At 58.5% G+C, this 230,686-nt stretch carries 188 protein-coding genes, 4 tRNA genes and 1 riboswitch (1 of these 193 only partly in view); of the genes, 137 read left to right on the top strand and 55 right to left on the bottom strand.

Translation table 11 applies throughout. The annotated features are described in order from the left end of the window. Positions 1-289: 289 nt before the first annotated feature. A complete protein-coding gene (locus EDC38_RS01295) occupies positions 290-3,325 on the bottom strand; it encodes a TonB-dependent receptor (protein WP_123636989.1) in 3,036 nt (1,011 codons plus the stop codon). A 665-nt stretch (positions 3,326-3,990) separates the two neighbouring features. Here EDC38_RS01295 and EDC38_RS01300 point away from each other — a divergent pair. Next, positions 3,991-7,884, top strand: coding sequence for a rhamnogalacturonan lyase family protein (locus EDC38_RS01300; RefSeq protein ID WP_123636990.1), 3,894 nt, complete (start codon positions 3,991-3,993; stop codon positions 7,882-7,884). 126 nt (positions 7,885-8,010) lie between these two features. Here EDC38_RS01300 and EDC38_RS01305 read toward each other — a convergent pair whose 3' ends face one another. After that, complete coding sequence (locus EDC38_RS01305) at positions 8,011-9,264, bottom strand: class II aldolase/adducin family protein (RefSeq protein WP_123636991.1); 1,254 nt, start codon at positions 9,262-9,264, stop codon at positions 8,011-8,013. A 222-nt stretch (positions 9,265-9,486) separates the two neighbouring features. On the opposite strand from EDC38_RS01305, the gene EDC38_RS01310 reads away from it, so the two are divergent. From EDC38_RS01310 to EDC38_RS01340, 7 genes are all read left to right on the top strand, one after another. After that, complete coding sequence (locus EDC38_RS01310; RefSeq protein ID WP_211331025.1) at positions 9,487-12,159, top strand: exo-rhamnogalacturonan lyase family protein; 2,673 nt, start codon at positions 9,487-9,489, stop codon at positions 12,157-12,159. A gap of 48 nt (positions 12,160-12,207) precedes the next feature. Next, positions 12,208-13,314 (top strand): beta-galactosidase BglB, encoded by a 1,107-nt coding sequence (bglB, locus tag EDC38_RS01315; RefSeq protein WP_123636993.1) that lies wholly within the window; start codon positions 12,208-12,210, stop codon positions 13,312-13,314. Positions 13,315-13,378: 64 nt separating this feature from the next. After that, a complete protein-coding gene (rhaM, locus tag EDC38_RS01320) occupies positions 13,379-13,693 on the top strand; it encodes an L-rhamnose mutarotase (protein WP_123636994.1) in 315 nt (104 codons plus the stop codon). Positions 13,694-13,703: 10 nt separating this feature from the next. Further along, entirely contained in the window at positions 13,704-14,483 is a 780-nt protein-coding gene (locus EDC38_RS01325) for a DUF1961 family protein (RefSeq protein ID WP_123636995.1), read from the top strand. Between the two features lie 52 nt (positions 14,484-14,535). After that, positions 14,536-17,043 carry a glycoside hydrolase family 31 protein gene (locus EDC38_RS01330; protein ID WP_123636996.1) on the top strand — a complete coding sequence of 836 codons (2,508 nt, stop codon included), beginning with the start codon at positions 14,536-14,538 and terminating at the stop codon, positions 17,041-17,043. Between the two features lie 61 nt (positions 17,044-17,104). Further along, positions 17,105-19,810, top strand: a complete 2,706-nt coding sequence (locus tag EDC38_RS01335; RefSeq protein WP_123636997.1) for an exo-rhamnogalacturonan lyase family protein — start codon at positions 17,105-17,107, stop codon at positions 19,808-19,810. 16 nt (positions 19,811-19,826) lie between these two features. Then, a complete protein-coding gene (locus tag EDC38_RS01340) occupies positions 19,827-23,684 on the top strand; it encodes a glycosyl hydrolase 115 family protein (RefSeq protein ID WP_170162829.1) in 3,858 nt (1,285 codons plus the stop codon). A gap of 54 nt (positions 23,685-23,738) precedes the next feature. Here EDC38_RS01340 and EDC38_RS01345 read toward each other — a convergent pair whose 3' ends face one another. Together EDC38_RS01345 and EDC38_RS01350 are read right to left on the bottom strand one after the other, a co-directional pair. Beyond that, the gene (locus EDC38_RS01345) at positions 23,739-24,578 is read right to left on the bottom strand and encodes a sugar phosphate isomerase/epimerase family protein (RefSeq protein WP_170162830.1); all 840 of its coding nucleotides are present in this window, start codon (positions 24,576-24,578) and stop codon (positions 23,739-23,741) included. Between the two features lie 46 nt (positions 24,579-24,624). Next, positions 24,625-26,154: a rhamnogalacturonan acetylesterase gene (locus tag EDC38_RS01350; protein WP_246004310.1), complete on the bottom strand. Its 1,530-nt coding sequence runs from the start codon at positions 26,152-26,154 to the stop codon at positions 24,625-24,627. Between the two features lie 253 nt (positions 26,155-26,407). Between EDC38_RS01350 and EDC38_RS01355 the strand changes: the two genes are divergently transcribed. After that, positions 26,408-28,285 carry a DEAD/DEAH box helicase gene (locus EDC38_RS01355; protein ID WP_123637001.1) on the top strand — a complete coding sequence of 626 codons (1,878 nt, stop codon included), beginning with the start codon at positions 26,408-26,410 and terminating at the stop codon, positions 28,283-28,285. 159 nt (positions 28,286-28,444) lie between these two features. Next, complete coding sequence (locus EDC38_RS01360; RefSeq protein ID WP_123637002.1) at positions 28,445-30,610, top strand: glycoside hydrolase family 20 zincin-like fold domain-containing protein; 2,166 nt, start codon at positions 28,445-28,447, stop codon at positions 30,608-30,610. Between the two features lie 62 nt (positions 30,611-30,672). Here EDC38_RS01360 and gcvP read toward each other — a convergent pair whose 3' ends face one another. Next, positions 30,673-33,582, bottom strand: coding sequence for an aminomethyl-transferring glycine dehydrogenase (gene gcvP / locus EDC38_RS01365; RefSeq protein WP_123637003.1), 2,910 nt, complete (start codon positions 33,580-33,582; stop codon positions 30,673-30,675). Between the two features lie 375 nt (positions 33,583-33,957). Here gcvP and EDC38_RS01370 point away from each other — a divergent pair, with 375 nt between their 5' ends. Further along, a complete protein-coding gene (locus EDC38_RS01370) occupies positions 33,958-35,445 on the top strand; it encodes an MFS transporter (protein ID WP_123637004.1) in 1,488 nt (495 codons plus the stop codon). A 186-nt stretch (positions 35,446-35,631) separates the two neighbouring features. On the opposite strand, the gene EDC38_RS01375 is transcribed toward EDC38_RS01370, so the two are convergent. The 3 genes from EDC38_RS01375 to dusA form a co-directional block, all read right to left on the bottom strand. Continuing rightward, positions 35,632-36,093 (bottom strand): tellurite resistance TerB family protein, encoded by a 462-nt coding sequence (locus EDC38_RS01375; RefSeq protein ID WP_123637005.1) that lies wholly within the window; start codon positions 36,091-36,093, stop codon positions 35,632-35,634. Next, the gene (tal, locus tag EDC38_RS01380) at positions 36,086-37,042 is read right to left on the bottom strand and encodes a transaldolase (RefSeq protein ID WP_024459728.1); all 957 of its coding nucleotides are present in this window, start codon (positions 37,040-37,042) and stop codon (positions 36,086-36,088) included. The genes EDC38_RS01375 and tal overlap by 8 nt, the downstream gene beginning before the upstream one ends. 379 nt (positions 37,043-37,421) lie before the next feature. Continuing rightward, the gene (gene dusA, locus EDC38_RS01385; RefSeq protein ID WP_123637006.1) at positions 37,422-38,438 is read right to left on the bottom strand and encodes a tRNA dihydrouridine(20/20a) synthase DusA; all 1,017 of its coding nucleotides are present in this window, start codon (positions 38,436-38,438) and stop codon (positions 37,422-37,424) included. Positions 38,439-38,568: 130 nt separating this feature from the next. On the opposite strand from dusA, the gene EDC38_RS01390 reads away from it, so the two are divergent. Further along, on the top strand, positions 38,569-39,333 hold the full coding sequence (locus EDC38_RS01390) for a DUF481 domain-containing protein (RefSeq protein WP_123637007.1): 765 nt from the start codon (positions 38,569-38,571) through the stop codon (positions 39,331-39,333). A gap of 6 nt (positions 39,334-39,339) precedes the next feature. Here the strand turns inward: EDC38_RS01390 and EDC38_RS01395 are convergent, their stop codons facing one another. Then, a complete protein-coding gene (locus EDC38_RS01395; RefSeq protein WP_123637008.1) occupies positions 39,340-40,047 on the bottom strand; it encodes a glutathione binding-like protein in 708 nt (235 codons plus the stop codon). A 220-nt stretch (positions 40,048-40,267) separates the two neighbouring features. Between EDC38_RS01395 and acnA the strand changes: the two genes are divergently transcribed. The 5 genes from acnA (at position 40,268) to EDC38_RS01420 (ending at position 45,212) form a co-directional block, all read left to right on the top strand. After that, positions 40,268-43,006, top strand: a complete 2,739-nt coding sequence (acnA, locus tag EDC38_RS01400; RefSeq protein WP_123637009.1) for an aconitate hydratase AcnA — start codon at positions 40,268-40,270, stop codon at positions 43,004-43,006. Between the two features lie 92 nt (positions 43,007-43,098). Next, positions 43,099-43,593, top strand: coding sequence for a cyclic pyranopterin monophosphate synthase MoaC (gene moaC / locus EDC38_RS01405; RefSeq protein WP_123637010.1), 495 nt, complete (start codon positions 43,099-43,101; stop codon positions 43,591-43,593). Then, entirely contained in the window at positions 43,590-43,838 is a 249-nt protein-coding gene (gene moaD / locus EDC38_RS01410; protein ID WP_123637011.1) for a molybdopterin converting factor subunit 1, read from the top strand. The genes moaC and moaD overlap by 4 nt, the downstream gene beginning before the upstream one ends. 1 nt (position 43,839) lies before the next feature. Next, positions 43,840-44,286: a molybdopterin synthase catalytic subunit MoaE gene (gene moaE / locus EDC38_RS01415; RefSeq protein ID WP_024459735.1), complete on the top strand. Its 447-nt coding sequence runs from the start codon at positions 43,840-43,842 to the stop codon at positions 44,284-44,286. Positions 44,287-44,318: 32 nt separating this feature from the next. Beyond that, a complete protein-coding gene (locus EDC38_RS01420; RefSeq protein WP_123637012.1) occupies positions 44,319-45,212 on the top strand; it encodes a class I SAM-dependent methyltransferase in 894 nt (297 codons plus the stop codon). Positions 45,213-45,287: 75 nt separating this feature from the next. On the opposite strand, the gene EDC38_RS01425 is transcribed toward EDC38_RS01420, so the two are convergent. Further along, positions 45,288-46,118: a sulfite exporter TauE/SafE family protein gene (locus tag EDC38_RS01425; RefSeq protein ID WP_123637013.1), complete on the bottom strand. Its 831-nt coding sequence runs from the start codon at positions 46,116-46,118 to the stop codon at positions 45,288-45,290. Between the two features lie 6 nt (positions 46,119-46,124). Further along, positions 46,125-46,664, bottom strand: a complete 540-nt coding sequence (locus EDC38_RS01430; RefSeq protein ID WP_123637014.1) for a rhodanese-like domain-containing protein — start codon at positions 46,662-46,664, stop codon at positions 46,125-46,127. A gap of 166 nt (positions 46,665-46,830) precedes the next feature. Here EDC38_RS01430 and gltX point away from each other — a divergent pair, with 166 nt between their 5' ends. The 13 genes from gltX (at position 46,831) to EDC38_RS01495 (ending at position 60,569) form a co-directional block, all read left to right on the top strand. After that, a complete protein-coding gene (gene gltX, locus EDC38_RS01435; RefSeq protein WP_123637015.1) occupies positions 46,831-48,342 on the top strand; it encodes a glutamate--tRNA ligase in 1,512 nt (503 codons plus the stop codon). A 109-nt stretch (positions 48,343-48,451) separates the two neighbouring features. Next, positions 48,452-48,527: transfer RNA gene (locus tag EDC38_RS01440), tRNA-Ala, on the top strand. 369 nt (positions 48,528-48,896) lie between these two features. Next, the gene (locus EDC38_RS01445; protein WP_024459740.1) at positions 48,897-49,211 is read left to right on the top strand and encodes a type II toxin-antitoxin system RelE/ParE family toxin; all 315 of its coding nucleotides are present in this window, start codon (positions 48,897-48,899) and stop codon (positions 49,209-49,211) included. Further along, positions 49,204-49,509, top strand: coding sequence for a helix-turn-helix domain-containing protein (locus EDC38_RS01450; protein WP_123637016.1), 306 nt, complete (start codon positions 49,204-49,206; stop codon positions 49,507-49,509). Before EDC38_RS01445 ends, EDC38_RS01450 begins: the two co-directional genes overlap by 8 nt. A 189-nt stretch (positions 49,510-49,698) precedes the next feature. Beyond that, a complete protein-coding gene (locus EDC38_RS01455) occupies positions 49,699-50,751 on the top strand; it encodes a Kelch repeat-containing protein (RefSeq protein WP_123637017.1) in 1,053 nt (350 codons plus the stop codon). A gap of 158 nt (positions 50,752-50,909) precedes the next feature. After that, entirely contained in the window at positions 50,910-51,848 is a 939-nt protein-coding gene (locus EDC38_RS01460; protein WP_123637018.1) for a YihY/virulence factor BrkB family protein, read from the top strand. Positions 51,849-51,906: 58 nt separating this feature from the next. Beyond that, on the top strand, positions 51,907-52,815 hold the full coding sequence (locus tag EDC38_RS01465) for a DMT family transporter (RefSeq protein ID WP_123637019.1): 909 nt from the start codon (positions 51,907-51,909) through the stop codon (positions 52,813-52,815). Positions 52,816-52,999: 184 nt separating this feature from the next. Continuing rightward, on the top strand, positions 53,000-54,034 hold the full coding sequence (locus tag EDC38_RS01470) for a TRAP transporter substrate-binding protein (protein ID WP_123637020.1): 1,035 nt from the start codon (positions 53,000-53,002) through the stop codon (positions 54,032-54,034). A gap of 3 nt (positions 54,035-54,037) precedes the next feature. Continuing rightward, a complete protein-coding gene (locus EDC38_RS01475) occupies positions 54,038-54,547 on the top strand; it encodes a TRAP transporter small permease (RefSeq protein WP_123637021.1) in 510 nt (169 codons plus the stop codon). Next, positions 54,540-55,835, top strand: a complete 1,296-nt coding sequence (locus EDC38_RS01480) for a TRAP transporter large permease (RefSeq protein WP_123637022.1) — start codon at positions 54,540-54,542, stop codon at positions 55,833-55,835. Before EDC38_RS01475 ends, EDC38_RS01480 begins: the two co-directional genes overlap by 8 nt. A gap of 59 nt (positions 55,836-55,894) precedes the next feature. Continuing rightward, positions 55,895-56,194 (top strand): Dabb family protein, encoded by a 300-nt coding sequence (locus EDC38_RS01485; protein ID WP_123637023.1) that lies wholly within the window; start codon positions 55,895-55,897, stop codon positions 56,192-56,194. Positions 56,195-56,220: 26 nt separating this feature from the next. Beyond that, positions 56,221-57,042, top strand: coding sequence for a 3-keto-disaccharide hydrolase (locus EDC38_RS01490; RefSeq protein ID WP_123637024.1), 822 nt, complete (start codon positions 56,221-56,223; stop codon positions 57,040-57,042). A gap of 470 nt (positions 57,043-57,512) precedes the next feature. Next, positions 57,513-60,569, top strand: coding sequence for a TonB-dependent receptor (locus EDC38_RS01495; RefSeq protein ID WP_123637025.1), 3,057 nt, complete (start codon positions 57,513-57,515; stop codon positions 60,567-60,569). Between the two features lie 79 nt (positions 60,570-60,648). On the opposite strand, the gene EDC38_RS01500 is transcribed toward EDC38_RS01495, so the two are convergent. Next, positions 60,649-62,703: a VacB/RNase II family 3'-5' exoribonuclease gene (locus tag EDC38_RS01500; RefSeq protein WP_246004311.1), complete on the bottom strand. Its 2,055-nt coding sequence runs from the start codon at positions 62,701-62,703 to the stop codon at positions 60,649-60,651. A gap of 83 nt (positions 62,704-62,786) precedes the next feature. Between EDC38_RS01500 and EDC38_RS01505 the strand changes: the two genes are divergently transcribed. The 3 genes from EDC38_RS01505 to EDC38_RS01515 all read left to right on the top strand — a co-directional run bounded on the left by EDC38_RS01505 (position 62,787) and on the right by EDC38_RS01515 (position 66,942). Next, positions 62,787-64,502: a potassium/proton antiporter gene (locus EDC38_RS01505; RefSeq protein WP_123637026.1), complete on the top strand. Its 1,716-nt coding sequence runs from the start codon at positions 62,787-62,789 to the stop codon at positions 64,500-64,502. Positions 64,503-64,750: 248 nt separating this feature from the next. Further along, complete coding sequence (locus tag EDC38_RS01510; RefSeq protein ID WP_246004312.1) at positions 64,751-66,355, top strand: methyl-accepting chemotaxis protein; 1,605 nt, start codon at positions 64,751-64,753, stop codon at positions 66,353-66,355. Between the two features lie 92 nt (positions 66,356-66,447). Beyond that, positions 66,448-66,942, top strand: coding sequence for a shikimate kinase (locus tag EDC38_RS01515; RefSeq protein ID WP_051174294.1), 495 nt, complete (start codon positions 66,448-66,450; stop codon positions 66,940-66,942). Positions 66,943-66,969: 27 nt separating this feature from the next. Here EDC38_RS01515 and EDC38_RS01520 read toward each other — a convergent pair whose 3' ends face one another. From EDC38_RS01520 to EDC38_RS01530, 3 genes are all read right to left on the bottom strand, one after another. Continuing rightward, positions 66,970-67,455 (bottom strand): Lrp/AsnC family transcriptional regulator, encoded by a 486-nt coding sequence (locus EDC38_RS01520; RefSeq protein WP_123637028.1) that lies wholly within the window; start codon positions 67,453-67,455, stop codon positions 66,970-66,972. Positions 67,456-67,636: 181 nt separating this feature from the next. Beyond that, a complete protein-coding gene (locus tag EDC38_RS01525) occupies positions 67,637-68,188 on the bottom strand; it encodes a hypothetical protein (protein ID WP_123637029.1) in 552 nt (183 codons plus the stop codon). Positions 68,189-68,272: 84 nt separating this feature from the next. Continuing rightward, a complete protein-coding gene (locus EDC38_RS01530) occupies positions 68,273-68,605 on the bottom strand; it encodes a pilin assembly protein (RefSeq protein WP_123637030.1) in 333 nt (110 codons plus the stop codon). A gap of 313 nt (positions 68,606-68,918) precedes the next feature. Between EDC38_RS01530 and adk the strand changes: the two genes are divergently transcribed. The 9 genes from adk to EDC38_RS01575 all read left to right on the top strand — a co-directional run bounded on the left by adk (position 68,919) and on the right by EDC38_RS01575 (position 77,741). Then, entirely contained in the window at positions 68,919-69,572 is a 654-nt protein-coding gene (adk, locus tag EDC38_RS01535) for an adenylate kinase (RefSeq protein ID WP_123637031.1), read from the top strand. Between the two features lie 302 nt (positions 69,573-69,874). Next, complete coding sequence (locus tag EDC38_RS01540; RefSeq protein WP_123637032.1) at positions 69,875-70,591, top strand: hypothetical protein; 717 nt, start codon at positions 69,875-69,877, stop codon at positions 70,589-70,591. A gap of 224 nt (positions 70,592-70,815) precedes the next feature. Further along, the gene (gene tsaB, locus EDC38_RS01545; RefSeq protein ID WP_123637033.1) at positions 70,816-71,532 is read left to right on the top strand and encodes a tRNA (adenosine(37)-N6)-threonylcarbamoyltransferase complex dimerization subunit type 1 TsaB; all 717 of its coding nucleotides are present in this window, start codon (positions 70,816-70,818) and stop codon (positions 71,530-71,532) included. 26 nt (positions 71,533-71,558) lie between these two features. Continuing rightward, positions 71,559-72,359 (top strand): undecaprenyl-diphosphate phosphatase, encoded by an 801-nt coding sequence (locus EDC38_RS01550; protein WP_123637034.1) that lies wholly within the window; start codon positions 71,559-71,561, stop codon positions 72,357-72,359. A 65-nt stretch (positions 72,360-72,424) separates the two neighbouring features. After that, positions 72,425-73,744 (top strand): M18 family aminopeptidase, encoded by a 1,320-nt coding sequence (locus EDC38_RS01555; protein ID WP_123637035.1) that lies wholly within the window; start codon positions 72,425-72,427, stop codon positions 73,742-73,744. Positions 73,745-73,761: 17 nt separating this feature from the next. Further along, positions 73,762-74,466, top strand: coding sequence for a hypothetical protein (locus EDC38_RS01560; RefSeq protein WP_123637036.1), 705 nt, complete (start codon positions 73,762-73,764; stop codon positions 74,464-74,466). Positions 74,467-74,486: 20 nt separating this feature from the next. Then, positions 74,487-75,515, top strand: coding sequence for a cyclic nucleotide-binding domain-containing protein (locus EDC38_RS01565; protein WP_123637037.1), 1,029 nt, complete (start codon positions 74,487-74,489; stop codon positions 75,513-75,515). After that, entirely contained in the window at positions 75,515-76,651 is a 1,137-nt protein-coding gene (locus EDC38_RS01570) for a tRNA-queuosine alpha-mannosyltransferase domain-containing protein (RefSeq protein WP_123637038.1), read from the top strand. The genes EDC38_RS01565 and EDC38_RS01570 overlap by 1 nt, the downstream gene beginning before the upstream one ends. An 82-nt stretch (positions 76,652-76,733) precedes the next feature. After that, complete coding sequence (locus EDC38_RS01575) at positions 76,734-77,741, top strand: tryptophan--tRNA ligase (protein WP_123637039.1); 1,008 nt, start codon at positions 76,734-76,736, stop codon at positions 77,739-77,741. 106 nt (positions 77,742-77,847) lie between these two features. Here the strand turns inward: EDC38_RS01575 and bioA are convergent, their stop codons facing one another. From bioA to EDC38_RS01590, 3 genes are all read right to left on the bottom strand, one after another. Continuing rightward, on the bottom strand, positions 77,848-79,173 hold the full coding sequence (gene bioA, locus EDC38_RS01580) for an adenosylmethionine--8-amino-7-oxononanoate transaminase (RefSeq protein ID WP_123637040.1): 1,326 nt from the start codon (positions 79,171-79,173) through the stop codon (positions 77,848-77,850). A 128-nt stretch (positions 79,174-79,301) separates the two neighbouring features. Next, positions 79,302-80,282: an aldo/keto reductase gene (locus EDC38_RS01585; protein WP_123637041.1), complete on the bottom strand. Its 981-nt coding sequence runs from the start codon at positions 80,280-80,282 to the stop codon at positions 79,302-79,304. A gap of 128 nt (positions 80,283-80,410) precedes the next feature. Next, positions 80,411-81,508, bottom strand: coding sequence for a beta-N-acetylglucosaminidase domain-containing protein (locus EDC38_RS01590; protein ID WP_123637042.1), 1,098 nt, complete (start codon positions 81,506-81,508; stop codon positions 80,411-80,413). A gap of 345 nt (positions 81,509-81,853) precedes the next feature. Between EDC38_RS01590 and pgi the strand changes: the two genes are divergently transcribed. From pgi to EDC38_RS01660, 14 genes are all read left to right on the top strand, one after another. Next, on the top strand, positions 81,854-83,497 hold the full coding sequence (pgi, locus tag EDC38_RS01595; protein WP_123637043.1) for a glucose-6-phosphate isomerase: 1,644 nt from the start codon (positions 81,854-81,856) through the stop codon (positions 83,495-83,497). A gap of 354 nt (positions 83,498-83,851) precedes the next feature. Beyond that, positions 83,852-85,666 (top strand): phosphogluconate dehydratase, encoded by a 1,815-nt coding sequence (edd, locus tag EDC38_RS01600; protein WP_123637044.1) that lies wholly within the window; start codon positions 83,852-83,854, stop codon positions 85,664-85,666. Between the two features lie 74 nt (positions 85,667-85,740). Then, the gene (gene zwf / locus EDC38_RS01605; protein WP_123637045.1) at positions 85,741-87,219 is read left to right on the top strand and encodes a glucose-6-phosphate dehydrogenase; all 1,479 of its coding nucleotides are present in this window, start codon (positions 85,741-85,743) and stop codon (positions 87,217-87,219) included. After that, positions 87,219-87,923, top strand: coding sequence for a 6-phosphogluconolactonase (pgl, locus tag EDC38_RS01610; protein WP_123637046.1), 705 nt, complete (start codon positions 87,219-87,221; stop codon positions 87,921-87,923). The genes zwf and pgl overlap by 1 nt, the downstream gene beginning before the upstream one ends. A 63-nt stretch (positions 87,924-87,986) precedes the next feature. Beyond that, a complete protein-coding gene (locus tag EDC38_RS01615) occupies positions 87,987-88,619 on the top strand; it encodes a bifunctional 4-hydroxy-2-oxoglutarate aldolase/2-dehydro-3-deoxy-phosphogluconate aldolase (RefSeq protein WP_024459775.1) in 633 nt (210 codons plus the stop codon). Positions 88,620-88,683: 64 nt separating this feature from the next. Then, positions 88,684-89,694 (top strand): type I glyceraldehyde-3-phosphate dehydrogenase, encoded by a 1,011-nt coding sequence (gap, locus tag EDC38_RS01620; RefSeq protein WP_123637047.1) that lies wholly within the window; start codon positions 88,684-88,686, stop codon positions 89,692-89,694. A 19-nt stretch (positions 89,695-89,713) separates the two neighbouring features. Beyond that, complete coding sequence (gene pyk / locus EDC38_RS01625; RefSeq protein ID WP_123637048.1) at positions 89,714-91,159, top strand: pyruvate kinase; 1,446 nt, start codon at positions 89,714-89,716, stop codon at positions 91,157-91,159. 245 nt (positions 91,160-91,404) lie between these two features. Further along, positions 91,405-92,232, top strand: coding sequence for a M23 family metallopeptidase (locus EDC38_RS01630; RefSeq protein WP_123637049.1), 828 nt, complete (start codon positions 91,405-91,407; stop codon positions 92,230-92,232). A gap of 79 nt (positions 92,233-92,311) precedes the next feature. Continuing rightward, positions 92,312-92,509 carry a Trm112 family protein gene (locus EDC38_RS01635; RefSeq protein ID WP_024459779.1) on the top strand — a complete coding sequence of 66 codons (198 nt, stop codon included), beginning with the start codon at positions 92,312-92,314 and terminating at the stop codon, positions 92,507-92,509. A gap of 37 nt (positions 92,510-92,546) precedes the next feature. Continuing rightward, a complete protein-coding gene (gene alaS / locus EDC38_RS01640) occupies positions 92,547-95,147 on the top strand; it encodes an alanine--tRNA ligase (RefSeq protein ID WP_123637050.1) in 2,601 nt (866 codons plus the stop codon). Positions 95,148-95,444: 297 nt separating this feature from the next. After that, the gene (locus EDC38_RS01645) at positions 95,445-96,692 is read left to right on the top strand and encodes an aspartate kinase (protein ID WP_123637051.1); all 1,248 of its coding nucleotides are present in this window, start codon (positions 95,445-95,447) and stop codon (positions 96,690-96,692) included. Positions 96,693-96,948: 256 nt separating this feature from the next. Further along, positions 96,949-97,140, top strand: coding sequence for a carbon storage regulator CsrA (gene csrA, locus EDC38_RS01650; protein ID WP_024459782.1), 192 nt, complete (start codon positions 96,949-96,951; stop codon positions 97,138-97,140). A 200-nt stretch (positions 97,141-97,340) separates the two neighbouring features. Beyond that, positions 97,341-97,431, top strand: a tRNA-Ser gene (locus tag EDC38_RS01655). A 529-nt stretch (positions 97,432-97,960) separates the two neighbouring features. Further along, positions 97,961-98,473 carry an REP-associated tyrosine transposase gene (locus EDC38_RS01660; protein ID WP_123637052.1) on the top strand — a complete coding sequence of 171 codons (513 nt, stop codon included), beginning with the start codon at positions 97,961-97,963 and terminating at the stop codon, positions 98,471-98,473. 129 nt (positions 98,474-98,602) lie between these two features. Here EDC38_RS01660 and EDC38_RS01665 read toward each other — a convergent pair whose 3' ends face one another. Beyond that, positions 98,603-101,455 (bottom strand): valine--tRNA ligase, encoded by a 2,853-nt coding sequence (locus tag EDC38_RS01665; protein ID WP_123638819.1) that lies wholly within the window; start codon positions 101,453-101,455, stop codon positions 98,603-98,605. Between the two features lie 99 nt (positions 101,456-101,554). On the opposite strand from EDC38_RS01665, the gene EDC38_RS01670 reads away from it, so the two are divergent. Then, on the top strand, positions 101,555-103,207 hold the full coding sequence (locus EDC38_RS01670) for an acyl-CoA dehydrogenase family protein (protein ID WP_123637053.1): 1,653 nt from the start codon (positions 101,555-101,557) through the stop codon (positions 103,205-103,207). 109 nt (positions 103,208-103,316) lie between these two features. Here EDC38_RS01670 and EDC38_RS01675 read toward each other — a convergent pair whose 3' ends face one another. After that, on the bottom strand, positions 103,317-104,303 hold the full coding sequence (locus EDC38_RS01675) for a glutathione S-transferase family protein (RefSeq protein ID WP_123637054.1): 987 nt from the start codon (positions 104,301-104,303) through the stop codon (positions 103,317-103,319). A gap of 263 nt (positions 104,304-104,566) precedes the next feature. On the opposite strand from EDC38_RS01675, the gene EDC38_RS01680 reads away from it, so the two are divergent. The 6 genes from EDC38_RS01680 to EDC38_RS01705 all read left to right on the top strand — a co-directional run bounded on the left by EDC38_RS01680 (position 104,567) and on the right by EDC38_RS01705 (position 111,310). Further along, positions 104,567-105,685 (top strand): efflux RND transporter periplasmic adaptor subunit, encoded by a 1,119-nt coding sequence (locus EDC38_RS01680; RefSeq protein ID WP_170162831.1) that lies wholly within the window; start codon positions 104,567-104,569, stop codon positions 105,683-105,685. Then, entirely contained in the window at positions 105,682-108,840 is a 3,159-nt protein-coding gene (locus EDC38_RS01685; protein WP_123637056.1) for an efflux RND transporter permease subunit, read from the top strand. The genes EDC38_RS01680 and EDC38_RS01685 overlap by 4 nt, the downstream gene beginning before the upstream one ends. A 223-nt stretch (positions 108,841-109,063) precedes the next feature. After that, a complete protein-coding gene (locus tag EDC38_RS01690) occupies positions 109,064-109,387 on the top strand; it encodes an ElaB/YgaM/YqjD family protein (RefSeq protein ID WP_123637057.1) in 324 nt (107 codons plus the stop codon). Positions 109,388-109,400: 13 nt separating this feature from the next. Further along, positions 109,401-109,913, top strand: coding sequence for a hypothetical protein (locus EDC38_RS01695; RefSeq protein WP_123637058.1), 513 nt, complete (start codon positions 109,401-109,403; stop codon positions 109,911-109,913). Next, positions 109,910-110,176: a hypothetical protein gene (locus EDC38_RS01700; RefSeq protein ID WP_123637059.1), complete on the top strand. Its 267-nt coding sequence runs from the start codon at positions 109,910-109,912 to the stop codon at positions 110,174-110,176. The genes EDC38_RS01695 and EDC38_RS01700 overlap by 4 nt, the downstream gene beginning before the upstream one ends. Before the next feature lie 15 nt (positions 110,177-110,191). Further along, positions 110,192-111,310 carry an AI-2E family transporter gene (locus EDC38_RS01705; RefSeq protein WP_123637060.1) on the top strand — a complete coding sequence of 373 codons (1,119 nt, stop codon included), beginning with the start codon at positions 110,192-110,194 and terminating at the stop codon, positions 111,308-111,310. On the opposite strand, the gene ylqF is transcribed toward EDC38_RS01705, so the two are convergent. Continuing rightward, complete coding sequence (gene ylqF / locus EDC38_RS01710; RefSeq protein WP_024459793.1) at positions 111,283-112,218, bottom strand: ribosome biogenesis GTPase YlqF; 936 nt, start codon at positions 112,216-112,218, stop codon at positions 111,283-111,285. The genes EDC38_RS01705 and ylqF overlap by 28 nt on opposite strands. 320 nt (positions 112,219-112,538) lie before the next feature. Between ylqF and EDC38_RS01715 the strand changes: the two genes are divergently transcribed. Then, a complete protein-coding gene (locus EDC38_RS01715; RefSeq protein ID WP_123637061.1) occupies positions 112,539-113,924 on the top strand; it encodes a family 43 glycosylhydrolase in 1,386 nt (461 codons plus the stop codon). A gap of 125 nt (positions 113,925-114,049) precedes the next feature. Here EDC38_RS01715 and EDC38_RS01720 read toward each other — a convergent pair whose 3' ends face one another. Beyond that, positions 114,050-114,682: an SDR family oxidoreductase gene (locus EDC38_RS01720; RefSeq protein ID WP_123637062.1), complete on the bottom strand. Its 633-nt coding sequence runs from the start codon at positions 114,680-114,682 to the stop codon at positions 114,050-114,052. An 84-nt stretch (positions 114,683-114,766) separates the two neighbouring features. Between EDC38_RS01720 and EDC38_RS01725 the strand changes: the two genes are divergently transcribed. From EDC38_RS01725 to EDC38_RS01735, 3 genes are all read left to right on the top strand, one after another. Next, entirely contained in the window at positions 114,767-115,543 is a 777-nt protein-coding gene (locus tag EDC38_RS01725; RefSeq protein WP_246004313.1) for a TIGR01458 family HAD-type hydrolase, read from the top strand. 34 nt (positions 115,544-115,577) lie between these two features. Then, positions 115,578-116,162 (top strand): HD domain-containing protein, encoded by a 585-nt coding sequence (locus EDC38_RS01730; RefSeq protein ID WP_123637063.1) that lies wholly within the window; start codon positions 115,578-115,580, stop codon positions 116,160-116,162. A gap of 134 nt (positions 116,163-116,296) precedes the next feature. Next, entirely contained in the window at positions 116,297-117,109 is an 813-nt protein-coding gene (locus tag EDC38_RS01735; protein WP_123637064.1) for a glycoside hydrolase family 11 protein, read from the top strand. A 64-nt stretch (positions 117,110-117,173) separates the two neighbouring features. Here EDC38_RS01735 and EDC38_RS01740 read toward each other — a convergent pair whose 3' ends face one another. The 5 genes from EDC38_RS01740 to EDC38_RS01760 form a co-directional block, all read right to left on the bottom strand. Next, on the bottom strand, positions 117,174-117,548 hold the full coding sequence (locus tag EDC38_RS01740) for a hypothetical protein (RefSeq protein ID WP_123637065.1): 375 nt from the start codon (positions 117,546-117,548) through the stop codon (positions 117,174-117,176). A 216-nt stretch (positions 117,549-117,764) separates the two neighbouring features. Further along, entirely contained in the window at positions 117,765-119,414 is a 1,650-nt protein-coding gene (locus EDC38_RS01745) for a family 16 glycosylhydrolase (RefSeq protein ID WP_170162832.1), read from the bottom strand. Positions 119,415-119,711: 297 nt separating this feature from the next. Then, positions 119,712-121,001: an endo-1,4-beta-xylanase gene (locus tag EDC38_RS01750; RefSeq protein ID WP_123637066.1), complete on the bottom strand. Its 1,290-nt coding sequence runs from the start codon at positions 120,999-121,001 to the stop codon at positions 119,712-119,714. 92 nt (positions 121,002-121,093) lie between these two features. Beyond that, positions 121,094-122,134 (bottom strand): endo-1,4-beta-xylanase, encoded by a 1,041-nt coding sequence (locus EDC38_RS01755; protein ID WP_123637067.1) that lies wholly within the window; start codon positions 122,132-122,134, stop codon positions 121,094-121,096. Positions 122,135-122,300: 166 nt separating this feature from the next. Next, positions 122,301-124,400, bottom strand: a complete 2,100-nt coding sequence (locus tag EDC38_RS01760; RefSeq protein ID WP_123637068.1) for a starch-binding protein — start codon at positions 124,398-124,400, stop codon at positions 122,301-122,303. A gap of 325 nt (positions 124,401-124,725) precedes the next feature. On the opposite strand from EDC38_RS01760, the gene EDC38_RS01765 reads away from it, so the two are divergent. Further along, on the top strand, positions 124,726-125,532 hold the full coding sequence (locus EDC38_RS01765) for an IclR family transcriptional regulator (RefSeq protein ID WP_123637069.1): 807 nt from the start codon (positions 124,726-124,728) through the stop codon (positions 125,530-125,532). A gap of 27 nt (positions 125,533-125,559) precedes the next feature. Here the strand turns inward: EDC38_RS01765 and EDC38_RS01770 are convergent, their stop codons facing one another. The 6 genes from EDC38_RS01770 to EDC38_RS01795 all read right to left on the bottom strand — a co-directional run bounded on the left by EDC38_RS01770 (position 125,560) and on the right by EDC38_RS01795 (position 131,833). Beyond that, the gene (locus EDC38_RS01770; protein WP_123637070.1) at positions 125,560-126,687 is read right to left on the bottom strand and encodes a cupin domain-containing protein; all 1,128 of its coding nucleotides are present in this window, start codon (positions 126,685-126,687) and stop codon (positions 125,560-125,562) included. A gap of 153 nt (positions 126,688-126,840) precedes the next feature. Further along, positions 126,841-128,223 carry an adenylosuccinate lyase gene (gene purB / locus EDC38_RS01775; protein ID WP_123637071.1) on the bottom strand — a complete coding sequence of 461 codons (1,383 nt, stop codon included), beginning with the start codon at positions 128,221-128,223 and terminating at the stop codon, positions 126,841-126,843. 148 nt (positions 128,224-128,371) lie between these two features. Then, entirely contained in the window at positions 128,372-129,010 is a 639-nt protein-coding gene (hflD, locus tag EDC38_RS01780; protein WP_123637072.1) for a high frequency lysogenization protein HflD, read from the bottom strand. Between the two features lie 165 nt (positions 129,011-129,175). Next, positions 129,176-130,264, bottom strand: coding sequence for a tRNA 2-thiouridine(34) synthase MnmA (gene mnmA / locus EDC38_RS01785; RefSeq protein WP_123637073.1), 1,089 nt, complete (start codon positions 130,262-130,264; stop codon positions 129,176-129,178). 20 nt (positions 130,265-130,284) lie between these two features. Then, complete coding sequence (locus EDC38_RS01790; protein ID WP_123637074.1) at positions 130,285-130,737, bottom strand: NUDIX hydrolase; 453 nt, start codon at positions 130,735-130,737, stop codon at positions 130,285-130,287. A gap of 205 nt (positions 130,738-130,942) precedes the next feature. Next, a complete protein-coding gene (locus EDC38_RS01795; protein ID WP_123637075.1) occupies positions 130,943-131,833 on the bottom strand; it encodes a phytanoyl-CoA dioxygenase family protein in 891 nt (296 codons plus the stop codon). A 282-nt stretch (positions 131,834-132,115) separates the two neighbouring features. Between EDC38_RS01795 and EDC38_RS01800 the strand changes: the two genes are divergently transcribed. The 4 genes from EDC38_RS01800 (at position 132,116) to nspC (ending at position 138,555) form a co-directional block, all read left to right on the top strand. Then, positions 132,116-133,732: a pectate lyase gene (locus EDC38_RS01800; RefSeq protein WP_246004314.1), complete on the top strand. Its 1,617-nt coding sequence runs from the start codon at positions 132,116-132,118 to the stop codon at positions 133,730-133,732. A 342-nt stretch (positions 133,733-134,074) separates the two neighbouring features. Then, complete coding sequence (speA, locus tag EDC38_RS01805) at positions 134,075-135,997, top strand: biosynthetic arginine decarboxylase (protein ID WP_123637077.1); 1,923 nt, start codon at positions 134,075-134,077, stop codon at positions 135,995-135,997. A 192-nt stretch (positions 135,998-136,189) separates the two neighbouring features. Then, complete coding sequence (locus EDC38_RS01810) at positions 136,190-137,392, top strand: saccharopine dehydrogenase family protein (protein WP_123637078.1); 1,203 nt, start codon at positions 136,190-136,192, stop codon at positions 137,390-137,392. Then, the gene (gene nspC / locus EDC38_RS01815) at positions 137,392-138,555 is read left to right on the top strand and encodes a carboxynorspermidine decarboxylase (protein ID WP_123637079.1); all 1,164 of its coding nucleotides are present in this window, start codon (positions 137,392-137,394) and stop codon (positions 138,553-138,555) included. The genes EDC38_RS01810 and nspC overlap by 1 nt, the downstream gene beginning before the upstream one ends. A gap of 29 nt (positions 138,556-138,584) precedes the next feature. Here nspC and EDC38_RS01820 read toward each other — a convergent pair whose 3' ends face one another. Continuing rightward, on the bottom strand, positions 138,585-138,908 hold the full coding sequence (locus tag EDC38_RS01820; RefSeq protein ID WP_123637080.1) for a hypothetical protein: 324 nt from the start codon (positions 138,906-138,908) through the stop codon (positions 138,585-138,587). A gap of 265 nt (positions 138,909-139,173) precedes the next feature. Here EDC38_RS01820 and EDC38_RS01825 point away from each other — a divergent pair, with 265 nt between their 5' ends. Next, entirely contained in the window at positions 139,174-139,374 is a 201-nt protein-coding gene (locus tag EDC38_RS01825) for a DUF2788 domain-containing protein (RefSeq protein ID WP_024459815.1), read from the top strand. A gap of 21 nt (positions 139,375-139,395) precedes the next feature. Next, positions 139,396-141,585, top strand: coding sequence for a response regulator (locus EDC38_RS01830; RefSeq protein ID WP_123637081.1), 2,190 nt, complete (start codon positions 139,396-139,398; stop codon positions 141,583-141,585). 16 nt (positions 141,586-141,601) lie between these two features. Here the strand turns inward: EDC38_RS01830 and EDC38_RS01835 are convergent, their stop codons facing one another. The 4 genes from EDC38_RS01835 to EDC38_RS01850 are packed head-to-tail and all read right to left on the bottom strand — an operon-like array spanning position 141,602 to position 145,932. Next, positions 141,602-143,458, bottom strand: coding sequence for a cation:proton antiporter (locus tag EDC38_RS01835; RefSeq protein ID WP_123637082.1), 1,857 nt, complete (start codon positions 143,456-143,458; stop codon positions 141,602-141,604). Positions 143,459-143,501: 43 nt separating this feature from the next. Then, positions 143,502-144,008 carry a hypothetical protein gene (locus EDC38_RS01840; RefSeq protein ID WP_123637083.1) on the bottom strand — a complete coding sequence of 169 codons (507 nt, stop codon included), beginning with the start codon at positions 144,006-144,008 and terminating at the stop codon, positions 143,502-143,504. 14 nt (positions 144,009-144,022) lie between these two features. Continuing rightward, positions 144,023-144,448 (bottom strand): DNA polymerase III subunit chi, encoded by a 426-nt coding sequence (locus tag EDC38_RS01845; RefSeq protein ID WP_123637084.1) that lies wholly within the window; start codon positions 144,446-144,448, stop codon positions 144,023-144,025. Next, the gene (locus EDC38_RS01850) at positions 144,445-145,932 is read right to left on the bottom strand and encodes a leucyl aminopeptidase (RefSeq protein ID WP_024459820.1); all 1,488 of its coding nucleotides are present in this window, start codon (positions 145,930-145,932) and stop codon (positions 144,445-144,447) included. Before EDC38_RS01850 ends, EDC38_RS01845 begins: the two co-directional genes overlap by 4 nt. A 202-nt stretch (positions 145,933-146,134) precedes the next feature. On the opposite strand from EDC38_RS01850, the gene lptF reads away from it, so the two are divergent. Next, positions 146,135-147,250 (top strand): LPS export ABC transporter permease LptF, encoded by a 1,116-nt coding sequence (gene lptF, locus EDC38_RS01855; RefSeq protein WP_123637085.1) that lies wholly within the window; start codon positions 146,135-146,137, stop codon positions 147,248-147,250. After that, positions 147,243-148,304: an LPS export ABC transporter permease LptG gene (lptG, locus tag EDC38_RS01860; protein ID WP_123637086.1), complete on the top strand. Its 1,062-nt coding sequence runs from the start codon at positions 147,243-147,245 to the stop codon at positions 148,302-148,304. Before lptF ends, lptG begins: the two co-directional genes overlap by 8 nt. Positions 148,305-148,418: 114 nt before the next feature. Here the strand turns inward: lptG and EDC38_RS01865 are convergent, their stop codons facing one another. The 5 genes from EDC38_RS01865 to EDC38_RS01885 form a co-directional block, all read right to left on the bottom strand. Then, positions 148,419-148,895, bottom strand: a complete 477-nt coding sequence (locus tag EDC38_RS01865) for an RDD family protein (protein WP_246004315.1) — start codon at positions 148,893-148,895, stop codon at positions 148,419-148,421. A 42-nt stretch (positions 148,896-148,937) separates the two neighbouring features. Beyond that, positions 148,938-149,822 (bottom strand): adenylate/guanylate cyclase domain-containing protein, encoded by an 885-nt coding sequence (locus EDC38_RS01870; protein WP_123637087.1) that lies wholly within the window; start codon positions 149,820-149,822, stop codon positions 148,938-148,940. A gap of 84 nt (positions 149,823-149,906) precedes the next feature. Then, the gene (locus tag EDC38_RS01875) at positions 149,907-150,428 is read right to left on the bottom strand and encodes a GDYXXLXY domain-containing protein (protein WP_123637088.1); all 522 of its coding nucleotides are present in this window, start codon (positions 150,426-150,428) and stop codon (positions 149,907-149,909) included. Then, entirely contained in the window at positions 150,421-151,473 is a 1,053-nt protein-coding gene (locus EDC38_RS01880; protein WP_123637089.1) for a DUF4401 domain-containing protein, read from the bottom strand. Before EDC38_RS01880 ends, EDC38_RS01875 begins: the two co-directional genes overlap by 8 nt. After that, positions 151,457-152,425 carry a DUF2157 domain-containing protein gene (locus EDC38_RS01885; RefSeq protein ID WP_170162833.1) on the bottom strand — a complete coding sequence of 323 codons (969 nt, stop codon included), beginning with the start codon at positions 152,423-152,425 and terminating at the stop codon, positions 151,457-151,459. Before EDC38_RS01885 ends, EDC38_RS01880 begins: the two co-directional genes overlap by 17 nt. Before the next feature lie 241 nt (positions 152,426-152,666). Between EDC38_RS01885 and EDC38_RS01890 the strand changes: the two genes are divergently transcribed. The 9 genes from EDC38_RS01890 to EDC38_RS01930 all read left to right on the top strand — a co-directional run bounded on the left by EDC38_RS01890 (position 152,667) and on the right by EDC38_RS01930 (position 162,348). Beyond that, positions 152,667-153,644, top strand: coding sequence for a CsgG/HfaB family protein (locus tag EDC38_RS01890; protein WP_123637091.1), 978 nt, complete (start codon positions 152,667-152,669; stop codon positions 153,642-153,644). Next, entirely contained in the window at positions 153,641-153,961 is a 321-nt protein-coding gene (locus EDC38_RS01895; RefSeq protein ID WP_123637092.1) for a hypothetical protein, read from the top strand. The genes EDC38_RS01890 and EDC38_RS01895 overlap by 4 nt, the downstream gene beginning before the upstream one ends. After that, positions 153,954-154,307: a DUF4810 domain-containing protein gene (locus tag EDC38_RS01900; RefSeq protein WP_123637093.1), complete on the top strand. Its 354-nt coding sequence runs from the start codon at positions 153,954-153,956 to the stop codon at positions 154,305-154,307. The genes EDC38_RS01895 and EDC38_RS01900 overlap by 8 nt, the downstream gene beginning before the upstream one ends. Beyond that, entirely contained in the window at positions 154,300-154,974 is a 675-nt protein-coding gene (locus tag EDC38_RS01905; RefSeq protein WP_123637094.1) for a DUF799 domain-containing protein, read from the top strand. Before EDC38_RS01900 ends, EDC38_RS01905 begins: the two co-directional genes overlap by 8 nt. A gap of 158 nt (positions 154,975-155,132) precedes the next feature. Beyond that, positions 155,133-156,281 (top strand): metallophosphoesterase family protein, encoded by a 1,149-nt coding sequence (locus EDC38_RS16630; protein ID WP_123637095.1) that lies wholly within the window; start codon positions 155,133-155,135, stop codon positions 156,279-156,281. Then, positions 156,278-158,980, top strand: a complete 2,703-nt coding sequence (locus EDC38_RS01915; RefSeq protein ID WP_123637096.1) for an AAA family ATPase — start codon at positions 156,278-156,280, stop codon at positions 158,978-158,980. The genes EDC38_RS16630 and EDC38_RS01915 overlap by 4 nt, the downstream gene beginning before the upstream one ends. Before the next feature lie 290 nt (positions 158,981-159,270). Beyond that, entirely contained in the window at positions 159,271-160,455 is a 1,185-nt protein-coding gene (locus tag EDC38_RS01920; protein ID WP_123637097.1) for a coiled-coil domain-containing protein, read from the top strand. Positions 160,456-160,597: 142 nt separating this feature from the next. Next, entirely contained in the window at positions 160,598-161,293 is a 696-nt protein-coding gene (locus EDC38_RS01925) for a hypothetical protein (protein WP_123637098.1), read from the top strand. A 65-nt stretch (positions 161,294-161,358) separates the two neighbouring features. After that, the gene (locus tag EDC38_RS01930; protein WP_123637099.1) at positions 161,359-162,348 is read left to right on the top strand and encodes a hypothetical protein; all 990 of its coding nucleotides are present in this window, start codon (positions 161,359-161,361) and stop codon (positions 162,346-162,348) included. Positions 162,349-162,354: 6 nt separating this feature from the next. Here the strand turns inward: EDC38_RS01930 and EDC38_RS01935 are convergent, their stop codons facing one another. Next, positions 162,355-163,728, bottom strand: a complete 1,374-nt coding sequence (locus EDC38_RS01935) for a S8 family serine peptidase (protein WP_123637100.1) — start codon at positions 163,726-163,728, stop codon at positions 162,355-162,357. 132 nt (positions 163,729-163,860) lie between these two features. Here EDC38_RS01935 and EDC38_RS01940 point away from each other — a divergent pair, with 132 nt between their 5' ends. The 10 genes from EDC38_RS01940 to EDC38_RS01985 all read left to right on the top strand — a co-directional run bounded on the left by EDC38_RS01940 (position 163,861) and on the right by EDC38_RS01985 (position 173,989). Beyond that, a complete protein-coding gene (locus EDC38_RS01940) occupies positions 163,861-164,352 on the top strand; it encodes an RNA polymerase sigma factor (RefSeq protein WP_123637101.1) in 492 nt (163 codons plus the stop codon). Continuing rightward, positions 164,349-165,080, top strand: coding sequence for an anti-sigma factor (locus tag EDC38_RS01945; protein WP_123637102.1), 732 nt, complete (start codon positions 164,349-164,351; stop codon positions 165,078-165,080). Before EDC38_RS01940 ends, EDC38_RS01945 begins: the two co-directional genes overlap by 4 nt. 39 nt (positions 165,081-165,119) lie before the next feature. Continuing rightward, positions 165,120-165,626 (top strand): CC0125/CC1285 family lipoprotein, encoded by a 507-nt coding sequence (locus tag EDC38_RS01950; protein ID WP_123637103.1) that lies wholly within the window; start codon positions 165,120-165,122, stop codon positions 165,624-165,626. A 214-nt stretch (positions 165,627-165,840) separates the two neighbouring features. After that, positions 165,841-166,941 carry a hypothetical protein gene (locus EDC38_RS01955; RefSeq protein WP_123637104.1) on the top strand — a complete coding sequence of 367 codons (1,101 nt, stop codon included), beginning with the start codon at positions 165,841-165,843 and terminating at the stop codon, positions 166,939-166,941. Next, positions 166,938-168,260, top strand: coding sequence for a phospholipase effector Tle1 domain-containing protein (locus EDC38_RS01960; RefSeq protein ID WP_123637105.1), 1,323 nt, complete (start codon positions 166,938-166,940; stop codon positions 168,258-168,260). The genes EDC38_RS01955 and EDC38_RS01960 overlap by 4 nt, the downstream gene beginning before the upstream one ends. 61 nt (positions 168,261-168,321) lie before the next feature. Next, positions 168,322-169,272, top strand: a complete 951-nt coding sequence (locus EDC38_RS01965) for a DUF2931 family protein (RefSeq protein WP_246004316.1) — start codon at positions 168,322-168,324, stop codon at positions 169,270-169,272. A gap of 458 nt (positions 169,273-169,730) precedes the next feature. After that, the gene (locus EDC38_RS01970) at positions 169,731-170,927 is read left to right on the top strand and encodes a tyrosine-type recombinase/integrase (protein WP_123637107.1); all 1,197 of its coding nucleotides are present in this window, start codon (positions 169,731-169,733) and stop codon (positions 170,925-170,927) included. Continuing rightward, positions 170,924-171,736 (top strand): hypothetical protein, encoded by an 813-nt coding sequence (locus tag EDC38_RS01975; RefSeq protein ID WP_123637108.1) that lies wholly within the window; start codon positions 170,924-170,926, stop codon positions 171,734-171,736. Before EDC38_RS01970 ends, EDC38_RS01975 begins: the two co-directional genes overlap by 4 nt. Positions 171,737-171,847: 111 nt before the next feature. Beyond that, entirely contained in the window at positions 171,848-172,045 is a 198-nt protein-coding gene (locus tag EDC38_RS01980) for a helix-turn-helix transcriptional regulator (protein WP_211331026.1), read from the top strand. A 438-nt stretch (positions 172,046-172,483) separates the two neighbouring features. After that, entirely contained in the window at positions 172,484-173,989 is a 1,506-nt protein-coding gene (locus EDC38_RS01985) for a rolling circle replication-associated protein (RefSeq protein ID WP_123637109.1), read from the top strand. 80 nt (positions 173,990-174,069) lie between these two features. On the opposite strand, the gene EDC38_RS01990 is transcribed toward EDC38_RS01985, so the two are convergent. The 4 genes from EDC38_RS01990 to EDC38_RS02005 all read right to left on the bottom strand — a co-directional run bounded on the left by EDC38_RS01990 (position 174,070) and on the right by EDC38_RS02005 (position 179,496). Beyond that, positions 174,070-175,074 (bottom strand): hypothetical protein, encoded by a 1,005-nt coding sequence (locus EDC38_RS01990; RefSeq protein ID WP_211331027.1) that lies wholly within the window; start codon positions 175,072-175,074, stop codon positions 174,070-174,072. Positions 175,075-175,428: 354 nt separating this feature from the next. Beyond that, positions 175,429-177,168, bottom strand: a complete 1,740-nt coding sequence (locus EDC38_RS01995; RefSeq protein WP_123637110.1) for an ATP-binding protein — start codon at positions 177,166-177,168, stop codon at positions 175,429-175,431. Between the two features lies 1 nt (position 177,169). Next, a complete protein-coding gene (locus EDC38_RS02000; protein ID WP_123637111.1) occupies positions 177,170-178,462 on the bottom strand; it encodes an SIR2 family protein in 1,293 nt (430 codons plus the stop codon). Between the two features lie 947 nt (positions 178,463-179,409). Continuing rightward, positions 179,410-179,496: transfer RNA gene (locus EDC38_RS02005), tRNA-Leu, on the bottom strand. Positions 179,497-179,912: 416 nt separating this feature from the next. Between EDC38_RS02005 and queA the strand changes: the two genes are divergently transcribed. From queA to EDC38_RS02030, 5 genes are all read left to right on the top strand, one after another. Then, positions 179,913-180,992, top strand: a complete 1,080-nt coding sequence (queA, locus tag EDC38_RS02010; protein ID WP_123637112.1) for a tRNA preQ1(34) S-adenosylmethionine ribosyltransferase-isomerase QueA — start codon at positions 179,913-179,915, stop codon at positions 180,990-180,992. Positions 180,993-181,007: 15 nt separating this feature from the next. Continuing rightward, the gene (gene tgt, locus EDC38_RS02015; protein WP_123638825.1) at positions 181,008-182,126 is read left to right on the top strand and encodes a tRNA guanosine(34) transglycosylase Tgt; all 1,119 of its coding nucleotides are present in this window, start codon (positions 181,008-181,010) and stop codon (positions 182,124-182,126) included. Between the two features lie 125 nt (positions 182,127-182,251). Then, complete coding sequence (secD, locus tag EDC38_RS02020) at positions 182,252-184,129, top strand: protein translocase subunit SecD (protein WP_123637113.1); 1,878 nt, start codon at positions 182,252-182,254, stop codon at positions 184,127-184,129. Between the two features lie 12 nt (positions 184,130-184,141). Further along, the gene (secF, locus tag EDC38_RS02025) at positions 184,142-185,305 is read left to right on the top strand and encodes a protein translocase subunit SecF (protein ID WP_123637114.1); all 1,164 of its coding nucleotides are present in this window, start codon (positions 184,142-184,144) and stop codon (positions 185,303-185,305) included. A 70-nt stretch (positions 185,306-185,375) separates the two neighbouring features. Further along, complete coding sequence (locus EDC38_RS02030) at positions 185,376-187,388, top strand: PAS domain-containing hybrid sensor histidine kinase/response regulator (protein WP_123637115.1); 2,013 nt, start codon at positions 185,376-185,378, stop codon at positions 187,386-187,388. A gap of 127 nt (positions 187,389-187,515) precedes the next feature. Here the strand turns inward: EDC38_RS02030 and EDC38_RS02035 are convergent, their stop codons facing one another. Then, complete coding sequence (locus EDC38_RS02035) at positions 187,516-188,316, bottom strand: inositol monophosphatase family protein (RefSeq protein ID WP_024459848.1); 801 nt, start codon at positions 188,314-188,316, stop codon at positions 187,516-187,518. Between the two features lie 227 nt (positions 188,317-188,543). Between EDC38_RS02035 and trmJ the strand changes: the two genes are divergently transcribed. The 20 genes from trmJ (at position 188,544) to EDC38_RS02135 (ending at position 208,428) form a co-directional block, all read left to right on the top strand. Then, the gene (gene trmJ / locus EDC38_RS02040) at positions 188,544-189,353 is read left to right on the top strand and encodes a tRNA (cytosine(32)/uridine(32)-2'-O)-methyltransferase TrmJ (RefSeq protein WP_123637116.1); all 810 of its coding nucleotides are present in this window, start codon (positions 188,544-188,546) and stop codon (positions 189,351-189,353) included. Between the two features lie 86 nt (positions 189,354-189,439). Next, positions 189,440-189,916, top strand: a complete 477-nt coding sequence (gene iscR, locus EDC38_RS02045; protein WP_123637117.1) for a Fe-S cluster assembly transcriptional regulator IscR — start codon at positions 189,440-189,442, stop codon at positions 189,914-189,916. Between the two features lie 42 nt (positions 189,917-189,958). Further along, complete coding sequence (locus tag EDC38_RS02050; RefSeq protein WP_123637118.1) at positions 189,959-191,143, top strand: IscS subfamily cysteine desulfurase; 1,185 nt, start codon at positions 189,959-189,961, stop codon at positions 191,141-191,143. Positions 191,144-191,397: 254 nt separating this feature from the next. Next, positions 191,398-192,837 carry a Fe-S cluster assembly protein SufB gene (sufB, locus tag EDC38_RS02055; RefSeq protein ID WP_123637119.1) on the top strand — a complete coding sequence of 480 codons (1,440 nt, stop codon included), beginning with the start codon at positions 191,398-191,400 and terminating at the stop codon, positions 192,835-192,837. A gap of 155 nt (positions 192,838-192,992) precedes the next feature. Next, positions 192,993-193,742, top strand: a complete 750-nt coding sequence (sufC, locus tag EDC38_RS02060; RefSeq protein ID WP_024459853.1) for a Fe-S cluster assembly ATPase SufC — start codon at positions 192,993-192,995, stop codon at positions 193,740-193,742. A 3-nt stretch (positions 193,743-193,745) separates the two neighbouring features. Next, positions 193,746-195,059: a Fe-S cluster assembly protein SufD gene (gene sufD / locus EDC38_RS02065; RefSeq protein ID WP_123637120.1), complete on the top strand. Its 1,314-nt coding sequence runs from the start codon at positions 193,746-193,748 to the stop codon at positions 195,057-195,059. A gap of 8 nt (positions 195,060-195,067) precedes the next feature. Further along, positions 195,068-196,318: a SufS family cysteine desulfurase gene (locus tag EDC38_RS02070; protein WP_123637121.1), complete on the top strand. Its 1,251-nt coding sequence runs from the start codon at positions 195,068-195,070 to the stop codon at positions 196,316-196,318. 21 nt (positions 196,319-196,339) lie between these two features. Further along, positions 196,340-196,711 carry a HesB/IscA family protein gene (locus tag EDC38_RS02075; protein WP_024459856.1) on the top strand — a complete coding sequence of 124 codons (372 nt, stop codon included), beginning with the start codon at positions 196,340-196,342 and terminating at the stop codon, positions 196,709-196,711. Positions 196,712-196,726: 15 nt separating this feature from the next. Continuing rightward, the gene (gene sufT, locus EDC38_RS02080; protein WP_024459857.1) at positions 196,727-197,263 is read left to right on the top strand and encodes a putative Fe-S cluster assembly protein SufT; all 537 of its coding nucleotides are present in this window, start codon (positions 196,727-196,729) and stop codon (positions 197,261-197,263) included. Positions 197,264-197,288: 25 nt separating this feature from the next. Then, positions 197,289-197,708, top strand: coding sequence for a SufE family protein (locus EDC38_RS02085; RefSeq protein ID WP_123637122.1), 420 nt, complete (start codon positions 197,289-197,291; stop codon positions 197,706-197,708). Positions 197,709-197,893: 185 nt separating this feature from the next. Next, a complete protein-coding gene (gene ndk, locus EDC38_RS02090) occupies positions 197,894-198,322 on the top strand; it encodes a nucleoside-diphosphate kinase (protein WP_123637123.1) in 429 nt (142 codons plus the stop codon). 48 nt (positions 198,323-198,370) lie between these two features. Beyond that, on the top strand, positions 198,371-199,543 hold the full coding sequence (rlmN, locus tag EDC38_RS02095) for a dual-specificity RNA methyltransferase RlmN (protein ID WP_123637124.1): 1,173 nt from the start codon (positions 198,371-198,373) through the stop codon (positions 199,541-199,543). Positions 199,544-199,614: 71 nt separating this feature from the next. Further along, a complete protein-coding gene (gene pilW / locus EDC38_RS02100) occupies positions 199,615-200,358 on the top strand; it encodes a type IV pilus biogenesis/stability protein PilW (protein ID WP_123637125.1) in 744 nt (247 codons plus the stop codon). Between the two features lie 7 nt (positions 200,359-200,365). Beyond that, entirely contained in the window at positions 200,366-201,328 is a 963-nt protein-coding gene (locus tag EDC38_RS02105; RefSeq protein WP_123637126.1) for a RodZ domain-containing protein, read from the top strand. A 33-nt stretch (positions 201,329-201,361) separates the two neighbouring features. Further along, positions 201,362-202,486, top strand: coding sequence for a flavodoxin-dependent (E)-4-hydroxy-3-methylbut-2-enyl-diphosphate synthase (gene ispG / locus EDC38_RS02110; RefSeq protein WP_024459863.1), 1,125 nt, complete (start codon positions 201,362-201,364; stop codon positions 202,484-202,486). A 265-nt stretch (positions 202,487-202,751) separates the two neighbouring features. After that, entirely contained in the window at positions 202,752-204,041 is a 1,290-nt protein-coding gene (gene hisS / locus EDC38_RS02115) for a histidine--tRNA ligase (protein WP_123637127.1), read from the top strand. 30 nt (positions 204,042-204,071) lie between these two features. Beyond that, positions 204,072-204,773 carry a YfgM family protein gene (locus EDC38_RS02120; protein WP_024459865.1) on the top strand — a complete coding sequence of 234 codons (702 nt, stop codon included), beginning with the start codon at positions 204,072-204,074 and terminating at the stop codon, positions 204,771-204,773. Further along, entirely contained in the window at positions 204,770-205,915 is a 1,146-nt protein-coding gene (gene bamB / locus EDC38_RS02125; protein WP_123637128.1) for an outer membrane protein assembly factor BamB, read from the top strand. The genes EDC38_RS02120 and bamB overlap by 4 nt, the downstream gene beginning before the upstream one ends. A 137-nt stretch (positions 205,916-206,052) precedes the next feature. Next, a complete protein-coding gene (gene der / locus EDC38_RS02130; protein ID WP_123637129.1) occupies positions 206,053-207,501 on the top strand; it encodes a ribosome biogenesis GTPase Der in 1,449 nt (482 codons plus the stop codon). A gap of 33 nt (positions 207,502-207,534) precedes the next feature. After that, positions 207,535-208,428, top strand: a complete 894-nt coding sequence (locus EDC38_RS02135) for an AEC family transporter (protein ID WP_123637130.1) — start codon at positions 207,535-207,537, stop codon at positions 208,426-208,428. A gap of 141 nt (positions 208,429-208,569) precedes the next feature. Here the strand turns inward: EDC38_RS02135 and EDC38_RS02140 are convergent, their stop codons facing one another. The 4 genes from EDC38_RS02140 to xseA all read right to left on the bottom strand — a co-directional run bounded on the left by EDC38_RS02140 (position 208,570) and on the right by xseA (position 212,335). Then, complete coding sequence (locus tag EDC38_RS02140; protein ID WP_123637131.1) at positions 208,570-209,361, bottom strand: thiazole synthase; 792 nt, start codon at positions 209,359-209,361, stop codon at positions 208,570-208,572. Positions 209,362-209,363: 2 nt separating this feature from the next. Beyond that, positions 209,364-209,567 carry a sulfur carrier protein ThiS gene (gene thiS / locus EDC38_RS02145; protein WP_123637132.1) on the bottom strand — a complete coding sequence of 68 codons (204 nt, stop codon included), beginning with the start codon at positions 209,565-209,567 and terminating at the stop codon, positions 209,364-209,366. Then, positions 209,533-210,663, bottom strand: a complete 1,131-nt coding sequence (thiO, locus tag EDC38_RS02150) for a glycine oxidase ThiO (RefSeq protein ID WP_024459871.1) — start codon at positions 210,661-210,663, stop codon at positions 209,533-209,535. Before thiO ends, thiS begins: the two co-directional genes overlap by 35 nt. A gap of 67 nt (positions 210,664-210,730) precedes the next feature. Next, positions 210,731-210,836: riboswitch (TPP riboswitch) on the bottom strand. Between the two features lie 155 nt (positions 210,837-210,991). Further along, a complete protein-coding gene (gene xseA / locus EDC38_RS02155) occupies positions 210,992-212,335 on the bottom strand; it encodes an exodeoxyribonuclease VII large subunit (protein WP_123637133.1) in 1,344 nt (447 codons plus the stop codon). 144 nt (positions 212,336-212,479) lie between these two features. Between xseA and guaB the strand changes: the two genes are divergently transcribed. The 7 genes from guaB to EDC38_RS02190 all read left to right on the top strand — a co-directional run bounded on the left by guaB (position 212,480) and on the right by EDC38_RS02190 (position 221,049). Next, complete coding sequence (gene guaB, locus EDC38_RS02160; protein WP_123637134.1) at positions 212,480-213,952, top strand: IMP dehydrogenase; 1,473 nt, start codon at positions 212,480-212,482, stop codon at positions 213,950-213,952. 288 nt (positions 213,953-214,240) lie between these two features. Beyond that, positions 214,241-215,818 (top strand): glutamine-hydrolyzing GMP synthase, encoded by a 1,578-nt coding sequence (guaA, locus tag EDC38_RS02165; protein WP_123637135.1) that lies wholly within the window; start codon positions 214,241-214,243, stop codon positions 215,816-215,818. Positions 215,819-215,873: 55 nt separating this feature from the next. Continuing rightward, entirely contained in the window at positions 215,874-216,590 is a 717-nt protein-coding gene (locus EDC38_RS02170; RefSeq protein WP_123637136.1) for a YebC/PmpR family DNA-binding transcriptional regulator, read from the top strand. Positions 216,591-216,696: 106 nt separating this feature from the next. Beyond that, positions 216,697-217,059, top strand: a complete 363-nt coding sequence (locus EDC38_RS02175) for an FHA domain-containing protein (protein WP_123637137.1) — start codon at positions 216,697-216,699, stop codon at positions 217,057-217,059. A gap of 9 nt (positions 217,060-217,068) precedes the next feature. Beyond that, complete coding sequence (locus EDC38_RS02180; protein WP_123637138.1) at positions 217,069-218,748, top strand: serine/threonine-protein kinase; 1,680 nt, start codon at positions 217,069-217,071, stop codon at positions 218,746-218,748. Positions 218,749-218,933: 185 nt separating this feature from the next. Next, positions 218,934-219,287, top strand: a complete 354-nt coding sequence (locus EDC38_RS02185; protein ID WP_024459878.1) for an FHA domain-containing protein — start codon at positions 218,934-218,936, stop codon at positions 219,285-219,287. A gap of 355 nt (positions 219,288-219,642) precedes the next feature. Further along, positions 219,643-221,049, top strand: a complete 1,407-nt coding sequence (locus tag EDC38_RS02190) for a family 43 glycosylhydrolase (RefSeq protein ID WP_123637139.1) — start codon at positions 219,643-219,645, stop codon at positions 221,047-221,049. A 364-nt stretch (positions 221,050-221,413) separates the two neighbouring features. Here EDC38_RS02190 and EDC38_RS02195 read toward each other — a convergent pair whose 3' ends face one another. Beyond that, positions 221,414-221,875, bottom strand: a complete 462-nt coding sequence (locus EDC38_RS02195) for an EVE domain-containing protein (RefSeq protein WP_123637140.1) — start codon at positions 221,873-221,875, stop codon at positions 221,414-221,416. A gap of 112 nt (positions 221,876-221,987) precedes the next feature. On the opposite strand from EDC38_RS02195, the gene thrS reads away from it, so the two are divergent. The 10 genes from thrS to EDC38_RS02245 all read left to right on the top strand — a co-directional run bounded on the left by thrS (position 221,988) and on the right by EDC38_RS02245 (position 230,581). Next, positions 221,988-223,916: a threonine--tRNA ligase gene (gene thrS, locus EDC38_RS02200; RefSeq protein WP_123637141.1), complete on the top strand. Its 1,929-nt coding sequence runs from the start codon at positions 221,988-221,990 to the stop codon at positions 223,914-223,916. A gap of 22 nt (positions 223,917-223,938) precedes the next feature. Further along, positions 223,939-224,529, top strand: coding sequence for a translation initiation factor IF-3 (infC, locus tag EDC38_RS02205; RefSeq protein ID WP_425462016.1), 591 nt, complete (start codon positions 223,939-223,941; stop codon positions 224,527-224,529). Positions 224,530-224,590: 61 nt separating this feature from the next. Next, positions 224,591-224,788: a 50S ribosomal protein L35 gene (gene rpmI / locus EDC38_RS02210; RefSeq protein WP_024459883.1), complete on the top strand. Its 198-nt coding sequence runs from the start codon at positions 224,591-224,593 to the stop codon at positions 224,786-224,788. A gap of 35 nt (positions 224,789-224,823) precedes the next feature. Then, complete coding sequence (rplT, locus tag EDC38_RS02215; protein ID WP_024459884.1) at positions 224,824-225,183, top strand: 50S ribosomal protein L20; 360 nt, start codon at positions 224,824-224,826, stop codon at positions 225,181-225,183. 111 nt (positions 225,184-225,294) lie between these two features. Continuing rightward, on the top strand, positions 225,295-226,308 hold the full coding sequence (gene pheS, locus EDC38_RS02220; protein WP_123637143.1) for a phenylalanine--tRNA ligase subunit alpha: 1,014 nt from the start codon (positions 225,295-225,297) through the stop codon (positions 226,306-226,308). A 10-nt stretch (positions 226,309-226,318) separates the two neighbouring features. Continuing rightward, the gene (gene pheT, locus EDC38_RS02225) at positions 226,319-228,700 is read left to right on the top strand and encodes a phenylalanine--tRNA ligase subunit beta (protein ID WP_123637144.1); all 2,382 of its coding nucleotides are present in this window, start codon (positions 226,319-226,321) and stop codon (positions 228,698-228,700) included. 11 nt (positions 228,701-228,711) lie between these two features. After that, a complete protein-coding gene (gene ihfA, locus EDC38_RS02230) occupies positions 228,712-229,020 on the top strand; it encodes an integration host factor subunit alpha (protein WP_024459887.1) in 309 nt (102 codons plus the stop codon). Further along, positions 229,001-229,360 carry a MerR family transcriptional regulator gene (locus EDC38_RS02235; protein ID WP_024459888.1) on the top strand — a complete coding sequence of 120 codons (360 nt, stop codon included), beginning with the start codon at positions 229,001-229,003 and terminating at the stop codon, positions 229,358-229,360. The genes ihfA and EDC38_RS02235 overlap by 20 nt, the downstream gene beginning before the upstream one ends. Before the next feature lie 90 nt (positions 229,361-229,450). Next, a tRNA-Pro gene (locus tag EDC38_RS02240) sits at positions 229,451-229,527 on the top strand. Positions 229,528-230,281: 754 nt separating this feature from the next. After that, positions 230,282-230,581, top strand: coding sequence for a hypothetical protein (locus EDC38_RS02245; RefSeq protein WP_123637145.1), 300 nt, complete (start codon positions 230,282-230,284; stop codon positions 230,579-230,581). Positions 230,582-230,595: 14 nt separating this feature from the next. Here the strand turns inward: EDC38_RS02245 and EDC38_RS02250 are convergent, their stop codons facing one another. Continuing rightward, positions 230,596-230,686 carry the final stretch of a hypothetical protein gene (locus EDC38_RS02250; RefSeq protein WP_123637146.1) on the bottom strand. Its footprint extends 629 nt past the window's final position, so only the last 91 of its 720 coding nucleotides appear in the window; its start codon lies beyond the right edge, outside the window — the gene reads right to left on this strand; it ends in the stop codon at positions 230,596-230,598.

Genomic DNA, 230,686 nt, shown 5'->3' on the forward strand with positions numbered 1-230,686 from the left:
TTGGGATTCAGGTTGCTCCGTTGATAGTACACCCGGTGTCGCACAGAGAGCATTCTCTCACCCGGCCCTTCGAGTCCGCTCAACAGCTTTCCTCTGGTCCGGTGTTCTCCTGTCTCCTGGTTTACCAGCGCCGACTACCACCGAGCAATCACGACTTCTGATCTCCTCCTCGGCTTGCTGCTGATTCTCCAATCAGCAGCTTTTTTTTGCCTGACGTTTCCCCCTCAGTCGAGCACAAAAAAAGGCACCCAAAGGGTGCCTTAAAGGGGGTGTTGCTTGAGGAGAGCACTTACATCCGGTAAGTGAAACCAGCGGAGAACATGCGGCCAGACCACTGAAGGTCATTGGTCCGTCCGACACCGGAGGTTTCCAGCTTCACTTCTTTACCCAGGTTCCGCGCATCGACGTAGAACTTCAGGTTTTCATCATAGGTATAGGTGATCTTACCGTCGATGTAACCGCTGGCATCCACGAATACCGGCAGGCCGTCAAACACGCGCGAATAGTATTCATCGCGGTAGTTGTAGGCCAGCTTGAGGCTCCAGGTGTCGTCCTCGTAGAAGGCTTCGAGGTTGTAGGAGTTCTCTGACTGGCCACGCAACGGCATCTGCTCGCCGGTCAGCGGATTGAAGTCATCCACGTTGTCGGCGGTGATATAGGTGTAGTTGGCTTTCGCACCGGTGTTGTTGAAAGGCTCGGGCAGGAAGTCAAAGAAAGTAGAGGCCTGAAACTCAAAGCCCTTGGTAGTGATACCCTCTTTGTTCACCTGCTGGCGAACATCCCACAGGGTGCCGTCGTTGAAGAAGTCCACGTCCTGCTGGGTTTCTGCACCGAAGATGTAGCTGGTGATGTCCTTAACGAAATAGGCACCGGACAGAATGGAGCTTTCATTCGGATACCAGGTCAAAGCCACTTCACCCTGAGTCGCGCGGTAGGGATCCAGGTCCGGGTTACCTGCGGTACAGGTGTTCGGGATCATCTGATCACGTGCGAGCGGATAATCGCGCAGAGTACAATCGGCGTTGATGTTCAGGTCGTTGATCTGCGGGCGAGCCATCACTTTCGCCACGCCCAGATAGGCTTCCAGCCCTTCGATCATTTCCAGAGTCAGGTTCAGGCTGGGCAGCACATCCACGAAGTCTTCCTCGACGGTCTGGCGACCTTCGAATGCGCGCGGATCATCCGGATCTTCGACACCGGCCAGGTCTTCACCGTTGGGGCCGTAAATCGGGTTGCCATCTTCGTCGGTCTGCTCCACGAGTACCCGAATGCGGGAGAAACCCTCTGAAGCGGTTTCGGTGCGAGCGACCCGGACACCAAAGTTACCACGCAGTACCATGCTACCGACATCGGTCTCGAAATCAGCCTGCACGTAGGCGGACTGGGTCTGGACATTGATGTCGTAACGGCTGTCGATGGGTTGCAGGTTGCCGCGCGCCGCTTCGGCGGAACTGAAGCCGCTGCGTTCAAGCAGGGCCGCCAGGTAGGGCTCGGTATCAACGGCCATGTAACTCTCGATGATATCCACGCCCGGGTTGTAATCCCGGAAGAACTTGTCCGTTGCAAAACGGTTTCCAAGCAGCACCGCCTCGTGATCGTCCTGGGTCCAGATGCGGGTTTCACCATCGACGGTATAGGGGTTGCCCACGGTCTGCATCAGGTTGTAGCCCCAGGCGTTGTTGGCGAAGTCCTGGTCGGTGGCGATAAAACCGGTGCGGTAGGCGGTGAAAAAGCTCTGCTCGGGACTGTAGGTCACATCAAATTTGGCAATATTCTCAGATGCTTCGCTCTGGGAAGGCGCGTACTTGAAGCGGTCCAGAGAGGTGTACTGAGTGCCGTCATTGTAGTTGAAAGTATTGAAGGTATCTTCAACGTCGTCCTGATTGATGATGTAGGCGTCGGTAAAGTCGATTTCCGGAAGGTCATTGACCTGGGTGACGACAATGCCCCCCACGTTGTTCTGTGCGGTCTGGGTATCCCGGGAATCAATATCCTCAAACGTGGTGGAGCGTGCGATATAGCCATCGATCGCCAGATTGTCGTTGACATAGTCGAACCCGGCGCGCATCACTTTGCGTTCCTGGTTCCAGTCAAAGTTCAGAGTCCGGTTTCTGATGGTGGCACCAATAGGTGTGCCCGCCGCGTTCACGCCGTTGGTTACAAACTGGGTAACGTTCTTGTTGGCATCGACCACCGCGCTGTCGATATCAAAGGCGGAACCGACTTCTACCTGAAAGTTGCGGTCGGTCGCCAGTTTTTCCCGCTCACCGTCGGTGTAGGAGAGATCAAAAGACAGGTTGTCGGTAACGGCGTACTGCACTTCGACGTTGGCTGATAGGCGGTTCTCTTCACGGCCCCAGATACTGTAGCGGGGAGTGCTCGGGCTGTATTCGTGCCACTGCTCCAGGCACGCTGTTTCGCTTGCTGAATCGAGCCCCGCATCCATACACTCCTGTTGGGTGGAGTAGTCTGCATAAAGCTGATCGACTGAGGTCTTGCTGGCTACTCCGTCAACATCGTGGTATTTCTGCCAGTTGGTGTTACGCAGGCCATGCAACATGGTATGCACATCGGAGCCGGTAATATTCACCAGGAAGCCAAGGCGGTCGGATGCCTTGTAGACGCCGGTCAGGTTGTACTTGGGCATTACCTCATCAATCATGGAGTTGTACTGGGCTTCACCATTGATTGACAGGAAGTTTTCTTCAAACTCGTTGGGTTTGCGCGTGTTGACCTGAATGGTGCCGCCCACGCCACCTTCGGTGAGTCGTGCCTCGGAGCCTTTATAGACGTCAATCGACTTGACCAGTTCGGAGGCCATGTCCCGGAAGTCCACACTGCGGCTGCCGCCCATACCCATGGCGGTCACGCCGTTCAGCTCAACCCGCACCAGGCCTGACTCAACGCCCCGAACACTGACGGAGGTACCTTCACCCATATCGCGGTTAAGCTGAATACCGGAGATCCGCTGTAGCGCTTCACCGATATTCTTGTCGGGGAATTCACTGATGTCTTCGGCCACCAGGGAGTCCATCATGGTACCGGCTTCCCGCTTCCGGTCCAGAGCACTGGTGTAGCTCTGACGGATGCCGGTGACCAATACCTCTTCAAGTACGGTATCTTCGGACGACGCGCTGTCGTTCTGAGATTGGCTTTGCTGTTCCTCGTCCTGCTGCTCCTGCGCGTAGGCGTTGGTCACCATAAAGGTGCTGCATGCGGCGCCGGCCAGAACAATGGAAGCAATACGACTGGCTAGTGAATTCTTTCTGAAGAGTGGTGTTGTCTTGGTGCAATCAAGCTTTTCAGACTGATTGTAGTTATTCATTATTAAATCCCGCCTTAAATGTTAGTAAGTGGAAATTTTATGTAATGGTTACTTTGCTAACAGGCCCCATAGTATAACCAAAAAAAATCAAATTCAACAAAATGTAACCACAATGACCACGCATTGCAGTCACTAGCAGTCATTTCAATCTCCAATAGATTTAAAAATACATTTTAATATTTCTAATACGAATATAGAGCGGTTTCTCTGTGTCTATAAGGAGGTGCTTGGGTGGCAAGGCAGGGTGGCTTTGGGGTGGAGCGTCGCCAGTGCAGTGGCGGGCGGCGTGGTCGGGGCCTTCCGGGGGCTCGTTACCCATGGTGCGGGTCTGCATGAGTGCATACATGCAGGGCATATGGTCGATAGAACCTTTTTGGCGCGGGCAGGGTAGCCCCCCTGTTTATGCTCGGCGATCCCTGACATAAAAGGTAGTTGTGGCTTCCAGGAGTTTGAAAACTATTGGAAAACAACGACGAAAAGCACTAGAATCGTGATTGAAGCTGATGTAATATGATCATTGATGGTTTTTTGTTAGCAGTTACATAATGATAAATGACTAATTCCGTTGGTCTTTTCATCCTAAATAAGAATTCAGTTTCATCGCCATGTAGTTTTAACCGCTAATTCTACATCTCTTTCGTAAGATCACTTTCGGAGATTGCATAATGAGAAAAGACGGAAGTTACTCCAAAGGCAAAATACGGGCACTGGCGGTACCGCTTGTGCCAGTGTTGTTATCCACGATGCTGGTGGGCTGTGATGACGAGTACACACCGGCCGAGCCCTTCAACGCTCCACCACTGACCGATGCTGAGCGCGACACCAGCGGCAGCTCCAATGTCGAATACCTCGATCGCGGATTGGTAGTAATGCCCGGCGAGGAAGAGGGCAATGTCTTGAGTTGGCGCTGGTCTGGTCTGGACGAGCAACGCATTATCTTCGCCGTCTATAAGAATGATGAGTTCTTCCGGACGGTTCGCCCCGGAGAGCCCACTTTCCTGGAAGACCCCAACGGGATGCCCGGGGACACCTATCAGATCGAGGCCCTGGTTGACGACGAACAGAAAGATGTCTCGGCCGTGGTTGCCGCACCGGAGACGTCTTATCTGAGTATTCCCCTGAACAAACCGGCCAATGGCTTTGTCGATGGAGAAGAGTACAGCTACTCAGCCAACGACGCCTCTGCCGCTGATTTGACCGGCGATGGCCAGTATGAACTGATCGTCAAGTGGAACCCCGACAACGCCAAAGACAATGCGCAGTCCGGCAAAACCGGTGATGTGCTCATTGATGCCTATACGATGGAAGGCGACTTCCTTTGGCGCATTAACCTGGGGCCGAATATTCGTGCCGGCGCTCACTACACCCAGTTTATTGCCTACGACTTTAATCAGGACGGCCGCGCCGAAGTGGCTATGAAGACCGCCGATGGCACTGTTGACGGTCGCGGTACCGTGATTGGCGACGCCGAAGCCGTCTATCGCAACGATGGTGGTTATATTCTGGATGGTCCCGAGTATCTGACCATGTTCGATGGCATTTCCGGTGAAGCCATCAGTACCGTTGATTATATTCCACCTCGCGGAGAAGATATCAACGCAATCTGGGGGGACGACTACGGCAACCGGGTCGACCGTTTCCTGGCCGGTGTTGCTTACCTGGATGGTCAGACGCCGAGTCTGGTGATGTCTCGCGGCTATTACACCCGTGCCGTGGTGGCGACCTTCAACTTCGATGGAAGCACCCTGACTCAGAATTGGGTCTATGACTCGGCTGAGGATGAGTCTGGGCCAAGTCTGGCAGGACAGGGCGCGCACAGCCTGAGTGTGGCCGATGTCGACAGCGACGGCAAAGATGAAATCATCTTCGGCGCGGCTACCCTGGATGACAATGGTACTCCGCTGTACAGCACTGGACTCGGACACGGTGACGCACTTCACGTCACAGATATCATTCCGGATAATCCCGGTCTGGAAATTTTCATGGTTCACGAAAGTTCCAGCGCCTACATTACCGAGGATGGCAATTTTGGTGTGGAGGTCCATGATGCCGAAACCGGTGAAATCCTGATTTCACAGCCAAGCAATGGCGAGGGCGATGATGTCGGTCGCGGCGTGACCGGGGATATCGATCCGAATTATCCAGGTCTGGAGAGCTGGGGTTCTCGCGGTGGTCTGATGGCGTCCGATGGTACCGTCATTTCCGAGAATAAGCCGGCCATGAACTTTATGGTCTGGTGGGACGGCGACCTCAGCCGCGAAATGCTGGATGGTACCGAAATCACCAAGTGGAACCCTGAGTCCATGCTGGTGGAAGAGCCTCTGCTGAATGCCGGTACCTTCGCCAATGGTCTGGCGGTGTCCAACAATGGCACCAAGGCGACCCCCGCCCTGTCCGCCGACCTGCTGGGCGACTGGCGTGAAGAGGTGGTGTTTGCCAATGAGGCCAGCACCCGGTTGATGGTCTACTCAAGCAATATTCCCACCGATGTCCGCTTGCCCACTCTGATGCATGATCGTCAGTATCGTACTGCCATTGCGTGGCAGAACGTTGGTTACAATCAGCCTCCGCACCCCAGCTTCTATATGGGTTCGGATATGAAGCTGTACGATCATATTGTGAAGGAACTTCCGCAGTTCAAAACCCAGGCGGTCCCGGCCGAGCCTGTCAGTGCCGCTGTCGTCCAGGGCAATAATGACAATGTTCTGGTCAAGGTGATTCCCGGTGACGCGGAGCTCGACTCCTTTGAAGTGTTCCGGAGTGAATCCGATGCGCGCGATTCCGCGACCAGTGTGGGTGTGGCCGAAGGTGGTGAGACATCGTTCGTTGACGATTCAGCCAGCCCGGATGTGACCTACTATTACTGGGTTGAAGCCACCGATCTGGATGGCAATGCAATCGCCGGTATTGATGGTCCCTATCAGACACGACTGACATCCACGCAGATTCCCCGTGTCGAGGCGGCCAGTTCCAACAACTACGTCGACCTCACTTGGGTGACCGACCTCGTGTTGAGCGATATTTATATTTATCGCGCTGAGACCGATGATGTCGAGGATGTGCCAGAAAAACCTTCTATGGCTTACGCAGAGGTTAACCCGGACGCAAAAACCTGGACCGATGGCGACACAGAAGAAGGTGGTAAGTACTACTACTGGGTGGAGCTGACCACGGTAGAGGGTAATATCATTGACGCGGCTCCAGCCTTTGGGGAAAACCTGGTGGTAGAAGCCTCCAACCTGAGCGCTACCTATGCCGATGGTGTCATGACAGTATGTTGGGACCTTGAGAACGTTGCGCCCGGTGCGACTTATAATGAGCTGTACCGCAACGATCAGAACCAGGCCAGTGGCCGCTCGCGGATCTACCCGATCAGCGATCCAGCGGTGATCTACGAGGGCTGCTTTGAAGATGCTGGGCCTGAGGGTGGCTTTATCGAAGGCCAGGGGTACTGGTATATGTTCAAGCAGGTCGCCAGTGCGGAGATCGTTGGTCCCTTCGGTTTTGGTCTGGAGAGCAATGTCACCAACCTGTCAGCCGAGCTTGACCCGGCGCTGGGCACCATCAATCTGACTTGGAAGCTGTGGAACTTTGGTCAGGACATTGCCAGTGTTGATCTGTACCGTAACACCAGTGATTCGCTGACCGGAAAAACGCTGGTGCGTGCAGATGTCAGAGCGTTTGACGGTCGCTTGCGCGACACCGGTGGCGACAACGGTTTTACTCAGAATGAAACCTATTGGTACTCCTTCGAGGTAACTCTGCAGGATGGCACAGTGGTCAATACTGATCCGGAAGGTGAAGTTTTGTTCGAGCTGCCTGAGCCGGAAACCAATATCCTCACGCGTCTGGAAGATGGTGGTATTCGCATCGACTGGAACCTGGAAAACTTCCAGGGCGAGATCAGCCAGATCGAAATCCTGCGCAACACCCAGGCGTCCGCTGAAGGTGCCACCGTGGTGGTGTCCGAAGGTCTGGAGCTGCGCGGTGTGTACGCCGAGTACGAGGGTCTGGTGGAACTGCAGTCCTACTGGTACTTCATGCGGGTCACCATGGCCAATGGCGATGTCATTGTCGGCGAGCCCTCCACGGAGCTGGTCTATGAGGAAAACCCGAGTACAACCAGTCTGACCATCAACGAGAACGAAGATGGTTATTGCGAGATGTCCAATGGGTTGATCGAGAGCAACTGGGCCGGCTTTGAGGGCGATGGTTTCTCCAATACCGATAACGCCGAAGGTGAGTACATCACCTACAAGGTCAACATTCGGGATGCGGGCACCTACCGTCTGCTGGTTCGCTACGCCAACGGTGCGGGGGATAACCGTTTCGCCCGTGTGGATATCAACAGCCAGATTGGCGTGGCCCAGATCGATATGGAGTCCACCTCGGCCTGGGATACCTGGATGGAGTCCAGTGTTGATCTCGAGCTTGAGTCAGGCGAGACCGATATTACCCTGTACGCCGGCTCCGGCGGCGGTCTGGGCAATGTCGACTACCTGTACATCAATGCGCTGACCACGGAAAACGCTCCGCAAGCGATTGCTTGCACACCGTAATCGCGGAGCTCTGGGGCGTTTTCGCCCCAGTTCGTCAACACAAAAAAAAGGGCCGGACGTCAGTCTGGCCCTTTTTTTTGTGTTGCATTAGTTTCGTGCTCAAGCGGATCGATGAGCCGTGTCGCTTCAGAGGCTGTCCAGAAGTTGGGCTTCCTGCGCTGATAAGCCCACATAGGCGTCGATAGCCTCGGCACAGCGCATGACTTCAATGGCATTTTGATAGGCTTCCGCCGTCAGGCGAGAGCCCTTTTTGCTTTGACCCAAGGCAATCAATCCGACACCGGGTATCAGGCAGACCGCAGGCACTTCGCCTTGGGTGCTGGAACCGGCCCGGCCGCGACGCGTGTCCCGGTAGCGGGCAACGCCCTGTTCGAGCTTCTGCTTGAGTGTCTCCAGGGTATCGCCTTCAGGGTTCCAGGGAATGTACAGCGGTTTCAGCTTGGTGTGTCTGAGGTGATGCAGGCAGGCGACGCCTTTGGCTGCCAGGCGGGGAGCATCGACTGAGTTGACGAAGCGCATCACCTCTGGCACTGATTCCACAGTCCCGACCACCGGGTTTCCATCGGATATCAGATCGGTCAGAAACGGCAGAATTCGCTTCAGGACATTCTGTCGCGTCGGGGCGCTCAGGTCGCTATGGCGCGGACCGCCGAAGGTTTTATCGCCCTTGTCCCGTGCGGCGATGTAGCGGGATGCCGCCTCAATGATGTCCAACGTCTGTCGGTAGCAGAGTCTGTTGTCATCGGACCAGGTGGCGATGCCGTTACCGGCCAATAGCGCACCTTTCGCGTCGGGGTTACGATTCCAGGCCGCTTGCAAAGGGATGCCCTGCTCAAAGCCCGGGCGTGCCCGGGGTACCCAGAGCATAGTGTGGCCCCAGATGCGTTGCGTCAGCGCCCTGGAGTTTTTACAGGCCCCCACGGCAATCGCCGCACACGGATGAATGTGGTTGACGTGGGCGTAGGGCATCAATGCGTGTAGCGGCGTGTCCACGGAAGGGGCCGGCGCGGCCCGGTTGAATGTGGCGGCCTTGAAGGGCTCGCTGGCCGTGGGCCGAGTGTTTGCGCGGCGTAACCGTTGATAGTGGTGCCTCAAAGCCATCAGCCTCTCTTGGTACAGAGGAGAGAACTGACTTCTGCGGGAGGTTTTCAGATCCGTCCCGGCACTTTTGATCCATATGACCTCCACGGGCTGACCGCTGACCGGGTCTTTTTCAATAACCTTCAGTGAGGTGCTGCCGCCGCCGGTCGGGGTGATCCGGTGATCCTCGCCAAGCCGGTTTGAGCGATACACCAGTGCCTCCAGCGGCGAGAGCCGGTTGGCAAGCGCGTCGTCCCAGGTGTCATGAATGTGGGTGTAATGATTGTTGCGGTAGGACATGGTTAAACCCTGAATCTGGCATCATCATTGGGGGGGCAAAAGGGTAGCCCAGGAATCACAAAAAGTCATTATAAATCAAATATTGTCAATAATCGTCGGTTGTGATAACGTTTCGTGGATGAGAGGGTGGGGCCTGTGCGGCCTGACAACGATAAGACGAACGCAGATCAACGTTAGAGTGCTCCTGCAATGAATCGACGAGAGTTTCTTAAGAGAGGTGGTGTGGCCGCCTCTCTCCCCCTGACTTTGCAAGCCCTGTCCAGCGGTTGTGCCACCTCCGGATCCTCCCTGGTGCCGACGCGCCAGGCGGGTCATTTAAGTTGGCTTGAAGGAGACGAACCGGCGGCCAAAGCCGGTACCACCTGGGGTCAGCCCTGGGCCGAGGGTGAACTCTCCGTCAATGACTCACTCTGTCTGAACACAGAAGATGGACGCCAGGTGCCCCTGCAGAGTTGGCCTACCGCTTACTGGCCGGATGGCAGTATCAAGTGGACGGCCCACGCCGTGCCGGCGGGCGTCGCGCTCGGAAAGCAGTTCCAGGTCACCAAAGGTCGTAACGCTGCGCCGGAGTGGCCCGTTCGTGTGACCTCCGGAGCGGACGCCATTGAGGTCGACACCGGTCGGCTCAAGGTATCGGTACCCACCTCGGGGGATTACCTGATTGGCTCAATGACTCGCGGTTATGCGATGGTCGCCCGGAACGCTAGATTGGTGGGTCTCGTGCAGGATCAGGTAGACCCGAGTGAGCCGGTCTCCCGGGTGGAGACCTTCCAGTCCCGAACGGATCGGGTCACGATCGAGCAGGAGGGTCCGGTGCGTGCCGTTGTCAAAATCGAAGGCAAACACAAGGCGGAGTCCGGAAAAGAGTGGTTGCCCTTCACGGTCCGACTCTACTTTTACAGCGGCGCCGAGTCCCTTCGAATCAGTCATACCTTCATCTATGACCTGGATGACCAGAAAGATTTTATCCGCGGTCTGGGTTTACGCTTTGACGTGCTCCAGCGCGACGAGCTGTATGATCGCCATGTGCGCTTTGTGGGTGAGAATGACGGCCTCTGGGCCGAGTCACCCAAAGGCATTACCGGGCTTCGTCAGGACCCGGGCAAAGCCGTGCGGGACGCACAGCTTGCCGGGCGCAAAACGCCGCCCTTGAGTGAATGGAACCCGAGGGTAAGTGGCCTGCTGCACTATGTGCCGGTGTGGAATGATTTCACGCTGTCGCAACTGAATGCCAACGGCTTCACCATCAAAAAGCGCACCCAGAGCGGCCACGCCTGGATCAATGCCGATCAGGGCCGGCGCGCCAGCGGCGTGGCCTATGTGGGTGGAGCCTCCGGGGGCGTACTGTTCGGGATGCGGGATTTCTGGCAACTGCACCCGGTTCAGGTGGATATCCGCAACGCCGGGCGCGACGTATCGCAAGCCACGCTCTGGTTCTGGTCGCCCGAGGCGCCACCGATGGATGTGCGCTTCTATCACGATGGCATGGGGCAAGAGACCTACGAGCAGCAGTTGGATGCGCTGAAAATCACTTACGAAGATTATGAACCCGGCTTCGATACCGCCTACGGTGTGGCGCGGACCACGGACTTTGTCCTGTGTGTGCTGTCCTCGACGCCCTCGCGCACGGAGACGGTGAACTGGGCGAAGGAAATCAGCAAACCCGCGCAGGTGGTTGCCGCCCCTGAGGACTATTTGAAATCCGGTGTCTTTGGTGCTCTCTGGAGCCTGCCGGATCGTTCCTCGACCCGCAAAAAACAGATCGAAGACCGCCTGGCCTGGCAGGTCGAGCATTACTGTCGACAGGTGGATCAGCACCACTGGTACGGATTCTGGGATTACGGCGATGTGATGCACACCTACGATGTGGACCGCCATGTCTGGCGCTACGACATTGGCGGGTACGCCTGGGACAACTCCGAGCTCTCGCCGGACCTGTGGCTCTGGTACTCCTTCCTGCGTAGCGGCGATCCCGACACCTTCCGGCTGGCCGAAGCGATGACCCGGCATACCCGGGATGTCGACATCTATCACCTCGGTCGATTCCGAGGGTTGGGCACTCGACACAACGTTCAGCACTGGGGTTGTAGCGCCAAGCAATTGCGGATCAGTACCGCCGCCTATCGACGGTTCTACTATTTCCTTACCGGGGATGACCGGACGGCGGATGTGCTTGATGAAGTGATTGATGCCGGTGAAGCTTTGCGCCGTGTCGATCCCACCCGAAAGCTTCCAAACCGCGAGCCGGTCCCCGGCCCGGATCGATTGCAGGTGGGCACCGACTGGGGTTCGGTCGCGGCCAACTGGCTCACCGCCTGGGAAAGGACCGGGGATGACCAGTATCGGGATCGACTGGTAAGCGCCATGCGCACCATCGGTCGTCATCCCGACGGCTTCTTTGCGGGTACCTATGGCTTTGATGCCGACACGAAAAAGCTCCTGGCGCCCCCGGAGGGTGACATTGAGGTTTCGCATCTGAGCTCGGTGTTCGGGCTGGTGGAAATCAATGCCGAGCTGATTCAACTGCTTGATGTGCCCGAATACAAAGCGGCGTGGTTGCGCTACTGCCGCCTGTACAATGCCAGTGATGAACAGAAAGTGGCGGCGGTAGGGCGTGCCTTTGGCACGCATCTGGAAGCACCGCATTCGCGCTTGACCGCCTACGCGGCCGCTCAGGAAGGTGACGCCACACTGGCGAAACGCGCCTGGCAGGAGTTTCAGCTACCCCAGGAATTTGCTCGCCAGTGGACCGGTGATTTTCAGGCGATTCTGGAGGTGAAACCACCTCAAGTGCTCAACCCGGTGGTGGAAGCGCCCTGGTTATCGACCAATGACGCGTCGCAATGGGGATTGGCGGCCATCCAGAACCTGGCGCTGATCGCCGACGAGCTATAATACCGAAAACGTTTTTTATTGATTCATACGCTAGAGGTTTTAAGAAGTATGCCAACTGTTGCACATAACATCGAATACGCCCAGGTCCGGAACACCATCGATAAGTTGATCGATAATCTGGTCAACATCAAAGATGAAACCGGTGAGTTCCTGCTCAAGCTAGACGATGGTCGGGTGATTGATACCAAAGGCTGGGCCGGCTGGGAGTGGACTCACGGCATTGGCCTCTATGGCTTGATGAAATACTGGGACATTACCGGCGACGAAAAGCCCAGGAAGATCATTGAAGACTGGTTCAGTGACCGGCTTAAGGAAGGTACGCCCACCAAGAACGTGAACACCATGTCCCCGTTCCTGACCCTCGCCTATATGCATGAGCGTACCGGAGAGCGCAGCCACCTCCCGTACCTGGATGTCTGGGCGGAGTGGGTCATGCGGGATATGCCCCGGACCACGGAAAATGGTCTTCAGCATATTGTCTACAACTCAGTGAACTATCAGCAGTTGTGGGACGATACGCTGATGATGAGCGTCATGCCGTTGGCCAAAATCGGATTATTGTTGGACCGTCCTCACTATGTGGAAGAGGCCAAGCGGCAATTCATGTTGCACATCAAATATCTGGCGGATCGGAAGACCGGCCTCTGGTTCCACGGCTGGACCTTTGATGGCAACCACAACTTTGCCGATGCCCTGTGGGCGCGAGGCAACAGTTGGGTCACCATCTCCATCCCCGAGTTTATTGAATTGCTCGACCTTCCAAAGACCGACGGTCTGCGTATGTTCCTGGAGGAAACCCTGGAAGCCCAGGTCAAAGCGCTGGAGGAAACCCAGCACCAAGACGGCCTGTGGCACACCCTGTTGGATGACCCCGACTCTTACCTCGAGGCCTCGGCCGCCGCCGGCTTTGCTTACGGTATTCTGAAGGGCATTCGCAAAGGCTATCTCGACAAAAAGTACGAAGAAGTTGGCCTTAAGGCAGTCAAAGCCGTGCTGGATAATATCAGTGCGGACGGCGAGCTCCAGCAGGTGTCGTTCGGCACGCCGGTCTTTGATGACTTGCAGGGTTACCGGGACATCCCCCTCACCTCCATGCCCTACGGTCAGTCCATGGCCATTCTGCTGTTGGTCGAATACATGAACTATTACATCTGATCGTCCTTCACTCGGGCTGCTTCCGTCGGAGGCAGCCCGAGTGCCATTCTGGAGTCACTGGACAATGGAAAAAATAGCTTTCGTCATGCAGCTCAAACCGGGCTGCGAGCAGGAGTATGAGAAGCGTCACGACGAAATCTGGCCGGAGCTGGTGGCCCAGCTCAAGGCCGCCGGTGTTTCGGACTACTCCATCTTTCTACACCCGCAGACGCTGCAGTTGTTTGGGGTACTCAAACGCACGGATGATCATGGTATGAACGAGTTACCCCAGACCGAGATCATGCAGAAGTGGTGGGCTTACATGGCGGATATCATGGATACCGAGGCCGACAACAGCCCGGTGTCTACGCCACTCAAGAACGTCTTCTACCTGGAATAGTGAGGCCTCTATGAGCAATAGATCATGGTCTTTATGGGTGACCCTGCTGCTGGTGTGCCTGGTGGCAGGCTGTTCCATGGTATCGCCGGAGCGCAAGGCGAGTTCTGCGGCGGACTCTCTGCCCGAGCCGGGTCAATTGCTCCACCAGGCCAGCTTCGACGATCCCGAATCGGTGGCCGGTTGGGTGATGGAAGGCCCGGGTGAAATCGCTTTCGTAGACGGGTGGATGGAAATGCACAGCCCGGGCGAGCAGGGCCATCACGTGTTCTGGTGCCCCGAGGATTTCCCGGAAAGCTTTATCGCCCGCTGGGAGGCGCAGAATCTGGATGACGAAGCGGGGCTGGTGATCGTTTTTTTTGCCGCAATCGGGGTTGATGGCCAGGACATATTTTCGCCCGAGCTGCCGGAACGGGATGGCACCTTTACCCAGTACACCGAAGGCGAGATCAAGAGCTACCACATCTCCTACTATGCCAACGCCGCCCATAACCCGGGCCGGGGCCATGCCAACTTACGCAAGAACAATACCTTCAGTCTGTTGCAGAAAGGCGAGGTCGGCATTCCGACCGAATCCATGCAAGAGCATGAAATCACCCTGGTGAAACAGGGCGAGCGAATTCGACTGTATATCGATGATCGAAAGGTGATCGACTATACGGACAATGCCCCGATGGTTGACGGTGTCGATACGGGCGATGCCCTGGGAAGCGGAAAAATCGGCTTCCGGCAGATGAAGTGGACCCAGTTTCGCTACAAAAACTTCCGCGTTTACGAATTGCCCCAGCAATAACGGGCAAAGCCCATCCCTCGATATAACCAGCGATAACGGACGAGGAAACCCCATGAAATACTGCTTACTGGCACTCCTGTGTCTGGCAGCCTTTGCTCAGGCGACTGACAGACAAGCTACTGAGTTGCCTGAATCCTCAAAAGCTCGGGACGCGCTCGGCCCGGGCACGGTTCAATTGTCGCCCGTCAGGGAGGGCAACAGAGTGCTCATCTCCGCCGAGCATGCGGATGTTCAGATCGAGTTCTGTACCGCCTCCATGGTGCGTGTGCGCAGCAGTTGGGATCGGGAGTTTGACGAGAACGCGGCGCTCGGACTTATGGTCACCAAGCGGGATTGGCCGCCGGTCGTAATCAATACCGCGGAGGAGGCTGATTTCTACGAACTGGAATCAAAGCAGTTGCTCGTCCGTGTGTATAAATCGCCATTGCGATTGGAGTTCTATGCCTCTGATGGAACCCTGCTGTCTACCGAGCGGATTGAAGTAGGGGGTATGGCTCAGGAAGTGGCGGGTGTCTCGGTCCACAAAAAGCTGCAGGACAGTGAGCAAGTTTTTGGTTTTGGTCAGCGTATGGACTTTATCAACCAGCGGGGAAAACAACTGGAGCTGACCGTCGGACGTGGCATGGGTCGGCCCCACATCATCGGGGCCTACAATATTCTGGAAGCCAACTACAGCCCGGTGCCGTTTTTCATGAGCACGCGCGGCTACGGTATTTTTCTCCATACACCCTATACCTCCCGCTGGGATATGGGGCACGCCACACCGGGTGTGTACTCATTTGAGGCGGAAGGCGGGGAGCTGGATTACTACTTCATGGCGGGCGCTGATTTTCCTGCGCTTCTGGACCAATATACCGCTGTGACCGGCAAGTCACCACTCTTACCCAAACCGGCTCATGGTCTGCACGTCGGGACTTACAGTGGCGGCACCTGGGGCTATGAGAAGCATACCTCCACCGATTACGTGGTCAATCTGGGGCGGACATTCCGTGAAAAGGAAATCCCGGTGGATATCATTCATCTGGATTCCACCTGGCGGATGTTCGGTGAGCAGGGCGGCAGTGGCGCTACGACGTTTGAATGGCGTGAAACCTTCGATGACCCGGAAGCCATGTTCGATCAGCTCTACGACATGGGTTACAGCATGGTGGGCGTGCACGTCCGGCCACGCTATGACAATGGCAGGCAGTACAAGCTGTTGGATCAGGCACGGGATGCGGGGATGGTCTATCCCGAGCCCAATAATACCGGCGAGTTCGTCAACTTTTTTGACCCGGACGCGGTGGACTGGTGGTGGGAGCACGGCGCCATGAAGGTGGCCTCCCAGGGCGCCATGTTCTTCAAGACCGATGAAGGTAGTGCCTTTGGACGCAAGGCGAATGAGAGTGACAAGACCGGACCGACCGGGCCGGAAGCCGAGCGCCTGCACAACCTATTTCCATTGGCCTACGCCAAGGCGCCGTTTGAGAAATTCAGTGAACACAATCAGATGCGCGGTTTCAACCTGACGCGGGAAGGCTACGCCGGTATTCAACGCTACCCTTATCTCTGGGCGGGCGACTGGCCGAGCGAGTGGCAGTACTTCAAGCCGGTCATTCGTGCCGGGCTCAATATGGGCCTGTCGGGGGTGGGCTACTGGTCGCACAATATGGGCGGGTTCGAGCACGACCCGGATCCCGAGCTCTATATCCGCTGGACCCAGTTTGGGCTCTTCAGCCCCATCGCGCATTTGTTCGGAATGGATCACCCCGGTTACAAGGAGCCTTGGCGTTATGGAGAAGAGGCCGAGCGGATTTTCAAGCAGTACGATCGCATGCGTTACCGGTTTATTCCCTATATCTACAGCGAAGCCTATCAGATGCACCGGACCGGTATGCCCATGATGCGGGCGTTGGTGCTGGAGTATCAGGAGGATGAGAATACCCACGACATTGATGATCAGTATCTGTTTGGCCGCAATCTGTTGATTGCCCCGGTGACTACCAAGGGCGCGCAAACGCGAGTCGTCTATCTACCTGAGGGCACCTGGTATGACTACTGGAGTGGTGAGACCTATGAGGGCCAGCGTTATCACAACATTGTCACCCCGCTGGACCAGTTGCCCATCTTCGTCAAGGCCGGTGGCATTCTTCCTCAACAGAGAGTGATGAACGTGGGCCAGGAAACAGCGGAAAACCTCACCCTGGAAATATTTCCCGGAGGCGAGTCCTCGTACCCGATCTACGATGATGATGGTAAGAGCAAGGCGTACCTGTCCGGTGTTTACGCCATCACCGATATCAGCGTCAAGGCTGAGTCGAATCGAACCCTGATCCGCATTGAGGCCCCCCGTGGTGATTACGAGCTGCCGGAACGTACCTACACACTGAAAGTTCGCCGCGACGGTCCCCCGGAGTCTGTTGTGGAAGGGGCCAATCCTCTTCGCGTCTTTGGCTCCCCCGTTGAGTACGAGAAAAACCAGTCACAAGCCGGTTGGTACTTCGATGATGAAGCGGGCGAACTGTACGTGAGGTTGGCCGGAACCAGTCTGAGCGATATTTCCGTGGCAATCAATCAGTAGCGTTGTTTGCGAATGCACTAAAAACATGTGAGAGAACACCAATAACAGGATCCCCGAGACCATGAAACACTCCAGACTCATTTCCCTATTTGCCGTCGCCTTATTGTCGTCGTCCTGTTCCGTTCAGGCCGAGCCGGAGGTGCAGGTGCAGTGGCTGAACGACAGCACGGACCGCGACGCGGTAGGTGCGACCTGGGGTACGCCCTGGCCGCAGGGCGAGGTGGACGCCGCCAGCGAATTCACTCTTGAATCCGAATCCGGAACATCGTTGCCCGTACAGAGTTGGCCGCTGGCCTATTGGCCCGATGGCTCCGTGAAATGGACCGGACATGCGATTGCCCCGCTTGAGTTGAATGTCGGTGCACTGACGTTGACGCCCGGCGACGCGGTGAGGTCCGAACAGTCCTTACTGATTGTAGAGAACAACGGTTCCATCCGTGTGGACACCGGCGTGATTCAGGCGGTGATTGCCAGGTCCGGTGATCGTCTGATTCAGTCCATTACCCGCGATAACCGGCAGACATTGAACGATGGTCGTCTCGTTATTCTGTCTCAGAATCAGGCCGAACCTGAAGTAGGGCAGCCGTTAACGGTAGAGTCCTTCACCGGACAGCTCGACCAGGTGACCCTTGAGCAGAGTGGACCGGTGCGCGCGGTGGTCAAGCTGGAAGGTAAGCATGTCGGAGAGAACGGCCGTGCCTGGATTCCCTTTGTGGTGCGTCTTTACTTCTACGCCGGCGATGACTCGGTGCGCATGGTGCACACCATGATTTACGACGGTGACCAGAAGACCGATTTTATACGGGGTGTGGGCGTCCGCTTTGATGCGCCGCTGGACGGCCCGCTGCATGATCGGCACGTGCGCTTTTCCGGTGAAGGCGATGGCCTTTTCGGTGAAGCGGTTCGCGGTATCACCGGCTTGCGTCGCGACCCGGGCAAGGCGGTTCGCGAGGCACAGATTGAAGGGCGCGCAACTCCGCCCTTGAGTGAATGGGCGACCAGTGTGTCGGATCGTCTCGAGATGATTCCCGCCTTTGGTGATTACACCCTCTCTCAGTTGAGCGCCGATGCGTTTGAAATCCGCAAACGTACCCAGCCCGGCCTGTCCTGGTTGGATTCCGCCGAGGGCACCCGATCCAGCGGGTTGGGTTATATTGGTAGCCCGAAGGGCGGCGTGGCGTTTGGTATCCGGGATTTCTGGCAGAGTCATTCGTCTCAGCTCGATATTCGCAACGCGCGTTCGGACGAGGCCGAAGTCACCCTATGGTTATGGGCTCCCGAAGGTCGGGCCATGGATATGCGCTTCTATCACGATGGTATGGGGCTGGATACGCACGAGAAGCAGCTCGATGCTCTGAACGTGACCTACGAGGATTACGAACCGGGCTTTGACCATGCCACCGGCGTGGCCCGCACCAGCGAGCTGCGCCTTTGGGCCTTACCGGCCACGCCGGACCGCCAGACCACGGTTGAGCTGGCCCGAACGCTGGCCCAGCCACCGCAGATGGTTGCCCGTCCCCAGGACTATGAAGCGGCCGGCGTGTTCGGTGCCGCCCTCTGGGATCTGCCGGATCGCTCCACCCCCGCCAAAGCCGCGATTGAAGATCAGGTGGATTTTTATCTGGATCATTATCTGACCCAGGTGGAAGAACATAACTGGTACGGCTTCTGGGACTACGGCGATGTGATGCATACCTATGATCACGACCGGCATACCTGGCGTTACGACGTGGGTGGCTATGCCTGGGCCAACTCCGAGCTCTCCCCCGACATCTGGCTATGGTATTCCTTTCTGCGCACCGGCCGTGCCGACGTCTTCCAGATGGCCGAGGCGATGACCCGCCACACCGGAGAGGTCGACGTGTACCATCTGGGACGGTTTGAGGGGCTCGGCTCCCGCCACAACGTCAAGCACTGGGGCGACAGCGCCAAACAACTGCGCATCAGTACGCCCGCCAACCGTCGCTTCTATTACTTCCTGACGGCGGATGAGCGCACCGGTGACCTGATGCGTTCTCTGCTCGGGGCTGAACGGCGCCTGTTGGACGTGCCTCCGCTGCGCAAACTGAATCGTCCGACGCCCGACTTCTCCGGCAAACCCTATTCCATGATGATGGGCCTGGGGACCGACTGGAGTTCGGTGGCCGCCGCCTGGCTGACCGAGTGGGAGCGCACCGGTGAGCCGGCCTATCGAGACAAACTGGTCACCGCGATGCGCAGCGTTGGCAACTTTGACCATGGAATGCTGGTCGGCAGTGCGGCACTGGATCCGGAGACCGGGCAGTTTTACCGGATCGGGGAGGGCGTGTCCGTCTCCCATTTGTCCATGGTGTTCGGCGGTGTCGAAATCAACGCAGAACTGATCCAACTGCTCGATGTGCCGGAGTATGAGCAGGCGTTTATTCAATATGGACGCTTTTATAATGCCCCTCGGGACGAGAAGGCCGAGATCATCGGCCAGCCTTATGAACGAAACCTGAACCTGGGGCAGGCGCATTCGCGAATGACCGCCTACTCAGCCTGGAAGCTCAATGATGAGGCGCTGGCCGAACGTGCCTGGGAGGAATTCTTCAGCGGCCGGGCCGGTATCCCGGTGTTCGGATCACCCTATCCGACCAAAACGGTCATGCCCCCCGAGGTGCTATCCCCGGTGACCGAAGCGCGCGGGGTCTCCACCAACGCGGTGTCCCAGTTCGGTCTTGCCGCGATTCAGGTGATGGCATTGGTCGGAGAGGAGGCGCCGGAGCAGGTTCCGGAGCGGGATTAATATGGATGATCGAAAGATGACTACGCGTTCAACGGGTACGACCAAGGGGCTGCGACTCATACTGTTGTCTCTACTGTTTCCTTTGATCGTGCAGGCGGCCGAGATTCGGCCGCTTCCTCCGGAGGGGGCCGAAACGTTGCAATCCACCGCGTTTCCGCTGGTGGTGGATGATCATGCCGCGCCATTGGTGGTGGCCAGTGACGCGCCCGAAGTGATCCGGATTGCGGTTCAGGATTTCGCCGACGATGTTGAGCGTGTGACTGGGCATCGCCCGGCCATTCGCCACCGGCCGCCGGGTGGCGGTGCGCCCTATGTCCGGGTGGGTATTCATCCGGCGTTGGAGAATCGATGGGAAGCGTTCCGGCTGTCCTCCAGTGCCCAGGTGTTGGCCGTAGAGGGGGCGGACCCACGCGGTGTGGCCTATGGCGTGTATGAGCTGTCCCGTCGTATCGGCGTTTCGCCCTGGTACTGGTGGGCGGATGTGCCGGTTCAACCTCTGGACGAACTGTATCTGAGCGCCGCTCGCGAACCGATCGATGAGCCGGCGGTGCGCTATCGCGGAATATTCATCAATGATGAATGTTGGGGCCTCGGTGCCTGGGCCCGCAAGACCTTTGATCCGGATACCGGCACTCTCGGCCCGAAAATCTATGAGCGGGTGTTCGAGTTGCTGCTGCGCCTGCGGGCCAACGCTCTCTGGCCCGGCATGCACCCCTGTACCACGCCGTTCCATCAAGTGGAAGGGAACAGCGAACTGGCCGACGACTACGCAATTGTGGTCGGCTCGAGTCACGCCGAGCCCATGTTGCGCAACAACGTTGGTGAGTGGGATCAACCCAAAAATCATTACAACTTCCTGACGCACCGTGACACCGTCATGAATTACTGGGAAGAGCGGGTGAAGGAGCGCCGTTCGGGCGAAAGCCTCTGGACCCTGGGCATGCGCGGCATTCACGACAGCGGCATTATGGGCCCGGAATCCCAGGAAGAACGTCTGGACGTGTTGGAAACGCTGTTTGACGCGCAGCGCGGTCTTCTGGCCAAACATCTTGGCGATGGTGATCCCACCAAGGCGGCACAGATTTTTGTGCCCTATAAAGAAGTGCTCAAGGATTACAACGCAGGCCTGGACGTGCCGGACGATGTGATTATCGTCTGGCCGGACGACAACTTTGGTTATGTGCGTCGTTATGCCACACCCGAAGAGCGGGCACGGCCCGGCGGTCTGGGCGTCTATTACCATCAGTCTTACCTGGGCTCACCCTTGTCCTGGCTCTGGTTCGATTCCCAATCGGTATCGTTGGTCTGGTCGGAGATGACCCGCGCTTACGAACAGGGGGCCGAGTCCTTCTGGGTGACCAACGTGGGCGACCTCAAAGCGCACGAACTGAGTGCGGAATTTTTTCTCGACCTCGCCTGGAACGCGGATCGGACCAGCCCCGAGGCACCCATGCAATTTCTGCAGGATATGGCCGCCCGGGACTTCGGGCCCGAATACGCTCATGCGATTGCCGGCATCTGGAAGCGCCACCAGCACCTGGCCTTTGCGCGCAAACCGGAACATCTGCAGTGGCATTTGTCCCTGGAGCCCTACCAACCCACCGAGCTGACCGACGCTGAGATTTATCATCGCCTGAAAGCCTATCAGGATCTGGTGGCGGAGACGGCGCGGGTCGCGAACGACCTGCCGGGCACCGCCCGGGATGCCTTTTACCAACTGGTGGAGTATCCGGTCCGGGCGGCGGCTGCGGCCAACGAGCGCTACTTTCTGATGGAGTTGGCGCGTCGCCAGAATGTCCGGGGCGCGGAGATCGCGGAAACGACCTTTGCCAAAGCCGAAGAGGCCGCGCAGCGGATCGAGGCACTGACGCAGCGATACAATGACGCGATGGCCAATGGCAAGTGGCGGCATATTCTCACCGCCGGTGGGGTATCCCCGGACGATTGGCCACGCTTCCAACCCGAGCCCATTCCACCCCTGGGCTCGCAAAAGGATGCAGTGTGGGAGTCCCTGTCGGAGTCGGACGACAACCGGTTTGAAGCCAATGACGTACCGTCGGGTGCGCAAGCGGGCGATTTCTTTGAATCGCAAGGCGTAGTGTCCATCAACGCCGGACACTTTACCGGCCGCGAAGATCAGGCCGACGGTGGCTGGCGTTCGGTGGAAGGGCTGGGCCGTACCGGTTCAGCCGTCACCCTGTTGCCCTCCACTCTGAATATCGAATCCGGCAGTGCGCCCCGACTGAGCTACCGTTTCCACGTTGCAACCGGCGGCAAAGCGACCGTTCATGTACGACTGCTGCCCACGCATCCGATTGATCCCGGCAATGATCTGCGCCTAGCGCTGGCTGTGGATGATGGTGAACCCCTGCCGCTCGCGGTGACCGAGGGCTTCGATACCTATAGCGAAGAGTGGAAAATGCGAGTCCTGTCCAACGCCACCGAAGCGACGCTTGAGCTGCCGGAGGCACTGGAGCCTGGCTGGCATACGCTGCACCTGGTGGCGGTGGACGCGGGTGTCGTAGTGGATAAAATCGTGATCGATTTCGGAGGGCTCCAACCTTCCTATGACGGTCCTCCCGAAACACGGGTAACGAAACCCGCCGCATCTTCTTACAAATTCGATTTTGGCTCCGGCGCTGTGGCTGAAGATTACGTCGGCATTGGCCCGGATACGCGCTACTCCCCCGAACGGGGCTACGGCTTTGCCAGCGCCAAGACGTCCGAGTGTACAGTGACAGAGCCAGCGGACGAGGCGCTGCGAGGAGATTCCTGTGTGTCTGACGAGGCATTTATGTTTGCGGTCGACGTGCCCGAAGGGAACTATGAGGTAACCCTCCTACTAGGCTCGCCCGATTCCGCTGCGCAGACGACCGTAAAAGCCGAGGCACGCCGCTTGATGTTGCGTTCGGTTTCGACCAATGCGGGAGAGCAGGCGAGGGCGACCTTCACCGTCAATCGAAGGAGCCCGACACTGGGAGATGATCGCCGTGTTGCATTGAACTCGCGCGAACAAGGCCCACCAATAATCGCGCACTGGGATGAGCATTTGACCATCGAATTTCTGGGTAGACCGGCGGCGGTGTCGGCAATGACGATTGAACCGGCGCCGGAGGCGACTACCGTCTTTGTGGCGGGGGACTCGACCGTAACGGATCAACGTAACGAGCCCTGGGCCGGCTGGGGGCAGATGTTGCCCGCTTTTTTCAAGCCGGGTATCGCCATTGCCAACCACGCTGAGTCGGGGCGAGCTCTGTTCAGCTTCGAAGCGGAAAACCGTCTCGAGAAAATCTTTCGCACCATGGAGCGCGGGGATTACCTGTTGATTCAGTTTGGCCACAATGATCAGAAAGACCAGAGCGAGGGCGCAGGCCCCTTTACCACCTACGCCGATGATTTGCGCGAGTACATTCAGGCGGTACGTGCCAAGGGCGGTATTCCCGTGCTGGTCACACCCATGGAGCGTCGCCGCTGGAGTGAAGGAAAGCCCGCTGAAACTCTCACCGATTTCGCCATCGCGGTGCGTCAGGTCGGAGAAGAGCAGGGCGTACCGGTTATCGATCTGCACGAGATGAGCCTGGCGCTTTACGCCGCTCTGGGAGAGTCAGGTTCCAGAAAGGCCTTTGTGCATTATCCGGCCAATACCTTTCCCGGTCAGGAGCAGGCGCTGAAAGACGATACACATCACAATCCCTACGGCGCTTACCAGTTGGCTCGCGCTGTCGTAGAAGAGATTCGGAAAAAGGTGCCGGGACTGGCCGATCACTTGCGTGACGATGTGCTCTCGTTTGATCCCGCGGAGCCGGACTCCTCGAGTGCGGTCAGCATACCGGCCAGTCCGGTGTTTCAGTTCGAAAAGCCGGAAGGCAATTGACGGCTCACAATCGGTTGGCCACTCCCAGGGGCGTCACGCTCTCCGGGGAGTGGTTTAACGTGCGCACTCTCGCAGGTGCTCAAGAATACCCTGAGCATTCTCAGGGTTGGTGCTCTCGAGAATGGTATGAATGCCGGGCTTGAGTTTCTTAATCAATGACATCAGATAACGGTGATCCATTTCGCCGGTGCCGGAGGGCAGGTCTCCCTCCTTCATTCCATCCTTGATCACGAAGTCTTTACTGTGTATCGCGACGATACGGTCTCCGAACAGCCTGAAGGCTTCGTCCATCAGCTCCTGTTGTCGATGGCACTGGTCCAGCGGGAAAAAGTTCACCGGGTCGTAAATGACCTGGACATTGGGTGAGTCCACCAGCTCCAGCATGCGTACCATCTTCTCGTAGCTGTGTACCGTATGGTGGTGTGCCACGCCTTCAATACCCACAATGGTGCCGTATTTCTCGGCGGTATCGGCCAAGCGTCGGACGGAATCGACCAACTCCAGAAACGAGGTTTCTTTCTGGCTGTCGGGGTGATAGCTACAATCGCCGTTCTTGGAGCCGGTCTCGGTACCGACAATAGCGCAGCCGAAGTCACGGGCGAAGCGCAGGTGCTCTTCAAAGCGCTGCAGCGCCTGTTCTTTGGTGTCCGGGTCCGGGTGGATCGGATTGATATAGCAGCCCAGCACGGCGATGTTGATCCCCTGTGCGGCAAAGACATCGCGCACATGGTTGGCGAACCCCGGGGTCAGCTGTCCGGGTTGTTCTGCCAGGACCGGAAACGACTTGGCGGGTGCGAGCTGCACGCAGGATACATCGTATTGCCCGAGCTTTGCCGCAATCTCCGCGGGTGTACCCTGACCATAGTCGTGTGCTCTCAGGCCCAAATTCAGCATAAAACGTCTTCCTGTGGTTGATCCGTTCGGTGTCTTGGTGATGCCGTTACAGAATGCCTTCGATCCCCTGGGCGACAATTTTGGCATTCAGCTCGGCACCGTCGCGGGACGTGTGGGTGTGTTTGTCGGCAAAAAAGGCTTCGACCTTTTCCGGCCCCAGCTCGTCATAACGGTCGGCGACCAGCTCGTGCAGATCGATCAGCGCGACGCCGCTTTCCGCCGCGACCTGTCGAGCCCACTGGGGATAACTGTCGTCCGGGCGGGCAATCTGCTCTCCGCTGTCGTCCCAGATTTTCCGGGGCACCGGGGTGGCGAGAATGGGGGTCACACCTCGGGCATAGGCATCGCCAATCATTTTGCGCAGATACCAACCGTATGTGTGAACCGTTTCCGGCTGGCCGGTCAGAAGGTTGTCGATGTCCTGCTCGGCGGCGCCGACCCCCTTGATGGTGCCCCGGGCACGCTCTTCATCATTGAGGGGAGCGGAGTCATTGTGACCAAACTGGATCACCACATAATCGCCCGGGCGCGCCATATTAAGGGCTCGCTCCCAGTGGCCGCCGGTCACAAAGGTCCGGCTACTGAAACCGCCGATGGCGCGATTGACAAAGTTGTAGTCCTCGGCGCTCAGGTAATCGTCAATGAAATCACCCCAACCCCACTGACCACCGGCGCCATCGCCCCAGCCGTTGCGCACGGTGGAGTCGCCGACCATAAAAATGCTGGTCTTCTCGGGGTGGGCGATCACGGGCAGGCGCAGAAACGTCCAATCGTAGGCATTCACTTCGCGGCCTTTAGCGGAGTACAGGTCTGAAGCGAGGGTGGGGCGTAGCCCCTTCAGCGCCGATACGATGGTCTCGGCATGAAGCTCGGCGCCGGCATCGTTAAAGTGGGTATGGTCTTTCGGGTAAAGCTCGGCCACTTTCTCAGCACCGAGGCGGTCCAGTTTGTCCGCCACCGGGTTGGTGACATCGATAAACGGGGTGTCCAGCTCCCAGGCGAGCTGGTGCATCCAGTAACCGTAACGACCGTGGCGACGCTCAACACGGTCATGTTCCCACCGGTTACGGACCGTCATCGACAAAAGGATCGGCGTGGCGTCCTTGGCTTTCACGTCCGCCACCATCTGACGAATATAGTGCCCAAAGGTATACACCGTTTCGTCCTTACCGGTCACCTGGTTGGCGATGTCGGTCTGCTCATCACCCAGACCGGGCAGAGAGCCCCGCGCCCGGCTGTCGTCATTGATCGCCCCGGCATCGTTGTGCCCGAATTGGATCAACACCAGATCGCCGGCCTCGACGTCCTCGATCAGAGACTGCCACAACCCCTCGGTAATGAACGTCCGGCTACTCCGACCGCCCCGCGCCCGGTTATCCACGACCACTTTGTCCTCATCCAGAAAGCTCTGCAGGGTGGCGCCCCAGCCCTGGTGGTCCTTGTTCTGGTAGGACGCCGCCGTGGAGTCCCCGGCAATAAAGAGGGTCTGGGGGCGCAGCTCTTCGGCGAAGCAGGAAAATGACAGGAGCAGCAGTGCAATCTGGGCGAATCGGAGGGGTATTCCCGGTTTGGTCATAGTGGTGTATCTCTTTATTGGCATGCCTGCCTTGCTGGGTTCAAGGCGCATTCTAAAATCGGGTGACCACTATAGACTCAAAATGATTAATTATGCAATATTGTTATTGATTATGCTGGCTATCGGCAGCGGTTGTTCAATAGAAATACTATTGCCTTTCAACGGCTGAAATAGCCGGACTTTCCAATCTGGGCTAAGCTCTCAAGCTAGAGAGAGGAGGGGATGGGCCCTTCAGGATCAGTATGGAGGCAGCATGGCAGCAATCATTCCAAGCCTGAGCACCATAAGAGGTATGACAACGGGAGAGCGTCGCTTCGGACGTCGCCTGGAGGCGCTTCTCGAAGATGATTATACCGTCTGGTACGACATCCCTGTTGGCCGTCAGAGACGATACCCGGATTTCATTATTCTTCACCCGTCCCGAGGACTGCTGTTTCTTGAGATCAAAGACTGGAAGTTGGCGACCCTGAAGAAGATCAGCAAAGACCGGGTGACGCTGCAGACTCAAAATGGTCTGGATGTGGTGAGCAATCCCCTGGAGCAGGCCAGGCAGTATGCCCAGACGACCGTTAATGTACTGAAAACTGACCCTCAGCTTCGACAATCCGAGGGCCGTTATCAAGGCCGACTGTGTTGCCCCTATGGTTACGGCGTGGTCCTGACCAATATCACTCGACAGCAGTGGAACAAAGCGTTGCCGGAAGATCATCAGGAGCTGGTGCTGCCGGCTCACAGAGTGATCTGTAAGGATGAGATGACCGAGTCCGTTGAGGCGGAAGCATTTCAGAGTCGGCTCTGGGGCATGTTTGAGTACAGTTTTGGTGAGAAGCTTTCCCTTCCTCAGGTTGACCGAATCCGCTGGCACCTCTTTCCCGAAGTGCGCATCAATGCGCCGCAACAGGACCTGTTCGGAGACTCTGATGACGATCCGGATGACGAGCATGATAGTGCGTCGAACGTTAGTCAGACTCTCGTCCCGGAAATTGTCCGGGTGATGGATATTCAACAGGAGCAATTGGCAAAAAGTCTTGGGGACGGACATCGAGTCATTCACGGTGTCGCGGGCTCCGGAAAAACCCTGATTCTCGGCTATCGTTGTCTGCATTTGTCTCAAGCGACCCGCAAGCCCATTCTCGTGCTCTGTTTCAATATTGCGTTGGCGGCGCGGCTCAGGTCGTTTATGTCAGAGCGGGGTATTGATGAACAGGTTCAGGTTTATCACTTTCACGAGTGGTGCGGCCTTCAGTTGAAAACGTACCATGTGGATACCGAACAAGGCGCCAGACCCCTTTGGGAGCGGCAGGTAACCAGCGTGATCGCCGGGGTGGAGAGGGGGGATATTCCTCGTGCGCAGTACGGTGCTCTGATGATTGATGAGGGCCATGACTTTGAGCCGGAGTGGTTAAAGCTGGTGGTTCAGATGATCGATCCCGATACCAATTCATTGCTCCTGCTGTACGACGATGCGCAGGCGATTTACAGCCGACGACAACTCGGATTTCCGTTATCCAGTGCGGGCATCCAGGCACGCGGCCGCACTACGATCCTCAAGCTCAACTACCGAAACACCCGAGAAATACTGACCTTTGCCTATGATTTCTCCAAAGAGTATCTGCAGGCCCAAGACGCCGATGACGATCATGTACCGCTAATTCAGCCAGAGGTGGCGGGTGCAAGTGGACCTCAGCCGGTTTACAGACCATTCAAGAGGGCTGCGGATGAATATCAGTACATCGTTCGCTGCGTCGACAAATGGCGTAGCGGCGGGAAACCACTAAGTAGTATCGCCATTATCTACGCACACCATCACCAAGGTGAAGCGCTCAAATCGGCGTTGGACCAAGCTGGGGTTCCCGCCGCTTGGCTAAAATCGTCCGTTCACAAGAAAACTTACAATCCGGCGGATGAGAAGGTGACGCTATTGACTCGTCAGAGCAGTAAAGGCCTGGAGTTTGATACGGTCATTTTAAGTGGGGTCGGGGCATTGAAAGACGGAGAGGATGATATGCCCCGAGAGACACGGTTGCTATATGTCGGTATGACGCGCGCCAAGCAACAACTTCTGGTCACTAGTGGATCAACCAACTTGTTCACGGACCGTCTTCAGGAACTGGCTCACCAAGCTGTCTGAGAGCAGTCTTTACGTAGTGTCGGACTGATTAATACCCCGAAAATGGCCGGGCGCTTGTTCTTTTGGTGGAGGCGGGCGGAATGCGTCACCCAAGTGGTTCTATTGACTATATGTTTCGGGCTGGGTAACGTAGAGCCATGTTCTGCAGGGTTGAAACTTATGACAATAAAACGCTTGTTCCCTTCGTTTGTGCTCCTCTTTCTTTTGAACGCTACTGCAGCCTGTGCTCAGGAGGTGACGCTCGTCTACGACGAGACGGTGCCGCAGGAGGCCTATGCCGCCCGCAAGCTGGGTGAGGCCCTGGAAGAGCAGGGCTATGAGCTCGGCTCGGATCGGAGCGGTTACGATCATCTGATCAGTCTGTCGGTGCATGAAGAGAGGCTGGGTTCTGAAGCCTTTGCTATTGTGCCCGAGGACAGGGTCACGAGCGTCTATGGAGGCGACCACCGGGGACTGATCTATGGCGCGCTCGCACTGGCCGAAACGCTGCGCAATGGCACGCCGCTGACAGCGGTGGAATCCACCGAGCAGAGCCCGAATCTGGCGTTTCGCGGGATCAAATACAATCTGCCCTGGGAAACCTACCGGCCCAGTTCGGCGCTGGACCAGCATTACGAGACTGCACGGGATCTCGATTATTGGGAGTCGTTTCTGGATATGATGGTGGCGAACCGTTTCAACGCCATCAGCCTGTGGAATCTGCATCCTTTCACGTTCATGATCCAGCCGAAAAACTTCCCCGAAGCGAGCCCATGGTCGGATAAAGAATTCGCCCAGTGGCAGCGTCTTTACCGCGAGATCTTCCGGATGGCGAAAGAGCGCGGGTTGGACACCTATCTGGTCCACTGGAGCATTTTTGTCAGCCGGGAATTTGCCGAGGCCCACTCCGTCGCGGAGCAGAACTTTTATCCGCACTACTATGTGGAAGGCGATACCTCGGAGATCGTGCGGCGTTATCTGCGCGAAAGCGTTACCCAGGTGCTCGAGGAGTATCCCAACCTGGATGGGTTTGGTATTTCCCACGGCGAAGGCATGGCTGGCATGACGCCCCTTGAGCGGCAGAAGTGGATGGATGATGTGTTGATCGCGGGGATGCTGGACGCTGATCGCCCCGTGAAACTCATTCACCGCGTCCCTTTTTCCTCGGGAACCGGTTCCGAGCCGGGCGTCAGCAAGAGTGTGGAAGTGGTGACCCGCGATGCGATGGAGAAGCTGGAGGATCGCTTTGACGGTCCGATCTGGGTGGAAATGAAGTTCAATTGGTCCCATGCCCATTCCACACCGGAGCTGGTGAAGGTCCACGGCGGCAAGCTGGGCGACACTTATTTCAAACCGACGCCCAAAAACTACAAGGTCACCTGGCAGGCACGCAACGAAGACTTCTTTGCCCTGCGCTGGGGTGTGCCCGATTTCATTCGTCAGCATATCGCTCTGAATGGCGCGGCGGACTATGTGGGCGGCTACTTTGTCGGCTCGGAAACCTACATTCCGGCGCTCGATTACTTCACCGCAGTGGACGAGCCGGTCGACTGGAACTGGGCCTTCGAGCGCCAGTGGTTGTTCTACCAGCTTTGGGGGCGCCTCCTTTACGATCCTGAAACACCCGACTCGGTGTTTCAGGCGGCATTCAACCGCCGGTACGGGGCCAAGGGTGATAACCTGTTGAACGCATACTCTCTTGCCTCATCCACCCAGCTGCGGCTGGCCTCGCTGTATGATTCGCGCTGGGATTTCACCCTCTACAGCGAGGGCTTTCTGGCGCTGCAGGGCGACTACACCCGTTATATTTCGGTTGACCACCTTATCGACCATCCCACCATGGACCCGGATTATGTCTCGGTGGCGGATTTCGTAGAGACAATGCACGAAGGCGGCTCTTTCGGCGTTGACCGCATTACTCCGCCGATTCTGGCCGAGCAGCTTGAGCGCGACAATCGCGAGGCGCTTCGGCTGGTAGAAGGTATTGATACCGAGGGCAATGCCTCGCTCATGTACGAAGTGGCCGACGTCAAAACCTGGGCCCATCTCGGTCTACATCTTGCGGAGAAGCTGAAAGGCGCCGTGGCGCTACACCGGTACCGTCTGTACGGTGATGAGGAACAGCAGCAGGTGGCTATCCGGCATTTACAGCAGGCTCTGGCGCACTGGGATCAAGTGGTGGAGATCACCCGGCCGATTTACCGCGACATGCCGCTGACCCACTATAACCACAACTTCTTCGAGGCCAATGACGAGAATCTTTTTCATTGGGCGCTGGTTCGAGATGAGGTGGCGCAAGACGTGGACATTGCCCGCAGCGCCGAATCTGAAAGCTCGGACAGATGAGGAAGTCCCGTTACTGATCTTTCTTTCGGCACCCATGGGGTGCCGAAATTTTCCAGATTTTTCTACCGATAATCCTCAACACTCGGGCAAGAACAAACCAGATTCCGGTCCCCAAACACATTATCAATCCGGTTCACCGTCGGCCACACCTTGTGCTCCCTCAGCCAGCTTGCCGGACGTGAAGCGGTGTCACGACTGTAGGGGCGGTCCCAGCTCTCGTCCATCATATCGTCCTGCGTATGCGGTGCATTGCGCAGCGGGCTCTGTTCCACGGTGTACTCTCCGCTTTCGATCTGGGCGATTTCCTTGCGGATGGTGATCATGGCTTCGATGAAGCGGTCCAGCTCTTCTTTGGACTCGGATTCGGTCGGCTCGATCATCAGAGTGCCGGCCACCGGGAAGGACATGGTGGGGGCGTGGAAGCCGAAGTCCATCAGGCGCTTGGCGATGTCTTCCTCGGTAACGCCACTGGCTTCTTTCAGGGGGCGCAGGTCCAGCAGGCATTCGTGGGCGATAGTGCCGTTTTTGCCCTTGTACAGAATGGGGTAGTGGCCGCTTAGCTGTTTGGCGATGTAGTTGGCGTTCAGGATGGCGTATTCGCTGGCCTGGCGCATGCCGTTTTTACCCATCATCTTGATGTACATCCAGCTGATCGGCAGGATGCTGGCCGAGCCCCAGGGGGCGGCGCTGATGGTGCCGTTGGCCGGGTCGGTCTCGGGTACGCCCTGCACCGGGTGACCGGGCAGGAAGGGGGCCAGGTGTTCGGCCACGCCGATGGGGCCCATGCCGGGGCCACCGCCGCCGTGGGGAATGCAGAAGGTTTTGTGCAGGTTCAGGTGCGAGACGTCGCCGCCGAACTGACCGAACGCGGCCAGGCCCACCATGGCATTCATGTTGGCGCCGTCGATATACACCTGGGCACCGATGCTATGGATCAGCTCGCACAGCTCGGTCACGCTCTCCTCAAACACCCCGTGGGTGGAGGGGTAGGTGATCATGATGGCGGCGATGCGGGTGCCGAACTCGTCCACCTTGGCTTTCAGGTCCGCCATATCGACGTTGCCGTCTTTATCGCAGTTGACCACTTTCACCTGCATGCCCACCATCTGGGCAGAAGCCGGGTTGGTGCCGTGGGCCGAGGCGGGAATCAGGCAGATGGAGCGCTCGGTTTCACCCTTGCTCTCAAAGTATTTCTTGATCGCCACCAGACCGGCGTACTCGCCCTGGGAGCCGGCGTTGGGCTGCAGGCTGATGGCATCGTAACCGGTACAGGCTTCAAGCATCTGCTGCAGGTCTTCAAACAGTCGCTTATAGCCCTGAGCCTGCTCCATCGGCGCAAACGGGTGCAGTTGACCGAACTCCGGCCAGGTGACCGGGATCATCTCCGCGGTGGCGTTGAGCTTCATGGTGCAGGAGCCAAGCGGAATCATCGACTGATTCAGGGCAATGTCCCGGCCTTCCAGGCGGCGCAGGTAGCGCAGCATCTCGGTTTCACTGTGGTAGCGGTTGAACACCGGGTGGGTCAGCACCGCGTCCTGACGCTCCAGCGTCTCCGGAATGGCCGGCGCGCGGTTGTGGCTGGCCAGTTCGTGGTCCAGTTTGGGCAGGTTCAGGGCGTGGTCGCCGGCGCAGAAGACGTTCAACAGCAGGTGCACGTCATCCAATGTGGTGGTTTCATCCAGGCTGATACCCAGACCGGTCGTGCCCACCTTGCGCAGATTGATTTCGCTGAGCAGGGCGGCGTTGTACAGGCCGTTCTGCTTTTTCTCGCTGTCCAGCTCCACCACGATGGTGTCGAAGTAGTGATCGTGGCGCAGTTTGAAGCCTTTGTCCTTCAAACCTTCGCCGGTCAGCCGCGCCAGGCGGTGAATGCGCTCCGCAATGCGCCGCAGGCCTTCCGGGCCGTGATAGACGGCGTAGCTACTGCTGAGCACCGCCAGCAGCACCTGGGAGGTACAGATGTTCGAGTTGGCCTTTTCCCGGCGGATGTGTTGCTCACGGGTCTGCATGGCCATGCGCAGGGCGGTTTTGCCCCGGCTGTCCACGGAGACGCCGATCAGTCGACCCGGGGCCGAGCGCTTGTAGGCGTCGCGGAAGGCAAAGAAGCCGGCGTGCGGGCCGCCAAAGCCCATGGGAATGCCAAACCGTTGGTTAGTGCCCACCACCACGTCGGCGCCCATCTCGCCGGGGGATTTGAGCAGCATCAGCGCCATCAGGTCACTGGCGACGGTGATCAGGGTGTTTTTCTCGTGGGCCCGGGTGATCAGGTCGGTCAGGTCGCGCACCCGACCGGTGGAACCGGGGTAGGAGAGCAGGGCACCGAAACACTCGGTGTCGGCCAACTGCTCGGCGGGCGCGATCACCACCTCAAAGCCAAAATGCTCGGCGCGGGTGCGCAGCACGGCGATGGTCTGCGGGTGGGTGTCCTCGTCCACAAAGAATACATCGGACTTGTTCTTCTTGTTCTGACGCTTGCACATCGCCATGGCTTCGGCGGCCGCTGTGCCCTCATCAAGCATGGAGGCGTTGGCCAGCTCCATGCCGGTCAGGTCCATCACCATCTGCTGGAAGTTCAGCAGCGCCTCCAGGCGACCCTGGGAGATTTCCGGCTGATAAGGGGTGTAGGCGGTGTACCAGCCCGGGTTTTCCAGAATGTTGCGCTGAATGACCGGGGGCAGGTAGCTATTGTAGTAGCCCATGCCGATATAGCTTTTGTACAGACGGTTCTTGCCGGCAATGGCTTTCAGCTCCGCCAGGGCCTCGTGCTCGGTCACGGGCTCGCCCAGCGCCAGGGGTTCGCGCTGGCGAATGGCCTCGGGCACCGTCTTATCGAGCAGTTCATCCAGCGTCTCGGCGCCCAGGGTGTCCAGCATGGCGCGGGTCTCGGCGGCATCCGGGCCGATATGACGGTGGATGAATTCATCGGCGTAGGCCAGTTGCGCCAGGGGCGCGGAACGGAAATCAGCGGACATAGGATGACTCGTGTCGGGGTTGTGCGAACGTGATCGTCGGGCGTGCGGAGGGCAGGGTAAACCCGGGCCTCCAAAGGGCGCTAATGGTAGCAATTGCCGGCTCTGGCGGCAATTGCTGAATCCTCTGCTAAATCCTCTAAGTGGACCGCTTTGACCGCCGCCTCCGGGCACCCGACCATAAGTAAAGATACGTCAGTACTCGGCCTCTGGATTGTCCGCGGCGCAATATTCAGTTTATACTGCCAAGCTTATAGTAATCTTAACTATATACGCTGGCTCCGGGAGTCGGGTACACTTCCGACTGACGCTGGTAGTGTGAGGGGGCGGAGAGCCACCCTTGAACGTTAACGACTCAACAATAAGACTCTGAGCGCTATGAATAATCAGTCACAAATACTCTCAGTCAAAGAGAAAGTAGGCTACAGCCTGGGCGACCTGGCGGCGAACCTGGTGTTCCAGACCATGGTGACCTTTATTGCCTACTACTATACGGATGTGTACAAACTCGAGGCCAGCACGGCTCAGTGGGTGATTGCCACCTGCGGCATCATCGGCGGGGTGCTGTTTGCGCCCATCATGGGGGCGATTGCGGATCGCACCCGTACCCGCTGGGGCCGCTACCGTCCCTGGATTCTGTGGACGTCCATTCCCTTCGGTGTGATGGTGCTGCTGACCTTCACCACGCCGGATGTCAGCTACGACATGAAGGTGGTTTACGCCTTTGCGACCTATCTCGCGCTGGTCACCCTCTACACTGCGAACAACCTGCCGTATTCATCGCTCAGCGGTGTATTGACCGGCAATATGTCCCAGCGTAACAGCCTGTCCGCCTACCGCTTTGTGGCGGTGATGGTGGCCCAGTTCACCGTACAGGTGCTGTTGCGTCCGATCGTGTTGATCCTGGGTGATGGCGATGAGGCGGTCGGTTTTGAGAAGATCATGATGATCTTCGCCGTGGTCGGGGTGATTTTCTTCTTCATCACCTTCTTCACCACCCGTGAGCGCGTCATCGAAAAACCAGGCGAGACCAGCACCATCCGCCAGGATCTGGGCGACCTGCTGCTGCGTAATATTCCCTGGGTGATTCTGCTGTGTGTCACGATTCTGGTGTTCACCAACCTGGCATTGAAAGGTGGTACCTATGTGTACTACTTCAAGTACTACGCGAGCCAGGCCGCGATTACCGCCTTCCTGAGCGACATTGGTTTCACCGGTCTGATCGCCAGTATCCAGAGCGTTTGGCCCAACTTCGCCTGGCCGGAAGATCCCGACGCCTCGGCCTTTGCCCTGTTTAACGGCGCCGGCATTATTCTGATGATCGTCGGTATCGGTTTTGCCCGGCCCCTGGCGGATCGTTTTGGCAAGCGCAATATTTTCGGTGGTTTCCTGTTCCTGTCTGCCTTGCCATTGATCGCGTTTGCGGTGGTGCCGCGGGAGTCCATCGGAACCATGTTCGTATTGCAGATTCTGCACGGCTTTTTCTACGGTGTGACCATTCCGCTGCTGTGGGCCATGACCGCAGATGTGGCGGATTACTCCGAGTGGCGTAACCACCGCCGCGCGACCGGTATCATTTTTTCGGCCATGATTCTGGGCCTGAAAGGCGGTCTGACGCTCGGTGGTACCCTGGTCGTGACCTTCCTCGCCGCCTACGGCTATGAGGCTGGAGTGGCGGATCAGACGGCTGAATCGATCCTGGGTATCAAGCTGACGATGAGCGTCTATGCGGCGATTCCGTTCCTGATCGCCTGTGGTCTGCTGTTCTTCTACCGGATCAACAAGTCGCTGGAAACGGAGATTGAGCAGGAGTTGGGTTCGCGTCGCACCCAGCCGATGCCTGAGCCGGATGAGCCGACCCTGTAAGGGGTTGGTTTGATCGGCCAACAAAAAAGGCGAGCCACCCGGCTCGCCTTTTTTTATGATGATAACGCCGGAGCTTCAAGTAGGTCGGATTAGCGCGCAGCGCGTAATCCGACACCCCGGTGCGCGAGGCAACCACTTGTCGGATTACGCGCTGCGCGCTAATCCGACCTACGGGTGGCGATACCGTTAATCAATGGTTCCATCCCTCACCGAATTCCGCGCATGAATAAACATCGAATGTGACACATAAATTAAATCCGCCACTTTGCGAATCAGTGCCTCCTCGTATTTATCCAGCTCACCGTCGGCATAGGCCACTTCCCACATCGCCTTGACCAACTCATACTTCTCGTCATCGCTACAGGTCTGATTGATCTGATAGGTGAACTGGTGCAGCGAGGTGGCGTCGTCCTGTTCGGATCGGGCCATTTCGCTCAGTTCATCCAACTGTGCGGGATCGAGGTTGTACTTGCGGTGCAGAATGTTGCGGAGGGTGGCCAGCTCGGTGTCATCGAGCAGGCGATCGGCGGTGCCGACTTCGATCAGAAGGGCGGCGACCGCCAATTGCTTCTGCTCGGAAGACAACGCGGGCGCGTTGTCCTCCGGCTGAAGGTGCTTTTCAATAAACTGCGAAATTTTATTAAGCACGTGACTTCAACAGATCTTCCAGCTTGACCTGGTCGGCGGCAAAGTTGCGAATGCCTTCGGCCAGTTTTTCGGTCGCCATGGGATCTTCGTTCAGAGCGAAACGGAAGCTGGACTCGTCGTTGCTGGGCTTGGCAATCTTTTCGCCGGTGTTTTCCGGAGACAGTTTGCGTTCCAGAGTACCAGTGTCGTTGCTCAGCTCTTCCAGCAGCTGCGGGCTGATGGTCAGACGGTCACAGCCGGCCAGCGCTTCGATTTCGCCAATGTTGCGGAAGCTCGCGCCCATCACAACGGTCTTGTAGCCGTGCTGCTTGTAGAAGTTGTAGATGTGACGCACGGACAGAACGCCGGGATCTTCTTCTGAAGCGTATTCGCTCTTGCCGGTGTCTTTCTTGTACCAGTCCAGAATACGGCCCACGAAGGGGGAGATCAGGTAAACGCCGGCTTCCGCGCAGGCGGCGGCCTGGGCGAAGTTGAACAGCAGGGTCAGGTTACAGTTGATGCCTTCTTTCTGCAGCACTTCGGCGGCACGGATGCCTTCCCAGGTGGAGGCCAGTTTGATCAGAACGCGGGACTTGTCCACGCCGCTTTTCTCGTACAGGTCGATCAGGTGGTGGGCCTTCTCGATGCTGGCTTTGGTATCAAACGACAGGCGGGCGTCCACTTCGGTGGAGATCTTACCCGGAATCAGCTTCAGTACTTCACAACCCACGGCCACCGCCAGGTGGTCGCAGGCGTAGCTGATCTGCTCAGCTTCGGTACCACCCTCTTTTTTGCCGGCTGCGATGGACGCATCCACCAGCTCGGCGTATTCGGGGATCTGGGCGGCCTTGAGCAGCAGCGAGGGGTTGGTGGTCGCATCTTGCGGCTGATACTTCTCGATGGCAGAGATGTCACCGGTATCCGCGACCACATCGGTCATTTTCTTCAGCTGTTCGAGTTTCGTAGTCACTGTTATCCCGTCCTATATTTAACGTGTTGAGTGAATGGTTGGCGGCCAGCGGCCGGCCATCTTGGGTGCCGGGCCTGTCTGTGGCCGATTGTGTTCGATCTGTGTCCTTATTGTATTACAAATTGCTTCCCGCTTGTAGTTTTGGCTTTTGCTCTCCAGATTGGCGCTCTTTTTACGGCGGATGCGCTTCGCTCCGAGGCGTCGGACCGATCCGCCCTACGCTACTAGCGTTGGGCCGTCTTACGGCGGATGCGCTTCGCTCCGAGGCGTCGGACCGATCCGCCCTACGCCATCGGCCGTGCTGCCGCGCTACCCGTAGGGCGGATAAGCGAAGCGCATCCGCCGTAACACAACTCACCGGTACGGCATGAAATGGCATCTACACAGCCATTATATCAGGCTCGACGCGGGCTCTGGCCGCATCGAGTACTTCCAGTCCTGCACCGGGCTTGAACGCCCGCTCGCTGATGATGCGGCGAAATTGCCTGCCGCCGGGCTGGCCCTGGTACAGGCCCAAAATATGTCGGGTCATATACTTCAGGGACACGCCTTGGGCCAGCTCAGTTCCCATATAGTCCCGGAAGGCGTCCAGCACCTCGGCGCGGGTCGGGACCGGTCGGGTGGCGCCAAACAGCTGCTGATCGACCCTCGCCAGAAGGTAGGGATTGGTGTAAATCTCCCGACCGATCATGACCCCATCGAGGTCTTCCAGCAGGGTTTCCGCCTGCTCCAGGGTATTGATGCCGCCGTTGATGATGATTTCAAGGTCCGGATACTCCCGCTTGAGCTGCCGCACCCGGTCGTAATCCAGCGGCGGAACGGTGCGGTTCTCTTTGGGGCTCAGGCCTTTCAGCCAGGCCTTGCGGGCATGCACGATGAAGGTGCGGCAGCCGGTCTCGGCAATGGTGCCCACAAACTGTGACAGCCCCTCATAGGCGTCCATATCGTCCACCCCGATACGGTGCTTGACGGTCACCGGGATGGATACGGCCTGTTGCATGGCGTCGATGCATTCGGCCACCAGCGTCGGTTCGGTCATCAGGCAGGCGCCGATTTTGTTGTTCTGTACCCGGTCGCTCGGGCAGCCGCAGTTGAGGTTCACCTCGTCATAGCCCCAGTCTTCCGCCATGCGGGCACACTCGGCCAGCTCCGTCGGGTTGCTGCCGCCCAGTTGCAGGGCGAGGGGGTGTTCCACGGCGTTGTAATCCAGGTGCCGGGCCCGGTCGCCGTGAATCAGCGCGCCGGTGGTGACCATTTCGGTGTAGAGGAGGGTTTCACGGCTGAGCAGCCGCCAGAACGTCCGGCAGTGCCTGTCTGACCAATCCATCATCGGGGCGGCGCAGAAGCGCCGGCTGACCGGGGCTGGTGTCGCGTTAGGCCGGTGGTTCTGAGTCATGAGTTCCCGGGGAGTAAAAAAGTGAATTATATCACTCTTTTACCGACGACGAAAAATCGACCCGGCGGGAAAACCCCGGGTGAGTTGTGTAAACTAGGCGTTTTTTCTGAACAGTAAGGGATGAGCTTTTATGAAGTTTCGACTCACAGCACTGGCGGCCGGTCTGGCGGCATTGAACGCGGCGCCGACTCTGGCCCAGGATGAAAAAGCAGCGAAGGTGTGGAAGGCGACCGCCGAGCTGGGCATGATTGTGACTTCCGGTAATACTGAGACCACCACATTTCAGGGCAAAATGGACGCCACCCAGGACCTGGAAATGTGGAAAAACCAGTACGTGATCAGCGCGCTGTTCAAGGAAGATGAAATCACCCAGGCGGATGGGACCAAGGAAACCGAGAAAACCGCCGAGAAAATTTCCGGCTCGGTGAAGAGTGCCTACAAGCTGGATAAAGACAACGCGAATCTGTTCATCTTCGGTTCTCACACCGACGACAAGTTCGGTGCCTACACCAAGTACAGCACGCTCGCCGTCGGTTATGGTGATCGCCTGTTTGAAACGGACACCATGCAACTCGACGTGGAAATCGGTCCGGGTTATTTCTGGGCCGAGCAGGAACTGGATGACGGCACCACCGTCGACGAAGAAGGCGCCATTATCCGTGCGGCGGCTCAATACGACTGGCAGGTCACCGAAAGCGCCGACTTCCGTCAGACTCTGGCGGTTGAATCCGGTCAGGACAACACTCGTACTACCTCTGATACCTCGCTGAGTGCCCGAATCAACGGCTCCATGCAGATGAAGGTCGGTTTTACGGTTCAGTCGGACTCCGACGTGACCGAGGGTAAGGAAAAGACCGACACCACCACCTACGTTACCCTCGTGTACAAGTTCTGATTCGTCTCAGCGATCCCGATCCTCGGGGTCGCACACCCGGCGGGCAATGCCATAGCTGGGGCGCTCGGTGCAGCGTTCCAGCCAGCGGTGTACCGCCGGGAACTCCTTCAGTTTCAGATGCTTTCCCGCCTGATAGAAGGTGTCCAGGCAGTCCACCCAGGGCGCAATGGCCATATCGGCAATACTGAAACTCTCCCCCAGCAGGTAATTCCGGTTATCCAGGTGATGCTCCAGCACGCCCAGCAGGCGTCGTGTTTCATTGCTGTAACGCTGCACCGGGTAGGGGTGATCGCATTTGTCCCGGGCATAGACGAAAAAGTGCCCAAACTGGCCAAACATGGGGCCAATGTGGCCCATCTGGAAAAACAGCCATTGCAGGCAGGCGCTTTTACCATCCGGGTCCAGGGGCATAAAGGTGCCGGTTTTCTCGGCCAGATACACCAGTATCGCGGCGGACTCCATCAGGCTGATCGGGCGCCCATCCGGGCCGTCCGGGTCATACAGCGCGGGAATCTTGCCGTTTGGGTTGATCCACAGGAACTCCGGCGTGTGCTGATCCCCCTCCAGAATGTTCACTGTGTGGGGCTCGTAGGGCAGGTGCATCTCCTCCAGCGCCTGGGCCACCTTGATCCCGTTCGGCGTGTTCATGGAGTAGAGCTGGATCAACTCCGGCTCCCGCGGTGGCCAGCGACGGAAAATGGGCGGCTGGGACATGTCGGAATCTCCTGTGTCACGCGCTCTGGGCAGCCTGGTGGGTGTAAACCTGTGCAAAGAGGGCTTGGATTAACAGCATAAGGCCCCATATGAATTTAAGAAAGCACATTTGCCCCACTCGTGCGAATGGAAACCCCGGTGCCCGCTGGCGCCCCGGGCCGCGATGGCCTAATCTCTAAAGCAGTGATGGATTCATTTTTCAGTAAACCGTGAGGCAGTTATGGCAGATTCCTATCGGTCCGTCGACACCCTGAAGGTGGGCGGCAAAGACTATCGTTATTATCCCTTCACGGAAGTCGAAAAACGCTTCCCGGTCGACAAGCTTCCCTATTCCCTCAAGATCCTGCTCGAAAACCTGTTGCGCCACTCCGACTCGGGGCTGGTCAGCGAGGCGGATATCGAAGCGCTTGCCCAGTGGGATCCTAAAGCCCAGCCCTCGCAGGAGATCGCCTTCGTACCGGCCAGGGTGGTGCTGCAGGACTTTACCGGGGTGCCGGCCATTGTGGACCTGGCCGCCATGCGCGATGCGGTCAAAAGCCTGGGTGGCAAGCCCGAGCAGATCAATCCCCTGTCGCCGGTCGAGCTGGTGATCGACCACTCGGTGATGGTGGATTTCTTCGGTGGTGAAGACTCGTTCAAGAAAAACACCGCGCTGGAGGTGGAGCGCAACCGCGAGCGCTATCAGTTCCTGCGCTGGGGCCAGAAGGCCTTCGACAACTTCAAAGTGGTGCCGCCGGGCACCGGTATTGTCCACCAAGTCAACCTGGAGTATCTGGCCCGCGGTGTGTTCACCCGCGAGCGCGATGGTCAGCTGGAAGCCTATCCGGACTCCCTCGTGGGCACTGACTCCCACACCACCATGATCAACGGCCTGGGCGTACTTGGCTGGGGTGTGGGCGGCATTGAGGCCGAAGCGGCCATGCTCGGTCAGCCCATTTCCATGCTGATTCCCCAGGTGGTGGGCTTCAAGCTCACCGGTGAGCTGCCCGAGGGCGCCACGGCTACCGATCTGGTGCTGACTGTCACCCAGATGCTGCGTGAGCTGGGTGTGGTCGGCAAGTTCGTTGAGTTCTTCGGCCCCGGTCTCAAGCACCTGACCCTGGCCGATCGAGCCACCATCGGCAATATGGCGCCGGAGTATGGTGCCACCTGCGGTATCTTCCCGGTGGACCAGCAGACCCTGGATTACCTGACCTTCACCGGCCGCTCCAAAGAGCAGGTGGAGCTGGTGGAGGCCTATATGAAGGCCATGGGCCTTTGGCACGACGACAAGACACCGGATGCCGAGTACAGCGATGTACTGGAGCTGGATCTGAGCACCGTGGTGCCGTCCATTGCCGGCCCCAAGCGCCCCCAGGACAAGATTGCGTTGACTGACTCCAAACCGGCCTTTCACGATGTACTGAATGAAATGGACCGGCACCGGCGCAACACCATTGCCTCCACCGAACAGGACTTTTCCTCCGAAGGTGGCGCCGCGGCGGTGGGTGGCGTGCCTCTGTCGGATCAGGGCGCCGTCCGGGTTGACTACGACGGTGAGAACTTCCTGCTGAAAAACGGGGCCGTAGTGATTGCCGCGATCACCAGTTGCACCAACACCTCCAACCCGGCGGTTTTGATGGCCGCTGGTCTAGTGGCGAAAAATGCCCGTGCCAAAGGGTTGAGCTCTCGTCCCTGGGTCAAAACCAGCCTGGCGCCCGGCTCCAAAGTCGTGACCGACTACCTGGAAAAAGCCGGCCTGATGGACGAACTGGAAGGTCTGGGTTTCTATCTGGTGGGTTATGGCTGCACCACCTGTATCGGCAACTCCGGCCCACTGCCCAAAGAGATTCACGAAGCCATTCACGAGGGCGATCTCACGGTGACCTCGGTGCTCTCGGGCAACCGCAACTTTGAAGGACGGATTCACCCCGACGTGCGGGCCAACTATCTGGCTTCACCGCCTCTGGTAGTGGCCTACGCGCTGGCCGGTACCATGGATATCGACCTGCAGAAAGAGCCTCTGGGCTATGACAAGGACAATAAACCGGTCTATCTGAAGGACATCTGGCCTACTACGGCGGATATCCAGAAAACCATTGCCGACAACCTGGATCCGGCCATGTTCTCCGAGAAGTACGCGGACGTGTTCAGTGGCGACGAGAGCTGGCAGGCACTGCCGGTGGAAGAGAGCCAGCTCTACGCCTGGCCGGACTCCAGCTACGTGCGCAAGCCGCCGTTCTTTGATGGCATGGGTAAAAAGCCTGGGGATATTACCGATATCAAGGGTGCCCGTTGTCTGGTGAAGGTCGGTGACAGCATTACCACTGACCATATCTCTCCGGCCGGTGCCATCATGCCCGACAGCCCCGCTGGCCAGTACTTGCAGGAGCAGGGCGTGGATCCCAAGGACTTCAACTCCTACGGTTCCCGGCGCGGCAACCACGAGGTGATGATGCGCGGCACCTTCGCCAATGTGCGGCTGAAAAACCAGATGGCGCCGGGCACCGAGGGCAGCTGGACCACCTACCTGCCCAAGAACGAAGTCATCAGTATTTTCGATGCCGCCGAGCGTTATCGCGAAGACGGCACACCGCTGGTGGTGCTCGCGGGGAAAGAATACGGCTCCGGCTCCTCACGGGACTGGGCGGCGAAAGGTCCGTCACTGCTCGGTGTGCGTGCGGCCATTGCCGAAAGCTACGAGCGCATCCACCGCTCCAACCTGGTGGGCATGGGCATTCTGCCGCTCCAGTTTGCCGAGGGCGAGTCCGTTGAGTCCCTGGGGCTGACCGGTGAGGAAGCGTTCGATATTCCCGCTGTGCAGGCAGACACCAAAGAGGTGGAAGTGACGGCCAAAGGGGCCGATGGCAAAGCCAAGACCTTCAAGGCCAAAGTGCGCATCGATACCCCCAACGAGTTCGCCTACTTCCAGAACGGCGGTATTCTGCACTACGTGTTGCGTAACCTCGCCAGCCAATAAGCGGACGCTGTACCCCAAAGCGCCTACCCACTGACGGGAGGCGCTTTTTTTCGGGTATGATGAAGGATGATTTGAACCGCAACGGGATTCCCATGAGTTTGACCCACACTGACGATCAAGGGCGCGCCAGCATGGTAGACGTGTCGGACAAGCCTGCTACCGTGCGCGAGGCACGGGCAAGCGCGTTTGTCCGCATGCAACCCGCCACCCTGGCGCTGATTCGTGAAAACGGCCTGAAAAAAGGCGACGTTCTGGCGGTATCCCGCATTGCCGGCATTCAGGCGGCCAAGCAGTGCTCTAACCTGGTACCCCTCTGTCACCCACTGGCACTGAGCAAAGTGGGGGTCGAGTTTGCGTTTCAGGAGGAGCCGGCAGGCGTGGCCATCGAAACCTACTGCAAGCTGTCTGGCCAGACCGGCGTTGAGATGGAAGCGCTGACCGCTGCCAGCGTGGCCGCCCTGACCATCTACGATATGTGTAAAGCCGTCGATTTGAGTATGGTCATTGAAAATATCGCGCTGCTGGAAAAATCCGGTGGCCGTCGCGGTCACTATGTACGCGCTGAAGATGAGACCAAACAACCATGATTCAGGTACTGTTTTTTGCCCGCTTGCGCGATCAGCTCGGCTGCGATTCGCTGACGCTGGACGCCGTTGAGGGCGACAGTGTCACCAAGGTCCGTGAGCGGCTGGTGGCCGAGCATCCCGACTGGCGAGAGCCCCTGAGCGCCTCCGGCGTGCTCTTTGCGGTGAACCAGTCGCTGGTGAAATCCGGTCATCCGGTTCATGATGGCGATGAGGTGGCCTTTATGCCGCCGGTCACCGGAGGCTGACATGATATCCGTCCAGACCGCGCCCTTTGATGTGGCCCATGAATACGCCCAGCTCACCGCCGATGATGTGGATGCCGGCGCGGCCGTGTTTTTTGTCGGTCGGGTGCGTTCACACAATGACGGTCGCGCCGTCACCGGTATGACCCTGGAGCACTACCCGGGCATGACCGAAAAGGCCCTGGAGCAGATCCTGGCCGATGCCCGCCAGCGCTGGTCGCTGGGGCGGGTGAGGGTGATCCATCGGGTTGGTTCGTTGGTATTAGGGGAAGCGATTGTATTCGTCGGCGTCACCAGCGCCCACCGGGATGCCTCCTTTGAGGCGGCAGAATTCATCATGGATTACCTGAAAAACCGGGCGCCTTTCTGGAAGCGCGAAGACACCGAGGACGGCTCAGTCTGGGTCGACGCCCGGGACAAAGACCTGCGCGCCCTCGCGCGTTGGAGTTGAATACCTTAATCGATAATAAACGGAGCCAAACCATGAGAATCCTGAAATTGGTCGCCTGTCTGGCGGCCGCCACGGCACTGACCGCTTGCGAGCAGGCGGAAGAAACCCAGACATCCACCCCTGAACCGGAAGCCGAAGCAACCGTCGCGGAAGGCGCTCCTTTGGCAGCGCCGGGCGCCAGCATCCTGGAAATCATGGCCAGCGCTCACCGCAGCGACGACAATCGGGCCCGGGACCGCTATCGCAACCCCGAAGAAACCCTGTTTTTCTTTGGTGTGGAGCGGGATGACACCGTGATTGAAATCAATCCCGGTGGCGGCTGGTACATGGAAATCATCGCCCCCTTCGTCAATGAGGATGGGCAATACATCGCCGCCACCCCGAACCCCGAGCTGGAGGGCATGCCGTCTTACGTGGTACGGCAGGCCGCGCAAATTCAGGCCCGCATTGAAGATCAGCCCGAGTTCTACGGCAACGCCGAAGTGCAGCTCTATGACCCCTCGGCGCCCGTGCTCGGCGAGCCGGGCAGCGCAGACTTCGTGCTGACCTTCCGCAATGTCCACGGCTGGATCAACGGTGGGCAGGCTGAAGGCATGTTCCAGGCCTTTGCCGAGGTCCTCAAACCTGGCGGCGTGCTGGGTGTGGTGCAGCATCGCGCCGTCGACGAGGCGGACCCGTCGGAAAGCGCCACCACCGGTTATGTGTCCGAAGCGGCGGTCATCGCCTTGGCGGAAGCGGCGGGACTGACCCTGGACGACCGCAGCAACATCAACGCCAACCCGAAAGATACCCGGGATCACCCGGAAGGCGTCTGGACCCTGCCGCCTTCACTGCGTCTGGGTGATGAAAATCGCGCTTCCTATGAAGCCATTGGCGAGAGCGATCGGATGACTTTGCGGTTCGTCAAACCCGAATCGGAAGAATAAGCCGGTCGATAGACGGGCACGGAGAAAGGGGCTTCGGCCCCTTTTTTGTGGGCGGGTGGTTTTCTGAAAGGGCGGTCAGCGGATCAGGGTGGAAGCCAGTGTCACCAGCGCCAGAACCACCAGGCCAACGGCGAACACCTGCTGCAAGCGGGCGTTGGCAATGTGATGGCTGATCTGTTGACCCACCACCATGCCGCCCACGCCGCCGAGTGCCAGCCAGCCGAGCAGAGACCAGTCCATGGGGGTGCCGGCCTGTTCGCTGAACAGCCAGTGGCTGATAAAGCCCGAGCTGCTGATCAGGGTGATGATCAGCAGGGAAATCGAAACCGCCTGCACCATGGAAATGCGGCTTAAAAACAGCAGTAGTGGAATGATCAGAAAGCCGCCGCCCACACCGAACACCCCGGAGAGCAAACCCACCAGTGCGCCCCCAATCGCCAGCCCGGAAATGCAGCGCGGCTTAAGCTCAAACTGTCCGGTGGGGCTCAACATGCACAGCATTTCCGGGCGCCGGTGTTCGGCTTTGCTGGCGCGGACCACATTGGCATGCTCCGGGTTGCGCTGGGCGTCGCGCCACATGCGCACCGCAATGATCAAAGTCAGCACATTGAAGCTGACCAACAGCAGGGTGTCGGGCAACTGATTGCCCAGCCACTTGCCCAGAGGCGCGACCAGGGCACCGGTCACCGCCAGAATGATGGTGGGTGGCCAGAGCACCAGATCGCTGTGCCAGCTGCGAAAGCTGCCATACAGCGCGCTGATCGCCACCGCCCCCAGCGACAGGCCGACCGCACCGTTGACGCTCATCCCCCCGAGCAGAATCAACAGCGGCACCGCAAACACCGAACCGCCTGCGCCGGTCAGGCCCAGTACCAGTCCAATGAGTACGCCGATCAGCAGGAACATGGGAGCTTACCGGTTCCAGGGCATGTGCAGCAGGACTTTGGCCATGGCGCAGGTATCGGTGATGCCTGAAAAGGTCAGGCCCGCACCGACCGCGCCCGAGAGCCAGAAAAAGCCCGGATTGACGGTAAAGCCCAGCACCACGCCGGTGAGAATCAGCAGTCCGGCGGTAATCCGTACCTGACGCTCGATCGAGACCGCGCGGCGCGGCGTCTCGGAACGCTCAAGCTCCACCGGGGCGTGGCGCATGGCGTTGACACCACCGTCGATAATGCACAGTGAGCAATCGACCTTGCCCGCCAGCTTGTCAACCGCCATATCCGCCCGGCGACCGCTCTGGCACAGCAGGTAAACCGTACTCTTGTCTCCAGCGCGCTGGCTCAGCTCGGCCTGCAGGCGCTCAGCGCTGAGCTCCTGTACGGGAATATGCAGGGCACCGGGAACCCGCTCGTTTTCCACCTCGGCGGTGGTGCGCAGGTCCAGAATGCACAGCTCCTCCGGTCGGGTGTTGGCAAACAGTTGTTGGGGCGTTACGCGGGTTGCACTCATCGTGTGGGTATCTCTTGATTGGAAAAGTATTACCTCATGGTAAGCAATTCCAGTAAATTAGTAAACTCTAATTAAGTGAGTGCAGCATTCATCGCAGATCCGCCCCCGCTCACGTATAATGCCGGCCCATATCGCATTCACGTTCACCAACTCGCGGAAGTTTTCTATGACCGTTCGCACCCGTATTGCGCCTTCACCGACGGGCGATCCCCACGTCGGTACCGCCTACATTGCCCTGTTCAACCTGTGCTTTGCCCGCCAGCACGGCGGCCAGTTCCTGCTGCGCATTGAAGACACCGACCAGACCCGCAGCACCCCGGAATCCGAACAGGCCATTCTGGACAGCCTTCGCTGGCTGGGCATCGAGTGGGATGAGGGCCCGGACGTGGGCGGCGAACACGGTCCCTACCGCCAGAGCGAGCGCATGGACATCTACCGGGGCTACGCCGAACAGTTGATCGAAAAGGGCCACGCCTTTTACTGCTTCGCCACCGCCGAAGAACTGGACCAGATGCGTGCCGAGCAACAGGCCCGGGGGGAAACCCCTAAATACGACGGTCGCGGCCTGAAGCTGAGCGAGGCGGAAGTCAAGCAGCGCCTGAACGCCGGCGAGCCCTACGTCATCCGCATGAAAGTGCCGGAAGAGGGCACCTGCAAAGTGCAGGACATGCTACGCGGCGAGATCGACATTGACTGGTCCCAGGTGGACATGCAGGTGCTGCTCAAAGCCGACGGCATGCCCACCTACCACCTGGCCAACGTGGTGGACGACCACCTGATGGGCATCACCCACGTGATTCGCGGCGAAGAGTGGATCAACTCCGCTCCCAAGCACCTCAAGCTGTACGAATACTTCGGCTGGGAAGCCCCCGTGCTGTGCCACCTGCCGCTGCTGCGCAACCCGGACAAATCCAAGCTCAGTAAGCGTAAAAACCCCACCAGCATCCTCTACTACCAGCGTGCCGGCTTCCTGCCCGAAGCCCTGCTCAACTACCTGGGCCGCATGGGCTGGTCCATGCCCGATGAGCGTGAGAAATTCACCCTGGAGGAAATGCAGGCCCACTTCGACATCAACCGCGTCTCTCTGGGCGGCCCCATCTTCGACGTGGAAAAGCTTTCCTGGCTCAATGGCCTGTGGATTCGGGAAGACCTCTCCACCGAACAGCTGGCCGATCGCCTGCAGGCCTGGGCGCTCAACCGGGACAACCTCCTCAAAGTACTGCCTCATGCCCAGTCCCGCATGGAAACCCTGGGCGACTTCGCTCCGCTGGTCAGCTTTCTGGCCTCCGGCAACCTGGGCCTGACCGAGAGCCACTTCACTGGCAACAAATTAGAGCTGGACGAACAGAAAAGGGTCCTCCAGTTCGCCGTCTGGCGCATGGAAACCCTGCGCACCTGGGAGCGTGACGCGATCTTCGCCGAGCTCAAATCCCTGGCCGACGCCACCGGGATCAAGGTCAAAGACTTCCTGGCCCCGCTGTTCGTCGCCATCTCCGGCACCACCGCCTCCTTCTCGGTCATGGACGCTATGGTCCTGCTCGGCCCGGACATGAGCCGCGCCAGACTGCGCCAGGCCGTCGAAGTCCTTGGCGGAGTGGGCAAAAAACAGCTCAAAAAGCTGGAAAAGGCCTACCAGGCGCTGGGTACTGAGGCAGAGGCGTCAGCAGAGAATTCGTAAAAACTGCCTAATAATCAAAGAATTAGGTTTTTTTTGCCGATTTATTGTTGACAGCTCCGAGCGGGGTGCTACAATGCGCCCCGCTTCCAACGAAGCACAAGCAGTTTTCGGGGCCTTAGCTCAGCTGGGAGAGCGCAACACTGGCAGTGTTGAGGTCAGCGGTTCGATCCCGCTAGGCTCCACCAAATACCAAAAAAGCCCTGGGCGAAAGCTCAGGGCTTTTTTGGTATTTGGTGGAGCCTGGTTGGGTGAGTGCCGCTGAAGCGGTTCACAAAATGGCAGGACAGCCATTTTGCACAGCCGAAGGCTGCCCGCAGGGCGAGGGCCATGGATGGCCCGAGTGCATCCCGCCGTTCCGCAGTCTCCGAACTCTGCAACACCCACCGAAAGGTGTGGTTTTTTTGTTTGGCCGCCCTGGCCGAGTGAACCTCGCTCCTCCGTTGGCACCCAAATGGCTATACTAATTACCTCTCAAGCGACAAAAGGTGCTGGCGCAATAAACATCTGTTAGCCTAGCCCTTGATGGTCATACGTCAATGACGTATATTTGGTCCATGTACACCGTTATAGAAACCCCCACCTTTACGGAAGACGCCAAAGAACTGTGGTCTGAGGAAGACCGGGGCGCATTTTGTGCTTGGTTGGCAGCAAACCCAGAGGCTGGGGATGTCATTCCGGCCAGCGGTGGCTGTCGGAAGGTGCGTTGGCGTAGGCAAGGCACTGGGAAAAGTGGCGGTGTACGGGTTATTTACTTCACTCGTCTGGAAAGCGGTGAATTGTGGTTACTGGTGATTTACGCAAAGAGTGTTCGCGGTAATATCCCGGCGCACTTGCTGAAATCCATCCGAGAGGTAATTGAAAATGGCTAAGCAACCTACCATGACCGGGGAGGAGCTAGGCAAAAAGCTTCTACAGTCCGTGAATGAAATGAAGGCGGGTAAAGCAGTACGAAAAACGCAGGTTTCACCAAATGAAGTGGCGGCGGCTCGTAATAAAACCGGGCTTTCCCAGTCACAGTTTGCAGAAGCTCTGCATATATCTCCTCGCACTCTTCAGGAATGGGAGCAAGGGCGTCGAAAACCTTCAGGCGCCGCCCAAGCTCTCATCCAAATTGCCTTTAGGCACCCTGAAGTCATTACAGAGTCCTTAATAAAAGAGGCAGGCTAGCAGGCAAATTATATATACGCGCGTTTCAAGTGCCGGACACCTCCTTGCGCCGGGTGCCGTATATGTGGACGTTAGCCTGACTCAGCATTCCTTGAAGTCTGTACGTCAAGGTTTGTAGTTCCCCCGGTTTAAAATTGGCACCCTCTATGAAAATTTGTGCTCAAAGAATTGCAACAGGAGTCGTAAGCTATGCCATTTTTCAATCCTTCAATCAAAACCCAGCGCACAGTCACAAAGCTTTTTTCATTTGCCGCAGTGGCTACTGCGTTCTGTGTGCTTGCGGCCTGCAGCGGTCAAACCACTAGCCCACAAAACCCCGACATTGCCTCAGTGCAATGGCGGCAGCACAAAGCAAATACGCCACCCAGTGCACGCCACGAAAACGGTTTTGTGACGGTGGGAGAACACTTGTATTTGGTCGGCGGCCGAGGTGAACGGCCTTTGGATATTTTTGATCCGGCCACGGGAAGCTGGAGCCAGGGCGCCAAACCGCCGTTTGAAATTCACCATATGCAGGCCATCGAATACGACGAGAAACTCTACGTTCTGGGTGCTATGACCGGTGGTTTTCCGGAAGAGCCCCCGCTGGCAAATATCCTGATTTACGATCCCGCCACTGACGCCTGGTCGGAGGGGCCAGAAATTCCCGCCGATCGTCGGCGCGGTGGCAGTGGCGTTGTATTGCATGAAGGGCTGATTTACCTGGTGGGTGGAAACACGCGCGGCCATATGAGTGGCTATGTCCCTTGGGTGGATGTGTTTGATCCAGAAACCGGGCGTTGGACGCAACTGCCTGACGCTCCGCATTCGCGAGATCACTTTCATGCTGCGGTGATTGATGGACATATTTACGCAGCCGGAGGGCGAACCTCATCCCACGACACGGGCGAAAGCATGTCGCTCACCGTCGCGCCCGTGGATGTATATGACATTGAGAACCAACGCTGGCATACGCTGGAAGCGCCTTTGGCCACCGAGCGTGCTGGTACGGCAACGGTGGCCTTTAATGGATTTTTGGTGGTCTTGGGCGGTGAGAGTATCAGTCAAGTTGAAGCCCACCGCGAGGTGGAGGCGTACAACCCGGAAACTGAGGAATGGCTCAGCCTGCCGCCTTTACCCGTTGGGCGCCACGGGACCCAGGCCACGCTGTTTAATGGGGAGCTGCATATTGTCGCGGGCAGCGAAAATCGTGGTGGCGGTCCTGAGTTGAATGATCATTGGGTTATGGAGATGGGTGAGTAGGTATCCGTACACACTCAGTCATTAGCTATTTTCATTAACAGACGCTCCTCGAGTCCAAGAGTAGGCTGGCGACCGTCGGGCTGCGTTCCGGGTCGGTGAGCACCTATACTGTGTAGTAACTTCTCAATACTGATTTAAAGGCAAAGGTCTCTCGCACCATGGACTTGACGATTCAGGACAAACTCCCCGTTCCAGTAAAACACTGGCTCGGCATCTTCCTCGCCGCCATCCAATACTGGCTGGGCAGCCAGGCCTTCATCTATGCCGCCGCGCTGGCGTTTTTCACGGTTTTCTCTATTGCGCCGGTGTTGGTCGTGGTGGTCATGCTCGTAGGGCTGTTTATTGGTGAGCGGGCGGTTCAGGGTCAGCTCTTTGAGCAGCTTGAGGGGACCATCGGGCCGGAGGCTGCGGGGGTGGTCCAGACGGCGGTGGTCAACTCCCAGATTGACCAGAGCGGCATTTGGCCGGCGTTGATCGGGATCACGGCCACCATCATCGGTGCCACCACCGTGTTTGCCCAGATGCAGCGGTCCCTGAACGAGATCTGGAGCGTAGCGCCACGGCCCTCCAAAAGCAGCCTCTGGATATTTATCAAAAGCCGTCTGTTGTCCCTGACCATCATTCTGGCCATCGGCTTTGTTCTGCTGGTCTCGCTGCTGTTGTCCGTGGCCTTGCGCACCATCATGGCGTTTGCGGAAGAGTGGTTACCGGTCCCCGGCTGGGCCATGGTCGGGTTGGAGTTGTTTCTGTCGCTGTTTGTGGTAACGGCGCTGTTCTCTGCGATGTTCAAGATTCTGCCGGATGTCGTGCTGTCCTGGCGGGATGTGGTGCTCGGTGCGTTTATCACCGCCGTATTGTTCACTGTCGGACGATCGTTGATTGCAATCTACCTGGCCTATACCGCGACCGCGTCCGCCTATGGTGCCGCCGGTTCGCTGGCGTTGCTGCTGTTGTGGGTGAACTATTCCTCAATGATTCTGCTCTTTGGGGCGGCGTTTACCAGGGCGCACCTTGAGGGCCGGGGGCTGACCGTTCGCCCCCGGAATACGGCGGTGTGTGTGCACCGCGAGTTGATCGATGATGTGAAAAGCGCCTGAGATTTGGCGTCAAAAACGGCTGTTTTGTCAGCGGCGGCTGCTGGCGTACCATTGAGTGATGCTGACTGACAAAACCTTTCTCAGCCCGGTCTTTGTTGCTCTGGCAGCGCTCTTTTGGGGGCTGGCCGGTGGCCTTGGTGGTGTGCTTACCAGCGAGGGCTGGGCGCCGCTGGTGGTATCGTTTTACCGGGGCGTGATCGGGTTGCTGTTTGTGGCCGCCTGGTTGGCTCTTCGGCCGCGCGGCAGTGGGTTGGCCTGCCGCCAACTGTGGTTCTGGTCGGTCATCGCCGGCCTGGGTGTGGCGGGCAATTTCGCATTCTATTTTATCAGCATCGCAGAGGGCAGCGTGGCAGTCGCCGCGACCTTGATGTATTGCGCGCCGGTGTTTGTTTACCTCGTTTCTTTCACGCTGAAGCTCGAGCAACCGACCTTGCCCAAGTGGCTGGCCATTGCCATGGTGGTTGTCGGTATTGTGTTGCTCACCGGTATTTATGAAGTGGGCGCCAGCGAGGTGACGCCGGTTGCGGTCGGGGCGGGGTTGCTCTCCGGGTTGTCCTACGCGGTGTTCATTTTTGGTTTCAAATACGCGGCTCCGCACGGGAGCCCACAGGCGGTGTTACTGGTCGCTTTCGGGGTGCTCAGTGTCATTCTCCTGGTACTCAGCGGCACGGAGCAGGCGCTGGCGGTGCTGAGTGCGCCAATCTGGCCCCTGTTTGTGATTCTGGGCGTACTCGGGGCGGGCCTGTCGTTTGTGATCTACATTCGGGGTCTTAACTATACGGCACCGGCCGTAGCCTCCATTGTGGCCATGGTAGAGCCGGTCACCGCCTCCCTGTTCGGCGTGGTGCTGTTGAATGAACGCCTGGGACTCTTCCAGGTGCTGGGGCTGCTGCTGATTCTGGTGACGGTCACCGCGCTGAGCGTCTACTCGAACGTTCGCCCCGGTTACCGGCATCGCGCTGCATGATGCTCAGGGTGCGCTGCGCTTCCTTCCGATAATTTAGCCTTCACTATATTTCAATTACGCACTTTCTGGGTTACAATTGCCTAAATTTGATCGAAAATGATTTATAATGAAATCAATTTGGCGCCCGTTTCGTCTGTGAAGGCTCGTATTCTGCCGATGTATTCTTGATGGTAGGAGAATAATAATGACAGCTCGCCCCCCGTTGTCCCGGGCGCTGAAAGCGCTTTGCGTGGGCATTATCGCGCTCTTGGCGGTTGCCGTGATTGCGGCCTCCGGCATTTTCTCCGGCGCAACCCGTGGTACCACCCTGTTTATCGCCTATGCCCAGAACAGCCAGCCGGTGATTGATGCCCTGCACCTGCTCGGTCGGCGGATTGAGGAAAAAACCGGAGGCGAGGTGAAGGTCCGCTTTTTCCCGGACAGCCAGCTCGGCGGTGAGCGTGAGCTGGTGGAATTGCTGCAAGTGGGCGCGGTGGATATCACCAAGGTGTCCGCCGGGCTGATGGAGAGTTTTTCACCCATCTACGGTGTGTTTTCCATGCCTTTCCTGTTCGAGGATACCGGGCACTTTTACCGGGTCATGGACAATCCCGACATCATGCAGCCCATCTATGCCTCCACCCGGCAGAACGGGTTTGTCGGTATGGGTTATTACGACTCCGGCTCACGCAATTTTTACGTGAAAGATGACCCGATTCGTTCCGTGGAGGACCTTGAAGGACGGAAGATACGGGTCATGCAGAGCGAGGCGGCCATCGAGATGATGCGCCTGTTGGGGGCGGTTCCGGTGGCCATGGGTCAGGCCGAGGTGTACACCGCCATGCAGCAGGGCATTCTGGACGGGGCGGAGAATAACGAGTTTGCCCTCACCATTGCCCGACACGCCGAAATCGCCAAGCACTACACCTACACCATGCATACACGGATTCCCGATGTGGTGGTCATCAGCAATATGACGCTGAACAAGCTGAACGATGAGCAGACGGCGGCGGTGTATGAGGCCATGGCGGAATCGATTGCGTTTCAGAAACAGGCCTGGAACGAGGCCGTGGCGGAAACCCGGGAGTTGGCGATTGATGAGTTCGGGGTGAACTTTATTGACGTCAAGCTCGCGCCGTTCCGCGAGGCGGTTGAGCCCATGTATGAGGCCCTGAAACAGTATCCCGAGCAGTATTCGCTTTACCGCGAAATCAGGTCCACAGCAGATGAGACGGAGTAGGGTATGCGCTTGATCAACGGGATTCGAACGGTGATGGACCGTGTGGTTGAGGTGGTGTGCAGTGTCTGGTTGTTGGTGATGGTCGCCATGACCTGCTGGCAGATTATCAGTCGCTATCTGTTGGGGGCTCCCAGCACCTATTCGGAGGAGTTTCTGCGTTTTTCACTGGTCTGGGTGTCCATGCTCTCAATGGCCTATGTGGCCGGTCTGCGCAAGCATGTTGCTTTTACCCTGTTTTCGGACAAGGTATCCATTCACTGGCAACACTACTGGCAGATACTGATCGAGCTGGCCTTTCTGGCGTTCGCCATTTTCATTCTCGTCCAGGGCGGATACAACGCCACCAGCATCACCATGAATCAGGTGTCGCCATCGCTGGGGCTGGCCATGGGGTATGTTTACTCGGCCTTACCGCTGGCCGGGGGAATTCTGGCGGTGTACAGCGTGCTGAATTGCATCGAGCTGTTGGAAAAAGAGTTGCGCTCGGACGAGGAGGCACCACAGGATGTTTGATGCGGCGCTGTTACTGATCGGGTCTTTTGCGTTTTTATTGGTCCTGGGTATTCCCATTGGTATCTGTATTGCGGTGTCCTCCGTGATCACCATCGCCTCGGTGTTGCCCATGGATGTTGCGCTGTTCACCACAGCGCAGAAGATATTTTCCAGCCTGGACAGCTTCTCCCTGCTGGCGGTGCCCTTCTTCATTCTCTCCGGGGTGATCATGAATTCCGGGGGCATCGCGATGCGGTTGGTGAATTTTGCCAAACTGTTCAGTGGGCATATCCCCGGCTCTCTGTCCCACACCAATATTGCCGGCAATATGATGTTCGGGGCCATTTCGGGGTCCGCCATTGCGGCGTCCACCTCGATTGGTGGCGTCATGGTGCCCATGAGCAAGAAAGAGGGCTACAGCAACCCGTTTGCCGCGGCGGTCAATATCGCCTCGGCGCCCACGGGAATGCTCATTCCCCCGACGACGGCGTTCATTCTGTATGCCCTGGCCAGTGGCGGCACCTCGATTGCGGCGCTGTTTGCGGGCGGCCTGGTGGCCGGAGTGCTCTGGGGTGCAGGGTGCATGCTGGTGACCTATGTGATTGCCCGTCGCCGGGGCTATCGCTCCGTGGTACTGGTGGAGAAGGGCGTGGCGTGGCGTGTCACGATGGAGGCGCTGCCCAGCCTGTTGCTGATCATCGTGGTGGTGGTCGGTATCGTCGGCGGTGTGTTTACCGCGATTGAAGCCTCGGCGGTTGCGGTAGCCTACACGGCCTTTCTGACCATGGTGGTTTATCGCACGGTGTCCTTTGGGGACCTGCGCAATATTCTGGTGCAGTCACTGGTGATGACCGGCATCATCATGTTCCTGTTGGGAACCTCATCGGCAATGTCCTTTGCCATGGCGATTACCGGGCTTCCGGATCTGATCAGCAGTGTAATTCTCGGGCTCTCGGAAAACCCGGTGATGGTGTTGTTGATCATTACGCTGTTTCTGTTGATCATTGGCACCTTTATGGATATTGGCCCGGCGATCCTGATTTTTACCCCCATACTGTTGCCCATCGCCCTGAAGATTGGCGTGGACCCGGTACATTTCGGTATCCTCATGGTTTACAACCTGAGCATTGGCACCATTACACCCCCGGTAGGTAGCGGCTTGTATGTGGGTGCCAGCGTCGCCAATGAGAGGGTTGAGAAGATACTTCCGTCGCTAATGCCCTTCTATGGAATCATTGTTCTGGTGTTGATCCTGATTGCACTGGTTCCGGAGGTCACCCTGTTTTTGCCAAGGCTGATGGACTTATAGGGCCCGCGTGCACTTGAGGTGCTGCGCCTGTCATCGATTTTATTTACACGGGACAACACATGATCCGACATATTTTGCTGGTCAAATTCAAACCGGAGGCAACCGCTTCGGAAATCGAGAAGGTCCGTGCTCTGTTTGAGGCCATGACCACCCGGGTGGAGGGGGTCGAAGCGGTGGAGTGGGGGCTCAATGACAGCCCCGAAGGGTTGAATCAGGGCTTTACCCACGCCGTTCTGATGACCTTTGCCGACGAGCAGGCGCGGCAGCGCTATTTGCCTCATCCGGAGCATGACGCGCTCAAGGCGGAGTTTGTGCCGCTGGTGGCAGACATTGTCGTTTTTGACTATCCGGTCGCGTAATTGTCACGTAATTAAAGGAGCGTGCCATGGAGTTTTTGAATAACCGCATCAACCCGACTCGCGTAACCGGCCGAGCCGCCGGTGCATTGCTTTTTATCGGGCTGACGGCCTGCAGTGCCACTGAGCAGAGCCGGAACTCCGGAGAGTGGCAATCGCTGTTCAACGGAGAAGATCTGGATGGTTGGGTGGTCAAAATCCATCACCATGAGGTCGGGGATAATTACGCCGATACCTTCCGGGTTGTCGATGGGGTGATTCAGGTCAATTATGATGGTTACCAGGACGGTTTTGGCGAGCGCTTTGGTCACCTGTTTTACGAGCAGCCGTTTTCCTCCTATCATCTGAAATTCGAGTACCGGTTTACGGATCAGTGGCTCGATGATGCACCGGGCTACGCCTACCGGAACAGCGGCATCATGTTCCATGCTCAGGACCCCAACACCATTCTGAAAGAGCAGGATTGGCCCATTTCCGTGGAGTACCAGATGCTGGCGGATCGGAACGATGGTAACCCGCGCCCCACGGGCAATATGTGCTCTCCGGGTACGGACGTGGTGTATGAAGGCAAGATTGATGAGCGCCACTGCATCAACTCCACCTCGGCGACCTATCCGCCCGGTGAGTGGGTTGAGGGTGAGCTGATTGTTTACGGCGACTCGCGGGTGGTTCACCGGGTCAATGGTGAGACCGTACTTGAGTACAACCAGCCGCAGATCGGTGGCGGTGTGGTCAGTGGTTTTGACCCGGAACTCAAAGTAGACGGGCAGCCATTGACCCGGGGTTACATTGCCCTGCAATCCGAAGGGCAGGGCGTTGAGTTCAGAAACATAACGATCAAACCCCTGTAATAACGATCAAACCCCTGTAATAAAGTTCGGCCTCTGTCTCGCAATTAGCAACGACTTCACTTCTCACGGCACCCGGCCAAGTACAGTGGCCGGGTGCCGTCTGGCGCTCTCCCCGGGAGCGCCTCTCTCCTTCGCTTCTCACGTTCCACGCCGTTTTGACGGCTCCAAATACAAAAAAGTGTAAAGCGGTTGCACTCGGGTTTTATTAGTAATATGCTCACTTTCGCCTGTAATCGGTTACAAAAATGGTATTCAGGTAGATTGATAGGGGTCCGAAACACGGCCTATTTCGACCCAAAATGGTTAAAAATCCATCGATTTAAGCCTGCAAGATGAATTTTGTGCCATATTTTGGCGCGATTCTAATGAGTATCGATGATCATTTTAGCGTCACCTCTGGGGGTCAGCCCCGACGCTGGCCGGGTATTCGGACCGATATAAAAACCCAAAGCAAGTGATAGGAGAGTTCCATGTCATCCAGAACAAAGTCTTTTCAGAAGCGATTCCTGCCGGCGGTTATGGCCGCCGGCGCGGCGGGCAGCCTGGCCGCGCCGACGCTGGCGCAGGACGATATGCAGATGCTGGAGGAGGTGATCGTCACCGGTGTCCGCAGCGCCCAGGAAACGGCGGTCAACGTCAAGCGCGATTCCGATTCCATTGTCGACGCCATTTCAGCGGAAGATATTGGCAAGCTGCCGGATGTGACCATCACTGACTCCCTCCAGCGCATCAGCGGTGTTCAGGTTCGCCGCAACGCCGGGGAAGGGGGATCGTTGAACATTCGAGGCCTGGGCCAGGTCTCCACCACCTTGAATGGCGAATCCTATCTGGGTGCCAATTCCATCACCACCGTCCAGCCGGATTATTCGGATATTCCCTCACAGTTGTTTTCCGGCACTCAGGTGATCAAGTCCCAGACAGCCGCCAACCATCCGGGCGGCATCAGCGGTGTGGTCAATCTGGAAACCTATCGCCCGCTCGATAGCGGGTTTGACGATGGCTGGACCCTCTCCGGGGCAGCGCAAGTCGGGCGTGGCAAGGAGACCGGTGAAACCGACCCTTCCGTGAACTTCCTGGCAAACTGGCGCACCGACACAGTGGGCTTCCTGGTGTCGTTCGCTCATCAGACCTCCAATCTGGCCAATACCTACTCGGGTATGAATGGCGATGCCGGCTGGACCGGTTTTGCTTCGGAGGGCGCCGGTGCGCAATACAGTTGGGTCAGCGCCGACACGCAACTTGGTGGTATGGGCGATCGGGTGACCGCTGATGGTGTGGATGTGAACGATAACGGCGTGGTTGGCGATACGTTCTGGGCCTATCAGGGCCACTCGGCGTTCAACCGTGCCTCCGAGCGTGAGCGCGACGGGTTGAATGCAGCGTTCCAGGCGGATCTGGGGAATGGTTTTGAGCTGGTCGCCGAAGCCTTCTACACCAAGATGGAAGACTACGATCGTCAGATGGGCGTCGCCTTTTCCGACAAGTGGAACCGGTGGGGCTGGGCCTACCCGAGCATCAGCACACCCAAAGGGGTTGAGATGAGCGGCGGGGAGCTGCACACCGTTCAGGAGTTTACCGGCAACGGCATGCGTCTGAAGTCCTACTCGGATGTGGGGGTGACCGAAGCGGAATCCCAGAACTTCAATCTGGAGCTGAATTACGACAACGGTGGCGCCTTTACCGGCAGCGCGCGGTTGGTCAGTGGCAGTGCCGAGCAGGAGCAACTGAACAGCTACATGGATATCGATCTGGCCAATGGCAGCCAGTGGGGTGTGGATTGCCAGCTTTACCCGGCGGGTACCGCCGGGGAGCAGGGTGACTGCGCGGAAGGGCGCCTGCAGACCAATCCGAATGGCTATCAGGGTTGGCCGGTGCTCACCGTGAACTACCAGGGGGATAACCCACACTGGAGCGGTTGGGACAACAACGCCAACCTGAATCGCGATGGTCAACCTCAGGCCGGTATCGCCAGCCGCAGTCTGCAGAGCTATGTGGACGATGTGAACAGCTATTCGCTGGGTGCTTTCGCCTCAGAGAACAATTTCCTGCGCGAAGGGGATGTGGATGTGGTCCGCTTTGACGGAAGCTACGAAATCGCTCGCGGTATGCTCGATAGCGTGGACTTTGGGGTGCGTTACAGCCAGCGCAGCGTGGACAACTTCGAGTTTGATCTACTCTCGCCGGTGGGTGGTTGCGATGTGAAGTGGAAGGCCACCGACGTGGTGCTGAATGGCGGCGGTATTGAGGGTGCCTGCACTTACGGTGAGGGCGGCGAGTATTACACCGCCGGTGTGCCCACTCCCATCTCCGGCCTCGACCCCATTCAGGTCAGCGACTTTGGCAGTGCCACGGGTATTCCGCCGGTCTGGACGGTCAATCCGGAGTACATGGATGACGTGGAAGGTGTACACAACCAGTTGTATCCGGGCACCCGCCGGGCGATCAATCCGGGGCGTTCCTATGGGGTCGACCTGGATGAGATGAGCACTTACATCAAAGCCAATTTCTCCCGCGGCATCATGAGCGGTAATGTTGGCGTGCGGGTGGTGGAAACCGACCTCACCGTGGATCAGAACCAGGTGGGCAGCCCACAACCCTATGGTGCCGCCAACGAGTTCCTGGGCCAGGTCAGTACCGAGCGTTCTTACAGCGATGTGTTGCCCTCGTTGAACCTGCGCTTTGATCTGACCGACGAGTGGGTTTTGCGTGCCGCAGCCACCAAGACCATGGCGCCGCTGGATTTGGCCCAGTGGGGTGCGGGGCTGGCCCCCAACTACGCCATCGACGGTGAGGCGAGTAGCGATACGTACCAGCAGTTTATCGTGATCGGTGGCAACTCCGACGGTAACCCGGAGCTGGATCCCTGGCGCGCGGACAACTACGATCTGTCGCTGGAATACTACCTGGGGCCCGCCAGTGCCTTGAGTGCCGGCCTGTTCTACATCGATGTCGAAAGTTTCATCGAGAGCGGTTCGGTGCAGATGGCATTGCCGGACCAGGACGGTGTGGTGCGTCGGGAAGTGGAAGTGTCCACCAGTGTTCAGGGTAGCGGCGGTGAGCTGAAAGGGCTCGAGTTGAGTGCCAAGCTCGCCTTCGGTGACTTCCTGTATGACAGTGTGCTGGAGGATTTTGGTGCGGACGTGAACTACACCTACTCACCCAGCGAGTCTGGCAATCAGGATCTCAACGGCGGTGACCTGCCGTTCCAGGATAACTCCGAGCATGTATTCAACCTGGTGGGTTGGTACGAGTCCGGTCCCTTCCAGGCTCGGGTGGCGTACAACTACCGCAGCGAGCGTGTAGCGGGTTACAACCAGACCTGGGGCAATGGCGCCCTGTGGCAGGAGGCGACCGGCTATGTGGACCTGTCAGCCAGTTACGATATCAATGACGCGGTCAATGTGTTCTTCAACGCGTCCAACATCACCGACGAAAAAGAGCAGTACTACCTCGAATTTGAAGATCAGTTCGCCTGGCAGTACGAGTACGAAGCCCGGTACTCCCTGGGCGTGCGCGCGACCTTTTAATCGTCAATAAAAAAACCGGCCGTCAACGCTGTTGGCGGCCGGTTTTTTTATGCCTCAGGTTTCCTGAGGTGGGTGTGATTTACTCCGCGGAAGCGGGGGTGTCCGTCCAGGCTTTCAACCGCTCGGCGGTGGCTTCATCAACCACCTCCAGTATTACCCGCTGGCGTTCATCGTCCACGCCCTGAATGATCACATGCACCTGCTGATCCAGTTGGTACTGTTGGGCTTCATGGGTGATTTTCAGGCGCCGTGAATCAAATGCCGGCTTGACGTCATCTTTGGCCAACCGGACAAAACCTTCAATACCCCAATCGTCCAGACGCACCCCGAAGCCCATGGAGTTCACCAGGGCGATGGTGCCCGTGTGTACGCTGCCAATCTTGTCGCGTACAAAATCACAGGCCAGCCACTGCTCCAGCTGGCGACAGGCCTGACGGCCTTTCTGAAGCTGACTCTGCAGGTTTTCAAGCAGCGTGGGTTCCGGTGACTGGGCGGGTTGCTCGCGTAGAATCCGCTTGATGGCCCGGTGATTGTAAAAGTCGTGGTAGCGCCGGATCGGCGAGGTGACCGTGGCGTAATGGGGAAAGCCCAGGCCAAAGTGTTCGCTGGCATCGGCGGACAGGGAGGCGGCCTGCAGCATCCGTTGGACAAGAGGCAGCAGGGACTCGAATTCCGGAGTATTGTCCGGGTTGACCCGCAGATCGCGCAGCAGCTTCTGGAAGTGACGCAGCGCGGTCAGGTCGCCCACCTCGTAGTCCGGAACGTCTTCGTTCAGCAGGCTGACGGCATCGTCCAGTCGTTCCGGACGGAAGCCGACGTGGTTGGAGAAAATGCCGTGCCCGGGGTGCCGGGTGAACAGTTCTCCCGCACAGATGTTGGTGGCAAGCATGGACTCTTCGACAATCCGGTGCGCCTTGGTGCGCTCGCGTTTCTCGATGCGTTCGATTTTCTTCTGATCGTTCAGGACGAAGTAATAGTCCGGACGGTCTTCCATCATCAACGCGTGCTGATGACGGTAGTCGCTGCGTGCGGTGGCACAGGCGTACAGGGCTTTGAGCATCTCGACCCGCTCGGCGGGCAAGTCAGCGGGGGCGTCCCCACCGTCGAGCAGCTCGGTGACGCCGGTGTAGCTCAGCTTGTGGTGAGAGCGGATCAGGGCCTCGGAAAACCGGTAGTCAGTAATGGTGCCGTCCTGCTGGATGTGCATCTGGCACACCAGGGCCGGGCGGCGCTGATCCGGCACCAGTGAAAAGGTGTCGTGGGACAGCTCCGCCGGCAGCATGGTCACACTCTGGCCCAGCAGGTAGACGGTGCTGGCCCGGCTCGCGGCGGCCTGGTCCAGCGGGGTGCCCGGTTCGATGTAGCGGCTCGGATCGGCGATGGCGACCCAGAGGTCCCAGCCGTCCTCGCGCGCCTCCAGGTAAACCGCATCGTCCATATCCCGCGTGGTTTCGGCGTCGATGGTCACAAAGGGGCGATCGGTCAGGTCTTCCTGGTGATCATCTGCGGTGATGGGCGTCAGGTTGATGGCCTGGGCCTGATCCCGCGCCTTATCGGACCAGTCCGTCGGCAGTTCGAATTTCGCGGTGATGTAGCGGCTTTCCACTCCAGGCTCGCCGGGCTTGCCAATGGCGCTGAGAATGGTGACCTGCGCCTTGCCTTCGTGATGAAATGGATGGCGGCTGAGTTTGCAGTGAATCAGGTCGCCATCGTCGAAGCCTTTGCGCTGATTTGGAGGAATAAACAGCCAGCGGGTAAACTGGGCGACGTCAGGCTCCACAAAATGGGCCTTGCCCTTGACGCGATAGCGACCCACAAAGGTGGTGAATTCGCTGCTCAGCAGTCGCTCCAGTTGCGCTTCCAGTTGATCTTTGCGGTTGGTGGTCAGTTGGACTTCTACCCGATCGCCGGGCATGACCTTCATGGTTTCATCGGGCGGAAGAAAGGCATCCCGCCCATCATCGAGGTGGACGAACGCAAAGCGACGGGTGGTGGTGCGCACGGTTCCTTGAGCCAGGTCCTTCTCCGAGCGAAGGTTGGATTTGAGCTGAGACAGCTGTTGCAGTGCGTTCTGATCAAACATGAGAGACAACTTCAGATTGGCAGGTTCGGTTTCGGGGTCAGGCGCGATCATAACAGGAAACCCGCCCTGACGTTACCGGGGCTGGCACAATTGGCCGGCTCCATTCTCTGGATATGTAGTAGTATTGGCGCCCTATGGATACCTTGAACCAGCTCATTCTGTTTGGCGGAATGCTGTTTGTGATCAGCATTCTCGCCAGCACCCTCTCCCCGCGCATGGGCATGCCTCTGCTGCTGGTGTTCCTTATTATCGGTATGTTGGCGGGGGAAGACGGCCTCGGTGGCATTCGTTATAACGATGTTCAATCGGCGTACTTCCTGGCCACGCTGGCGCTGGCGGTGATCCTGTTCGATGGCGGCTTGCGCACTGATCGGCACAACTTTCGGGTCGGGCTGCGCCCAGCCTTGCTCCTGGCCACCGTCGGGGTGGTGGGCACAGCGGCCCTGACCGGCGCTTTTGCCGCCTGGATTCTGGGAATTGGTTGGGTTGAGGGCTTGCTGATCGGGGCGATTGTGGGCTCCACCGATGCGGCGGCGGTATTCTCGGTATTGAACATGCAGGGGCTGGCGCTCAAGACCCGGGTGGGCGCGACGCTGGAAATCGAATCCGGTCTGAACGACCCGATGGCGATCTTTCTGACCATTATTCTGGTGGAGTTCATGGTCAGCCAGCAGAGCGGTTTTGACGCCCTGATGCTGGGGCAGTTTGTCTGGCAGATGGGGCTGGGGGCTGGCATTGGTCTGCTGGGCGGAAGGATTCTCGCCTATGGTGTCGCCCGTCTGGCCCTGAGCCCGGGGTTGTACCCTCTGTTGGCCCTGTTTGGTGGCATCTCTATTTTTGGCCTGGCAGCGGTCCTGCAGGCCAGTGGGTTCCTCGCGGTGTACCTGGCCGGCCTGGTGGTCGGTAACCGACTCTCCCGAGGGCTGTACAACATCCAGCGCTTCCATGACGGTATCGCCTGGTTGGCCCAGATCAGTCTGTTCCTGATGTTGGGCCTGCTGGTATCGCCCCGCGAACTGATGCTCTATGCACCCAGCGCCGTGCTGGTGGGGCTGTTTCTGATTCTGGTCGGGCGCCCCGTGGCGGTCTGGCTGTGTCTCATGCCGTTTCAGTTCGCCTGGCGGGAAAAGCTGTTCATCAGTTGGGTGGGGCTGCGCGGCGCGGTGCCGATTGTGCTGGCCATGTTTCCCTGGTTGGCAGGCTTTGAGAACTGGCCGTTCTTTTTCAATATCGCCTTCTTTATTGTGCTGGTGTCTCTGGTTATGCAGGGCTGGACCGTGTCGCCCCTGGCCCGCTGGTTGAAGCTCGATGTCCCCACCACTTCCTCACGGGTCCAGCGGGTCGAGTTGGGGGTGCCGGGGCAGGTGGGCTACGAGTTTGTCGGCTACAAGCTGGCCGAAGGCAGCCCGGCGCTGCGCTCGCCCACCGATAAACTGCCCTTGCCGGCGGGCGCCAGCCTGTTGTGCGTCTTGCGGGAGGATCAGCCCCTGTCGCTAAAGGAAAGTCATACCCTGGAGCCGGGAGATCACGTCTACTTGCTGGCCTCCGCCACGGACTTGCCCGCCCTCGACAAGTTGCTGGTGGGGGTGGACGAGCCGGACCGGCTGTCGGCTCAGGCGTTCTTCGGGGAATTTGTGGTCACGCCCCGGGCCAAGCTGGCGGACCTCGGCATGCTCTATGGCTTTGAGGTGCCGGAGGAGATGGCCAACTGGAGTATCGCTCGGTACATCTACAGCCAATACCGCCAGCCGGTGGTGGGCGACCGGGTTCGCTTGGGTGATGTGGAATTTGTGGTGCTGGATATGCGCGACTCGAAGCTGACTCAGGTCAGCCTGAAACTCCACCGGTAAAATCCTGCCCGAATTTTCCTTCAGAAATTTTGCGCCCGGCCGATGATTATTGGCCAGGCGTGATTTTGTCTTTTCTCGGCTACACTTTAATAACCAATCCCGATGAGGCCCAGCGTTGTACGGTGGGTGGGGGCTGAAAATCGGTATTTCGATACGGTCTGTTAAACGCCGGATTTTCTTATATAGGTCTTGTTGAAGGGTTCGTTATGTTGAGTTGGTACAACAATATAAGCTTTCGATGGAAGCTGATGCTGCCTTTATCGCTTCTGGTTATTATCTTTATTGCGGTGAGCATCTACGCGGTGCGGGCGGCGAAACAGATGGGGAACTACTCGAACACCATCGGCACCGTGAACCTTCCGGAAATCCAGCTTTTGATGCAGGCCGATCGCGACCTTTATCAGGCGCTGACCGCCGAGCGGGCCATGCTGTTGGCCGACCCGGGTAGCAGCGAAATGGATGCGCTGTATCGCGACCATCAGGATAATGCCCAGCAGACTTACGATCGCGCGATTCAGTCCTTGGACCTCTCCGAGATCGCCACCCGCGAAGAGCGGGAAACCTTCCAACAACTCTACGATCGTTGGTTTAGCCTGAGCGAGTCCATTGTTGAGGATGCTCGCAGTGCCGATCGGATGACGCTCGCCTTCCTGGAGGATCGCTCCTTCGGCGAGGTGGCGGAGGCTTTCGACGCGCTTCGAACTCACCTGGACGTGGTATCCGAACGCCGCCTGGAGCAGGTTGACCGGCTCAATCAGCGGGTTGACGCGGAAGAGGCGCAGATGACCTCGATCCTTACTCTGTCGGGTGTGACGGGCACTCTGATTGCCGTGTTGGCCGCCTTGTTATTGCCCCTGGTGGTGACACGCCCTCTGAACGAAATCAGCGGCCGGATTCACGACATCGCCGAGGGCGATGGAGACCTGACGCTGCGCATAAACCTCGATCGGCGCGATGAATTGGGGCAACTGGCCGGGCATGTGAACCGCTTTATGGACCGGTTGCAGCAACTGATTGGGGATATTCGTCACACCACCGAAGACGTTTCCGTTTCCAGCGAGCAGGTGCTGCAGGCCTCCACCAGCAGCCAGAAGGCGGCGGACGATCAGGGTCAGGCCATCAATATGGTGGTGGCGGCCGTCAATGAGCTGACCGCCGCCATTCAGGAAGTGGCGCAGAATACCAACGAGACCGCCGACAGTGCCAAAAACGCATCGGGCACCACCGATGTGGGGCGCGAGCGCATTGAGCGGGCCGTGGCCAGGGTGAACAGCCTCTCGGCCCACATTGGCGAAACGGCGGAGCGCATGCGCCGTCTGGAAGAAGAAGCCAAGAACGTCACCTCCGTCATTGATGTGATTCGCGGCGTTGCGGAGCAGACCAACCTGCTTGCGCTGAATGCTGCCATCGAGGCGGCGAGGGCGGGCGAGCAGGGGCGTGGCTTTGCCGTGGTGGCGGATGAAGTTCGCACCCTGGCCAGCCGCACCCAGCAGTCCACCGAGGATATCCGCACCATGCTGACCCGGCTTCAGTCCGGCGTGCAGGAAGCGGTTGAGGCCATGACCTCCAGCAGCGAAATGACCGAAGAGGCGGTAACCGCCGCCGGGGAGGCCGGGCAATCCCTAGAGGATATCGCCGAGGCGGTACAGCGGATTACCAATATGGCGATTCAGATTGCCAGCGCCGCCGAAGAGCAGAGTACCGTCACCGCCGATATTGACAAAAATATGGTGGAGATCAACGAGCTAGCGGCACGGACACAGGATGATGCCGCGACCACGGCGAGCGCCAGTGGGCGCCTGACCGACCTGGCTTCCAGCCTGAGAGAACTGGTGGTAAGGTTCAAGGTCTGACGTTAACGAGCCGGCCCGAGTTTTCGGGCCAGGCGTGATACGAGGAGACTTCCGTGAGCGAGCCGATTGGCAACAGTCTGATACTGGTCGGTATGCCCGGCGCGGGTAAAAGCACCGTGGGGCTGCTGCTGGCGAAGGAGTTGGTCAAGGCCTTTGTGGATACCGACATTCTCATCCAGACCCAAGAGGGTAAGGCGCTTCAGGACATCATTTACGATCACGGCTACGAGTACCTGCGCAAGGTGGAAGAGCAGGTGTTATTGGAGTCGCAGTATCTCAACCATGTGATCGCCACCGGCGGCAGCGTGGTTTACAGCGACCCCGGTATGCAGCACCTGAAAAAGGCGGGCCGGATTGTGTTCCTGGACGTTCCCTTGGAGGAGCTCGAACGGCGGGTGCACAACTTTTCCACCCGGGGCATCGCCTGTGCGCCGGGACAGACCCTGGCCGACCTGTTTGAGGAGCGCCGGGCCCTGTACCAGCGTTATGCCGATATCACGGTGGACTGTGCGACCAAGCACCAGGATGAAGTGGTGTCGGAAATCATTTACCAGGAAGCGGAGCAGTTCGCTGAAATGGATGCCTGAGGCGTCCCTGCCTCTTTTCCGGCCTGACTACAGTGGCAGCTCGGTGGTGTATTTCACCTGCTTGAGCGCGAAGTTCGAGCGAATCGAGGCAACATGGGGCAGGGGGCGCAGCTTTTCATTCAGCAACTGCTCGTAATGCTCGATGCTGTTGACCACCACCTTCAATAAATAGTCGCTGTCCCCGGTGCTGGCATAGCATTCCAGTACCTCGGGGACGGCCTGTATCCCCGCTTCAAACTCCTCCAGGGCTTCACTCTGATGGCTGGTCAGGCGCACGGCGCTGTGCACCACCACATGCATTCCCACCTTTTTCGGGTCCAGCAGAGTCACTTTCCCCCGGATGATGCCTTCGGCTTCCAGCCGTTTGAGGCGGCGCCAGCAGGGCGTATGCGACAAACCAATCAGGTTGCCCAGATCGGCCATGGAGTAGTCGGCGCTGCCCTGGAGGGCGCGCAGAATTTTTCGGTCGTAGTCATCCAGATCAATGGAATCGGAGGAGGTTGATACAGACATAGTTTTTATCCTGATTATGAATTTCTCTCACTACCTATTGTAGGGGGCGCGGACGCGGCAATCAATTAGGGCGAGTATGATCAAACAGGGGGCGGACGGCGGGCGGTTGGCACTTGAGATCAGGCCTCTGCCCGAGGTGAGCAAAAGCCTGATTTGACAAAGGTTTTGGGGCGTCTCCGGATCAGGAAGAGAGGCTGCCACGCCCCCGGCGCCCGGCCGCAATGGGCGTGGCCGGCTCGGTCGTTTCCAGGCTGTCGCTCAAGGGTTCGGAATCCGTCAGGGGCGCTTCTGCTGGTGCGGGCGGCGCCTGTGTCTGAGGGGCCCGGACCTGCTCAAAACGTGCCTTTATACGGGTCAGCTCCTCCAGTGAGGTGCTGAGCTCCGCCAGTTGCACCTGCTTATCATCAATCTGCTTCTGGAGGGCCGCAATATCCTGCTCGATTCCCTGATGCTCACGGCGAATCCGCTGCTCTTTCTGATTAGCATCCTGGAGCACATCGTCGGTGCGGATACGCGCGGATTCCAGGGTTTTACAGATGACCTCCATCAGCCGGTCATCCGGATCGTCGGGCAATTGGCGCATCAGCGCCATGGCGTCGTCAATGCTGTATCGGGTTGCGTTGCGGGCTTTGGGCTCATCCACCAGAGGCGCGTGGAAGTCGTCTCGGGTGGGTAGGTCCAGGTCTTCGTCTTCCGGTGCATTGTCCTGCTCGTGTCGGTTGAACAGTCCCATAGTCTTATCCTCTGCTGTTGGCAGGTGTCACAAGACCTAAGCATAGTCTACCGCGGACGATTTTTCCGGTGTCGCCAGCCTGTTTCAGGCTGGCTCTCCCTTGAGTTTCTGGAGGTGCTTCTGGCTCAAAGACAGAAACCGGGGCGTTGGGCCGGAGTCGTTGTAGATCGGATCGCCCAGTTCATCCTCCGCCACAACGGTCCCACCTTTTATATAGGGCATGCCGGATTCCAGCTCGCTCAAGGCGGCGGAGAGCAGGTCAGTGATCAGGCTCTCCGGGGTTTTTTTCGGGTACATCTCGCACAGTGCTTGGATGCGTGCCGCATCTTCCACCGGCAGGTGCACGGCGTAGGCCTGCTTGGTCAGTTCGCCGCGGGCATTTTTTTCCCAATGACTCATGAGTTCGCTGACTTTCATCGATAAAACCTCATTGCTGGTCAGTGTGGGCGGTCGACCGGACCCCCTCAAATTCAGTATAGAGCAGCTTTTTGTGGCCAGCTAACTCCCGATAGGGAAAAGTGGCCACCCGATGTCGGTTCCGCTACGGAACCTGCCGGTAACGGCTCCTCTATATAAGGAGTGTGGGTGAAAGTCGACAAATCAAGGGTTTCCGGGGGCTGATTGTCGCCAAACGGGGCTTATATTGTGCTCCCGGGGCCGTGCGTGTATCGTATGCGGTTTTTCATTGGCCATCAGTCCGCCAATCCGTACTGCTTTAGAGGAGCAACCCATGAAAGTAATCCTGCTCGGTGCCCCGGGAGCCGGTAAAGGTACCCAGGCTCAGTTGATCATGGATAAGTTCGGTATTCCCCAGATCTCCACCGGTGATATGTTGCGAGCGGCCGTCAAGGCAGGCACACCGTTGGGTTTGCAGGCAAAAGACATCATGTCGGCGGGCGGTCTGGTGCCGGACGACCTGATCATCGCCCTGGTAAAAGAACGCATCAAGGCCCCGGATTGCGCCAAGGGCTTTCTGTTCGATGGTTTCCCCCGCACCATCCCCCAGGCGCAAGCGCTGCTGGATGAAGGGATCAAAATCGACCACGTGATTGAAATCGATGTGGATGATGAAGAAATTGTTTCCCGTCTGGCCGGTCGTCGTGTGCATGAGCCCTCTGGTCGGGTCTATCACATCAACCATCAACCGCCCAAAGAAGAAGGGGTGGATGATATTACCGGCGAGCCCCTGATTCAGCGCGAAGACGATCGGGAAGATACCGTGCGTAAGCGTCTGTCAGTGTATCATGAGCAAACCAAACCGCTGGTCAACTTTTACCGCGATCTGGAAAAATCCGGAAACCCGGACGCGCCTCAGTACACTCGCATTGAAGGTGTCGGCAGCATTGCGGATATTCGCGCGCAGCTGGAATCGGTGCTGCAATAAGCGAAGAATCACGTCTCCGTTTTTGCGATTGCATCAGGGCCCGCTTGCGGGCCCTGATGCGTTTTAGAGCAATGAAGAATTACCCGCGTTGCATTCCGGCAACACCTGAAACGGTTCAGTTTTACCAAAAACGTGATAAAAATTAAAAAAAAGCCGAAAAATCATCAAATAATTTGCTAAAAACTCGCAATGTGGCTAATTTTTACATAGTATTTGTGTGCAGACTGGACGCACATAGACTGTGCTCGGTTTATGATTCAACTGATGTGCAAACAACGATACGAAGTTGAGGAGAAACGTTTATGGCCAGAGTAGCAAAAAAGCGTAAGGCAACTGCCAAACGCGCCACCGCAAAACGCACCACTTCAACCACCAAAACCGTTGACGCGGCCGTGGCAAAAGTGGAAGCGAAAATCGAAAAGCTGCAGAAAGATGTTGCTGATCACGCGAAGAAAGTAGAGGCCGCTCGCAAGAAAGCGACGGCGGCAAAGTCGAAAGCCGCTACTTCCAAGCGCGCGGTTGACAAGCGTTCGGCAAAATCTGCCACCGCAGCGGTCAGCAAGGCCAATGAAAAGGCCAAGGCCGCTCGAGCCAAGGTCGCGGAAGCGCGCGTAGAGCTTGCCAAAGCCAAGGCGATGGCAACCGCAAAAGCCGCAGCCGAAGCGGCTGAAGCCAAGATTACCGAGCTGCGCGAAAATCTGGCCAAGCGTGCCGAAACCGATCTCGAAAAAGCCAAGGCTTCCTTCGAGCAGCGCTGGAGAAAGTCCCGCGAGAAGGCGGATGAGCGCAAGGTGAAGGCCGCACGCAAAAAAGCCGCTGCCAAAGCCAAAGCCGCCGAGAAGAAGGCCAAGGTGAAAATGGCGCAGGTCGAGCGTAAAGCCGCCGCCAAAGCCAAGACGAAAACCAAGAAGAAGGCCACCAAAAAGCGGGCTACCGCCAAGCGGACCACCACCGCACCGGCGAAAACCCGGGCTCGCAAGGCGACCGCCAAGCGTGCCGGTCGTCCGCGTAAGAAGTAAGACGCGAGTCGGCGCCGCTCACTCGTCCAGTACGGGCCGGGCGGTCGCTTAGGCCAGGCGAAGCCCTGTACGGGGTCGCCTTTGGTAAAAACCCGGAACTCCCGGCCGAAATGGGCCGGGAGCCGGGTTTTTTTCGTTGTGGAGGCTTACGTGAGGTAGATCGATGCACGGCGGGGTGAAATCTGGCAGAATGCGGCGTCTTCTCTCTGGACCCACGTGATACTATGACCCGATTTCTTGCCCTCGATACCTCAACCGATGCTTGCTCCGTCGCGCTGCAGGACGGAGAGCGGATCATTTCCCGATTTGAGCTGGCCGCCAAGAGCCACACCCAGCGTTTGCTGCCCATGGTGGACGAGGTGCTCTCGGAGGCCGGGTTGGCATTGGCCGACCTGGATGCGCTGGTGTTCGGTCGCGGTCCGGGTTCATTTACCGGCCTCCGAATCTGTTTGGGGGTGGTTCAAGGGTTGGCGTTTTCGCGGAATTTGCCCGTCGTGGGCGTGTCCACGCTCAAAGCCATGGCGGTCGGTTATTATCGGCGGCATCCTGACCTGGCCAGCGCCTCCACGCCGTTGCTGGTTGCGCTGGATGCGAGAATGCAGGAAGTGTATTGGACTTTGGTCAAACCCCAATCCGGTGGCGGCGGTGTTGAAACCCTGACCGATGAAGCCGTCTCCCCCCCGGAGCAGGTCGTCGAGCTTGCCGCCGGGCACACCGGGGAGGCGGGTTTTTATGGCGTGGGGCCGGGTTGGCACTACCCGGCACTGGAAAAGCTGGCGCCATCGGCGGTGGATATGGACGTGCATCCGGACGCCCGCGATTTGCTGCCGTTGGGTGCATTTGCGCTGGCGCAGGGGCAGGCGGTGTCGGCCGAGCAGGCCCGGCCCGTTTACCTGCGCGATGAAATCAGTTGGAAGAAACGCGAGCGGATTCGTTCCTGAGCCTCATCATTGTCACGGAAAGCGCTATGGACCTGTTGCAGATTGTTTTTCTGGCCCTGATCCAGGGCATTACCGAATTTCTGCCCATATCCAGTTCGGGGCACCTGCTGCTGCCGTCGGAGTTGCTGGGTTGGCCGGATCAGGGGCTGGCCTTTGATGTCGCGGTACACGTCGGAACGCTCAGCGCCGTCGTACTGTATTTTCGCCACAGCTTGGGCGCCATGGCACGGGATTGGTTGGGGCAGGTGTTTGCCCGTCGCGACAGCACCGAAGACAGCCAGCTCGCCTGGTATCTGATTTTGGCAACGGTGCCGGCGGCGCTTGCCGGACTGGTGTTTGATGGCGCGATCGAAACCCATCTGCGCTCGGTGTGGGTGGTGGCGATTACCACGATTGTATTCGGCCTGGCGCTGGGTTGGGCGGACTGGCATGGCGGGCGTGCCAAAACCGTCTTCGATATTACCTGGAAAACCGCCTTGATCATCGGCCTTGCCCAGGCACTGGCCCTGATTCCGGGCACCTCCCGCTCCGGCATCACCATAACTGCGGCGCTTTTTCTGGGGCTGACGCGAACGGATGCGGCCCGCTTCTCGTTTCTGTTATCGGTGCCGGTGATTGCGCTCAGCGGTGGCTATAAGGCCTTACAGTTGTGGCTGCAGAGCGAGCCGGCACCCTGGGGGGAACTGGTGGGTGGTGCGGCCATTGCCGGGGTCAGCGCGTTTGTGTGCATCCACTATTTCATGCACTATATTCGGCAAATTGGCATGATGCCGTTCGTCGTGTACCGGTTGCTCTTGGGGGCGGCGCTCATTTGGGTGGCGCTTTGATACCCTCGTAAACATGTCAGCGTCGAGCACGCTGTTGTCTCGATTCACTCGGTTAGAATTCATCTATGGTTGATCATTCGTCCCACGCATTCAATCGGGGCCTGCTGGAGTTTCTGCAGGCATCCCCCACGCCGTTTCACGCGGCGGAGAATATTGCGGCCCAGTTGACCCTGGCCGGCTTCCAGCCCCTTGTCGAGGGTGAGCGCTGGAGTCTCAAACCCGGTGGCAAGTACTGGGTCATGCGCAATGGCTCCTCCGTGATTGGTTTCATCTACGGGCGCGAACCCATGGAGACCGACGGTATCCGGATGGTCGGTGCCCACACCGACAGCCCCTGCCTGAAAGTGAAACCGCAGCCGGACCTGTCCAGCCAGGGGTATGCTCAGCTTGGCGTGGAAGTGTACGGTGGTGCGCTGTTGGCCCCCTGGTTTGACCGGGACCTGTCCATGGCGGGGCGCGTCAGCTATCGCGATGGTGAGGGCCGAATCCGCAGCGGTCTGGTGGATTTCAAATTGCCGGTCGCGGTGGTGCCCAGCCTGGCCATTCATCTGGACCGGGAAGCCAACCGCCAGCGCAGCATCAACCCGCAGAAAGAATTGCCGCCGCTCCTGCTCAGTGAAATAGATGGCGTGGATCAGCCGTCCTTTCGCGAGCGGCTCAAGGCCCAGTTATTGGCTGAACAACCGTCGCTGACGGTGGATGAGGTGCTGGACTTTGAAATCAGTCTGTACGACACCCAGCCACCGGCATTGATCGGCCTGGCCCAGGATTTTCTCGCCAGTGCCCGGCTGGATAACCTGTTGAGCTGCTATGTGGGTCTGCAGAGCCTGCTGCAGGCCGATGACCGGCACAGCACGCTGTTGGTGTGCAACGATCACGAAGAAGTGGGCAGTGCGTCCGCCTGTGGTGCCAAGGGGCCCATGTTGCAACAGTTTCTGGAGCGTCTGGTGCCCGAGACGGAAACCCGTATGCGGGTGCTGGATGCCTCCCTGATGATTTCCGCGGACAACGCTCATGGCGTGCACCCGAACTTTGCCGATCGCCATGACGACAATCACGGCCCGCGCCTGAACCGGGGGCCGGTGATCAAGGTCAACGCCAACCAGCGATATGCCACCACCAGTGAGGGCAGCGCCCTGTTTCGTGACCTTGCCGAGCGGGCGGACGTGCCGGTGCAGACCTTTGTCTCCCGGACCGACATGGAGTGCGGCAGCACCATTGGGCCGATCACCTCTGCTGAAGTGGGCGTCAAAACCCTGGACGTGGGTGTGCCCACCTTTGCCATGCACTCCATTCGCGAGCTGGCGGGGCGGGACGATGCGGCCTATCTTCATCAGATCCTCAACGAATTCTATCGCTACCCGCATCCGCCGGGGCAATCATGACACCAACTGGAGGGTTTATGTCCGGGAGTTTCTATCGTTCAACGCTGGGGCGAGCGGCCTTGCCACTGATGCTCGCGGCGGCTTCGATACTGATGGCCGTCAAGGCAGGCGCCAATGGTGGCCACTTTCTGGTTGATGACGCGGCCACAACGCCACCACAAACCTGTGCCCTGGATACCTGGATCACGCGGATCGATCCGACCACCCGCGCAACGGTGGCACCGATGTGCAATATTACCGGCGCCAGCGAGTGGACCGTGCCACTGGAGTACAACCTGTCCAATGACGAGCTGGCCACCATCGGGCTCGATTACAAGCGGGTGTTGTGGGCTTCGCGCAGTGGCCCGGCGCTGGCCGGCAGTGCGGGATTTCGCTACAACCGGGTGACCAGCGAAATGGACACCTACTATCTCAATATTCCCCTGAGCTTCCAGCCCATGGACAGCCTCACGCTGCACCTCAACGGTGGGGTGGAGCACGATCGGCCACTGGATGACACCTACGCCACCTGGGGCGTGGCGGCGACGTTCAAACCGGTGACCGGACCGATCTGGATTCTGGAGATGTATGACAATGATCGCCGTCAGGATCCGATCATTGCCGGCGGCGCGCGCATGAATGTCGGCAGCACCCGCTGGACACTGGACCTGGGCTTGGCCCGTGATACTCAACTGGACGAGACTGCCTATACGCTGGGGATCAACATTCCCCGTTTGTTTTGATTGCACGGTAGAAACGTTCTATGAGTCTCCAACGGGACACTTTACGGGTTTTTTCCCCTTTCGATCGCCTGTCTGATGAGTACCTGGACAAGGTGCTGGAAAAGGCCGAGTGGGTAGAGATACCCCGCGGCACACTGATCTTTAAACGGGGCAAAACCCTGGATGTGCAGCACTATCTGGTATCCGGCCGGGTCGACCTGATCGATGCCCAGTTTCAGAGCAGCAGCCTGGAGGCGGGATCGGACAATGCCAGCTTTCCTTTGGCGGATCATTCGCCCACGCAAGTGTCGGCGGTCGCCAAAACGGACGTCGAGCTGATTGTTCTGGAGCGCGACTTTCTGGATCTGGTGATGGCCTGGAGTCAGAGCGGCGATCACCCCGAGGGTGACAGTAGCGGGGCGGATGATCATGACTGGATGTCCTACCTGCTGGAGTCGCCGCTCTTTACTCGCGTACCGCCGGGCCATATTCAGCAACTGTTTGTCCGCTTCGAAGAAATCGACGTCGAAAAAGGCGAATCAATCGTGCGCGAAGGGGAGCCCGGTGATTATTTTTATGTGCTCGAGTCCGGGCGCGCTTCGGTAACCGACAAGGCCGGTCGGGTGTTGGCGGAATTGGGCGCGGGTTCCTATTTTGGTGAGGAAGCGCTGGTCGGTGATACGACCCGCAATGCCAATGTCGACATGCTGACCGCCGGGCGGCTGATGCGCCTGGAAAAAGCGGACTTCAAAACCCTGTTGCAGGAGCCGGTGGTCAAAACAATCCCGGCGTCGGAGTGGGGCGAGCGCTCCGCCTCTTTGGGCGAGTTTGTCGTTCTCGATGTCCGTCTGGTGGTGGAGCGGCGTTTCGGTAAGCTCGAGGGCAGTCGCAATGTCCCGCTCGGGCAGTTGCGCGGTGCTCTGGACGAACTCGACAAGTCCACCGCTTATGTTGTTTCCGATGATGCCGGGCGACGTAGCGATGTCGCCGTGCAGTTGCTGGCCCAGGCCGGTCTTGAGGTCTACCTGCTGACGGATGCGGCACAGCTCCACGGTCAGCCGCTCAACTGATGCGCGTCCTGCTTCTGTCCGGATACGATGCCCCCAGTCATCGTCGATGGCGGGAGCAACTGGCCGCCCGGTACCCGGATTGGCAGTGGACACAGTTGAGCCTGCCCCCGCGTCATTTCAAGTGGCGCATGAGGGGCAGTGGCTTTCTCTGGGCGTTTGAGCAGGCGAACCGCCTGCGTGAACCCTACGATCTCCTGATTGCCACCTCGATGGTGGACCTGTCGGCTCTGCGCGGATTGGTGCCCGAAGTCGCGCGCATTCCCACCCTGGTTTACTTTCACGAGAATCAGTTTGCCTACCCACAGCGCAAGCAACAGCGGGCCAATGTCGAACCTCAACTGATCAACCTGTACACGGCTCTGTGCGCCGATCAGGTGGCGTTCAATTCCGATTACAACCGGCGGACTTTTCTCGCCGGGGTGGCGGACCTGCTATCGCGGTTGCCGGACCGGGTGCCGGATACCGTTCTGGCGCAGCTGCATGCCCGCAGTCGGGTGATGCCCATCCCGATCGAGCACGACTGTTTTGTGCCGGACCGGGCGCCAGAGGACGGCCCTCTGACCCTGATCTGGAACCACCGCTGGGAATACGACAAAGCGCCGGATCGGCTGCTCAATGGTCTGCGCCGTTTTTTCGAACTGTGTCCGGAGGGAAAAGCCGGCGAGCCGCCGATTCGCGTGCACGTGGTTGGGCAGCAGTTCCGCCAGCAACCGCCGGCTTTTGAGGCCCTGAAGTCCCTGCTGGACGCTCACGGCGCCGGGGGGGGCTGGGGTTATGTGGAGAGTCGGGAAGCCTACGGCCGCCTGCTGGCCGAGAGCCATGTGGTGCTGTCCACGGCGTTGCATGACTTTCAGGGCCTGTCGGTACTGGAGGCGGTGGCGGCGGGCTGTCGCCCCCTGGTGCCGGATCGCGAAGCCTACCCGGAGTGGTTTGCGCCCGAATACCGTTACCTGAGCGATCTGGAAAATCCCGAGTTTGAGGCCCAGGCGTTTGCGGAACGGTTGCTGAGTTGGTGTCGGGCGCGGGCCCAGGGCGAATGGCTTGCTGTACCTGATATCGATTTTCTGCATGAGCGGCGCTGGCATCCGGTCTATCGGGATGAGCTGATTGGGCTGTCGCGGACTTCAAAAATCTGAGTGTCGGGTGCAAAACCGGTGTTTCAGCCTGTATCATAGCGGCCTTTCGTTCCCACCACTGAACAGCGATACGATAACGATCATGAGTAAACAGCGGGTTCTAACCGGTATCACCACCACAGGCACGCCTCATCTGGGCAACTACGTCGGCGCCATTCGCCCGGCCATTCGCTCCAGTGAACGGGACGATGCCCAATCCTTCTATTTTCTGGCGGATTACCACGCGCTGATCAAATGTCAGGACCCGGAGCAGGTGCATCAGTCCACCCGCGAGATCGCGGCCACCTGGCTGGCACTGGGTCTGAACACCGACAAAGCGGTGTTCTATCGCCAGTCGGATATCCCGGAAATTCCCGAACTCTGCTGGTTGCTGACCTGCATGGCCGCCAAAGGCCTGATGAACCGCGCCCACGCCTACAAAGCGGCCGTCGCCGCCAATATGGAAGCGGGGGAGGATCCGGACTTCGGTGTCACCATGGGCCTGTACAGCTATCCGGTGCTGATGGCCGCCGACATCCTGATGTTCAACGCCAATGAAGTGCCGGTAGGCAAGGACCAGATCCAGCATGTGGAAATGGCCCGCGATATCGCCGCGCGCTTCAATCACCATTACGGTGATCACTTCGTGTTGCCCGAAGCCAAAGTGGACGACCATGTGGCGGTGTTGCAGGGCCTGGATGGTCGCAAGATGAGCAAGAGCTACAACAACACCATTCCGTTGTTCCTGCCCGAGAAAAAACTCAAAAAGCACATCAACAAAATCAAAACCAACCTGTTGGAACCCGGCGATCCCAAGGACCCGGATGATTCCACCGTATTCCAGATCTGGCAGGCCTTCGCCACCCCGGAGCAGACCGATGAAATGCGCACCGCATTCGCCGAGGGTATCGCCTGGGGCGAAGCCAAGAAGCAGTTGTTTGAATTGGTGAATGGTCAGTTGGGTGAAGCGCGGGAGCGTTACGAAGCCTTGTTGGCCAACCCGACCCACATCGAAGAGGTGTTGCAGGCCGGCGCCGAAAAAGCCCGCAAAGAAAGCCGCGAGTTTATCGGTAAACTCCGCGAAGCAGTGGGTATTCGTCCCATTCGGTGATTATTACGGCGGATGCGGCCTTCGGCCTTATCCGCCCTACGGCCGAGCGCAGCGGTATAGATATGCGTAGGGCGGATAAGCGAAGCGCATCCGCCGTTACCCAAGCTTAATTCAACTCCGCCACTACGTTATAAATTCCTTTGGTCAACTGCCGCAACTCCTCTGGCGTGCTCACAAACGGCGGCATGATGTACACCAACTTGCCGAAGGGCCGTACCCAAATCCCTTCTTCCACAAACCGCGGCTGCACCTTCGCCATATCCACCGGCTCGTGCAACTCCACCACACCAATCGCACCCAACACCCTCACATCGGCCACCGCCGGCAAATCCCGACACGCCCCCAGCTCCTCTTTCAACTGAGCTTCAATACGCCCAACCTGTCCCTGCCAGTCGCTGTCCAGCAACAAGTCAATGCTGGCATTGGCCACCGAACAGGCCAGCGGATTGCCCATGAAAGTGGGCCCGTGCATAAACACCCCGGCTTCGCCCTGGCAGATGCCATCGCTGACTTTATCGTTACACAGCGTGGCGGCCAGGGTCATGTAACCGCCGGTGAGCCCCTTGCCCAGACACAGAATGTCGGGGCTGATGCTGGCGTGTTCGCAGGCGAACAGCTTGCCGGTGCGACCAAAGCCGGTGGCGATTTCATCGGCAATCAAAAGCACATCGTGTTCATCACACAGTTCGCGCACCCGGCGCAGGTAGTCGGGGGAATAAAACCGCATGCCGCCCGCGCCCTGCACGATGGGCTCGAGAATGACCGCCGCGAGCTCGTCTTTGTGCGTCACCAGCAGGGCTTCAAAGTCCGCAATATGGCGCTCGTCCCAGGGTTCATCGATGCCGCACTCTGGCTGGGGGGCAAACAGTTGTTGTGCCAGGGTGTGACTGAATAGCTGGTGCATGCCGGTCACCGGGTCACACACCGACATGGCGCCGAAGGTGTCGCCGTGGTAACCGCGCCGCAGAGCCAGAAAACGGTGCTTGTCCGGTCGTCCCTGGGACTGCCAGAACTGCATGGCCATTTTCAGCGACACCTCCACCGAAACCGAGCCGGAGTCGGCCAGGAACACTTTGTTCAGGCCTTCCGGGGTCAACTCCACCAGTCGTTTGGCCAGGGTGACGCCGGGCTCGTGGGTCAGGCCGCCGAACATCACGTGCGCCATCTGCTCCAGCTGTTCCTGAATGGCCTGATTCAGGCGCGGGTGGTTGTAGCCGTGAAGCTGACACCACCAGGAGGACATGCCGTCCACCAGCTTTCGGCCGTCGGACAGGTGCAGGTATACGCCCTCGGCCCGTTGCACAGGGAACACAGGAGTGGGGTTCAGAAACGAGGAGTAGGGATGCCAGACGTGCTGACGGTCGATCTCCAGAATCTGTTCGGCGCTGAGCGGGCTGGAGAGGTTGGAACTGGAGGGATTGGAACTGGACATGCGGGCCCTTCAGAAGTTACGTGAGTGGAGTGGAAAGGCGCTCACGCTAGCAGAAAAGCCGTTAAAAATCAGCTGTCTTGAGACCATCGGGCCCGGCGCTGGCCGGGCCCGATGGCGGAATGGTGCGATCAGTAGGCGCCGCGAATGTGCTGCTGTACCTGGTCCTGATAGAACCGATACAGGTCTTCATGCAACCCGTCTTCCAGGGGCTTGAGCGCACTGACTTTGGCGTTTTCCCGCACCTGCTGAGCCGAGCTGGCACCGGGGATGATGCTGGTGACCGCGGGCTGGTCCAGAATCCAGCGCATGGCCATCTGCGCCATGGTGTAACCCTCGGGTACCATGCCTTCCAGTTCGCGCACCAGTTTGACGCCGGTTTCAAAGGGAATGCCCGCAAAGGTCTCGCCCACATTGAAGGCGTCGCCATCGCGGTTGAAGTTCCGGTGGTCGGTTTTGTCGAACTGGGTGTTCTCGGTGAACTTGCCGCTGAGCATGCCGCTAGCCAGGGGCAAGCGAACGATAATGCCGATGCCCTTGTCTTCGGCCCGGGGCAGCAGTTCGTCGAGCAGTTTCTGGCGGAAGATGTTGAAGATGACCTGCAGTGAGGTCAGGTCATCGTGCTCGGCACAGATCAGCCCCTCTTCAACGGTTTCCACGCTGGCACCGAAATAGCGGATCTGACCGTCCTGCTGCAGTCGGCGCAGCCAGTCGAAGATTTCGCCGTGGCGCATGACTTCGGTGGGCACACAGTGCAGTTGCAGCAGGTCCAGGGTGTCGGTCTTCAGTCGGTCCTGGGCGCGCTTGACCGAGTCCTGCATGTGGGTCAGGGAGTAGCCGTCGGGGTAGGCGCCGTCGCCGCGGCCGTATTTGGTGGCAATGACCGGCTTGGGGTTGCGGTTGGCCAGGTGTTGGCCCAGGTAGGTTTCGCTGGCACCACCGCCGTACACATCGGCGGTATCAAAGAAGGTGATGCCTTCGTCCAGAGCGGTCTGAAGGATGGCTTCGACGGTGTCGGCGGTGATCGGGCCGAAGTCGCCACCGAGCTGCCAGCAGCCCAGGCCCACTTCGCTCAATACCAGTTCGCTGTTGCCGAGTTTTCTCGTCTGCATAGTCGCTCCTGTGTTTGCGATACATCGTGATGGGCGGGATCGCCGCCCATAATTAGTCGTTTTGACTATTTATAGTTTAACACTCTGCTGTGGTCAGTGTGTCTTGTGGGTTAATGGGTCCTGGCCAGTCAATCGGTCAGGCACGCCGGGTCAAACGCATAGCCGCCGTTGAGCCAGTCCAGTAATTCCCGGGCGTGAGGTTGTCCCGCCTCGGCGAAGGGTTGATAGCGGTCTTCCAGGCCGCGTCGCTCGGCGTCGGTGAGCGCATTCAGCCCTCGTTCCTGCAGCAGTGCCCGGTCGGCGATCAGGTGTCTGGCCAGCTCGGGCGGGGTGCAGGCCCGGGTCGCGCTCATGAACGCCGCCTCCGGCCGGTAGTCGCCGCCTGCCCGGTAGGCTTCCGGCAGGGAGTGTAGCGGAATCTGCGACAGGTAGGCCTGGTTCATCGGGTTTACCGCGTGGCCCGCGACCTGTCCGCTCAGTCTGGCATGGCTGGCGGGGTAGGCGTCCAGGCGCAAATAGGGGCTCAGGCTCGCACTGTCATTGACCGGGTAATTATCCCAGAGAAAGGGGCGTCGCTGCAGGTATTGGCTGACTTGGGTGAGGTGGTCATCGGGGTAGGTCCGGGAGCAGACTTCCTGCCCGGTCCAGAACAGGTCGATCGACGGATCGAGGTTCTGCCCGAGATGCTCCCAGTAGCCGGCCGGACGCGTTCCGAAAACCTTCTCCAGAACGGGGTCAAAGCTGTAATAGGTCGGGCAGAGGATCAGGTGCTCGGCGCTGCTGGCCTCGGCCGCGACATGGGCCAGGGATACCTGGCGTTCAGCCAGCTCGGGCAGGTCGCCGCGCATATCGTCGAACAACAGTCCCATCAGGTCCGGTTCGAGGCGGTTCAGCGCCTGGAGTTTCCGTGTCAGGGCCTTCCGGCTCTGCGGCCGGGGCTCCCGGTAGAGCTCCAGGGGGCTGAGTCCTACTCCAAAGCGGATACCCTGCGCCCGGCAGGTGTCGCGTAGCGCGCACAGGGCCCGCCATTCGTCTTCCGGCCAGGGTGTCTGCCAGTGGCGGCGCAGGTGGGGGTCCGCTTTCGGGGCATAGAGGTAAAAATTGTAACCCTGTCGGGCCAGGAAGTGGACCATGTCGGTCCGGGCCGCCCAGGACCAGGTGCGGCCGAAGAAACCTTCAATGATTCCCAGCGGCGGGGTGGAGTGAACGTCAGCGGATGGGGACATGGCGCAAACTCGGCCTCGACAAATAAGCCAGCTTACCCTGTGAGACCAGCGCTGGAAAGCCGCTCAAATTGACTTTTTCACCCTAAGTGCTTATTATGCCTGCCTTTTTGAAGCACGCTCAATTTCTCGCCAGGCCAGAGGCGGCGGTGCTTTGCAGCGCTCAATCGGCACCTTTGACACCCGGCGCAGCGGCGGTGTCATCGCTAAATACCTACGCAGTCTTTCGCGTCGGTCAACCGAAGCGGCGGTTGGGCGGGCAGGCGACCTGATGCACCGGACGCCGCCAAAAAACCACAATTGCTTCCAACACAAGTGACCCGCTCTGCGGAAAAATGAGGTCGATACATGGCAAGTCCTACCCAGTTACCGAGTTGGCAATCCCTGGCACAGCATGCCGATACCCTGCGTCAGCGGGAGCTCAAATCTCTGTTTGCCGAGGATCAGTCCCGGTTCGACAACTTCTCCATTCGCGCTCCCCACATCCTGTTTGATTATTCCAAGAATCTGATCACCGAAGAGACCCGTAAGGGGCTGCTGACATTGGCGGAAGAGTCCAAGGTGGCGGATTGGCGCGATCGCATGTTCGGCGGTGAGCACATCAACCGGACCGAAGATCGTGCGGTCATGCACGTGGCGCTGCGGGACAAGTCGGGCAAGCCGATCATGGTGGACGGCAAGGATGTTCGCCCTCAGGTCGAGCGCGAGCTGAATCACATGCGCGAGCTGGTCACCAGCGTGCGCTCCGGCGAGTGGAAAGGTTTTTCCGGCAAGTCGATCACCGATATTGTCAGCATCGGCATTGGTGGTTCCAACCTCGGGCCGCTGATGGTTACCGAAGCGCTGAGCGCCTACAGCGACGATACGCTGCGCACCCACTACGTCTCGAACGTGGACGGCTTCCAGATTGCCCAGGTGCTGGAGCGGGTCAATCCCGAAACCACCCTGTTTATCGTGGCTTCCAAGACTTTTACCACGTTGGAAACCATCACCAACGCGAACACCGCCCGGGCCTGGTTCCTGAAAGGTGGCGGCTCCGAGTCCACGACCAGCCAGCATTTCGTGGCCGTATCGTCCAATGTGAAGAAGGCCGTGGAATTCGGTGTAGCGGAGAAAAACATCTTTGAAATGTGGGACTGGGTCGGCGGCCGTTTCTCGCTCTGGTCCACCATCGGGCTGCCCATCGCGCTGCAACAGGGCTTTGATGCCTTTGAGGAGTTGCTGCAGGGCGCCTATGAAATGGATCGCCACTTCTGCGAAGCGCCCCTGGCGGAAAACGCCCCGGTCATGCTGGCCCTGGTAGGTATCTGGAACCGCAACTTCCTGGGCTATCCCTCCCATGCCCTGCTGCCCTATGACCAGTGCCTGCACCGCTTCCCGGCCTACATGCAACAGGCCGAAATGGAAAGCAACGGCAAGTCGGTCAACTGGGAAGGTGAGACCCTGACCTACGGCAGCGTGCCGCTGATCTGGGGCGAGGTGGGCATTAACGGCCAGCACGCCTTCTATCAGTTCCTGCACCAGGGAACCGACATCATCCCCGCCGACTTTATTGGCTCGGTGAAGCCCACCATTGAAGTGGAAGGGCATCACGATGCGCTGATGGCCAATATGTTCGCGCAAACCGAGGCGCTGATGAAGGGCATCGACGCCGATCAGGTGCGTGCGGACCTCAAGGCCAAGGGTATGGATGAGGCGCGGATTGAAGAAATCGTGGCCCACAAGGTGCACCGTGGCAATCGCCCGACCAACACCCTGTTGATGGACAAGGTGACGCCGCGCTCTCTGGGCGCCCTGATTGCACTGTACGAGCACAAGATCTTCACCCAGGGCATCATCTGGCAGATTCACTCCTTCGATCAGTGGGGTGTGGAGCTGGGTAAGGTGCTGGCCGCCGGTATCCAGCCGGAACTGGCAGACGGCGCCGAGGTGAGCGACAAACATGATGCCTCGACCCGCAGTCTGATAAACTACTACAAACAAGCAAAGTAACAGCGGAAACAGTACGGCCGCCAGCGACCCTGGGTCTCTGGCGGCAAAATCATTTATAACCGCTGCACGGAGACGTGTGAGAGAGCCTCGGGAGTATTGTCCGGCAATGTATCGGATGAGCCCTGAGGAGCATTTGACCGTGAATATAGCAAGTCAGACGAGGCTTGGCGGACTGGCTCTTGGCGGACTGACCATGGTGCCGTCCCCCTGGTGCTGTCCGGCCCCCAACGCCGGATCAGCCCACCCGCAAGCGGGGTGACAGCGCCCGGGGCAGGCCGTCCGACCCGATAAATCGCTCCCGCGGGTGGCGGGCGAGGGCGTCTGGCTGGATGTAAAGTAATCAATGGTGCTGAAATGACTCACAAAAGACTCTCCGATATTACCCAGCGGATCATCGACCGAAGCCGAGATACCCGGGCGGCCTACGTTGAGCGCGTCAATGCGATGCGCAATGATGGCCCCTCCCGCCAGCGCCTGTCCTGTGGCAACCTGGCTCACGGATTTGCTGCCTCTTCCGAGAAAGAGAAACAGCAGCTGATGGATACCGGCGCGCCCAATATCGGGATCGTGACCGCCTACAACGACATGCTGTCGGCGCACCAGCCCTACGTTGATTACCCCGAGAAAATCAAAACGGCCGCTCTCGCCAACGGTGTGACCGCCCAGGTCGCCGGTGGTGTGCCCGCCATGTGTGACGGGGTTACCCAGGGGCGGGATGGTATGGATCTGTCGCTGTTCAGTCGCGACGTGATCGCCATGTCCACCGCTGTCTCCCTGTCCCACGACATGTTTGATGCCGTGCACTGCCTGGGTATCTGCGACAAGATCGTGCCCGGCCTGATGATCGGCTCGCTGTCGTTCGGCCATCTGCCTACCGTTTTTGTGCCGGCGGGGCCGATGCCTTCCGGTCTGCCCAATTCGGAAAAAGTGAAAGTCCGCCAGCTGTTTGCCGAGGGTAAAGTGGGCCGTAAAGAGCTGCTCAAGGCGGAAATGGATTCCTATCACAGCCCCGGTACCTGTACCTTCTATGGCACCGCCAACAGCAACCAGATGCTGATGGAAATGATGGGTATGCAGTTGCCGGGCAGCTCCTTTGTGAACCCGGGCACCGGGATGCGCGATGCGCTGACCACCGAGGCGACCAACCAGCTGGTGAAACTGACCCAGAGTGGCGATCAGTACACGCCGATTGCCGATGTGATCGACGAGAAAGCCGTGGTCAACGGCATCATCGGCCTGCTCGCCACCGGTGGTTCGACCAACCACACGATCCACCTGACCGCCATCGCCCGGGCTGCCGGCGTGATCATCGATTGGCAGGATATGGCCGACCTGTCCGAAATCATCCCACTGATGTGCCGTGTCTACCCCAACGGTCTGGCGGATGTGAACCGCTTCCAGGCAGTGGGGGGCATGGGCTTCCTGATCCGCAGCCTGCTCAGCGAAGGGCTGATGCACGAGGATGTGACCACCATCATGGGTAAGGGTATGTCCCACTTCGCCAAGGAGCCGTTCCTGGAAGGCGACAAGATCGAATGGCGCGATGCGCCGGAGAAGAGTCTGGACGAGGACGTCCTGCGCCCGGCCGGTAGTGCCTTCAGCAAAACCGGCGGCATGGCGCTGCTCAAGGGCAACCTGGGCCGCTGTGTCATCAAAGTGTCCGCAGTCAAGCCCGAGAATCGTAAGGTCAAGGCGCCTGCACGGGTGTTCTACCGTCAGGAAGACCTCCAGGCGGCGTTCAAGGCTGGCGAGCTGGACCGGGATTTCGTTGCCGTGGTGCGTTTCCAGGGCCCGAAAGCCAATGGTATGCCGGAGTTGCACAAGCTGACTCCGCCGCTGGGCGTGCTCCAGGACCGCGGCTTCAAGGTCGCGCTGGTCACCGATGGCAGGATGTCCGGTGCCTCTGGTAAAATCCCCGCGGCCATCCACCTGACCCCCGAGGCGCTCGATGGCGGCCCCATCTCGCTGGTGCGCGATGGCGACATGATTGAGCTGGATGCCGATGCAGGCAAGCTGGAGCTGCTGGTTTCCGAAGAGGAACTGGCCAGCCGTCAGCCGGAGCAGACCGACATATCCAACAGCCACTATGGCATGGGCCGCGAGCTGTTTGCCCCCCTGCGTGCCGAAGTCGGCCTGGCCGAAGAGGGAGCCACCGTCTTCCGTTGGTAGTGAGAGCGTTCGAGCCCGGTGATCGTGCCGGGCTCAATGTATAACCGCAAATACAGAACACAAGGTTTTAGTCCATGCTGAAAGCATTTGATTTTGTGATTTTTGGTGGTGCCGGTGACCTGGCGCTGCGCAAACTGATCCCGGGCCTGTATCGCGCCTATTGCAATGACGAGTTGCCTGAGGGCACTCGCATTTTCGGTACCTGCCGTCGTCAGGAAGCCGTGGCCGAGTACCAGGATAAGGTTCGCGCTGCCGCCGAACAGCACCTGCGCAAAGGCGAGTTTGTGGCTGAAACCTGGGATCGTTTCGCGAAAATGATCCACCCGCTGTTCCTCGACATCTCTTCCCGGGATGAGCACTGGGACAAAATGGCGGAAATCCTCAAGTCTGGAAACGACAATCGCGTTTTCTACCTGTCGACGCCTCCGAGCGTGTTCGGTGTCTGCTGTAAGCACATTTCCGAAAGCGATCTGATCAGCCCGACCACTCGCGTGGTGGTGGAGAAGCCGCTGGGTTACGACGCCGCGTCGGCCGATGCGATCAATACTGAAATTGGTGAATACTTCGACGAGAAGTCCATTTACCGGATCGATCACTACCTCGGTAAGGAAGCGGTTCAGAACCTTCTGACACTGCGTTTCGCCAATGGCATCTTCGAGCATCTGTGGGATGCCAAAACCATTGACCATGTGCAGATCAGCCTGTGCGAAACCGTGGGCCTGGAAGGGCGCGCGAGCTTCTACGACGACGCCGGTGCCATGCGCGATATGGTCCAGAACCACCTGCTGCAGTTGCTCTGCCTGGTGGCCATGGAGTCGCCCAACAAGCTGACCGCCGACAGCATCCGCTCCGAGAAGATCAAGGTGCTGGAGTCCCTGCGGGCACTCCAGGGTGATGCGGTCAAGTGGCATACCGTGCGCGGCCAATACGCGGCGGGCGAGATGGATGGCAAAGCGGTACCCGGTTACCTGGACGAGCTGGGCAAAGACAGCAATACCGAGACCTTTGTTGCCATTCGCGCGCACATCGATAACTGGCGCTGGTCGAAAGTGCCGTTCTATCTGCGCACTGGTAAGCGACTGAAAGAGCGTTTTGCTGAAATCGTCATTCAGTACAAAGACGTCTCCCACGAGGTGTATCCCGAGTCGGCCGGCGGAGTAACGCCGAACCGTCTGGTGATCCGTCTGCAACCGGAAGAAAGCATCCAGATGGTGCTGATGTCCAAGAACCTGGAAAAGCACGAAACCGAGCTGACGCCGGTGGTGTTGAACCTGAACCTGGCCGAGAAGTACAAGCACTTTGTCAGTGACGCCTACAAGCGCCTGATGCTGGATGCCGCCGCCGGTGACCCGAGCCTGTTCATTCACCGCGCGGAAGTCGACGCGGCCTGGGGCTGGGTGGACCCGATTATCGAAGCCTGGCAGCGCCCGGAAAACAAGCCCATGGCATACCCGGCTGGTTCCTGGGGTCCGGAGGCGTCTGAAGAGCTGCTGTCCGGCGATGGTCGCAGTTGGTTCAACATGGATGAGCTGCTGACGGAGGATCAGGACTGATGTTGGACGAAAAGATTTTTGACAGCCGCGAAGCCCTGTTGGCGGCGTTGCAGGAAGATTGCGTGGCGGTACTGGACGAGGCGCTGAAGGAGCGTGATCAGGCCAGTTTCCTGGTGTCCGGTGGCAGCTCTCCGGCGCCCCTGTATCAGCGACTGAGCCAGATCGCTCTGGACTGGAAACGGATCCAGGTGGCCTTGGTAGATGAGCGTTGGGTCGAGCCGGGCCACGCCAAAAGCAACGAGACGTTTGTGCAGAAAAATCTTCTGCAACACGCTGCCGGTCAGGCGCCGTTTCTGGGCATGAAGAACTCGGCGGAAACTGCCGCCGAAGGCCTCGCCGCCTGCGAGCAGGCCTATCAGAAGCTGGCCCAGCCGTTCGATCTCACCATTCTGGGTATGGGGCCGGACGGTCATACCGCGTCCCTGTTCCCCAACGCCGAAGGGCTTGAGGAAGCGCTGACCACCGATTCACTGTGTTCGGCGATTACCGCGCACCAGAGTGAAGTGACCGGTGAGTACACTGAACGCATGACCCTGAGCCTGGCGGGTATCGTCAATTCCTGTCGTCTGGTTCTGCTGATCACTGGCGACGAAAAATTGCAGGCCCTGCGCGCCGCGCAAGGTGAAGGTCCGGTGGGCGATATGCCGATTCGTGCCGTTCTGCGTCAGAACAAAGTGCCAGTGACACTGTATTGGGCTCCCTGAGGCGTCGCGCCCGGGACCGCTCGTATTGAATCAACCCAGTTACCGAATCAAGAGGAAAGCATAGTGGCATTAAGTATCGATAAAATTGTTCAGGTGGCTCCGGTCATTCCCGTGATGGTCGTGGAACGCCTGGAAGATGCGGTACCGCTGGCTCAGGCACTGTACAACGGCGGCCTGAAGGTACTCGAAATCACCTTGCGTACCCCGGTGGCGCTCGATGCGATTCGCGCCATGGTCGATGCGTTGCCGGAAGATGCCGTGATTGGCGCGGGCACCATCGTCACTCCGGATGACCTGAAAAAGGCCGTCGAAGCCGGCTCCACGTTCCTGGTAAGCCCCGGCACCACGGCGGAGCTGATCGAAGCCGCCAAGGCCAGCGATGTCCCTCTGCTGCCCGGTATTGCCACACCCAGTGAAGCCATGAACCTGTTGGCGCACGGCTTTACCCACATGAAGTTTTTCCCGGCGGAATCCGCCGGCGGTGTGTCCATGGTCAAATCCATTGGCGGACCCTTGCCGCAAATCACTTTCTGCCCGACCGGTGGCATCAACCTCGCCAAGGCGCCCGAGTACCTGAGCCTGCCCAACGTGGCCTGCGTAGGGGGTACCTGGATGGCTCCCAAAGAGCTCATCGCCGAGAAGCGTTGGGACGAGATTGAAAAACTGGCTCGTGAAGCGGCCCAACTGGCACGCTGATCACGCCTGAATGCGTTTGTAATTTCTCTTTTAGATTGTCCGAATTGTAACCAGGAGATGTGTAATGACCATTAAAGTAGCAATCAACGGCTACGGCCGCATCGGCCGCAACGTGCTGCGTGCGCTGTACGAATCCAACTATCGCGACCGCATTCAGGTGGTCGGTATCAACGACCTGGGCGACGTCAGCCTGAACGCTCACCTGACCAAGTACGATTCGGTCCACGGCAAATTCCCCGGCGAAGTATCTGTCGACGGTGAGAACATGATTGTAAATGGTGATGCAATCCGCATTACCTCTGAGCGTGACCCGAGCAAGTTGCCTTGGGGCGAGCTTGGTGTGGACGTGGTGTATGAGTGCACCGGTATCTTCACCAGCAAAGAAAAAGCCAGTGCCCACCTGGAAGCCGGCGCGAAGAAAGTGATCATTTCCGCACCGGGTACTGATGTGGACGCGACCGCTGTTTACGGCGTCAACCACAAGACCCTGAAAGCGACCGACCAGATCATCTCCAACGCCTCCTGCACCACCAACTGCCTGGCGCCGGTTGCCAAGGTACTGAACGACAAGTTCGGTATCGAGCAGGGCTCCATGACCACCATTCACGCCTACACCAACGATCAGAACCTGAGCGACGTGTATCACACCGACGTTTATCGCGCCCGTTCGGCCACTCAGTCCATGATCCCGACCAAAACCGGTGCCGCTCGCGCGGTAGCGCTGGTACTGCCGGAACTGAAGGGCAAGATCGACGGTATGGCGGTTCGTGTACCGACCATCAACGTCTCTCTGGTTGACCTGAACGTGCTGGTTTCCAAAGACGTGACCGTCGAGGAAGTGAATGCCGCCATGAAGGAAGCCGCCGAAGGCGAAATGGCGGGTGTACTGGAGTATTGCGATGAGCCGCTGGTGTCCATCGACTTCAACCACAACCCGGCCTCTTCCAACTACGACTCTCTGCAGACCAAGGTTTTCAACGGTCGCTGGGTTAAAGTCATGTCCTGGTACGATAACGAGTGGGGCTTCTCCAACCGCATGTTGGATAACACCCTGGCGCTGATGCAAGCCAAGTAATAAATACTGAGAGAGAGTTATGTTAAGACGTACCAAAATTGTCAGCACCCTGGGGCCCGCCTCTGAAGCTCCGGAAATGCTGGAAAAACTGATTCTGGCGGGCGTGAACGTCGTTCGCCTGAACTTCTCCCACGGGTCGCCGGAAGAGCACAAACAGCGCGCGGAAAACGTGCGCGCCATCGCCGCCAAGCACGACCGTTTTGTGGCCGTGTTGGGCGACCTGCAGGGTCCGAAGATCCGTATTTCACGCTTCAAGGACAAGAAAATCGAGCTCAAGCTTGGTGACAAGTTTGTTCTGGATGCGGACCTCGGCCGTGACGAGGGAGACCAGAACCAGGTTGGTATCGACTACAAGGAGCTGCCAGGCGACTGTAAGCCGGGCGATAACCTGCTGCTGGACGATGGCCGCGTGGTGCTGGAAGTGGAGAAAATTGAAGGCAACCGCGTGTACTGCGTGACCCGTATTGCCGGTCCGCTGTCCAACAACAAGGGCATCAACCGTCAAGGCGGTGGCCTGTCGGCTCCGGCTCTGACCGAAAAAGATCTGGCCGACATCAAAACCGCGGCGGATATCGACGTCGACTATCTGGCCGTGTCTTTCCCGCGCAGTGCAGACGACATGAACAAGGCTCGCGAGTTGATGCGGGCCGCCGGTGGCGAGCGTGCGGGTCTGGTAGCCAAAGTTGAACGTGCTGAAGCGGTTGCGGATGACGAAACCCTGGACGCTATCATTGAAGCCAGTGATGCGGTCATGGTCGCCCGTGGTGACCTGGGTGTGGAGATCGGTGATGAATCCCTGATTGGTGTACAGAAGCGCATCATCGAGCGCTCCCGTGCCCTGAACAAGGTGGTGATCACCGCGACCCAAATGATGGAGTCCATGATCAAGAACCCGATGCCGACCCGCGCCGAAGTGTTCGACGTGGCGAACGCCGTGCTTGATGGCACCGATGCGGTGATGCTGTCCGCGGAAACCGCCGCTGGCGACTTCCCGGAAGAGACCATCAAGGCCATGGTGCGCATCATCCTGGGGGCTGAAAAGCACCCGAGCGCCAGCCAGAGCACCTACCGGGTGGAGCAGAAGTTCCAGACCATTGACGAGTCCATCGCCATGGCGTCGATGTACACCGCCAACCACCTCAGCGGTGTGAAGGCGATCATCTCGCTGACCGAGTCCGGTGCGACCCCGCGTCTGATGTCCCGCATTGGTTCTCAGTTGCCGATTTTCGCCTTCTCCGGACGGATCGATACCCAGCGTCGCGTGGCGCTGTATCGCGGTGTCCAGCCGGTACCGTTCGAAACCGACAGCTCGGCACCGGGCCATCAGGATCATATGCGCGCGATCGAGATCCTGAAAAGCAAGGGTGTGCTGAGTGACGGTGATCTGGTGATTGTCACCAACGGTGACTCCAACCAGTTGGGCGGCACCAACACCATGAAAATATTGCGGGTGGGCGAGCAGTAAGCTCAATCCTCAGTCATGGTATGAAACGAAAACGGCAGCCCTGAGGCTGCCGTTTTCGTTAACGGCGGATGCGCCTTCAGCTTATCCGCCCTACGGATGGCACGGCAGTACCCGTAGGGCGGATAAGCGAAGCGCATCCGCCGCTCCCACAGCACCCCATCCCCGCATCACGTGGTTGCCCCAATCACTTAAGTTCGTGCTAACCTGCTCATTAAATGATCCATTGATGATGTCAGAGGCATTACATGCTCAGAAATTTCACCGCATTCCCGTTTGCTCTGCTTTGGGCCCTCTCGGCCCAGGCCCTCGAAATTCACCACGGCGACTGGCAGCAGGGCGCCGTCATTCGTGGCGCGGTGACACCGGGTAGCGAGCTGAAACTGGGGGATCGCACTGTGCGGATTGCCGACGACGGCCAATTTGTGATTGGTCTCGACCGGGATGCCGAGTCGCCCGCCAAGCTGACCCTGATACCCCCGGCAGGGGAGCCCGAGCACTTTGAATTCCCCGTCAAAGCCCGGGATTACAATATCCAGCGCATTGAGGGTGTTCCACAGAGTACAGTGACTCCGGACCCGGAGCAGGTCAAGCGCGCCCGGGCCGAAGCGGCTCTCGCCTGGAAGGCTCGCCAGCATGATCTGGCGCGTACCGATTTTACGCAGTCTTTCCAGTGGCCACTGGTCGGGATCATTACCGGCGTTTACGGCAGTCAGCGGTTTTATAACGGCGAGCCGCGCTCTCCCCATTACGGGGTGGATATTGCCGCGCCGCAGGGCACCCCGGTGGCATCCCCGGCGCCGGGTGTGGTCACCCTGGTGCACGACGATATGTTTTTCTCCGGCGGCACCCTGATTGTCGACCATGGGCACGGTCTGTCGTCCACCTTCATTCACCTGCACCGAATTCTGGTGAAAGAGGGGGAGGAAGTCGGTCAGGGGGATACCATCGCCGAAGTCGGTGCGACAGGAAGGGCCACCGGCCCACATCTGGACTGGCGCATGAACTGGTTCGATCGACGGGTCGACCCGACCACCCTGGTAGGGCCGATGCCCGAGGACGTGGCCAGCAACTGATTTGCGGGGCCGCTCAGTAGCGTTGGAGTCGCGCCCCGGTGTAAGATAGCGGCTTTTACCTCATTCCCCGAGGGGCGCTATGATCGACAAAAAACTGCTCAGTCTACTGGTCTGCCCGGTGAGCAAGGCTCCACTGGAGTACGACGCTGAAAAGCAGGAGCTGGTGTGCCGAGCCAGCCACTTGGCTTACCCTATTCGCGATGGCATCCCGGTGATGCTGGAGAGCGAAGCGCGCCAGTTGACCCAGGAAGAGCGGGAACAGCTCGACCGCCCCTGAATCGCCCCATTTTGATCTCGATAACCACGGATACGCTATGAAAAGCGCAGAAATTCGCGACGCCTTCTTGAAGTACTTTGAGCAGCAGGGGCACACCGTTGTCCCCAGCAGCTCCCTGATTCCGGGTAATGACCCGACCCTCCTGTTCACCAATGCCGGTATGGTCCAGTTCAAGGACGTATTCCTCGGCGAAGAACACCGGGATTACCGCCGTGCGGCCAGTTCCCAGCGTTGTGTGCGTGCCGGGGGCAAGCACAACGACCTCGAAAATGTCGGCTATACCGCCCGCCACCACACGTTCTTTGAGATGCTGGGCAATTTCAGCTTTGGAGACTACTTCAAGCGCGACGCGATCAAGTTCGCCTGGGAGTTTCTGACCGATGTACTCAAACTGCCCGAAGAGCGGTTGTGGGTGACCGTCCATATCAGCGACGATGAAGCGGCCGATATCTGGCAGAAGGAGGTGGGGGTCAGCCCCGAGCGCTTCTCCCGCCTGGATGAAGACAACTTCTGGCAGATGGGGGACACCGGCCCCTGTGGTCCCAGCTCGGAAATCTTTTATGACCACGGCCCGGATGTGCCTGGTGGCCCACCCGGCAGCGAGAATGATGATCTGGACCGGTACATCGAGATCTGGAACCTGGTGTTCATGCAGTATGAGCGCCACAGCAATGGCGAGTTGAAGCCGCTGCCCAACCCCTCCATCGATACCGGCATGGGCCTGGAGCGGATTGCCGCGGTCATGCAGGGCGTGCACAACAACTACGACATCGATCTGTTCCAGCACCTGCTCAAAGCCGCGGCCGACGCGACGGGTGCCACGGATATGGAAAACAAGTCACTGCGGGTGATTGCCGACCATATCCGTTCCTGTGCGTTTCTGATCAGCGATGGGGTGCTGCCCTCCAATGAAGGGCGCGGTTATGTGCTGCGCCGCATCATTCGCCGCGCCGTGCGCCACGGTCACCAACTGGGCCAGACCCAACCGTTTTTCCACCAGTTGGTGGTCGCGCTGGCCGAGGTGATGGGTGATGCCTATCCGGAGCTGCGCCAGCAACGGGCACAGATCGAAAAGGTGCTGCTGTTGGAAGAGGAGCAGTTCGCCAAAACCCTGGATAAGGGGATGGTGGTCCTCGAAGGGGCGCTGGAAGATCTGAGTGGCACCGAGATTCCCGGCGATATCGTATTTACTCTGTACGACACTTACGGTTTCCCTGTCGACCTGACCGCGGACATTGCGCGCGAGCGTGGTCTGACGCTGGATATGCCCGGTTACGAGCAGGCCATGGACGCCCAGCGCGCCCGGGCCCGCGCGGCCGGCAGCTTCAAGGTGGATTACACCTCGGCCGGGCTGGACCTGCCGGCCACCGAGTTCCTGGGCTATACCCAGCTTGCGGAGCAGGGCAAGATCCAGGCGTTGCTGAAAGACGGCCAGCTCGTGGACCAACTGGAAGAGGGCGATGAGGGCGCCGTGGTGCTCGATCGCACGCCGTTTTACGCCGAGTCCGGTGGTCAGGTGGGCGATACCGGCTACCTGGAAGCCGACGGTGGTCTGCGCTTTGAGGTGCGTGACTGCAACAAGCAGGGGAGCAGCCATCTGCACATTGGCCGGGTATTGCACGGCCGTCTGGCGGTGGGCGATACGCTGTCGGCCCGGGTCGACGGCAATGTACGTTCGGCCACCGCCCTGAATCACTCGGCAACCCACCTGATGCACGCGGCGCTTCGTGAAGTGCTGGGCGAGCACGTGACCCAGAAAGGGTCACTGGTGGATTCCGAGCGTCTGCGTTTTGACTTCTCCCACTTCGAGGCGCTCAAGCCCGAAGAGATCAAGGCGATTGAAGCGCTGGTCAACGAACAGATTCGCGCCAACACCGATGTTGAGGTCGAAGAGATGGATATCGACAGCGCCAAGACCAAAGGTGCCATGATGCTGTTCGGTGAAAAGTACGGTGACCAGGTGCGCGTGCTGACCATGGGGGATGGGTTCTCGGTGGAACTCTGCGGCGGTACCCACGTGCGCCGCACTGGCGACATCGGCCTGTTTCGGATCACCTCTGAATCCGGCGTGGCGGCGGGTGTTCGTCGCATCGAGGCGGTGACCGGAGCGGGCGCTCTGGCGCTGTTTGATGAGGTTGAGGCACTTGCCGACCGCACCGCTCAGGCCCTGAAGACCCGCCGTCCGCAGGTGCCGGAGAAGGTCGAGCAACTGCTGGCCCAGAACCGCAAGCTGGAAAAGGAACTGAGCGCGCTCAAGGCCAAGCTGGCCACTGCGGGCAGCGGCAGCCTGCTGGACCAGGTTCAGGAGGTCGCCGGGGTCAAGGTACTGGCGGTCAAGCTGGAGGGGGCCGACAGCAAATCCCTGCGCGAGAGCGCCGATCAGCTGAAAAACAAGCTTGGCAGTGGCGTATTGCTGGTCGCGGCGGTAGAGGGTGAGAAAGTCTCATTGGTTGCCGGGGTGACCAAGGATCTGACTGACCGGATCAAAGCCGGCGATCTGATGCGTGAAGTGGCCACAAAGGTAGGCGGCAAAGGCGGTGGCCGCCCGGATATGGCCCAGGGCGGTGGCACTGATCCCAGCGGGCTGGACAGCGCCCTGAGCGCCGTCCCCGAGTGGGTCAAAGCCCAACTCGCATAACGCTTTTCGGGTCGGTTACGGCGGATGCGTGTCCTACCGCTGCGCTCGGCCCCTACGCATAGCACGGCAGGTCGCGTAGGGCGGATAAGCCGAAGGCGCATCCGCCGTAACCCAACGTGCCAAAATCTCGTACGGCGAACCGCATCCGCCGTAACCAAACCGCTAAAAAAGGCTTTTACGGGCCTGAAAAACTATTTCGCTAACGCGCGATTTACGCTTTAATAGCGGGCCGCGCATGGCGCGCAATGTTGCAACTGAGCCGGTTCTCCGGCGTACTGGTCGAGGAAGCGTTCGGGCATGAGTTTGTTCGTACAGAAATACGGCGGCACCTCCGTGGGCACCGTCGAGCGGATTGAAGCCGTGGCTGACAAGGTGGCGAAATTTCGTGACCAGGGCCACGATATGGTGGTGGTGCTGTCCGCGATGAGCGGCGAGACCAACCGCCTGATTGCCTTGGCTCAGCAGATACAGGACAACCCCGACCCGCGCGAATTGGACGTGCTGGTGTCGACCGGTGAACAGGTCACCATTGCCCTGCTGTCGATGGCGCTGAAAAAGCGCGGCTACGATGCCCGGTCCTACACCGGTGGACAGGTGCGTATCCTGACCGACAATGCCCACACCAAAGCCCGCATCCAGGCCATTGATGAAGCCAACATGCGCGCCGACCTTGAGGCCGGGCGTGTGGTGGTGGTCGCCGGGTTCCAGGGTGTAGACGAGCAGGGCAATATCACCACCCTTGGACGGGGTGGCTCAGATACCACCGGCGTGGCCCTGGCGGCGGCGTTGAAAGCCGATGAGTGCCAGATCTATACCGACGTGGACGGCGTATACACCACCGACCCACGAGTGGTAGAGCGTGCCCGACGGCTGGACCGGATCACCTTCGAAGAAATGCTGGAAATGGCCAGTCTGGGTTCCAAGGTGCTGCAGATCCGGTCGGTTGAATTCGCCGGCAAGTACAAAGTTCCGTTACGGGTGTTGTCGAGCTTCCAGGAAGGCCCGGGCACCCTGATTACACTCGATGAGGAAGATGACACTATGGAACAACCCATTGTCTCGGGCATCGCGTTCAACCGCGATGAGGCAAAAGTGACTCTTGCTGGTGTGCCGGACACGCCGGGCGTTGCCGCCCGTATCCTGGGTCCGGTGGGTGCTGCCAATATTGAAGTGGACGTGATTGTCCAGAACGTGGGTGCCGACAACACCACAGACCTGACCTTTACCGTCAACAAAGGCGATCTGAAAAAGACCGTCGGTGTCCTGGAAACCGTGGCCCAGTCCATCGGCGCCCGGGAAGTACGCGGGGATGACCGGGTCGCCAAGGTGTCCATTGTCGGAGTTGGAATGCGCTCCCATGCCGGGGTGGCCTCCACCATGTTCAACGCCCTGGCCGAAGAGAACATCAATATTCAGATGATCACCACCTCGGAAATCAAAATCTCCGTGATCATCGAAGAGCGTTACCTGGAACTGGCGGTTCGCTGCCTGCACACGGCCTTCGGACTCGATAAAGAGCCCGAGGAAAGCCGGGACCGGGGTTAACAGGCGCATACTCCGGATTGGGGCGGTTGGTTAGCGATCGCTCAATAAATCTGGTACAGTTAGCGCGCGTTAATGTAAGCAGGGAGAACAATGCACATAAAAGGGTGGAAAATGTTTGTCCTAATCGCCAACTATGGTCAATACTTCAAGGGGGTTTGTAGTTTGACGCCCATTGGCGATCGGGGTTAGCCGAGAAGCGGCATCGGACGATGGAGTCTACGCCGTGTTCTTACAGGATGAGTGAAGGAGATTTATTATGTTGATTTTGACCCGCCGTATTGGCGAAACATTGATGGTTGGTGATGAAGTGACCGTCACCGTACTTGGCGTGAAGGGCAATCAGGTCCGTATCGGTGTGAATGCACCCAAGGATATCGCCGTTCACCGCGAAGAGATTTACCAGCGCATTCAGCGTGAGAAGCAGAACCAGGATGAGCAACTGGATTGATCCCAGGCTCGTCGACGGGCCTCGGGAGCGTAATCAACCACCTCCCGAGCCGCTCTTCCCTCTGGAAATTCCGGTCAAGTTCTGACCAGACGCGATTTTGATCGCACTTTTTTGCATCCAACCACTCTCAACCCTTTGATTTTTCGTGAGATATGGTATGATGCGCCGCACTTGTCGAGAGGCAGGTGACAAATTGTTTTGGAGAGGTGGCCGAGTGGCTGAAGGCGCTCCCCTGCTAAGGGAGTATACCCTAATCCGGTATCGAGGGTTCGAATCCCTCCCTCTCCGCCATACAGAAACCGTCCCCGACAGGGGGCGGTTTTTTTATGGCTGAAAGGGAAGGGTGAGAAGCCTCGCCGGGTTCGACCAATTTGACGGGATCAAATTGGGACGGCGAAGCCGCCCGAAGGGCGAGGGCCATGGATGGCCCGAGTGAATCCCTCCCTCTCCGCCATACGCCTCGGTCTATCCCGACCCGGCCGCAGATCCGGAACGATCAGTACCGCCGAAGGCGTGCCGCAGGGACAGGGCACATGGATGTGCCCTGGTATATCCCTGCCCAAGGCAACGGCGGATGCGCGCCTAGCGGCGCTTATCCGCCCTACGCGGATTTATACCGCTGCGCTCGGCCGTAGGGCGGATAAGGGCACAGCCCGCATCCGCCGTAACCTAACCCAAATGCGTCCGCCGGAATCGCCCCAAAACTTTGATCGACCTCTCAGTCATAAGCCACATTGTCGCTTGATGCCGCTATCGGCTTGGCTCCGTTCGTCCTATTGGATACCCTTTGTGCGACATTATCCAAGGACTGGAGCCCGCCATGCCCAACTACCGACGCACTTACATTCCCGGTGGCACATATTTTTTCACGGTAACCTTGCAAGATCGGCAATCCGATTTTTTGACTCGCTATATCGATACCCTCCGCGACGCCGTGCGTCGGGTGCATCAAGCGCGCCCCCTTACCATCGATGCCTGGTGCGTCCTGCCGGATCACCTGCATGCAATATGGACCTTACCGCAATACGATACCGACTACTCTGGCCGCTGGCGGGAGATCAAGAAAGTGTTTTCAAAAACGGTGATTGCGATGGAGGGATTGGCCCGAGATGCCACAATCTGTCAGCAGCGATTTTGGGAGCACGCCATCACCAGCGAGCAGGATTTTCGCAATCATATGGATTACGTGCATTACAATCCGGTCAAACATGGTTGGGTGAATGCGGTGAAGGATTGGCCGTATTCAACCTTTCACCGATCGGTGAAGGAAGGTGTTTATCCCGAGGATTGGGGTGGGAAAGGCGTGGTTGATATCCGTGCCGGCGAACGATAGGTGGCGTAGGGCGGATAAGCGCGAAGCGCGCATCCGCCGTTCCCAAAGGTTGCGTTAATCGATAATGTCACGGGTATTTACGGCGGATGCGCTTCGCTTATCCGCCCTACGCAAAGTCGAGGAAAATTATCAGAGACTCTCGATTCGACGTACCTGCTCCTGCAACTTACTCAACGCGGATTTCAACCCGTCCAACCGATCGCGCTCTTTATCGACCACTTCTTTAGGCGCCTTGTCGACAAAGCTTGCATTGCCCAGCTTGCCTTCGGTTTTCTGGATGTCTTTTTCCAGCTTCACGGTTTCTTTGCTCAACCGCTCAAGCTCGGCATCCTTGTCGATCAGGCCGGCCATGGGTACCAGCAGCTCAAGATTACCCGCCAGTGCTGTGGCGGACACCGGGGCTTCGTCCCCCGGGTTCAGCCAGGTGACGTCTTCCAGGGCGGCGAGTTTGATCAGGTACTGGCGGTTGTCGTTCAGGCGGCGCTGATCCTGATCGGAGCCGTTGTAGAAAAACAGCGGCAGTTTTTTCGCCGGGGAAATGTTCATTTCCCCGCGTATGTTACGCACACCCAGAATCACCGCCTTCAGCCATTCGATATCCGCTGAGGCGTCCGCATCGATTTTGCTCTCATCAGCGACGGGGTAGGGCGCGAGCATGATGGTCTCGCCCTGGGCACCGGACAGGTCTTTGATCTTCTGCCAGATTTCTTCGGTGATGAATGGCATCAGCGGGTGTGCCAGACGCAGGGTGGTTTCCAGCACGCGGATCAGGGTGCGGCGGGTGCCGCGTTTCTGTTCGGCGGTGGCATTCTCGTCCCACAGGACCGGCTTGGACAGCTCCAGATACCAGTCGCAGTACTCGTTCCAGATGAACTCGTACAGGGCCTGGGCTGCCAGATCGAGGCGGTAGGTGTTCAGTGCCTCGGTGACGGTTTGCTCGGCGTTCTGCAGGCGGGAAATGATCCACCGGTCCGCCAGAGACAGGGCGACGTCACCGCCGTCCTGACCGCAGTCTTCGCCTTCGCACTGCATCAGCACATAGCGGGTGGCGTTCCAGATTTTGTTGCAGAAGTTGCGGTAGCCTTCCACCCGGCCCATATCGAACTTGATGTCACGCCCGGTGGAGGCCAGGGAGCAGAAGGTAAAACGCAGGGCGTCGGTGCCATAGGCGGCAATACCGTCCGGGAATTCTTTGCGGGTCTGCTTTTCAATTTTCTGGGCGTCTTTCGGGCGCATCAGGCCTTTGGTGCGCTTGGCCACCAGGCTTTCGAGATCAATGCCGTCGATGATGTCCAGCGGGTCCAGCACGTTGCCTTTGGACTTGGACATTTTCTGACCGTAACTGTCGCGTACCAGACCGTGCACGTAGACGGTTTCGAACGGCACCTGCGGCTTACCGTTTTCATCTTTGATCAGGTGCATGGTCAGCATGATCATGCGCGCCACCCAGAAGAAAATGATGTCGAACCCGGTGACCAGCAGGTCGGTCGGGTGGAATTTCTTCAGGAAGTCGGTCTGTTCCGGCCAGCCCAGGGTGGAGAAGGTCCACAGGCCTGAGCTGAACCAGGTATCCAGTACGTCTTCGTCCTGCTCCAGCTTGACGCTCTGGGGCAAGTCGTACTTGCTACGGATTTCCGCCTCGTTGCGGCCTACGTAGACCTGTCCGTTCTCGTCGTACCAGGCCGGAATCCGATGGCCCCACCAGAGCTGTCGGCTGATGCACCAGTCCTGAATGTCGCGCATCCAGGAGAAGTACATGTTCTCGTACTGTTTGGGCACAAATTGAATGCGGCCGTCTTCCACCGCCTCAATGGCGGGCTCGGCCAGGGGCTTGGTGCTCACATACCACTGGTCGGTGAGCCAGGGTTCCACCACTACACCGGAGCGGTCGCCGCGGGGCTGCTTCAGGGCGTGGTCTTCGATCTTGTCCATCAGGTCGGAGGCCTGCAGGGCTTCGACAATCGCTTCGCGCGCGGCATAGCGATCTTTGCCTGCCAGCTCTGAGGGCAGGCCGGTATCGATGTCGGTGCGAGACTGACCGGCATAGTTGAATACCTGAGCGGTGCCCAGAATGGCCGCGTCTTTATCCAGCACATTGATCAGGGGCAGGTCGTGACGTTTGCCCACTTCGTAATCATTGAAGTCGTGGGCTGGAGTGATCTTCACGCAGCCGGTGCCAAAATCCTGATCCACATAGTCATCGGCAATAATCGGAATGCGGCGGCCGACCAGGGGCAGCTCAATGAACTTCCCTACCAGTGAGGCGTAGCGCTGGTCTTCCGGGTGCACGGCCACGGCCGAATCGCCCAGCATGGTTTCTGGGCGGGTGGTGGCCACCACCAGGTGGTCTTTGCCATCGGCCGTTTTTTCGCCGTCGGCGAGCGGGTAGCGCATGTGCCAGAAAAAGCCTTTCTCATCGTGGTTTTCCACTTCGAGATCGGAAATGGCGGTGTGCAGTTTCGGGTCCCAGTTCACCAGGCGCTTGCCGCGGTAAATCAGGCCATCTTCGTACAGGCGCACAAACGCTTCCTGAACGGCTTTGGACAGGCCCTCATCCATGGTGAAGCGCTCGCGGCTCCAATCCAGAGAGGAGCCCAGACGGCGCAGCTGGCGGGTGATGTTGCCGCCAGACTCGGCCTTCCACTCCCAGACTTTCTCCAGGAATTTTTCCCGGCCCAGATCGTGCCGGTCCTGACCTTCGGCAGCCAGTTGCCGCTCCACCACCATCTGGGTGGCGATGCCGGCGTGGTCGGTGCCCATCTGCCACAGGGTGTCGTCGCCCTTCATTCGGTGATAGCGGATCATCGCGTCCATCACCGCGTTGTTGAAGCCATGGCCCATATGCAGGCTGCCGGTCACGTTCGGCGGCGGAATCATGATGCAGTAGGGGTCATCTCCGCCCTGGGGCTTGAAGTAACCTCGATCTTCCCAGGTCTGATACCACTCGCGCTCGATGGCGTGGGGGTTGTACGTTTTTTCCAAAGACATGCGGTAACCTGTACTAAGCTTCGTGTATGACGGGCTGGCGTGAAACCCGCGATTATACAGCTTCCAGACCCACCGGCCTACCGGGAGGTGACCATGAGCGAGCCCCACTCGCGCGATTCCCAGACAGAGACCCACGAAGTGTTCAACGTGCCGCCGCCGTTGGAAGGCTATGACGCCTACCGGGAGGATGTGGCGCTGCAGGAGTTGATCAAAACCGGTGGGGCGGGGTGGGCCGAAGCCGCGCTGCATGAGCAGGGGCGGGCACTGGGTGATCCGGGGTGGATTCAATGTGGTTTTGACGCCAATGCCCATCCGCCCGAACTGCGTACCCACGATCGCTGGGGCCATCGGCTCGACTGGGTGGACTATCACCCGAGCTATCACCGGTTGATGGGCAAGGCCATTGCCGAGGGCCTGCACGCGAGTCCCTGGCAGAACCCCCAGCCCGGCGCCCATGCAGCCCGGGCCGCCAGCGTCTATCTGCAGACGCAATTGGAGCAGGGTCACGGTTGCCCGATCACCATGACCTTTGCGGGTATCCCGGTGCTGAAAGCCCAGGAGGGCCTGCCAGCGACCTGGGTGCCCAAGTTGTTGTCCGGGGAGTACGACGGCAGCAATCGGCATTTCAGCGAGAAAGCCGGGCTGACCCTGGGCATGGCCATGACCGAAAAACAGGGTGGCTCGGATGTGCGCGCCAATACCACCCGGGCGCGGGCCCAGGGGGATCATTATCGGTTGACCGGCCACAAGTTTTTCATGTCTGCTCCCAACTCCGATGGTTTTCTGACGCTGGCGCAGACCGATGCGGGCCTGTCCTGTTTTCTGGTGCCCCGCTGGCGCTCCGAGGGCGGCAAGAATGCGCTGCTATTGCAGCGGCTGAAAGACAAGGCCGGCAATGTCTCCAATGCCTCCAGTGAGGTGGAGCTGCGCGGGGCCGAGGGTTGGCTGTTGGGTCAGGAAGGGCGGGGCGTGGCGACCATCATCGAGATGGTGGCCCTGACGCGATTTGATTGCACCGTCGCCTCGGCCGCCGCCCTGCGCCAGGCGGTGGTGCAGGCGATTCACCACTGTGTGCATCGCCGGGCGTTTGGCCGGGCGCTGGTGCAGCAACCGCTGATGCAGAATGTGTTGGCGGACCTGGTGATTGAAAGCGATGCCGCCGTGACCTTGGCAATGCGTTTGGCTCAGGCCCTCGACCATCGGCGGGACCTGCAGGAGCAGGCGTTTCTGCGCCTAGCGACGGCGCTGGGGAAGTACTGGGTGTGCAAACGGGTGGCCGGGCACAACGCCGAGGCCATGGAATGTCTGGGTGGCAGCGGGGTAATGAACGAATTCATGACAGCGCGCCTGTACCGGGAGGCGCCGATCAATGCCATCTGGGAGGGTAGCGGCAATGTGCAGTGTCTGGATATTCTGCGGGCATTGGACAAGCAGCCGGAAACCCGAGAGGCGCTGTTCAGCGAGTTTCAGCGCAGCCGGGGCGTGGATGCCCGGCTGGACCGCTATGTGGTCGACCTGGAGGCGGCGCTCAAGGCGCCGGAGGCGCGGGAGTATCGGGCGCGGAGTCTGGCCGAGGCGATGGCGGTGGCCTTGCAGGCATCATTGTTGCTCCGCCACGGCGATCGGCGCGTGGCGGAGGCCTTCATCGCCAGCCGGATTGAGCAGCCGCACGGGTTGTACGGTAATTTGCCCAAAGGTGTGCCGGTGAAGGAGATTATTGCGCGGGCCTTACCGATGTATGGGTAACGGCGGATGCGCCTTCGGCTTATCCGCCCTACGGATAGTGCGGCAAATGGCGTAGGGCGGATAAGCGAAGCGCATCCGCCGTTACCCAACGTGAATCAACAACGAACTGTTACACCTCACCCCGATCATGCGGCGCATCCAACCCCAACTCCGGCCCCACCGGCACGATCCGGGTCGGGTTGATGGTGTCGTGGCTGTAATAATAATGGTGCTTGATATGGTCCAGATGCACCGTCTCTTTCACCCCGGGTACCTGGTACAACTGACGCAGGTAATTCGACAGATTCGGGAAGTCCGCAATCCGGTTCCGGTTGCATTTGAAATGACCCACATACACGGCATCGAATCGTACGAGGGTGGTGAACAGCCGCCAGTCCGCCTCGGTCAGAGTGTCCCCGGCCAGAAACTTCTGCTGTCCCAGTAACGCTTCCACATCATCCAACGCGGCGAATAGTGCCTGAAAGGCTTTCTCATACTTGTCTTGCCGGGTGGCAAAACCGGAGCGGTACACCCCGTTGTTGATGTTGTGATACACCTTCTCGTTAATCGCATCGATCTCCGAACGCATTGCTTCCGGATAAAAATCCCGGGGTGCTTTGGCCAGATCCCAGAAACCGCTGGAGAGCATGCGGATGATTTCGGCGGACTCGTTGTTGACGATGGTTTCGCGCTGCTTGTCCCAGAGTACCGGTACGGTCACCCGGCCGGAGTAATCCGGTTGTGCTTTGGTGTACACCTGATGCATACAATCAAAACCGTATAAGGGCTCCGGGCCCTCAGTGCTGAAGGTTTTATCGGCCCGGAACTCCCAGCCGTTTTCCAGCATGTGCGGATGCACCACCGAGACGCTGATGACGTCCTCCAGCCCGAGCAGAGCGCGGAAAATCAGGGTGCGATGGGCCCAGGGGCAGGCGTAGGACACGTACAAGTGATAGCGCCCCGCCTCGGCTTTGAAGCCGCCCTCACCGCTGGGGCCGGCGCTGCCGTCCCGGGTCACCCAGTGGCGGAACTGGGCGTCTTCCCGAATGAATTCCCCACCGGTTTTTTCGGTGTCGTACCACTGATCATGCCACTTGCCTTTGACTAGCAGGCCCATGGTTGTGCTCCCCAAGTTGGTGTCGATTGATTCAAGGCTAACGGCCTTTACGAAAGATATCCACGGGAGTGTTAAGTGAGATAACCAATCTTTACATTTACTGTTCGGCCCGCAACCCCCGTTATCTCGTCATTTGTATGATTTTAGCGTAGGCTGTAATGCTTACGAATGATCGTTTGTGATAACAAAGCAGTATCCCTGACCTCCAGGGAATTCCCGACCTTAATTGACCTGAAAACCATCAGACGCTTATGAAAATTTCGATGTTTTGCTCTCGTGCCAGTCGCGCCCTATTGGGCGTTCTGGCGGTCTCCGTGACCGTTGCCTGTTCCGACTCCGGTGAGGAGCCGGGAGGTCCCAGAGGCGGGCCGGGGGAGCGTAAGCCTCAGCCGGTGTTGACGGCGACGGCAGAGTACGCCTATGAAACCACATCGCTGGAGGCGGTGGGAACATCCCGCGCGCTCAAGTCGGTCACGATTGAATCGGCGGTGTCTGGTGAGGTGGTGGAGGTCAATTTTTCGGCGGGGGATAAAGTAGAGCAAGGGCAGGTGCTGCTCCGCCTGGACGATCGGGACGAACGTCTGGCGGTGCAGGCGGCCGAGTTGGAATTGGCCGATGCCGAGCGTCAGCTCGATCGCTATCAGCGCTCGGTACAGAGCGGCGGCGTGACCCAGTCCGACCTGGATGATGCCCGCAGCGCCGTTGAACGCGCCCGGATTGCGCTGGAGCGCGCCCGGGTCGATTTAAATTACCACACCATCCGAGCGCCATTCAGCGGTTACGTCGGGCTCACCGACCTTGACCCCGGTGCCTGGATTGATCCCGATACCGCTATTACAACCCTGGATGATCGCAGCACCTTGTTGGTCCGGTTTGAATTGCCCGAATTGCTGTTAGGTAAGCTTCAGCGTGGTGAGGACATTGAAGTGACCACTTGGAGTAATCGTTTCGCCCAGGCGACCGGCACGATTGTTGATGTGTCGTCCAGGGTGGATGAAGTCCGCCGGACGTTCACGTTGCGCGCCCATGTCGATAACGCCAATGACGTGCTGTTACCGGGGATGAGCTTCCGGATCAACCTGAGTCTTCAGGGCAACCGCTACCTGTCAGTACCTGAATTGTCCGTTCAGTGGGGCGGAGAGGGCGCCTATGTATGGACCATCGAGGATGGCAAGGCGCAGCGGGTCGCGGTCAATCTGATCGAACGGAATCAACGCGGCGTGTTGGTTGAAACTGACCTGCAAGAGGGCGCCCCGATCATTACCGAAGGTGTGCATATCGTTCGTTCGGGCATGGACGTTCGCCCCTTGAACGCCGAACTGGGCGAGAATGACGGCGCCTATCGGGACTCTGGAGAATCAGAGGAAGGAGAAGAGTCGTGAGCGATGAAAAAAACCGGGCTGACATTCAGGAAGTCAATGACCTCCCCAGTCTGAGTATTCGCCGCCCGATTCTGGTACTGGTCATCAACCTGCTGATTGCCCTTGCCGGCGCGGCCGCCATTCTTGCCGTGGAAGTGCGTGAGCTTCCGAATATCGACTACCCCTATGTCAGTGTCAACGGCAATTATCCGGGTGCCTCACCAGAAACCATGGACGCGGAAGTCACCTCTGTCGTGGAGGGGGCTGTGGCACGCGTGACCGGTTTGCGCTCCGTCCGCTCGGACAGTGAAGAGGGCAACTTCCGGATGTCGCTCGAGTTCAATGCGGGCGTGGATCTGAATGATGTGGCCTCTGAAGTCCGCGAAGCGGTCAGCCGAGTGCAACGTGAACTGCCGGAAGATGTGGAACAACTGACGGTGGTCAAGGCCGACCCCGATGCCCAGTCAATCATCAATATCGCCGCCATCAGTGATTCACTGAGCGAGACTGAACTGACCCAGCGAATTGAGCGGGACATCATTCCCGAATTGATCTCGGTCACTGGAGTGGCCGATGTTCAGGTGTTCGGGGGGCGCAATCGTATCGTCCGGGTGGTGATGGACCCAATGAAGCTGGCCAGTTTCGGATTGGGCGTGACCGATGTGGCCAATGCCTTGCGCAACGCACCCTACGATGTGCCCAGCGGTAGCTATCGCTCCAGCGATCAGGAATTGCTGGTCAGGGCCGATGCGACGGCGACCACGGAAGAAGATATTCGAAGTATTATCGTCGAGGGCAACACTCGAGTCGGGGATATCGCCCGGGTGTTTTATACCCCGCGTGATGCCGATTCACTGGTGCGGTTCAACGGCCAGCCTGTTGTGGGTATGGGTGTGATTCGACAGGCCCAATCAAACACGCTGGAAATTTCCAATGGCATTCGCGAGATTCTCGGACCACTGGACGAGCGTCTGACCGACGTTGAGCTGACCATCACCGAAGATAATGCCACGTTCATTCGCGGTTCGGTGAAAGAGGTCATTACCAGCCTATTGCTGACGGTGGCGATTGTGATCGGCACCATCTGGTTGTTCATTGGCTCCTTCCGGGTCACCCTGGTGCCGAGCCTGGCCATTCCGATTGCACTGATCGGTACTGTGGCCGCCATCTGGGCGCTGGGTTTCTCCATCAATATTCTGACGCTGCTGGCTCTGGTATTGGCCACCGGGCTGGTTGTGGATGATGCCATTGTGGTACTGGAAAATATTCAGCGCCGTCGCGGGCAGGGCCTGGGTGCGCGGGCCGCCGCCGTGCTCGGGACCCGCCAGGTGTTTTTCGCAGTGGTCGCGACCACGGCAGTTCTGGTGTCGGTATTTGTACCGATTGCCATTTTGCCCAGCACCGCGGGTCGGCTGTTTCGGGAGTTTGGTTTCGTTCTGTCCATCGCCGTTGCGATTTCCTCCTTCGTCGCCCTGTCACTGGTTCCCGCGGCAGCAGCGCGGATATCTCCGGAGCGAGAGGGTCAGCCCCACCCGTTTCGAAACAAGCTTACCGGGTTTGGCAACCGGATGGTTGGTGTCTACAGCTGGATGGTCGATCATGCGTTGCGTTACGCCTGGACCACTTTCGGTATTGCTTTGCTGATTGTCGCGCTGGCCGGTTATGCCTACACACAGGTACCCAAAGAGCTGGTGCCCAGCGAAGACCGGGGTGTGATCTACATCGGTATCAATGGACCTGAAGGCGTAGGTCTGGATTACATTGAACGCCAGGCAGGGCAGGTCAGCGAAATTGTTCAGCCGATTGTGGCATCCGGAGAAGCCCGGTTGGCCTTTTCCATTCTCGGTTGGCGTGACCCGAATCGCGCCCTGTTTGTTCTGCCCCTGGCGGACTGGAGCGAGCGCAGCCGGAATCAGCAGGCCATTGCCGCTGAGATTGAGCCCAAGCTGAAAGAGCTGCCCGGTGTGACCAGCTGGGTTGGCGCCGGTAACAGTCTGAACATTCGCGGTGGCGGTGGTCAGGGGTCAACCATCGAGTTGGCCCTGACGGGACCGGACTACGATGAGATTTACCAGGCGGCGCAGAGCTTCATCAAGGAAGTGGAAACCCGTTACGACCATATTTCTGATCCCGACCTTGACTACGATCCCAACAAGCCGCAGCTATCCATCAATGTCGATCGACGCCGCGCCTCCGAGTTGGGTGTCGAGCTGGCCGATATTTCCGCTACTTTGCGGGCAATGGTTGATGGTTATGATCTGGTCGATCTGAGCGTTGGCGACGAAGCCATTCCCATTATTCTGGAGTCCGCTACCGGTCAGATTCGCAGTCCCGATGACCTGCTGAATCTGTACATCAGTTCAAGTACCGGCGAGTTGCTGCCTCTGTCCAGCGTCGTGACCCTGACAGAGGAAAATATCGCTGCGGAACTGGAGCGCAATGCGCAGCGGCGGTCGATTGAAATTGAGTTTCAACTGGACTCGGAATATCCCCTTCAAACTGCGGTGGACGATGTGCGGGCCGTTGCGGCCGATACATTGCCGCGGGGCATCGGGTTGATTTTTCAGGGTGAGGCTCAAACTCTCGATGAAACTTCGCGAGAGGTGGCGCTGACCTACATCATTGCACTGGTGGTGGTGTTCCTGGTGTTATGCGCCCAGTTTGAAAGTTTTACCAGTGCTCTGATTGTCATGGTCACGGTGCCGTTTGGCATTGCAGCGGCGATTCTGGCCATTTTGATTACCGGCACCAGCATCAATATCTATTCCCAGATCGGGCTGGTGATGTTGATCGGTCTGATGGCCAAAAACGGCATTCTGCTGGTCGAATTTGCCGATCAGCTACGGGATCTGGGGCACGATGTGTACAGCGCCGTGCGCACTGCTGCTCTGGTACGTCTGCGCCCCATCGCCATGACCCTGATGTCGACCGTACTCGGCGGCCTGCCGCTGATCCTCAGTTCCGGTCCCGGGGCGGAATCCCGCTGGGCCATCGGCTGGGTCATTTTTGGCGGGCTGGGCTTGGCCGCGCTGTTCACCCTGTTCCTTACGCCGGTGGTGTATCTCGGCCTGGCGCGCTTTGCCAAACCCCGTGCCGCCGAGGGTGAGCGCCTGCACGGTGAGCTGGCCGATGCCGAAGCGATTCCCGATAGTGACGCCGAATGGCGCGCCTCCTGAGGAACCTCCAGAGGACTTGGGTGCCGAATGGACGTGCCCCGGTCCTCTTGACCGGTTTTGAATTGGGGTGCTCACACCCGGGCCCCCAAAAGGTGTTAAGCTAGTGAATGGAGCCCTGTGGTGCTGCGTGAGGTCCTCATGTTATGAGTGCCTCAAGTAAAGTGCCGCAACGGTCACATTACTGGCTGCCACTACTCTGGCATGACGCCAAAAGGAGGCTGAAATGGCAACATCATCCAAAAGTACCGCTGAAAAAAGTACCACCGAAAATGGCGCCGAAACGGGCGCTCCCTTCACCGAAAAAACCGTTGCAGCGGCACACGAAGCGATCGATCGTTTATCCGAGCGTGTGGCCAAAACGGAAGAGCGCTTGCGCGGTGCCGCCAATCAGGGCCAGCAGAGCTGGACCGAGAAGCAGGAAGAGGTGCGAGCACAGGTGGAAGGGTCGGTTTCCAGTGCACGGGACTACGCCCGGGAAAATCCGTTGATGACGGCAGGTATCGCTTTTGCAGCGGGCCTGATTGTTGCCAATCTGCTTCGCCGCTAGTTCGGGGCACTGAATGCGCGAAGGCGAGCAGACAAGATCCCGGGACCATGGCGGAGCAGGACCCCAGGCAGACGGCGAAGAGGGTAACGCAGAGTCGGTAAACGATACGGCGAATGAGTCACCTCCGGAGTCGTCTCTGCTGGACCTGGCGACCGCCATGGTCATTCTGATTCGTCAGACCTGGATCGACCGCTGGGCGCTGTTCAAAGCTGAGGCTCGCCTGGCGGCCAGAAGCCTGGCGCTGATTCTGCTGGTGAGCATTCTGTTGGCCATGACTCTGATGCTGGTCTGGGTGCTGTTGCTGGCGGTGGTCAGCTACCTGGCCTGGCAGGCTGGCGTACACTGGGGCTGGATTGCCGCCGGGTTGGTGCTCGCCCAGTGCGTCATGGTCGTGTATCTGCGCGGGCAGCTCCGTCGCTTGTTGCGCTGGTTGCGTTTTCCGGAAACTCGACGCGCCTTTGCGCGAGTGGCCAGTGATGACGAAACCCCGGAAACGCCCACAAAGGAAACGGAAGCCGCGTCATGATTACCGCATTACTCCTCAAGCGCCAGAGCCGGGAAGTGGCTCGTTTGTCCTCCGCCATTCACCATGAGCGTCGGGTGCTCAATGCACTTCGTCACGAGGCGCGTGCGGGGCTGGAAACGCATCTGCAAGGGGGCTGGGCAGTGGCGGGTTGTTTTTCGGCCGGCTTCCTGACCGGGCGTTTTGGCGGCCGGATGGCCAGGGCGGTACGCACGCTTCCGGTGATGCGACTGGCCCGCCAATTGTGGGCCCACCTGCTGGTGTAAGGATTCATCCACCTCATGTTCAAACCCTTTTCCTCGCACTTTGGTCTGCCCCATTTCCAACTGATTGCCTTACTGGTGCTGGCGACGATCGCCCTGGTGGCGGCCCTGCATGTCGCTTCTCCGATTCTGATCCCGATCACCATGGCGTGGTTACTGAGCGCGCTGCTCGCGCCGGTCATTCGCTATGGTCAGCGCTACGGCATTCCTCCCACGCTCTCGGCTCTGGTGTTGATGGGGCTGTTGGTTTACGGTGTGGTACTGATCTTCCTGTTATTGATTGAACCCGCCGAGCAGTGGTTGCAGAATATTCCGGACGTGGTACGCGGGTTTCGCGAAAAGCTCTCGGAGTTCAGCGGTCCGCTGTCAAACCTTCAGGCGGTGACCGAGGAAGTGCGTCAGCTTTACATCCTCGGCGATGGCGACAAGATGACCCCGGTTGAGGTCAAGGTCGAACGGGAAAGTACCCTGGGTTCTTTTGTCCTGGCCAACCTGCCGACGCTGTTGGCCGGGCTGACCATCGTGGTTTTTCTGACTTACTTTCTGCTCGCTGCGGGTGACCGCTTTCTGCGCAAGGCGACACAACTGGGGGCCAATCTCGGTTCGCGTCGCCGCATCGTGCGCATTGCGTACCGCATTCGCCAGGACATTTCACGCTATCTGGCGACCATTACGGTGATCAATATTACGCTGGGTGCCTGTGTGGCGCTGGCAATGAAGCTGCTCGGCGTGGAGAACGCTCTGCTGTGGGGCATCATGGCCACCTGTTTCAATTTCGCGCCGTACGTTGGCGCGGTGGTGATGGCCGGGATTCTCACGCTGGTCGGACTGGCCACCTTCCCGAGCATTCCCCAGGCGTTGCTGGTGCCGGGGGTGTACATGGCACTGTCGGTTACTGAGGGGCACATGATTACGCCGATGGTGATCGGGCGGAGGTTGGCCGTTACACCGACCGCAGTGTTTATCTCGGTAGTGGCCTGGGGCTGGTTATGGGGTGTGGCCGGGGCGCTGATGGCGGTTCCCTTGCTGGCGAGCTTCAAGATCGTCTGTGAAAATGTGCCGCAGTTGATGCCGATTTCACGACTGCTCGATAACAGCTCACCCAAGCGTCAACGCCGGTTTTTGCGCGCCCGCTGACGGCGCAGCTTGGCTTTTTCTTCCTTTTCGATTTTGGCCCGTTCGTCGGCCTCCCGGGCTTCGGCCTCTTCGCGTTCGGTCATCTCCGGCGTTTCCAGCGTAATGGGGCCGAGAACCCCGTCCCGCAGTTCACTGATCAGCAGCGCGGAGACTTTCTCCAGGTCCACCTGGCCGCCCTTGCGCACCGTACCCCGAGCCCGGCCGATGCTTTCCAGCAGCTCCAGGTCGTCTTCGGGAAGCTCCGTGAGCCGGTAGCGGGCCTTGAGCGCCTCGGGGTATTGCTGGCCCAGATAGGCCACGGTAAACAGTGCCACTTCCGGGTAGTCGAAGATCTTCTCCTTGATCGCCCCCGTGGCGGCCAGTCGGTATCCGCAACTGGGCGGATTCAGTTTGGGCCACAGAAACCCCGGGGTGTCGGTCAGCACCACCCGGTTGTCCAGTTTGATTCGTTGCTGGGATTTGGTGACCCCGGCTTCGTTGCCGGTTTTGGCAATCTTGCGCCCGGCGAGGATATTGATCAGGGTGGATTTGCCCACGTTCGGAATCCCCATGATCATCGCTTGGGTGTTGCGTGCGCTCAGGTTCCGGTCCGCCAGAATGTCCTGAATCTGAACCAGCAGTCGACGAATGCTCTCGGGCTTGCGGTGCGTGACGGGTAGGGCGGTCACGCCCTGTTCCTGCTCCAGGTGGGCCACCCAGCGCTCGGTCATGGCCGGGTCCGCCAGGTCGGCCTTATTGAGCAGTTTGATGCACGGCTTGTCGCCGCGCAGCGCGGGAATCATCGGATTCTCGCTGGAGTAGGGGATACGGGCATCGAGCACCTCAATGACCACATCCATATGGGCCATTACCTCCGCAATCTCCTTGCGGGCCTTATGCATATGTCCGGGAAACCAGTTAATCGCCATTCAATTCTCTACCAGGCTGCGTGTTCATCGGCGGGGGAGGGCGATTGTGCCCGCAATCCACCCCAACCACAACGGTTGCTTAAGGTTGCGTAGGGGCCGAGCGCAGCGGTATAACCCCGCATCCGCCGTAACCTAAACTCGTTTCCAGTTGTGCCACCCAAAATTATCGAAATAACAGATACCTCATCTATTCAAAAATTGTATTACAAATCCTTGTTCGCCCCGGTCCAATCTTGATAACCTAAATTTCGAACGATGATAGGATAATAATACGAATGGACCCACTAACCATAAGCATAAATAGGTGACCCATGAGAACAATGATACTCCGTTTACTACCGACCCTGCGCCGCCTCGGCCTGGTTGCCCTGCTGTTGGGAGCTACTCCCGCCCTGGCTCTGGACCTGACCGGCATTACCAACTCCCATGACCCCTCTACACTGGTGCGTGATGGGGATACCTACTTCCATTTCACCACCGGCAACGGCGTCTGGTACTCCCGGTCCACCGATCTGGTCCACTGGGATAACCCTGGCGATATCTTCGGCAGCTCCTGGCCGGCCTGGATCAACGACGCGGTGCCCGGCTTTGAAGGCCACTTCTGGGCGCCGGATGCCATCCAGATGGGCGACTATTACTACGTCTACTACTCCGTCTCCACCTTCGGCAGCTCCCGCTCCGCCATCGGCGTAGTCCGCACCCCGTCGCTAAAGAACCCCAACTGGCAGGACCTGGGTGTGGTGGTGCAGTCCTACGGCGGATCGGAGGAAATCAATGCGATTGATGCGGCCCTGTTTCGCGATCACGACGGCAAGGTGTATATGTCCTACGGCTCCTGGTTCGGCGGCCTGGGCGTGGCGGAAATCAATCAGAATACCGGTAAGCTCGCCAGCGCTGTCACCAAGATTTATGGCGGCGGCCACCAGTCCATTGAAGCGCCGTACATTACCCGCAACGGCGATTACTACTACCTGTTTTTCACCCGTGGTCTCTGCTGTCGGGGCGCGGACAGTACCTATGAAGTGCAGGTGGCCCGCTCCACCAGCGTGTTTGGCCCCTATACCGGCGAGCGCAACCTGTTGCCCAACGAAGACGGCAAGCGCAAAGGCCCCGGCCATATCGGCGTGCTCAAGCAGGACGGTTGTAACTACGTCACCACCCATTACTACGATCTGAATGACGGCGGCAATGCCAAGCTGGACATTCAGCGCATGACCTTCTCCGGCGGCTGGCCCTCCATGACCCACAACTTCAGTTCCATCACCAGTTGCGGTGGTGTGAGTGAAGGGCTGTATCAGTTCGAGTCCCAGCTCAGTGGCAAACTGTTGGAAATAGCCAATGCCGATACCGCCAACGGTGGCAACGTCGTGCAGTACGCTGACAATGGCGGCCTGCACCAGAAGTGGTATGTGGTGGACCACGGCACCGGCGAATACAGCCTGATCAACGGCCTGAGCCTGAAGGGTATGGATGTCTGGGAAGGTAGCACCTCGGCGGGTGCGAATATCGCCCAGTGGGACTACTGGGGCAGCGCCGGTCAGCGTTGGCAGATCAACCCGGCGGGTAACTACGTGGAAGTTGAATCGGTACTGAGCGGCATGGTGCTGGATGTGGAAGGAAAAAGCACCGCCAACGGCGCCAACATCCTGCAGTGGAACAGCACCGGCGGCACCAACCAACGCTGGATCATGATCCGTCAGTATTAATCACTAACCTTGTTACTGCGGATGCGCCTTCGGCTTATCCGCCCTACGGCCGGGCGCAGCGGTATAGACACGCGTAGGGCGGATAAGGGCGCAGCCCGCATCCGCCGTAACCCAACCCGAACCGCTCACCCCAAACAAGCCGCAATCGGTTGATCCCCATGAAACAGGGGATAAATCTTCCCGATCGTCCCCGGCGACCCCAGACAATGCTCAATCGCCAGCGCCACATCCGCCCGGGAAATCCACTGGTCCTCGGCCTTCTCCGGCCAATGGTTGATCACCCGTCCCGAGGCCGGGTCATCGGTCAATCGTCCGGGCCGCAGAATGGTGTAGGGCACCCCGCTCGCCAACAGGTGATCATCGGCAACTTTCTTGCACACGGTGTAATGCTTGATCTTGGCTGGCCCCGCTTCCGGATCTTCCGCCCCGCGGGAGCTGACCATCACAAACTGTTGAATACCCCGGGCCCTGGCGATATCCACCGCCTTCATCGCGCCCCACATATCCACCAGAATGGTCTTGTCCGCCCCGGTTTTGGCGCCCGAGCCGGCGGTAAATACCACCTTGTCACAGCCTTCAAACGCATGGCTGAAATCGCCTTCCAGATCCGCAATCACGGGCTCGGCACCCAGAGAGCGCACCGCCTCGGCCTGCGGCTCGTTGCGCACCATGGCGCGCGGCTTTTGGTGGTGGTCCGCCAGCTCCTGGACCAGTAACTGGCCAATCTGCCCGTGAGCGCCAATAATCAAGGTAGTCATTGCGTGTTTCCCCTTATCTCCAGTGCAATGACAACACCTTACCATGAAGACAAAAAGTCTGGCATCATCAGAAAAGAGCCGTCGATGCCACTGGAGGCCGCCATGAACGACACCCGCATCAAAGCCGTATTTTTCGATCTGTCCGGTGTTCTGTACGAGGGTGATCGGCGAATCGACGGCGCCATTGAGGCCGTCGCGGCGGCCAGAGACCGGGGCCTGGTACTGCGGTTTGTCACCAACACCGCCACCAAGTCACGTGAACAGTTACTGGAGAAGCTGCAACAACTGGGCTTTGATGTGACAGCGCAAGAACTCTTCACCGCCCCCGATGCGGCCCTGGCCTACGTGCGGGAACACCAGTTGACCCCCTACGCGCTGGTCCACCCCAGCATCAAGGCCCTGTTCGGGCCCCTGGGCGACCGCGAACCCGACTGTGTGGTGCTGGGCGATGCGCGGGACGAGTTGAACTACCGTAACCTCAACCAGGCGTTTCGCATCGCACAGGCCCACAAACGGCTGATTGCCATTGGCGAGAACAAATACTTCAACGACGGCGACGCCCTCTGCCTGGATGCCGGCCCCTTCGTCCGCGCCGTCGCCTGGGCGGCGGATGTGGAGCCGGTGGTCATGGGCAAACCCAACCCGGAATTCTTCCATCAGGTAGTGACCTCCACGGGCCTGCCTCCCGAGCAGTGCCTGATGATAGGCGACGACGTATTTGGGGATGTGGAGGGGGCACTCAAAGCCGGTTTGCAGGCCCGGTTGGTGAAAACCGGAAAATATCAGGCTGAGGACGAGAAGAAATTGAGCCCGGCCGCGATAGTTCTGGAGTCTGTAAAAGTATTACCGTCGATGCTATAACGAAGGTATTCGAGTGCGAGTATCAGGAGGCTTGGTGAACAAAAGTGTTACTCAACTATCCGATTTTCTACTTCAACTTGACGGCCTGAAGTCCGTGAACCGCCGAACCTATATCAATGGCGGAGAGCGAGTAGAAAACTCGGCCGAACATTCCTGGCATTTGGCGATGGCGTGTTGGACGTTCTCAGAATTGTTGCAAGATGATTTTGATGTTTTGACGCTTATCAAGCTGGCGTTGGTTCATGATCTGGGTGAAATTGATGCCGGTGATACGTTTCTTTACAGCGCCAATCGAGACACTGCCCACCTTGAAGAGCGCAAGTGTGTTGAGAGGATTGCGTTCCACCCTGGAAACCCCATCCACAACTTATTGACCCTGTGGGACGAGCAGGAGTTTGGGCAAAGCAGGGAGGCCAAACTGCTGAAGGTCATCGATCGATTACTGCCGTTTCTGCACAATATCTCCAGTAACGGGCGAGCATGGCAGGAGAACGGGATTTATAAAAGCCAGGTGTTGGAAATGCATCAGTTTGTTGAACGGGAACAACCGGACATCTATCAGTGGGTGGTTGCAAAGGTAGATTACGCGGTCGAGCAGGGGTGGCTGAAGGAGTCCTGAAACCGCTTATTTTGGCTTTGTGTTCGAGGCGGATAAATGCTCTAATAATGGTCATAAGGACCACTACTGACATTCAAGCTCCCGTGCACCTCAGGTATGGAGGTCTCGCCGGGAGACAATAAGAGGACTGAGCTTTGAAAACCCATCGTCTTACGACTACCGCACTGGCTCTCGCCCTGTTTGGCGCCGTGGGCTGTGCTACCGAGCAACAGGCTCCTGATTCCAGCGATACGGCCTCCGCAGCCGGCATCGAGAAGTTCAAGGCCTATACCCAAAAATTCACCGATGACACCGTGATTACCGACAGCCATGCCACTGGCCATGTGGGTGATTTTTTCTTCACTCACTGGAAAGACGGCGGCGCAACCACACTGGCGCTGGAGACCGATGGGTCATTCAAGGTGGAGTGGGAAGGTGGCGGTTATAACTACGTCGGCGGCCCCGGCTGGCACTATGGCGATGAAGATCGGGTGATCGGGTACCGCTTCGATGAGGACAGCGGCGCGAGCTATATCACACTGTACGGCTGGGGCTACGATGAAACCATGCCGAAGGATGATCCGGCCCACCTGGTGGAGTACTATATTCTCCAGCGCTGGACCTACGACCCCAGTCAGGACGGTGAGTACGGGAAGACCTTTGTCAGTAACGGCGTCGAGTACTCTACGTATCGCTCAGTACGCGAGCAGAAGCCGTCGATCAACAATACCTCCACGTTTTACCAGTACTGGAGCAAGCCGACCAAGCAGCGCGAGCTGGGCAAGGACTACGAAATCAACTTCGCCGATCACGTCAAAGCGTGGGCGGATACCGGCTGGATTATTCCGGATATGAATAACTTTGACGCCAGCGATGACCCCACCTATCAGGTCATGGCGGTCGAGGTGTTCAACCCGGCCAATGACGGTGTTGGGTCGGGTCAGGTGTGGGACGCCTCCGACCGGTAGAGGATGCTGGACGCGATGACCCGGGGGGTCGATCAGTGCTGATCAATACCCGCGGGTCAGTCCTTTACTCGGCTCCGCTTTGCTCACCCCTCTGCTCCCTGATGAAAGTCATTAACTGCTCGACCTGGTCGGACCTCAGTATGCGGTTCAATCGTGATTCCAGAACAATATCGGAATAGACGGTTGTAGCGCTGATCTCTTCCTGTGGCGGCAGGGTTTCGCTCAACTCCTGTAACGCCTCGTCCGCCTTCTTCCGGTCTTCCCGGAACTGATTCATTACCTCCATAACGTCGTTACGCCGACGCAGGGTCAGGTCCATCTGTTGGAAAATATCGTCCAACTGGATGTTTTCGTAGAGGTCGCCGTGATTGTCAGCCAGGGCTTGGGGCAGTGATAGCGCGATGAACAGGGCAGATACGGAGAACAGTGCACGAATCATGACGTTTTTCCTCAGGGCCTGTGGGTGGTTCGGTATCCGAGGAAGCCATTGGCTTCGCCTTAGTTACAGTATTGATCATGGCGCACTGTTTTGGGGCCGGTTATGGTGGATTTATAGACGATTTGGTTTGTGGGCGGTGACTGGTTATTGCGTTTGGGGATTTAGAAAAGGGGGACCGTCGCAGACGGCTATTCTGCGACGGTATCGTTGGTCGGATTACTGGTAGACCCGCACGTAATCGACATACATGCGCTGGGGGAACTGGCTGGTGCCGTCGGGTTCGCCGGGCCAGCTTCCGCCAATGGCAATGTTTAGCAGAAAGAAGAAGGGATGGTCGTACACCCAGTTGCCGTATTGTTCCACCTCCGAACGAGTCACACTGTAGAAGTTGACGTCGTCCACATACCAGTCGATGCCGTTTTCATCCCACTCCACAGCGTATACATGGTAGTTGGCGTCGGCGGACTCGCCCAGGTCGTGGGTGCCGTTGATCGGGGTGTCGCCGGAGTAGCCCGGGCCGTGCAGGGCGCCGTGGGTCAGGTTGGGCTCGAAGCCGACATGTTCCATGATGTCGATTTCGCCATTGTTGGGCCAACCGACCTGGTCAAAGTCATTGCCCATCATCCAGAAGGCAGGCCAGATGCCCTGGGTTTGGGGTAGCTTGATGCGGGCTTCCATGCGCCCGTACTCGAACTCCTGCTTGCCTTTGGAAATCATGCGGGTTGAGGTGTAGCTGCAGTAGCCATACCAGCACTCGTAACCTTGCGGGTTTTCCTGGCGGGCCTCCAGCACCAGTACATTGCTGTCCACTTCGGAGTCGTACTGAATAAAGGCGTTGTCGCCGCCGGTATAGTACTGCAGCTCCTGGTTGCCCCAGCCCCAGCCACCGGTCTCAAAGGTCCAGCTGTTGCTGTCGATAGTGTCGAACTCGTCGCTCCACACGGGCTGAGGGGCTGGATCGGTGCCGTCGCTGCCCGGTTCGAAACGCACCCAATTGAGGTTGAAGTTTCCGCTTTGAACCTTGACCCGCACGGTGTGCTGCCCCGCCGGCAGAGCGATGGGCCAGGAGGTCAGGGTAGTCCAGCTTTGCCAGCCACCGGTATTGTCGACGTTCTGGGTACCAACGATTTCAGAGCCGTTGAGGTCGATGGTGAACTGGCCACCGCCGATGTCCGAGGCGACGCGGGAGCTCACTGTGTAGGTGTCGGCGTCCAGGTTGATGGTGTATTCCAGCCATTCCCCGGCGTCGATCCAGCCGACATTGTAGCCGCCACCGTCGTCGGTACTGGCTTCGATGTCGACATCGCCGCTGCGATAGGCGCCACCCGTGTTGCCTGCCGTGGTGTCGTAGGCGTTGGTATAATCTTCGGCCTGCAGTGTTTGTACGCTGCCTGCGCCGCCGTTCTGGCCGTAAATTTCCAGCTCCCAGATGGAATAGCCCCATTCATTACCAGCACTGCGGCTGATGCCGTTCATGCGCACGTAGCGGAAGTTGCCCGCGACATTGATGGTATCCGTTCGGTCTCCGAATGTGCCGCCGGTTTCTGTGGCCAGCGTCGTCCAGTTACCTCCGTCGTTGGAGCCAAGTATCTGGTAGGTGTCCGCGTTAGCCGCTTCCCAGTGAATGACGACGCTGGACAGGGCATACTGTTGTCCGAGGTCGATGGTTATGTGGGACGGGTCAGTCTGCGCCGCTGAAGCCCAACGGGTGTTGGGGTCGCCATCAATAGCGTTGCTGGCCGCCAGATCCTGGGTGCTGGCGGAAGCAGTGGCATTTTGTGCCAGGTTGTCGTTTTGTGCCTGAACGCTGACGCTGATCATGAGTAGCAGTGCGCTGAAAAGCGCGGGAAGGTTTCGATACATCATTATTATCCTCGCTGTGCAAGTGAGTTTTATTGAGATGGCCGTTAAACGGCGCTGTCAGCAAAGCACAGGCGGGTGATGTGGGTTTCTCACTTTGGGGTAGGGGCGTAAAGTGGGACGGGAAATGTGGTCAGTTTGTGGGGTGGATCACAGGATGAGGTGCGGTGGATATAGGTGGATGACGCTTCGCTCCGAAACGTCGGACCGATCCACCCTACAGGTGCTCAGCAGTTGTTGCCGGGTTCGTAGGGTGGATAAGGGACCAAAGGCCCCGTCATCCACCGCTTTCCATCGTTCAGCTTAAAACTCGCTGGTGCAGGTCTCGCCACGGAATGCCTGAGCGACGCCTTCGAGGGCGGGCTTGGCACTCAAGTCGGCGTTGAACAGCAGCGGCCAGACGTCGTCGTAGTCATTACCGGTGGCGTTGGCGAACTGGTTCATCAGCCAGCTTTCGTCATCGGTAAGTCCCCAGACGGTGAAGCCGCCGCGTAGTTCTTCCGGAACAACCTCCAGGTAAACTTCGGCGATTTCACAGAACCGCAGCTTCTGGGCGCCTGCCAGTTCGGCGTCGTAGGTCAGGGTGTCCGGCGCATTGCCACCGTAGGGATTGACCACGGCAACGTCCAGTTCGGTGACTTTCACTTTCAGGTCCATGTCCACCACGTCCTGGAACGCGTCCCGGAAGTTGGTGAGGCTCGGGTAGTCCATGTACACATGCATCTGGAAGCCGACGCCATCGATGAGGCCCAGGCCGTCGAGGTGCTCGGCAATTTCCAGGGTCTTGGCCAGGCGACCGGTATTGGCGGTGTTGTCGTAGTCGTTGTAGTACAGATCAACGTCCGGCTGGGTATCCCGTGCGGCCTGGTACATCACTTCAATATACTCGGGCACGTCACCTTCAGCGGGCGGTGCGTAGTTGTAGAACAACGAATGGCGCCATCCGTCTTCGGTGCTGGTATCTACCGCTTCGTTGACTACGTCCCAGCTGACCACCACTTCGGGGTCGAAGTGGTTGAGAATGCCTTCGACGTGGGCGGTCAGCATGTCCTGCCAGCCTTCGCCGTAATCCCGCATAAAGTTGGGCACCTGATAGTCCGGATGCCAGAGCAGGGCGTGACCGTGTACGGTCATACCGTTGCTCTGGGCAAAGTTGACCAACTGATCGGCATCATCGAAGGTGAAATTGTCTTCGGTCGGGTGCAGGTAACTCGTCTTCATGATGTTGCCAGCGGTGAGCTGGTTGAAGTGAGTGGCGATGACATCCTGACGTTCAGTGGCATCGCTGTGGTTGAAAATACTGTAGTTCTCGGTGGCGGCCGAAACGGCGACGCCGACGGGGAAGCTGGTGGGTGCTTCCGCATACAGGTTGTAATCAGCGGTCACGCTGAAAACACTGGGTTCGCTACTGCTGCTGGAGCTTTCGCTGCTCGATTCACTGGATGAGGAACTGGAAGAACTCGAGGAAGAGCTTGCAGGCCGGTCGGGAAATTCCAGTTCGGGTCCGCTGTTGCCGCCGCCGCAGGCGGACAGGCCCAGCGCCATCAGGGCGGTGGTGAGCAGAGTAAAGCGGTTTTTCATTGCGATTGACATGGGGTCACCTGATTCGTGTTATTGAATTGTGCGAACCGGGGCTCAGGCCCCGGTTCGTCTTGGTCAATTGCGGTAAAAATGCAGTTTGCCAATTAGCGGTTCAGGTATTCCATCAGCCACTGCATGGCGGGGCGCTGCTCGCCGTCGCTGGTCATCAGGCCGGAACCGTCAATCCAGGTGGCGCCCACGATATAACCCCACAGGGTGATACCGACAACATCGGGGTGCTCGTAGAACACCGGGAAATGCATTTGCATATACTCGAGTTGCTGCTGGTCATCGGCCTCGCCAATGTCGTACTCCGATACGTAGATGGGCAGGCCCAGCTCGGCGATGTTGTCGAGATTGTCCTTGATTTCCTGCGCGGTCCAGACGCGCGGACTATAAAGGCCGTGTGCTTGTACGCCCAGCGCGTCCACGTAACCGGATTCCACCAGCGGAGTGATCAAGTCGATGATCGCCTGGTTGTCCCAAGTCAGGAAGTTGAAGTCGTTGTAGATGAGGATCGTATCCGGGCAGTGCTCGCGAGCCAGTTGGAATGACTCGATAATCCAGTCGTCGCCAAAGGCGCTTTGGGCGTATTCGGCGGGCGCATGAGTGGGCAGCGCCTCATTGACCACGTCCATCATCGCGGTATCGGGGTAGCGATCACAGTAGTCACTGATCCACTCTTCGATTTCCGCGCGCTGCTCCTCCGGGCTCAAGTCCGCAATCCAGTTCGGCTGCTGGCTGCCCCAGACCAGAACGTGGCCTTTCACCGGAATGTCGTTGGCACGGGCAAATTCATAGATGGCATCCAGCGGTCCCCAGTTGTAATCATCCCGGGTGCCTTCCACCGAGCCCCACTTGCCTTCATTTTCCGGGGTGATCTGATCCCAGTACTGCATGAAGTCGTCACGGACAGCGCCATTGGTAGTGATGTTGCCGACAAAGGTGACGGACGTGGAGACACTGCTGGAGCTTTCGCTGCTCGATTCACTGGATGAGGAACTGGAAGAACTCGAGGAAGAGCTTGAAGGCCGGTCGGGAAATTCCAGTTCGGGTCCGCTGTTGCTGCCGCCGCAGGCGGACAGGCCCAGCGCCATCAGGGCGGTGGTGAGCAGAGTAAAGCGGTTTTTCATTGCGATTGGCATGGGATCACCTGGTTATGGTTATTGAATCGGTCGGGCTCTGATCGCTTTATTGGCCCGTTGTAGTCAAATATACCACAAGAGTTCAGGTTGACCAATGGCTGTTGAGTGGACGCACAAAAAAAGGGGCGCAGCCGCGCCCCTCAAGGGTTTCAGCGCAATAATCTGCCTAGGGGGCGCTCACCCCGCAATTTGATAACGCTGTCCATTGCCCATTTTGGTAGCAGGTGTTGCCGCCGGTCATGGTCAGGTCGGCGGTCTGAGCGCCGCCATTGTCGTTGAATACAACATTGAGGTCGGTGAGCTCTGCGCCGGTGTCGTAGCAGTAAAATCCATTGTTGGCTTCCAGTACGACCCCGGGCCAGTTGCTATCCGCCAATACACCGCTGGGGCTGGCATTCCAGAAGTGCATGTGCGGGTTGCTGAAGCCGTTGGCGTTGTCATAGCAGACGTAGGTGCTCTCGCTGGGCGAGGGGCTCGTCTGAGTGCCGTCGTCGACCGTAAAGCCGCACTGCTCCAGGCTCTGCCACTGGCCGTTGCTGTAGCAACCGTCGCCGGTGTAAGTCAGGTCGGAGGTCTGGGCACCGCCGTTGTCGTTGAACACGATGTTCAGGGAGCTGAGTGCCACGCCCGGATCAAAGCAATGGTAGTCACCCTGGGCAGTCATGGCTTCGCCGGGCCAGGTCGTGCTGGCCAGGGCGCCGCTGGGGCTCGGGCTCCAGTAGTAGATGTGCGGATTGCTGTAGCCTGTCTGGTTGCTCAGGCAGATGCTGTTGGCGTTGATGGTGTCAGGTTCCGGCTCGGGTTCCGGTTCGGGATCGGTACCCACGCGCGCATCGCGGTGAATGGCGGCGGCGGTCATGCCGTCCAGGCTGACGTCCACCTGACCCTGGGCGTTCACCCAGAGGATTTCGCCGGAGCAGCTACCGTTGTCGAAATCGCCGTCGATCACGTTGCAATACTCACCTTCCGGCAGGTTGGTGCTGAAGGTGCGAGTCAGTTGGTTGCCTTCCCGGTTGATGATGACAAAGCCGGCATCGCCACGCCCGAAGGCAATCTGATTGCTCCCGTTATCCCACCAGTTGTTGACCGGCTGATCGCCAACGGCGGAGCGGAAAGCCACCATGTTGGCGATGGGGCGCCAGCGGTGTTCGCACTTCCAGTCGGAGCCATAGCAGTTCAGGTTCCCGTTGTTGTGCACCGGCGCGCTGGGCGGGCCCGCCTCGCTGTCCGAGAAGTCAAAGCTGGACATGACTTTAGGGTAGCCATAGGGCCAGGCGAGCATGAAGACGTTGCTCAGGTCGTACAGTGAGCCGTCTTTATAGGTCAGCACATTGCTGCCGCCGGCACCGTGGCCGCGCTGATTGTCGTGGTTGTCGGTAAAGACCACCGCGGAGCCGCCGCTGATAAAACCCCAGCTCTCGCCGAAATTCTGCAGCCAGTTCAGTTGGCCGTTTTTAAATTGATTACCCAGCTCGGCGCTGTACCGGAATTCGGTCACGTCGCCGCCACTCAGGTATTCACCGGCACTGACCGCTTCGCCACCCAGATCAATCACTTCCTGAAAAATATAGGGGTTGCCATTGAGGCGGCTGGTGATGGCGTTAATGTCCGTAGGGCTCATATGTTTGGATGCATCCAGACGAAAGCCTTTGACGCCGATGTTGATCAGGTCATTCAGATAGTTGGCCAGGGTTTGCCGGACGTACTCTGCTCCCGTGTCCAGGTCCGGTAGGCCTACCAGCCGACAGTTGCGCACCGCCCAGGCATTGCTCGCGTAATCGCTGCCGCTGATGTCGCAGGGTGCGTGGAAGTCGTTGGTGGAAAATTCCGGGTAGCTGGTGCCGTAGGAATAATTGCTGCCGTTGGTGCCTACGCCGGAACCGGCAGCGGTGTGGTTGATCACGGCATCGACATAGATATCCACGCCGGCAGCGTCACAGCGTTGCACCATGTCGATAAATTCAGCGCGGGTGCCACTGCGGCTGTTGTCGATGGTAAAACTCACCGGTTGATAACGGGTCCACCAGGCGTCGCCCTGGATGTGTTCCTGGGGTGGTGATACCTGGATGCCCGCGTAACCTTTCGGGCCCAGGTGCTGTTCACATTCGGTGGCGATGTCGCTCCAACGCCATTCAAACAAGTGGACGAATGTGTCGCCGGGGGCGGGCTGGGCAAAGGCGCCAGAGATGCTTAATAAAGTGATCGACAGGGCACCGGCGAGCCAGTGACACAATCGCGGAAGTAAGGGGTTATTGTGGTTTTGCATAAAACCTCCATTCTCGAAATGTCTATTGGTGTTATGTTTTTTTTAACTTGCACATTGCGCAAGTTCGGGAGGTTGGGATGACATCAGCGACTGATTATTGTGGTCTGCGTCGCTCGGTTTTCATTGGAAAGCCTTTTGGGTCGCCCGGGCAAGATGAATACGTATGCAGATTCGGGACGATGGGATGTAATCGACCTCAATGTGCACTGCATCACGTTGAGTGAATCGTCTGTTTGGCGGAGGTCTGCCGGGAGGCGGTGGTTTCGTTTTTACATGTAAAATTTCTGTGGTATCTTTGAGCGATAATTTGCACTCAGGAGTGACCATGGCCAAGCCTTCTACCGCACAGGATTCACCGGGTAGCAGTTCCAATGATGAAACCGAACGCAAGTATCGTGCACCGGCCCTTGAAAAAGGTCTGGATGTGCTCGAATTGTTAGCGCGTGAGGGCGTACCGCTGACGACCTCTCAAATTGCGTCGCAGTTGGGACGTTCGGTGAGTGAGTTATTCCGGATGGTGTTGACGCTGGAGTATCGGGGTTACATCGCCCAGTCTGAAAATGGGGAAGGCTACGAGCTTACCAATCATCTGTTTACTCTGGGCATGGCTCAGGCCCCGACTCGCACCTTGCTGGATGTGGCATTGCCGATCATGAAGGAGTTGGCGCAGGACGTGGGGCAGTCCTGCCATCTGGTGGTTGCCTCGGGTGATCAGGTAGTGGTGGTCGCACGCATTGAAAGCCCCCGGGATCTGGGCTTTGCCGTGCGCCTGGGGTATCGACGCCGGGTCATTGAGGCGGCGTCGGGGCTGTTGCTGTACGGGTTGCGCTCGGAGCAGGAGCGGGCCGCTTGGCGCCCTGCGCTGGAGGCGTCGGACGAACAGGGGCAGCGGATGCCGTCGTTTTTGGCTGAAGCAGAGCAGGCGGCGGCTCAAGGCTATATGTGTCGGGCCAGTGACTTTGTGGACGGAGTAACGGACCTTGCCTGTCCGGTGATGGGGCGGGAAGGCCCGGTCGCCGCACTGACTGTTCCGTTTATTCAGTGCAATCCCTTGCCCTGCACACAAGAAGAAGTGTTGGAGCGGCTGAAAAACGCTACCAGTCGCATCAGCAGTCAACTCGGTGGTGTGTAGAGCCCCGGTTCCGGTTACCCGGGCGGCTCAGGCCCAGAGCTTTCCGGCCTCAACCAATTCACTGACGAGAGCGATATCCTGCTCGGACTGAGCACTGGCTTTAAGCTCACGGGTTTCCGGTGCAATGTCAGCGCACAGGCATTCAGCCAGTGCACGTGAACAGGAATACTGTTCTCCATCCACATAGAGAGTCGCCTGATCGCCGTCGGCGCAGTAGGCAAAGCGACTGGCCGGGTGCCGCTCCAGTTGCGCTGTGTGGGTCCAGCCCTGTTCGGTGTCATCGGGAGCTTCCGTTTCCAGGTCGGGATATTTGGGTGCGGTCATATAACGGCCGAACCAATCCTGAATGGCCTCGGGCGTCAGGTGGCTCTGAATCAATGCGTCCAGTGCGTTCAGGGTGTCCGCCGGAATTTCGCCGGGGTTTTCCGCAGGGGCCAGTGCCGGGTCCCGGTACCGTTGGTCGTTTGTCAACCGGCTGGCAATATCCTGGCTCAGCTCGGTAAAGATATCCGCCACGCTCGGAGCGCGAAAGCCGATGGAGTAGGTGATGCAGTCGTCGCCCTCCGCGGTGCCCCAGTGAGCGACACCGGGCGGAATATAGAGCATGTCGCCGGGCTCCAGTACCCAGTCTTCCGTGCCCTCAAAGTCTTGCAGAATATTCAGCGCGGTATCTTCCACCTTGGGACTTTGGCTGTCGCACGTCTGCCCGATGCGCCAGCGCCGCTTGCCGTTTCCCTGTAGCAGGAAGACATCGTAGTAATCGAAATGCGGGCCAACACTGCCCTGATCCACGGCGTAGCTCACCATGATGTCATCCAGCCGCCAGTCGGGCAGGAAACGGAAGTGGTGCAGCAACTCCTGAACCTCCGGTACCCACTGATCCACGGCCTGAACCAGCAGCGTCCAGTGGCTCGGGGGCAGGGCAGCGAAGTCGTCTTCCTCGAAGGGCCCCTGGCGGAGTTCCCAGGGCGTTTCTCCCTGTTCCAGCACCAGGCGCGACTCCACCTCGTCTTCCAGTGCCAGGCCGGCAAGTTCGTCGCCGTCCAGAGGCGTTTCAAAATCCGGAAAGGCGTTGCGGATCAGCAGCGGTTTTTGTTGCCAGTAGTCGCGCAGGAAAGTTTCGACGGGCATATCGCCCAGGTGGGTCAGGGGCATGGGGGGGAGACCGTTGTTGTGCAGGGTTGAAGGTTGGGTTACGGCGTTTGGTTACGGCGGATGCGGGTTATACCGCTGCGCTCGGCTCCGCCCTACGCAACCTCTGTGCTATACGTAGGGCGGATAAGCGAAGCGCATCCGCCGTTACCTGAACTAAATTTTCTTCGCCTGCGCCTCGGCATTCCCAATGTAATTCCCCGGCGTCAACGCCCGCATGGCGGCCTTGGCGTCTTCGGGAATATCCAGACCGTCAACAAAGTCATTCAACACCTGCTGGTTGATGGTCTGCCCGCGAGTCAGCGCCTTGAGCTTCTCGTAAGGCTCTTCAACGTTATAGCGACGCATGATGGTCTGAATGGGCTCGGCCAGCACTTCCCAGGCGTTGTCCAGGTCCGCTGCCAGGCGAGCGCGGTTGATTTCCAGCTTGCCGATCCCTTTGAGGGTGGAGGCATAAGCGATAAAGCTGTAACCAAAACCCACACCCATATTGCGCAGGGCGGTAGAGTCGGTCAGGTCGCGCTGCCAGCGGGAAATCGGCAGCTTCTGAGCCAGGTGGGTAAACACCGCGTTGGCCAGGCCCAGGTTGCCCTCGGAGTTTTCAAAGTCGATGGGATTGACCTTGTGGGGCATGGTGGAGGAGCCCACTTCACCGGCGATGGTCTTCTGCTTGAAGTAACCCAGGGAAATATAGCCCCAGACGTCCCGGTCGAAATCGATCAGGATGGTGTTGAACCGGGCAATGGCATCGAACAGCTCGGCGATGTAATCGTGGGGTTCGATCTGGGTGGTGTAGGGGTTCCAGGTCAGGCCCAGGCCTTCGACAAAGGTCTGGGCGTTGGCGGCCCAGTCGATGTTCGGGTAGGTGGCCAGGTGGGCGTTGTAGTTGCCCACGGCGCCGTTGATCTTGCCCAACAGCTCGACCTGTTCAATCTGCTTGATCTGACGGCGAAGGCGCGCCACGACGTTGGCCATTTCCTTGCCCACGGTGGTGGGGGAGGCGGTCTGGCCGTGGGTGCGCGAGAGCATGGGGTCAGCGGCGTAGTCGTGGGCCAGCTTGGCGATGGCATCGGTGATCTGCTGTGCCTGAGTCAGCAGCTGTTCGCGGCCGGCCTTGAGCATCAGGGCGTGGGACAGGTTGTTGATGTCCTCGCTGGTGCAGGCGAAATGCACGTACTCGAGAACCGCTTCCAGCTCTTTGTTGCCGGCGAACTGCTTCTTCAGGAAGTATTCCACGGCTTTCACGTCGTGGTTGGTGGTCCGCTCGATCTCCTTGATCTGCTCCGCCTCGGCCTCGCTGAAATCGGCCACGATGGCATCCAGCTGCTGATGGGTCTCTTTGCTGAAGGCCGGCACTTCGGCGATGTCGGGGTGTTCGCTCAGGCGCTGCAACCAGCGCACTTCCACCGCGACGCGGCAGTGAATCAGGCCAAATTCGCTGAAAACCGCGCGCAGATCAGCGGTTTTGCTACCGTAGCGGCCATCAATGGGGGAAACAGCGTTCAGGGGCGTGAGTTGGTCGAAGGTTGCGGATGCCATGGGAGTCTCTTGCTTGGGTTCAAACGGATTGGAAAAGGCGGGCATTGTACCGGAAAATGGGCGGTTTTGCGCGTTGTATGGGCCGAGCGCAATGGTGACGGCGGATAAGGGCGAAGCCCGCATCCGCCGTAACCCACCTGGACTCACTTCAACGCAACTCGGCTTTCGCCTCACGCAACAACCGATCCACCGTCTGGGCCAACTTCTTGCGCTGAAAAATCAACTGCCACCGGCTGCCACCCACCTGCCGCCATAAGGTGGCCGAACGGATGCCCGCCAACAACAGGGCGCGGACCTGATTGGCGATTCGGGCCTGTTGCAGATACCCCTGATCCCCGGTTACCTGAATGCGAAAGCGGAAGGTGCTGATGGTTTCCTTGTAAAGGTCCCCCAGGTTACCGATCACATTCTCGTGGGTGCTGGAGAACAGCTCAGCCTGTCGGGCCGCCTGTTTAAGGCGAGTGCCCAATACGCCCAGCATGTCCTTGCGCGCACTGAGCTTGCGCTGCAGGTGCAGTACCCCAAGGCTGTAACGCAGGGCGTCTTTGTGTTGCTGGTTGCCGGGCTCCAGGGTGGCCTGGAGGATTTCCAGCCCGGGAATGAGGTGGGCGAGGGTGTTCCCGTACACCGCCCGGGTGTTGGGCGGGTCCATGGCGAACAGGCTCTCGATGGTGCAGCGATAGGCGTCGCTGGGTACGTAGCCGGTTTTGGCCAGTTGTTCCACGAGGCCGGCGGCCTGGAAGAGGCCCGCCAGGGCGATGGTGGCGTTTTCGAGCTTGTCAGTCACGGGGTTAATAGGTCCTCTTTGTAAATATGATGGCTGTGGATGCTCAGGGTTGGGTTGCGGCGGATGCGCCTCCGGCTTATCCGCCCTACGCCACCTGCCGTGCTATCCGTAGGGCGGAGCCGAGCGCAGCGGTATGACTCCCATCCGCCGTTACCAAAGCGTGAATCACACTGCCCGCTCAATCACCGCGCCGCCGAGACATACATCTCCGTCATACAACACAACGGATTGGCCGGGGGTGATGGCACGCTGGGGCTCATCAAAGTCAATTTTCATACGGTCGCCATCCACGGTGACCTCGCACGCCTGGTCGGCCTGCCGGTAGCGGGTTTTGGCATTGCAACGGAATACCGGTGCGGGCGCTTCGCCGTTGATCCAGTGAATCTGGCTCGCCTCCAGGCCGTTGTTATACAGCAGCGGGTGCTCACCCTGCACGGCAATCAGCACATTGCGCTCCAGATCCTTCTGCGCCACAAACCAGGGCGCTTCGCTGGCACCGGCCACACCGCCAATACCCAGGCCCTGGCGCTGGCCGATGGTGTAGTACATCAGGCCGGCGTGCTCGCCGATGACCTGGCCTTCGGGCGTCTCGATGGTGCCGGGCTGGGCGGGCAGGTATTGCTGCAGAAAGTCCTTGAAGCGGCGCTCGCCGATAAAACAGATGCCGGTGCTGTCTTTTTTCTTGGCGGTGGCCAAGCCGTGTTCTTCGGCAATGCGACGCACCTGGGGCTTTTCGATATCCCCCAGCGGAAACAGGCTGCGGGCAAATTCGTCCTCACCGACCGCGTGCAGAAAGTAGCTCTGGTCCTTGTTGGGGTCCAGGCCTTTCAATAAATAGGTGCGCCCGTCCCGGTCCTGACGGCGCACATAGTGACCGGTGGCGATCAGTTCACCGCCGAGCATTTCGGCGTATTCAATAAAGACTTTGAACTTGATTTCCCGATTGCACAGGATATCCGGGTTGGGAGTACGTCCGGCTTTGTATTCGGCCAGGAAGTGCTCAAATACATTGTCCCAGTACTCGGCGGCAAAGTTGGCGGTGTGCAACTTGATGCCCAGACGGTCGGCCACGCGCTGGGCGTCCGCCAGGTCGTCCTTGGCGGTGCAGTATTCGGTGCCGTCGTCTTCGTCCCAGTTTTTCATAAACAGGCCCTCGACCTGATAGCCCTGCTGCTGCAGGATCAGGGCGGTGACCGAGGAGTCGACGCCGCCGGACATGCCGACGATGACGCGGGGTTTGGTGTCTGCTGTCATGAGAATCCGGTGTTGTTCAATCAGTTGTGCTGCTGACGGTGCAGAAGCTCAAGCGGATAGCGTTTGCCGCTGAGGTATTCGTCGACGGCGTCCAATACCATGGGGCTGCGCCACTGGGCTTTACAGGCCAGAAGCTCATCCCGGGTCAGCCAGCGCGGCTCAATGATGCCGTCATCCAGGGGTTGCTCGGGAATTTCCTTCAGTGCCTCGGCCACAAAGGTGTGCCGCAGGTAGGTCACGCCATTGGCCGGCGCATTGTACAGGCTGATACTCAGCAGGGCGGTGGGTTTCACCAGCCAACGGGTTTCCTCAAGGGTTTCCCGAATCGCCGCCTCGACCAGACTTTCCCCGGGTTCCAGGTGGCCGGCCGGTTGGTTGTAGACATCGCGCTCATCGGCGTGTTCATACACAAACAGAAAACGGCCGTCCCGCTCCACCACAGTGGCCACGGTCACGTGGGGTGCCCAGGTCATAAGAATCCTTGTCGTCGGGGGAATTTGCAAGCGAAAGGCACAGTTTACCGGATTTGACGCCCGGCGGCACGGGGGCGAGTCAGGTTGATGGATGGGGAATCGGCAAGGGTTGGGGCACGAAAGGTCGCGTAGGGCGGAGCCGAGCGCAGCGGTATAACCCGCATCCGCCCTACCGTGCTGCGGCCGTTAGCGCAATTCCAACACGCTACAACACCTTCGGCTCCCTGTCGGCCAGATAATGGGGCCGCGGCGCCTGCCCACTAAACGGCTGCTCCAACTCATTCTCCACACTGTTATAGACAAACATCAACAACGCCCGAGGGTCGCCGGAAATGTTGTCCGGTGAGCCGTGCAGAATGTTGCACTCGTGCAGCACCAGGGTGCCGGCTTTGCCATAAACCCCTTCGATGGTGTGGTCTTTCAAGAGCGTTTCCAGGGACTCCTTGCCGGGTACACCCGCCACCTGCTTTTTCAGGGACTTGCGGTAGTTCTTCTCCTCGGTGGTGCCGGCGCAGGACACATAGTGTTTGTGGGAGCCGGGAATCACGTACAGCGGGCCGTTGTACTCGTGGTTATCGGTCAGCATGATCCAGGCGGTGACGGCCCGCATGTGGCGCATGCCATCCTCCACATGCCAGGTTTCAAAATCCGAATGCCAGGCGAAGGAGCGGCCCTTGAACGCCGGTTTACGGTTGATGCGGGACTGGGTGAGGTACACGTCGGAGCCCAGAATCTGTTTCACCGGTTCCAGAATGCGCGGGTCCCGGGCGATGCGGGCAATGGTTTCGCTGTAGGCGTGGGGCTTGAAAATGGTGCGCAATTCACCGCTGTCGGGTTCGGTGTACAGCTCTTCCCGGCCCGCCATGGTGGTTTTGAGCGTGTCCGCTTCGGCGCGAATGGTGTCGAGCCTGTCGTCCATCAGGCCGGGCAGGGTGAGAAAGCCTTTCTGTTCGTAGTGCGCCAGCTGCTCGCGGGATAGCCCTTGCGGGCGGTCGCTGTGGCCCGCACCGTAAATGACCGGGTCGGTGCGCGGTATGATCTGTTCGGCGTCACCGGTGCGGGAGGGGTAGGGATCGTATCGTTTAAGCAAGGTCATTCCTCCTTAATTCACTGTCATCATTCGCAGGAATCAATCGGTTCATTAAAGAAGAAAGCTTTGGCCAAGCCTGCGCTGGAGAAATAGGGTCTAGGAGTGGAGCGTTCAACCCCACTTTCTATTTAAAAAACCAATTGCTTTTGAAATATTTATAGTGCGCGAAAAGTGAAAAGACGGGTAAAGTCCTTGGGACCTTGCGGTTGGAACCGCTAATATCCCAAGTATAAAAACACATCCATTAACAATAATTACGATGACAACAAGGTGAGAGAGATGATTCGCATGACCCGAACTCAGCTACTTCGGTGGCTGGTCGTACTGCTTTCCGTGTACCCGCTGTCCGCACTGGCCGACGGCCCATCCCGTTCCGAAATTGAAGCGACCATGAAAGACGCCACCCGCTTTATGCGCGATGAGGTGAGTTTTCGTGGCGGATACCTCTGGTCCTACCTGCCGGACTTCTCCCGGGTCTGGGGGGAGCTGGAGGCCAAGCGCACCATGATCTGGATTCAACCTCCGGGCACCGCCACAGTGGGGCATCTCTACCTCGATGCCCTGGCCGCAACGGGGGACCGCTATTACTACGAGGCGGCACAGGAGGTGGCCAATGCCCTGATCTGGGCACAGCACCCGTCCGGCGGCTGGAACTATGTGGCGGACTACGCCGGGGAGGAGTCCCTGAAGCACTGGTACAACACCGTGGGGAAGAACGCCTGGCGGCTGGAGGAGTTCCAGCATTATTACGGCAATGCCACCTTTGATGACGCGGGCACCATGGAGTCGGCGAAGTTTCTCCTGCGCCTGTATATGATTGAGCGGGACCCACGCTATCGCCCGGCTCTGGAACGGGCGATCCAGTTTGTCCTCGACAGCCAATACCCGATTGGTGGCTGGCCCCAGCGCTATCCCCTGCGTTACGAGCACTCCAAAGATGGCCAGCCGGATTACACTTCGTTCCTGACTTTCAATGATGATGTGGCCCAGGAGAACATTGAGTTCCTACTGCTGTGCTATCAGGCCCTGGGCCGCTCGGACTTGCGCGAGCCGGTAATCCGGGCCATGAACAGCTTCCTGGTTACCCGGATGGGGCCGCCCCAGCCCGGCTGGGCCATGCAGTACACGCTGGAGCTGGAGGCTGCCGGGGCACGCACCTATGAGCCGAAGTCCCTGTCGCCGGGTACCACGGCGGCCAATGTCTATCAGCTGATCAAGTTTTACCGTCTGACCGGCGATACCAAGTTTCTGGCGCCGATCCCCGCCGCGCTGGACTGGCTTGATCGGGTGCGCCTGCCCAACAGTGAACAGCGCGATGGACGCACCCATCCCACCTTTGTGGAAGTCGGGACCGGAAAAGCCCTACACACCCACCGGCGGGGCTCCAACGTGACCAACGGCGAGTACTATGCCGATTACAGCCCGGACGCCGCTCTCTCCCATTATCGCTCCACCCGGCATATCGATGTCGAGGCGCTGTGGTCCCTCTATCGGGCGGTAAAAGCCATGCCCCGGGAGGAGGCCACCCGAGGCTCACCGTTGCTGGAGCCCCAAAGCGCCGATTTGCCCCGCTTTTTCACTCTGGGCAATGTCAGCGTGTCCGACCTCAATACCCGGGCTCAGGAGGCGGTGGATACCGGTGACCTGGCCGCCGATGCGGCCCGGGTGCGCGCCACCCTGAACGACCAGGGCTATTGGCCGACGCCCCTGCGCTTTACCTCCAACCCCTATATCGGGCCGGCCCCGGAAGCGGTTGCGGCGGGCGATTTTGGCAGCCGACACGTGGGGGATCAGTGGGATACCTCACCCTATCGGGCGGAGGAGCCGGTCATGGGAATTTCCACGGGGGCGTTTATCAGGAACATGGGGGTGTTGATTCGCTACCTGGAGGCGCAGAGCGAGTGATGGCGCGGCTCGCGTCATTTGCGCGTACAGGGAAACTCTGGCAAGGTTGACGACCTTAATGATCTCGGCCCGCGGGCCAGTCGTAGCAGGCTTAGGTCGGGTTAGCGAACCGTAACCCGACAGACAAAAGTAAGTCGGGTTAGTGGAGCACAACCCGACGAACCACCGCCTTGTGCCTTTTTGTCGGATTACGCGCTGTGCGCTAATCCGACCCACTGGCGGGCCGGGTAAAAAAAGGTTTGCAATTGGGGCCGGTTTGGGCAAAATTGCGCGCCTTTCGCACATCTTCTCCCTCCGGCTCCCGGGGGTCTTGCCAACGTTAAACAGAGGTAGGTTGCTGCATTGACTGAATCCAACGAATCCCAGGCCTGGTCGGCACGCCATTCATCTGAATTGTATGGCATCGAAGAGTGGGGAGGCGGCTATTTTGGCGTCTCACCCGAGGGTGAAGTGGTGGTACGCTCACCCAGCAATGGCCAGGCGGGAGCGACGGTATCCCTGATGGATATCGCCCACGGATTGCAGCAGCGCGGGCTGGAAATGCCGGTTCTACTGCGGTTGGAAAACCTGGTGGACAGCCGTATCAGCATTCTGAACGAATCCTTTGCCCAGGCGATGGAAACCACCGGCTACCAGGGCTGCTACCGCGGCGCCTTCCCGATCAAGGTGAACCAGCAGAGCCATATCGTGGCGGAAATCGCCCGTTTTGGCGAGCGGTACAACCACGGGTTGGAGGCGGGCAGCAAGGCCGAGCTGATGATCGCCCTGTCGACCCTGCAGAACCGGGAAAGCCTGATCATCTGCAACGGTTATAAAGACGCCGAGTTTATCGACCTTGGCCTGCAGGCCCGCAAGCTGGGCTTCAAGTGCTTTTTCGTGCTGGAAACCCCCGCAGAAGTACCGCTGATCATCGAGCGCAGCCGCGCCCTGGGCGTTGATCCGCTCATCGGTGCGCGCCTCAAACTCTCGACCAAGGTCGAGGGACATTGGAGCGAAGACAGCGGTGATCGCAGCCTGTTTGGCCTCACCGCCATCCAACTGGTGGAGGTGGTGGATAGCCTGCGCGAAGCGGGCCTGTTGCACTGCTTTCAGCTGCTGCACTTTCACCTGGGCTCCCAGATTCCCAATATTCGCAGCATCCGGGCCGGTGTGTTCGAAGCCTGCCGCTATTACATCGACCTGGTAGCTGAGGGCGCGCCGCTAGGGTATATGGACCTCGGCGGCGGACTGGCCATCGACTACGACGGTACCTGCAGCACCAGCGGGCACAGCCGGAACTACTCCGTGCAGGAGTACTGCGTGGACGTGGTGGAAGCCATCCAGCAGGCGCTGGACCCTCACGATATTGAGCACCCGGTGATTGTCACCGAATCCGGGCGGGCCACCGTGGCCCACACCTCGGTGTTGCTGTTCAATATTCTGGATGTCGGGCATTTTGATCCGGCGCCGTTGCCAGAGGCCCTGCCGGAAGACAGTCATGCCCAGCTGGCCAACCTGTGGCACGCCATTCGGGTGATTGCGGCCAACAACCTGCAGGAAAGCTACAACGACGTCACCTATTACCGGGACCAGATCCGCGATATGTTCCACCGCGGCGAAATCAGCCTGCGGGAGCGAGCGTTCGGGGAAAACCTGTACCTGGCCGGTCTGCAGAAAATTGCCGCACTGCTGCCGGAGCTCAAGCGCATCCCGGCGGAGCTGGAAACCCTTCCGCAGCAATTGGCCGATATTTACTATGGCAATTTCAGCGTATTCCAGTCGCTCCCGGACTCCTGGGCGATTGAGCAGGTGTTTCCGGTCATGCCGATTCATCGGCTCAATGAAAAGCCCACGCGCCAGGCAATCATTGCCGATTTGACCTGCGACTGTGATGGCAAGCTGGATCGTTTTGCGGGGCCGCACGGCAATACCGAAACCCTGTCCGTGCATCCGGTCAAAGCCAGCGAAGAATATTACCTGGGGGTGTTCCTGGTGGGCGCCTATCAGGAAACCCTGGGCGACCTGCACAATCTGTTTGGTGACACCAACGTGGCGAGCATTCGCATCAACAACGAAGGTGGCATGGAGTTTGTGCACGAGCTGCACGGCGACAGCATCGCCGATGTGTTGAGCTATGTGGAATACGACCCCCAGGCGATGTTCAAGCAGTTCCGCGCCACCGCCGAGCAGGCCGTGCGCGATGGGCGCATTACGGTATCCGACCGGCAGGAAATGTTGGCAGCGTTTACCGATAGTTTGCGGGGTTATACGTATTTTGAGCGGTAGCGTAAGGTAGCGCCGGGTGGTGTAGGGTAACGGCGGATGCGGGCTTCGCCCTTATCCGCCCTACGCGGGTTTATACCGCTGCGCTCAGCCGTAGGGCGGATAAGCGAAGCGCATCCGCCGTAACCAAACTAAACGCAACCACCCAACTCACTGTCGCAACCAATTAAAGTCTGGTTTAAAGGAGCCAACACTATGGCAAAAGTACTCATCATTGGCGCCGGTGGCGTCGGCGGCGTGGTTACCCACAAGTGCGCCCAGGTCCCCGAAGTGTTTGAAGAGATCGTGCTCGCCAGCCGCACTGAAGCCAAGTGCAAGGCCATTGCCGAGCAGCTTGATCGGCCGATCAAAACCGCCCAGGTGGATGCGGACAATGTCCCCGAATTGGTGGCGCTGTTTGAGCAGGAAAAGCCGGACCTGGTGATCAACGTCGCCCTGCCGTACCAGGACCTGACCATCATGGATGCTTGCCTGGAGGCCGGTGTGCACTACCTGGACACCGCCAACTACGAGCCACCGGGTGAAGCCAAGTTCGAGTACAGCTGGCAGTGGGCCTATCAGGAAAAATTCGTCAAAGCGGGCAAAATGGCGCTGCTGGGCTCGGGGTTCGACCCGGGTGTGACCAACGTCTATACCGCCTATATCAAAAAGCATCATCTGGATGAGATTCACACCCTGGATATCATCGACTGCAATGCGGGCGATCACGGTCACCCCTTTGCCACCAACTTCAACCCGGAAATCAACATCCGGGAAGTGACCGCCAAGGGGCGTTACTGGGAAAATGGTGGCTGGAAGGAAACCGACCCGCTGAGCGAAAAGCGCTCCTTTGATTTCCCTCATGGCATCGGACCGAAAAACTGCTACCTGATGTACCACGAAGAGCTGGAGTCCATCACCAAGCACTTCCCGGAAATCAAGCGGGCCCGCTTCTGGATGACCTTTTCCGACAACTACCTCAAACACCTGGAGGTGCTCGAGAACGTCGGCATGACCTCCATTGAGCCGGTCAACTTCGAGGGCAAGGAAATCATTCCGCTGCAGTTCTTGAAGGCCCTGCTGCCGGATCCGGCCAGCCTCGGCCCACGCACCAAGGGTAAGACCTGCATCGGCTGTCTGGCGCAGGGGATGAAAGATGGCAAGCCCAAGACCGTTTACATCTATAACATCTGTGATCACGAAGCCTGCTACGCGGAAGTGAAGTCCCAGGCCATTTCCTACACCACCGGTGTGCCCGCCATGATCGGCGCCAAGATGATGCTGGAAGGCAAGTGGATGAAAGACGGGGTGTGGAACATGGAGCAACTGGATCCGGATCCGTTTATGGATGACCTGAACCAGTACGGTTTGCCCTGGCAGGTGGAAGAAGTCAGCCAGAAAACCGGCATGGAAGACTGATGACGGCGTCGTTCAAGCAGTTTGATCCCCAGCGCGTTCCATCCCCCTGTTTCGTGGTGGATGTCGCTGCGGTGGAGGAGAACCTGAAGCTCCTCAATCGTGTGCAACGCGAGAGCGGGGCCAAGGTGCTGGCGGCGCTCAAGGCGTTCTCCTGTTGGCGCCTGGGGGACCTGACCGCCCGCTACCTGTCCGGCACCTGCGCCAGTGGCCTGCACGAAGCGCGCCTGGGGCGGGAATACTACGGCGGTGAGGTGCACACCTACTCGGCGGCGTTCCGGGAGTCGGATCTGAAGGAAATCCTCGAGCTCTCCGATCATGTGGTGTTCAACTCCTTCAGCCAGTGGCGCCGGTTTCGCGATCTGGCCCTGGCCGCCCAGCAGCGTCGCCCGCAGTTGCGTTTTGGTCTGCGGATCAATCCGGAACACTCGGAGGGAGAAGTCCCCTTGTACGATCCCTGTGCTCCGGGTTCCCGCATGGGGGTGCCGGCCAGTCGCTTTGAGCCTGAGCTGCTTGAGGGGATTTCCGGTCTGCACTTTCACACCCTGTGTGAGCAGGATCTGCCGCCGCTGGCGCGGACGGTCAGAGCGGTTGAGGAAAAGTTTGGCCCCTGGTTGGAGCAGATGGAGTGGGTGAACTTCGGCGGTGGCCATCATATTACCCAGCCGGGGTATCAGGTGGACGCCCTGATTGAGCTGATCACGGACTTCAGTCGTCGTCACGATGTGCAGGTCTATCTCGAGCCCGGCGAAGCCGTGGCAATCCACACCGGTGTCTTGGTGGCCGAGGTTCTGGACATCACCTGGAATCAGCTGGACCAGGCCATTCTGGACACATCGGCAACCTGCCATATGCCGGACACTCTGGAAATGCCCTATCGCGCGGATATCTGGAGTGCCGGAGAGCCCGGCGAGTTGGCCCATACCTATCGGCTGGGCGGCATGACCTGCCTGGCGGGGGATGTGATGGGGGATTACAGCTTCGCCGAGCCGCTCAGGGTAGGGCAGCGGTTGCTGTTTGACGATATGTCCCACTACACCATGGTGAAGACCACCACCTTCAATGGCATTCCGTTGCCATCAATCGCCTTGTGGGACGCCCGCACGGATGAGCTGGAAGTGGTGCGTCAATTCGGCTACGAGGATTTCAAGACCCGCCTGTCCTGATGGGCTCGGCGGGTCTGTGATCCGGCCTGTTACTCGTTGTCGCCATCCATTGTGTCGCGCATTTCATCTGCCGCTTCACGGCTCTTTTCCTTGGTGGTTTCCCAGCCTTCCTGCATGGTGTCACCGGCTTCGTCCGCACTTTCGCGAATTGCGTCTCCCGCCTCGTCAGCCTTCTCCTTGGTGGCTTCCCAGGCGTCGCCGGTCGCTTCCTTGGTTTCGTCCCAGGCTTCGCGGGTGGTTTCGCGGGTTTCCTCGGCCGCTTCTTCCACGGTATTGTCGGCTTCTTCCTGTGAGCAGCCGGTAGCCACTGCGGCCATCAGTGTCAGACTGGTGAGCCAGATAAGGGTTTTCATAGCATCAACTCCTGTGAATGGGTTCTTGTTGGACGTGGTGTTACCCGAAAGCGCGCCATCGCGCTCCCGGACAGTGTGACGACGCTGAACCACAAGCGTTCCGTCGGTTTGTGTGAACTGGCCTGCAAAAGCGGCCATTCGCCGCGAACAGGCTTATTGAGTGTAGTTCCTACGGTGGTGCTTGCAAGCCTTTGCTATCGGTGCCGGCGTTTTTTTTATACAATGTCGGCTGTCGAAAGATCGGTCATTTGAGGTGTTTTCAGGTATGACGATTGAGCAGTTTGAAAGTTGGTCACTGGTCCTGGGAATTGGTGGCCTGATTCTGTTCATGCTGTTTATCGTCTGGGACCTGGCCAAAGAGTCCAAAGCAGGACGGTTCGGTACCTTCATCCTGTTCCTGGCCCTGGCACTCGGGTTGGCCGGCTTTCTGATCAAGACCATTCTGGTTGAAGTCATCAATCCATAATATCGTTCGGGAAGGTCGCGCATGCTGCAACTGTTCGTTCCCACCTCCAAAGTCCAGAAAGACCGCCAGATCATGCGCGACACCGATGCCCGGGTCGCCAAGTACAGCCGTCGCGGGCTGGTGCTCAACTTTATTGTCGCGGTCTCCTGTCTGGTGTTTGGTGACTTTTTCCAGAACTACCAGAACCTGTCGATTGTCCTGATCGTCGGCCTGCTGCTGGTCACCTTGCTGCGCGCTTATTACCTGTTCCGCTTTGACACCCTCTACGCCCGGGCGCCGGCGCGCTGGCGCAATCAGTATTTCTTCGCGTCGTTTCTCGGCGCCGGTTGGTGGGCCTTTATCCTGGTCAGCCTGACCTGGCTGATCGGGATGCGGGATGAAACCCTGATCATGTGGCTCTACTCTGTGGTGTTCTACTCCAGTGTGGCCAACGTGTTCGCACCCTATCGGCGTTTCCTGACCACCTACCTGTTCATTGGCCAGGTGCCCGCGGCCCTGACGGCGGTGTTCTTGTTCAGCGTCGAGGGTTACCTGTACGGCAGTATCATGCTGGTGTTTTACACCATGCTGAGTCACCAGGCCAAAGTGACCTCCAATACTTATTGGGAGCGACTGGAGGCCAACTACGCGCTGCGCGAGCGGGCCAAAGGGCTGGAATTCGAGCAGCGCAGCTCCAAAGCGGCCATCGAGCTGAAGAACGAATTTCTGGTCAACCTGGGGCAGGAGTTTCGCTCCTCGCTCAACGACATTCTGGGCACTCTGGCTCTGGTAGACGATGAGCAGATGTCTGAGCGCCATCGGGAGTTGTTGTTGCTCGCCAGCAAGGCGGCCGAACGACAACTGGATCTGGTGAACAATGTGGTGGACTTCTCCAAGATCACCACCAAATCTCTCGAGCTGGAAAAAGTGCCGTTCAATCTACGCCGCCTGTTGGAAAAGCTGGTTCAGGACTTTGCTCTGGAAGCCCACCAGCAGGGGATTGAGCTGAACTACGTGTTTGACCAGGAACTGCCCCGGCGAGTCGAGGGCGATGCCACCCGTTTGGGGCAGATTTTCGGCACCCTGATGACCTATGCGGTCAAGCATTCGGGTATGGCACAGATCTTCGTGGAGGCAGTGTTTCACCCCGGTGAGAATGAATCCGGTGAGCTGCAGCTGGTGATCAGTGATGCCTCCCGGACCGCACATGATGAGGACACTGACGAGCGCTCCGATCAGAATCTGCGCGGTATCGGTCTGTCCATCTGTAAAGGCCTGGCCGAATGCATGGGCGGCAGTGTCAATCTGGTGGAGAACCGGGAGTCCGGCAAGCGCATTGTCATCAATGTGCAGTTGGACGTGGTGGCCTATCAGGATGTTGGCCAGCAGGAACAGCGCCTGCGCGGCAAGCGAATCCTGCTGGTGGATATTCCGGAAGTGGTGGCGCTGGATCTCGTGGACCAGCTTGCGCGCTGGGGCATGAAATCCACCCGGGTGTACGGTCACACCCAGGCGATCAAGCAGTTGAAAGCCAGCGCACAGAGCGAGCAGCTTGAAGACCTGGTACTGATCTACAACAAGCTCGACAGCTTCGATGGCCTGGTCCTGTCTCGGAGTATTGCCACCGAGCCGGCCCTGAGCGGTCTGGCCCAGATCATTGCGATGAGTCTCCTGCAGCGAGACAGCGACGAAACCAAGAACCACTTGCACGAGTATCCGCAGGTGAGTTGTATCGAAAAACCCATCATGCACCGCAAGCTGTACGAAACGCTGGTACACCGGCTGCTGAGCCACGATACCTCCGAGGCCTTGTTGGCCGAAGAGGAAGACGATGGCATCAATCCGGTGGCGGGGCGCCGCGTCCTGTTGGTGGAAGACCAGCGGGTCAGTCAGATGGTGGTATCCGGCATGCTCAAAAAATTGGGTTGCCAGGTCCATGTGGCGAGCAACGGTAAAGAAGCCTTGTCGGCCATCGGCAAAGAAAAGTTTGATCTGGTATTGATGGACTGCGACATGCCGGAGCTGGACGGCATTGCGGCCACCGAGCGCATCCGGGAGGCGGAGGCGGATGACGGCGGCCGGCACCTGCCGATCGTGGCCATGACCTCATTTACCGCCGACGAAGACCAGGACCGTTGCCGCGCGGCGGGTATGGACGATCACATCAGTAAGCCCCTGCGCTATGAAGCGCTGCAGGGGCACCTGGAGCAGTGGCTGGGGAAGGGGAGGTAAGCCTCCCGGTTCGCAGTCAGTCCGGTAGCGAAGGCGACTCGGGCGACGCGTCCTCATGCACCGGCACCTCTTTCGAAGACTGGTCCGCCGGTACCAGGCTCAGCAGCACCGAGCCACTCTCCGGTGTTTCCTCCCGTCCCGCCACAAAGGGGCGCAAGTCCCCATCCTCGTTGATGCTGAACAGCAGCAAAGTGCCGCGGGTTTTACTCTTCTTGAAGGCTTCGAAGGTGAACTCTTCGGTCAGCCGGGTAACCCGAATTTCAGCGCCCTCGCCAATCAGGCTGGCGAGCTTGGCGTAAGTGGCGCGCTCGGCGAACAGCGTGGCGCCTTTGAGGTCGTCGGCCACGTGATGCTTCTCCGCCTTGTGATTTTCCGACGTGTGGCGAATGGTGTAGACGTTCTCGCGCCCGAACTCGTTGCGATAGTGCATACAGGCGATCACGTTCAGTTCACGCAGTGGTGACAGAGCCAGCAGTTGTCCAATGCCAGTCAGTTCCAGACGCTGGCTGGCGTATTCCGAGGTGGGGTTGCCGTAAAAGGTGCGCAGCCCGGCCATGCGGGCGGTGCGGATATTCTCCCAGTTGGAATCGCACACCATGACTGGCAGCTTCTGTTCCATCAACGCTTTGCCGATGGTTCGCGCCACGGCGTTGGCACCGAGAATCAGCACGCCCCGCGGTTCCGGTTCCACCGCTTTGAGGGCGCGGGCCAGGGGGCGGGCAGTGGCACTCTGGAAGACCACGGTGCCGAGAATGATGGCAAAGGTCAGAGGCAGCAGCCAGTGCGCATCCGGGTGTCCCTGCTCCTCCAGGCGCAGTGCAAACAGGGCGGATACCGCCGCCGCCACAATACCGCGCGGGGCGATCCAACTGAGCACAATGCGTTCGCGCCAGTTCACCGGTGAGCCCAGGGTGGCGAAAGCCACCGACAGTGGCCGTGCAACAAATTGAATGACCAGCAACAGGAGCAGTGGCGCCAGGGTAAAAATACCAATGAGCTGTTCCTGGGGCAGGCGGGCGGCCAGGATGATGAACAGCCCGGAAATGAACAGAATGGTCAGGTTTTCCTTGAAGTTGAGGATGTTGTGAATGCGTACATCCTTCTGGTTTCCGAGCCACATGCCCATCACCGTGACCCCCAGCAAACCCGACTCGTGTGCCAGGTGATTGCAGAAGGTAAACACCATGAATACCAGGCTGAGCGTGGCAAGGTTGTGCAGATACTCCGGCAGCCACTGACGGGCCAGAATTTTACCCAACAGATAACCGGCCGCCAGCCCGATTACCATGCCGACCACAATGATTTCCAGAAACAGCAGTACGCTGTGGCCAAAAGCGGCCGCCTGGCTCTGAGTGGCGATAAACTCGTACATCACAACCACCAGCAGGGCACCCACCGGGTCGATTACAATCCCTTCCCAACGCAGAATATTGGCCACCCGCTCGGAGGGCCGGACGCTGCGCAGTAGCGGCGTGATGACCGTGGGGCCGGTCACCACCATCAGCGCCCCGAAGAGAATGCTGAGGTCCCAACCAATGCCAAACAGATAGTGGGTGGTAACCGCGACGACGGCCCATGTGATGGGGGCGGCCACGGTGATCATACGGCGCACCACCGTGCTCAGACTGCCGAGTTCGCGGAAGTTGAGGGTCAGGCTGCCCTCAAACAGAATCACCGCGACTGCCAGCGATACCAAGGGGAACAGCAGGTCACCAAAGAGCGCGTCCGGGTCCAGCCAGCCGCCGATCGGGCCCAGAATCAGGCCGGTGACCAGCAGAAACAGAATCGCCGGCAATCGGGCCTGCCAGGCTGCCCACTGGCAAAATAAAGCGACGATCCCGATCAGGGCAATCGCGAGTCCGGCGTTTTCCATAGTGACTATCCTTTTGTTTTTTGGCCTTTTGTATTTTTGCCTTTTAAATCGGGCCTTCAGTGCTTTGGGCGTGGTCGTCCGCGATCAATGTTTGCAGTTGTTCTTCGGTCAGTGAGGAAAGCCGAGCCCGCAAGCGGGCCTCAAGATCGGGCAGGCTGGCTTGCACCACCTCCTCGATCAGGGCCGTCCGGGAAAGAGGTCGGTCGGTAGGAGACTCGGTCCGGGGTTGCGCCGGTGGGTTGGCCGCGAGCTCCTCCACCAGCGGCGGCGGCCGGTTGCCGTGCAGGCGGGCCCGGATATGTTCGGGCAAGAAAGGGTTTTCGCCCGTGGCCCGGGTAATGCTGGCCGGGCGGGGTTTGGCCGAGTGCGTGCTGGCTGAATTGGAGGCCTGAAACAACGACGGCTGCCGGGGGCTATCCGCCGGTAGCGGCTCGATGGCCTCGATCACCTCGCTGAGTATGGGAATATCATCTTCGTCTTGCAGCAGCCCCTTGATGGATTCCAGCTCATCCAGGAGCGTATCTTTAGTATCGCCTTTGCGCTCGGCCATGGCTGTACGCTCGATTACAGTTGTTGGTGGCGAACAGGATAACCCCGGGACTTGTAAAAACTGAAGTGCTCCCGGGTGGTTTTGAGTACCTCCGGCGCCTGAATCACCACTTCGGCCAGTCGTTCAAACTGTTCAAAGTGGGAGGGCACGGCGGTACGCAGGTTGATCAACACATCGCGATGGTCGCCGCATTGCTCGGAGTCGGTGATTTCCACGGCCGCCGCTGGCGCGTCGGTATCCCCGAGGCGCCGATGGGGCAGAAAGCTGTCCTCCGGTTGCGCCCACAGGTGCTCGTCCAGCGCTTGCGCCTGTTCCGCGTTGTCGACCGCAATCAACACCCGGTGCCCGAGGCGCGCGGCCTTGTCGGCCAGGCGACCAACAAAATGCCACCGCGCCTCGGGCGCATCCGACGGCAGAATGTAGAAATCGATCCGGTTCATGAGGCCTGACTGAGCAGGTAGTGCATCAACAGCGGTACCGGGCGACCGGTCGCGCCTTTGGCTGCACCGGAGCGCCAGGCGGTACCGGCGATGTCCAGGTGCGCCCAGGCATACTTGCCGGTGAAACGGGACAGAAAACAGGCGGCGGTGACACTGCCCGCCTCGCGGCCACCGATATTGGCCATATCGGCAAAGTTGCTGTCCAACTGCTTCTGGTACTCATCCCACAGGGGCAAACGCCAGGCGCGATCGCCAGCCGTTTCACCGGCCGAGAGCAGGGCCTCCGCCAGTTCGTCCCGGTTGCTGTACAGGCCGGTGGCGTGGTTGCCCAGCGCGATGACACAAGCGCCGGTAAGCGTGGCGATGTCTACCACGGCTTTGGGCTTGAAGCGCTCCACGTAAGTGAGTGCGTCGCACAGCACCAGACGGCCTTCGGCGTCGGTGTTCAGCACTTCAATGGTTTGGCCCGACATGGAAGTGACAATATCCCCGGGCTTGGTGGCGCCACCGCTGGGCATATTTTCGGCGGCGGCCACCACCGCTACCACGTTGAGTTTGGGTTGTAGCTCGATCAGCGTCTGCATGCAGCCGAACACGCTGGCCGCGCCACACATGTCGAATTTCATCTCGTCCATACCGGCGCCGGGCTTCAGGCTGATACCGCCGGTATCGAAAGTGATGCCTTTACCCACCAGCGCCACCGGCGCTTCGGTTTTGGCGGCGCCCTTGTATTCCATGACAATCAGCTTGGCCGGTTCGTCGCTGCCAGCGGAGACGGACAGGAGCGAGCCCATGCCCAGCTCTTTCATCTGTTTTTCATCGAGCACTTTCACACTCAGCTTTTTCTGGTTGCGCGCCAGCTTGCGCGCCTCGGTGGCGAGGTAACTGGGAGTGCAGATGTTACCGGGCAGGTCACCCAGCTCGCGGGTGAAGTTGGTGCCCTTGGCCAGGGCGACGCCTTCGCTCAGGCCGGCATTGATTTCCGCCGCCTGGGATTTTTTGGCGCAGCCGAGTGTCACTTTGGTGGGTGCGAAGGGCGAGGCCTCACCTTTCTGGCTTTTACAGCGGGTAAACCGGTACTGGCTCAGCCCCAGCGTGTAGGTCACCTGACGGGCCGTCCAGCGCAGATCCCGGTCCTCGACGGTCACGCCGTTGAGGCACAGGGTCAGGGATTTTGCTGGTGTGGTTTTCAGTGCCTCCACCGCTTTTCCCAGGGCGCGCTGGAAACTGGCGGCCTTGGGGGCTGCACTGCCCAGGCCGAGCACCAGAACGCGTTTGGCCGTCGTTCCCTCCGGTGTGGGCAGCAGGAGCGTTTCGCCCTCCTTGCCCTTGAAGCCGTCGCGCTTGCACAATGCGGCCAACTGCCCGGCCTGCTTCTCCAGCGCCTCGGCGGCGGGAGACCACTGCTGATTTTCGAAAGCGGTCACAATCAGGCAGTCACTGCGGTCGGTAAGGGCGTTGACGACTTTGGCCGTGGTTTGCATGGCGGTACTCCATTGCGTTAGGGGTCGAGACAAATGCGGCCGAGTAGGGGATAATGCCACCCCTCGGAATCGGCCGCAGGCTGATGTCTCAAGTTTACGCGATCCGCGACGCAGGGCAAATTGTGTCGGGCGGGTTGCCGGTCTTTTTTTCGCGGTCGCTCATGGCGAGAGTGACCGCTTGAGCGACAGACGGGATGCGTGTGTGATTATTTTTCGCTATCTCAATCGTGAGATTCTGGTGACCACTCTGGCGGTCAGCAGCGTACTGCTGCTGATTTTCATGAGTGGCCGCTTTGTCAAATACCTGGCCGATGCGGCCGCCGGTGAGCTGGCGGTGGATGTGCTGTTCTCCATCATGGGTTACCGCCTGCCAGGCTTTCTCGAGCTGATCATTCCGCTGGGCTTTTTTATCGCCATCCTGCTGGCCTATGGTCGGCTCTATACCGACAGTGAGATGGTAGTACTGTCGGCCTGTGGTATCAGTCAGGCGCAGTTGGTTGTCATTACCCTGATACCCGCCGTCATGCTTTCTGTGCTGGTGGGTTTTCTCAGCCTCTGGGTCAGCCCAACTGGCGCCCGCGCCACCGAAACCATTCTGGCCGAGCAGCGAACCCGCAGCGAGTTCGACACCATCCAGCCCGGGCGCTTTCAGGCGCTGGGCGACTCCAACTCCATGGCCTACATTACCGAAGTCAGCGATGATCGCACCCGATTGCAGACGCTGTTTGTGGCTCAGGGCGGTCGGGAAGCAGGAGCTGAGCGCCATTCAGTTCTGGTGGCCGATTATGCAGAGCAGGCCATGCATCCGGAGTATGAGCAGCGTTACTTGTACTTGCATAACGGTCGCCGCTATGAAGGGCAGCCCGGTGCAGCGGACTACGAGGTGACCGAGTTCGAGACTTTCGCCCAGCACATGAAGCCACCGAACATCGAAGCGAGCATGCGCGGTCAATCCGACACCTGGAGCACGGCGGAGCTGATCGGGGCAGAGGATCTGGAGCGACGCACCACACTGCAGTGGCGGCTGTCACTGCCGGTGCTGGTATTGGTGGTGGCGCTGATGGCGGTGCCGTTCAGCCGCACCGATCCACGTCGCGGTCGCTACGCCAAAATGTTGCCAGCCATTGTGCTGTACATGTTGTACCTCGGGACGCTGAGCGGTTTGCGCGGCGCGTTGGAGTCCGGCAGCTTCCCCTTGATGCCCGGTTTCTGGCTGGTGCACGGGGTGTTTCTGGCCATTGCTCTACTGATGCTGAGCTGGCAGAACCTCAAGCTGGGGCGTCAGAAGCGGCGGTCAAGGAGGGCAGCGCATGCGTAAAATCAGTCGCTACATCGCCCGGACCGTATTCGCAGCCATTGCCCTGGTGTTGCTGGTGGTCCTGTCACTGGACCTGATCGGTGGGTTTATCGACGAAGTGGCCGACCTGCGGGCGGACTATGATGTGTCCGAAGCGCTGATCTATATCGCGCTGACCATGCCCGGGCGCATCTATGAATACATTCCCTATGCCAGCCTGATCGGCTGTCTGGCCGGCCTTGGTCTGTTGGCAAGCTCCAGTGAGCTGGTGGTGATGCGGGCTGCCGGTGTGTCGGTGGTCCGGATTACCTGGCTGGTGCTCAAGCCGGTGTTTGTGTTTATCGCCATCGGGTTGGTGTTGGGTGAGTACGTCACGCCTTACACGGATCAGGTGGCGGAAAGCCGGCGCGCGGTCGCGTTGGGCGGGCAGCGGGCCCTGAATACCGAGCGCGGTCTCTGGCATCGTGAAGGCAACGAGTTTCTGTATTTCAACGCGGTACAACCGAATGGAATACTGCACGGTATCACCCGTTACCGGTTCAATGACGAGCGGCAACTCGAACAGGCCAGCTACGCCGAGCAGGCCACGTTTCAGCAGGGGTATTGGCAGGAAGAGGGCGTGTCGGTCACCCACTTTGAAGACGAGGGTACCCGGGTGGATGCCTACGCGCTGCGGCGCTGGAAGACGGACCTGACCCCGGAAATATTGAACATCATCGCTCTGCCTCCGGAAGGCCTCTCGATCCGCAATCTGGTTTATTACGTGGATTATCTGGCAGAGCAGAAACTTGAAAACAGCGAATACCGTCTGGCCTTCTGGGAAAAAGCCCTGCAACCGCTGGCGACCATCAGCCTGGTGTTGGTGGCGATTTCGTTCATCTTTGGTCCGCTGCGGGAAGTGACCATGGGTCAGCGTATTTTTACCGGGGTGGTATTCGGCATTGCCTTCCAATTGACCCAGAGCCTGCTCGGGCCTTCCAGCCTGGTGTTCGGCTTCCCGCCGGTGCTGGCGGTGTTGATTCCCATCGCCGCCTGCGCCGCCTTCGGCCTGTTCCTCCTAAGCCGCACCCGCTAACGCTCTCATTGCCGGGGGGAACGCTCCCATTACCCCGAGGTAGGGTGGATCGGTCCGACGCCTCGGAGGCCGCAGGCAGTCATCCACCATTAACCAAGCGGCAATCCGGCACGACTACGCCTTGGGCTCCTTCGGCATCAACCAAACACGAGTACCACTAAGGCGCCCGTGCAGGGTGTGGTCTCTCGGATCGACCCACAACCAGAAATAACCCAGCCCCGCAAGAAACAGCGACAAAGGCGCTAGCAGTCCTCGTATCAGCCGTTGCCGGGGCGCCGGCAACTGGCCGGAAGCCGCGTCGGTCAGCTTCAACCGCCAGGCCCGCATCCCCAGAGTCTGTCCTGAACGGCCCCAGAAATAATAGAAAAAGCCCACCCATACCGCAATCAGTCCGATGAACACGGGAAATCGCCAATAACCCCACTCAATGGCTTCGCGCTCGGTCGGCGCGCCCTGAATCAGTACGTTAAGCAGCGTCACCAGCGCACCGTAGGCCAGCCCCACGGCAATCAACAGCAGGCTGTCATACACCATGGCGGCAAAACGGCGAAGCAGTCCGGCGGGGCGCGGTGTGTTTTGGGAATCGGTCACGATGATAGGGTCCGGCGGTCGATGAATGTCAGGTGATTGGAGTTACAGTCGGTAGTGAATCAGCCATTCACCGGCGCGCTCCGCCGGTTGTCCGATGGAGATGGTGCCCGAACCGAACAACGGAAACTCTTCCCGTCGCAGGTACATTTCCGGCTGATCCGGGCCCGAGACGTAGGTGCCGTTGGTGCTGTGATCCACCAGCACGAACTTGCCGCGCCGGAAAATCACATGGCAGTGATCCCGCGAGGCCAGCCCGGACTGAACGTGCAGGTGAGCCTTTATGGGGTCTCGGCCGATAATATAGGGCGTCTGCTCGGGGTGAATGGTCAGTTCTTCACTGCCGAGTGTCAGGTGTAGCTGGTAGCGGCTCATTTTTCCGGCGATCTCTTCGATCGACATCACCGTGGTGGCACTGTGGCTCTGGGTCGGGGTTTCCCACTGCAGGCGGTAAATCAGGCTGTGTCGGGTTTCGCCCTTGACCGCCACGCGGTCAAACTCCTGGCAGTGTTCCCGGGTGGCCCCCTGAAGCTCATCAACCAGTGTCTGGGTGAGCACAATCTGGTTGGCCCGGGCCACCTTGGCGACAAAAGCCGCGTCGTTGACCGCCTCCCCAAACACATCATTGTCATCCAGCAGGGCCGGGCCGAAGGCAATACCGATACGTAGCGCCACCCCGGCATGGCGGGCTTCCCGCTGCATGGCAACAGCAGCGTCGCAGGCGGCCTGGGCGGTATCGAAGCGGGCCATCACCTCGTCCCCGAGGGTTTTGACCACATGCCCCTGATAGCTCTCGGTCACGTGAGTCATGATGTCGATGGCACCGTCCACTGAGCGCTTCGCTAACAGGTTGCCAAGACGCTTATACAGGGCTGAACTGCCCGAAACGTCGGCAAACATGATGGCTAGTGTCCGATTGATGGCGGTCATGAGACGGTAGGCTGCTCCAGAACGACTCTTAAAGGTGAATGATAACGCCTGGCGCCCCGAAAACACAGGTACCCGGCAAAATCCCTACCCATCCACCGGATCCAACCTCACCAACCCCTCATCATGCAACCCCACCAAAAGCGGCTCGCCTTCCTCGTTCACTCGAAACCGCCCATACCGGGCAGCCTCATAACGCTCGGCCTGTCCCTCCTGAAAAAAGAAGGCATTGGTGGCAAACAGAATCCGCCCATTGCGGTGCCGAAAGAACAGGGCTCGCTGATTGTCCTCAAGCGCTGTGTTCGACGCGGCGAGCCGAACAAAGTGCGCCACACCCCGTTCATCCAGACGCACCACCGCATAACCCTCGGAAATCTCCTCCCGCTCACTGTCTGCCGGGCCATTGGAGCCGACGGCGTCACGGATCTGATTGCCGATTTCAAAACGGAGCGTCATGTAATCCCCCTGCATCAGCGAGCGCGGGTCCACCGGGGCGAGCTCGAGATACATGATTTCACCTTGGGCCAGGTGCTGCTCCTTCTCATAAATGGAAAAATTGACGAGCACCAATATGGCCAGGGCGGTGACCAGTGCGATTCCCCTACGCATCGGTCATGTCTCCAGAGAGGCTGGCCGACCAACGATTCAGGCCATAGCGCACAGCGAAAAAAAACAGTCCGAGAATCAGCAGAGTGAAGGATTTTTCCAGTAGGGTCAGGTCCAGACGGTAATAGTAGGTGGAAATGGAAAACAGCAGAGACAGTACGCCCAGCCCCATCACGATCCGGTGGTTGATGGCGAACCCCAGGGCAATCAGTGCTGCGCCCTGCGTCAGACCGAAAGCATAAGAGGAGGCCAGACAAAGAAGCACCAAGGTGACCGCACTGATAATCAATGCGCGTCCAGTCAGCGCCATTGGGTTCATGCGGATCACCCGGTAGGCCAGATAGCCAAGCGCGCCGCCGGTCAGCCACTCGCCCAGCCAGTGGGGAAACCAGGCGATTGCGAGGCTGTCTTCCACCAGCTCGGGAAAACGGATCAGGTACTGCATGACCAGCAGCCCGAGCGTCAGTCCAACGGCGATGCTTTTTAGGGCGTTGCGGTGCTGAGGGTAGTGAAATTCGTTTAGCCAAAATACACAGGTGATACCCAAAACGACGGGCGGAATACCGTACACGGCTCCGGTTTCCACGCCGAGAAAAAAAAGGGATAAGCCCGCAAACAACGCAGAAAATATTCGGTGCAACTGACTCGCCATCAGCACGGCAAGGGCCGAATGCAGGATCAACATGCCAACCCAGAACAGGGCGTTGATGTCATCAAGCCAGTAAGCGATCGCATAGGCGACCAGCAATTGACCGGCGAGGCTGGACGCCAATACCAGTTGCTCCAGAAAAACACTCTGCCGATGAAGCAATAAACCAAAAGCGCCACCGATCAGCAGTAAACCCAGCACCAGGGCGATGATCGGCTTATCCAGTGCCTGGATGAATCCCAGGCCGAGAAAACCCAGAAGAAACAGCGCGGCCAGCCAGCCACCGATTCCCTGAAGAACAAGCAGATACCAGGGAATCACCGGCCCTTGATCGTTGCCCGGTTGAAGGTCGATACCGGCTTCGGCGAGGCGGCGCTTTGCGTCAGTGTTCTGGTTCATGGTGCATAAGCCGGTTCAGATGAATCAGCCACTTCACCAGGGCCGTGGTCGAGCCGATGGTGATGGCGCTAAGCAGAAAGAAGACACCGTCTTCCTGCAGGTCGGTGTGCGCAATGAACAACCCGTCGATGACCACAATCACGGAGAGGCAGCCGCCGGCTAGCATAAACAGGTCAGGTTTGAGGTGCCGGTAAACGCCGTAAATGGCCGCTAACACCAGCGCGTAGATCAGTAGCTCGGCACTGATCAGGGTGTCCGAGCTGCCTATTAACGCCAATATGGTGGCCGCCATCCCGACGCCGGCGGCAATCAGGCGCTGAGCCCATCCGGTATCGAGCCAGGTCAATCGGCGCGCCGCCAGCTCCCACCCACTCAAACTCAGGGAGTTGATCACCAGCAGCGCCCAGGCCAGGCTGGTGTCCCCGGTCAAAATCCAGACCGAGCCGAAGGTGCCGTGATAGAGCATCGTGGCCAGATTCCAAAGCCCGATCACCAATACCCAGAGCGCGGGCAACCGGGCAATCAGCGCCCAGGGCAGAATCATCAGGCTCCAGGTAAAAAACAGCTGCCATGGGTCCGCGCCGGTCTGATAGGTTTGACCGAACAGGGCCAGCAAACCGCCCACCACCAGTGCCGCGGCAAACAGCGCCGCTTTCGCCACCAGCCCTCGTCCACCTTTCCAGAAATAGGCGCTCACGGCGATGAGCAGCGCCAGCTCAACCAGCGCGAACCGACCCAGATGACCCAGCTCGGTCCAGTTGTAGGCAATAAAAAACAGCAGCGCAAAGCCAAGCGCCAAAGCGCTGAGCCAGAGCAGAAGATGATCGAGGAAACGTTGCCAGCGGGGCAGGGAAGGATAGAGGCCGAGCAACGTGGCCGCACGCTGGTAATCAGCAGGAGCGAGTTCCTCCTGCTCAATCAGATGATCCAATTGTCGGCGCGCCGTATCCATGAAAGCAGGTCCGTGTTCGTTTTCAGGCAGTATCCACAAGCCAACCAACACCGTCAAGCACACGACGCGACCGGTTGGGCCCCCTTGCGATACCGACCGCGGTATCCGTACCGTATTCCTGTGGTGTTCAAGGACTCTGCGCTGTGTTTCAATAACCGCTATGGATGCTTGCCTGCGGGCGGAGTACCTGAACGGAAGAGTCAGCAGTGCTGGCTCAACAATAACAAACGAGGATGTCAGTATGTTGAGAAGGTTTATCACGCCACTGGCGGCCATCAGTCTGATGGCTGGCTGCGCCACCCAGACGCCCCCGATGGATGATGTGGAATCATCACTCTCCCCTGAAGAGCAGCGGGCTGCCCAGCAAGCGGCTCAGGAGGCGGAACAGCAGCCGGAAACACTGGCGCTCAAGCGCAAAATTGCCGTAGGGCGTATTTCCAATGAAACCAACTACGGCCGGAGTCTGCTGCGTTCTGGAGCCCAGGACGAGTTGGGAAACAAAGTCACGGACATGTTCCTGCAGTCGCTGGCCAACAGCAATAACTATCTGATATTCGAGCGGCCCGACATAGAGCTGCTGTCCCGCGAAGCGGAGCTCTCCGGGCAGGAAGTGAATATCACTGGTGTAGACACCCTGGTAATCGGCTCGCTGACCCAGTTTGGCCGTGCCACCACGGGCGAACGCGGTTTTCTGTCATCGTCCAAAACCCAGGAAGCCACCGCGACGGTGGATCTGCGCTTGGTGGATGTAACCACTGGCCGGGTATTTGCCTCAGTGACCGGTTCTGGCTCCTCTTCGGTCGAGCAGGCCAGGACTATGGGATTTGGCTCGGCCGCTGGTTACGACGGCAGTCTGAATGACCGTGCCATTGCCGCTGCGGTGATTTCGGCAGTCGATAAAATGACCGGAATGTTTCTGGAAAGAGCCTGGACCGCCGATGTCCTCGCGGTGGAAAACGATCTGATTTATATCAGCGGCGGCGCCAGCCAAGGTGTGCAACCGGGCATGGTGTTCGATATTGAAACCCGCGGCCGACAGGTTCGCTCCCAGACCACCGGCGGCACCATCACCCTGCCCGGGGAAAAGGTCGCGCAACTTGAAATTCTGGATCTGTTCGGCGACGACCCGCTGGATCAGGGTGCCTATGGGCAACTGATTTCAGGCTCCATCGAGGGGCACGATATTAAAGCGTTAACGGTAAAGGAGACCCGGGAATGAAACATTTATTAGCGTGTGCTCTGGTGTTGGTTCTGGTCGGCTGCGTGCAATCGCCCACGAAAGAGACTCGTGTGGTCGACGACCGCCCGGGTCTGACCTTTGAGCTGTATTCGTCCGCAACCGGCGAGCACGAGCTTTTTATCGACGATGTGTCGTACGGCCCTGTCAGTCAGTATCTTGAAGGCGAAAACCGGCTCCGGCTGGTGGATGGAACCCACCGGGTTGAGCTCAGGCACAAGGGGGAAGTCACCTTCAGTCAACGGGTTTATCTCGGCGCTGGCGTCAACCGTGTGATCAAGGTGGGTACCAATGAATAGGAAATTACTTTTTGCAGTCGGCGTTCTGGGGCTGTTATCCGCTTGCGTCGCCCCCCAGACAATGTACGACTGGGGGCAATATGAGCAGACGCTGTTTGTGCATTACCACGAGCCGGCACTGAAAAAGGAAGCGCTGGCGGACTACATCGCCTTTGTCGAGCAGGGCGGGCGTCCGGATCACCCGCTGGCGCCAGGTCTGTACGCTGAAGCAGGCACATTTCTGTTGGAGGAGGGGGATCTCTCTGGTGCCATGCGGTTTTACCAAATGGAGTATGACGCCTGGCCCGAGAGCCGGCCTATGCTGGGCACACTGATCGAAAACCTGGAGGCGCGGATTGATGAATAAATGGATTCAGGCTATGGCCGCATTGATGCTGTTGTCCGTGGTCGGCTGCGCGACGGTCGAGCGCGACGAAAATCGACTGGATGACTTTCACGCCGCTCAACCCAAGTCGCTACTGGTCGTGCCGGTGGTCAATAACTCCACCGATGTGCAGGCGCCCACCTCGGTGCTGGCAACACTGCCATTCCGGCTGGGGGAGAAGGGCTATTATGTTTACCCGGTCAACACCGTCAAAACCCTGCTGGAGTTTGAAGGCTATTACGAGCCGGCTGAAGTGCACGCACAGCCGCCGGAGCAGTTGGCTGAGCTGTTCAAAGCCGATGCCATTCTCTATGTCACCGTTCACGAATGGACATCGCGGTATGTCCTGGTGTCCACCACCACCGAAGTGGATTTTGAATACCGCATCGTGAACGCCGACGGCGCCGAGCTCTGGTCAGCGCGCAAGGTACTCCAGTATTCACCCCAGGGAAACAGCAGCGGGAATCCTCTCGCGGACCTGATTGCCTCGGCGGTAACTGCAGCCATCGAACGTGCCGCCCCCAACTACCTTCCGCTCACCCGTCAGGCCCACAACGAAGTGTTTAACGGCCATTACGTGGGGCTTCCACCTGGCCCCTACAGCCCCGCTTACGAGGAATATTACCAGCAGCTCAACAACCCCGAGTAGCCTCAGCGGGATATGCGTGCCCTGCCATAACATCAGAGTAGGGCACGCATGAGGTGCCATCCCATGCCATCACCTCCCAACCCTATGGCAACCCCGGCAACTCCGGTACACTCTCCCTTGGCATCGCAATCTCGATTCAAACCACAGGGACCGGCCCCATGCCCCGCTTTCTCCACACCGCCGACTGGCAGATCGGCCGCCAATACAGCCGCTTCGCCGAAGAAGACGCCTCAATCCTGGCGGACGCCCGCTTCACCGCCATCGAGACGCTGGCCGCCCTGGCCACCGAACAGGCCGTGGATGCCGTCCTCGTCGCCGGGGATGTGTTCGATGCCCAGAACTTATCGGACCGGACCATCCACCGCACCTTTCAGGCCATGGCCGGCTTTACCGGCCCCTGGCTGCTCCTCCCCGGCAACCACGACGCCGCCCTGGCGGAAAGCGTCTGGACTCACGCCCAGCGCCTGAGTGCCGTGCCGGACAACGTCGATCTGCTCCTGACACCGGAAGTCCGCGTCTATCAGGACCTGGGCTTCGCCGTGCTGCCCGCGCCCCTGACCCAGCGGCAGACCTACAACGACCTCACCGAATGGTTCGATCGTGCCGACACCCCCGAAGGCCTGCTGCGCATCGGCCTGGCTCACGGCAGTGTCGAGGGCCAACTGGCCGAGGAAATCGACTCCACCAACCCCATCGCGGCCGACCGGGCCGCCACCGCCCGGCTGGACTATCTGGCCCTGGGGGACTGGCACGGCTATAAAACCATCGACGCCCGCACCCGCTACAGCGGCACGCCCGAGCAGGAGCGGTTCAAAGACAACGGCGCCGGCCAGGCCTTGATTGTCGATATTGAACGGCCCGGTGCCGAGCCCCAGGTGCAGTCCCACACCACCGGCCAGTTCCAATGGATAAAGCACCAAGACACCCTGGCCGTGGCCAGCGATATCGAACGGTTGATGACCGAGCTGGACGCTCTGCCGCCGCGCTCGGTGGTGGACCTGACGCTGAATGGCGAAGTTGACCTGTCCGGCTACCAGACGCTGCTGCACTACCTCGGTGGAGCCGAGGCCCGCCACCGCAGCTTTCAGTCTCACCTGTCCGGGCTGAACCTGATCCCCACCGAGGAGGATATCGCCGCACTGCATGCGGACGGTTACGTGGGCGAGGTTATTGGCGAGCTGCGCGAGCGGCAGGAAGGCCAGGGCGAGGAAGCCGACACCGCCCGCACGGCCCTGGCGATACTGGCCGGCATGCTGCGTGAAAATGGCACGACTTCCGAGAGCGAACAGGTGGAGAGCGCCAAATGAAGTTGACCCGTCTGCGTCTCGACCAACTCAAACAGTTCCGCCAGCCCCTGGAGATTCGCGATCTCACCGACGGCATCAACCTGTTTGTCGGCCCCAACGAGTCTGGCAAAAGTACCCTGGTGCGCGCCATCCGAGCCGCCTTTTTCGAGCGCTACAAATCCAGCAGCGTGGACGACCTTCAGCCCTGGGGCGACACGTCGGCCACCCCGGAAATCGAGCTGGAATTCGACTGGCAGGGCGAGCACTGGACGCTCAACAAACGCTTCCTCGGCAAAAAACGCTGCGACCTCAAAGTCGGCAGCCAGCACTTCAGCGGCGAAGAGGCGGAAGAAAAACTGGCCGAAATGCTCGGCTATCAATTCCCCGGGCGCGGTGCCAGCAAAGCCGAACACTGGGGCATCCCCGGTCTCCTGTGGGTGGAGCAGGGCGCTGTGCAGGACATTCAGGGCCCGGTCAGTCACGCCGGGGAACACCTGCAATCGGCTCTGGGCCAAAGCCTGGGCGAAGTCGCCAGCAGCGGCGGCGACGAGCTGATCGCCCGCGTCGAAAAAGAACGCGCTGAACTGCTGACCACCACCGGCAAGGAAACCAAAGACTACAAAAAAGTACTGGAAGACTACCGACACAGCCGGGAACGCCTGGACGCTCTGAACCAGTCCGTCGAACAGTATCGCCAACAGGTGGATCAACTCGGCGTATTGATCGAACAAAAACAGACCATTGATGCCGCCCGCCCCTGGGAAGAGCAGCGTCGCAAAGCCGACACCGCAAAAACCCAACTGAACGAAGTCCAACGCTGGCAGAGCGAACAACGACAGGACCAGCAGGCACTGGACAACTGCCGCCAAAGCCAGGCGGTGTATCGCCAGCAACTCAAAGACTTTGAAAACCAGCAGCACCAACTGACCCAGCGCGCCGAGGACAAAGCCAAAGCCGAAGCCCAGTTGCAGGAATGCCGCGACCGTCGGCCACAATTGGAAAAACGCCGTGCCGACGCAGAAAAAGCCTACGAGCAGGCCCGGAGCCGGCGCGAGCAGGCTCGCCACCAGGCGGAACGCACCCGGCTGCAACAACAGATAGACGAACTGGCCGACCGCCAAAGCCAACAAGCGGACGCGCTCAAGCAGGCCACCGAACTGCAGGTGGCCTTGAAGAAGCTGCACGCGCAACAGCCCGACAAAGACATTGACCCGGCCGCACTGGCCCAATTGAAACGCACCGAGCAGGCGCTGTCGGAGCTGGTCATCCGCCAGAAAGCCCTCGCCACCCGCTTGAACTATGAGCTGGAACCGGAACAGTCCATCACCGTCGGTGACGAGGCCGTCACCGGCGAGGGTGAAACGCTTCTGGTGGAAGCGACAGAACTGCACATTCCGGGCATCGGTCGCTTACGCATTCAGCCCGGCGGCACCGACGTCGCCGATCTACTGCGCCAGCAGGAAGCCCTGCAATCAGAGCAGGCCAATTTACAGCGGCGTCTCGACATAGAGAGCTTCGAAGAGGGCGAGCAGCGCGCCGCCGACAGTCAGCGGCTGGCCCAAGCCATCAAGCACGAACAGGCGCGGCTGGACATCCTCGCCCCCAAAGGCGTCGACGCCTTACGCACGACCGCCGAGCAGGACGGCGCCCGCCTGGAAACACTGCGCGCACAGTGGGCGCAATTGCCCGAAGTGCAAGCGGACGTGACCTCGGAAGAAAACGCCGAGGCGGACCTGGAAGCGGCCCGCGCTGAACTCAAGCGAGCCGAGGACGCGCTCAACCAACACCAACAGCAACAGGGCCTGGCCGAGCAGGCCAGCGCCAACGCCCACGCCGAATGGGACAAACTCAACGCTGAACTGCAAGCGCCGGATCGCAAAGCGCGCGAAGAGCAAGCCAATAAGGAGCTGACCGAGCTCAAAGCCCGAGAGCACCAGCTCACCACCGCCATCGATGCCCGACAAAAGCAGATTGATGCCGCCCAGCCCGAAGTGCTTGAGCAAGACATCGAACGCTTTACAAAGTCCGCGAATGCAATGGAAACCCAGGCGCGGGAGCGGGCGCAAAACATCCGCGACCTGCAAGTCCGCCTGGAAGAGCAGGGCGCCCAGGGCTTGGAAGAAAAACGCGATGAAGAAGCGCAGATCAACCAACGCCTCGCCCAACGCCGGGATGAACTGACCCGCCGCGCCCAGGCGCTGGACCTGCTGCTCAAACTGCTCAAGGACAAACGCCAAGCTCTGACCCGCCAGTTGCAGGCGCCCCTGCAGAAACACCTGAACCACTACCTGAAGCTGCTGTTTCCCCAGGCCCACCTGAGTGTGGATGAAAACCTCATGCCCACCACCCTGACGCGCCCCCAGGGCACGGGAGAAGAGCAGGGCGACCTGCCGTCGCTAAGCTACGGCGCAAGAGAGCAAATGGGGCTGATCAGCCGCCTGGCCTACGCCGACCTGCTGCGCGAAGCTGGCAAACCCACCCTCATAATCCTGGACGACGCCCTGGTCCACAGCGACTCCCAGCGCCTGGACCAAATGAAACGCATCCTGTTCGACGCCGCCCGCCGTCACCAGGTGCTGTTGTTCTCCTGTCATCCGGAGAACTGGAGGGATCTGGGGGCTACGCCGAAGGATTTGCAGGCTTTAAAGGTTGGATACAGTGCTCCGGCTAGTGGTGACAGGGGGGCTGAACGTGGAGGAGCCGCCTCCAGCAACTGCTGAGCAATAGCTTCACGCAGCACAGCGGGTCGTGTAGGGCGGATAAGCGAAGCGCATCCGCCGTATCCCAGCTTGCCGTGCCGCCTAACATCTGTGAAAACCGAGCGTTTTCAGAAGTTGAGAATGGCAGTATCGAGTTGCGGTCTCGGGTACGGCATTCTGGGTTATTGTGCATCGCGAGCAATGGTCGCATCACCGGGGGACACATAAAGTTACATGGTCTATGGTTGATATATTCGCTACAGCAGCTCGCGTCGCCACTTATTGATTGATCAAAAACTGTTCAAAATACTATGCAAACATTACGTAATAAAAAGCACATTATTGTTCCGGTCATCATCGTAACTCTGATTATCTTGGGTTGGAGCGCAGTGTTTGACAACATGGCGAAGGAATTCACCAACAAAGGCCTGCTCCAGGCTGGCGCATTTTTCGGCACGATTCGATTTCTTAATGCCGTAGTCTCCATGTTTCAGGAGGTGGAAATCAGCTTCATTGTTACCAGCCTCTCCATTGGTCAGCTGCTGGATCCCATCAATGATCTTGTAGAGTATGTATCGGATGGTTTGAAGATCGCCATTGGCTCGTATCTTTTGCAGCGCACTATAGTAGAGATCACGTCCACGGCGCTATTTAACATCCTTTTCACCGTTGCGGGTTTTGGCTATATAGCCAGCTTCTTCCTGTTCGCGCCAGGGGTGAAGACGTTGCTTTTTAAAGTTTTTATGACGGCATTGTTTTTACGTTTCTCTGTAGTATTGATCATGTTTGCAACGACCGCCTTCAGCGCCTCGTTTCTAGATGAGAAGATCGAAAGTGAAAAACAGAAAACCACGTCTCTTTCTGCGGAGTTGGATGATAGTCGTCGCGCGGCCGAGAACGTATCAGAGGAGTTGCTTGAACGCATTACCGTTGACATAGCACAGGTGGAAAACGAAAAGGAAGCCGTGATCGGCCAGATTCAGCCCAGGCAGGAGGCTATTAGGGAAAATCGCTACGCCCTCTCAAAGAGGGAAAGTGAGCTGAGGGCCATCAAACAGACGCTGGGTGTGATGGACTCGCTGAGAGGAAATGATGACGTTGATCGTCTTAGGCAAGAAATAAACGAGCTGGAGATCCAGAATGATCGTTTGGCTGAGGAAATTGACGAGCTGAACCAGCGAGTCGATTTTCTCGACGAAGAGATTGAGCGCGCAGAGAGCCATCTTTACGAGGAGAGCAACGGTTTTCTTAAGATGCTCGGCGGCGGAGTGGGGGCCGCCTGGGACTATATTTCAAACCTCGCCTCCGGCCTCGTGGACTCCACAATGTCAGCCTTGGTCTTGCTGTTGTTCAAAATGCTTCTGTTGCCCATCGGTTTTCTGTATGCATTATTAAAAGGCTTCAAGGCCATTTGGGGGCTTGAACTTTCAGAAGCTGGTGGTGCCGCTGATCAAGAGCTCCGACATACCTTTGAGAAGAACAAGGTTGACCGCTGAAGCGGCGGAAACCCGCTTGAAACAGGTACATCAGTCCCGCTCGGCCGGTTTGATGCCCAGGCGGCCAAGTTCTCTATTTAAGGAATAAATTTCCCGCTGAGACGTTAACTGATTGAAACCCAATCAGTAGGAGGTCTTAGTCATGAAAAAATCAACACTTGTACTCGCAATCGCTTCCGTTCTGGCTCTGCCAAGTGCGGCTCAATCCATCAATGCTGACGCCGAGGCTGAAGCTCGCGTTGACGCCAACGCTCAGATGCAGACGTCCAGCGCTCGTGAAGCCAGTGAGCCAGCCGGCGAACAGGTCCAGCAGAATGGTTCGTCTGCGAATGCTCGCGGCAATGCGGGTGGTTCTGGAGCGGTGAGCCTGCAGCGCGAAAAGTCATCCACCCAGGGTGAATCCGCTGAAACGGAGACTGAGGTAGCCGACACCGGGGATTCTATTAATGACGGTTCCGAAGCCGGGCTGAGCACAGCGGCTTCCGCGCGTGATGAGGCAGAAAGCCGTGTGGAGCAGGGGCAAGGCGTTGCTGAGGCTGCCGTTCAGAGTGGCGTTGATACCGCTTCGGAAGTCCGCACCCAGACTGAGTCGCAAGCCGCTTCGGCGGTGGAGTCTGCCAGTGTTGCCGCAGCGGCTGGCGCCGATGTGGCCGCCGAAGTCAGCCAGACGGTGAGCAATGAAGTGTCCAATTCCGTGAGCGCGGCAGCGGCGACGGCGGTGGATGCGGACGTGGCCCAACAGGTGAGTGCGGCGGTGGCCGACCAGGTGGCCACTGAAGCGGCCGGGGCCGTTGAAGCCTCCGTCAATCAGGCACTCGATGCCAGTATCTCTCGCTAACATCCACTGTCAATTTGCACCGGCGGGCATCAGCCCGACCGGTGTTTTTTTTCGGAGTCATTCCCATGAATACACTACCCCGAATCGCACTAACTTTTTTCGCCGCTTTGTCCAGCGTAGCCGCCTTTGCTCAGGGCGATGGGACGTCGGATAAAAAGGCTGATTTCAATGTGAAACTGCAGGCCGGCAGTGCCTATGATTCGACGCTGTCGGTTGCGTCGCTGGACCAGACATCCAACCAGGGCGACTGGGCGAATGTGTTTTACGGCCGGGTCGCTGGTGAGCTTTATCCGACCGAGCGTATTACCCTGAAAGGCAGCTACAGCCTGTCCTCGCGCCGATATCACGAGGTCAGCGAATTCGACCAGGACCTGGGTATCGCATCGCTGGATGCCGCCATTGACCTGGCGGGCATCACCTGGGGCCTGAGCCGCCATATCGCGGACGCCAAGCTCGCGTCCGAGCCCTTGCTGGATCTGACCAAGGACAGCTTTTATGCCGCCAAACTTTTTAGCTCGGGTGTTTATGTTCGCGGTGCCTACACCGAGAGCGAAAAGCGGTTCGAGAACAACCGCGATCGCAATGCCGATGGTGAGGAGCTGGCCGGCGATGTGTATTACTTTTTCAATGATGCACGCACTTTCTGGTCATTGGGCGTTAGCCGCCAAGAGGAAGAGGCTTACTCGCCGGCGTTCGACAATACCGCGCTTAAACTGCGGGCCCGTTATTCCCACACCGGTTCGATCGCCGGTCAGGAAAGCAGGATTCAGTTGGGCTGGCGCTACCAGGATCGGGACTACGGCAACGAGCAGTCGCTGCCAGTCACCGACAATGAAACCGGAGAAGGGCTGCCCGGAACCGGTGACCCCATGTCGCCAACCGGCACGGGCACCCGGCACGACCGCAGTCATGTGGTCGAAGCAATCTGGACACTCAGTTTTCTGGAGTGGCTGGCGCTGGAAACCAAAGTCGAGCACGGTAACTACCGTTCGAACTTTGATGCGGCGGACTACCGGGAAACCGGCGTATCGGCGCTGCTAAGTGTGGAGTTCTGATTACTGTTATTGCAGCAGGCCGTGACCGAAAATCGGGTCGCGGCCAGCCTCCCCAAGATCTTTCGCTTGCCCGGCCAGATATTGCAACACGTTCTCACTTGAGGCCAGTTGCTTGGCCAAAGCACAGGCCACATGGGCGGTCACCGTCGGAGCGGCCATGGAAGTGCCGCTCTCATGACCAAACTCCCCAGTGCCCCGGGTGGTGCGTACCGACACGCCGGGGCCGGCAAAATCGATATGCTCTCCACGGTTGGCCCAGCGATACACCTGCCCGTCGGCATCTACCGCGGTACTGGCGATCACGCCACCATAGGCCGCCGGGTAAAGCGGCGGGGCTGCCGGGCCTTCATTACCCGCTGCCGCGACTACGGCGATATCGCCAGCGGTAAGGCGCTCCATTACGGTGGCGAGCACTCGGTTGTCGGGCCCCGTGAGGCTCATATTGATCACGCTTACTTCCTGCCCGATCAGCCATTCCAGACCCGACACCAGATGCATCATGGTGGCGCCCTGGGCGTATTGGTTGCGGCTGTAGAACACCGAGGCGTTATAGAGCGTCGCCCCCGGCAAGCGCGCCGGCGTCTCGTCAATGATTCCCACCATCAGCCCGGCTACCGCCGTGCCATGCCCGGTGGGCGGGCCCTTTTCGTCGGTACCCTCGGGGTCCGGTAAAAAGTTCCGTTCCACGATGCGGCTGTTGATCAGCCCCGGATGTTCGGTGGCGATGGCGGTATCGATCATGCCCACTTTCACCGGCTGTTCGCACAGAGGCTTGCGCGGTCGCACGGCGGATTCCGATGACGGGTTGGCAGTCTGGGGATTGTAGATGTGGTTGCGGTCCAGCCGTTCGGCCAGGTCGGCCGGTAAGGTGTTTTGTAGCGCGGCGTAGGAGTCCAGCCGTGCCGGCACCCGGAAGCGCACCATCTCCAACTCCAGCTTCGGTAAGCGTTTCTGCTCCAGAATCTCGACATTCAGGGGCTCCAGCAACGCCAGTTCCCCGGGGGCGAGCATCAGCAGCCATTCGTGTTGCACGGCTCGCCAGCCGTCCTCCACCTCCACGTCCATAAACAGGGTGACGCCCCGGGAGTCCAGTATCGGCACGCGGCTCGGAAGCGCATCCAGGGGTTCTGCCGGTGGGCGCAGGGTGTCTGGCAGTTGCTCCGGCAAAGCGGCCGTGAGTCGGCGCTCCAGGGCGCTGGTGACATCGGAGGGAAGGGAATCCCGGTGCACGCGCTCTACAGAATCAATGGAGCGGTCCACCCGGTCGGTCACCGCGGAGGGCAAACCCAGTTGGGCTTGGGCGACAGTGCTGAGGCCCAGCAGGCACAGCACCAGCGCGCGCAACCGGGTCAGTCTGGCAGGTCGGGGGTTGGCTATCATAATCGCATATCCGGTGAAGGAGCTAGTGGGGTACCTGTTACTATAACGGCCTCACCCGATAAAAAATTCCTGGGGCCGGGAATAAAAAACCCCGCTGGCCCGTTAACAGGGTACAACAGAAAGGTGCTGTCTATGAAAAGCGAATTGACCGAGGTATTGCCTCAGCTCAGGCGGTTTGCCTACTCGCTCACCGGGTCGATGGATGAGGCGGACGACCTGCTGCAGAGCACGGTAGAGCGGGCGCTGAACCGTACTGTACCCGAAGGAGTGGAATTGACGAAATGGCTGTTCCGGGTTTGCCGGAATTTGTGGATCGACGGTTACCGCGCCCAGAAGGTCCGCCAGGAAGCGACCTTGCAGCCGCAATTGCAGGAGCGCGAAATTGTCGACGGAGAGCGGGCCATGGCGAGCGAAGTCGAACTCGAGCAGGTCAGCCGCGCCATGGACCAGTTGCCGGACGATCAGCGATTGGTGCTGTCGTTGGTGGCCGTCCAGGGCCTGTCCTACAAGGAGGCGGCCGCCACGCTGGAAATACCCCCGGGCACCGTGATGAGCCGCCTGGCTCGCGCTCGAACTGCTCTCATAGAAAGCCTGAACTTACCTGCAGCGAGGACCAGCTCATGAACATCAACGATGAAACCCTGTCGGCCTTCCTGGACGGCGAACTGCCCCCGGCCGAAATGGAGCAGGTTCGCGCCCGGTTGGCCGAAGATCCCGCACTGGCAGACCGCCTGGCGGAGCTGAGCGCGGTGGACAAACTGGTGAGCGAGCGGGCCCACGCCATTGATGAACGGCCATTGCCGAGTGGTATTCAACAGATGCTGGCGGAAGATGACGCCAAACCCGAGTCCGCGCAGGTGATTGCCTTTCCCCTTTGGCGCCGGGCCCGTCAGGCACTGAACGCGCAAACCGGCATTGCGGCGGCTATTGCGTTGGCGTTCGGGTTCGGACTGGCGGAGATCACCGACAACATCGGGAATCCGCAAGTCGACGCTTTCCTGTCTGTCGCCGAGCGCCTGGAAACGCTGCCCAGCGGCACCACCGAAACTCTGCCCGACGGACGGGAAATTACCCCCCGCCTCACCTTTGTTAATCGGGATGGGCAGCACTGCCGGCAGTACCGGGTAACCGGCGCGGGCGAACGGTCGGAGAATATCGCCTGCCGAGCTCAACAGACCGAGGCCGGCTGGGAAGAGTTGGCCAGTATTCGGCAGCGGGCGACGGAGCCCGGCAGCTATCAGACCGCCAGTGGTGGCTCATTGCTGGACAGCGCGCTCGACCAGATGATGGCCGGCGGCATCATTGAGCCGGAACAGGAAAAGCAATTGATTGAGCGAGATTGGCAGCAGTAGCCATCACCAGTCATTTACCAGGAAACCGGGAGGTAATGTATGAAAAAGCCAATAGCAGCTTTGATGATGGTTCTGTTTATCAGCGCCTGTGCGGCACCCGAGGTTTACCTGCCCGCCTCAGACGGCGGCTACGGCTACCGGGAAAGCCAGATTGCCGATAACCGGTACCGTGTATCGTTCAAAATGCGCGGCGACACCCAGTTTGAAGCCATGGACTACGCCCTGCTACGCGCCGCCGAACTAACGTTGATAGCGGACTACGACTGGTTTGTTGTTGCCGACCGGCAAGTCGATGGTGAGAATTGGGAGTCAGGCAGTCAAGTAACCGCAAGCCGCACCCGGGAGGTGGAGCGCCGCTGCGGCTTGCTCGGCTGCACCACAAGCTCCCGCCCCTCCATGACTTACGGCGCCGAGATCAATTCGGGTAATAGGGCAGAGTCGGAAGTGATTCTGGAAATCCGTCTGGGCAAGGGCGTACGCCCCACCGAAGTCGACAGCTACGATGCCCTGGAAGTGCGGAACAATCTGCGCAAGCGTGTGAATTAGGGAGGAGGTGGTGGTCCAGATCGGGCATGTTGGTTGGGCTGTCTGGATCCTGTGACTGTCCGAAAATGGTTATCAAGCGCTTCCTGATGTCGCGCGCCACCGTTGTGAGCCTATTCACAAAACGGTAACCGGCGGCCACGCTCAACTTGCGGCTTCTCAGCTCGCTGATTAGAATTCGGTCTGGTTCCAATGTCTGACCAAGGACGATGCGTATATGGACGACGCGCCACAACTCTATCTTTCCGGCATGGGCATGGTAAACGCCATTGGTGGCTCCGTTTCCATGGTTTCGGCGGCGGCCGGTGCCGGTATCAACCGCTACACCCTCTCCCGCTTTGTCGATGATAGCGGCAACCCCATCCGGTTGGCGCCGGTGCCCGATGAAGTGTTTGACCACCCGGACTGGGCGCTGGATGAGGGAGACTTTCACAGCGAACCGCAAGACCATGCGATCAAAATGGCGCTTCACGCTTTGGGTCAGTTGGCGGAGCAGGGCGCTTTTCCCGAGCAGGCGCCGTTGATTCTGGCCATGAACGAGCCCGAGCTGTGTGCCGACTGCCTTCCCCTGGATAAATTCAAAGCCAACCTGGCCCTGTCCGGCCATGACTGGCTGTCGCCGGAACTGCTACGAAGCCTGCACACGGGCCGCGCGGCGGGTCTGGAAGCCGTGGCCTTCGCCTATGATTACCTGGTGGAGACTTACCCGCAAGGCATGGTCATTGGCGCCAGCGACTCACCCAACAATTACACCCGCCTGCGCATACCGGAACAGCAGAACCGGCTCCTGACCTTGGGACCAAACGATGGCTACGCGCCGGGGGAGGGCGCGGCGTTTTTGGTGCTGACCGCAGACCCGGCGAGGGCTCTGGAGGAGAACGGGCAAATCATCGTGGTACATCCGCCGGGCCTGGCGCGGGAAGTCGGGCATTGGTTCAGCGACGAACCCTATCGGGGCGAGGGGCTGGACGCCGCGTTCAAAGCGGCGCTGGCGGACTACAACGGCCCGGCCATTCACAGTATTTACAGCAGCATGAACGGCGAACGTTACTGGGCCAAGGAATACGGCGTGGCCATGACCCGTAGCGGGGACCGGCTGGGCGACGACGTCCAACTGGTGCACCCCGCCGAGCATTACGGCGACCTGGGCAGCGCCACGGCCCCCTCGCTGCTGGCGCTGGCGGCATTTGATCTGCTGAAAAACACCAGGGCGCAAAGCCATCTGGTGTACAGCTCATCCGATGCCGGCCTGCGCGGTGCATTGATTGTAGAGAAACGCCCCAGGGCAATGGAAATCAGCAAAGGAGAAGCGGTATGACACAGGTGGGAGAGGGCGTGTTTGTGCCCCAGCCGCCCAATAGTGGCGGTGATGAGGATGACGAGGGCAAGAAAAAGCTCAGTGTTCGGCTGTTGTTGTTTTTTGATGGGACGGCCAATAATCGCACGAATGTGGAGGAGCGAGAGAGGAATACTGAGGTGTATCAGGTGTTGGCCGATCAGTGGGTGGATTTAAAAGCTTACCAAAGCTATAACAATGGTAGGTCCAATATTGCTCTGTTGGAGGCGCAAGTCGATGACAGGACGCCACCAAATGGCTTCGACTATGCCCGGAAATTGTATGTCGAAGGTGCTGGCACCGAAGATCGCGAGGCGGACCATCGCAAGGGGTTGGCGATGGGGACGGGCTCTACAGGGATAGACGCTAAAGTAACAAAAGGGATTCGACTTGCCGTTGGAAACATACGAGAGCTGTTTCAGAATTCCGGGGAAGATTCAACTCTGAAAAAGTTGACCATTGATCTATTTGGTTTTAGTCGTGGGGCTGCAAGTGCCCGCTATTGTATCCATAAGCTCATGGACGCAGGCGGTGAGCCAATATCCGAGCAGCTGGAGGTTGAGGGATTTCCCGCCGATAAAATCGAGATCAACCTGGTCGGGCTCTTTGATACTGTTTCCTCCCACGGGATGTCGTTCAATAACGATGTGAAGGCACTAAAGCTGGACTCGATTCGCAGGGCCAATCGCGTTATCCAGCTAGAGGCTTCGGAGGAGTACCGGAGTAACTTCTCCCTGACCACTATTGATAGCGCCGGAGGAAAAGGGCAGCGCATTTGTCTGCCCGGCGCCCATAGCGATGTGGGTGGAGGCTACCGCTCTGGTCCCGAGGCTCAGATCGTCTATCGGGGGCATCAGCGGGATCGCCACAGCGATCGGGACTGGCTTCTGGCGCAAGGCTGGTATCGCCCGGAGGAGCTGAGGTTACCCACATCCCGCAATACATTGAGCCACGTTATCCATGCTGAGCGGGAGCTGGTAAAAACCAGCTATAGCAAAATCCCGCTGGAACTTATGGCGGAGTTTATTCAGGGCGAGGGAGTCAGCATGAACTCGAAAGAATTTTCCAAGCTTATTGACTTGAGTAAGGAATCCGAGGAGCTTCGGCAGCTACAGGCCCGTATAAAGGCCTATGTGGTTTCAGCAGGGGCGGACTCCCGGCCGGAACACTGGCAGAGGCAAGACCCGTTGCTCTATGTGATCCGCCATCAATACTTGCACCTCTCCGCGCACTATTCGAGTGTGGGGATGTCTCCGAGACTTCACGAAGGTCAACGCAGGCGAAAATACCATGAAGGTTAAAACCCGACGTCGATTCACTTTGCTATCGGCACTACTCTTATTATTCGGTTGTGAGGATTCTATGACCAAAGCGGAATGGTTGGCTTCTGAGTCAGCGCCAGATGAATACCCAATGAAAGTGATTTCCGGAACTTTTCTATATCCGGGCGAAGATCATGGACTTTACATCCCTGACGGTAAAACGGTCTATCACGGCTGGGGAATGCCCGTATCTACCCACGTGACCGGTCCGGATCAAAAGCCATTGCCGGATAGGTTGAGAATTACCTATTACTCCTACCTAGAAGATCAGTTCTACCGGGGTGAGTTTGAGCTCCCCTATGAAACCATCGTTCGGAGTTTTAACGAGGGGTACAGCGACCATAAAACACCTGCCGGTCATTTGACCTATCGGCGAATAACCGTGGGCATGGCACCTGGCGGCAACGTCGCAGTATGGCTCGTCGGTATTGGCAAAACCACCGAAGTATTTTTTGGGAAGGCTGAACCCATCGATTACGACTGGGCGAAGTACTGGAAAGACTCGTTCATGAATGACCATCCTGAGCCGAGAGAGGAGTACTTTGAGGAGTCATTGGAGGAGTTTCTCACGCCAGAGCAGCGAAAACGCCTCGAAACCGAAGGCATACCCTTCGACAAATGGGAGCGAATGCGCACCCACTACCATTGGCAGCCCGAGTTCTTCCGTATGGCGGGGCCGGATTCTCCGGGAACGATCAATTACCTCAACGGCGAGCTCTATCACTTACGCTACCCCCTCACCGAGGAAGACGCCGCCAAGCCCAGGCCCTTACCCAAGCGCATGAGTTTCCACAGCGGCAAGTATCTTTTCATCATCCATTTCGATGAGGACGAGATGTTGAGCGTGTTCGAAAAGATGGCTGAAAGCGATAACCCCCTCTATCTGGATATCGCACCCGGAATCCCCCGGTCAGAAACCGCCATCCGGGTGAGAAGTCAGGAAGATGAGCATATTGACCTTGAGAAGTTTACCGTGGAGGAGATCAATTAGCCCCACATCGAGCCATCGGACGTGGACCGTTGCCCGAAACACCTTACGGCGGATGCGCCTTCGGCTTATCCGCCCTACGCGAGTTGGGGACGGCGAGTGCGTTGCGGATAGGAGTGGGGCTTGAGTAGGGCGGATCGGTCCGACGCATCGGAGCGCATCCGCCGTAACCCAACGATGATGACTGTTCCTACAGGCTTTGCTGAGCTGTATCTTGGAGGCGGATCACAAGAAAGAAGTGGTACCAGAGGCCGGACTCGAACCGGCACACCCTCGCGGGCGGGGGATTTTGAATTATTTGTGTTGTTTTTTGCTGTTATTTGCAATTCCTTTAAAAACAATGACTTAACAAAAATTTGGTTGGTTGTTCTTTGAACAATCTTGCCAAAATACGCGGTTATTTGAAACAATGCGTCTACTATGTGTCTACTTTCAGGCACAAATGACTCTGGGAAGACGCAATGCCGCAGCTCAAAATCAGCAAACGAACCGTCGATGCGGTGACTCCGCCGGACCCCACCCCGGAGGGTAAACCCACCCAGGTCTTCTACCGGGATACGGAGCTGACCGGCTTTGGTCTGAAAGTCACCAACGCCGGTACAAAGACCTATGTGGTAGAAGCTCGGGTCCAGGGAAAGCCCAAACGCATTACCCTGGGCAAACACGGCCCATTGACCGCCGAGCAGGCCCGGCGGAAGGCGCAAGGCCTGCTGGGCGATATTGCCATGGGCAAAGACCCGAATGCGGAGAAGCGGGAGTATCTGACCCGGGGCGTCACTCTCAAGCAGGTCTATGATGAATACCTGCAAACCCGGCGGGATCTCAAGCCTAACACTCTGCACGACTACAAGCGCTGTATTGAAGTATCCCTTGGGGATTGGCTGAGCAGGCCCATCGCCGAGATTTCCAAGGAAATGGTGGAGAAGCGGCATCAAAAGCTGGGCTCGACCAGTCACGCCAGGGCGAACAACACCATGAGAGTGCTCCGAGCGCTGTTCAACTTCGCCATGGAGCAATATGAGGACAAGAACGGCCAACCGATCATCACCTTGAACCCGGTTAACCGGCTCAGCCGCAATCGCTCCTGGTACACCGTAAAGCGCCGTCAGACCCTGCTGACGCCCTCCCAGCTCAAACCCTGGTATGAGGCCACCATGCTGCTGAACCAGGAAACCACACGGGACTACCTGCATTTTCTGCTTATGACCGGACTGCGACGGTCCGAGGCGACCCGCATGACCTGGGAGGACGTTGATTTTGAAGAGCGGACGTTCATCATTCCCGAAACCAAGAACAAAGAGCCGCACCGGCTGCCCATGTCAGATTTCTTGGAGGACTTGCTGAAAAGGCGCTACCAGGCTGCCGAGAAGGTCTGGGTCTTCCCTTCGCCGGTCACCGATGGACCGCTAAAAGAGCCAAGGACCGCCATGGCCAAGGTGACAGAGCACTCCGGTATTGAGTTCAAGCTCCACGACCTGCGCCGAACCTTCATCACCATAGCGGAAAGCCTGGATATACCCGCCTACGCCTTAAAGCGGCTGCTAAACCACAAGTATTCCAATGACGTTACCGCAGGGTATATCGTGCCCAGCACCGAGCGCCTTCGTATCCCCATGCAGCGCATCACGGACTTTATAAGGGAGAAAATTGAAGCATGATTCGCTACTCAGATGCCTTTTCGGACCTAAACCCCCTTGAGGAAGCGTTGCCACTGCAGGAGTTCCACGACGGCCACTACATTGCCCAGGAGGCAAAAGCGGCATTGCCGGATGGCTTCACCATAGTTGACCTGAATGCGGGTTTGGAAATTCTCATGCAGCTTCGTCTGAAGGACGGAGGTGATATTACCAAGGGGCGACCCGAATCGACTGGGCTGTATTACACCGCGCCGTTGAGCCACTTTGTGAGCGCAGAGGAGGTCGAATTGCCGGAGCGGCCGAGTGGGGAGCCTTTCCTCTGGTCCCAAGTCTTTGCCGTGGCGGCTCTGGCATCGGTTGCTGATTTGGTGACGTTCAGCCGTCGACCCGGGGTCTATGACCCAAATTTGGGTGAGTTTGAGCAGATAATGAAGTCCTCTGAGGAGAGATTGGTGCAGAGCCACCTGGAGCAATTGCCAATGGAGGCCATGGAGTCGCTTGGGTTCTGCCGGCTGTTTCTGGAAAGGGAGCGCTTTGAATTGGACGCGGCCAAAAGGGAGCAAAAGCGTGGCCAGGGCGTCAGTAAGACAAAGCTCAAGAACTACCACGAGGTGAAGCTGGCGATCGTGAACCGGTTTAACGAGTTGCGCAAAGAAGACAGCGGTCTATCAGTACGGAAAATGGCCCGAATAATCCTGGGCGACCTGGATGAGCAGCTTAAACGCATGATGACCAGCGAAGACCCTCAACAGCAGGTTGAGAACTGGTTGGGGCAGTACAAGAAGGGGACCCTCCCAGGGCAGGACCGTTTACCCCCATACGAGGCCTGATGCCGTTTATATAATTCAAGTGACTTCAAGTATATTTGAAGTTATTTGCCCAATTCCTTTCAGTTTGGCCAAGCTTCAAAGTTGTCTCCAACATACAGACGGAGACAGATCATGGCTAAACTACTCACCACCAAGCAAGCAGCTCAGCACCTGGGTGTTAGCGCAGCCTTTCTCGAAAGAGATCGCTGGGCGGGCGCTCGCATCCCCTTCATAAAGCTGGGTACTCGCTCGGTTCGCTATCGCAGCGAGGACCTGGAGGACTACATTAACCGGCAGATGCGGCACTCCACCACGGAGAATGCCGCATGAGCTGGCTGGAATCGAGAGGGCAACCTATAGGTTCAAGCCAACCTATAGGTTCAAAGAGACCGAATAGACAACCTTTAGGTTCTCAACCGGTGAGGGCAGTTAGGTTCAAACCGGTTCTGAACCTAGGCGCGGTACGGCTTTGGGGTGCGAAGGCTAGACCGAACCTTAACCGAAGTTTTCGGTTCAGGAGCCGGTACATTAACCGAACGCTAACCGAAGTCGTTCGGTTGGGTAACCGAACTTTTGACCGAACCAGTTCGGTTACCCAAGCGACGGAAGTTCGCCTAAAAGCAATATCTAACCGAAATAGTTCGGTTGGACTAAGCGAACCAGTTCGCTTAACTGACCCGGGAGCGGACCGATCTAGACCGAGAGTGAGCGTTTTCCCGCCTCTCCGCATTACGCCCACCTCTCATCATCTGGGGAAGGGGGGTTGCCATGAGATCTAAGCCTTTACCCAATATCCCGAATGAGAAGCCCGCCAATGTGCGGGCTTTTTGCGGTGGTGTGGTAATCGGTCAGTTGGTGAAGCTGACCCGAGCGCAAAGCGAGGCGCGGCACGAAGTGCCGCATAGGCTAGTCAAGGCGCCCAAAAGTCCGACAACACCTGAAAGGCAGCTTGAGCGGGCATTTGCACGGCACCAGTTCCTATTTGAAAGCGAAAAGCTCCGGCATTGCGCCTCAGTGCCATTACAACCGCTGGAAGTCGAACCAAAGCCGGTTATCACACCGAAAGGGCAAACCGGCTGCGCCACCGTGATCCAATACCGCGAGTGGTCCGACGAATGGCGCATCAGGACCCAGGTGGAAACTGCGAACAACCTGCCACCCCAAGTCGATGGCGAGCGTATTACCGAAACGCTGAGCCAGAGAGGCGCTAAGAAGATTGCCGAGAGCTGCGAGTATATGAGCTTGAAAAAGGGCGGCTTTAAGACCTTTGTAACCGGAACCTTCAACGAAGCTGCCAGGGCGCGGATTGCTGCCAACGAAACCACGATCCAGCGCGAGCTAAGTCGCTGCATGGACGCGATGCAGAAGATGTACCAGCGAGGCTGGACGACGGATAAGGGCGAGCGGGTTCCGGGCCACACCGAGGGGCTTTCCTATTGCTGGGTTGTGGAAGTGCCCAAAAATGAGCAGGGCGAAGACAATCCGCACATTCACATGTTGCTTGGCTGGGCGGTTCCGTTTGCTCAGTTCACAAACTGGGCATCCCGGATCGAGGGTATATGGGGGAACGGCTATTTTCACATGGAGAAAATCAAGGACTGCCGTTGCGCCGGAGCCTACATGGCTAAAGCCTTGGGCTACATGACCAAAGGCCAGGAGGGCAGCCAGGGGAAGGTGCGGGGCAACCGCTATGGAATCAGCGAGCCCGCCAGAGCGCCCGACTGGGTGACAGTTGGGAAAAAGCAGCTTCACGCCATGGGGCAGATCATTGCCGATGTGTATGACCACATTACTCAGAAGTATGGGGCGGATTACCGAGAGCGAAAGCAGTTAAACAAGAGGCTGGACGAAACTCCGAAGACTGCCAAAGCGACTCGCTATCAAATCGGAAAACGGCTTCAGGCAGTGAGAGACAAGCTCAGCTCGTTGCCGATTCGGTGCAACAAGTACCAAGTGATTCTAAAGGGTGAGAGCGCCCAGCGAACGTTTCTAAGCTGGGCACTAGGGGACTCCAATAAACCGCCAGAGTGGCTGCCGGAACTGCCTAGCGAGCTAGCTTGGGAGCCGGCGAACACACCAGAAGCAAAAGATGGTCACTATTGGCGCAACTTGGAGAAGGCCTATCAGCACCGCAAGCGTCAGTTCCAAGAGTTAAAGCGCCAGCGTCATGCTGTCACCGATGAGGTTTGCTCATGGATGGTAGAGCAAGCGGAGCGATTTAAAGACGCTGCTTGTAGCGCTTGGGAGGAGTACGCATACTTGGAGTTTACTTAGATCTAGTTTTTGAGGAACGCCGCAGAGAGTAGGGTAATAGATTTCTAGCTGAAAAAAACTATCTATTCTTTATAAAGTTCTTACGTTTTGTTTCTAAACAAGAATTCATAGTTAAATAAGCATTTAATCAGATGGTGAAGGTTGTGCATCTCCCTGAATAGTACAAGTATCAACCGCATGAAATCCAAAAAGTACATTTTTTGGCCGGGCGCTTGCTCTAATTCTCCGCCATTCGGGTAATAGGTGATTTCCTGAGTGATCTCGTCATACTGAACATTGTTGTGAGCGATTGCATTTCTAACTTCGATATTAACTATTTCACCTTCAAAGTGGTACCAACAGTCATCTAAATACTTAAACTTTTGAGATAGTGTTTTTTTTGAAAAATTTTGAAGCGAACTTAAAGATCCGCCATCGACAACTTTGAATGAATTGCAATCTCCTCTATGAATAATGTTGTTAATTCCGGCTACTAAGACAAGCTGTCGAGAGAACACCTCTGCAATATCTTTGTATAGGTCTTTGTAAGAGCTAAAATCTCTCGTTGACACACGGGATGCAATTTTCTCTATTTCGTAATTGGGTACTAAGTCAAGATACAATGCTGGCCGCATTGGCATCTCAGTTTTATAGATTTCTGGGTATATCTTCAAGCAGTCTAATTGCAGAGCACCTAAAAACCCTGAAGAAATTAATTTTCCGATAAAGTCGCTAAACTCTGGACTGTGTAACTTTATTGTTAGCCCTGTAAACCCATTGACAATATGGTTTACCTCTCCGTGGCGCACAAACGGTAGAAAAACGAAGCTGATAAATCGGTAAAGAGACGCGTTTAGGTCTTGTGGTTCAACGGAATTTCCTTGATCTTCAGCTAGAAATTCGCCAACTCTTTTTTTAAAAAGCTGCTTATTCTTTCCCATATAAAGACCTATTATCTTCTTTATCTGGTCAGAATGGTCATGAAAGTGGTTTAGTTGTTCAAGTCTTTGATTGTGAAAATTAAGTTTATGTAGGGTTTTATCGGGGTCTGAATCAGAAGGATCGTTCAAGCGCTCCATGGCCACTAAGAAAGGGGTGTGGCCCATGACATAATCCCCGAAGCGAACTGGGAAATCTAAGTGTAGATCGACAAATGGGTTGGACCCATCGAACGGACCTTCTCTCTCTTTTCTAGATGGATAACATGATATGAAGCGAAAGTCTGAAGCTGGCGCGTTCTTAATGTTTAAGATAACTTCCATAAGCGAGCTGCAGTGTGGGCAGGCGAAGCTTAGAGGTTGTATTTGACGGTTGGAGTAGCCTATGCGGCAATCCGTGTCTTGTTCACAAACTTTGCACGTAAGTGTCATGTTTGAGTTCAAATGTGGCTCCTCATTTTCACGTCTTTTCGTGACCCCTGGGAATCTGCGTCCAGGTGGCTGGTCAATGGAATGGTGGCTTTACAGTGTGTAAGTTTTCCAAAGCTCTTGAAAGTTGGGTCCGTCTGATAGAGGTGGGGTGAATGGCTTATCCATTTGAATGGTCATTGGTATGGGAAAGTCTACGCCAATTACAGCGATCTCGCCTTGCTTTAAATTTGGCAAAAATGACGCTGACGAACGGTCAATTTCACCGCAAGCTCGTTCGACCACTTCTCGATCTCTATCATTGGTTAATCGATGCACAAGGAGTGTTCCCATTTGACTGAGAACGCCTTCCGTAATATCTCTAGGGCGTTGAGTTGTAAGGCAGATGTTTAGGCCGTACTTTCTGCCTTCTTTTGCAATAAGTTCGAAAGCATCAAGTCTTGTAGAGTGATCCTCTGACCCAACTTGTTTTCCAAGGAAGTTGTGCGCCTCGTCTACCACGATCAATAAGGGCATGGCACGAAATCGTTCTTCTCTGGCAAGTTTTAAAAGTTTTCGTCCTATAACATTTGCTAGAATTTCTCTCGCATAGAACTCATAACTTACATCACTCAGACATAGCCTGAAAGTCCTGTTGTCGCCTGAAATAAAAGCTTCTATTGATTCCGTAAGTGTTTTTACTTGTCCATCAAATTGAAAGACAGACTTCATTGAGGTGGCGTACGTTACAGCTTGAATTCTGGTGAGCAGGGACGAACAGTAACCAAGATCGTTGTTTGCTTTTCCCCAATATCCTTCTTTGTTAAAATCAGATTCCCAGCAGCACTCTTCTACAATCTGCCGAGTTAGTTTGGTTATATCAAAAGGCATTGCAGGGTCGTCGACTAGTTTTGAATTGTTTCCCGTGTTCAAGGCTTTTCTGTACGAAGCCTTGCTTTGTTCGATTTTCCGAATGAATCCGTCAGGGAATAAGTGTGGGGAAAGTCGAGCCAAGCGAAGGCTCTTGATAGCCTCCTTGAGCTTTGGGCCTTGAACTTTTCCGGATGGGTCAAACATTGCAATGAAATCTGATTCGATAAAGTCTGTCGGAGGGATTGCAATCTCCGAGGAGTTCAAGTTTTTATGCAATGGATTTCCCAGATGATGGTGTAGCGTAGACGTATTACTCAGTGACCGGTATTCACCTGTCGCATCAATGACTATGACCTTTGAGCCTGAGAATTTTGCGCACTCTTCTATCACTTTTGCTGTTGTCCAGCTCTTACCCCCTCCGGTTGATCCAAGAATCGCACAATGCCTACCAAACAGCTTTTCGGGTGTAACGTGGATGCTGCTCCCATCCGCCCCGGAAATCTTTCCTAGGTTAATGGTAACTTTAGTCTTGGAAGAATTGACTCCATCATTCATCAATTGCGGTAATGCTGACAATAGCCCTGAGGTGGCGGAGAATACGCGGTCACCAAGTCTTGGATACGCGGAGATTCCAGCCTGGATTTTCAAGTGTTCGATATTAATGGATCCAAGTAGTTGTACATATCCAATAGCGTCAAGCTGGCCCGATCCTTGAAAATCTTGAGATAGCTCTGTTCTGTCTCGGTCCGGAAGCCGGACCTCTACGACCCTCCCAAGAACTATCGCCTGCTGGCCCTCAATGAGCACTAGCTCACCCACCTCACCTCTGCCGTATCTAGAACCTTCGATGTAGCTACCACTTACATCACCGGCATGAGCAAGATTTATCTTTACCGTCTGAGCCGTAACAGTTGAAACAACACCAATTTTTAGCTCATGATGCAATATGCCTGAGTCTGTAAAAAAAGCTTCTAAGTCCATACTAACGGCCCGCCTTTTTCACTGCTTTCGCTAATTGCTCAGCAGGGCTCAATGCTCTTAGATTTGGGATGTACTTGACGAACTCGCTGAATGAAGCGTTAACTAGGTGAATGTCATATCCGTTAGAAGATAATTCTGCCAGTTCTATCCAGTATGAGCTTGAGCCGTTTTTACCTGAATTTTGTATGTGGAGGGCAGCATTATAGTCGGCGATAATGAGCTTTAAGCTTGGGTTTGACTTAATGGCAGATACAATTGGTTCGGATAGGTGGTCATCGTTGAACCCATATCCAGACATTAGTAAACAGTTGTTGGGCGTTCGCAAAGTTTCAATGAATCGAGAAAACAGTTCAAGGTGTGGTTGAATAAATGCTTGCTGGTATTTGCCCTTGGCTGGATATATCAGTGCTGCTCTTTCTGGAGATGGATTGGTGCGCTCAAATATTTCGCTTCCTGAGCGTTCCCAGCTCACTGATCCATGAAGCTTGTAAAGTTGTACGATTCCCTCTACAAATTCATGGGAGTCGCTTTCCCTGCGAACTACGTCATAGTTGAAGTAGCGGCCATCAAACCGACGGTTTCTTGTGTAAGAAAATCCGTCAATTAGCATCATTCCTAAGTCAGACCCGGCAGTCTCGAAGCACATATCGTAGTTTGTGGTGAACACTTTTAGGCGGGGGTCACGAACTCGGCGGCGAGCTAGCTTTTGTAGTAGGCCGCTATAAGCAGAAATATCGCTATCTTCCTTATCTATAAACGCAGAGCAGGACTCTAATATTATTCTCTTGACGTGTATCAGAAATTTATTAACAGAGTCATCTTCGGTAAATAGTAGGTAGGCGTCGCACTGAGAAAGAAAGTGTTCGATGTTTGGGTTTTCTCTCTCAGAGTAATTGACCTTTTTGCAGGCGGATGATGCGGGTTGTGTCAATTTTCCGTAATCGGAGTCTCCTTTTTTTGCGTCGGGGTTTGCCCACATGGATTTACACCACAAGTCCCACATGCTGGGGCCAGAAACCTCTCCCATAGAGGTTCCGCTACCTGCAAAAAAGAATAGATTTGGCAGCTGTAACGCAGAGGAAAGCATGTCGTTAAAGTACTGTTTGCTTTCAGCCAGCCATTCCCTCTGGATGGGATTAAGTTGTTCCTCTGGCTCTTGTCCATGGGTGGCGTTCTCTTGGGGTTCGCCATAAAGGTCAATCAAAGATGACTCGTCTAAAGGCGCCCATTTAGTTATGCCTGGTTTCAGGTAAGCGAGAAGTCCTTTCTTATGAGTGGCGTTTCGGTCGGTCATGTTCTGTCCTTATTTATAAGCTGCAATTAGAATGTGGTTCATAAAGCTATTTGACTAGATATCAGGTTTGATGAAATACACAAATGAGTTGCGTGTAAGCTTGCTACTGGCTAACTTGGTTTCGACCACTTTTCTCGGCTCGCTTGTATGCCTCTTTCACCGCTGGACGTTTCATAATTTGTTTGTGACACACTATCAAAACACCTAAGCAAGCGAATGACACAAGTACAAATGTAGTGCCGGCTCCTACGCTTATACTTCGAAATACGGATGCCAGGGCGAAGATCCCGGCTAAGTGTGATATGGGGTGTATCCAGAGATAAAATTTTTCTACGGTTGGGTCTTTGAGGGGGCTGTTGGGCGCAAGGACAAAACCGAGGACCATGATCGGGAGGGCGCCGCCTATTAGTTTTATAGAAAGCTGTTCGTCTGTTGACAGCTGATCCTTGCTTAGCAAAGCTACGAGCACAGCTACTAGTGTGGCTGCGTGGCTGGCTATGGTGCTGGGTCGAAGGTAGCCCACGTTCCCCTCCTTCTGGTATTAACACTAAGATGTAAAGGATGCGCGATATCAGCCCTGTAAATCAATAGATTCGCGCCAGATAACTCCAAGATCCTAAAACTTTGAAAGTTAAATCCAGTAGTCAGAAAGGGGATTTGTTGGTTGTGCTTTAAAACTCCACAGATTGGTTGCTAGACCATTTTCGTGCACCGCTAAATTGCCGAAGCATTGAACGTGCTTTACGTTGTTTTTTGGCGCAGTGTGGGTGAGTACACAACAATAGAGCGCTGCTTTCCGGGCTTGGACAACTATTTTAGGGGAAAGGGTTGAGCGAAGCAGAAGTGTGACTTCGTCTAGTTTGGCAGGCGTCTACTATGGGTCTACTTTTTAAAATAACACTTTGAAGGAGGGAAAGTGGAAGCTCTGTAACTTGTTGATTTTAAAGTGGTACCAGAGGCCGGACTCGAACCGGCACACCCTCGCGGGCGGGGGATTTTGAATCCCCTGCGTCTACCAATTTCGCCACTCTGGCACTGTATAAGCCGCTATGTGCTTTAGTGCGGGTTTCAGGTCTTTACCAGCGCGTTGCGCTGGCCCTGCGGTCGCTCTCGGGCTCCTGCCCTTCGCGACATTTGTGCATCCTGCACGGCATCTACCAATTTCGCCACTCTGGCACAGGTTTACTGCTTTGCGGGGCGGGATTATAGCAGTGTGCGGGGGTTCGTCAACCAAGGATTTTGGTGGTGGTGGGTGTGGGGCTTTGGGTTGCGGCGGATGCGCCTTCGGCTTATCCGCCCTACGGATAGCACTGCAGGTCGCGTAGGGGCCGAGCGCAGCGGTATTAATAAGCCGAAGGCGCATCCGCCGTAAAACCCCGCGATCTGGTGGTCATTTTCGGGGTTTTCCGGTACCCTTGCGGGCTTTTGAACCTGCCTGAATACACGTCTTATGCGCCGCCAGGATTTTTACTACGATCTGCCCGAATCCCTGATTGCCCGTGAACCGGCCGCCGAGCGACGCGGGAGTCGCTTGCTGGGGCTGGATGGCCCGACCGGGAAGGTGACCCACGGTCAATTCCCGGACCTGCTGGAGCAGGTGCGCCCCGGGGATCTGATGGTGTTCAACGATACCAAGGTGATTCCCGCCCGCCTGTTCGGGATGAAAGACACCGGCGGCAAGGTTGAGATTCTGGTGGAGCGCCTGCTGACCGATGCGCGGGTGCTGGCCCACACCCGGGCGAGCAAGTCCCCCAAGATTGGTAGTCTGATCGTGCTGGAAGACGGCACCCGCCTGGCGGTGACCGGGCGGCGCGACGACCTGTTCGAGCTGAACTTCCCGCCGGAGGAAACCGCGCTGTCGGTATTGGAGCGCCTGGGGCATATGCCGCTGCCGCCCTATATCGACCGGGAAGATGAGGAACTGGATCGGGAGCGTTATCAGACGGTGTACGGTCGCAAGGCCGGCGCTGTCGCCGCGCCTACCGCCGGTCTGCACTTTGATGATGACCTGCTGGCCCAGTTGCAGGCCAAAGGCGTCAATCTGGCCTTTGTCACCCTGCATGTGGGTGCGGGCACGTTTCAGCCGGTGCGGGTGGATAATATTGCCGAGCATAAAATGCACAGCGAGGTCATGGACCTGAATGAGCAGGTGGCCGAGCAGGTGCGCGCCACCCGCGCGACTGGCGGTCGAGTGATTGCCGTGGGCACCACCAGCGTGCGCTGCCTGGAAACCGCCGCCGCTCGTGCCGAATCGGGGCAGGGGATGGCCGCCTATCAGGGCGAGACCGATATCTTCATTACTCCCGGCTTTGAATTCAAGGCGGTGGATGCGTTGCTGACCAATTTCCACTTGCCCGAATCGACGTTGATGATGCTGGTGTCCGCCTTTGCGGGTTACCGACACATCATGGACGCCTATCGAGAAGCCGTGGCTCAGGAATACCGCTTTTTCAGTTACGGCGATGCCATGTTTATCACCCGCAACCCGGACGCTCCGCGCGATCTCCCGGGTAGTCCTTCCGAGGGATAAAAGATGTCTTCCTTTATGCAGTTTGAACTGGACCGGGAAGACGGCCTGGCCCGACGCGGCCGCCTGAAGTTCCCCCGGGGCGTGGTGGAAACCCCGGCTTTTATGCCCGTGGGCACCTACGGCACGGTCAAGGGCATGTTGCCTCGGGATATTGAGGCCATTGGCGCTCAGATAATCCTGGGAAACACCTTTCACCTGATGCTGCGTCCGGGCACCGAGGTGGTCAAGGCCCACGGCGATCTGCACGACTTTATGCAGTGGTCCGGCCCGATTCTGACCGACTCCGGTGGCTTTCAGGTGTTCAGCCTGGGGGATATCCGCAAAATCACCGAAGAGGGCGTGTCGTTCCGCTCGCCCATTGATGGCAGCCCGGTATTTCTCGGCCCCGAGGAGGCCATGCAGGTCCAGCGGGATCTGGGGTCGGACATTGTGATGATCTTCGATGAGTGCACCCCGTACCCGGCCACGGAGGATGAGGCGCGCAAGTCCATGGAGCTGTCCCTGCGTTGGGCCAAGCGCTCCAAGGATGCCCACGGTGACAATCCGTCCGCGCTGTTCGGCATTGTGCAGGGGGGCATGTATGAGTCCCTGCGCCGGGAATCGCTGGCGGGCCTGGAGGAGATCGGCTTTGACGGCTACGCCATCGGCGGCCTGTCGGTGGGCGAGCCCAAAGAAGATATGGTGCGCGTACTGTCGGCCCTGACGCCCCATATGCCCAAAGACAAGCCCCGCTATCTGATGGGCGTGGGCAAGCCGGAGGACCTGGTGGAGGGTGTGCGCCGAGGCGTGGATATGTTCGACTGCGTGATGCCCACCCGCAACGCCCGCAATGGCCACCTGTTCACCCATGAGGGGGTGATCAAGATTCGCAATGCCAAGCATCGCCACGACACCGGCTCCCTCGACCCGAAGTGTGACTGCTACACCTGCCAGAACTTCAGCCGCGCCTACTTGCATCACCTGGACAAGTGCGGCGAGATCCTCGGCGCTCAGCTGCAGACCATCCACAACCTGCGCTACTACCAGCTGGTGATGGCCGGGCTGAGGGAGGCCATTGCCGCCGGCGAGTTGGAGGCTTTCGTGGCCGACTTCTATCGGGCCCTCGGTAAGGACGTGCCGCCGCTGACGCCATAAATCACCGGGCGGGGTGCGGCTGCGCCCCGTTCATTACCCTACTTTCATTGTTGTCTTGGGGGAAATCGGTATAATCCGGGCCTTCATCCGTATCCGATACCGTCGAATAAGCCACGGAACCGTTTATGCATAACCGCTACCCGCTCTGGAAATACCTCTTGATTCTGGGGGTTGTTACCCTGGGATTCATTTACGCGCTGCCCAACCTCTATGCGCCCGACCCCGCCGTACAGATTTCCGGTCAATCCGGGGCGACCACCATGGATGCTTCCACGGTGGAGCAGGTAGAACGGCAACTTCAGTCACAGGGCATTGAATATGTCGGCGTAGAGCTGGGCGAAAATGCCGTTCTGGTGCGCCTGGCCAGTGAAGATGAGCAGATGACCGCCCGCCGCACCCTGCAGGAATCTCTGGGTGGTGATTTTGTGGTCGCTCTGAATCAGGCGCCGACCACACCGGATTGGCTGGTGTCTCTGGGCGGTGCCCCCATGCGCCTGGGTCTGGACCTCTCCGGTGGTGTGCACTTCCTGCTGGAAGTCGATACCGCCTCGGCCATTGAAACCCGTCAGGAAATCACTGCCGACGAAATGAAGGGCACGCTGCGCGAAGAGCGTATCCGCTACAACGCGCTGGAGGTTGAAGACGACCAGAGCATTCTGGCGCGCTTCCGTTCGGCCGAGCTGCGGGACCAGGCGCTCGCGCTGATGGAAGATGAATACGACACGCTGGTATTCCAGACCGAAGATGCCGGGGAAGAGGACTTCCGCTTTACCGCGCAGTTGAGCGAAACGGCGATTTCTGAAATTGAAGACTACGCCCTCGGCCAGAACCTGGTGACCCTGCGCAACCGGGTGAATGAGTTGGGTGTGTCCGAGCCGGTCGTGCAGCGTCAGGGCGGCAACCGGATTATCGTGCAGCTTCCGGGGGTACAGGACACCGCCGAAGCCAAGCGGGTGATCGGCAAAACCGCCAACCTGGAATTCCGCCTGGAGGCCGGCCCGGACACGCTGGTATCCATGAAAGAAGAGTTCCCTTACCGCAGTGAAGCCGACAAGCAACGCTTTGGCGGTGCCGAGCTGGAGCGTCAGATCATTCTGACCGGTGACCATGTGGCCAACGCCACCAGCAGCTTCGATGCAGAAACCAATATGCCCCAGGTGAACATTACCCTGGACGGCCTGGGCGGTACCAAAATGCACCGCGCGACCCGGGATAATGTCGGCCGGCGCATGGGTGTGCTGTTTATCGAGCACAAAACCCGCACCGAGTTTGAGACCAACGAAGCCGGTGAGCAGGTGGAAGTGCGGGAGAACTACGTCGAGCGGGAAATCATCAGTCTGGCCACCATTCAGAGTGCGCTGGGCAAGCAGTTCCGGATTACCGGTCTTGAGTCACCGGCGGAAGCCTCTGAGCTGGCGCTGTTGCTGCGCGCCGGTGCCCTGGCGGCGCCCATGTACTTCGTCGAAGAGCGCACCATCGGGCCATCTCTCGGGGCGGAAAACATTCAGACCGGTTTGAACTCGGTGGTGCTCGGGTTGGCGCTGGTGCTGGTCTTTATGCTGATTTACTACCGGGTGTTCGGCATTTTTGCCAACCTGGCCTTGGGGGCCAACATCCTTCTGCTGGTGGCGGTCATGTCCCTGCTGGGCGCCACTCTGACGCTGCCGGGTATTGCCGGTATCGTGCTGACCGTGGGTATGGCGGTGGACGCCAACGTCCTGATTTTCTCCCGGATTCGGGAAGAGCTGAAAGAGGGCGCTTCGCCCCAGTCCGCCATTTACAGCGGTTATGAGCGGGCCTTCGTCAGTATTCTGGATGCCAATATCACCACCTTGCTGGTGGCGGTCATTCTGTACGCTATTGGCACCGGTCCGGTACAGGGTTTTGCGGTCACCCTGTCCATCGGTATTCTGACTTCCATGTTTACCGCGATCATGGGCACTCGGGCGCTGGCCAACCTGGTGTACGGCCGCCGTCGCAACCTGAAGAAGATCTGGATCTAAGAGAGCGCCACTATGCTACCGGAATCAAAAGTGATTAATTTTATGGGCTGGCGCAAAACCTGCGCCACCATTTCCATCGTGTTGCTGCTGGCTTCCATCGTATCTCTGGCGACGCGTGGTCTGGAGTTTGGGTTGGACTTTACCGGCGGTTCCCAGGTCGAGCTGGGCTTCGATCGCCCGGCGGATCTGTCCACCATCCGCTCGGTGCTGGGCGAGCAGGGCCTTGAGAACCCCGTGGCGATTCTGTTCGGCTCGGACTCGGAAGTTCTGATCCGCACCCAGGATGCTCTGAGTGACGGTGTACTGGAGCAGTTGGAAGAGGGGCTTGCGTCCCTGTCCGACAGTGCGACCATTGCCGATGTGCGCAACGCCGCCAGCGACCAGACCCAGTTCTCCGAAGTGCTGGTGTTCAATGGCGTCAGTGAGTCAGCGCTGCGCTCGGCGGACCTGTTTGACCCGCGTTACTACGGTCGCACACAGATCGCGACTGAGGGTGAGGCCGTCACCGTTGCCGTTGAAAACGCTCTGGACAATGTCTATTCCCAATTTCTGATTGACGCCCTGGAAGAGGCGACCGGAGCGAGCATCAATCTGCGGCGCAGCGAGTTTGTCGGCCCGCAGGTGGGTGAAGAGCTGCGCGACCAGGGCGGGCTGGGCATGTTGTTCGCTTTGGCCGTGGTGATGATCTACGTGGCGATCCGCTTCCAGTACAAATTTTCCATCGGCGCGGTTCTGGCCCTGGTTCACGATGTGATTATTGTTCTGGGTGTATTCTCGGTCCTGCGCCTGGATTTCGATCTTACGGTGCTGGCAGCAGTGCTGGCGGTGATCGGTTATTCACTGAACGATACCATCGTTGTGTTTGACCGGGTGCGGGAAAACTTCCGCAAAATGCGTCGCGGCACCACCAACGAGGTGATCAATACCTCCTTGACCCAGACGCTGGAGCGGACACTGCTGACCTCCTTGACCACCTTGTTGGTGTTGCTGGTGTTGTACTTCTTCGGTGGCGAGTTGATCAGTGGCTTTGCATTTGCGCTGATTGTCGGCGTGCTGGTCGGTACCTACTCTTCGGTTTATGTCTCGGCCAACATTCTGTCGGCAATGCACCTGACCAAAGAAGACCTCATGCCACCGCCGAAAGAGGGCGAGGAGCAGGAAGAGTTGGCTCCCTGAGCCTCGTGAACCGCTGAAAAAGTGCGGATACCAGTGGTGAGGGTATCCGCCCGATCGATGAGCAGAGCTTATGTCGAAAGGCATCACCATCAGCGATGAAGAATTGAGCCAGGCAAACAGCGACGAGCTGCGCGACCTGGTGGCACGCTATCGCCGGATTTTCAACGGTAGCGGCTACGGCTTCTGGGAGTGGGACCTCACCTCCAACCGCATTGACTGGTCCGGCGGTTTCTGGGAATCGCTGGGGTTCAATGACGAAGATAAAATCCGCATCAGCGACGCCACAGCGCTGCCGGATTACATCCACCCCGACGATCGGGACCACATGCTCGAAGCCGTGCGCGAACACCTGCGCAGCGGCGAACCTCTCAACACCGCCTACCGGATCCTCACCAAACGAGGCAACTACGTCTGGACCCAGGCCCGAGCGAACTCCATTCGCGACAAGTACGGCCGGGTCATGTACATCTCCGGGGTCAACTTCGATATCACCGAGCTGAAGAATGTCGAAGCGGCCCTGCGTGAAAGTGAGGCGCGTCAGGCTCGCATCATCCAGGCGTCCAATGACGGTATCTGGGAGTGGTACGCAGACCGCAAGGGTTTCCACTTTTCCAATCGTTGCTGGGAGCACGCAGGCTACGACGAGAAAGACGATGTGGTGATCCGGGGGCAGAACCGCCTGTCGGTATGGCGCTCTCATATTCACCCGCAAGACCTCCCCAAGTTTGACCAGACCCTGGCGGATCACATGGCCGGGCGGGCACCGTTTGATATCGAGTACCGGATTTTCGGCAAAGACGGAGATATCCGCTGGATTCGTGCCCGGGGGCGCGCCAGCTTTGACATCGAGGGCAATCCGGTGCGTATGTCCGGCACCAACATGGATATCACCGATATCAAGCGCGCCGAAGAGCGGGTGGTACAGGCCAAAGACGCGGCGGAAAAAGCCAATCAGGCCAAGTCCGACTTCCTCTCCAGCATGAGTCACGAGCTGCGCACGCCGCTCAATGCCATTCTGGGGTATGCGCAGCTGTTTCAGTATGACGACAACCTCACCGACAGTCAGATGGATAACGCCCGGGAAATCCGCAAGGCGGGCGAGCATCTGCTGCAACTGATCAATGATGTGTTGGATCTGGCCAAGATCGAGTCCGGCCGGATGACCTTCTCTCTGGAGCCGGTGTTGGTGTCCCGGGTGGTGGCCGAGTGCTTTACGTTGATACAACCTCAGGCCGATGCCGGTGGCATCAAGCTCAGTGCGGATCTCAAACGGCTGGAGAGCACCTACGTGGTGGCCGACAACACCCGCCTGAAGCAGGCGTTGCTCAATCTGGTCAGCAATGCGGTGAAATACAATCAGGTCGGTGGTGAAGTGGCAGTCAGTTTGTCGGAGCGGGACGATAACCGCCTTCGTATCACGGTTCGCGATACCGGCCAGGGTATACCGGCCAGCCGTCAGCACGAAGTGTTTCAGCCCTTCAATCGCCTGAACGCGGAGTACTCAAAAGTCGAAGGGTCTGGTGTCGGGCTGGTGATTACCAAGCAGTTGGTCGAAATGATGGGCGGTAAGCTGTCTTTCGAGAGCACCGAGGGGGTGGGTACCGAGTTCTGGATGGATCTGCCTCTGTCCACGGAGTGGAATCAGGATCTGGTGGTCAACCGCCGGGAGCATGACCCGACGGCGGATGAGGAGCCGGAAGCGTTGGTGCTTGAAGAGCCTCGGACCATTCTGTACGTGGAGGACAACCCGTCCAATATCCGCCTGATGCAACAGATCCTGAGTCGCTACCCGATGTTGACGCTGGAAGTGGCCGAAGAGGCGTTCCTCGGGATTTACAAGGCTCGCAGTGAGCGGCCGGACGTGATCATTCTGGATATCAATCTGCCGGGGATGGATGGCTACGAGGCGTTGTCGGTGTTAAAGCGTGACCCCGTGACCGCGGATATTCCGGTGGTGGGGCTGTCGGCCAACGCCATGGCCTACGATGTGGAGCGGGGCCGCAAGGCGGGGTTTTTTGATTACCTGACCAAGCCGGTGGAAATCAATCACCTGGTTCGGACGCTCAAGAAGCTCTTGGCTTAGGTAACGTTAGGTGACGGCGGATGCGCGCTGCGCGCTTATCCGCCCTACGGCCGGTTGTGTAGGGCGGATAAGCGCAAAGCGCGCATCCGCCGTTACCACTCCCAACCGCGTCCACCAGCTTTCTAACTCAAACGTGTCCCAAATGCTTCTGCACCACCTGCAACACCGGCTTGAACACCTTCGGTGTACCACACACGATGTGGCCGGTATCCATATACGAGGTGCCGCCGCGGAAGTCGCTGATCAAGCCGCCGGCCTCTTTCACCAGTAGCACGCCCGCCGCGAAATCCCACTCGTTCAGATGCATTTCCCAGAAGGCGTCATAGCGTCCTGCGGCCACATAGGCCAGATCGAGCGCCGCTGAGCCCGCGCGGCGAATGCCGGCGGTCTGGCCTGCGAGTTCACTGATGCAGGCGAGGAAGGGCTGGATTTTGGCCAGGGCCGGGCCATCGAACGGGATGCCGGTACCCAGCAGGGCACCTTCCAGGCCGCGACGGGTGGATACCCGGATACGACGGCCGTTGAGTGACGCGCCGCGGCCGCGGCTGGCGGTAAATTCCTCGCGCTTGACGGGGTCGAGTACCACGGCGTGCTCAACCTGTCCTTTGTAAAAGCAGGCAATGGAGACGGAAAAATGGGGCATGCCATGCACGAAATTGGTGGTGCCGTCGATCGGATCGATCACCCAGACATAGTCCGGGTTCTTGCCCTGGGTGGTCCCGCTTTCTTCACCGCGGAAACTGTGGTCCGGGTAGGCCTTGCGCAACACCTGAATGATCGCCTGTTCGGCTCCCCGATCCACTTCGGTGACGAAGTCGTTGGGGCTTTTGTTTTCAACCTTGATGGTGTCCGGGCGTTCGTAGGCGCGTTCAATCAGTTCTGCCGCCTTGCGCGCCGCGCGCAAAGCCATCGTCAACATGGGTTCCATAGGGCAATCAGTCTTTTCGTGAAAAATGGGAAAGAACGGGGCGAGGGCGGGCCTCGCGAAGGCCGCACAGTATAACGGCAAGCGCGCCGGCTCGCCAGCGCCATGGCGCAATTGTCCCATCTTGGCCGGGGCGGGCCGCCGTGAACCCGGGCCGGGTGGTTCATGATAGAATGCGCGGCCTTTAGGGGCCCCGCGCCCACGCAATCGCTATCGATCAAGAGACCGTTATGACCGCCAACCCTTTTGACAATATCCGCATCGTTCTGGTGAATACCTCTCATCCGGGCAACATCGGTGGTGCCGCCCGGGCCATGAAGAATATGGGGCTGTCCCGCCTCTATCTGGTGGAGCCCAAGGAGTTTCCCTCGGAAAAAGCCGTCTGGCGGGCCGCCGGGGCACTGGATGTGCTGGATAAAGCCGTGGTGGTGGAGACGCTGGATGAGGCCATTGAGGGCTGTGGCCTGGTGGTCGGCACCAGCGCCCGCGAACGTCGGATTCCCTGGCCGCTGGTGGACCCACGCCAGTGCGGCGAGCGGTGCTGGCAGGAGGCGGGCGAGCACGAGGTGGCACTGCTGTTCGGGCGCGAGGACCGGGGGCTGACCAACGAGGAGCTGCACAAGTGCCAGTACCATGTGCATATTCCCGCCAACCCGGAATACAGCTCCCTGAATCTGGCCACCGCCGTGCAGGTGCTGTGCTACGAGCTGCGTATGGCCCACCTCTCGCAGCAAGAGGGCGGCCCGTTGGGCAAAACCGAATGGGATATGCCCCCCGCCAAAAGCGAGGCTTTAGAGCGGTATTTCGAGCACCTTCAGCAGACGCTGGAAACCCTGGACTTCCTCAACCCGGATAACCCCCGCCAGACCATGACCCGGCTGCGCCGCCTGTACCACCGCATCCGCCCGGATGAGATGGAGCTGAGCATTCTGCGCGGCGTGCTGACGGCCACGCAAAACTACATTTACCACACGGATAAACGCCTGAAATCCCTTGAGGCGGCGCCGGAGAACGAAAAGCCCTTGGATAATGGCGAATAGTTGAGTAAAATACTTGGTTATAGACGGGTGGGTTTCCGACAGCTCGGTATCCACTCTCCACCAAGGCTAGAGGCGACAATCCGGGCATGAGACTGACTACCAAAGGTCGATACGCGGTCACCGCGATGCTGGACCTGGCCCTGCACAGTGAGCAGGGGCCAGTGAGCCTTGCGGATATCTCCAATCGCCAGGGTATATCCCTGTCCTATCTGGAACAGCTGTTTGCCAAGCTGCGTCGGCAGAAGCTGGTGAGCAGTGTTCGCGGCCCCGGCGGCGGTTACCGCCTGGCGGAGCGCCTTGAAGCCATCTCGGTGGCACAAGTGGTGGATGCGGTCAGTGAGTCCCTCGATGCCACCCGCTGTGAGGGCAAAGGGGACTGCCAGAACGGCAAAGTATGCCTGACGCACCACCTCTGGGAAGATCTCAGTGCCCAAATTCATCAGTTTTTAAGTGATATCAGCCTGGCGGATCTGGTCGAACGGCGCGACATTCAAGCGGTTCGGGCCCGTCAGGACCACCAACAGCAGCTCTCGGCTGAGCAGATTCTGTGCAGCCAGCTGTAGACGCCGTTCCGGTACCGTCTAGCAACGAGGTTTGAGTAATCGATGACGTTGAGCGCTCCACGTCAGCCCATTTATCTGGACTATGCCGCCACCACGCCGGTCGACCCGGCGGTGGCCGAGCAGATGGCGGCCTGCCTGACGCGGGAGGGCAATTTTGCCAACCCGGCCTCGCGCTCCCATCTGTATGGATGGCAGGCGGAAGAAGCGGTGGAGAATGCCCGTCAACAGGTGGCGGACCTGATCGGCGCGGATAACCGCGAAATTGTCTGGACCAGTGGCGCTACCGAGGCGGATAACCTGGCGCTCAAAGGCGTCTGGGAAGCGCGCCGCCGGGCAGGGTTGCCCGCAGGCCACCTGATTGTCTCCGCGATTGAACACAAGGCGGTGCTTGATCCTGCTCACTGGTTGGCGGAGCAGGGCGTTGAGGTCACCTATCTGACCCCTAATGCCAGCGGACGGATTGAGGCGGAAGTGGTACGCGCCGCGCTGCGGGACGATACGTTTCTGGTCAGCGTGATGCATGTGAACAATGAGCTTGGCAGCGTCAACGACATTGCCGGGATCGGCGCCATCTGCCGGGAACAGGACATCCTGTTTCACGTTGATGCAGCCCAGAGTGGCGGGCGGCTGGCGTTGAATGTGGCGGAACAGAACGTGGACCTGATGTCCCTCTCGGCGCACAAAATGTACGGCCCGAAAGGCATTGGTGCTTTGTATGTTCGTCGTGATCCGGGGGTGAAAATCAGCGCCCAGATTCACGGCGGTGGTCACGAGCGGGGCATGCGCTCCGGCACCTTGCCCACCCATCAGTGTGTGGGCATGGGGGCGGCGGCCCAGTTGGCCGCTGATCGCCTGGCGGAAGATCCGCCGCGTATTGCCGCCTTGCGGGATGAGTTGTGGCAGGGCATTGCCGATCTGCCGGGCATCCAGTTGAACACGGACCTGGCTCACACGGCCTGCGGTCATCTGAATATTGCGTTCGGTGGTTGCGATGGTGAAATGCTACTGCTGTCGCTGCGCCAACTCGCGGTGGCGACCGGCTCGGCCTGTACCTCGGCGAGTCTGGAGCCGAGCTATGTGCTCAAGGCGATTGGCCTGAGTAACGATCTGGCCCAGGCCTCTTTGCGTATAAGTCTGGGGCGCCTGACCACCGAGGACGAGGTGCAGTTCGCGATCCAGCACATTCGCGACGTGGTGCCAAAGCTGCAACGTAAGGCCAGCGCCTAAATAGGCGGACGTCGGATTACGGCCTGCGGCCTAATCCGACCTACGAGAGGGTGAACACCAGCACCGAACAAAACAAGTAGGTTGGATTAGCAAAGCGTAATCCGACTTAACGCAAGGGATGCGGAAACAGGGCACCAAAGTACCCGTAGGGCGGATTAGCGAAGCGTAATCCGACAGAACAACGCGAACAATCGCGGAATCGAACAACCGAATTTTAGCTAACTCACTCCGAATGCGGAGACAGAGGTGAAGTGATGGCAGAGCAAGAAGTTGAAAAACTGATCAAGCGCGAGTACGCCGCCGGCTTCCATACCCAGATCGATACGGATACCTTGCCGCCCGGTCTGAATGAAGACGTCGTCCGGTTTATCTCCGCGAAAAAAGGTGAGCCCGAGTGGATGCTCGACTGGCGCCTGCAGTCCTTCCGTGCCTGGGAGCAGATGGAAGAGCCCAATTGGGCCCACGTACATTACCCCAAGGTCGACTTCCAGGCGCTGTCGTACTTCTCCCAGCCCAAGAGTATGGAAGATCGGCCCAAGAGCCTGGATGAGGTCGATCCCGAGCTGTTGCGCACCTACGAAAAGCTGGGCATCCCGGTCCACGAGCAGGAGATGCTGGCGGGCGTGGCGGTAGACATGGTGTTTGACTCCGTGTCTGTGGTGACCACCTTCCGTGAAAAGCTCAAAGAAGCGGGTGTGATTTTCTGCTCGATCAGTGAGGCGGTACACGAGTACCCGGAGCTGATCAAAAAGTATCTCGGTACGGTAGTGCCCCAGAAAGACAACTACTATGCCGCGCTCAACTCGGCGGTTTTCTCCGATGGTTCGTTTGTGTACATCCCCAAGGGCGTGCGCTGCCCGATGGAGCTGTCCACCTACTTCCGGATCAACGAGCAGAATACCGGCCAGTTCGAGCGCACGCTGATCGTCGCCGAAGAAGGCGCTTATGTCAGCTACCTGGAAGGCTGCACCGCGCCCATGCGCGATGAGAACCAGTTACACGCCGCAGTGGTTGAGCTGGTGGCTCTGGACAATGCCGAAATCAAATACTCCACGGTGCAGAACTGGTACCCCGGCGACGAACAGGGCAAGGGCGGTATCTATAACTTTGTGACCAAGCGCGGCCTCTGCCACACCAATGCCAAAATTTCCTGGACCCAGGTGGAAACCGGCTCGGCCATTACCTGGAAGTACCCCAGCTGCATTCTGCGCGGGGACAACAGCGTCGGTGAGTTCTACTCGGTGGCGTTGACCAACAACTACCAGCAGGCCGATACCGGCACCAAGATGATTCACATCGGGAAGAACACCCGCTCGACCATCATCTCCAAGGGTATTTCCGCCGGCCGCAGCTCCAACGCCTATCGCGGCCTGGTGCGGATGAACCCCGGTGCCGAGGGTGCACGGAACTACACTCAGTGTGACTCCCTGCTGATCGGCGATCGCTGCGGCGCGCACACCTTCCCGTACATCGAAAGCAAGAATCCGAGTGCGGTGGTGGAGCACGAGGCGACCACCTCCAAGGTGAGCGACGACCAGATGTTCCTGTGCCAGCAGCGCGGCCTGGACCCCGAAAAAGCCGTCTCGATGATTGTGAATGGCTTCTGCCGGGAAGTGTTTAAAGAGTTGCCGATGGAGTTTGCGGTGGAAGCCGGCAAGCTGTTGGAAGTGAGCCTCGAAGGCTCGGTGGGTTAATCGTTGGATAGCGGCAGATAGCACCGCAGTTTGCGTAGGGCGGATAAGCGCGAAGCGCGCATCCGCCGTTACCCAAACCAACGCCGCCACCCAAACTCGAAACCACCGCACACGACGAATCGAATTTACGTTATATGAAACTGGAAACCGACACTATGCTGACCATCAAAGACCTGCGCGCCAGCGTCGAGAATGAAGAAATCCTCAAGGGCCTGAGCCTGGACATCAAACCCGGCGAAGTGCACGCCATCATGGGCCCGAACGGTTCGGGCAAGAGTACCCTGGGCAATGTGCTGACCGGCCGCGAAGGCTATGAAGTGACCGCCGGCAGCGTGCAGTTCAATGGCAAAGACCTGTTTGAACTCGAGCCTGAAGAGCGCGCCCGCGAGGGCCTGTTCCTGGCCTTTCAGTATCCGGTGGAAATCCCCGGTGTCAGCAATATGGAATTTCTGAAAGCAGCGGTGGATGCACATCGTGAACACCGCGGTGAAGACCCGATTTCCTCGGTGGACTTCCTGAAGCTGGCCCGCGAGACCTGCAAGTCGGTCGACCTGGACCCGTCGTTCCTCAAGCGCGGTGTCAACGAAGGTTTCTCCGGCGGTGAGAAAAAGCGCAACGAAATTCTGCAGATGATGCTGCTCAAGCCCACCGTCTGCATTCTGGATGAAACCGACTCCGGGCTGGATATCGATGCCCTGCAGGTGGTAGCCAATGGCGTGAACGCCATGCGGGCCGAAGATCGCAGCTTTATCGTGGTCACCCACTACCAACGGCTGCTCAACTACATCGTCCCGGATAAGGTTCACGTATTGGCTGGCGGCCGCATCGTGAAGTCCGGCGGTAAAGAATTGGCGCATGAGCTCGAAGAGAAAGGTTATAGCTGGCTCGAAGAAGAGGTGGTGTAAGCGATGAGTGATTTTCAGCAACAGGCGTTGCAACTGGCCGGGCAGCAGGATAGCCCGGACTGGCTGTCCGAGCTGCGCACCAGCGGCGCCCGGCAGTGGCTGAAAACGCCCTGGCCAAACCGCAAAACCGAGCAGTGGAAATACACCCCGCTCGCGCCGCTGCACAAAACCGAATTTGCGCAGTGGGCCGAATCCACCGCCCAGTGGCAGGACCAGATCGAATGGTTGGAACTGGATGCGACGCGCCTGGTGTTCGTCAACGGCGTGTTCGATCCCGAGGCGTCGGACGCCTTGCCCGCTGAGGTGGTTCGCTTTGGCGATGCCAGTGCGGAGCAGCAGGCCGTTATTGGTCAGCATCTGGGTAAAATCGTCGACAGCGAACACCATCTGTTCGCCGCACTCAGCAACGCCTGGGCGTCTGAGGACGGTGTGCTGGTGCACGTCCCGAAAGACACCAAGCTGGCCAAGCCGCTGTACGTGGTGCAGGTGTCCACGCCGGGTAGTGCGCCGGCCACCGCCAACCAGCGTTTGCTGGTGGTGCTGGGAACCGGCGCTCAGGCGAGCATCATCGAGCATTTCGCCTCGACCGACGCCGAGCAGAACGGCTTTGTAAACAGCCTGACCGAAATTGAAGTGGGCGAGAATGCGTTCCTGCACCACTATCGGATCAATCTGGAAGAAGAGAACCTGCTGCACGTGGGCGGCATTCACGCCAACCTGCAGCGCAGTTCGCAGTTGCGCGGTTTTACCGTGGCCCAGGGCAGTAAGCTCAAGCGTATTGATTATCAGATCAACCATTGCGGTGAAGGCGCGCACCTGGATCTGCAGGGCGTGTATGTCCCGCGCAACAAGCAGTTGATCGACTACCACACCAATGTGCAGCACAAGGTGCCGCACTGCACCAGTAACGAAGTCTTTCGGGGCATTATTGGTGATTCGGCGCACGCGGTGTTCAATGGCCGCATCCATATTCACCAGGATGCCCAGAAAACCCTGGCGGAGCTCAGCAACAAAAACCTGCTGACCTCGCCCAAGGCGGAAGTGGACACCAAGCCCGAGCTGGAAATTTACGCGGATGATGTGAAGTGTGCCCACGGTGCCACCGTGAGCCAGTTGAACAAAACCGCGCTGTACTACATGCAGGCCCGCGGCATTTCGCGGGAGGAAGCGCAGGTCATGCTGAACTTCGGCTTTATCAACGAGCTGTTGCAGGATGTCGCCGAGCCGGCCGTGCGTAACTACCTCGGCCCGCGCCTGGCCCGCCTGTTCAGCAGTAACAGCGATCTTCTGCGACACATTCAGAGCGAAGAGGCCTGATCCTCACCATGAACAGACCGGAAGCACTACAGAGCACCGCCGGCTTCGATGTGGAAGCGGTACGCCGGGATTTCCCGATCCTGCAGGAGCAGGTGAACGGGCATCCGTTGGTGTATCTGGATAACGCCGCGACCACCCAGAAGCCGCGGGCGGTGATTGATGCGATCAGTCACTACTACCTGCACGACAACAGTAATGTGCATCGTGGTGCCCATGCGCTGGCGGAGCGGGCGACGGCAAAGTTTGAAGCTGCGCGGTCAACGGTGGCCGAGTTCCTCAACGCACCGCATCGCGAACAGATTCTGTGGACGCGCGGCACCACCGAAAGTATCAACTTGGTGGCGTTCAGTTGGGGTCGCAATAACCTCAAGGCGGGTGATCGGATTCTGGTCTCGGCGATGGAGCACCACTCCAACATTGTGCCCTGGCAGATGGTGGCCGAGGCCACCGGCGCAACCGTCGAACCCATTCCGGTGGACGAGACGGGCACGCTGGAGCTGGCGGCGCTGGAAACGCTGCTCGAGCAGGGTCAGGTGCGTATGGTGGCGGTCGGGCACGTGTCCAATGCTCTGGGTACAGTCAATCCCATCGATGACATTATTGCCCTGGCGCACAAGCACGGCGCACTGGCGCTGATTGATGGCGCCCAGGCGGTAAGTCACTGGCCCATCGATGTTCAGGCGCTCGATTGCGACTTCTATGTGTTTTCGGCCCATAAACTGTTTGGTCCCACGGGATTCGGCGTGCTGTACGGCAAACGCGACCTTCTCGAAGCCATGCCGCCGTATCAGGGCGGTGGCGAGATGATCCAGTCAGTGAGCTTCGCCGGCACGACTTACAACCAGTTGCCGTACAAGTTTGAGGCGGGCACCCCGGATATCGCCGGCGCCATTGGCCTGGCCGCTGCCATTGACTACCTCAATGGGCTGGACCGGGAAGCCGCCGCCGCGCACGAGCGGGCCCTGTTGGCCTATGCGGAAGAGAAGGCGTTTGCGACCCCGGGTATCACTCTGGTGGGCACGGCGGCGCACAAGGTCAGCGTGTTGAGCTTTCTGGTCGAGGGCACCCACCCGAACGATCTGGGGTTTCTGCTGGATCAACAGGGTGTGGCGGTGCGTACCGGACACCACTGCGCGCAACCGATTATGGAGCAATACCATATTCCGGGTACGGTGCGCGCCAGCTTTGCGTTTTACAACACCTCTGATGAGGTGGATCGGCTGTTCGAGGCCCTTGAAAAGGCTCGGCAGTTTTTTTGAACAACACAGGAGTAGAGTGAGATGGCAGTAGAGTCATTTGATCCCACTCGGCAGGCCGTTGCGGTCACTCCGGCTGCAGTGGAACACTTCCGGCGTCAGTTGGGCCTCAACCAGGAGGCGCAGGCGGTTCGTCTGAGCGTGAAAGAGAGCGGTTGTACCGGTTTCATGTACGTGGTGGACCTGGTGGCCGACGGGCGCGAGAACGATGTGTGCTATGAACTGGCGGACGACGTCTCGCTGTACATCGACCGGGACAGCCTCAATGTGGTTAGCGGTACCGAGATCGATTATGTCATTGAAGGCGTCAATCGCCAGCTCAAATTCAATAACCCCAATGCTCAGGATTACTGCGGCTGCGGGGAAAGTTTCAGCGTTGTGAATGCTTCCTCCTAGACGCCCGGGGCCCCGATGAGTGAACGACGTATGGTGGTGGCCCAGGCGGACTGCCCGGCCCGCCGGGTGCCCGACGGCACGCACCTGACCATTCCCAAAGACACCTTCGTGACGATCACCCAATCTCTGGGTGGCAACTATACGTTGACCTATCACGGCCAGATGGTGCGGGTAGATGGCACCGACGCGGCCGCCCTGGGCCTGGAGGCCCAGGAGCTCAACTTTCCGCCACCCGCCGATCAGCGCATCAATGAAGATCAGGTCTGGGAAGCTCTGGGCACCGTGTATGATCCGGAGATTCCGGTGGATCTGGTCAATCTGGGGCTGATTTACGCGGTGGACGTCGACCAGAGCGAACAGCGGGTGAGCATCAGGATGACCCTGACGGCGCCCGGCTGTGGTATGGGGCCGGTACTGGTGGGTGATGTCGAGCGGCGGGTGGCCAAGGTGCCCAACGTCGATTACGTGGCGGTCTCCCTGGTGTTCGATCCGCCCTGGAGCCGGGAGATGATGAGCGAAGAAGCCCAGCTCGAGACCGGAATGTTCTTTTAAGGTTTAACCCTCAGGATTCAGTGGTATGTCCCAATTCGGAACCGACATCAGCGCCGACGATATCGTCGAGACCCTCAGCTTTTTCGATAGCTGGGAGGATCGCTACAAGTACATTATTGACCTGGGGAAAGAGGTGCCACCGCTCGACCCGGCCTACCAGACCGAGGCGTACCTGGTGCGCGGCTGTCAGAGTCAGGTGTGGCTGACCCATCGGGAAGAGGACGGCAAGCTCTGGTTCGACGCCGACAGTGACGCCTTTATCGTCAAAGGCCTGCTCGGCGTGGTGCTGGCGGCGTACAACGGCAAAAGCCCTGCCGAGGTGCTGGATTTTGATATTGAAGGCTATTTCAACGAGCTGAATCTCCTGAAGCACCTCAGTCCCACCCGGGGTAACGGTCTGCGCGCCATGGTGGCCCGGATCCAGGATATCGCTCGCGCCGCCTGAACCGCCGGTGCCGCTTGATCTGCAGCCCGGGTTCCAGAGGCGTCGATCGGTGCACAGTTTGTGGTCAATCGCGCCTGCCGGGGTGGCTTATAGGCGCAACCCGCGTATAATTCCCGCATTTCTCCGCCCCCGAGGGGGCGGGGCTGATCCGAGACCATTTTGCGCGACTGACACTGGAGCCTTCGATGCCCGAACAACAGACCCTCTCTATCATCAAACCGGATGCGGTACGGAAAAACCTGATCGGTGCCATTGAGAGCCGTTTCGAGCAAGCTGGCCTCAAGATCGTGGCACTCAAGATGATTCAACTGAGTCGGGCCCAGGCCGAGGGCTTCTACGCCGAGCACCAGGGCAAGCCGTTTTTTGAGGGGTTGGTGGACTTTATGACCTCCGGCCCGGTCTGTGTACAGGTGCTGTCCGGCGACAACGCCATCACCCGCAATCGCGAGTTGATGGGGGCGACCAACCCGGAAGAGGCCGCGCCGGGCACCATTCGCGCGGACTACGCTGAAAGCGTGTCCATCAACGCGGCGCACGGCTCGGATTCGCCCGAATCTGCCGCACGGGAAATCGCCTACTTTTTCGAACCCGGGGAAATTTTCGCTCGCAGCTGATGCGGACGCCGAGATTCCCGAGCTCATTTCGTTCATACAGGTATTCACATGACCGCTGTACCCGCTGCCAACACCGCTGACCCGTCCAAGACCGAGCGGACCAATCTGCTGGGCCTGCCCGAGGCCAAGCTGGTGGCTTTTTTCGAGTCCTTTGGCGAGAAGCGCTTCCGAGCGACTCAGGTGCTGAAGTGGATTCACCAGCGCGGCGCGGAAAACTTCGACGAGATGACCAACATCAGCAAGTCGCTGCGGGAGAAGCTCAAAGAAGTGGCCGAAATCCGGGCACCGGAAGTCATCCAGCAGTTGGACTCGTCCGACGGTACCCGCAAGTTCCTGATTCGCGTGACCGGCGGCAGCATTGTAGAGACGGTATTTATTCCCGAAGGCGATCGGGGCACCCTGTGTGTCTCCTCCCAAGTGGGCTGCTCGCTCGACTGCAGCTTCTGCGCGACGGGCAAGCAGGGCTTTGACCGGGACCTGACCGCAGCGGAAATCATCGGTCAGGTGTGGATTGCGGCCAAGTCCTTCAATCAGCTTCAGCCCAATGGTCCGCGAAAGGTGACCAACGTGGTGATGATGGGCATGGGCGAGCCGCTGTTGAATTTCGACAATGTCGTGGACTCCATGAACCTGATGATGGAGGACAACGCCTACGGCATCTCCAAGCGGCGGGTGACCCTGAGTACCTCAGGCGTAGTGCCGGCGCTGGACAAGCTGGGGCAGTACACCGACGCCTGCCTGGCGATTTCCCTGCACGCGCCCAACGATGAACTGCGCAACGAGCTGGTGCCGATCAACAAAAAGTACCCCATCGCCGTGCTGCTCGATTCCGCCAAGCGCTACATCGCGGGTTTGCCCGATACCCATCGCCGCATTACCATCGAGTACACCATGATTGATCATGTCAACGATCGTCCGGAACACGCCCACCAATTGGCGGAACTGCTTCAGGATGTACCGGTAAAAATCAATCTGATCCCGTTCAACCCGTTCAAGCTGTCCGACTACAAGCGGGCCAGTAACAATGCGATTCGTCGGTTCCAGACCATTTTGATGGAAGCGGGCTATATCACTACCATCCGCACCACGCGGGGTGAGGACATTGATGCCGCCTGTGGTCAGCTCGCGGGCACGGTCAACGATATGACCAAGCGCAGTGAGCGGTACCGGGCGAAGTTTGACGAACTGCAAACCGTAAAAATAATTGCGCCGTCTCCCTGACGAGCGTCTGTGACCAAGAGGTAAGGGTGATGATAAAAGCACATAGAAACCCGCGCCGAGTATGGCGTTCAATGGCCGCGCTGGGATTGCTGGCGTTGCTCGGGCTGGGCGGCTGCGTGACCCAGACCAGCGGTCCGCAAGTGGACCGCGAGGCAGCCCTGGATACCCACTATCGATTGGCCATGGCGTACATCGACAACCGTAACCGGGACTCGGCTCGTCACCATATTGAGAAAGCGTTTGAACTCGATGATGACTCGGCCAAAGCCTACGCGGCACAGGCCATGCTGCTTCAACTGGAAGGTGAAGTGGAGCGTGCTGAGGACAGCTTCAAGTCGGCGCTTCGGGAAGACCGGAGCTTTTCTCAGGCCCGTAACAACTACGGCGCTTTTCTATTCAGACAACAGCGTTACGAAGAGGCCTATGAGCAGTTCTCAATCGTCAGTGAAGATCTGAGCTACGACAATCGGGCTAGAGCGCTGCTCAGCCTGGGGCGCACCGCCAAGCAACTGGGGCGTGAAGAGCGCGCCCGTGCGGCGTTTGAACATGCGTTTACCCTGGATCGACGCCTGGCGCCGGTCCTGTTGGAGCTGGCAGACATCAGTTTCCAGGACAAAGAATACGCGCAGGCCAAGCGCTACCTGGATCAGTACGGCGAGGTGTCTCGTCAGTCGGCCCGTTCGCTGCTGTTGGGTATTAAAATCGAAAGGATCTTCGGCAACCAAGACAAAGAAGCCAGTTATGCGCTGGCATTGAAAAATCGCTTTCCTTATTCCGATGAGTATCTGGAATACAAACGCGAAATGAGTCGTTGAGGTCCTGATGTCAACTGAAGAACAACCCGCCGGGGCCGAGGTTCCGGAGCTCGCCCCGGAGGCGTACCCAGGCGCGCTGCTCAAAGCCGCGCGGGAAAAGGCCAAGCTCAGTGAAGAGGATGTCGCCCGCGAGCTGCGGATGACCGTCAGCAAGGTGCGTGCTCTGGAGGCGGACGATTACGATCGGCTGCACTCCGATACGTTCATTCGCGGTTATCTGCGTACGTACGCGAAACTGCTCGGTCTGGAGCCTGAGGACCTGCTTCAGGCCTACAAGCAGGCTCGACGTCAGGCCGGGTTGGCGGATGATCCCGAAGAAAGCCCGTTGAAAATCAATGTGCCCGAGCCGACCCGGTCTCTGTGGAAATTTGTGCTCTGGATTCTGGTGTTGCTGGCGGGCATCTGGGCACTGTCGGTCTGGTTTCTGGGCAACCGGCAGGATCCCGTGGCGGATAGCGCCATGGTGGACCCGATCAGTGAACTGAATACCCCGGCGCCCGCGCCGACGTCGGCCCTTGCTGAGGAGCCGGACATTGAGCAGGAGTTGGAGGAAGCAAGTGTGGACGATGCCTCCGAGGACGCCGCTGAGATGGCGCCGACCGCAAACACCGAGACAACCTCGGCCGCGGCGTTGACCGGCTCTGAACCTCCGGCAGCGTCAAGCGGTGCCGTGGAGCCTCTGGCAGCAACGGAAGTGAGCAGTCCCGGTGCGTCAATGAACGACCCGGAAGTGCTCGATCAGCTGCGTTTGACCTTCTCGGAAGAATGCTGGGTAGAAGTGACCGACAGCCGTGGGGACGTGCTCGAAACCGATCTGCTTCAGCCCGGTCGGGAATTGTTGCTCTCCGGTGAGGCGCCCTTTACGGTGAAGCTCGGCAATGCCGGCGCGGCCCAGGTTGAGCTCAACGGTGAGCGTTTTGATTTTGTTCCGCCGGTCAGTGGTCGCCTGATGACCCTGACGGTCAATTGATACCCCTGAACCGAACCATCACAGGATCGCATCATGCACAGTGAGTCGCCCATTGTACGCCGTCAGTCCCGCCAGATTATGGTTGGCAATGTGCCCGTTGGGGGCGGAGCTCCGATCTCCGTGCAGAGCATGACCAACACCGAAACCACCGATGTGGCCGCGACCGTCGATCAGATTCAGCGCCTGCAGCTTGCCGGAGCGGATATCGTGCGCGTCTCGGTCCCGAGCATGGAGGCCGCCGAAGCCTTCGGAGCCATCCGCAAACAGGTGGATATTCCCCTGGTGGCGGATATCCACTTTGATTACCGCATTGCCTTGCGGGTGGCGGACCTGGGTGTGGATTGTCTGCGCATCAATCCCGGCAACATCGGACGGGAAAAGCGCATTCGCGCGGTGGTGGACAAAGCGCGGGATATGAATATCCCGATCCGCATTGGCGTCAACGCCGGCTCTCTGGAAAAAGATCTGCAGAAAAAGTACGGCGAACCCACTCCGGATGCGCTGGTCGAATCGGCCCTGCGGCATGTGGAGATTCTCGATCAACTGAATTTTTACGACTTCAAGGTCAGCGTCAAGGCCTCGGATGTCTTTATGGCGGTCGCCGCTTACCGCAAGCTGGCCCGGGAAATTGATCAGCCGCTGCACCTCGGCATCACCGAAGCCGGCGGTCTACGGGCGGGTACCGTAAAGTCGGCGGTCGGCCTGGGCGCGCTGTTGATGGATGGCATCGGCGACACCGTGCGCATTTCCCTGGCAGCGGATCCGGTGGAAGAGGTCAAGGTCGCCTGGGATCTGCTCAAGAGCCTGAAGCTGCGTAACAAGGGAGTGAACTTTATTGCCTGCCCAAGCTGCTCCCGGCAGAACTTCGATGTCATCAAAACCATGAACGAGCTGGAAATGCGCGTGGAAGACATCACCGTGCCGCTGGATGTTGCGGTGATTGGCTGCGTGGTCAACGGCCCGGGTGAGGCCAAAGAAGCCGACCTGGGGCTCGCCGGCGGTACCCCCAACAATCTGGTGTATATCGACGGGGCACCGAGTCAGAAGCTCGCCAATGACACTCTGGTGGACGATCTGGAGCGGTTGATCCGCGCCAAGGCCGAGGAGAAAAAAGCGCGCCTGGAAAAAGAGGAAGCGAATCTGATTGTGCGGGGATAGACCCGGTGACGGCGGATGCGCTTCGCTCCGAAGCGTCGGACCGATCCGCCCTACGCCTACGCGACAATTTGGTTTATCGTCGGGGTTGGGTTACGGCGGATGCGGGCTTCGCCCTTATCCGCCCTACGCAACCTCCGCAGCCAAGCGTAGGGCGGATAAGCGAAGCGCATCCGCCGTAACCAGGGTCCGACGATCCTGAGCGAAGCGCATCCGCCGCAACCCAAACTAAAGCATCAAACACCAAAGAAGATTTTAGGAACCCACTTTGAAAAAACTGCAAGCCATTCGAGGAATGAACGACCTGCTGCCGGATGAGAGCGGACAGTGGCAGTACCTGGAAAATACCCTCAAGTCCATCCTCCAGCAATACAGCTATCGGGAAATCCGTTTCCCGATCGTCGAGAGCACCGAGCTGTTCAAGCGCTCCATCGGTGAGGTGACCGACATTGTGGAGAAGGAAATGTACACCTTCGATGACCGCAATGGCGATAGTCTCACGCTGCGGCCCGAAGGTACCGCCTCCTGTGTGCGCGCCTGTGAACAGCATGGCCTGTTGTACAACCAGACCCAGCGGCTCTGGTACATGGGCCCCATGTTCCGCCACGAGCGTCCGCAGAAAGGCCGCTACCGTCAGTTTCACCAACTGGGGGTCGAAGTGTTCGGCATGACCGGGCCGGATATTGATGCCGAAGTATTGCTGCTCAGTGCGCGCATGCTGCGCGCGCTGGGTGTGGCCGACCAGGTCACGCTGCAGTTGAACAGCCTGGGCAGCAGCGAGGCTCGCGCCGCCTATAAAACCGCGCTGGTGGACTATCTGAGCCAGTACCGCGAGCAATTGGATGAAGACAGTCAGCGTCGCCTGACGTCCAACCCGCTGCGTATTCTGGACAGCAAGAACCCCGACACCCAGAAAATTCTGGATGGTGCGCCGGTACTGCTTGAGCATCTCGACGAAGCGTCTGCCGCCCATTTCGAGCACCTCAAAGCCATGCTGACCGAAGCCGGTGTTCCCTTTGAGGTCAACCCCCGTCTGGTACGAGGGCTTGATTACTATGGGAAAACCGCTTTTGAGTGGGTGACCGACGCCCTGGGCGCCCAGGGTACGGTATGCGCCGGTGGCCGCTATGACGGGTTGGTCGAGCAACTGGGTGGTAAGCCCACGCCGGCCATCGGGTTTGGTATTGGCCTCGAGCGCCTGCTGTTGCTGCTTCAGGCCACCGGGCAACTGCCCGAGGGCCTTGATCGTCGCACACAGGTCTATCTTGTGGCGGTGGGTGAGGTACAATCCTCGGCCATGCGTTCGGCCGAACGGTTGCGCGATGCGCTGCCGGGGCTGCAGTTGCTGGCTCACTGCGGGGGCGGCAGCTTCAAGAGCCAGATGAAAAAGGCGGACAAAAGCGGCGCCGACATTGCGTTGATTCTGGGGGAGGACGAAGCCCGTAACGGCCAGCTCTCACTCAAGTATCTGCGTGAGGATCGGCCCCAGGAAACACTGTCGCTGGACCAGACTATCGAGCAGCTACGGGCCTACTGGCCCGCGCTGAGCAACCTCTGAAACGAATTTTGACAATAACAGGAGTACAACGTGAGCGATCATCTGACTGAAGAAGAACAGCTTGAGGCCCTCAAGCGGTGGTGGAAGGAAAATGGCAAATGGATTGTGACCGCCGTGGTGATTGCGGTGGGCGGCTATTTTGGCTGGAATACCTACCAGGACCAGCAGCAGGCCAAGGCCGAAGCGGGCTCGGCGATATATTCTGAACTGTTGGAAACTTTGGCGGTCGAGGAAGGCAGCGCCGTTTCGGAAGACGATCGTGCGCGGGCCGGCGAGCTTGTTGAGCAGCTCAAAACCGAGCATGCCAACAGTGCCTACGGCGCAAATGCGGCGCTGATTCGCGCCCGCTGGGCCGTCGATGAGGGTGACCTGGAAACCGCTGAAAGTGAGTTGCGCTGGGTTCTGGAACAGGAAACCGCGGAGGCAATCCAGCAGCTGGCTCGCCTGCGGCTGGCCCGGGTTCTGTCAGCTCGCGGACAACTCGATGACGCGCTGGCGACCCTGGAGGCTGGCACTCCCGCCGACAGCATTGCGGCCGAATACGCCGAAGCTCGCGGGGACATTCTGAGCGAGCAGGGTGACAACGACGGGGCGGCTCAGGCCTACCAGAGCGCACTGGACTCGCTTGACGCGCAGCAACAGAACCGCGTTCTGCTGCTGCAGATGAAACTGGATAATGTACAACCGGCCACGGCGGACGATACGTCGGGCTCCGAGGAGAATGCTTCATGAGGTTATGCGCAGTAGCGCTTTGTGCTTTGCTGTTTTCCGGCTGTGCGCTGTTTTCGAAAGAAGACGGTACAGAGCCGGTGGAACTGGTGGATTTCGAACCGACGGCGGAGCTGGACATTGTCTGGCGGAGCGGCGTCGGTTCGGGCACCGACAAGGCCGTGGTCAAGTTGCAGCCAGCTCTTGATGGCGACCGGATTTACGCGGCTGATGCCAAGGGTCGCGTGTTCGCATTCAATCGCGCCAACGGCAAGCGCCTCTGGCGTCAGAAAACCGATGATGCCATTACCGGCGGCGTGAGCAGCAATGCCGGCGTGCTGCTCTACGGCACGGGCAACGGCGAGGTGGTCGCCCTGGCCAATGAGGACGGTAAGGAGCTGTGGCGCACCGCGTTGAGCAGTGAAGTGATTTCCGTTCCCCTGACCAATGGCACTGTGGTGGCCGCCCAGACCATGGATGGCCGACTGCACGCGCTGGATGCCGAGACCGGAGAAACCCGCTGGGCATACGATAGCCCGCCTCCGGTGCTGACGCTGCGGGGTACTGCTTCGCCGCTCATGACGGATTCGGCGGTGATTGCCGGCTTCGCCACGGGCAAGGTGATGGCTTTCAACCCGGATAATGGCCTGGTCCTCTGGGAGCGCCGCGTGGCTCTGCCGCAAGGTCGCTCCGAGATTGAACGCATGGTTGACGTGGATGCTTCTCCACTGCTGCACGAAGGGGTGGTGTTTGCCGCGTCTTTTCAGGGCAACGTGACTGCTTTGGGCCGCAACAATGGCCGGCCCGTGTGGAGTCAGGAGGCCTCGACCCATAAGGATTTGTCCGCTGAAGGTCGCACTCTGTACCTCTCCGAGGCCGACAGTGTGGTCAAGGCCTTCAGTACCGCGACGGGTGAAATGCGCTGGCAGAACGATCAGTTGCTGCGCCGCCTCATCAATGGCCCCCAGGTCGTTGGTGACTACCTGGCGGTGGGGGATTATGACGGCTACCTGCACCTGCTCAAGCGCGATGATGGCAGCTTCGCCGCCCGCCGCCGCCTTGATCGGGGCGGTATTTCCGGCACCATGGTCACCGATGGCGACACCCTGTATGTGCAGACCGATGGCGGACGCCTGGTAGCACTTGAGGTCAAGCCTCGGGATTGATAGTTCCCTCGTTACCTGCCTCGCCGCCGACCTCCTGACCGGGGTTTCGGCGGCGATCTCGTTTATGGCTGTATAAAAAGTCCCCAATCCGCTATCCTAGGCGCCTTTGCGTTCTACCGATCTTCGATGCCTCCATTATGATTCCAGTTATTGCCCTGGTGGGCCGCCCCAATGTGGGCAAATCCACGCTGTTCAACCGTCTGACCCAATCCCGGGATGCGCTCGTGGCGAATTACGCCGGGCTGACCCGCGACCGGAAATACGGTGAAGGGCAGGCGGAAGGCCGCCGTTTTATGGTGATTGATACCGGCGGTATCAGCGGCGAGGAAGAGGGCATCGATAGCGCCATGGCGGGCCAGTCCCTGCAGGCGATTCAGGAAGCGGACATTGTGCTGTTTATTCTGGATGCCCGGGCCGGACTGACCGCGGCGGATGAAATGATCGCCCGGCATCTGCGGGTGCAGAACAAAAAGACCTATCTGGTCGCCAACAAGATTGATGGTGTAGACCCGGACCTGGCCCTGGCGCCGTTCTATGAGTTGGGGCTGGGCGAGATTTTCCCGATCACGGCCACCCATGGCCGGGGCGTCAAGTCCATGATGTCCGATGTGGTGGCCGAGCTGCCGGTTGAGGAAGTGGTACCGGCCCCGACCAATCAAGGCATCAAGATCGCGGTGGTGGGCCGGCCCAATGTGGGTAAATCCACGCTGGTCAACCGGATGCTTGGTGAGGATCGGGTGGTGGTCTATGATCAACCGGGTACCACCCGGGATAGCGTCTATATTCATTACGAGCGGTTTGAAAAGCACTATACCCTGATCGACACCGCCGGCGTTCGCCGGCGCAAGAACGTATCCGAGTCGGTGGAGAAGTTCTCGATCGTGAAAACCCTCCAGGCCATTGACGATGCGCACGTCGCCATTCTGGTGATGGACGCCAGTGAAGGCGTGGTGGATCAGGACCTGCACCTGATGGGCAATGTCCTCGACGCCGGTCGAGGCCTGGTGATTGCTTTGAACAAGTGGGATGGTCTGGACGATGGCCACAAGCAATATGTGCGCAACGAACTCGAGCGTCGGTTGCGCTTTGTGGACTTTGCCAAAATCCATTTTATTTCCGCCTTGCATGGCACCGGGGTAGGGCACTTGTATGAATCCGTAGAGGGTGCCTACAAGTCCGCCACGGACAAGTTCTCCACGAATTTCCTGACCCGCATCCTGCAGGATGCGGTGCGCGAGCATCAGCCTCCCATGGTGCAGGGGCGCCGTATCAAACTGCGCTACGCTCACCCCGGTGGCCACAATCCGCCCATTGTGGTGATTCACGGCAATCAGACCGAGGCGGTGCCCAGTCACTACGCGCGCTATCTGGAAAAGACCTTTCGCCAGGTTCTGAAGCTCGAGGGAACGCCGGTACGGATCGAATTCAAATCCAGCGAAAACCCCTTCGCCGGACGCCCCTCCAAACCCAAAAACCAGGGCGGGCGAGGGCCGGGTAACCGCGGTCCGGGCAGTAAAGGCGCCAAAGGCAAGTCGCCCTCAGGCCCCGGAAAAGAGCGCAAGGCGCCGCGTGGTCGACGCCCTTGAGGTGCGGTGTGACATCATTCCCGGGGTAGACGAATGAGTAACCTGCTTCTGATTCTGGCGTGCTTGGGGATCGGTCTGCTACTGCAGCGATCGAGTCGCATGCCCCGGGATTCGGCCAGTGCGCTCAACCTCTACGTGTTGTATGTCGCGCTGCCGGCAATGATTCTCACCGAAATTCCCAAATTGACCCTGGATCAACGGGCGCTGTTGCCGGTGATCAGCACCTGGGTAGTGATGGCATCGACCGCCGCACTGGTCTGGCTGACGGCGCGCGGGTTCGGCTGGTCCCGTTCGGTGACCGGCGCCTTGATGCTGGTGATCGTGCTTGGCAATACCTCCTTTGTCGGTATTCCCCTGATTCAGGCACTGCTTCCCCCTGAAGCATTACCCTACGCACTGCTTTACGATCAGACCGGCACGGTGATCGCCCTGAATACCTATGCGGTCATTGTGGCGGCCTGGTATAGCGGGCAGGACACCTCCTGGCGTAAAGTCAGCCGCACCATCTTTACCTTTCCGCCGTTCGTGGTGCTGTTGCTCGCGTTTGCGACCTTCCCGCTGGATTACCCGCATTGGTTCACTTACGCCACCGGACGGATTGCGGAGAGCTTGGTGCCGGTGGTGATGGTGGCGGTCGGGCTGCAGTGGCAGTTGAAATTGGATAAGGAGCACCTGCTTCCGCTGACCGTGGGTCTGGGGTATAAGCTGGTATTGATTCCGGCGATTGTGTTTTCGGTGTTTGCCGTGCTGGATCTGCACTCCGTGGCGGCGCAGGCGGTCGCGTTACAGACGGCAATGCCGGCGATGATTTCGGCGGGCGTGGTGGCTATGGCTCATGGTTTGGCGCCGAGGCTGGTGTCGACCATTGTCGGTTACGGCTTGTTGCTGTCGCTGGTGACGGTGCCGCTTTGGAGTCAGTTACTGTAGTGCGGTTGTTGTCGGCTTACGGCCTTTGGCCTAAGCCGACCTACTCGCAGCTCAGGAAGACCGTTCCGTAGGTCGGCTTAGGCCAAAGGCCGTAAGCCGACAACCACCTTGGACGCGCGTAAGCCGACAACTCCCTTCCATTTACGCCTGATGCCAAAACGGCTGCCCAATGGTCGGCGTGCTGGGGCTGGCCGTCTGCCGGCGGGTCATCAGTCCGGCTTTGAAGGCTTTTCGGCCGGCATCAATCGTGTCGGCAAACGCCTCGGCCATCAAAGGCGGGTTATGTGCTTTCGCCACCGCAGTGTTTAACAGCACACCATCAAACCCCATCTCCATCGCTTCGGCGGCCTGAGAGGGTGCGCCCAAACCGGCATCAATGATCAGCGGTGTATCCGGCAAGCGCTCGCGCAGCGTTCTCAGGTTGTAGCGATTGAGCAGCCCCTGACCGGTCCCGATGGGAGAACCCCAGGGCATCAACACCTCGCAGCCCACATCGAGCAGGCGCTGGCCTAAAATCAGATCGTCGGTGCAATAGGGCAGCACCTTGAAGCCTTTCTGAATCAATTGCCCGGCGGCATCGACGAGTCCAAAGGGGTCCGGCTGCAGATTGTAATCATCGCCGATGACTTCCAGCTTGACCCAATCGGTGTTGAATATTTCCCGGCTCATTTCCGCCAGGGTCACGGCTTCCTTGACCGTTTTACAGCCGGCGGTGTTGGGCAGTAATCGACAGCCGCTGCGCTGAATCATTTGCCAGAACGCATCGCCGCTGCCCTCGGTCGGGTTCTGCCGACGCAGCCCCAGAGTGACCACCTCGCAGCGCCCGGACTGAATGGCGTCCAGCATGCATTGTGGTGAAGGGTAGAGTGCGGTCCCCAGCAGAAACCGGCTGTCGAACGATTCGCCGTATAAAACCAATTGATCCTGAGACATGATCAGCCTCCTCCCACGGGCCGAACCACATCGACCTGATCGCTGTTTTGCAGAACCACCTGCGGGTACTGTGCCCGGGGTACAAATTCACTGTTGATGGCAACTGCCACTGGCTGGTCAGCATAATGCCACCGCTGCAAAGCGTCGCTCAGGGGCGTGTCGGCGGGCAGCTCAACCCGCTCGTTGTTCAGACTGACTATTATCATTGAGAGCGTTCCGGGAGAGATTCAATAAATGGGGTGCGAATTCGGTGTCGGCGCCTTCGTCGATCATCGCCATCACCTGATCGACCACCGCCGGTGCCAGCAGATAGCCGTGCCGGAACAGGCCGTTCACCCGTAGCAGGCGATCTTCTCGGGTGATCCCAGGGTTATTGTCCGGCAATGCGGGACGCAGATTGACGGACTGCTCGACGATTCGCGCTTCGGAAAAGGCCGGCGCCAGGGTATACAGCGCGCTGCTCAATTCCAGTGACGATTGCAACGACATGGGCGAGCGATCTTCACTTTCTATCTGCGTGGCGCCAATCACAAAGTGATGGTCGGGTTTGGGGACGACGTAGAGCTGGTAGCGCGGGTGCATCAACCGAACCGGCCGGTTCAGTGTCAGGTCCCGGGTCTGCACCTGTAATATTTCACCGCGCACACCGCGCAATTCCGGGAAGCCGGACTTGGCGCCCATGCCCCGGCAGTCAATCACCTGATCGAAACGGCGTGGGCCCGACGGCGTGTGTATCAGGCCGGACTCCAGCTCCACCTCGCAATCAAAGACGCAGTGACCGCCCAACTCCCGCAGGGCATTCCCGAGCGCGGTGAACAGGGTGCGATTGTCCAGATGCCCTTCGTTTTCCAGGAGAAGCCCATGCTGGAACTGGTCGTTCAGATCTGGCTCCAACGAGTGAAGCGCTGGGCGGGTCAACCACTGGTAACCCTGGGTGTCGCCGGTGACGTGGTACAGGTCCCGGTAAAACTGGGTCAGTTCTGACTGATCCTGGGGATGGGCCACCACCAGGCTGCCATTGAATTGCCACAGCGGGCGACGGTGCGCTGGTAACTGTTTGACCCACTGCGGCCACTGACGCAGGGCGTAGCGGCCCATATCGTAGATAAACCGGTCGGAGACGACCGCTTCGCTAAGCGGCGCGACCATCCCCGCCGCGGTCCAGGCGGCGGCCTGGGTGCCGTGTTCCGGGCCGCGATCAAACAGCATGACGCGGTGCCCTTTGCGGAGCAGCTGCCAGGCGATCAGCCGCCCGAGCAGGCCCGCACCGGCAATACCGATGGAAAGTTTTGCATGACTCATAAGACCTCAAACACAAAGGTATAGCGTGTGAGATCAGGAGTTTGAAGCAGGGGAAGGGGGCCAGACAGGGCCAGGCTCGCTTGTTTCCTCCGCAGGCATCAACCTGATCAGGTTCAACGGGTTTCGGTGTGACCGATCTCAGCCCCTTACGCAGGGCACCCCGACAAGTTCGTATTTATAGTAACCAGAGCGAAAGCCAGAATCAACGGTTACGGCGGATGCGTAGAGCGTGGTTACGGCGGATGCGCTTCGCTTATCCGCCCTACGCAAACCACGGGGGCCGCGTAGGGCGGATAAGCCGAAGGCGCATCCGCCGTAAAACAAACCGCTACTCCTCCACCCGACTGAGAATCTCCCCGGCCGCCACCCGCGTTCGGATCCGCTCCCCGGGCTTCACCTGCGCCGCATCCCGAATCACCTCACCGGCGTCGTTGTGCACGATGGCATAACCGCGCTCCAGCGTGTTCAGCGGACTCACCCCGTGCAACAATCGCCCGGCTTCGCTCAGTCGCTGGCGCTGCTGCTTCAAGGTCTGTTGCATCTGTCGGTTCAGCCGCTGGCGAAGCTGCTCGATGCGGGTTTGCCATTGGCGAAGTTGTGGCTCCGGCCGCTGCGCTTTCTGGCGGGCCGCGAGATTGTCCAGGCGCTGGCGTGCCTGCCCCAATCGCTGCTGCATGACGCGACGCAAACGCAGCTCCAGGCTGTCCAGACGCTGGCTTTGTTGCTGCAAACGCTCCCCGGGATGACGCAGGCGCTTGCTGAGATGTTGCAGATGTTGTTGCTCGGCCTGAAGGCGGCGACGCGTCAGTTGGGTCAGGCGCTGCTCGTAGCTGCGAAACCGGACTAACCATTCGCTGGCGTCGGGCACCACCAACTCCGCAGCAGCGGAGGGGGTCGGCGCGCGCAGGTCGGCGACAAAATCGGCGATGGTGACATCCACTTCGTGACCCACGGCGCTGATCACCGGTAGGTCGCTGGCGGCAATGGCCCTGGCCACCACTTCCTCGTTAAACGGCCACAGGTCCTCCAGAGAGCCACCACCCCGGCCCAGAATCAGTACATCAAACAGCCCCGATCGGTTAGCCAACGACAGGGCCTCAACAATCGCGGGAGCGGCCTCTTTGCCCTGCACGGGTACCGGCACCAGGGTGACCGGAATGCTCGGGAAGCGGCGCTGCAGCACGGTGAGAATATCCCGTACCGCCGCGCCACTGGCCGAGGTGATCACGCCAATATGACGGGGCAGGGCGGGAATGGGCCGCTTGCGGGCCGGGTCGAACAGGCCCTCCTGCGCGAGCTTGTGTTTGAGTGCCTCAAAGGCCCGCTGCAGGGCGCCGGCGCCGGCCTCCTCCATGTGCTCGGCAATCAGCTGATAATCGCCGCGGTTCTCATACAGGCTGACCCGGGCCCGTAACAGTACCTGCTGGCCCTGCTGTGGATTGAAGCGCACCTGCTGGTTGCGGCCGCGAAACATGGCACAGCGCACCTGGGCCTGATCGTCCTTCAGAGTGAAGTACCAGTGGCCGGAGGAGGGGCGGGCAAAGTTGGATATCTCCCCCTCGACCCAGATCAGGGGCAGGTGGGTTTCCAGCAACTGCTTGGCGCGCCGGTTGAGTTGGCTGACAGAGAAAATCGGCCGTTCGGAGGTGGTTGTGGGGTCATTTTCAAACATGCTGGCATTATACCCAAACCGGACAGGGCTTATGTCGAAAATGACTGGCAAAACAATGACTTTTAACCGGTGATGGCAGTTTACCCACAGCCGCGTGGGCGGTATAATTGACGGTTTACTTATCTCAGGATAAAGGTTGGCTGTATGTTGCGTATTGCTGAAGAAGCCCTCACGTTCGACGACGTTTTGCTCCTGCCGGGCTATTCAGACGTCACGCCCAAAGACGTCTCACTGAAAACCCGGCTGACCCGCGGCATTCAACTGAATATTCCGCTGATTTCCTCCGCCATGGATACCGTCACCGAAGCGCGCCTGGCCATTGCCATGGCCCAGGAAGGTGGCATCGGTATCATCCATAAAAGCATGAGTATCGAAAAGCAGGCTCAGGAAGTCCGCCTGGTCAAGAAGTTCGAGGCCGGCGTGGTCAAAGATCCGATCACCATCGACTCTAACGCCACCATCAGTGACCTGCTGGCCCTGACCCGGCAGAACAACTTCTCCGGCTTGCCGGTGCTGGACAACGGTGACCTGGTGGGTATCGTCACCGGTCGCGACGTGCGGTTTGAAACCAACCTGGAGGCCAAGGTCTCCAGCATCATGACGCCGAAAGAAAAGCTGGTGACCGTCAAAGAAGGTGCCAGCAACGACGAAGTGCGCAGCCTGTTGCACAAGCACCGTATCGAAAAAGTCCTGGTGGTCAATGACAACTTCGAGCTGAAGGGCCTGATTACCGTCAAGGACATCAACAAAGCCGAAAAATACCCCAACGCCTGTAAAGACCCGGAAGGTCGCCTGCGCGTGGGCGCCAGCGTCGGCACCAGCCCGGACACCCCTGACCGGGTCGCCGCTCTGGTTCAGGCCGGTGTGGACGTGATCGTGGTGGACACTGCCCACGGCCACTCCAAAAACGTGATCGAGGGCGTCCGTCGCATCAAGAAAGATTACCCGGAGCTGCAGGTCATCGGCGGCAACATCGCCACCGGCGACGCCGCCAAAGCCCTGGTTGAAGCCGGCGCCGACGCGGTCAAAGTGGGCATCGGCCCCGGCTCCATCTGCACCACCCGCATCGTCAGTGGCGTGGGCGTACCGCAGATCAGCGCCATTGCCAATGTCGTGGACGGCCTGAAAGGCATTGACATCCCCATCATCGCCGACGGTGGCGTACGCTTCTCCGGCGACCTGGCCAAAGCCATCGTCGCCGGTGCCCACACCGTCATGATGGGCTCCATGTTCGCCGGCACCGAAGAAGCCCCGGGCGAAGTGGAACTGTTCCAGGGCCGCACCTACAAAGCCTACCGCGGCATGGGCTCCATGGGCGCCATGTCCCAGACTCAGGGCTCCAGCGACCGCTACTTCCAGGACGCCAGCCAGGGTGCTGAAAAACTCGTTCCGGAAGGCATCGAAGGCCGCGTACCCTACAAAGGCCCGCTCAACGCCATCGTCCATCAACTGATGGGAGGCCTGCGCGCCGCCATGGGCTACACCGGCAGCCACAACATCGACGAAATGCGCACCCAACCGCAATTCGTCCGCGTCACCTCTGCCGGCATGGGTGAAAGCCACGTCCATGACGTACAGATCACCAAAGAAGCCCCGAACTATCCGGTAGGGCGTTAACACAGCTTATTTTGGTCCAGGTTCTTACTGGTGTCGCCAGTGAATCTTGCGCAACATCAAGGGCCGATGCGGGGTATGGCCTTTAAAGACTCTCGGACGCCTACATGGATGTAGGTGATAGAGCGACGCAAGGAAGCCAAAGCCGAGGCAGGGAGCCGACGAGAAGCCCCCAGGGATGGGTTCACGGCGGGTCTTTAAAGGCCATACCCCGTAGCGGCCCGGCTACGAAGCCCCATAGCTAGCTACGACGCTCAAACGAGCTCGCACCAACCAACATCAAGAGCCCCCATGACTCAAGACATCCACGCCCAAAGAATTCTCATCCTCGACTTCGGCTCCCAATACACCCAGCTCATCGCCCGAAGAGTGCGCGAAATCGGCGTCTTCTCCGAAATCCGCGCCTTCGACATGAGCGACGACGAAATCCGGGACTACAACCCCAACGGCATCATCCTCGCCGGTGGCCCCGAATCCGTCCACGCCGAAGGCAGCCCGAGAGCACCCCAGGCCGTCTTCGAGCTCGGCGTGCCCGTGCTCGGCATCTGCTACGGTATGCAGACCATGGCCGAACAACTGGGCGGCTCCGTACAGGGCTCCAAAGTCCAGGAATTTGGCTACGCCCAAGTCAAGGTTCACGGCCAGACCCAACTGCTGCACGACATCAAAGACCACCTCGACCACAACGGCGACTCCCTGCTCGACGTCTGGATGAGCCACGGCGACAAAGTCATCAAACTGCCGCCGGACTTCGACATCATGGCCTCTACCCCGAGCTGCCCCATCGCCGGCATGGCCAACGAAACCAAAAAATTCTACGGCGTCCAGTTTCACCCGGAAGTCACCCACACCCTTCAGGGTAAGCGCATCCTCGAACACTTCGTGTTCGAACTCTGCGGCTGCGAAGCCCTTTGGACTCCGGCCAAAATCGTCGACGACGCCATCGAAAAAGTGCGCGAACAAGTGGGCAAGGACAAAGTCCTGCTCGGCCTGTCCGGGGGCGTGGACTCCTCAGTGGTGGCGGCCCTGTTACACAAAGCCATCGGCGACCAGCTCACCTGCGTGTTCGTCGACAACGGCCTGCTGCGCAAAGACGAAGGCGACCAGGTCATGGAAATGTTCGCCCGTAACATGGGCGTGAAGGTGATCCGTGTCGATGCCGAAGACCAGTTTCTTGGCAAGCTTCACGGCGTGGATGACCCCGAAGCCAAGCGCAAGATCATCGGCAACACCTTCATCGATGTGTTCGATGATGAAGCCACCAAACTCAAAGACGTCAATTGGCTGGCCCAGGGCACCATCTATCCGGATGTGATTGAATCCGCCGCCGCCAAAACCGGCAAGGCTCACGTGATCAAATCCCACCACAATGTGGGCGGCCTGCCGGAAACCATGAAAATGCAGCTGGTGGAACCGCTGCGTGAGCTGTTCAAAGACGAAGTGCGAAAAATCGGTCTGGAGCTCGGCCTGCCTTACGATATGGTCTACCGCCATCCCTTCCCGGGGCCGGGCCTGGGCGTGCGCATTCTGGGTGAAGTGAAAAAAGAGTACGCCGATATTCTGCGCGAAGCCGATGCCATTTTTATTGAAGAGCTGCACAACGCCGACTGGTACCACAAAACCAGCCAGGCCTTTGCGGTGTTCCTGCCGGTCAAATCGGTCGGTGTCGTTGGGGATGCTCGTCGCTACGAGTGGGTCATTGCCCTGCGCGCGGTGGAAACCATCGACTTCATGACCGCACGCTGGGCGCATCTGCCGTACGAATTGCTGGAGAAAGTCTCCAACCGTATCATCAATGAGATTTCCGGTGTGTCACGGGTGACCTACGATGTATCCAGTAAGCCACCCGCGACCATCGAATGGGAGTAGGCCGTCTTTTGACGGCCGTGCATGAATAACAGATAAACGAACCCGGTATTCACCAATGGGCAGAGCCTACCAGAACCGCAAAGAATCCATGTCCAAAACCTCGGACATGAAATCCAAAATTTACAGCCGTTACAGCCGTGAGATTTACATGTGCGCCAAGTCCGGTGGCATCGAGCCGACCGGCAACCTGGCGTTGGCGTCTCTGCTGGAGCGGGCAAAGAAAGAGCAGGTGCCCGCTCATGTGATCGATAAAGCGATCGCCAAGGCCGAAGGCGGCGGCGGAGAAGACTTTGCGGTAGCGCGCTATGAAGGGTTTGGGCCCGGCAACACCATGATCATTGTCGACTGCCTGACCGACAATCCCAACCGGACCTACGGCGATGTGCGCACCTGCTTCAACAAGGTGAAAGCCAAACTGGGTGCCTCGGGCGCGGTCAGTCACTTGTTCGACCACAGCGCGATTTTCCGTTTCTCCGGGCCGGACGAAGACGCGGTGCTGGAGGCTCTGGCGGACGCCGATGTCGATGTCACCGATATCGAGGCCGAGGAGGGCATCATCACGGTATTTGCCCCGCAGACCGAATACGCCAAAACGCGCAACGCCCTGAAGGAGGCCTTCGAAGGGATCGAGTTTGAGGTTGAGGATGTGCAGTTCATCCCTCAGATAACCACCGAGATCGCGGGCGAGGACGTCGAGCAGTTCGAGAAAATGGTCGAACTGTTGAACTTTCTGGACGATGTTCAGCGCGTTTTCCATAATGCGGAGTATTGAGGCGCGGTAACCGCGCTCTCAATCAGCAAGAGGAGAAAGGCGTCACATTCCTCCCTGGCTCCCTGTGCTACGCTTTCCGGATTGACCGGCACAGACAGGGGGCCCTATGCCGTACATCCACCATCAGCTCAACGGTGCCAGTGTCGGCTACTATGAGCTCAGCAACGAAACCCTGACCATCGGGCGCAGCGCCGATAATCACCTGGTTGTGGATGATGCCACGGTCAGTGGGCACCACGCCGTCATCGAGGCGACCGCTCAGGGTTTCCGCATCCGGGACCTGAACAGCACCAACGGCGTCTGGGTGAACGTTCAGCGGGTGCCCGAGGCGCCCTTGAGAGTTGAAGACAGCATTCGGGTCGGAACCCATGAGCTGCAGTACGCCGAGCAGATTTCCGACGAGCTGCAGCGCACCCTGAAAATCAAAAAAAGCTGGATTCCCGGCATTTACTACACCGCTGAGAAATAAGCCGTCTTCATGAGCGCTACCTTCACGGAACGATTGGCCGACGGACTGAGCCTGCGCGTGCTGGTATTGTTGCTAGGCGGCTGGCTGATCCTGCTTCCCCAATCCCTCCAATCGCCCTCCTGGCTTGATGCGATGCTCTTTGATGCCTCCTTGGCATTGACCCCCGAGCGGGTTCGTTACACTCATCCGGCCTCCCCATCGTCGACTGGCGGATGGTATTCGATCTGGCCCCAGGTTACCGACCGCTGGGCAGAGCAGGGCCTGTCCAGGCATTCCGGGGCGCTTCTCAATGGCGGCTACCGGACGCCCTGGTGGTTTTATCCGGCCTTCTCCGGTCTGATTCTGGCTCTGGCGGTTTATCTACTCTGGTTGACCCCGGTCATGGGCAGAGTGGCCGCGCTATTGATGACCGGGCTGCTGACCATCGGCCTGGTTGCGGGGCAGATTGGTGCCCAGATCAGTCAGGGTTTGTATCTGCCGCTCGGGCTTGCGGTTCAGTACCTGTGGGTCGGACTGTTGCTGATCGGTGCGTATTGGCACCAGCGTCGCTGGTATCGCCAGGCGCAGTATCTGCGTCGTCAGTTGGGGATTGAGCGCTTTGATAACGGTCACTGGAAAGAAGCGCTGACCGCGCTGAAAGCCTGCCCCACCTCGGAGTCTATTCTGGATCTGCTCTACGACCAGGCCAGAGAGCACGAACGCCGGCAGCGCCGCCAGGAGGCGCTGGCCTGTTACCGGGAGATCGCGCGGCGCAAGCCCATGTACCGTGACGTAGCGCAACGACTCAAGGCGCTGGAGGCTCGGCAGGGGGGCACAGGCACCGCGAACCTGGCAAAGACCCAGGTGCTGGAGGAGTTCGCCGTACCCCAGCAACTGGGGCGCTACCAGATCGAGCGGGAGTTGGGGCGTGGCGCAATGGGCATCGTCTATCTCGGGCGAGATCCCCATATTGCCCGGGAGGTGGCCATCAAAACACTGAATGTTGCGCCCTTCGATGCCGATGAGCGCGAGAGCCTGAAAAAGCGGTTTTTCCGGGAAGCGGAAGCGGCGGGGCGGTTGCGGCACCCGAACATTGTGACGGTATACGACGTGGGGCAGGAGCATGCGTTGGCCTTTATCGCCATGGATTACGTCCGTGGCGAGCCGCTCAGCGAACGCACCGCCCAATCCCGGCAGCTTCCGCTCGCCAAGGTCTATGAGCTGATGGCTACTGTTGCGGAGGCGCTGGCCTATGCCCACGAGCAGCAGGTGGTTCACCGGGATATCAAGCCGGGGAATATTCTCTATGACCCGGATGAAAACCGGGTGGTGGTGACCGATTTCGGAATCGCCCGGGTGGCCAACAGCGCCCGGACCCAGACTGGCGAGATTATGGGGAGCCCTCTCTATATGTCCCCGGAGCAGCTCAAGGGGGCGCGGGTAGGGCCAGCGAGCGATATTTTCAGTCTGGGCGTGACTCTGTACCAACTGCTGACCGGGGCGCTGCCATTTCGTGGCGATACGATTGCAGAGCTGAGCTATCAGATCGTGCAGAGCCGGCACCGGCCTCTGCGTGAGGTGCGGAAGGATCTGCCGCGCAGTGCCACGCGGATTGTGAACAAAGCGCTACAGAAAGAGCCGGAAAAACGCTATGCAACTGCGGCCGAGATGGCCAAGGCATTACGCTCGGCACTGGAGAAAGAGTTCTGATGTTTGCGGACAGTCCGCTGTGGCATCAAGTCCGGTCTACGACGGGGTATACCGTTTCAAGACACGCCGTACATACGTCCCTGTAGGCTCGGATCGCGGGTCCCCCGCTCTACGGTCTTGAAACGGTATACCCCGACGTAGACCTCAGTGCCATCTTTATCCTATATTCAAAAAGGTACCCTACAATGGCTTGGTTGATTCAACTCGTAGACGATGTCGCGGTTCACAAGTTTGAACTTGTGGGTGGTGAATTGACGCTGGGGCGTCACCCCGAGTGTGACGTGCTGATTGACGATAGCGCGGTCAGCGGTCGTCACGCCCGCATGAGCGTGAAGCCCAATCCGGATTTCCCGCAGTTTCGGGAATACTATCTGGAGGATCTGGGGAGCACCAACGGCACTTTTGTGAACGATCAGCGAGTGGCGCAGCGGTTGCGACTCCACCATAACGACAAGATCCGACTGGCCTGGAATCAGTTCAAGTTCGTGGATAACGACGAGCAGGACCTAGAGCGCACCCGACATATGGTATCGAGCTGATCAATCCACGAAGCACGCTCAGTAGGTCGGATTAGCGAAACGCGCGTAATTCGACTATCGCTACCTCAACACTGAGTATGAATGTGGCACTGAGGCCCGGGCTGGGACCAACCTTTCAGGACCGTAGAGCGGGGGACCCGCGATCCGAGCCCCCAGGGGCCGCTCTCTGGCATCCATGCCATCGCGGCATTCGTGCATCCATGCACATCATGGGTTCACGGCGTGTCTTTAAAGGTCTACCCCATCCCTGCCCGGCCTTATGAATAACCTCTTAGATCTGGATTCTTCTGTTTGAATTGTATTATGATATTCAGAATACCAATGATTTCATAACAATGGCAAGCAGGAGAACACCATGTCGACATCTTTCAAGCGCACTCTGGGCGCCACCCTGATTGGCCTCGCCGGTGCGGCGGGCGTTCAGGCGGACAACCCCATCATTACCGAACGCTTCAGCGCGGACCCGGCCGCCCTGGTCCACGACGGTAAGGTCTACCTGTATGTGGGCCATGACGAGGCCACAGTGGATGGGGATTTCTTTGTCCTCAAGGAGTGGAACATCTACTCCTCAACCGACCTGGAAAACTGGACCCTCGAGGGCGAGGTGCCGCGCACCATTTTCGAGTGGGCCGATGGCGACTCCGCCTGGGCCGCGCAGGCGGTTGAGCGCGACGGTAAGTTCTATTGGTACACCACGGTGCGCATGCCAGTGCCCGAAGAAGGCGATTGGCAGGGCGGCTATACCCTGGGGGTAGCGGTGTCCGACGATCCGGTCACCGGCTGGAAAGATGCCCTGGGCAAACCGCTGATCGACCCCAACGACACTGAGCCGGCGCCTCATATGATCGAACACAGCCACAGCTGGGACGACATCGACCCGAGCGTGTTCATTGATCACGACGGCCAGGCCTATCTGTACTGGGGTAACTCCCACCTCTACTACGCCAAACTCAAAGACAACATGATCGAGTTCGACGGCGAGGTCCACAAAGTCGAGTTCGACATGCCCGGCACCTTCACCGAAGCGCCCTGGGTGCACGAGAAAGATGGCAAATACTACCTGACCTACGCCATGAACTACCCCGAAGAGCTGGCCTACGCCATGAGCGACAGCCCGGAAGGCCCCTGGGAATACAAAGGCCTGCTGATGGACGTGCTCGAAGACAGCGGCACCAGCCACCAGGCGATTCTGGAGTACGAGGGTGAAGACTACTTCATCTACCACACCTCCGCACTGCCCACCGGCGGCAACTTCCGCCGCTCCGTCTCCATGGAATTCCTGGAGTACAACGCCGATGGCACCATCAAGAAACTGACACCCACCGCCTCCGGCATCACGCACGCCGCTCAGGCGCTGCAGAGTCATGCAAATACCGATGAATACGTGCGCTACGGCGACGGCGAAGAAGCCACCCTGGCCGAACTCAATGCCGACGACCATTGGCAGTACAAATGGCATGTCGAACCCCTGGTAGAGCAGGGCGGCAACACCGTCTCCTTTCAGCCGGAAACCCGTATGGGCTACTACCTGGTGGCGCAAGACGGCGATGTCGCCATTGTTGAGCACGACGGTACCGACGAATTCGCTCGTGCGGCGACCTTTGAGCGGGTGAGCGGTCTGGCGGGAGAGGGTGCGTCCTTCCGTTCGCTGGAGAATCGTGAACATTACCTGATGGTGAATGGCGGTGTGTTGACCTTGGGGCAGCCGGGCTCGGCGTCTGAGCGTAAAGTGGCGACGTTTGACGTTATTCCCACCGAATAAATTTGTCGTGATTAAGGTGGCGTAGGGCGGATAAGGCGAAAGCCGCATCCGCCGTAAATACCCGTGATGCCTCCACAATAACTTCCTGTAGTCACCTCAACGCCTGGGTAACGGCGGATGCGCGCTTCGCGCTTATCCGCCCTACGCGAACATGCTGCCTTGGATGATTGTGGCACTTAGGTCCGGAGTGGGGTGAACCTATCCAAGACCGTGGACCGGGGGGCCCGCGATGCGAGCCCCCATGGGCCGCTCTTTGGCATCCATGCCATCGCGGCATTCGTGCATCCATGCACATCATGGGTTTACGGCGTGTCTTGGATAGGTTCACCCCACTCCGGACCGCCCCTCCAAAAACCACCCAACATCAAGAAGTCATTTTCAGAATGTACTTCCATTCCTTCGCCGTGACCGGCTGAATCGACAGGCGGCCCTGCTTTAACAGCACCATCTCACCCAACGGCTCCTGCTGCTTGATCGCCTTCAACGGCACCACCTCATCAAACGCCGAATCAAACTGAATATCCACACAAAACCAGCGCGGAGTCTCCCTCGTCGCCTTCGGATCAAAATAATCACTCGCCGAATCAAACTGCGCCGGGTCCGGATAGGCCGCCTTCACCACCTTGGCCGTGCCCGCCACACCCGGCACCTTGCACTGACTGTGATAAATCAACACACCGTCACCGACCACCACCTCATCGCGCAGAAAATTGCGCGCCTGATAATTGCGAATCCCGTTCCAGCGGCCCACACCGTCCCGCTCCTTGCGCAAATCCTCGATACCGTACTCATCCGGTTCCGACTTAAACAACCAGTAATTTGCCATGCCGCTTACTACCTCTCTATAATGGCGGGTTTACGCCGTTCCGGCCTGCCGCGCCGGAGTCAAAACGCACGTGGCCTTTGGTAGGGGTCACCACTGACATCAAGGATACACCATGCCTGTCATTACACTGCCCGACGGTTCCAAACGCGAATTTTCCCAGCCGGTCACTTTGATGCAAGTGGCTGAAGATATCGGCCCCGGCCTGGCCAAGGCCACCGTGTGCGGCCGTATCAACGGCAAGCTGGTTGACGCCTGCGAGCTGATCGAGGACGACGCCGAGATTACCCTGATCACCGGCCGCGACCCGGAAGGGCTCGAAGTCATTCGGCACTCCTTCGCCCACCTGGTGGGTCACGCCGTCAAACAACTGATCCCGGAGGCCAAAATGGCCATCGGTCCGGTGATTGAAGACGGCTTCTATTACGACATCGACGCGCCGCACCCCATTACCACCGAGGAGATGGAGGCCATCGAGAAGCGCGTTCAGGAGCTGATCAAGAAAGATTACGACGTCATCAAAGAGATGACACCGATCGAGCGGGCCCGTGAAGTGTTCGCCGACCGGGGAGAAGATTTCAAAGTCGAGCTGGTCGATGACCTGATCGCCGCCGGTGAAAAGGCGGTCGGTCTGTATCACCACGAAGAATACGTCGACATGTGCCGCGGCCCTCACGTGCCTAACACCCGCGTGATGCGCTACTTCAAGCTGATGCGGGTGTCCGGTGCCTACTGGCGGGGCGACTCCAGCAACAAGCAGCTGCAGCGCATCTACGGTACCGCCTGGAACGACAAAAAGGCGCTCAAGGCCTATATCCAGCGCCTGGAAGAGGCGGAAAAGCGCGACCACCGCAAGCTGGCCAAAAAGCACAACCTGTTCCACACCCAGGAAGAGGCGCCGGGTATGGTGTTCTGGCACCCCAAGGGCTGGACCATCTACAAGACCCTGGAAAACTACATGCGCGACATGCAGCATCGCCATGACTACCAGGAAATCCGCACCCCGCAGGTGGTGGATATGACCCTGTGGCAGAAATCCGGCCACGCGGACAAGTTTGGGGATGGCATGTTCACCCTCAAGTCCGAAGATCGGGATTTTGCCGTCAAGCCCATGAACTGCCCCTGCCACGTGCAGGTGTTCAATCAGGGCCTGAAGAGCTACCGGGATCTGCCCCTGCGCCTGGCGGAGTTCGGCTCCTGTCACCGCAATGAGCCCTCCGGCTCCCTGCACGGCATCATGCGGGTGCGCGGCTTTACCCAGGATGACGCCCACATTTTCTGCACCGAGAACCAGATTCAGCCGGAAGTGGCGGATTTTATCGACTTCCTGCACGAGGTTTATCGGGATTTCGGCTTTGACGAGATCATCTACCGCCTGTCCACCCGCCCGGAAGAGCGGGTTGGCAGTGACGAGAGCTGGGACAAGGCCGAGCGGGCTCTGGCCGAGGCCCTGAACGCCAAGGGGTTGGATTGGGAAGAGTTGCCGGGGGAGGGCGCCTTCTATGGGCCCAAGATCGAATTCTCCCTGAAAGATTGCATTGGCCGGGTCTGGCAGCTGGGTACCATTCAGGTGGATTTCTCCATGCCGGGCCGTCTGGACGCCCAATATGTGGCCGAAGATGGTTCCCGTCAGGTGCCGGTCATGCTCCACCGGGCCATTTTGGGGTCTTTTGAGCGTTTTATCGGGATTCTGATCGAACATTACGAGGGAATTTTCCCCGCCTGGCTGGCGCCGGAGCAGGCGGTGGTGATGAATATTACCGACAATCAGGCCGAATATGCCCAAAAAGTGGAAAAAACCTTGCGAGATAAAGGGTTTAGGGTCATTTCGGACTTGAGAAACGAGAAGATCGGCTTTAAAATCCGCGAGCACACCCTTCAGCGGATTCCCTATTTGCTCGTGATCGGCGACAAGGAGATGGAATCCGGGGCTCTCGCCGTGCGCACGCGCGGGGGCGAAGACCTGGGGGTAATGAGCGTGGAAGACTTCGCCGAACGCCTGGCGGCCGATGTGGCCCAGCGCGGACGGAGTCAGTCCCAGTAACGGCAGGGCTCAGGCCCGCTCGTTGCAGACGGACGGGCCAGCTCAGATTTTCAACAAACAGGAGATAACAGCTATCAAACGACCAGCGCCTAAAGGCAAGTCCAAAAAAGCTCGGATTAACGATCAAATTGAAGCCAGTGAGGTGCGCCTGATTGGCCCCAATGGCGACCAAATCGGTGTTGTACCCTTGGCCGACGCGCTCGAGGCGGCACAATCCGCGGACCTGGATCTGGTGGAAATATCGCCCGATAGCGACCCCATCGTCTGTAAGGTGATGGATTACGGGAAGCACCTGTTTGAAATCAAGAAGACCAAGGCGGCTGCCAAGAAGAAGCAGAAGCAGCAGCAGATCAAAGAAATGAAATTCCGTCCAGGGACGGAGGAAGGGGACTACGAGGTCAAACTACGCAACCTCGTGCGTTTCCTGGAGAACGGGGACAAGGCCAAGGTAACCTTACGGTTCCGCGGCCGGGAAATGGCTCACCAGGAACTGGGGATGGATGTCATGCATCGCATCGAACAGGACCTGATTGAGCTGGGCACCGTCGAGCAGAAGCCGAAGATGGAAGGCCGGCAGCTCACCATGGTGATCGCCCCGAAAAAGAAGAAGTAGCTGGGCTTTTTAGCTGCCTGAGTTACTGTTTATTTACCTATGAATGCGGAGTTTTTATCCCATGGCAACAAAAGCTAAAGTACACAGTGGCGCCGCCAAGCGCTTCAAGAAGACCGCGGCTGGTTTTAAGCACAAGCACGCTTTCAAAAGCCACATCCTCACCAAAATGACCACCAAGCGCAAGCGTCAGCTGCGTGGCACCAGCATGCTGAATGCAGCTGATGTCCCGGCCGTCAAGCGCATGTTGCGTTCCAACTGATCGGTTGCAACCGGAAATTTTTTGAGGAGTAAATAATGGCTCGAGTAAAACGTGGTGTGGAAGCACGCCGTCGTCACAAGAAAGTTCTTAAGGCTGCAAAAGGTTATTATGGAGCCCGTTCACGGGTATTCCGCGTAGCCAAACAAGCGGTTATCAAGGCCGGTCAGTACGCTTATCGCGACCGTCGCAACAAGAAGCGTAACTTCCGTCAGCTGTGGATCGCGCGTATCAACGCCCAGTCCCGCGCTGAAGGTCTGACTTACAGCAAATTGATCGCCGGCTTGAAGAAAGCCAACATCGTTCTCGACCGTCGCGTACTGGCCGATCTGGCCGTTCACGACAAAGCGGCGTTTGCCGTCGTTGTTGCACAGGCTAAATCAGCTCTGGCTGCTTAATCGTCAACAACGTCTGACACGGTAACGTGTCTGAATGAGCGCGATAAGAGGGGGGACTGGTTTCAGTTCCCCTTTTTTATTGAATAAACCAAAGAATTTGGGTTTTGACTGATGGAAAATCTCAATGCGCTGACCGAAGCGGCGCTCAAGCAGGTACAAGACGCCGATGACCTGGCCAGCCTGGAAAAGGTCCGGGTCGAGTATCTGGGCAAGAAAGGCAGTATCAGTGCCCAGATGAAAAGCCTGGGTAAGCTGTCCGCTGAAGAGCGGCCTGCGGCCGGGGCGAAAATCAACGAAGCCAAGAATCAGGTTCAGGACGCGCTGAACGAGCGCAAGGCGGCGTTGGAAAAAGCGGCCATCGATGCTCAGCTCGCCGCCGAGACCCTGGATGTGACCCTGCCGGGCCGCGCCAACCAGACCGGTGGCCTGCACCCGGTCACTCGCACGCTTGAGCGCATCGAAGCCATTTTTGCCGCGGTGGGTTACACCGTGGAAGAGGGCCCGGAAATCGAAGATGACTATCACAACTTCGAAGCCCTGAATATTCCGTCCCATCACCCCGCGCGGGCGATGCACGACACCTTTTACGTGGACGATACCCACGTGCTGCGCACCCATACTTCACCCGTGCAGGTGCGCACCATGGAAAACCAGAAGCCGCCCATTCGCATCATCTGCCCGGGACGGGTATACCGCTGTGACTCGGATCTGACCCATACCCCCATGTTCCATCAGATTGAAGGCCTGGTGGTGGACAAGGGCATCAGCTTTGCCGACCTGAAAGGCACAGTGGACGAATTCCTGAAGTCGTTTTTCGAGGCCGATGTGCCCGTGCGCTTTCGTCCGTCTTATTTCCCGTTTACCGAGCCCTCGGCAGAAGTGGACATCGGTTGTACCCATTGCGGCGGCAAGGGGTGTCGGGTGTGCAAGCAGTCCGGCTGGATTGAAATCATGGGCTGCGGCATGGTGCACCCCAACGTTCTCAGCGCCTCTGGCGTCGATCCCGAAGTCTACAGTGGCTTCGCCTTTGGGCTCGGGGTGGAGCGCATGGCGATGCTCCGCTACGGCGTGAACGATCTGCGCCTGTTCTTCGAAAACGACCTGCGTTTCCTGAAACAGTTTTAAGAGTCCGATTATGAAAGTAAGTGAATCCTGGTTGCGGGAGTGGGTAAACCCGGCCATCACCACCGATGAACTGGCCGCTCAGATCACCATGGCGGGCCTGGAAGTGGATGCTGTTGACCCGGTTGCGGGCGAATTCACCGGCGTGGTGGTTGGCGAAATCGTCTCGGTCGAACAGCACCCGGACGCGGACAAGTTGCGCGTGTGTAAAGTGGCGGGCGAGGGCGATGAACTCCGGCAGGTGGTGTGCGGTGCGCCCAACGCCCGTGAAGGCATCAAGGTGCCGTTCGCGACCGTCGGCGCCAAGCTCCCCGGCGACTTCAAAATCAAGAAAGCCAAGCTGCGCGGTGTAGAGTCCTTTGGCATGCTCTGCGCCCAGACCGAGCTGGAAGCCGGCGATGATGACGACGGCCTGTGGGAGCTGCCCGTCGATGCGCCCACCGGCACCGACCTGCGCGAGTATCTGGGCCTGAACGACCAGATCATCGAAGTCGATCTGACTCCGAACCGCAGCGACTGCCTGAGCATCAAGGGCATTGCCCGGGAAGTGGGCGTTCTCAATCGTCTGTCGGTCAATGAGCCCGAGATCGTTCCGGTCAAACCGGTCAACGACGAGACCCGGCCGGTGACCCTCAGCGCGCCGGAAGGCTGCAGCCGCTATGTCGGTCGCGTGGTCCGGAACATTGATATCAGTCGCCCCAGCCCCCTGTGGCTGCAGGAGAAGCTGCGCCGCGCCGGTCTGCGCAGCGTCGATGCGGTGGTGGATGTCACCAACTACGTGCTGCTGGAGCTGGGCCAGCCCATGCATGCGTTCGACCTCGCCAAGCTCAGCGGCGGTATCGACGTACGCCTGGCCGAGGCGGGTGAAAAACTTGTCCTGCTGGACGATCAGGAAGTGACCCTGACCGAGGGCACTCTGGTGATCGCCGACCAGGACAAACCCCTGGCCATGGCGGGCATCATGGGCGGTCGCGATAGCGCGGTCGGCCCCGAAACCCGGGACATTTTCCTGGAAAGCGCCTTTTTCAATCCTGTCGCCATCGCCGGTAAAGCCCGCAGCTATGGTCTGCATACCGATTCTTCCCACCGCTTTGAGCGCGGTGTGGACTACCAGCTGCAAGAACAGGCCATGGAACGTGCCACCGAGCTGCTGCTGAGTGTGGTGGGTGGTGAGCCCGGCCCGCTGGTCAAGGCCTGGGATGAGTACCACCTGCCGGGCGATCGCACCGTCAGTCTGCGTCGCGAGCGCGTGACCAGTGGTCTGGGTCTGGAATTGCCGGATGAAGACGTGGAAGCCATCCTGACCGGTCTGGGGCTGACCCTGACCGAACAGACCGACGCCGGCTGGACCTTCGCGGTGCCCAGCTACCGGTTCGATCTGGCCATCGAGGCGGACTTGCTGGAAGAGCTGGCCCGAATTTACGGCTACAACCGCCTGCCGACCCGCAGTCTGGCCGCGGCCATGAGCGTTCCGGCCCGTCCGGAAGGGCGCCTGTCCCTGGAGCGTATTCGCCGGGAACTGGTGGCGCGGGATTATCAGGAGACGATCACCTACAGCTTCATTGAGCCCAAACTGTCCCGGCAGTTTGCGCCGGATATCGAGCCCGTGGCTTTGCGCAACCCCATCAGCGCCGATATGGCGGTCATGCGCCCGACGCTGCTGCCCGGGTTGGTGTCGACCCTTCAGCACAACCTGAACCGCCAGCAGGAGCGTGTGCGCCTGTTTGAGAGCGGGCAGCGGTTTGTCCCCGGTGCAGACGGTAAGCTGCGTCAGGAGCCCATGCTGGCCGGCCTGATCTATGGCAGTCGACAGCCCGAGGGCTGGGCCAACGCCAAAGAGCCCGTGGACTTCTACGACCTCAAAGGTGACCTGGAAGCAGTGCTGGCACTCACTGGTGCCGGTGACGAGTTCCGCATGGCGCCCGGTGCCCACCCGGCCCTGCACCCGGGCCAGTCCGCCGCCATTTACCGGGGCGAGACCCAGGTGGGCGTGATCGGTACCCTGCATCCGCAGCTCCAGCGTGGTCTGGACATCCCTGGAGCGGTATTTGTGTTCGAGCTGGCCCTGTCGGCGCTCAAGTCCGCCCGCAAGCCGGCCTTTGAGCCGCTGTCCCGTTTCCCCAGTGTCCGTCGGGACCTGGCGCTGCTGGTCGATCGGGGCGTGGCGGCCCAAAGCCTGTTCGATTGCGTCAAAAGCCACGCCGGTGAGCAACTGCGAGACTTAAAGGTCTTTGACGTGTATGTGGGCAAAGGTATTGATCCGCATAGAAAAAGTGTGGCTCTGGGCTTGACCTTTCAGGACGCTTCGCGCACTCTTAACGAGGAAGAGATCAACGCCTCGGTCGAGCGGGTAGTGGAACGCTTGAAAGAGGAGTTTTGTGCCACCCTCAGATAGGGATAAGAACTATGTCGGGCGGGGCTCTCACAAAAGCCGATCTAGCCGAAAAACTCTACGACGAGCTTGGCCTCAACAAGCGTGAGGCCAAAGAGCTCGTGGAGCTGTTTTTTGAGGAAATCCGGCGGTCACTGGAAAGCAACGAACAGGTAAAACTGTCCGGATTTGGTAACTTTGACCTGCGAGATAAAAGCCAGCGCCCGGGGCGCAACCCGAAAACCGGGGAAGAAATCCCCATCAGCGCCCGCCGGGTGGTCACCTTCAGACCAGGACAAAAACTCAAGGCCAAAGTAGAAGCCTATGCTGGAACCAAGCCATAACGACGAATTGCCGGTAATTCCGGGCAAGCGCTACTTCACCATTGGTGAGGTCAGCGAGCTTTGCGCCGTGAAACCCCACGTACTGCGCTACTGGGAGCAGGAATTCCCCCAGCTCAAGCCGGTCAAGCGTCGGGGTAACCGCCGGTACTATCAGCGCCAGGATGTGCTCACCATCCGCCAGATTCGGGCCCTGCTGTACGATCAGGGCTTCACCATCGGCGGCGCCCGCCAGCAGATGGAAGGGGAGACGGCCCAGCAGGACGCCAGCCAGTTCAGCCAACTCGTCGGCCAGATGATCGCCGAGCTGGAAGAAGTCCTGGAAGTGCTGAAAACCCGCTAAATCAGGCACTTGCAAAATCACGATTTTGCGGTATCATGCCCATCCCTGTGACGGAGAGCCCCAACGGCACCGCTCACAGCCAGCCAAAATCGGAGCGTAGCGCAGTTTGGTAGCGCACCACACTGGGGGTGTGGGGGTCGCAGGTTCAAATCCTGCCGTTCCGACCAAATACCAATGTTTAAGCCCTTGATTCCCAAAAGGAATCAGGGGCTTTTTCGTTTCTGGTTCCTTTTTGGTCCTAGCTTTGCCTCACCACGCGTAGGGCGGGTAAGCGCAAAGCGCGCACCCGCCGTTACTCTCGGATTTGGCCACATACGAGCCAATCGCCACTACTATGGGTTCGTCACCCATCTAAATCCACTCGGCGAACTTTGCCCAGGGCATGACTGGGGGAGCGTAGCGGAGGGTCTCTGTTACTAGTTCTTGAAAGTCCATGCGCTTTGTCTCACTATGTTTCACATTAACGACCGCATATCTTTGGCAGAACGGTTTCTAATCAACAGTTTGGGCTATTCCATATTATTGGAATAATCCCAAAATGTATTTGTATGTCGTATGGACGATATAGATAGGTTCGACCTATTGTTTAAATTCACAGACCGGAGCAAAAAGTCAGTCCTGGAAGAGACGGGAGTGGACTATGCGAGGTTTGTCCAGGTGCAGCGGCGCAAGGTGGCTTTGAGGGCAGCCGAGTTGACTGCAATCGCATCATGTTTTCCTGAATACAGGCATTGGCTTGTGTTTGGTGAGGAATTACCAGAGGTTGGGCAAATCAGCCCGATGACAAAGGAGGCGAAGGAGCGCTTAGGGACTCAAGGGAAGGTCGGTTAATCGCGGCAAAGGTAGCGGACCGTTGGATGTGGCAGGGAGCATGAGAGGAATTTTTTAGCTGTAAATTCATATAAAAATTGAGGATTACTAATGCCTTTAATTAGAGAAAGAAATATTTCTTCCACGACTGATATATTTTGTGATAACTGCAGAGACGAATATAGCGTACTGCATTACTGGGAAGTAGACGGTGAAGAAATTTGCGACGATTGTTTTGGTGCTAGGTACTCACATATGGAAAAGTGCGGTTCATATGACTGCTTGAATTATGAAGATCCGAAAGATCTGATTAACGGTTTGTGTGAAGACTGCGATGAAGTAGAAGGGCCGATAAATCCAGAGGATCAGGAAGGGTGGGAGCATAATGCGGAAAAATGGAATGACGACTGAGCAAAGGTTTATAGTCAAGCTTTGGTTCTGTTGTTCAGTATTTGGCGGAATAGCCCAGTCATTGTGCTTACTTCTTGTGTAGAAAGCGTTAGGTAGGATAGTACC

Source organism: Marinimicrobium koreense, from assembly GCF_003762925.1.
In the GTDB taxonomy this organism is placed as follows: domain Bacteria; phylum Pseudomonadota; class Gammaproteobacteria; order Pseudomonadales; family Cellvibrionaceae; genus Marinimicrobium; species Marinimicrobium koreense.

Excerpts from the sequence above, each read along its gene's own strand:
- EDC38_RS01295 (WP_123636989.1), bottom strand. The coding sequence starts at position 3,325 with ATGAATAACTACAATCAGTCTGAAAAGCTTGATTGCACCAAGACAACA.
- EDC38_RS01300 (WP_123636990.1), top strand. The coding sequence starts at position 3,991 with ATGAGAAAAGACGGAAGTTACTCCAAAGGCAAAATACGGGCACTGGCG.
- EDC38_RS01305 (WP_123636991.1), bottom strand. The coding sequence starts at position 9,264 with ATGTCCTACCGCAACAATCATTACACCCACATTCATGACACCTGGGAC.
- bglB (WP_123636993.1), top strand. The coding sequence starts at position 12,208 with ATGCCAACTGTTGCACATAACATCGAATACGCCCAGGTCCGGAACACC.
- rhaM (WP_123636994.1), top strand. The coding sequence starts at position 13,379 with ATGGAAAAAATAGCTTTCGTCATGCAGCTCAAACCGGGCTGCGAGCAG.
- EDC38_RS01325 (WP_123636995.1), top strand. The coding sequence starts at position 13,704 with ATGAGCAATAGATCATGGTCTTTATGGGTGACCCTGCTGCTGGTGTGC.
- EDC38_RS01330 (WP_123636996.1), top strand. The coding sequence starts at position 14,536 with ATGAAATACTGCTTACTGGCACTCCTGTGTCTGGCAGCCTTTGCTCAG.
- EDC38_RS01335 (WP_123636997.1), top strand. The coding sequence starts at position 17,105 with ATGAAACACTCCAGACTCATTTCCCTATTTGCCGTCGCCTTATTGTCG.
- EDC38_RS01340 (WP_170162829.1), top strand. The coding sequence starts at position 19,827 with ATGACTACGCGTTCAACGGGTACGACCAAGGGGCTGCGACTCATACTG.
- EDC38_RS01345 (WP_170162830.1), bottom strand. The coding sequence starts at position 24,578 with ATGCTGAATTTGGGCCTGAGAGCACACGACTATGGTCAGGGTACACCC.
- EDC38_RS01350 (WP_246004310.1), bottom strand. The coding sequence starts at position 26,154 with ATGACCAAACCGGGAATACCCCTCCGATTCGCCCAGATTGCACTGCTG.
- EDC38_RS01355 (WP_123637001.1), top strand. The coding sequence starts at position 26,408 with ATGGCAGCAATCATTCCAAGCCTGAGCACCATAAGAGGTATGACAACG.
- EDC38_RS01360 (WP_123637002.1), top strand. The coding sequence starts at position 28,445 with ATGACAATAAAACGCTTGTTCCCTTCGTTTGTGCTCCTCTTTCTTTTG.
- gcvP (WP_123637003.1), bottom strand. The coding sequence starts at position 33,582 with ATGTCCGCTGATTTCCGTTCCGCGCCCCTGGCGCAACTGGCCTACGCC.
- EDC38_RS01370 (WP_123637004.1), top strand. The coding sequence starts at position 33,958 with ATGAATAATCAGTCACAAATACTCTCAGTCAAAGAGAAAGTAGGCTAC.
- dusA (WP_123637006.1), bottom strand. The coding sequence starts at position 38,438 with ATGACTCAGAACCACCGGCCTAACGCGACACCAGCCCCGGTCAGCCGG.
- EDC38_RS01390 (WP_123637007.1), top strand. The coding sequence starts at position 38,569 with ATGAAGTTTCGACTCACAGCACTGGCGGCCGGTCTGGCGGCATTGAAC.
- EDC38_RS01395 (WP_123637008.1), bottom strand. The coding sequence starts at position 40,047 with ATGTCCCAGCCGCCCATTTTCCGTCGCTGGCCACCGCGGGAGCCGGAG.
- acnA (WP_123637009.1), top strand. The coding sequence starts at position 40,268 with ATGGCAGATTCCTATCGGTCCGTCGACACCCTGAAGGTGGGCGGCAAA.
- moaC (WP_123637010.1), top strand. The coding sequence starts at position 43,099 with ATGAGTTTGACCCACACTGACGATCAAGGGCGCGCCAGCATGGTAGAC.
- moaD (WP_123637011.1), top strand. The coding sequence starts at position 43,590 with ATGATTCAGGTACTGTTTTTTGCCCGCTTGCGCGATCAGCTCGGCTGC.
- moaE (WP_024459735.1), top strand. The coding sequence starts at position 43,840 with ATGATATCCGTCCAGACCGCGCCCTTTGATGTGGCCCATGAATACGCC.
- EDC38_RS01420 (WP_123637012.1), top strand. The coding sequence starts at position 44,319 with ATGAGAATCCTGAAATTGGTCGCCTGTCTGGCGGCCGCCACGGCACTG.
- EDC38_RS01425 (WP_123637013.1), bottom strand. The coding sequence starts at position 46,118 with ATGTTCCTGCTGATCGGCGTACTCATTGGACTGGTACTGGGCCTGACC.
- EDC38_RS01430 (WP_123637014.1), bottom strand. The coding sequence starts at position 46,664 with ATGAGTGCAACCCGCGTAACGCCCCAACAACTGTTTGCCAACACCCGA.
- gltX (WP_123637015.1), top strand. The coding sequence starts at position 46,831 with ATGACCGTTCGCACCCGTATTGCGCCTTCACCGACGGGCGATCCCCAC.
- EDC38_RS01445 (WP_024459740.1), top strand. The coding sequence starts at position 48,897 with ATGTACACCGTTATAGAAACCCCCACCTTTACGGAAGACGCCAAAGAA.
- EDC38_RS01450 (WP_123637016.1), top strand. The coding sequence starts at position 49,204 with ATGGCTAAGCAACCTACCATGACCGGGGAGGAGCTAGGCAAAAAGCTT.
- EDC38_RS01455 (WP_123637017.1), top strand. The coding sequence starts at position 49,699 with ATGCCATTTTTCAATCCTTCAATCAAAACCCAGCGCACAGTCACAAAG.
- EDC38_RS01460 (WP_123637018.1), top strand. The coding sequence starts at position 50,910 with ATGGACTTGACGATTCAGGACAAACTCCCCGTTCCAGTAAAACACTGG.
- EDC38_RS01465 (WP_123637019.1), top strand. The coding sequence starts at position 51,907 with ATGCTGACTGACAAAACCTTTCTCAGCCCGGTCTTTGTTGCTCTGGCA.
- EDC38_RS01470 (WP_123637020.1), top strand. The coding sequence starts at position 53,000 with ATGACAGCTCGCCCCCCGTTGTCCCGGGCGCTGAAAGCGCTTTGCGTG.
- EDC38_RS01475 (WP_123637021.1), top strand. The coding sequence starts at position 54,038 with ATGCGCTTGATCAACGGGATTCGAACGGTGATGGACCGTGTGGTTGAG.
- EDC38_RS01480 (WP_123637022.1), top strand. The coding sequence starts at position 54,540 with ATGTTTGATGCGGCGCTGTTACTGATCGGGTCTTTTGCGTTTTTATTG.
- EDC38_RS01485 (WP_123637023.1), top strand. The coding sequence starts at position 55,895 with ATGATCCGACATATTTTGCTGGTCAAATTCAAACCGGAGGCAACCGCT.
- EDC38_RS01490 (WP_123637024.1), top strand. The coding sequence starts at position 56,221 with ATGGAGTTTTTGAATAACCGCATCAACCCGACTCGCGTAACCGGCCGA.
- EDC38_RS01495 (WP_123637025.1), top strand. The coding sequence starts at position 57,513 with ATGTCATCCAGAACAAAGTCTTTTCAGAAGCGATTCCTGCCGGCGGTT.
- EDC38_RS01500 (WP_246004311.1), bottom strand. The coding sequence starts at position 62,703 with ATGATCGCGCCTGACCCCGAAACCGAACCTGCCAATCTGAAGTTGTCT.
- EDC38_RS01505 (WP_123637026.1), top strand. The coding sequence starts at position 62,787 with ATGGATACCTTGAACCAGCTCATTCTGTTTGGCGGAATGCTGTTTGTG.
- EDC38_RS01510 (WP_246004312.1), top strand. The coding sequence starts at position 64,751 with ATGCTGCCTTTATCGCTTCTGGTTATTATCTTTATTGCGGTGAGCATC.
- EDC38_RS01515 (WP_051174294.1), top strand. The coding sequence starts at position 66,448 with ATGCCCGGCGCGGGTAAAAGCACCGTGGGGCTGCTGCTGGCGAAGGAG.
- EDC38_RS01520 (WP_123637028.1), bottom strand. The coding sequence starts at position 67,455 with ATGTCTGTATCAACCTCCTCCGATTCCATTGATCTGGATGACTACGAC.
- EDC38_RS01525 (WP_123637029.1), bottom strand. The coding sequence starts at position 68,188 with ATGGGACTGTTCAACCGACACGAGCAGGACAATGCACCGGAAGACGAA.
- EDC38_RS01530 (WP_123637030.1), bottom strand. The coding sequence starts at position 68,605 with ATGAAAGTCAGCGAACTCATGAGTCATTGGGAAAAAAATGCCCGCGGC.
- adk (WP_123637031.1), top strand. The coding sequence starts at position 68,919 with ATGAAAGTAATCCTGCTCGGTGCCCCGGGAGCCGGTAAAGGTACCCAG.
- EDC38_RS01540 (WP_123637032.1), top strand. The coding sequence starts at position 69,875 with ATGGCCAGAGTAGCAAAAAAGCGTAAGGCAACTGCCAAACGCGCCACC.
- tsaB (WP_123637033.1), top strand. The coding sequence starts at position 70,816 with ATGACCCGATTTCTTGCCCTCGATACCTCAACCGATGCTTGCTCCGTC.
- EDC38_RS01550 (WP_123637034.1), top strand. The coding sequence starts at position 71,559 with ATGGACCTGTTGCAGATTGTTTTTCTGGCCCTGATCCAGGGCATTACC.
- EDC38_RS01555 (WP_123637035.1), top strand. The coding sequence starts at position 72,425 with ATGGTTGATCATTCGTCCCACGCATTCAATCGGGGCCTGCTGGAGTTT.
- EDC38_RS01560 (WP_123637036.1), top strand. The coding sequence starts at position 73,762 with ATGTCCGGGAGTTTCTATCGTTCAACGCTGGGGCGAGCGGCCTTGCCA.
- EDC38_RS01565 (WP_123637037.1), top strand. The coding sequence starts at position 74,487 with ATGAGTCTCCAACGGGACACTTTACGGGTTTTTTCCCCTTTCGATCGC.
- EDC38_RS01570 (WP_123637038.1), top strand. The coding sequence starts at position 75,515 with ATGCGCGTCCTGCTTCTGTCCGGATACGATGCCCCCAGTCATCGTCGA.
- EDC38_RS01575 (WP_123637039.1), top strand. The coding sequence starts at position 76,734 with ATGAGTAAACAGCGGGTTCTAACCGGTATCACCACCACAGGCACGCCT.
- bioA (WP_123637040.1), bottom strand. The coding sequence starts at position 79,173 with ATGTCCAGTTCCAATCCCTCCAGTTCCAACCTCTCCAGCCCGCTCAGC.
- EDC38_RS01585 (WP_123637041.1), bottom strand. The coding sequence starts at position 80,282 with ATGCAGACGAGAAAACTCGGCAACAGCGAACTGGTATTGAGCGAAGTG.
- EDC38_RS01590 (WP_123637042.1), bottom strand. The coding sequence starts at position 81,508 with ATGTCCCCATCCGCTGACGTTCACTCCACCCCGCCGCTGGGAATCATT.
- pgi (WP_123637043.1), top strand. The coding sequence starts at position 81,854 with ATGGCAAGTCCTACCCAGTTACCGAGTTGGCAATCCCTGGCACAGCAT.
- edd (WP_123637044.1), top strand. The coding sequence starts at position 83,852 with ATGACTCACAAAAGACTCTCCGATATTACCCAGCGGATCATCGACCGA.
- zwf (WP_123637045.1), top strand. The coding sequence starts at position 85,741 with ATGCTGAAAGCATTTGATTTTGTGATTTTTGGTGGTGCCGGTGACCTG.
- pgl (WP_123637046.1), top strand. The coding sequence starts at position 87,219 with ATGTTGGACGAAAAGATTTTTGACAGCCGCGAAGCCCTGTTGGCGGCG.
- gap (WP_123637047.1), top strand. The coding sequence starts at position 88,684 with ATGACCATTAAAGTAGCAATCAACGGCTACGGCCGCATCGGCCGCAAC.
- pyk (WP_123637048.1), top strand. The coding sequence starts at position 89,714 with ATGTTAAGACGTACCAAAATTGTCAGCACCCTGGGGCCCGCCTCTGAA.
- EDC38_RS01630 (WP_123637049.1), top strand. The coding sequence starts at position 91,405 with ATGCTCAGAAATTTCACCGCATTCCCGTTTGCTCTGCTTTGGGCCCTC.
- EDC38_RS01635 (WP_024459779.1), top strand. The coding sequence starts at position 92,312 with ATGATCGACAAAAAACTGCTCAGTCTACTGGTCTGCCCGGTGAGCAAG.
- alaS (WP_123637050.1), top strand. The coding sequence starts at position 92,547 with ATGAAAAGCGCAGAAATTCGCGACGCCTTCTTGAAGTACTTTGAGCAG.
- EDC38_RS01645 (WP_123637051.1), top strand. The coding sequence starts at position 95,445 with ATGAGTTTGTTCGTACAGAAATACGGCGGCACCTCCGTGGGCACCGTC.
- csrA (WP_024459782.1), top strand. The coding sequence starts at position 96,949 with ATGTTGATTTTGACCCGCCGTATTGGCGAAACATTGATGGTTGGTGAT.
- EDC38_RS01660 (WP_123637052.1), top strand. The coding sequence starts at position 97,961 with ATGCCCAACTACCGACGCACTTACATTCCCGGTGGCACATATTTTTTC.
- EDC38_RS01670 (WP_123637053.1), top strand. The coding sequence starts at position 101,555 with ATGAGCGAGCCCCACTCGCGCGATTCCCAGACAGAGACCCACGAAGTG.
- EDC38_RS01675 (WP_123637054.1), bottom strand. The coding sequence starts at position 104,303 with ATGGGCCTGCTAGTCAAAGGCAAGTGGCATGATCAGTGGTACGACACC.
- EDC38_RS01680 (WP_170162831.1), top strand. The coding sequence starts at position 104,567 with ATGTTTTGCTCTCGTGCCAGTCGCGCCCTATTGGGCGTTCTGGCGGTC.
- EDC38_RS01690 (WP_123637057.1), top strand. The coding sequence starts at position 109,064 with ATGGCAACATCATCCAAAAGTACCGCTGAAAAAAGTACCACCGAAAAT.
- EDC38_RS01695 (WP_123637058.1), top strand. The coding sequence starts at position 109,401 with ATGCGCGAAGGCGAGCAGACAAGATCCCGGGACCATGGCGGAGCAGGA.
- EDC38_RS01700 (WP_123637059.1), top strand. The coding sequence starts at position 109,910 with ATGATTACCGCATTACTCCTCAAGCGCCAGAGCCGGGAAGTGGCTCGT.
- EDC38_RS01705 (WP_123637060.1), top strand. The coding sequence starts at position 110,192 with ATGTTCAAACCCTTTTCCTCGCACTTTGGTCTGCCCCATTTCCAACTG.
- ylqF (WP_024459793.1), bottom strand. The coding sequence starts at position 112,218 with ATGGCGATTAACTGGTTTCCCGGACATATGCATAAGGCCCGCAAGGAG.
- EDC38_RS01715 (WP_123637061.1), top strand. The coding sequence starts at position 112,539 with ATGATACTCCGTTTACTACCGACCCTGCGCCGCCTCGGCCTGGTTGCC.
- EDC38_RS01720 (WP_123637062.1), bottom strand. The coding sequence starts at position 114,682 with ATGACTACCTTGATTATTGGCGCTCACGGGCAGATTGGCCAGTTACTG.
- EDC38_RS01725 (WP_246004313.1), top strand. The coding sequence starts at position 114,767 with ATGCCACTGGAGGCCGCCATGAACGACACCCGCATCAAAGCCGTATTT.
- EDC38_RS01740 (WP_123637065.1), bottom strand. The coding sequence starts at position 117,548 with ATGATTCGTGCACTGTTCTCCGTATCTGCCCTGTTCATCGCGCTATCA.
- EDC38_RS01745 (WP_170162832.1), bottom strand. The coding sequence starts at position 119,414 with ATGATGTATCGAAACCTTCCCGCGCTTTTCAGCGCACTGCTACTCATG.
- EDC38_RS01750 (WP_123637066.1), bottom strand. The coding sequence starts at position 121,001 with ATGTCAATCGCAATGAAAAACCGCTTTACTCTGCTCACCACCGCCCTG.
- EDC38_RS01755 (WP_123637067.1), bottom strand. The coding sequence starts at position 122,134 with ATGCCAATCGCAATGAAAAACCGCTTTACTCTGCTCACCACCGCCCTG.
- EDC38_RS01760 (WP_123637068.1), bottom strand. The coding sequence starts at position 124,400 with ATGCAAAACCACAATAACCCCTTACTTCCGCGATTGTGTCACTGGCTC.
- EDC38_RS01765 (WP_123637069.1), top strand. The coding sequence starts at position 124,726 with ATGGCCAAGCCTTCTACCGCACAGGATTCACCGGGTAGCAGTTCCAAT.
- EDC38_RS01770 (WP_123637070.1), bottom strand. The coding sequence starts at position 126,687 with ATGCCCCTGACCCACCTGGGCGATATGCCCGTCGAAACTTTCCTGCGC.
- purB (WP_123637071.1), bottom strand. The coding sequence starts at position 128,223 with ATGGCATCCGCAACCTTCGACCAACTCACGCCCCTGAACGCTGTTTCC.
- mnmA (WP_123637073.1), bottom strand. The coding sequence starts at position 130,264 with ATGACAGCAGACACCAAACCCCGCGTCATCGTCGGCATGTCCGGCGGC.
- EDC38_RS01790 (WP_123637074.1), bottom strand. The coding sequence starts at position 130,737 with ATGACCTGGGCACCCCACGTGACCGTGGCCACTGTGGTGGAGCGGGAC.
- EDC38_RS01795 (WP_123637075.1), bottom strand. The coding sequence starts at position 131,833 with ATGACCTTGCTTAAACGATACGATCCCTACCCCTCCCGCACCGGTGAC.
- EDC38_RS01800 (WP_246004314.1), top strand. The coding sequence starts at position 132,116 with ATGACCCGAACTCAGCTACTTCGGTGGCTGGTCGTACTGCTTTCCGTG.
- EDC38_RS01810 (WP_123637078.1), top strand. The coding sequence starts at position 136,190 with ATGGCAAAAGTACTCATCATTGGCGCCGGTGGCGTCGGCGGCGTGGTT.
- nspC (WP_123637079.1), top strand. The coding sequence starts at position 137,392 with ATGACGGCGTCGTTCAAGCAGTTTGATCCCCAGCGCGTTCCATCCCCC.
- EDC38_RS01820 (WP_123637080.1), bottom strand. The coding sequence starts at position 138,908 with ATGAAAACCCTTATCTGGCTCACCAGTCTGACACTGATGGCCGCAGTG.
- EDC38_RS01825 (WP_024459815.1), top strand. The coding sequence starts at position 139,174 with ATGACGATTGAGCAGTTTGAAAGTTGGTCACTGGTCCTGGGAATTGGT.
- EDC38_RS01830 (WP_123637081.1), top strand. The coding sequence starts at position 139,396 with ATGCTGCAACTGTTCGTTCCCACCTCCAAAGTCCAGAAAGACCGCCAG.
- EDC38_RS01835 (WP_123637082.1), bottom strand. The coding sequence starts at position 143,458 with ATGGAAAACGCCGGACTCGCGATTGCCCTGATCGGGATCGTCGCTTTA.
- EDC38_RS01840 (WP_123637083.1), bottom strand. The coding sequence starts at position 144,008 with ATGGCCGAGCGCAAAGGCGATACTAAAGATACGCTCCTGGATGAGCTG.
- EDC38_RS01845 (WP_123637084.1), bottom strand. The coding sequence starts at position 144,448 with ATGAACCGGATCGATTTCTACATTCTGCCGTCGGATGCGCCCGAGGCG.
- EDC38_RS01850 (WP_024459820.1), bottom strand. The coding sequence starts at position 145,932 with ATGCAAACCACGGCCAAAGTCGTCAACGCCCTTACCGACCGCAGTGAC.
- lptG (WP_123637086.1), top strand. The coding sequence starts at position 147,243 with ATGCGTAAAATCAGTCGCTACATCGCCCGGACCGTATTCGCAGCCATT.
- EDC38_RS01870 (WP_123637087.1), bottom strand. The coding sequence starts at position 149,822 with ATGACCGCCATCAATCGGACACTAGCCATCATGTTTGCCGACGTTTCG.
- EDC38_RS01875 (WP_123637088.1), bottom strand. The coding sequence starts at position 150,428 with ATGCGTAGGGGAATCGCACTGGTCACCGCCCTGGCCATATTGGTGCTC.
- EDC38_RS01880 (WP_123637089.1), bottom strand. The coding sequence starts at position 151,473 with ATGAACCAGAACACTGACGCAAAGCGCCGCCTCGCCGAAGCCGGTATC.
- EDC38_RS01885 (WP_170162833.1), bottom strand. The coding sequence starts at position 152,425 with ATGGATACGGCGCGCCGACAATTGGATCATCTGATTGAGCAGGAGGAA.
- EDC38_RS01890 (WP_123637091.1), top strand. The coding sequence starts at position 152,667 with ATGTTGAGAAGGTTTATCACGCCACTGGCGGCCATCAGTCTGATGGCT.
- EDC38_RS01895 (WP_123637092.1), top strand. The coding sequence starts at position 153,641 with ATGAAACATTTATTAGCGTGTGCTCTGGTGTTGGTTCTGGTCGGCTGC.
- EDC38_RS01900 (WP_123637093.1), top strand. The coding sequence starts at position 153,954 with ATGAATAGGAAATTACTTTTTGCAGTCGGCGTTCTGGGGCTGTTATCC.
- EDC38_RS01905 (WP_123637094.1), top strand. The coding sequence starts at position 154,300 with ATGAATAAATGGATTCAGGCTATGGCCGCATTGATGCTGTTGTCCGTG.
- EDC38_RS16630 (WP_123637095.1), top strand. The coding sequence starts at position 155,133 with ATGCCCCGCTTTCTCCACACCGCCGACTGGCAGATCGGCCGCCAATAC.
- EDC38_RS01915 (WP_123637096.1), top strand. The coding sequence starts at position 156,278 with ATGAAGTTGACCCGTCTGCGTCTCGACCAACTCAAACAGTTCCGCCAG.
- EDC38_RS01920 (WP_123637097.1), top strand. The coding sequence starts at position 159,271 with ATGCAAACATTACGTAATAAAAAGCACATTATTGTTCCGGTCATCATC.
- EDC38_RS01925 (WP_123637098.1), top strand. The coding sequence starts at position 160,598 with ATGAAAAAATCAACACTTGTACTCGCAATCGCTTCCGTTCTGGCTCTG.
- EDC38_RS01930 (WP_123637099.1), top strand. The coding sequence starts at position 161,359 with ATGAATACACTACCCCGAATCGCACTAACTTTTTTCGCCGCTTTGTCC.
- EDC38_RS01935 (WP_123637100.1), bottom strand. The coding sequence starts at position 163,728 with ATGATAGCCAACCCCCGACCTGCCAGACTGACCCGGTTGCGCGCGCTG.
- EDC38_RS01940 (WP_123637101.1), top strand. The coding sequence starts at position 163,861 with ATGAAAAGCGAATTGACCGAGGTATTGCCTCAGCTCAGGCGGTTTGCC.
- EDC38_RS01945 (WP_123637102.1), top strand. The coding sequence starts at position 164,349 with ATGAACATCAACGATGAAACCCTGTCGGCCTTCCTGGACGGCGAACTG.
- EDC38_RS01950 (WP_123637103.1), top strand. The coding sequence starts at position 165,120 with ATGAAAAAGCCAATAGCAGCTTTGATGATGGTTCTGTTTATCAGCGCC.
- EDC38_RS01955 (WP_123637104.1), top strand. The coding sequence starts at position 165,841 with ATGGACGACGCGCCACAACTCTATCTTTCCGGCATGGGCATGGTAAAC.
- EDC38_RS01960 (WP_123637105.1), top strand. The coding sequence starts at position 166,938 with ATGACACAGGTGGGAGAGGGCGTGTTTGTGCCCCAGCCGCCCAATAGT.
- EDC38_RS01965 (WP_246004316.1), top strand. The coding sequence starts at position 168,322 with ATGACCAAAGCGGAATGGTTGGCTTCTGAGTCAGCGCCAGATGAATAC.
- EDC38_RS01970 (WP_123637107.1), top strand. The coding sequence starts at position 169,731 with ATGCCGCAGCTCAAAATCAGCAAACGAACCGTCGATGCGGTGACTCCG.
- EDC38_RS01975 (WP_123637108.1), top strand. The coding sequence starts at position 170,924 with ATGATTCGCTACTCAGATGCCTTTTCGGACCTAAACCCCCTTGAGGAA.
- EDC38_RS01980 (WP_211331026.1), top strand. The coding sequence starts at position 171,848 with ATGGCTAAACTACTCACCACCAAGCAAGCAGCTCAGCACCTGGGTGTT.
- EDC38_RS01985 (WP_123637109.1), top strand. The coding sequence starts at position 172,484 with ATGAGATCTAAGCCTTTACCCAATATCCCGAATGAGAAGCCCGCCAAT.
- EDC38_RS01990 (WP_211331027.1), bottom strand. The coding sequence starts at position 175,074 with ATGGGCCACACCCCTTTCTTAGTGGCCATGGAGCGCTTGAACGATCCT.
- EDC38_RS01995 (WP_123637110.1), bottom strand. The coding sequence starts at position 177,168 with ATGGACTTAGAAGCTTTTTTTACAGACTCAGGCATATTGCATCATGAG.
- EDC38_RS02000 (WP_123637111.1), bottom strand. The coding sequence starts at position 178,462 with ATGACCGACCGAAACGCCACTCATAAGAAAGGACTTCTCGCTTACCTG.
- queA (WP_123637112.1), top strand. The coding sequence starts at position 179,913 with ATGCGCCGCCAGGATTTTTACTACGATCTGCCCGAATCCCTGATTGCC.
- tgt (WP_123638825.1), top strand. The coding sequence starts at position 181,008 with ATGCAGTTTGAACTGGACCGGGAAGACGGCCTGGCCCGACGCGGCCGC.
- secD (WP_123637113.1), top strand. The coding sequence starts at position 182,252 with ATGCATAACCGCTACCCGCTCTGGAAATACCTCTTGATTCTGGGGGTT.
- secF (WP_123637114.1), top strand. The coding sequence starts at position 184,142 with ATGCTACCGGAATCAAAAGTGATTAATTTTATGGGCTGGCGCAAAACC.
- EDC38_RS02030 (WP_123637115.1), top strand. The coding sequence starts at position 185,376 with ATGTCGAAAGGCATCACCATCAGCGATGAAGAATTGAGCCAGGCAAAC.
- EDC38_RS02035 (WP_024459848.1), bottom strand. The coding sequence starts at position 188,316 with ATGGAACCCATGTTGACGATGGCTTTGCGCGCGGCGCGCAAGGCGGCA.
- trmJ (WP_123637116.1), top strand. The coding sequence starts at position 188,544 with ATGACCGCCAACCCTTTTGACAATATCCGCATCGTTCTGGTGAATACC.
- iscR (WP_123637117.1), top strand. The coding sequence starts at position 189,440 with ATGAGACTGACTACCAAAGGTCGATACGCGGTCACCGCGATGCTGGAC.
- EDC38_RS02050 (WP_123637118.1), top strand. The coding sequence starts at position 189,959 with ATGACGTTGAGCGCTCCACGTCAGCCCATTTATCTGGACTATGCCGCC.
- sufB (WP_123637119.1), top strand. The coding sequence starts at position 191,398 with ATGGCAGAGCAAGAAGTTGAAAAACTGATCAAGCGCGAGTACGCCGCC.
- sufC (WP_024459853.1), top strand. The coding sequence starts at position 192,993 with ATGCTGACCATCAAAGACCTGCGCGCCAGCGTCGAGAATGAAGAAATC.
- sufD (WP_123637120.1), top strand. The coding sequence starts at position 193,746 with ATGAGTGATTTTCAGCAACAGGCGTTGCAACTGGCCGGGCAGCAGGAT.
- EDC38_RS02070 (WP_123637121.1), top strand. The coding sequence starts at position 195,068 with ATGAACAGACCGGAAGCACTACAGAGCACCGCCGGCTTCGATGTGGAA.
- EDC38_RS02075 (WP_024459856.1), top strand. The coding sequence starts at position 196,340 with ATGGCAGTAGAGTCATTTGATCCCACTCGGCAGGCCGTTGCGGTCACT.
- sufT (WP_024459857.1), top strand. The coding sequence starts at position 196,727 with ATGAGTGAACGACGTATGGTGGTGGCCCAGGCGGACTGCCCGGCCCGC.
- EDC38_RS02085 (WP_123637122.1), top strand. The coding sequence starts at position 197,289 with ATGTCCCAATTCGGAACCGACATCAGCGCCGACGATATCGTCGAGACC.
- ndk (WP_123637123.1), top strand. The coding sequence starts at position 197,894 with ATGCCCGAACAACAGACCCTCTCTATCATCAAACCGGATGCGGTACGG.
- rlmN (WP_123637124.1), top strand. The coding sequence starts at position 198,371 with ATGACCGCTGTACCCGCTGCCAACACCGCTGACCCGTCCAAGACCGAG.
- pilW (WP_123637125.1), top strand. The coding sequence starts at position 199,615 with ATGGCCGCGCTGGGATTGCTGGCGTTGCTCGGGCTGGGCGGCTGCGTG.
- EDC38_RS02105 (WP_123637126.1), top strand. The coding sequence starts at position 200,366 with ATGTCAACTGAAGAACAACCCGCCGGGGCCGAGGTTCCGGAGCTCGCC.
- ispG (WP_024459863.1), top strand. The coding sequence starts at position 201,362 with ATGCACAGTGAGTCGCCCATTGTACGCCGTCAGTCCCGCCAGATTATG.
- bamB (WP_123637128.1), top strand. The coding sequence starts at position 204,770 with ATGAGGTTATGCGCAGTAGCGCTTTGTGCTTTGCTGTTTTCCGGCTGT.
- der (WP_123637129.1), top strand. The coding sequence starts at position 206,053 with ATGATTCCAGTTATTGCCCTGGTGGGCCGCCCCAATGTGGGCAAATCC.
- EDC38_RS02135 (WP_123637130.1), top strand. The coding sequence starts at position 207,535 with ATGAGTAACCTGCTTCTGATTCTGGCGTGCTTGGGGATCGGTCTGCTA.
- EDC38_RS02140 (WP_123637131.1), bottom strand. The coding sequence starts at position 209,361 with ATGTCTCAGGATCAATTGGTTTTATACGGCGAATCGTTCGACAGCCGG.
- thiS (WP_123637132.1), bottom strand. The coding sequence starts at position 209,567 with ATGATAATAGTCAGTCTGAACAACGAGCGGGTTGAGCTGCCCGCCGAC.
- thiO (WP_024459871.1), bottom strand. The coding sequence starts at position 210,663 with ATGAGTCATGCAAAACTTTCCATCGGTATTGCCGGTGCGGGCCTGCTC.
- xseA (WP_123637133.1), bottom strand. The coding sequence starts at position 212,335 with ATGTTTGAAAATGACCCCACAACCACCTCCGAACGGCCGATTTTCTCT.
- guaB (WP_123637134.1), top strand. The coding sequence starts at position 212,480 with ATGTTGCGTATTGCTGAAGAAGCCCTCACGTTCGACGACGTTTTGCTC.
- guaA (WP_123637135.1), top strand. The coding sequence starts at position 214,241 with ATGACTCAAGACATCCACGCCCAAAGAATTCTCATCCTCGACTTCGGC.
- EDC38_RS02170 (WP_123637136.1), top strand. The coding sequence starts at position 215,874 with ATGGGCAGAGCCTACCAGAACCGCAAAGAATCCATGTCCAAAACCTCG.
- EDC38_RS02175 (WP_123637137.1), top strand. The coding sequence starts at position 216,697 with ATGCCGTACATCCACCATCAGCTCAACGGTGCCAGTGTCGGCTACTAT.
- EDC38_RS02180 (WP_123637138.1), top strand. The coding sequence starts at position 217,069 with ATGAGCGCTACCTTCACGGAACGATTGGCCGACGGACTGAGCCTGCGC.
- EDC38_RS02185 (WP_024459878.1), top strand. The coding sequence starts at position 218,934 with ATGGCTTGGTTGATTCAACTCGTAGACGATGTCGCGGTTCACAAGTTT.
- EDC38_RS02190 (WP_123637139.1), top strand. The coding sequence starts at position 219,643 with ATGTCGACATCTTTCAAGCGCACTCTGGGCGCCACCCTGATTGGCCTC.
- EDC38_RS02195 (WP_123637140.1), bottom strand. The coding sequence starts at position 221,875 with ATGGCAAATTACTGGTTGTTTAAGTCGGAACCGGATGAGTACGGTATC.
- thrS (WP_123637141.1), top strand. The coding sequence starts at position 221,988 with ATGCCTGTCATTACACTGCCCGACGGTTCCAAACGCGAATTTTCCCAG.
- rpmI (WP_024459883.1), top strand. The coding sequence starts at position 224,591 with ATGGCAACAAAAGCTAAAGTACACAGTGGCGCCGCCAAGCGCTTCAAG.
- rplT (WP_024459884.1), top strand. The coding sequence starts at position 224,824 with ATGGCTCGAGTAAAACGTGGTGTGGAAGCACGCCGTCGTCACAAGAAA.
- pheS (WP_123637143.1), top strand. The coding sequence starts at position 225,295 with ATGGAAAATCTCAATGCGCTGACCGAAGCGGCGCTCAAGCAGGTACAA.
- pheT (WP_123637144.1), top strand. The coding sequence starts at position 226,319 with ATGAAAGTAAGTGAATCCTGGTTGCGGGAGTGGGTAAACCCGGCCATC.
- ihfA (WP_024459887.1), top strand. The coding sequence starts at position 228,712 with ATGTCGGGCGGGGCTCTCACAAAAGCCGATCTAGCCGAAAAACTCTAC.
- EDC38_RS02235 (WP_024459888.1), top strand. The coding sequence starts at position 229,001 with ATGCTGGAACCAAGCCATAACGACGAATTGCCGGTAATTCCGGGCAAG.
- EDC38_RS02245 (WP_123637145.1), top strand. The coding sequence starts at position 230,282 with ATGCCTTTAATTAGAGAAAGAAATATTTCTTCCACGACTGATATATTT.